The sequence below is a fragment of the Streptomyces ruber genome (assembly GCF_014648075.1).
In the GTDB taxonomy this organism is placed as follows: Bacteria; Actinomycetota; Actinomycetes; order Streptomycetales; family Streptomycetaceae; genus Streptomyces; species Streptomyces ruber.
The window spans coordinates 295,931-526,616 of the sequence record NZ_BMQK01000004.1 but is presented as its reverse complement, the minus strand read 5'-3'; the positions used below and the strand labels follow the sequence as shown (position 1 = coordinate 526,616).

Below are 230,686 nucleotides of genomic sequence, written 5' to 3'. Positions count from 1 at the left end.
GAACGCCACGGTGCACTTCGGCGAGGACTACAACAACGCCTTCTGGAACGGCGAACAGATGGTGTTCGGCGACGGTGACGGCGAGATCTTCCTCGACTTCACCATCCCGGTCGACGTCATCGGCCACGAACTGACGCACGGCGTCACCCAGTACACGGCCAACCTCACCTACTTCGGCCAGCCCGGCGCGCTCAACGAGTCGCTCTCGGACGTCTTCGGCTCGCTGATCAAGCAGTACACGCTCGGCCAGACCGCCCAGGAGGCCGACTGGCTGATCGGCGCGGGCCTGCTCGCCCCGCGCGTCACCGGCGTGGCCCTGCGCTCCATGAAGGCCCCGGGCACGGCGTACGACGACGACGTGCTCGGCAAGGACCCGCAACCGGCGACGATGGACGACTACGTGCGCACCGGCCGCGACAACGGCGGCGTGCACATCAACTCCGGTATCCCCAACCACGCCTTCCACCTGGTCGCGACCGCGCTCGGCGGGCACGCCTGGGAACGGGCCGGGCAGATCTGGTACGACGTGCTGACGGGCGGCGAGCTGAAGGCGCAGGCCCTGTTCGCCGACTTCGCCGCACTGACCGTCTCCGCCGCTCGCGCCCGCTACGGCGAGGGCGAGGAGCTCCAGGCCGTGCTGAAGGCATGGGAACAGGTGAAGGTGCGTGTCCAGGAGACGCCGGAAAAGACCCGGGCGTCGTAGCCGCGGCGGAGCCGGCGTACTAGACAGGGACCCATGCGGATTCAAGTGAGGCGCACGGGCGGGTTCGCGGGTATCGAGCGGTACGCCGAGGTGGACACCTCGGGCCGCGCCGACGCCCAGGAGTGGCAGGCCCTGGCCGAGAAGGCGCTCGCCGCCGGCCGGGGCACGCCGCCGATAGGGGTGCCGGACGGCTTCAGCTACCAGATCACCGTGGACGGGAGGACGGTGTACGCCGCGGACCCCCGGCTCACGGAGGAGCAGCGGACGCTGATCTCACGGGTGCTGAAGGCAGGGGCGTGACGGGGCCCCTGCACGGGACCCCGCTGCCGGGACCGGGACGGAGACCGGAGCCAGGGCCTCAGAACCCCAGCTTCCGCAACTGCTTCGGGTCCCGCTGCCAGTCCTTCGCCACCTTGACGTGCAGATCCAGGAAGACCGGCGTACCGAGCAGCGCCTCGATCTGTTTGCGGGACTTGATGCCGACGTCCTTCAGGCGCTTGCCCTTGGGGCCGATGATGATGCCCTTCTGGCTGGGGCGCTCGATGTAGACGTTGGCGTGGATGTCCAGGAGGGGCTTGTCCGCGGGACGGTCCTCGCGGGGCAGCATCTCCTCGACGACCACCGCGATGGAGTGCGGGAGCTCGTCGCGGACGCCCTCCAGCGCGGCCTCGCGGATCAGCTCCGCCACCATGACCTGCTCGGGCTCGTCGGTGAGGTCGCCCTCGGGGTAGAGCGGCGGGCTCTCGGGGAGCATCGGGATCAGCAGGTCGGCGAGGAGGTCCACCTGGCCGGCCCTTCGCCCACCACCGCCCTTGTTCGAGGGACTACGTCCCGCCCCTTCCGCGGCGGTCGCGGAGACCGGGACGATCTCCGCCCAGGTGATGCCCAGCTCCTTGCCGAGCTGGTCGATCGCGATCAGCTGCTCGGCCAGGGTCTTGGAATCGACGAGGTCCGTCTTGGTCACGATGGCGACCTTGGGGGTCTTCTTGATCCCCGCGAGCTCGCCCGCGATGAAGCGGTCGCCCGGCCCTATCTTCTGGTCCGCGGGCAGACAGAAGCCGATCACGTCGACCTCCGCCCAGGTGGTGCGCACCACGTCGTTCAGCCGCTCGCCGAGCAGCGTGCGCGGCTTGTGCAGCCCCGGCGTGTCCACCAGGATCAACTGCGCGTCGGGCCGGTGCACGATGCCGCGCACCGTGTGCCGTGTCGTCTGCGGCCGGTTGGAGGTGATGGCCACCTTCTGCCCGACCAGAGCGTTCGTGAGGGTGGACTTGCCCGCGTTGGGGCGGCCCACGAAGCAGGCGAAGCCGGCCCGGTGGGCGGCTTCGGAGGGCTCCGGGGGCCGCGACGGCTCGGACGGCCCGGATGACTGGGTACGCACGCTCATAGGGCCCATTCTCCCTGATCGCCGGAGCCCCGCCGCACGCACGGCCGCGGCCGCCGGACCGACCCGCCGGATCAGCCCTCCGTCAGCGTCGTCCGTACCTCGCCGTCGAGCCCGGCCACCAGGACCGGGGTCCCCGCGCCGCCGAGGTCCCGTACCGCCGCCACGTCCTCGGCCGGGACGGTCTCCGACTCCGTGACCACGGCCGCCGCCTCCAGTGACCTCGCCCCGGACGCCACGGCCATCGCGACGGCCGTGCGCAGCGCGCTCAGCTTCAGCGAGTCCAGGCCGACGGTCCCGGCCACGTACGTACGGCCGGTCTCGTCCCGTACGGCCGCGCCCTCGGGCACGCCGTTGCGGGCCCGGGCCGAACGGGCCAGGGTGACGATCTTGCGGTCCTCGGGGTCGAGCGCGCTGCTGTCGGTCATGCCCGAAGCATACGGAGCCCGCCGGAAAGGGCCGGAACCGGTGGGGTCAGGGCCGGTCCAGCCGGAGCCGCTGCGCGCGCGGCAGGCCCGCCACCACCAGGTCGTAGGAGTCCTCCACGAGCTCCCGGACCAGCCGGTCCGGGAGCCCCCCGTCGGCCGTGACCGTGTTCCAGTGGCGCTTGTTCATGTGCCAGCCGGGGACGATCAGGCCGGGGTGCTCCGCGCGGAGCCGGACGGCGTCGTCCGGGTCGCACTTGAGGTTGACCTTCAGGGGCCGCGCGTCCAGGTCCGTCAGGGCGAAGAGCTTGCCCAGCACCTTGAAGACCGAGATCTCCGGGTCGAACGGGAAGTCCTCCACGGCGGCGTCGAAGGACAGGCAGAGGGCGCGCAGCTCCTGGGGGGTCACTCGGGTTTCGGCTCCTCGTCCACCGGCGGGTCCGCGGGACCGATCGGCTCCACCAGCACCGTGACGACCTTGTTGCGGCGGCCGGCGGCGGCCTCCGCCGTGAGCCTCAGCTCCCGGCCGTCCGGCAGGGGCACGACCGAGGAGGCGCCGGCGATCGGCACCCGGCCGAGCGCCTTGGCGAGCAGCCCGCCGACCGTCTCGACGTCCTCGTCGTCGTACGCCTCCACGCCGTACAGCTCGCCGAGGTCGCCGATGTCGAGGCGGGCCGTGACCCGGTAGCGGTCCTCGCCCAGCTCCTCCACGGGCGGCAGCTCGCGGTCGTACTCGTCGGTGATCTCGCCGACGATCTCCTCGAGGATGTCCTCGATGGTGACGATGCCCGCGGTGCCGCCGTACTCGTCGATGACGACGGCGACGTGGTTGCGCTCCTGCTGCATCTCGCGCAGCAGGTCGCCCGCGTTCTTGGTGTCGGGGACGAAGGCGGCGGGCCGCATCGCCGTGGACACCAGCTCGGACTCGGCGTCCCGGCTGATGTGCGTCTTGCGGGCGAGGTCCTTGAGGTAGACGATGCCGACGATGTCGTCCTCGCTGTCCCCGGTGACGGGTATGCGGGAGAAACCGGAGCGCAGGGCGAGGCTGAGGGCCTGGCGGATCGTCTTGTAGCGCTCGATGACGACGAGGTCCGTACGCGGCACCATGACCTCGCGCACGAGGGTGTCGCCGAGTTCGAACACCGAGTGCACCATGCGGCGCTCCTCGGCCTCGATCAGCGACTCCTTCTCCGCGAAGTCGACCATCGCGCGCAGCTCCGCCTCGGAGGCGAACGGGCCGTGACGGAATCCCTTGCCCGGGGTGAGGGCGTTGCCGATGAGGATCAGCAGCGGCGGGATCGGGCCCATGATGCGGGCGAGCGGCACCAGCACGTACGCGGCCGCCGTCGCCGTGTTCAACGGGTGCTGGCGGCCGATGGTGCGCGGCGAGACGCCCACCGCGACATAGCTGACGAGGACCATGACGCCTATCGCGACCGCCAGGGCCTCCCAGGTCACCTCGAACGCCCGCAGGCAGCCGTACGTGACGAGGGCGGCGGCCGCCATCTCGCAGGCGACGCGGACGAGCAGCGCCACGTTCAGGTAGCGGGTCGGGTCCGCCGCGACCTGGGCGAGCTTGGCGCTGCCGCGCCGCCCGGACCGTACGGCCTCCTCGGCGCGGAAGCTGGAGACGCGCGCGAGGCCCGCCTCGGCGCTGGCGGCGAGCCAGGCGACGACGACCAGGGCGACGGCGCCGATCAGCAGGGAGGCGCTCATGACACGGTCGGGGCCGGGGACGGGCCGGTCAGGCCCTTCTCCGCGCGCCAGCCGTCCACGATGGCGGCCTGCAGACCGAACATCTCGGCCTTCTCGTCGGGCTCCTCGTGGTCGTACCCGAGGAGGTGCAGCACTCCGTGGACGGTGAGGAGCTGGAGCTCCGCGTCCATGGAGTGCCGCGTCGGCGCCTCGGCGCCCTGCTTGGCGGCGACCTCGGGGCAGAGCACGATGTCGCCGAGGAGGCCCTGCGGCGGCTCGTCGTCGTCCTTGGACGGCGGTCGGAGTTCGTCCATCGGGAAGGACATCACGTCCGTCGGGCCGGGCAGGTCCATCCACTGGATGTGGAGCTGCTCCATGGCGTCGGCGTCCACGACGATCACCGAGAGCTCGGAGAGCGGGTGGATGCGCATCCGCGTGAGCGCGTAGCGGGCGATGTCGAGGATCGCCTGCTCGTCGACCTCGGTGCCGGACTCGTTGTTGACGTCGATCGACATGGTGCTGCTCGGTCTACTTCCCCTTGTGTTGCCCGGACCGGCCCCGGCCCTTGTGCGCGCCGTTCTCGGTTCCGTGCTTGGTGTCGTACTTGTCGTAGGCGTCGACGATACGGCCCACCAGCTTGTGCCGGACGACGTCCTGGGACGACAGGCGCGAGAAGTGGACGTCCTCGACGCCCTCCAGGATCTCCTGGACCTGGCGCAGACCCGACTTGGTGCCGGACGGCAGGTCGACCTGCGTCACGTCACCCGTGATCACGATCTTCGAGTCGAAGCCGAGGCGGGTGAGGAACATCTTCATCTGCTCGGGGCTCGTGTTCTGGGCCTCGTCCAGGATGATGAAGGCGTCGTTGAGCGTGCGGCCGCGCATGTACGCGAGCGGCGCGACCTCGATGGTCCCCGCCGCCATCAGCCGCGGGATCGAGTCGGGGTCGAGCATGTCGTGCAGCGCGTCGTACAGCGGGCGCAGGTAGGGGTCGATCTTCTCGTAGAGGGTGCCGGGCAGGAAGCCCAGGCGCTCTCCGGCCTCCACCGCCGGGCGGGTCAGGATGATGCGGTTGACCTGCTTGGACTGGAGGGCCTGGACGGCCTTCGCCATGGCCAGGTAGGTCTTGCCGGTGCCGGCGGGGCCGATGCCGAAGACGATCGTGTGCTTGTCGATGGCGTCGACGTAGCGCTTCTGGTTGAGCGTCTTGGGGCGGATGGTGCGGCCACGCGAGGACAGGATGTTCTGCGTGAGCACCTCGGCCGGGGTCTCCTGGCCGTCGCTCTCCCCGTTCTCGCTCGCCCTGAGCATGGCGATCGAGCGTTCCACTGCGTCCTCCGTCATCGGCTGTCCGGTGCGGAGCACCAGCATCATCTCGTCGAACAGGCGCTGGACGAGGGCCACCTCGGAGGCGTCGCCCACGGCGCTGATCTCATTGCCCCGGACATGGATGTCGACCGCCGGGAAGGCCTTCTCGACCGCGCGCAGGAGGCGGTCTCCGGACCCCAGCACGGTCACCATGGGGTGCGCGGCCGGAACGGTGAACCGGGCCCTCGCCTGCTGCGCGGGGGTGTGAGCTGTGGGTGTCTGAGTCATGGGCCGGCTCTGTAGGCCTTGCTCGTCCTCCTCGATGCGTGTCGCCCGCCTCAGGGGCGGCCTGGCGCATTCCAGGGTACGCCGGGTGGCCGACATCGCCGTAGGACTTTTCGGCGCGGGACCCGGCACGGGCGCGGAGGTGGCGGCCGGACGGCGGCCGGGTGACACCCGGGAGCCGCGCGGGTGTCACGCGGACCGGCGGAAGCCGACCGTCGGAACGGCTCTGCGCAGTGGCCAGGGAGCGGTCCGCTGCTCCGGCAGCGCACGCAGCAGGTCGTCGAGGAACGCGTACCGGCGCAGCGCCGCCGGGTCCTGGGCGTCGAGCGACTGCACCCGGCGCCACCAGGCGGCGATCTCCGCCCAGCCCGGCGCCGAGAGGGACCCGCCGAACTCCTGGACCGAGAGCGCGGCGGTCAGACCGGCGAAGGCGAGCCGGTCCGCGAGCGGCCAGCCGGCCAGTGTGCCGGTGACGAAACCCGCCACGAAGACGTCGCCCGCGCCCGTGGGGTCCAGCGCCTCGACGGCGATGGCGGGCACCTCGGCGCTCTCGCCGGTGCGGGCGTCCACCGCGTACGCCCCCTCCGCGCCGAGGGTGACCACGGCGAGCGGCACGTGGTCGGTGAGGGCGTGGGCGGCGGCGCGGGGGCAGTCGGCGCGGGTGTAGCGCATGGCCTCCTCCGCGTTGGGGAGGAAGGCCTCGCAGTGCGCCAGGTCGGCGAGGCCCGCCAGGTCCCAGCGGCCGGTCTCGTCCCAGCCGACGTCCGCGAAGATCCGGGTGCCCTCGCTCGCCGCCTGGGCGATCCAGGGGGCACGGACGCCGGGCACCAGGGAGGCGACGGCGGCGCGGGCGCGCGGCGGACAGTCCGGGGCGGGCTCCTCCGGGGGCGGCTCGTGGCCGTGCGAGACCATCGTGCGCTCGCCCTCGTACGCCATGGAGACGGTGACCGGGGAGTGCCAGTGGGGGACGGTGCGGGAGGGGGAGAGGTCGATGCCCTCGTCGTGCTCCAGGGTGTCCCAGCAGTACTCCCCGTAGTGGTCGTCCCCGAAGGCCGCCGCGAGGGACGTGCGCAGGCCGAGCCGGGCCAGCGCGGTCGCCATGTTCGCGACGCCGCCGGGGCTGGAGCCCATGCCGCGCGCCCAGGACTCGGTGCCGCGGACCGGGGCGCAGTCGAGGCCGGTGAAGATGATGTCGAGGAACACGGTGCCGGTCAGGTAGACGTCCCACGGCGGATCGTCCGGTGTGCGCAGCCCGGCGAGCGGATCTCCCCGGCGGCACTGGTGACTCGGGTGGAAACCGGTCTCTAGCCGGCTGTCCGGTCGCTTCCCTTCGGACGCGGTCACGGTGTGCTCCCTGGCCTGACGTGGTGCGGATCAGGCCAGTGTGCACCAAGGGTCCGACAGGACGGTGCGGATCGAGCCGGGGTGGCTCCTCGGGTGGGTGTGCGGTGGGTGTGCGATGGGTGTCCGGTGGGTGCGGGCACCGCCGGACGACTCTCGAAGGGCGACGTTGCTACCCGATGGCGTCGACACCAAACAATATGTGCCCCAGATCACAGCTCGCGCGTTTCTTCGACCGACCGCGCGCTTGATACAAATTGGCCGCGCGCCCCTGTCCGTCGACAGCCGCGGCCCCTCTTCCCCCCGTGCTCACGTGGCACCTTCGCCTGCTCAGGAACGCCCGTGTCCCCCCGCTCCGCCCTGCCCTGGCCCCTCGTCGCCCTTTTCACGGCCGGGTATCTCGCCCCCTACCTGCTCCCCACCACCGTCGGCCGGCTCGACGCGTCCCTCCCGCTCAGCGCCACCCAGGCGGGAGCCGTCGGCAGCGCGCTGCTGATGGGGTCGGCGTCGGCGGGCTTCCTGCTCGCCTCGCGGGTCGACCGCTTCGGCCCCCGCACCGTCGCCCGCGTCGGTCTCACGCTCGCCGCCCTCGGCTACGGCGGGGCCGCCCTCACCGACAGCGTCCCCGCCGTCGTCGTGGGCGCGGTGCTCGGCGGGTTCGGCTCGGGCACCGCCACCGCCGTCGCCGCCACGGGCATCGCCGCCCAGCGGGACCCGCACCGGATCACCACCCTGGGTCTGCTCTGCGTCTCCGCCCTCGCGGGCGCCCTCTACCTGACGGTCCCCCACCTCGGTCCGGGCCACGGCCTGCCCCTGGCCGCGATCGCGCTCACCGCGCTCGCGGTGTGGCCGGCGACCGGGCGGCTCGCCGCGCCGGACCGGGTCCACCACGGCGACCACGCATCGCGCGGCCGGGCCCGGCTGCCCCGTCCGGGTGCCGGACTCGCCCTCGCCGCCGCCGTGTTCTGCTGGTCCCTCGCGCAGAACTCCCTCTGGGGGGTCAGCAGCCGCATCGGCCTGGAGCAGGCGGGTCTGTCCGAGGTCACGGTCGGTGTGGTCCTCGCCGCGGCACTGGGCGGCGGACTGCTCGGCGTCATCGGCGCGGGCGCGCTCGGCCCGCGCTTCGGCCGGGCCCTGCCCATCGGCGCCGGCACGGCGGTCATCGCCGGGTGCATCGCGGTGAGCGCCGCCGCGACCGACCTGGTGAGCTTCGCCGCCGGCGAGATCGCCTGGAACACGTTCTACCCGGTGGTGCTGTCGTACGTGCTCGCGCTGGGCGCCTCGCTCGACGCGCGCGGCCGCTGGGCGGTCCTGGTGGGCTCCGCCTCCTCGCTCGGCACGGCGTGCGGCCCGCTCACCGGCAGCCTGCTGTCCGCGCAGGCGGGCTACCCGGTGATGGGACTGGTCCTCGCGGCGGGCCTGCTGGTGGTCGCCGTACCGATGACGGCCGTCGCGCTGCGCACCACGCCCGCCAGGAGCACGGACCTCGGCACCGCCGTCCGCCCGGCGGCCCACCCGACGGCCGCCGCCGGGCACGACTACGAGCCCGCCGCCTGACCGGGGTGACGCGCTACCGCGTCACCGGAAGTCGTACGCCTCCACCTCGGCCAGGTACCTCGCCCGCCGCTCCTCGTCGTGCTCCAGGAAGGACGCGACGAAGGAGTTGCGGGCGAGTTCGCGCAACCGCTCCTCGCCGAGTCCGAGGGCCTCGCGGACCGCGTCGAAGTTGTCCCCCGCGTACCCGCCGAAGTACGCCGGGTCGTCGGAGTTGACCGTGCACAGCAGCCCGGCGTCCAGCATCGCGGGCAGCGGGTGCTCCGCCAGGGTGCCGACGGTCCGCAGCCGTACGTTGGACAGCGGGCACAGCGTCAGCGGCACCCGCTCCCGCACCAGCCGCTCCACCAGCGCGGGGTCCTCCATGCACCGCAGCCCGTGGTCGACGCGCTCCACGCCGAGCACGTCCAGGGCCTCCGTGATGTAGGCGGGCGGCCCCTCCTCACCGGCGTGGGCCACCCGCCGGAGACCGAGGGCGGCGGCCGCCTCGTACACCTCGCGGAACTTCGCCGGCGGGTGACCGACCTCGGCGGAGTCGAGTCCGACGCCCACGATCCGGTCGAGGTACGGCTCGGCGGCCCGGAGCGTCTCCAGCGCCGACTCCGCGGACTCGTCGCGCAGGAAGCACATGATCAGCTGGGTGGAGATCCCGTGCGTCTCCTCGCTGCGGCCGAGGGCCCGCCACAGCCCTTCCACCACGGTGCCCAGCGCCACCCCGCGCGCGGTGTGGGCCTGCGGGTCGAAGAAGATCTCGGCGTGCCGGACGCCCTGGGCGGCGGCGCGGGCGAGGTAGGCGTCGGCCAGGTCGGCGAAGTCCGCTTCCGTGCGCAGGACCGCCATGAGCTCGTAGTACAGGTTCAGGAAGGACTGCAGGTCCTCGAACCGGTACGCGTGGCGCAGGGCGTCCGTGTCGGCGTACGGCAGTTCGACGCCGTTGCGCGCGGCGAGCGCGAAGGCCAGCTCGGGCTCCAGGGTGCCTTCGATGTGGAGGTGCAGTTCGGCTTTCGGTACGGGCATCAGAGCATCGTACGGCGATCGACCCACCACATCGAAAACGGCCCGCTGCTCGAAGAGCAGGTCACCGCCGCTTCGGCACCGGCACCCGCAGCAGGTCGCGCGCCACGGTCAGCTCCCCCTCGTACCCCGCCGCCCGGGCCTGTCGCTCGAACTCCTCCGGCTCGGTGTAGCGCTGGCTGAAGTGCGTCAGCACCAGGTGCCGCACGCCCGCGTCGCGCGCCGCCCGCGCCGCCTGACCAGCCGTCAGATGGCCGTGCTCGACGGCCAGTTCCTCGTCCTCGTCGAGGAAGGTGGACTCGATGACGAGCATGTCGCAGCCCTCGGCGAGGGCGTGCACGCCCTCGCACAGCCGGGTGTCCATGACGAAGGCGAACCGCTGCCCGCGCCGCACCTCGCTCACCTCGGCGAGCGGGACACCGCCGAGGGCGCCCTCGCGCTGGATGCGCCCGATGTCCGGCCCCTTGATCCCGTGCGCCGCCAGCCGCTCCGGCAGCATGCGCCGCCCGTCCGGCTCGGTCAGCCGGTAGCCGTACGACTCGACCGGGTGGGACAGCTTGCGCGCCTCCAGCGTGTACGCCGAGGTCTTCGCGAGCACGCCGCCGCCCCCCGCGACCGGCGCCTCGGTCAGCTCCACGGTCTCGCGGTACGCGGTGGCGTACCGCAGCCGGTCGAAGAACCGCTGCCCGGAGCGCGGGTAGTGCGCGGTGACGTCGTGCGGGACGCGGTCGAGGTTGATCCGCTGGATCACTCCGGCGAGGCCCAGGGAGTGGTCCCCGTGGAAGTGCGTGACGCAGATCCGGTGCAGGTCGTGGGCGGCGACCCCGGCGCGCAGCATCTGCCGCTGCGTGCCCTCGCCGGGGTCGAACATGATGCCCTCGCCGTCCCAGCGCAGCACGTACCCGTTGTGGTTGCGGTGCCGGGTCGGGACCTGGCTGGCGGTGCCGAGGACCACCAGTTCACGTACGGACACGAGGACTTACCCGGGGGGCCACTGCAGGCCGCGCCCGCCGAGGACGTGCGCGTGGGTGTGGAAGACGGTCTGGCCGGCGTCGCTGCCCGTGTTGAACACGATGCGGTAGCTGTCCAGCTTCTCGTCCTCCGCGACGGCCCGGGTCTCGCGCAGCACGTCCGCCGCGAGCGCCGGGTCGGCGGCGGCGAGCGCGGCCGCGTCCTTGTGGTGCGCCTTGGGGATCACCAGGACGTGGGTGGGCGCCTGCGGATTGATGTCCCGGAACGCGAGGGTCGTGTCCGTCTCGCGGACGACCGTCGCCGGGACCTGTCCCGCCACGATCTTGCAGAACAGGCAGTCGTCCTGCGCGCCTGCCGACTCCTCCGCCATGCGGGTGCCTCCTCACGCTGGTTGATCGTTGACGAGGGCATCGTAACGGCCGTCGCCGTGCCGCCCGCACCTGCAGCTGCCCGCATCTAGAGCTCCGGTACCGCCGGCGGCGTCTTCGCCGGTGTGTGGGTCAGTGCCTCCAGCGCGATCCGGACCGCCTCGTCGAGCTGGACGTCACGTCCGGCGGCGTGGTCGTGCGGCGCCTGTACGACCACGACGTCCGGGTCGACACCGTGGTTCTCCACGTCCCACCCGTAACCCTCCAGCCAGAAGGCGTACTTCGGCTGGGTGACGAGCGTGCCGTCGACCAGCCGGTAGCGGCTGTCGATGCCGACCACCCCGCCCCAGGTGCGCGTGCCCACCACGGGACCGATGCCGAGCGCCTTGATCGCGGCGTTCACGATGTCCCCGTCGGAGCCGGAGAACTCGTTGGCGACGGCGACCATCGGCCCGCGCGGCGCGTCCTGCGGATAGCTGTACGGACGCATCCCGCGCGGCCGGTTCCAGCCGACGATGCGGCGCGCCAGCTTCTCCACGACGAGCTGGGAGGTGTGCCCGCCGCGGTTCTCGCGGACGTCCACGACCAGGCCCTCCCGGGCCACCTCGACGCGCAGGTCGCGGTGGATCTGGGCCCAGCCTGGCGCCTGCATGTCGGGGACGTGCAGATAGCCGAGCCGGCCGCCGGACTTCTCGTGCACGTAGGCGCGCCGGTCCGCGACCCAGGCGTGGTAGCGCAGCGGCTCCTCGTCGGCGACGGGGACGACGACCGTGTGCCGCGCGTCGCCGCCGCCCGCGGGCAGCACCGTCAGCTCGACCGGCTTGCCCGCCGTACCGACGAGCAGCGGGCCCGGCCCGGTCACCGGGTCGACCGGCCGGCCGCCGACGGCGACGATCGCGTCCCCGGCGCGCACGGCCACCCCGGGCGCGGCGAGCGGTGCCTGCGCCTCCGGGTCGGACGTCTCCGACGGCAGGATCCGGTCGATGCGCCAGCTGCCGTCCTCGTGCCGGGAGATGTCGGCGCCGAGCAGTCCCTGCCGCCGCTCGCCCCAGCCGCCCCCGCCGCGCGGGGTGACGTACGCGTGCGAGGTGCCGAGCTCGCCCTGCACCTCCCACAGCAGGTCGACCAGGTCGTCGTGGGTGGCGATCCGGTCGACCAGCGGCCGGTAGCGGTCCAGGACGCCCGCCCAGTCGGTGCCGCCGAGGTCGGGCCGCCAGAAGTTGTCCCGCATGACGCGGCCGGTCTCGTCGTACATCTGGCGCCACTCGGCGGCCGGGTCGACGGTCTGCCGGATCCGCGACAGGTCCACGGTGATGTTGGTGTCGCTGTCCTCGTCGCTCGCGGCCCGCCGGTCGCTGGGCACGACCTTGAGCCGGCCGTCGGTCCACAGCAGCACCCGCTTGCCGTCACCGCTGACCGCGAAGTGCTCCGCGTCGGCGGCGAGGTACTCCGTGCGCCGCTGGACGAGGTCGTACCGCTCGAGGACGGCCCCCGGCTCCGACGCGTCCGGGGTCGCCCGGGCGTGGCCGAGCACGCCGCGCACCGGGTGCCGCAGCCACAGCACCCCGTCCTTGGCCGCTCTGAGGGTCGTGTAGCGCGCGGCCTCGACGGGGAACGGCACGATCCGGTCGGCGAGCCCTTCGAGGTCGATACGGGTCGCGGGGGCGCCCTCGCTGTCGGGGGTCTCCTCCTTGTCGGGCGCGTCGAAGGGGCGCCCGTGGCGCTGCGGCCCGAAGGGGGACGGGGTGGTGGCGGCGAGTGTGATCAGGTGCGGCCGGGAACCGCCCACGAACGCCAGGTCGAAGACGTGCTCGTCGTAGACCGGGTCGAAGGACCGCGCCGACAGGAACACCAGATGCTTGCCGTCCAGCGTGAACGCGGGCGAGTAGTCCCGGAAACGCAGCGGGGTCGCCTCGGTCACCGACAGGTCGGCGGTGTTGGCGAGCTTGAGGTGGCGCAGCAGGCGGGGACCGGGGTGCGACCAGGCCAGCCAGGCGGAGTCGGGCGAGAAGACCAGCCCCGTCACCTCGCCGTCCTCGCTGCTGTCGACCTCCCGCACCTCCCCGCTCTCCCGCTCGACGAGCAGGACGCGTCCGTCGTGGGAGGCGACGGCGGCCCGGCTGCCGTCCGGGGCCATGGCGAGCCCCAGGACGCGGCCCAGGCGCCCCGCGGCGAGCCGGCGCGGGGTGGCGCCGGGTGCGACACCGGTCGCCGGGGCGAACTCCAGTGCGTCGTCGCCCTCCGCGTCCGTCACCCACACCGCCCACTCCTCGCCCTCCGCCCGGAAGGTACGGGGCAGCCGCGCGCGTACGCCGTGCTCGGCGGCGAGGGCGCGCGCGGGCCCCGAGCGGTGGGTGATCCAGTGGACGCCGCCGCGCACGGAGACGGCGCTGCCCCGCCCGGTGTGGTCGGGCGAGGCGGTCCCGAACCACCGGCCCGCGTTCACGGTGTACGGCTGCAGGTCGGTGCGCTGCCCGCCGAGCCGGACGTCCAGCCGCCGGGGCTCGGCGCCGTCCAGGTCGTCGAGGATCCACAGCTCACCGGCCGACGCGTACACGACGCGGGTGCCGTCGGTGGAGGCGTGGCGGGCGTAGAAGGAATCGACCGGTGTGTGCCGGCGCAGGTCCGACCCGTCCGCGAGTGAGGAGTACAGGGCGCCCACGCCCTCGTGGTCGGACAGGAAGGCGATGCGGTCGCCGACCCAGAACGGGTATTCGATGTTCCCGTCCAGCTCCGCGTGCAGCCGTACGAACTCCCCGGCGCCGGCCTCGCCCGCGGCGCCCTCGGTGCTCCGCTCGATCCACAGCTTGCCCGCCGTGCCGCCCCGGTAGCGCTTCCACCAGGCGGCCTCGCGGCCCATGGTCGCGGACAGCAGCACGGTGCGCGGTCCGTACGCGACGTCGCCGACGGGGCCGTACGGCAGGGTGCCGGCCGGCCCGCCGTCCAGCGGGACCGCACGTGCCCAGCTGCGGCGCAGGCTCGCCTGTCCCTGGGTGCTGATGGCGAGGACCTGCCCGTCGGGGGTCCAGCCCCGCACCTGGGTCCGCCAACTCCCCCAGTACGTCAGCCGCCTGGACGGCCCGCCGTCGAGGGGCGCGACGTGCACCTCGGGCGCGCCGTCGCGGGTGGACGTCCAGGCCACGGCGGTGCCGTCGGGCGAGATGCGCGGGTGGTCGACCGGAACCTGGTCGGCGCTGACCCGCCAGGCCCGGCCACCGCCGAGGGGCGCGACCCAGACGTCGTCCTCGGCGGTGAAGGCGACGAACTCGCCGCGCAGGTGCGGGAACCGGAAGTACGCCGGGGATGCCGATGAGACGGTGGCTGCGGTGGCTGCGGGTTCTGTCACCCGGTCACTCTAAGCAGCGTCAGGCGTCTGCGGGAGAGGGTGCCGCGCGATCAGTGCCCGCGGGGGCCGGGACGTCACTTGCCCTTGTGGTCGTCGGGGCAGTCGCAGTCGTCGCGGTGGTCGGCGTTGTCCTTCCAGTGGTCACCGTTGTCTTTGTGGTGGTCACCGTTGTCGTTCCAGTGGTCACCGTTGTCTTTGTGGTGGTCACCGTCGTTGTTCCAGTGGTCACCGTTGTCTTTGTGGTGGTCACCGTCGTTGTTCCAGTGGTCACCGTTGTCGTCATGGCGATCGCAGTCGTCGCCGTGATCGCCTTCGTTGTCGCCTTTGTTGTCGCCGTTGTTGTCGCCGTTGTTGTCGCCGTTGTTGTCGTCTTTGGCGGGCGGGGTGTCCTTGCCGTTTCCGTTGCCGTTTCCGTTGTTGTCGGAGTATTCGCAGTCGCCCAGCACGTCCGCGCTGAACACCCGCCTGTCGCCGACCTCGGCCGTCAGGTCACCGCGCACGCACCTGCGGTCGATCTCACGGTTCACCACGCCGTAGATGCGGATGCGCTCACCGTCGGTGGTCTCGCCCTTGCAGTCGACGTGCCGGACGCTGCCATGGTCCGACGACCGGTCGTCGTCCTGCCGCATCGCCCGCGCGCCGTACTGGTCGTTGTCGTCAGAGCCGTAGTTCCGGTCGCCGTCGCCGTTGCGGTCGCCGTTGCCGTCGTCGTTCTTCCTGTCGTACGCCGACGTGCAGGTGATCCACTGCACGTCGTAACCCTGCTCCTCCAGGGTCAGAGTCCCGGTGCGCTCGGTCGTGTAGGTCACGTTGGCGGTGTCCATCCCGTCGGGATCACACGCGGCGACACCGACGACGGCCCCCACCCCGAAAGCTATCCCCAGTAGCATTCGACGCCCGCCCAAGCGGTGCCATTCTTGCCTCAATGCCCCCATACCCATACATGGCAGCTTCCCACCGCACCGCTCCCGGCGATAGACGGCAAGCGGTCACGCATAGCCCTCCCGGGCACGCTCCCCCGTCCCCGACGTACCCTCCCGTCCCACGACGGGAGCGGAACACGGCCGGTCAGCCGCGCAGCAGCAACCACTTCGGTGCGCGACCGAATCTTTCGGGAGCACCGGCTCAGGACCAGCGGCCGGTACGGCCCAGCAGCAGCGCCGCCGCCGCGGTGCCGGCGGTCGAGGTGCGCAGGACGCTGTGCCCGAGCCGGTAGGCCCCCGCGCCCGCCTCCGTGAACAACGCCAGCTCCTCCGGCGAGACGCCCCCTTCGGGGCCGACGACCAGCACGATGTCGCCCGCGGCGGGCAGTTCGGCGGTGGCGAGCGGCGCGTCGCCGCTCTCGTGCAGGACGGCCGCGAAGTCCGCCTCCGCGAGCAGTGCCGCCACCTGCTTGGCCGTCGCCCCGTCCGCCACCTCCGGGAAGCGGACCCGGCGGGACTGCTTACCGGCCTCACGGGCCGTCGCGCGCCACTTGGCGAGCGCCTTCGCCCCGCGCTCGCCCTTCCACTGCGTGATGCAGCGCGCGGCGGCCCAGGGGACGATCGCGTCCACGCCGACCTCGGTCATCGTCTCGACGGCCAGCTCGCCCCGGTCGCCCTTGGGCAGCGCCTGGACGACCGTGATACGGGGCGTCGCCGGGGCCTCCTCCTGGAGGGCGCCCAGGTCCGTCACGATGAGGCGGTCCTTGCCCTCGGCCGCCTTCACCACGCCCTCGGTCCACCGCCCGCGCCCGTCCGTGAGGACCACTTCCTCGCCGGGGCGCAGCCGCTTCACGGACACCGCGTGCCGTCCCTCGGGGCCGTCGAGCACGAACTCGGGCCCCATGCCGTCCAGTCGGTCCACCACGAACACCGGCGCGGTCATCGGGCGTCTCCTCCCACTGTGTCGTCCGTACGTCCCGACAACGCCGTCGCCGCCGCGGCCAGTTCACTCATCAGTACCTCCACCAGCTCTCCCGCGGGCAGCTCCCGCGCCAGCCGGTGCCCCTGCCCCGCCCACAGCGACATGCCCTGCGCGTCACCCGCCCGGGCCGCCGCCGCGCGCAACCCGGAGGTCAGGTGGTGCACCTGGGGGTAGCCCGTCGGCGCGTACCGGCCGTGCTCGCGCACGAAGCGGTTGACCAGCCCGCGGGCCGGGCGCCCGGTGAAGGCGCGTGTCAGCTCCGTGCGGGCGAACAGGGGGTCGGTCAGCGCCTGTTTGTGCAGGGCGTGGGCGCCCGACTCGGGCGTGGCGAGGAACGCCGTGCCGAGCTGGGCGGCGCTCGCCCCGGCCGCGAGGACCGCGGCGATCTGGCCGCCCCGCATCAGGCCGCCGGCCGCGACGATCGGCAGCGCCACCGCCTCGCGGACCTGGGCGATCAGGGCGAGCAGTCCGATGCCCGCGCCGTCCCGTTCGGGGTCGTCGCGGTGGGTGCCCTGGTGACCGCCGGCCTCGACGCCCTGCACGATCACCGCGTGGGCGCCCGCCAGCTCCACGGCCCGCGCCTCGTCGGGCGTGGTGGCGGTGACGAGAGTGCGGGTGCCCTTGGCGGCGAGGGCACCGATCACGTCGGGGGCCGGGCAGCCGAAGTGGAAGGAGACGGCCGGGACCGGATCGTCGAGGAGGACGGCGAGCTTGGCCTCGTAGCCGTCGTCGCGGCCGCCGCAGCCCGGGTCGCCCAGCTCGGTCCCGTACCAGGACGCCTCGCCCGCGAGCTGCTCGGCGTACACCTCGACGGCGGCGGGGTCGGTGTGGTCCTCGGGCTGCGGCATGAAGACGTTCACCCCGAAGGGGCGGTCCGTGAGCCCGCGCAGCTGCTTGATCTCCTGGTACATGCCGTCGGCGGTCTTGAACCCGGCGGCGAGGAACCCGAGCCCGCCCGCCCCGGACACGGCGGCGGCGAGCCCCGGGACGGAGACGCCGCCCGCCATGGGAGCCTGCACGATCGGGTACCGGAGAAGATCGCTCAGTGCCAAGGCCATGCCCGCATCGTGCCATGCCACCGGGTCACGGCCGAATCGCGGTGGGGCCTCGGCCCGCGCCCCGCAGGGGGCGCGGAGAACTGGGCGCCCAGCCACGACGGACCCGCGGACGGAACGCGAACCCCGGCGAAACGCTCAGCGCCCGTTGAACGCGTCCTTCAACCGCGAGAACAGCCCCTGCTGCCCGGGCTGGAACTGCCCCGTGGGCCGCTCCTCGCCACGCAGCTTCGCCAGCTCGCGCAGCAGCCGCTCCTGCTCCGGGTCGAGCTTGGTCGGCGTCGTCACCTCGACGTGCACGATGAGGTCACCGCGGCCGCCGCCCCGCAGATGGGTCACGCCGCGCCCGTGCAGCGGGATCGACTGGCCGGACTGGGTGCCCGGGCGGATGTCGACCTCCTCCATGCCGTCGAGCGTCTCCAGCGGGACCTTCGTGCCGAGCGCCGCCGCGGTCATCGGGATGGTGACCGTGCAGTGCAGGTCGTCGCCGCGCCGCTGGAAGACCGGGTGCGGCAGCTCGTGGATCTCCACGTACAGGTCGCCGGCGGGGCCGCCGCCGGGGCCGACCTCGCCCTCGCCCGCGAGCTGGATGCGGGTGCCGTTGTCGACACCGGCCGGGATCTTCACCGTGAGGGTGCGGCGGGACCGTACGCGTCCGTCGCCCGCGCACTCGGGGCACGGGGTGGGGACGACGGTGCCGAAGCCCTGGCACTGCGGGCACGGGCGGGACGTCATGACCTGGCCCAGGAAGGACCGGGTGACCTGCGAGACCTCACCGCGGCCGCGGCACATGTCACAGGTCTGGGCGGACGTGCCCGGAGCCGCACCCTCGCCGTTGCAGGTGGCGCAGACGGTCGCGGTGTCGACCTGGATGTCCTTGGTCGTGCCGAAGGCCGCCTCGTCGAGCTCGACCTCCAGCCGGATCATCGCGTCCTGGCCGCGCCGGGTGCGCGAGCGCGGGCCGCGCTGGGACGCCGTGCCGAAGAAGGCGTCCATGATGTCCGAGAAGTTGCCGAAGCCGCCGGCGCCGAAGCCGCCCGCGCCACCGCCGCCGCCCGCCTGGGACAGCGGGTCGCCGCCGAGGTCGTAGACCTGCTTCTTCTGCGGATCCGAGAGCACCTCGTAGGCGGCGTTGATCTCCTTGAACCGCTCCTGGGTCTTCGGATCGGGGTTGACGTCCGGGTGCAGCTCGCGCGCGAGCCTCCGGAACGCCTTCTTGATCTCGTCCTGGGAAGCGTCGCGGCGCACGCCGAGCACGGCGTAGTAGTCCGTGGCCACTTACGACTCCGCCAGGATCTGTCCGACGTAACGTGCCACCGCTCGTACTGCTCCCATCGTTCCCGGATAGTCCATGCGGGTCGGTCCGACCACGCCGAGTTTTGCTACTGCCTCGCCGCCCGAACCGTAGCCCACCGAGACCACGGACGTGGAGTTGAGTCCCTCGTGGGCGTTCTCATGACCGATGCGCACGGTCATGCCCGAGTCCTTCGCCTCACCGAGCAGCTTCAGCAGGACCACCTGCTCCTCCAGCGCCTCCAGCACCGGCCGGATGGTGAGCGGGAAGTCGTGCGCGAAGCGGGTCAGATTGGCGGTGCCGCCGATCATCAGCCGTTCCTCGGTCTCCTCGACGAGTGTCTCCAGCAGGGTGGAGAGGACAGTCGAGACGGTACCGCGATCCTCGGCCTCGAACGCCTCCGGCAGATCCTGCACCAGAGGGGGCACGTCCGCGAAACGGCGGCCGGCGACCCGGCTGTTGAGCCGGGCGCGCAGATCCGCGAGTGACGTTTCTCCGAACGGCGCCGGGCAGTCGATCATCCGCTGCTCCACCCGGCCCGTGTCCGTGATCAGCACGAGCATCACGCGCGCGGGGGCCAGCGACAGCAGTTCGACGTGGCGCACCGTGGACCGCGTGAGCGACGGGTACTGCACGACGGCGACCTGCCGGGTGAGCTGCGCGAGCAGCCGTACGGTCCGGGCGACGACGTCGTCCAGGTCGACGGCGCCCTCCAGGAAGTTGTGGATGGCGCGGCGCTCGGGCGAGCTGAGCGGCTTGACGGCGGCGAGTTTGTCGACGAAGAGGCGGTAGCCCTTGTCGGTGGGGATGCGCCCGGCACTGGTGTGCGGCTGGGCGATGTAGCCCTCCTCCTCGAGGGCCGCCATGTCGTTGCGGACGGTGGCCGGGGAGACACCGAGCTTGTGCCGCTCGGTGAGCGCCTTGGAGCCCACCGGCTCCTCGGTGCCGACGTAGTCCTGGACGATGGCGCGCAGCACTTCGAGCCTGCGTTCGTTGAGCATCGCGCACACCTCCAGATCGTCCGTCCCGCGGCTCGTCCCCTTTGGCACTCCTCCCGGGTGAGTGCCAGCATTCCTATCAGTGTACGGCGGTCGGGTACGACCCCGGCAAGGGCGGCCGCGCGATGTCGTGCCGACGTGTACCGACGTGTCCTGCCATGTCGTACCAGCGGATTCCGCTGCCGCTAGCGTCGGCGCATGACAGTCGCCTGGGAAGACGTGGGATGGGAGGAGCTCGCCCCGCACGTGGGGCGGTGCCGGCTCCCGGTCTGGGACTGCACGGCCGGGCTGGCGGCCGGGGACGGCCGTGCCCTTCTGATCGACGCGGGGTCGAGTCCGCGGGAGGGCGCGCGGTTGCGCGAGGCGGCGCGGGAACTGCTGGGCGGTGACCGTCGTGTGACGTATCTCGCGCTGACCCATCCCCACTTCGACCATGTCTTCGGTGCGGCGGCCTTTCCCGATGCCGAGGTGCTCGGCGCCGCGGGCCTGGACACGGTCCTCGCCTGCGAGGCCGGGGAACTGCGCGCCGACGCCGTGCGCAACGGGCTGGACGCGCGCGTGGCGGCCGCGGCCGCGGACCGCCTCGTCCGTCCCGGCCGGCTGGTCTCCGGGGAGCTGGCGCTGGACCTGGGCGGCGGGGTGCGGGCACTGCTCGCCGACGTGGGGCCGGGCCACACGGCGCATGATCTGGCGGTGCTGGTCACCGGCCCGCCCGGCACCCCGGACACCGTGTTCTGCGGGGACCTGGTGGAGGAGTCCGGCGAACCGCAGGCGGGCCCCGACGCCGTCCCCGCGCGCTGGCCGGCCGCGCTGGACCGGCTGCTCGCGCTGGGCGGGGAGGACGCGCGCTACGTGCCGGGGCACGGGGCGGTGGTGGACGCGGCGTTCGTCCGGGCCCAGCGGGACGCGCTGGCGAGGCGCTTCGGCGTGTCTTAGCCGGTAGGGCACCACTGGGCGCGCATTTCTCCTATCGTCACTCGAATGCGCCAGTACTCCGCCGACCTGACCCCGCCGTGGAAGAAGTCCCGCCCCGTGCCCGAGGTGCCGGCGGAACCGGGACTCGTGGTCGAGGAGCCCGGGACCGGTTTCTGTGGTGCGGTGATCCGCTGCGAGGCGGGGACGGTCACGCTGGAGGACCGTTTCGGCAAGCACCGGGTGTTCCCGCTGGAACCGCGCGGGTTCCTGCTGGAAGGGCGGGTGGTGACCCTCGTGCGCCCCGCCGCCGCGCCGGTCCGCCCCTCGCGCACGGCGTCCGGCTCGGTCGCCGTCCCGGGCGCCCGCGCGCGCGTGGCCCGTGCCGGGCGCATCTACGTGGAGGGCCGCCACGACGCCGAGCTGGTCGAGAAGGTGTGGGGCGACGACCTGCGCGTCGAGGGCGTGGTGGTCGAGTACCTGGAGGGCGTCGACGATCTGCCGTCGGTCGTCGAGGAGTTCGCGCCCGGCCCGGACGCGCGCCTCGGCGTGCTGGTCGACCACCTGGTCCCCGGCAGCAAGGAGTGGCGCATCGCCGAGTCGGTCACCAGCGAGCACGCCCTCGTGGTGGGCCACCCGTACATCGACGTCTGGGAGGCGGTGAAGCCGTCGTCCCTGGGCATCGACGCCTGGCCGCGCGTACCGCGCGGGCAGGACTGGAAGACGGGCGTGTGCCGGGCGCTGGGCTGGCCGGAGAACACGGGGGCCGCCTGGCAGCACATCCTGTCGCGGGTGCGGTCGTACAAGGACCTGGAGCCGCAGCTCCTGGGCCGCGTCGAAGAACTGATCGATTTCGTCACGGCCCCGGAGTGACAGTCTCGGAGTGACGGCCCCGGCGTGACGGCCGGGTCCGTCGGACGGGTCAGTCCACCAGGTCCCTGACCACCGCGTCCGCCAGCAGCCGCCCCCGCAGGGTCAGCACGGCCCGTCCGTCCTCGTACGGCCCCGGCTCCAGCAGCCCGCTTCCGAGGGCCTTCCGGGACGCGGTCAGCCCCTCCTCGTGCAGCAGCGACAGCGGGCAGCCGTCCCGCAGCCGCAGCTCCAGCAGGATGCGCTCCACCCGGCGGTCCTCGTCGGTCAGCAGCTCGCGGCCCGCCCCCGGCGACCGTCCGGCCGCGAGCGCCGCCGCGTACGCGCCGGGGTGCTTCACGTTCCACCAGCGCACCCCGCCGACGTGGCTGTGCGCGCCGGGGCCCGCGCCCCACCAGTCGGCGCCGCGCCAGTACAGCTCGTTGTGGAGGCAGCGGCCCGCCTCGGTGGTGGCCCAGTTGGAGACCTCGTACCAGTGGAAGCCCGCCGCGGCCAGCCTCTCGTCGGCGATCAGGTAGCGGTCCGCGTGCACGTCGTCGTCGGTCATCGGGACCTCGCCGCGGCGGATGCGGCGGGCGAGCTGGGTGCCCTCCTCGACGATCAGCGCGTACGCCGACACGTGGTCGGGGCCCGCCCCGATCGCGGCGTCCAGCGAGGCCCGCCAGTCGTCGTCCGACTCGCCCGGGGTGCCGTAGATGAGGTCGAGGTTGACGTGCTCGAAGCCGGCCGCGCGCGCCTCCGCGACGCAGGCCTCTGGGCGGCCGGGGGTGTGGGTGCGGTCGAGGACCTGGAGGACGTGGGGGCGGGCGCTCTGCATGCCGAACGAGATCCGGTTGAAGCCGCCCTCGCGCAGGGCTGTGAGGTACGCCGGGTCCACCGACTCGGGGTTCGCCTCCGTGGTCACCTCGGCGTCGTCCGCGAGCCCGAACTCGTCCCGGACCGCCGCCAGCATCCGTACGAGATCGTCCGCGGCGAGCAGGGTGGGCGTGCCGCCGCCGACGAAGACCGTGCGCACGGGGCGCGGGTCGTCGCCGAGGACCTTGCGGGCCAGCCGGACCTCCTCGACCAGGGTCTCCGCGTAGTTGTCCCGGGAGGCGAGGACGCCGCCGGTGCCGCGCAGCTCGGTGGCCGTGTAGGTGTTGAAGTCGCAGTAGCCGCAGCGGGTCGCGCAGTACGGGACGTGCAGGTAGAACCCGAGGGGGCGGTCGGCGGCGCCCGCGAGGGCGTGCGCGGGCAGCGACCCGTCGTCGGGGACGGGTTCACCGTCGGGAAGTGCGGAAGGCATGCGTTCCATTGTCCCGTACCCGCGCCCGCGCGCGTGTCCTCGTCCGCGTCACTCGCGTCACTCCGCCTGGAGCACCAGCAGCGCCATGTCGTCGTCCGGCGGGCCCTCGCCGAACTCGTGCACCAGCCTCCTGATCCGCTCGGCGACGAGGTCCGCGCACAGCCCGGCGCAGCCGGACAGGGCCGCCGCGAGTCCGTCCCCGTCGTCGAACATGTCGGGACCCGAGCGCCGCTCGGTCACCCCGTCGGTCACGCCCAGCAGGATGTCGCCGGGGTGCAGCTCGAAGGTCTCCGAGGTGTAGGCGTTGTCCTCGATCACGCCGAGCAGGGTCTGCGGCTCCGCGGCGATGCGCACGCCGCCGTCGGGGTGGAGGAGCAGCGGCAGGGGATGGCCCGCGGAGGCGAGGGTGCAGCGGACGCCGCCGCCGAAGGGCACCAGCTCCCCGTACAGGAGGGAGAGAAAGCGGTTCTGCGGGCCCTCGTCGGTCTCCAGCCCGGTGCCGCCGGCCTTCACCAGGGCCCGCGCGGCCGCGTCCGCCGCCTCGGTCGCGTCGTCGAGGAGCAGCTGGTTGAGGCGGTCCAGGGTCTCCCCGACCTGGTAGCCCTCGCGTGCGAGCAGCCGCAGCCAGGGCCGGGCCAGCCCGATGACGACGGCGGCCTCGGGCCCCTTGCCCTGGACGTCGCCGAGGGCGAAGCACCAGCGTCCGTCGCCCGCCGGGAACAGGTCGTAGAAGTCGCCGCTGGGTCCGCCCTGGTCGCACGGTTCGTAGACGAGCGCGCTGCGCATCCCGGGGATCTCGGCGACCGCTCCGGGCAGCAGCCCGCGCTGGAGCACCCGGCTGATGGTGGCCTGGCGCGCGTACTGCCGGGCGGCTCCGATCGCGAGGGCCACCCGGCGGCTGAGGTCCTCGACCAGCCCCGTGACCTCGTCGGGGAACACGTCGATCCCGGCCCGTCCGATGACCAGCGTGCCCAGCGGCCGGCCGCCCGCGATCAGCCGGTAGGCGAACGCGGCCCCGGTGGCGTCCCGCTCGCTCAGGGCGTCGGCCGGCCAGGGCACGGGCACCGCGCGCGAGCGCACCGAGTCCGGCAGCCGGGGCGGGTCCTTCTCCAGGGCGCGGCGCAGCTCCTCGATGCGGTTCTCGCTGACGTGCCAGACCCGGGCGAGGCGGGGGCCGGTGACGCTGATCCCCTCGGTGCCGCGCCAGCCCATGCCCTCGTCCTCCAGCCACACCGCGCACCAGTCGGCGAGCCTCGGCACGAGCAGCTGCCCGGCGAGCGCGGCGACCAGGTCCTCGTCGAGCTGTCCGGCCAGCAGGTCGGAGGCCTCCGCCAGGAAGGACAGGGCGCCGTGGTTGAGCCACCCCTGGTCCCGCTCCACGTTCCGCCCCGGCCAGGGGGCGGGCTGCTCGGTGCCGCCCTCGCCGTGGTCGGGCCGGGCGTCGTCGTACGCCTCGGCGCCCTGCTCGGCGGTCGGGGTCCGGTCGACGGGCAGCCGCGCCCAGACGGTCTTCACGCCGGTGCGGTAGGTGATGCCCCAGGCGTCGGAGAGCGCGGCCACCAGCCGCAGGCCGCGCCCGTACTCCGCCCCGCCGTGGGGGCGGTCCAGACCGTACGGGCGGGCGACCGGGTACGGAGGGTGGGCGGCCTCGTCCCGCAGGGGGCGCGCGGGGTGGTGGTCGGACACCTCGATGACTATGCCGCCGGCGCCGCCGGTACCCGCGGGCGCCCCGGCGGAGTGTCCGGCGGGCTCCAGGCGGCACAGCAGCTCGACGTCCGTACCGGCGTGGACGACGGCGTTGGTGACGAGTTCGCTGGTCACGATGAGGGCGTCGTACAGAAGGCTCTCGCCGAGGGACTCGGCGCCGGGGAGGGCCAGCCGGGCCCATTCGGCCATGCCCGCACGGACGAAGCGGCGCGCGACACCGGCCGCCAGCGGACCGCCGGAGAGCAGCACATGTGCTTCCGCGCGCGTGTCCACATCCTGCTGCGCAGGCGTATCAGGAGCACGGGACGTGATGTCCCGTTGCGTCGGAATGGCCCCCACTGTACGGCTCCCTGAGCAGTTCGGACGAATAAGCCTCGGGTGGCACTGACAGAGTGACAGACTGGCCAGGCCCATATGCGCCGAGTAACCGAAGTGGGCCACCATGAGTGAGAACACTGCTATGCGCGTGCTCGAAGACGGTCAGAAAGACGAATGGATTCGGGCATCCGATCTGCGCCCTTTGCTCGCGGCCATGATCGCCGCTCGGGACGGCGACTACCGGAAGGCCCCCGACACGGGGCGGGGGCTGCCGGCCGAGCTGACGGCCGTCTTCAATCAGATCATGGACCGCAGCACCCACTTCACCGACGAAGTGCAGCGCGTCCGGCGGGAGTTGGTGCGGTACGGGCGGCTCGACGAGCGGCTGTCGGCGAGCCCGGGCCAGGGGGCCTGGGCGTCCCGGGTCGACGACGTCAACCACCTCCTGGACGCCCTGGTGGCCCCGGCGGCGAACGCCACGCGCGTGCTGGACGCGGTGGCCGGCGGTGACCTCACCCAGCGGGTCGACCTGCACGACGGCAACCGGCAGCTGCGGGGTGATCTGCGCCGGCTGGGCCGGGCGGTGAACAAGATGGTCGACCAACTGTCGCTGTTCACGGGCGAGGTGACCCGGGTGGCGCGGGAGGTGGGCACCGAGGGGCGGCTCGGCGGGCGCGCCAAGGCGCAGGGTCTGTCCGGGAGTTGGCGGGACGTGACCGAGGCGGTCAACACGATGGCCGCCCGGCTGACCGCACAGGTGCGGGACATCGCCCTGGTGACCACGGCGGTGGCGCGCGGCGACCTGACCCGTACGGTGACCGTCGAGGCCACCGGTGAGCTGCTGGAACTGAAGCTGACCGTGAACACGATGGTGGACCAGCTCTCCGCCTTCGCCGACGAGGTCACCCGCGTCGCCCGCGAGGTCGGCACCGAGGGCAACCTCGGCGGCCGGGCCATGGTCCGCGGCGTCTCCGGCGTCTGGAAGGACCTCACCGACAACGTCAACTTCATGGCGTCCAACCTGACCTCGCAGGTCCGCAACATCGCCCAGGTCACCACGGCCGTGGCCAACGGCGACCTCAGCCAGAAGATCACGGTGGACGCGCAGGGCGAGATCCTGGAGCTGAAGTCCACGATCAACACGATGGTGGACCAGCTCTCCGCCTTCGCCGACGAGGTCACCCGCGTCGCCCGCGAGGTCGGCACCGAGGGCAACCTCGGCGGCCGCGCCCAGGTGCGCGGCGTCTCCGGCGTCTGGAAGGACCTCACCGACAACGTCAACTTCATGGCCGACAACCTCACCTCACAGGTGCGCAACATCGCGCTCGTGTCGACGGCGGTCGCCCAGGGCGATCTCGGCAAGAAGATCACGGTCGAGGCGAAGGGCGAGATCCTGGAGCTGAAGTCGACCATCAACACGATGGTGGACCAGCTCTCCGCCTTCGCCGACGAGGTCACCCGCGTCGCCCGCGAGGTCGGCACCGAGGGCAACCTCGGCGGCCGCGCCGAGGTCCGCGGCGTCTCCGGCGTCTGGAAGGACCTCACCGACAACGTCAACTTCATGGCCGACAACCTCACCTCACAGGTGCGCAACATCGCCCTGGTGACCACGGCCGTCGCGAACGGTGACCTGTCCAAGAAGATCACGGTCGACGCGCGGGGCGAGATCCTCGAACTGAAGGACACCGTCAACACGATGGTGGAGCAGCTGCGCGCCTTCGCCGACGAGGTGACGAGGGTGGCGCGCGAGGTCGGCACCGACGGGCGTCTCGGCGGCCGCGCCCAGGTGCAGGGCGTGTCCGGGGTGTGGCGGGACCTGACCGACAACGTCGACTACATGGCCGACAACCTCACCTCACAGGTGCGCAACATCGCCCAGGTCGCCACCGCGGTGGCCCAGGGCGACCTCTCCAAGAAGATCGACGTGGACGCGCGCGGCGAGATCCTGGAGCTGAAGACGACCATCAACACGATGGTGGACACCCTGTCCTCGTTCTCCTCCGAGGTCACGCGCGTCGCCCGGGAGGTGGGCTCGGAGGGGCAGCTCGGCGGGCAGGCGCGGGTCGAGGGCGTGTACGGGACCTGGAAGCGCCTGACGACGAGCGTGAACGAGCTGGCGTCGAACCTGACCACCCAGGTCCGCGCCATCGCCGAGGTGGCCTCGGCCGTGGCCCAGGGCGACATGTCCCGGTCGATCACGGTGGACACCCGCGGCGAGGTCTCCGAACTGAAGGACAACATCAACCTGATGGTGTCCAACCTGCGCGAGACCACCCGGGCGAAGGACTGGCTGGAGTCCAACCTGGCCCGGCTCGCGTCCTTGATGCAGGGCCACCGGGACCTGATGGAGGTCGCCGACCTGCTGCTGCGGGAGCTGACACCGCTGGTGAACGCCCAGTACGGCGCCTTCTACCTGGCGGACCCGGAGACGGACCGCGCCGCGCTGCGCACCACCCCGCCGCACAAGGGGCTCGCCTTCATCGCCGGGTACGGCGCGGCGCAGGGCGCGACCGTGGAGACCGGCGGGCTGCCGGTGCACGGGCTGGTGGCGCAGGCCGCCCGGGAACGGAAGCGGATCCTGGTGGAGGAGGCCCCGCCCGACTACATCAAGATCAACAGTGGGCTCGGCGAGGCCGCTCCGACCACGATCGTCATCATCCCCATCCCCTTCGAGGACAAGCTCCTCGGCGTGATCGAACTCGCCTCGTTCTCACGCTTCTCGGATGTGCACCTGGCGTTCTTCGACCAGTTCGTGAACACGATCGGCGTCGCCATCAACACGATCATCGCCAACTCCCGTACGGAGTCGCTCCTCGGCGAGTCGCAGCGGCTGGCCATGCAGCTCCAGGAGCGGTCGGACGAGCTCCAGAAGCAGCAGGGCGAGCTCCAGCGCTCCAACGCCGAACTGGAGGAGAAGGCCGCCCTGCTGGCGACCTCCTCCCAGTACAAGTCCGAGTTCCTGGCGAACATGTCGCACGAGCTGCGCACCCCGCTGAACTCGCTGCTCATCCTCGCCCGGCTGCTCTCCGACAACCCCGACGGCAACCTCTCCGACCAGGAGGTGCAGTTCGCGTCCACGATCCACCGCTCGGGCTCGGACCTGCTCCAGCTGATCAACGACATCCTCGACCTGTCGAAGATCGAGGCGGGCCGGATGGACGTACGGCCGAAGCGGCTGCCGCTGATCAAGCTGCTCGACTACGTGCACGCCACCTTCCGTCCGCTCACCGCCGACCGCGGGCTCGCCTTCGAGGTGTCGGTCGGCGAGGACGTGCCGCGCGAGATGTACTCGGACGAGCAGCGCCTCCAGCAGATCCTGCGCAACCTCCTGTCCAACGCGATCAAGTTCACCGCGGCCGGCCGGGTCGAGCTGAGCGTCAGCCGTATCGAGGACCCGGACAACGAGTACACCCGCGACGACGCCGACGAGGTCATCGCCTTCGCGGTCTCCGACACCGGCATCGGCATCGCGCCCGAGAAGCTCCCCGTCATCTTCGAGGCGTTCCAGCAGGCCGACGGCACGACGAACCGCAAGTACGGCGGCACCGGGCTCGGGCTCTCCATCAGCCGGGAGATCGCCAACCTGCTGGGGGGCCGCATCGTCCCCGAGAGCGTGCCCGGCGTGGGCTCCACGTTCACTCTGTACGTCCCGGTCGTCAGCCCCGGGCACACGGTCGCCGGGGCGGCCTCCTTCGAGCGGGGCAACCCCCTGCCCGAGCAGCTCTCGGCCGAGCCGTACACCGGGCACGAGACGGACGAGAGCTGGCCGACGCCCACCAAGCTGGAGGCCTGGAAGACGGGCCGCGCGGGCCGGGTGCTGCCGGGCCGGCGGGTGCTCATCGTCGACGACGACATCCGCAACGTCTTCGCGCTCACCCATGTGCTGGGCCGCGTCGGCATGCCCGTCCTGTACGCGGAGAACGGCCGCGAGGGCATCGAGACCCTGGAGCGCACCCCGGACGTCGAGATCATCCTGATGGACATCATGATGCCGGAGATGGACGGCTACGAGACGATCGCCGTCATCCGCCGCACCCCGCGCTGGGCGGACCTGCCCATCGTCGCGCTGACCGCGAAGGCCATGCCGGGCGACCGCGAGAAGTCGATAGCGCGGGGCGCCAACGACTACGTACCGAAACCAGTGGACGTCGATCAGCTGCTCACGGTCGTCTGCGCGCTCCTGGACCCGGAGGGCGAGGACGGCGGCGAGCCGGACGACTGCGCCGGAGCGGTCCCCGGGACGGGCACGCCGGAGCAGACGGCGACTCCGCCGGCGACTGAGTGAGGCAGTCAGCATGAGCACTGAGACAACGGCCGGCGAGCGGGCCGGCATCCTCCTGGTGGACGACATGGAGGACAACCTGATCGCCCTGGAGGCCGTGCTGCGCTCCCTCAACGAGCCGCTGGTCCGGGCGCGTTCGGGCGAGGAGGCGATGAAGGCGCTGCTGCGCCGGCGCTTCGCCGTGGTCCTCCTGGACATCCGGATGCCGGGCATGGACGGCTTCGAGACAGCCGCCAACATCAAGCGGCTCGATCAGACCAAGGACATCCCGATCATCTTCCTGACGGGCACCGACGCCGACGAGGGCTACGCCTTCCGCGGCTACGCCACCGGGGCGGCCGACTACCTCACCAAGCCCTTCGACCCCTGGGTGCTGCGGGCCAAGGTCGCCGTCTTCCTCGACCTGCACCGCAAGAACCAGCAGCTGGAGAGGATGCTGGCGCAGGAGCAGACGCACCTCGCCCAGGTCGGCGACCGCCTGACCGCCCTGGACGACCGGCTGGCCGCCGACGGCCCGCTGGATCTGACGGGGCTGCGCGCACAGGTGCGTGACCTCCAGGCGCTGGTGAACACGTTCCGGCACGGCCGGAGGCCGTAGCCGTCGTACGCCGGCCGGGGGTGGCGTGTGCGGCGCCCCCGGCCGGCGTACGACGCTCTCCGGTCACGCTTCCCTGGTTCCCGCGTACATCTCGTCGATCAGGTGCTGGTACTCGCGCTCGACCACCGGACGCTTCAGCTTCAGGCTGGGCGTCAGCTCGCCGTGCTCGACGTCCAGGTCACGCGGCAGCACCCGGAACTTCTTGATCGTCTGCCAGCGCTGCAGCCCCTCGTTGAGCTGGTCCACATACCCCTGCACCAGCCGCTGGACCTCCGGGGAGGTCACCACGTCGGCGTACTCCTTGCCGCTCAGACCGTGCTGTTCCGCCCAGCCGAGGACGGCGGGCTCGTCCAGCGTGATCAGCGCGGTGCAGAAGTTCCGGTCGGCGCCGATGACCAGGATGTTGGAGACGTACGGGCAGACCGCTTTGAACTGTCCCTCCACCTCGGCCGGGGCGATGTACTTGCCGCCCGACGTTTTGATCAGGTCCTTCTTGCGGTCGGTGATGCGCAGGTAGCCGTCCACGGACAGTTCGCCGATGTCCCCGGTGTGGAACCAGCCGTCCGGCTCCAGCACCTCCGCGGTCTTCTCCGGCAGCCCGTGGTAGCCCTCCATGATGCCGGGGCCGCGCAGCAGGACCTCCCCGTCGTCCGCGATGCGCACCTCGGTGCCGGGCAGCGGCTTGCCGACCGTGCCGGTCCGGTACGCCTCGCCCGGGTTGACGAAGGAGGCGGCGCTGGACTCGGTCAGACCGTAGCCCTCCAGGATGTGGATGCCGGCGCCGGAGAAGAAGTAGCCGATGTCGGGCGCGAGGGCGGCCGACCCGGAGACACAGGCGCGCAGCCGCCCGCCGAACGCCTCGCGGATCTTGGCGTAGACGAGGACGTCGGCGGCCTTGTGCCGGGCGGCCAGCCCGAGCGGCACCGAGGAGCTCCCGGTGCGGCGGAAGTTGTCCTGCCGGACCCTGGCGTGCTCCCGGGCCACCTCGGCGGCCCACTGGAAGATTCTGTACTTGGCGGCGCCGCCCGCGCGTGCCTTGGCCGCGACCCCGTTGTAGACCTTCTCGAAGATGCGCGGCACGGCCGCCATGTACGTCGGCTGCACCACCGGCAGATTCTCGATGATCTTGTCGACGCGGCCGTCGACGGCGGTGATGTGGCCGATCTCGACGTGACCGGAGGTGAGCACCTTGCCGAAGACGTGCGCGAGCGGCAGCCACAGGTACTGCACGTCCTCCTCGCCGAGCAGACCGGTCGCGGCGATCGCCTTCGCCATGTACGACCAGTTGTCGTGCGGGAGACGGACACCCTTGGGACGGCCCGTGGTGCCCGAGGTGTAGATGAGGGTGGCCAGCTGGGTGGCGGTGATCGCGTCGACCCTCTTGCGGATGAGGTCGGGATTCTCCGTCAGGTACGCCGCGCCGCGCCGCTCCAGCTCGGCGAGCGAGAGGACTCCGTCGCCGGAGAGGTCGGCGCCGTCGGTGTCGATGACGATCACATGGCCGAGGTCGGGCAGCTCGGCCCGCTTCTCCTGGACCTTGGCGAGCTGGGCCGCGTCCTCCGCGATCAGGAACCGGCTCGCGGAGTCGGACAGGATGTACGCGCTTTCGTCGGCGTTCGTCTGCGGGTAGACGGTCGTGGTGGCCGCGCCCGCGCACATGATGCCGAAGTCGGCGAGGATCCACTCGATACGGGTGGCGGAGGCGAGGGCGACGCGCTCCTCGGGCCGGACACCCAGCTCGATCAGCCCGGCCGCGATGGCGTACACCCGGTCGGCGGCCTGCGCCCAGCTCAGCGACTTCCAGTCGTCCGGGCCCCGGCCGGACCGCGAGGGGACGGGGTAGCGGTAGGCCTCCGCGTCCGGTGTGGCCGCCACGCGCTCCAGGAAGAGGGCCGCCACGGACGGCGGACGGTTCTCGATCAGATTCTGTGTGTCGCTCACGACATCCTCCGGGCCCGCGACGGTGCGGCTGGCTCGATGCGGCTGATTCAGTGCGGCTGACTCATATGACTCATGGCGGCTGACTTCTGGCGGCTGACTTCTGGCGGCTGCTGTTTAACTCGCGAGTAACCGTCGAGTGGTGATCAGGGTAAGGCTCCGTTCGCCGGTGCGTAAGGGGCGGAAGGCCGTCACTTCGTACGGAGGCGTACCCGGTACGGCCGCGGGGACGACACCCCGCACGCGGACGACGCCCCCGCACGCGGACGGGCCCGCCGCGCCGAAGCGCGACGGGCCCGCACGTGTACGCGTCCCGGGAGGCCGGCTACTTCTTGCCCTTGCCCGAGCCCCCGCCCTCGTCACTGGAGAGGACGGCGATGAAGGCCTCCTGCGGAACCTCCACGGAGCCGACCATCTTCATCCGCTTCTTGCCCTCCTTCTGCTTCTCCAGCAGCTTCCGCTTACGGGAGATGTCACCGCCGTAGCACTTGGCGAGGACGTCCTTGCGGATGGCGCGGATGGTCTCGCGGGCGATGACGCGGGAGCCGATGGCGGCCTGGACCGGCACCTCGAACGCCTGCCGCGGGATCAGCTCCTTGAGCTTGGCGACGAGCCGGACGCCGTAGGCGTACGCCTGGTCCCGGTGGGTGATCGCGGAGAACGCGTCCACCTTGTCGCCGTGCAGCAGGATGTCGACCTTGACGAGGCTGGAGGTCTGCTCGCCGGTGGGTTCGTAGTCGAGCGAGGCGTAACCGCGGGTCTTGGACTTCAGCTGGTCGAAGAAGTCGAAGACGATCTCCGCGAGCGGCAGCGTGTAGCGGATCTCGACGCGGTCCTCGGAGAGGTAGTCCATGCCGAGCATGACGCCGCGCCGGGCCTGGCACAGCTCCATGATCGAGCCGATGAACTCGCTCGGCGCCAGGATCGTGGCGCGCACGACCGGCTCGTACACCTCCCCGATCTTGCCCTCGGGGAACTCGCTCGGATTGGTGACCGTGTGCTCGCTGCCGTCCTCCATGACCACGCGGTAGACCACGTTCGGGGCGGTCGCGATCAGGTCGAGGCCGAACTCGCGCTCCAGCCGCTCCCGGATCACGTCCAGGTGCAGCAGGCCGAGGAAGCCGACGCGGAAGCCGAAGCCGAGGGCCGCGGAGGTCTCCGGCTCGTAGACGAGGGCGGCGTCGTTGAGCTGGAGCTTGTCCAGGGCGTCGCGCAGCTCCGGGTAGTCGGAGCCGTCCAGCGGGTACAGCCCGGAGAACACCATGGGCTTGGGGTCCTTGTAGCCGCCGAGCGCCTCGGTGGCCCCCTTGCTCTGCTGGGTGATCGTGTCGCCGACCTTCGACTGGCGGACGTCCTTCACACCGGTGATGAGGTAGCCCACCTCACCGACGCCGAGGCCGTCCGCGCCGAGCATCTCGGGCGAGTTGGTCCCGATCTCCAGCAGCTCGTGCGTGGCGCCGGTGGACATCATCCGGATCCGCTCGCGCTTGTTGAGCTGCCCGTCGACGACACGGACGTACGTCACGACGCCCCGGTACGAGTCGTACACCGAGTCGAAGATCATGGCGCGCGCGGGGGCGTCGGCGACGCCCACCGGGGCGGGGACCTCGGCGACGACCTTGTCGAGCAGCGCCTCGACCCCGAGGCCCGTCTTGGCGGACACCCGCAGCACGTCGTCGGGGTCGCACCCGACCAGGTTGGCGAGCTCCTCGGCGAACTTCTCGGGCTGCGCGGCCGGCAGGTCGATCTTGTTGAGCACCGGGATGATCGTGAGGTCGTTCTCCATCGCCAGGTACAGGTTGGCGAGGGTCTGGGCCTCGATGCCCTGGGCGGCGTCGACGAGGAGGATGGTCCCCTCACAGGCGGCGAGCGACCGCGAGACCTCGTAGGTGAAGTCGACGTGTCCCGGGGTGTCGATCATGTTGAGGATGTGCGTCTTGCCCGGCTCGTCCGTGGGCGCCCAGGGCAGACGGACCGCCTGGGACTTGATCGTGATGCCGCGCTCGCGCTCGATGTCCATGCGGTCGAGGTACTGAGCACGCATCTGCCGCTGCTCGACCACACCGGTCAGCTGGAGCATCCGGTCGGCGAGCGTGGACTTGCCGTGGTCGATGTGCGCGATGATGCAGAAGTTGCGGATCAGAGCCGGGTCGGTACGGCTCGGCTCGGGCACATGGCTGGGGATCGCGGGCACGCAGGGTCCTGATTCTTGAGGCGTCCGCAGTGTCTGCGGTCTCGGGTCGGATCGTCACGTAGGCTCCATGGTCCCACGGACGCGGACCGGTGACCGGTTTGGGCCACTCAAGGGGCCGCTGGTAGTGTGGATGGCTGTGTCTCATGCCCTCTCAGCGCGAGGCACGTCTTCTGGAAAACCATCGGCACGGCTCCTGTCCGGTCCCGTGCCTGAACCTGAAAAGGCTCATTCGTGGCGAACATCAAGTCCCAGCTCAAGCGGATCAAGACCAACGAGAAGGCCCGGCAGCGCAACAAGGCCGTCAAGTCCTCTCTGAAGACCGCGATCCGCAAGACCCGTGAGGCCACGGCCGCGGGTGACGTGGAGAAGGCGAACCTGGCCCTGCGCGAGGCCTCGCGCAAGCTCGACAAGGCCGTCTCCAAGGGCGTCATCCACAAGAACCAGGCTGCCAACAAGAAGTCGGCCCTGGCTGCCCAGGTCTCTGCCCTCAAGGGCTGAGTCGGCCGAGTCCGCGGACTCGTCCTCACGACTCTCCTGACTTGACCGTCGGCCGGACCCAGAGCGGGCCCTCTCTCATCCGCTCCCGACCGGCACCCCGGACCCGTACGCGGCCTGCGTTCGCCACGCGGGTATGGGTCCACGAGCTTCACCCGGAGCCCCGGTCCCCGTTCTTCCCCGGAACGAGGGTCGGGGCTTCCGGCGTTCCGCGCTCGGGCTCTGGCGCGTGTTCCGGAGCTCGTCACGGCACTCCGAGGCGCACGGCGCGGTGCCGGGGCCTGCCCGGCTCCGGCCGTCACCGGCCGTCACCGGCCGCCGCAGGCTCAGCCCCGGCGCGACCGGGCCGCCCGCGCGATCGTCACGACCGCCTTCTCCAGCGCGTACTCGGGGTCGTCCCCGCCGCCCTTCACTCCCGCGTCGGCCTCGGCGACCGCGCGCAGGGCGACCGCCACCCCGTCCTGCGTCCACCCGCGCATCTGCTGCCGCACCCGGTCGATCTTCCACGGCGGCATCCCCAGTTCCCGCGCCAGATCGTTCGGCCGGCCGCCGCGCGCGGAGAGCAGCTTGCCGATGCCGCGCACGCCCTGGGCCAGCGCGCTGGTGATCAGTACGGGCGCGACCCCGGTCGACAGCGACCAGCGCAACGCCTCCAGCGCCTCCGCGGCCCGCCCCTCGACGGCCCGGTCGGCCACCTCGAAGCTCGACGCCTCGGCCCGCCCGGTGTAGTACCGCCCGACCACGGCCGCGTCGATCGTCCCCTCGACGTCCGCGCACAGCTGCGACACCGCGGACGCGAGCTCCCGCAGATCGCTGCCGATCGCGTCCACGAGCGCCTGGCAGGCCTCGGGCGCGGCGGACCGGCCCAGGGTGCGGAACTCCGCCCGGACGAATCCCAGCCGCTCGGCCGGCTTCGTCATCTTCGCGCACGCCACCTCACGGGCGCCCGCCTTGCGCGCCGCGTCCAGCAGCCCCTTCCCCTTGGCCCCGCCCGCGTGCGCCAGCACGAGAGTGATCTCCTCGGCGGGCGACCCGAGGTACGCCTTCACGTCCTTGACCGTGTCGGCCGACAGATCCTGCGCGTTGCGTACGACCACGACCTTGCGCTCCGCGAAGAGCGACGGACTCGTCAGCTCGGCCAGCGTGCCGGGCTGCAACTGGTCCGGGGTCAGATCCCGTACGTCCGTGTCGGCGTCGGCGGCCTTCGCGGCGGCCACCACCTCCTGCACGGCACGGTCGAGCAGGAGCTCCTCCTGGCCCACGGCAAGCGTGACAGGGGCGAGGGGGTCGTCGTTCGCAGTCTTCCTGGCCATCCCCCACAGCATCCCACGGGCCACTGACAACCCGGTCCGGGCGATGTCAGGGCTCCTCCCGCCATCCCTCCCACTCCCCCGCGAACTCGTCCAGCTCGGCCGGGTCGAGCCGCCCCCGCTCGTCGCGGAGGACCACGAGCCACTGCGCGTCCTCGGCGTCGTCCTCCCCGGCCAGCGCGTCCCGTACCAGCTGGGGCTCCTCGTCCACCCCGAAGCGGTCGGCCAGGGCCTCCACCACCTCCTCGGCGGCATCGCGGTCGGGCAGCACCAGGACATGTCTCACATCGCTCACCGTCACATTGTCCGACAGTCCCGGCGGGCCCCGCCCCGGCTCAGTCACCCGCCGCCACCCTCAGCTCTCCCGCCGTGCCGCTCACGGCGATCGCCCCGTCCTCGTCCGTGCGCAGCACCGTCGCACCGGTGGACCGCAGCGCCGCCAGGGTGCTCGGTGCCGGATGCCCGTAGGGGTTGCCGGCACCCACCGACACGAGCGCCAGCCGCGGGGCCACGACGCGTATGAGGTCCGGGTCCTGGTAGGCGGAACCGTGGTGGGCGACCTTGAGGACGTCCACCGGTCGCAGACCGGCGGCAACCGGTGATCTCAGCAGCGCCCGCTGCGCCGGGGGCTCCAGGTCGCCCAGTATCAGCAGGCTCACCGCGCCCGCCCCCGTGCCCGACCGCACGAGCATGGTCACGCTGGCGTCGTTCGGCCCCTCCGACCCGGGCCCGCCTCCCGGTGCGGGCGGTGGGGGCCCGAGGACCCGCCAGGCCAGGTCGCCCGTACGCCGTGCCTCTCCCGCCACCGCCCGCGACACCGGGACGCGCCGGGCCGCCGCCACTCTGCGGACGAACTCCGCCTGGTCCTCGGGCTCACCGAACGTGGTCGTCTCGATCGCGCCCACCGCACGTCCCCGCAGCACGCCCGGCAGCCCCGCCACGTGATCGGCGTGGAAGTGGGTCAGCACGACCAGGGGGACACGTGTGATGCCGAGGGCCCGCAGGCAGCGGTCGACGAGCACCGGATCGGGGCCGGCGTCCACGACCACCCCCGCCCCCTCACCCGCCGCGAGCACGGTCGCGTCGCCCTGCCCGACGTCGCACATCGTGAACCGCCAGCCCGGCGGCGGCCACATGGTGATCACCCGGGTCAACGGCGGCGGCTGCACGACGACCAGCAGGAACGCCACGAAGCACGCCGCGCACAGCCAGGGGCGGCGCGGCATCCGCCGTACGAGCACGACCGCGGTCACCGTCGCCAGGGCGAGGAGCAGCGCGCCCGGCCAGCTCCCCGGCCAGTCCACACCGGCACCGGGCAGCGCCGCCCCCGTCCGCGCGACGTCGGCGATCCAGCCCGCGGGCCGACCCGCGCACCAGGCAAGGGCCCTGGCCACCGGCATCGCCACCTGGGCGGTCGCCAGCGAGGCGAACCCCAGCACCGTGGCGGGCGCCACCGCGAACTCCGCCAGCAGGTTGCACGGCACGGCCACCAGGCTCACCCGGGCCGACAGGACCGCGACGACCGGCGCGCACACCGCCTGGGCGGCGCCGGCGGCGGCCAGCGCCTCGGCCAGGCGCGGCGGCACCCGGCGCCGGCGGAGCGCGGCGCTCCACCGCGGCGCGAGGGTGAGCAGGGCCCCGGTCGCGAGGACCGAGAGCAGGAAGCCGTAGCTGCGGGCCAGCCACGGGTCGTACAGCACCAGCAGCAGGACCGCGGTGGCCAGCGCTGGAATCAGGGACTTGCGGCGCCCGGTCGCGATGGCCAGCAGCGCGATCGACCCGCACGCCGCCGCCCGCACCACGCTCGGGTCGGGCCGGCACACGATCACGAAGCCGAGGGTCAGCACCCCTCCGGCGAGGGCGGTCGGCCGGAGGGGAATGCCGAGCCTGCGTGCGAGCCCCCGCCGCTCCGCCCGCTGCGCGAGCCCGGGCGGCCCGATGAACAGCGCGAGGAGGATGGTGAAGTTGGCCCCGCTGACAGCGAGCAGGTGCGTGAGGTCGGTCGCCTTGAACGCCTCGTCCAGCTCGGCCGGGACCCGTGAGGTGTCCCCCACGACGAATCCCGGCAGCAGGGCCCGCGCGTCCGCCTCCAGCCCGTCCGTCGCCTCCCGCAGCCCGCTCCGCAGCCGGCCGGCGAACCGCTGGGGTGCGGACGGGGCGCCCACCACCTCCGGTGCTCCCTCTTCTCCGTCGCGCACCCGCAGCGCCGCCGCGACACGGTCCCCACGGTCCAGGGCCGGTACGACGCGCGCGGTCACCCGCAGGCGCGTCGACGGCAGGAGGGACAGCCAGCGCCCGCGCCTCGACGCGGCCACGTCCACGATGACCAGGACCGGCGTACGCGTCGAGAGCACCGGGCCGCCCCGCCGCGTCACCCGCCGTACGTCCGCTTCGAGCAGGACGGCGGCCGGGGCCATGTGATCACCACTGAGCCGTGGCCGGGTGAGACGTGGATCGGCGGTCAGTTCGACGTCGGCCGTCACCTGTGCGTACTCCCGGGCCAGCGCGGGAACGGGTCCGCGCCGCACATCCGCGCCGTGCAGCCCGGCCGAGGCCGCCGCGGCGGCGGCGCAGAGCAGCACGGCGGCGACGGACGGCCTCGACCAGTGCCTGTGCCAGCGTCCTCGTTCTCTTTCGCCTCCTCGTTCTCTTTCGCGTCCTCGTTCTCTTTCGCGTCCTCGTTCTCTTTCGCGTCCTCGTTCTCTTTCGCGTCCTCGGCCTCGTTCGCGTCCTCGGCCTCGTTCGCGTCCCCGGCCTCGCCCGCTCCGGAGGAGGACGCACCCCACCACCAGGCAGACCGTCACCACCCCCACGATCCACCCGGCCGAGGCATCGAGCAGCGAAGCCGCCGTGCCCCAGGCGGCCGAGGCCGGTGGCACCAACCGCAGATCCGCCGGTCCCTCCTGCCGGGGGTGGGAGGCGCCGAGCCGGCTCCTCGCGGCGACGTGCACGGGGGCGCGGCGGACGGCGGGCGTGGCCGCGGCGACTCCCCTGCCGTTCGCCCCGGTCATGGCCGTACGAGAGGTCGCAGATCGGCGAAGCGGCGGTCACCGATGCCGTTGACCTCACGGAGCTCGTCGAGCGAGCGGAAACCGCCGTGCCGGGTGCGGTAGTCGATGATGTGCCGGGCCAGCACGGGGCCGACGCCCGGGAGAGTGTCGAGCTGCTCCGCGGAAGCCGTGTTGAGGGACAGCGGGGCCGCGGGGACGGCGCCGGCGGGCCCTCCCGTACCGGCTCCTCCGGCTCCTCCCGTACCGACCCCTCCCGTACCGGGCGCATCTGTGGCGGGGCCTGCCGCGGGTACGGGCGCGCCGACGACCACCTGCTCACCGTCCGCGAGCAGCCGCGCACGGTTGAGCCCCGTCACGTCCACGCCCGGACGCACCCCGCCGGCCGCCCGCAGCGCGTCGGCGACCCGGGACCCCGCGGGCAACCGCTGGATCCCGGGGCTCCGCACCTTGCCGCTGACGTCCACCACGATCTCGGGGCCGGCCACGGAGGCGGACGGTCCGGCTTCGGTACCGGGCACCGCCGGGCCCTGCGCGTCCGGCGCGTCCGGTGCCATCGGCAGGTCCCGCGCGCCGTGCGGGACCGACCGCACCACCTCGGGCGCGCTCACCGGTTGTGTCCCACCCGTCCAGAAGTGCTGTCCGGCGAGGATCACCGCCACGAGCAGCACCACACCGAGCGCTGCGACGCTCCTCCGCTCGAGACCGCACCTCGTCTGCAGCCACAACGGCATCCGCTCGCGCAGCGCGGGACCGATCCGCTCCCGTACACCCCGCAGGTCTGGAACGCCCGGCACGTCCGAGGAGTCCGGCCGCTCCGCCCGCGAACCGTCCTTCCCGCTCGACCCGGTCCGCTCAGTTCGCTCGGTTCGCTCAGTTCCCTCGACCCGCTCGACCCGCTCGACCCGCTCGTCCGGTTCGGCGGCGGCGAAGAGTGCTTCCGTGCGTCTGCGGAGCGCCTCCGCCGATGCCCGTCGGCGCGCTGCCCGCCCCCGGCGGTGGCGTACGCGGCGGCCCGGGACGGGGGCCCGGCCGGGGCCGCTCGTGACGGACGCTGTGCGTGGACGCGAATGCGATCGGAGTGCCATGTCCGGAGGATCGGGCACATCCGCACGCTCGCGATGATCTTGCGCATTTCCCGTGGACCATCACCGGGTTGTGGACAACTCCGTCACCCACTCGAGCACCGGACATCACCGAGGGCAACTCGGCCGGCAGTTCATCGCGGCGAGACGACAGCTCCCAGCAACCCCGGTCCCGTATGCGCCCCGATCACCGCGCCGACCTCGCTGACATGGAGGTCGGCCAGTCCGGGCACCCGCTCCCGCAGCCGGTCCGCGAGTGCCTGGGCCCGCTCGGGCGCGGCCAGGTGGTGGACGGCGATGTCCACGGTAGCGCCGCCGGCGCGTTCGGTGACGATCTCCTCCAGGCGGGCGATCGCCCTCGACGCCGTGCGCACCTTCTCCAGCAGCTCGATGCGGCCGTCGTCGAGCTGCAGCAGCGGTTTGACGGCGAGTGCGGAGCCGAGCAGGGCCTGAGCCGCGCCGATCCGGCCGCCCCGGCGGAGGTAGTCGAGGGTGTCGACGTAGAAGTGGGCGGAGGTGCCCGCGGCCCTCTTCTCCGCGGCGGTGACCGCCTCGTCGGCCGTACCCCCGTTCTCCGCGGTCTCCGCGGCGGCCAGTGCGCAGAAGCCGAGCGCCATGGCGACCATGCCGGTGTCGACCACGCGCACGGGCACGGGCGCTCCGCTCGCGGCGAGCACGGCGGCGTCGTACGTGCCCGAGAACTCGGCGGACAGGTGCAGGGAGACGATGCTCTCGGCGCCCGACTCGGCGACCTCGCGATAGGTCTCGGCGAACTGTTCGGGGCTGGGCCGGGAGGTGGTGACGGGCTGTCGCTTCTGGAGGGCCTGGGCCAGCGAACGGGCCGAGATCTCGGTGCCCTCTTCCAGTGCCCGGTCGCCGAGGACCACGGTCAGCGGCACCGCGGTGATGCCGTGACGCTCCATCTCCCGCTGCGGCAGATAGGCCGTTGAATCGGTGACGATCGCGACATGGCAGGACATGAGCTGGAGGTTACCCGCCGCGCCGCGCGGACGGCAGCCCGGGCCCTCCCACCTGCGGTCGGACGGTCGGAATCAAGTCGAGTCCCGGTACCGGAGCGGCGGGGCTCCGCCCGGAACTCCCTTCAGGTCAGGTCGCGTTCCCGGGCCGCGGCCTCTTCCGCACCGCCTCGTGCTCCCGCTCCGGGGTCTCCTGCCAGGGGTAGGAGACCTGGGGGCCGGGAGGTGTGATCGCGGGTCGCGCCGGTTCCTCGGACGTGTCCGCCCGGGGTGTCCCGGGCCAGGTCTGTCCGCCGGAGGCCGCGGCCTCCGGTGCGGGGGGCTCGGGCCAGGGCGGCGGTTCGGCCGGGGCGGCGTCCGCGGCTTCCGCCGGGGCGGCGTCCGCGGCTTCCGCCGGGGCGGCGGAAGAGGGCGTCCAATGCCGCAGCGCTCCCGCCTCGACGTCGATCTGCGCGCTGAGCGAGTCCAGGTCGTCGTCCGCGAAGCGGTGGGCCCGGTCGTGGGCCGCCCAGCGCAGGGCGTCCGCCGACTTCGTGATCCGCTCGGTGCGCTCGCGCAGGACGGGCAGCCGCTCCGTGAGCTTGGCCCGATCCGGCTCGGCCTCCATGCGCCGCAACTCGGCGTCCAGTTCGTGGCCGTGCGCGCTGAGCCGGGTGAAGAGGCCCAGCGTCTCCTTCAGGGACTCGTCCTCCGCCGCGCCCGCCTGCAGCGCGTCCTGAGTGGCCCGCATCGAGGTGCGCAGCCTCAGCCGGAGCTCGGCGATCTCACCCACGGGTCCCGGCTGGGCGAAGCTCTTGGCACGCAGCGTGGTGTCCTCGACCGTCCGGCGGGCCTGCGAGATGGTGCGGTCCACGCCTCGCTTGGCGGCTCCGACGACCTTCACCGTGGCGTACACGCCCAGCACCAGGAACAGCACGAAGACGAGAGCCACGATTGCGATGACGGTCCCCACGACGCTCCTCCTCCGACGACCCACGACGCCCGGCCCACGACGCCAGACGCACGGCGTCCGGCCCGGGGCGTCCGACGCACGGCGTCCGACGCACGGCACAGCCGACGGCCCCGTGACGCCGCTCCTCCACGGTAAACGCAACGGGCAGGTCCGGAGTTCCGTCGGAACCCCGAACCTGCCCGCACACACATCCCCCAGGGGACCCGGACGACTTACGCCGGCACGATGTTCACCAGCTTCGGCGCCCGCACGATCACCTTGCGGATCCCGGCGCCGCCCAGCGCGGCGACGACCTTCTCGTCGGCCAGCGCCACCTTCTCCAGCTCCTCGTCGGAGATGGCCGGGGACACCTCCAGGCGCGCCTTGACCTTGCCCTTCACCTGCACCACGCACGTCACGGTCTCGTCCACGACGTACGCGGGATCGGCGACGGGGAAGTCCTGGTGGACGACCGAGTCGGTGCGGCCCAGCTTGCGCCACAGCTCCTCGGCGACGTGCGGGGCCAGCGGCGCGACCATCAGCACCAGTGCCTCGGCGACGGACCGCGACACCGGCCCGCCCGTCTTGGTCAGGTGGTTGTTCAGCTCGGTGACCTTGGCGATGGCGGTGTTGAACCGCATGCCCTCCAGGTCCTGGCGCACGCCGTCGATCGCCTTGTGCAGGGCCCGCAGCGTGTCCTCGTCGGGCTCCGCGTCGACCACGGTGACCTCGCCGGTCGCCTCGTCGACGACGTTGCGCCACAGCCGCTGCAGCAGCCGGAACTGGCCCACCACCGCGCGCGTGTCCCACGGCCGCGACACGTCCAGGGGGCCCATCGCCATCTCGTACAGGCGCAGCGTGTCGGCCCCGTACTCGGCGGCGATCTCGTCCGGGGTGACGGCGTTCTTCAGGGACTTGCCCATCTTGCCCAGCAGCCGCGAGACCTTCTCGCCCTGGTACCAGTAGGCGCCGTCGCGCTCCTCCACCTCGGCGGCGGGGACGGCGATGCCCCGGCTGTCGCGGTAGACGTACGCCTGGATCATGCCCTGGTTGTACAGCTTGTGGAACGGCTCGGAGGACGAGATGTGCCCCAGGTCGTACAGCACCTTGGACCAGAAGCGCGCGTACAGCAGGTGCAGCACGGCGTGCTCGGCGCCGCCGACGTACAGGTCGACACCGCCGTGCGGCCGGCCCTCGCGCGGGCCCATCCAGTACTGCTCGATCTCCGGGTCGACCAGCTTCTCGCTGTTGTGCGGGTCCAGGTAGCGCAGCTCGTACCAGCAGGAACCGGCCCAGTTGGGCATGGTGTTGGTCTCGCGGCGGTACTTCCGCGGACCACGGCCGTCGCCCAGGTCCAGCGTGACGTTGACCCAGTCCTCGTTGCGGGACAGCGGCGTCTCGGGCTCGGTGTCGGCGTCGTCCGGGTCGAAGGTGCGCGGCGAGTAGTCCTCGACCTCGGGCAGTTCCAGCGGCAGCATCGACTCGGGCAGCGGGTGGGCGACGCCGTCCTCGTCGTAGACGATCGGGAAGGGCTCGCCCCAGTAGCGCTGGCGGCTGAACAGCCAGTCGCGCAGCCGGAAGTTGACGGTGCCCTCGCCGATGCCCTCGCGCTCCAGCCACTCGGTGATGCGCGCCTTGGCGTCGACGACGCCCAGCCCGTCCAGGGACACGTGCTCACCCGTGGAGTTGACGATCTTCGCGTCGTACGAGGCGAAGGCGTCGTCCCAGGTGGACGGGTCGGTGCCGCGGTCGTCGCTCGGCTCGACGACGCAGCGCATCGGCAGTTCGAAGGCGCGCGCGAAGGCGAAGTCGCGGGTGTCGTGCGCCGGGACGGCCATGATCGCGCCGGTGCCGTAGCCCATCAGCACGTAGTCGGCGATGAAGACCGGGATCTGCTCGCCGTTGACCGGGTTGGTCGCGTACGCGCCCGTGAAGACACCGGTCTTGTCCTTGGCTTCGGCCTGCCGCTCGACGTCGGACTTGGACGCGGCCTGCGCGCGGTACGCGGCGACGGCCTCGGCCGGGGTGGCGTGCCCGCCGGTCCACGCCTCGCGGGTGCCCTCCGGCCAGACGGCCGGGGTGAACTTCTCGACCAGCGGGTGCTCGGGGGCCAGCACCATGTAGGTGGCGCCGAACAGGGTGTCCTGGCGCGTGGTGAAGACCGTGATCACCTCGCCGTCGACGGGGAAGTCGACACGGGCGCCCTCGGAGCGGCCGATCCAGTTGCGCTGCTGCAGCTTGATGGCCTCGGGCCAGTCCAGCTCGTCCAGGTCCTCCAGCAGCCGGTCGGCGTAGGCGGTGATGCGCATGTTCCACTGGCGCAGCTTGGCCTTGAAGACCGGGAAGTTGCCGCGCTCGGAGCGCCCGTCGGCGGTGACCTCCTCGTTGGCCAGGACGGTGCCCAGGCCGGGGCACCAGTTCACGGGCGCGTCGGAGGCGTACGCCAGGCGGTACTCGCCCAGGACGTCGGCGCGCTCGGCGGCGGTCAGCGCGTCCCAGGAGCGGCCACCGGGCACCTCGCGCTCACCGCTCTCGAACTGGGCGACCAGCTCGGCGATCGGCCGGGCCCTGCGGGCCTCGTCGTCGTACCAGGAGTCGAAGATCTGCAGGAAGATCCACTGGGTCCACTTGTAGTACTCCGGGTCGATCGTGGCGAACGACCGGCGCCTGTCGTGCCCCAGGCCCAGCCGGCGCAGCTGGCTGCGCATGTTCTCCATGTTCGCCTCGGTGGACACGCGCGGGTGCGTGCCGGTCTGCACCGCGTACTGCTCGGCGGGCAGGCCGAAGGCGTCGAAGCCCAGGGTGTGCAGGACGTTGTGGCCGGTCATCCGCTGGAACCGGGCGAAGACGTCGGTGGCGATGTAGCCCAGGGGGTGGCCGACGTGCAGTCCCGCGCCGGAGGGATACGGGAACATGTCCATGATGAACTTCTTCGGCCGGGCGGCCAGCTCGGCGTCGCCCGCCAGGTCACCGGTGGGGTTCGGCGCCTCGTACGTGCCCTCCGCGTCCCAGAAGTCCTGCCAGCGTGCCTCGATCTCCGCGGCCATGGCGGCCGTGTAGCGGTGTGGCGCTGCCTCCGCCGGTGTGGCGGGGGTGACCGCGGAATTCGTCTCGCTCATGATCCTCAAGCTCCATCGATCGTCTCTGCCAGCGACTGTGCCGCTCGGGCCGTGACACCCGAGAAATGAAAAATCCCCTCGCACAGGAGGGGACGCCGCGCCGATGCCGGCCACTCGCTTCTCCCGTGGCCGGGACTGATCAGCGCGGCTCGCTAAGCAGAAGGCGTACGGCACGCATGGGATCAGGGTACCGCAGCGGCCACAAGGGCCGCGACGAGGTCCGGGGAACCCGCACTATTTCGCATAGCAGTCGCTAAGGGGCATCACAGGTGGCGCATCACCGGTTGATAACAACGCAATAACCAAAACCACCTACCGGTCGGTTAGGCACCACTTAGAGTGCGACGGCGGGACCGCTCACCCGAACTGTTCGGAGTTCCCCATGAACCCTCGTCGCAGCAGCAGCTCGCTTCCCCGGCCGGGCCGGTCGGCCTATGGGGCGGCGACGGCTGCCGCTCTGCTGTTGATTCCCGCGATCGTGCTCCTGGGAGGTGACGGCGTCCGGGACTTCCTGAACTTCGGCGCCGGCGTGCTCTCGCTGGTCGCCCTGTCCTGCTCGGTCATCTGGGGTCTGGTCGCGACCGACCGGGTGTTCCTCAACGCGCGCCAGCGCATCGTCGCGCAGGCCGTGCACCGCACGACCGCCGTCTCCTCGGTGGCCTTCCTGCTGCTGCACGTCACGGTCAAGCTGGCGACGGACCACACGACACTCCTCGCCGCGCTGATCCCCTTCAGCCTCGGGGTGACGGGCAGCGCCGGCCTCATCGGCTTCGGCTCGCTGGCCGCCCTGCTGATGATCACGACCGCCCTCACCGGCGCGCTCCGCAGCGCCTTCGCCACCCCGGCACCGGTCGCGGCGCGCTGGCGGGCGTTCCACATGCTGGCCTACCCGGCCTGGTGTTTCGCGCTGATCCACGGACTCTACGCGGGTCGAGAGGCGAAGCCGGTCTTCGTCACGCTGTACTGCCTCTGCCTGGCCGGCGTCGCGGGCGCCCTGGCCCTGCGCTCCGCACCCCGCCCGTTCAAGCGCAAGGTGGCCGACCGGGTCATGGGCGTGCTCGGCACCGAGTCGCGGCCCGGCCGCGAGGAGCTGGACGCGAGCCGTGCCCGGGTGGCCGGCGCCGCCGCGGACACCCCGCCGGGAGCGGTCCCCCGCGCGCGGGGCGGCGGCTCACCGCTGCCCGGCTACGGCGCGCGCGGCGGCTCCGCCCCGGACGACCCGCTGTTCCCGGGCGGCTCGGCGATCCCGCCGCAGCGCACCCCGTCCCCGGACCCGTACGAGTCCGCCGTCCGGGCCGACGCCCCCGGCACCCGCCCCGGCTTCGCCGCCGCCTACCGCACCGTGTCGGCCTTCCCGCGCGCGGGGGACCCGTCGGCGCCCTGGACGGACCGGCCGGCGCAGTCGCCGCCGGCCATGCCGCCCACGCAGGCCGTGCCGCGCCTCGACGACGGCTCCACGGGCGGCCGCTGGCCCGTCCCGTCCCCGCCGCCGGTCGGCGAGGCGCCCCCGTCGGCGTACGACCCGATGCAGGACACCTTCGCGGGCACCTCGTTCCAGGCGGTCCCCGAGTTCCAGGCGATTCCCGAAAATTCTTACGAGACAGCTGAGACGACAGCCCCTTACGGCACGTACAACACGAACGACACGTACGACAGCGGTCCCGCAACCGAAACGCTGCCCGGCGGCTATGGCGCACCGGGCTCCGGCGAACCTTGGAACATGCCTTCCGGAGGCCATAAGTGAACGAGGCCCTTCCCGACGTTCCCGAAGTCCGTGTGGTGGGGCTCCCCCAGCTCACCTCGGGCTTCGACCTCGTCGAGAGGCTCGACCTCCCCATGCACCTGAAAGTGCACGGTCCGCTCGAACCGGTGGGCGGCGAACAGCTCGCCCGGCTCGCCGAACGGATCAACCTGAAGGGACGGGGCGGCGCCGGCTTCCCGTTCCACAAGAAACTGCGGTCGGTCGCCGAGTCGGCGATCAAACGCGGCATCCGGCCCGTGGTCGTCGTCAACGGAAGCGAGGACGAGCCGGCCTGCCGCAAGGACACGGTGCTCATCAACCGTGCCCCGCACCTCATCCTGGACGGCGCCCTGCTGGTCGCGGAGGCCCTGGGCGCCCGCCAGCTCGTGGTCGGAGTGACCCGCGAGTCCACCCAGCGCTCGATGGAGGCCGCCCTCGCCGAGCGCGGCCTCGGCAACCGGCGGGGCGCGGCGATCCGCGCGCGCGTGCAGCGCAACCCGGTACGGATGGTCACCGGTGCGGCCGCCTCGCTGATCCGCTCCATCGACGGCGGCCCGGCGATCCCCCCGGGCCGCAAGGTCAGCGCCTCCCGGAACGGCGTGGGCGGCGCGCCCACCCTGCTGTCGAACGCCGAGACGTTCGCCCAGCTGGCCGTCGCCGCCCGCATCGGCGCCGAGCGTTACGGCAACACCGGCCTGTACGACGAGCCGGGCACCGTGATGCTCACGGTCTCCGGCGCGGTCTCCCGCCCCATGGTGATCGAGGCCCCCACCGGCGTACCCCTGCGCTACGTGCTCCAGCTGGCCGGTGCGCCGCCGGTGCCGCAGGGCGTGCTGACCGGCGGCTACCACGGCAAGTGGATCGACGCGGCGACCGTGGACGAGGCGGTCGTCTCGCGCAACTCGCTGGACGCGGTGGGCGGTTCGCTCGGCGCGGGCGCGATCCTGCCGATCAGTCAGGAGACCTGTCCGCTGGGTGAGTCGCTGCAGGTGGCGAAGTGGCTGGCGGAGGAGAGCGCGGGCCAGTGCGGCCCCTGCTACCTGGGCCTGCCGGCCGCCGCACGCGGCATGGAGGACATCCTGAACGGCGGCGGTCCGGCCGCCCTGGAGGCGCTCAAGCAGGTCGCCAAGAACGTGAAGCGGCGCGGGGCGTGCTCGCACCCGGACGGCTCGGCGATGTTCCTGGAGTCGACGATCAAGGCGTTCACGGACGACCTGGCCGCGCACGTCCTCGGCAACGGCTGCGGACGGCCCGTGGAGGGCGTCCTGCCCCTGTTCGAGGGCGGCAGGGCGCCGACGGGCATTCCCGGCGGCGGCGCCCAGGAGGAGACCGGTCCCAGCCGCCAGAAGATCTTCGTCGACTGGACCCTGTGCCGCGGGCACGGCCTGTGCGCGGACATCCTTCCGGAGGTCTTCGAACTGGGCGCGGACGGCTTCCCGACGGTCGCCCAGGCCTCGGTGCCGCGTTACGCGGAGGCGAAGGCACTGCGGGCGGTGCGCCGCTGCCCGGCGCTCGCTCTGCGCATCGAGGAGGACACCCGTTCCGCCGCCCCGGCCCGCAACACCCTGCCGGTGCTCTCCCAGGTCCGGGGCCGCCGGGCCCTCGGCAGCGGCCGCTGAACGGCACGGCCCGCACGTACGGCCCGCCCCAGCACGGCCCCGCAACAGCAGAGATCCCGTCCGATCGGTGCGATCGGACGGGATCCTCGTCTGTGGAGCTAAGGAGAATTGAACTCCTGACCTCCTGCATGCCATGCAGGCGCTCTACCAACTGAGCTATAGCCCCTTGCGGTGTGTCCTCCGGGTTTCCCCGGCGGCGACGCCAACATTACACGGTCACCGGGGTGCACCACCAAATCGTTTCCGCTCCGTCCGGTATGCCCGTTTCTCCGGCGCTCCGGCGACTACCGGTCAAGCCGTCACGAACGAATAGAACCGTTTGAGCGTGCAGTGCTCCTCGAGGAGCCGACCGTAGATCGGCTCGCCCTCCAGCTCGCGGTACGTCTCGATGGGGTCGCCTTTTATGATCAGCGCCCGTGCGCATTCCTCGCACCAGTACTGGTAGTCGTGGTGGACCGGCTCCATGTCGCGGACGATCGGCGTACCGCTCCCGCACCAGTCGCATTTCCTCCTGTGCGCACCCATCGATCAGCTCCAGCTGTGGCCGCAGGTCGTGCACACGTACGAGATCCCCCCGTTGTCTCCAAGGACTTGGGCGACATGGAGCGACCCGCAGGAAGGGCAGTTCAGGAGAGTGGCCGTCCTCGGTGCCACCACCCGTCCGAGAAGGTGCTCGGCCTCCTCGCGGATGCTCCCGGGCATCGCCTCTCCCTCCCGTCGGGCCGCGCCCCCTTCCGGCCGTTTGATTCTGCCACGGCCGGACCAATACGGTCAGCGACGCCTTCGTACCAGTCCGGACACGGCCCCGGCCCCGCCGTTCCTACCGGCGCGCACGCGCACGCGAGAAGGACGTCCGTACAGGTATACGAGCGTGGGTACCGGGTGACTCAACCCAGGACACACGAAAGATCCCGTTCCCCCAAGAGGAACGGGATCTTCTGTATCGATCTGTGATCTTGTAGAACTGTGATCTTGTGGATCTGTGACCCTGTGGAGCTAAGGAGAATTGAACTCCTGACCTCCTGCATGCCATGCAGGCGCTCTACCAACTGAGCTATAGCCCCTTGCGTTCTTCCCGCTCGGCGGGGCGAACAAGAAGAACTTTAGCCTGCGACCAGCCGGAAAGTGAAATCCGGTCCGGCGGGCGCCCGGAGCGGGGCGCCGGCGGGCGTCAGGTGTCGTCGCCGAGCACCGGTTCCGGCAGGGTGCCGGCGTTGTGCTCCAGCAGGCGCCAGCCGCGGGCGCCCTCGCCGAGGACGGACCAGCAGCAGTTGGAGAGGCCGCCGAGGCTCTCCCAGTGGTGGGGAGCGAGCCCCAGGAGGCGGCCGATGGTGGTGCGGATGGTGCCGCCGTGGCTGACCACCACGAGGGTGCCGCCCGGGGGCAGCTTGTCGGCGTGCCGCAGCACCACGGGGGCGGCGCGGTCGGCGACCTCGGTCTCCAGTTCGCCCCCGCCGCGGCGGACCGGCTCACCGCGCTTCCAGGCCGCGTACTCGTCGCCGTACCGCTCGATGATCTCCTCGTGCGTCAGCCCCTGCCAGACGCCCGCGTAGGTCTCGCGCAGGCCCTCGTCGTGCGTCACCGCAAGGCCGGTGAGAGCGGCCAGCTCGGCGGCCGTGTCGACGGCGCGCCGCAGGTCCGAGGCGACGATGGCGGCGGGGTTCAGCGAGGCGAGCAGCCGGGCGGCACGTCGGGCCTGGCCGACGCCGGTCTCGGTGAGGTCGATGTCCGTGGTGCCCTGGAAACGGCGCTCCAGGTTCCACGCGGTCTGGCCGTGCCGCCAGAGGATGACGCGCCGCCCCAGCCGCGAGGCGGGGTCGGCGGCGTCTATGCCCGGGACCGCGTTCACCGCGGCTCCCCGACCGGCCCGGCCGCGTCCCCGTCGGCCTCCTGCCGGGCGTGCTCCTCGCCCTTGCCACGGGTGGCCTTGGCGTCGGCGGGCAGCTCCAGCTCGGGGCAGTCCTTCCACAGCCGCTCCAGGGCGTAGAAGACCCGCTCCTCGCTGTGCTGGACGTGCACCACGATGTCGACGTAGTCGAGCAGGACCCAGCGGGCCTCGCGGTCGCCCTCGCGGCGTACGGGCTTGGCACCCAGCTCCTTGTTCAGCCGCTCCTCGATCTCGTCGACAATCGACTTGACCTGGCGGTCGTTGGGCGCGGACGCGAGCAGGAAGGCGTCCGTGATGGACAGGACGTCGCTGACGTCGTACGCGATGACGTCGTGGGCGAGCTTGTCGGCTGCCGCCTGGGCAGCGGTGTTGATGAGCTCGAGAGAGCGGTCAGTGGCGGTCACTACGTGGCTTTCGGTCGGCGGTCGGTTACGCCCTCACGGGCTACCTCAAGGGTCTCACGGACCGCCGCGACCACCCCAGGGATTACCCGGGGGTGGTCGCTCACGCGGCGGAGCGGCGGTTCCCCGCCCCCCGCCTCTCCTCAGCCGGTGGGGCCGGTCACCTCGTAGTCCCGGCCGAGGACGACCGAGACGTCGGCGTTGGACGTGGTGCTGCCCTGCACGACGCTGCCGGTCGGCAGGCCAAGGGTCTTCGCGACCTCGACCGCGTCGTCCTTGCTCGCGGCGTCGGCGTACGTGACCGTGGAGGTCCCGGCCGCGGAGGCGGTGCCGGCGTCGAGGAAGGTGTAGCCGCCGTTGAGCAGGACCACGCGGGCCTGTTCGGTGGCGTCCTTCTCGCCGGTGGCGTTCCGGATGCCGACCCGGACGGCGTCGCCCGCCTCGGGGCTCTTCGCGGTGCCGCCGAGCAGGTCCTTCACCACGCTGTCCGAGGTCTCGGCGTCGAGCGTGCCGTCCTCCTGGACGGGCAGCGCGGCGGTCTCGTAGTCGCCGCCCTTGGCCCGCTCGGCGAGCCCCGCGAGGAAGGTGCCGAGGTCGCCGTCGGTCAGCGGCGGGTCGAGGATCTGCCCCAGGGTCTGCATGGTGACCGTGGCGGCCTGCGCGTCCGAGGACAGCTTGCGCAGCACGCCCTGCATCACCTGCCCGAACCGCTTCAGCTGCGCGCTCTCGGACTCGCCGGGCGCCCGGTAGGTGGCGTACGCGACGGCCATCTTGCCGCTGAGGGTCTGCGCCCCGCCCTTGTTGACCAGTGGCGCCTCGCCCTCCTTGCCGTCCGGGTCGGGCACGTCGGTGTCCGTGTCGATCTCGATGTTGCCGACGAGCTCGACGAGGTTGTTCAGGTAAGGGGTGTCGAGGCGCCAGGTGCCCTCGATGTCGGTGCCGAGCACGGTGTGGAGGGAGTCGCGGGTGCCGGCGGCGCCGTCGTCCTCGACGGACTTGGCGAGGGTGGTGGTGCCGCCGTCGTCGCCCGTCAGGGCGAGGGAGTTGGGCAGCAGCACGGTGGCGCCGCGCTCGGTGGTGGTGTTGTTCACGAGCAGCGCCGTGGAGGTCTCGTCCCCGCCCGTGTTGTGCAGGTGGACGACGAGCACGTCGCGCTTCTGGGCGGCCGCGGACGTCGTGGTGCCCGCCTTGTCCCCCTCCGAGGTGCCGGGCAGCTTCCCCGCGAACCAGAGGTAGCCGACGCCGCCGGCCGCGACCAGGGCGAGGACCACCGCCAGGGCGACGAGCCGGCCGCGGGCCCGGCGCTTGGCCTCCTCGCGGCGCTCGGTGCGGTTCTCGGTGAACGCCAGCCAGTCGATCACGTCCTCGGAGTCGCCGTCGGGCTCCTCGACGAAGGCGAACTGCTCGGTGTGGTACTCCCTGTCGCCGCCGTCCTCCGGCCGCTCACCGGACGGACCCGGGCCGCCCGGCCCGCCGTCCTCCTGCCCGGTTCTCGGAGGCCGGGCCTGGTGCGGGATGTACGCGCTCTGCTCGGTGCCGTGGGGCTGGGCGTCGGGCTGGGCATGGGGCTGGTGGACTGCGGTGTACGTCTGCTGCCCGGCGCCGGCCGTCTGCTGCCCGTACGGGTCGTAGCCGTCGTACCCGTGTCCGGCCGCTCCCCCGCCCTGGCCGTTCCCGTACGGGTCGTGGAAGTCATGGAAGTCGTGGGAGGCCTGCGGGGCCGGGGGCTGCTGCTGGGCGGCGGTCCCGTACGGGTCGTAGCCGTAGCCGTATCCCTGGGACTGCTGCGGCTCCTGCGTCCCGTAGGAGCCGTACTCCTGCGGGGAGTGCTGGGCGGGCACCTGGCGGTACACAGGCTGCCCGAACTCGTCGTAGCCGACGAGCTCGTAACCGTCGCTCCCGTGGCCGGCGTCGTATCGGTCGTTCACCCGGTGCCCCTCTCGGCTCACTCGCCGCGGTACAGCTCACGCTTGTCGATGTAGCGCACCACACCGTCCGGCACCAGATACCAGACGGGATCGCCCTTGGCGACTCTCGCACGGCAGTCCGTGGACGAGATGGCCAGAGCCGGAACCTCGACGAGCGAGACGCCTCCGGCGGGCAGGCCCGGGTCGGCGAGGACGTGTCCGGGGCGGGTGACGCCGACGAAGTGCGCGAGCGAGAACAACTCGTCCGTGTCGCGCCAGGTGAGGATCTGGGACAGCGCGTCGGCGCCGGTGATGAAGAAGAGGTCCGTGTCGGGGTTGAGTGCGCGCAGATCACGCAGGGTGTCCGTGGTGTAGGTGGGACCGCCGCGGTCGATGTCGATGCGGCTGACGGAGAACTGCGGGTTCTCCGCGGTCGCGATGACCGTCATCAGATAGCGGTCCTCGGCCGGGGACACCGACCGGTGGGACTTCTGCCACGGCTCGCCCGTGGGTACGAACACGACCTCGTCGAGGTGGAACTGGGTGGCGGCCTCCTGGGCCGCGACGAGGTGGCCGTTGTGGATCGGATCGAACGTTCCGCCCATGACGCCGAGGCGGCGTCGGCGCGGTTCCAGGGGACCGGCGCCGGGACCGTCCCCGGGGTGACTGGCCCGGCCGCCCGCGGTGGTCTGCTCCGGGCCGGTAGGCATTTCCTGCTCTCCCATGCGTGCAGACCCTACCGGCCCGTTCGACGGGTTCCGGTCGAACGTCTATTTGCGGGGGGTTCAGCGGTCCCGGTTGAAGCGGGTGGTGATGAACAGCAGGAGCATCAGGACGGCGAAGGCACCGATGCCGGTCAGGTAGGGGTTGAGGCTGTGGTGGTTGCCTCCGTGCTCCTCGCCCTCGGCGGCGAGGGTGACCAACTGGGCAGCGGTGCTGTGCAGGTTCATCGTCGGCTGGACCTATCCGGGTGTGGGATCGGGACAAGGGCTCCGGCATATCGTAAGCGGGCCCCCGCGCGGCGCCCACGCCGACTCCGCCTTGTGGCGGACGGAACCTCAGTCCTCGTCCTCGCGGTCGTCCTGGCGGTAGCCCCGCAGCAGGAACCAGCCGCCCAGCACACAGCCCACGAGCATCACGAGCAGGACGACGCGGAACAGGCCGCCGCCGAAGACGGGGCCCTCCGCGACGACGGTCGCGGCCCGGGGGAACCAGGTGGCCGGGGTGTGCTCCATGGGATCGCTCCTTACGTGTGCTGCCCTGTCACCGTATCTCCGCCTAGGCTGGTCCTCGCTTCGGGGGCACACTGGGCAATCAGACACATGGGGGAACACATGTCCGACGGCAGCCACGAGCGAGACGGTCACGGGAACGTGCCCAGCAGGAGCCGCAGGCGCTTCGAGGGCCTGTCCTCACGGGCGTACGAGCACCCCGCGGACCGCTCCGCCCTGGTGGCCCTGCGCAGGCTGAGCGGCTTCGACACGGTCTTCAAGGCGCTCAGCGGCCTGCTTCCCGAGCGGAGTCTGCGCCTGCTGTTCCTGTCCGACTCCGTACGGGTCTCGGACGAGCAGTTCGCGCACCTCAACGACATGCTGCGGGACGCCTGTTACATCCTGGACCTGGAGAAGGTCCCGCCGATGTACGTCAACCAGGACCCGCAGCCGAACGCGATGTGCATCGGCCTGGACGAGCCGATCATCGTCGTCACCACGGGGCTCGTCGAGCTGCTCGACGAGGAGGAGATGCGGGCCGTCGTCGGCCACGAGGTGGGCCACGCCCTCTCCGGCCACGCCGTCTACCGCACGATCCTGCTGTTCCTGACGAGCCTGGCCGTCCGGGTGGCGTGGATCCCGCTGGGCAACCTCGCGATCATGGCGATCGTGACCGCGCTGCGCGAGTGGTTCCGCAAGTCGGAGCTGTCCGCCGACCGGGCGGGCCTGCTGGTCGGACAGGACCTGCGGGCCTCGATGCGCGGTCTGATGAAGCTCGCGGGCGGCAACCACCTGCACGCGATGAACGTGGACGCGTTCCTCGCGCAGGCCGAGGAGTACGAGGCCGGGGGCGACCTGCGCGACTCCGTGCTGAAGATCATGAACGTGCTGCCCCGCTCCCACCCCTTCGCCACCGTGCGCGCGGCCGAGCTGAAGAAGTGGGCCGACTCCCGCGACTTCCAGCGGATCATGGACGGTCACTACCCGCGGCGCGACGAGGACAAGGACACCTCGGTGACCGACTCCTTCCGCCAGTCGGCGGCCGCCTACGCCAGCGACGTCAAGAACTCCAAGGACCCGCTGATGAAGCTGGTCAGCGACATCGCGGGCGGGGCGGGTGACCTCGGCGGCCGGGTGCGGCGCGGCTTCGGCGGCTTCACCGGCGGCGGTGGCGGCGGGACGGCGAAGGACCGGCCGCGGGACGAGCGTCCCGGCGCGGAGTGACGCGTCACACCCTCGGCTGGGCGGCCTCCGCCAGCGAGCCGCACAGGGCCGTGGCGCCGCCCGTCGCGTACGGGTCCGTGCCGGCCGGGCCGCCCGCCCCCGCCGTCTGTCCCGCGAGCAGCGGGCGCAGGTGGTTCGCCGTGTCCTCGGCGCAGGCGAGCGGCCCGGCCTGGACGTGGGCGACGGCGATCTCGGCCTGGTGGCTGCGCAGGTCGTCGTGGTCGAAGCGGAAGTGCAGCTCGCGCCGGACGGTGAACAGCGAGGCCGCGACCCCCTCGTCCGCGCCGGCGGGCCGCAGCGCGTACACGTAGACGTGGTCGGCGACGACCTCGAGGGTGTCGGAGTCGAACTCGACCGCCCGCAGGGTGCCCTGCACACGGATCCTGGAGTCGGCGAGTTCGGCGCGGGAGGGGTCGAAGCGGACCGTCCAGCCGGTGGGCGCGTGCCGCCCGTCGGCCGCGGGGTGGTCGAAGCTCTGGTCGAACTGGTCCAGGAGCTGCGGGTCCAGCAGGATGCGCGGGGACCGCACGGTCGTGCCGTCCAGTACCCGGGGGTCGAGCGCGGAGGCGACGAGGTAGTCCTTGGCGGTGGTCAGGGCCGCGACGACCTGGCTGTCGGAGAAGTTCGCCGTGCGCCGGGTGGCGGGCATGGTGATGCCCTCGGCCCCGATCCGGAACCGGGCGGCGGGGCTGCTCTCGTACAGGCGCTCGGCATCCGTGGAGCCGGGCACGGCGCCCTGCGGGGCGAGCGGGATGACCGTCATCCTGAGCGGCTCGACGGGGCCGGCGGCCGGCGCCTCGTACGGATGGCGCAGGCCCATGTAGATCGCGGTGCCGAAGGCGAGGGCGATCAGCATGACGAGGACCAGCGCCTGGCGGGACAGCCCGCGGCGCAGCGGCGCACGGCGGCGTACGGCGGGCGCGTGGTCGGCCATGCGCTCCCGGGCGGAGAACTCCTGGAGCCGGGCAGCGCGAACGAAGGACTCGTCGAAGACGACCGACCTGTACTCGTCCTCTCCACCACCGGGAGCGCCCTCGGGTGTCCCCTCAGGTGGGTCTCCTGGTCCGCCCATACCTCCAGAGTAGGTCCCGCGGGGCTGCGGTAAACGCCCTGGTACGCGACAACTTCTGACACGCGCTCACCGGGTCCGCAAGCGCTTGCGGATGCCCTCAGGGCGTGCGTGGCACCGCCGACACCGGTGGCGGGGAGTAGTCGGCGGAGGCGGAGGGAGCCGTGTCGACACCGTGTTCGACACCCGTGGAGGCGGGGGGCGGGACCTGCTCCTCGTGGCTGCCCGAGGAGGCTCCCCGGTAGACCGCCGTGAACGCGAGCGCGACCATGCCGATGCCCATCACCAGGGCGAGCACCCAGGCCACGGGCCGGTGCCAGCGGGGCTGCCGGCCGTAACCCTCCGGCGCCCCGTAGCGGCCGCCCTCGAACACCCCGCTGTCGTCCGGGTCGTCACGGTCGCCACCGGGGCCGAGGTCGAGGTCGTCGGGGCCGAAGCCGTCGTCGTACCGCTCGTCGTCGCCGCGTGGATGTCTGGTGTGCGCCCGGCGCGCCTCGGCCTCCTGCGCCTCGGCGCGGGCCTGGGCCGCGGCGAGCAGACGTTCGACGGCGGACGGCTCGTGCACGACGGCCGCCCGTACGAAGTCCTCGTCGAAGACCACGGAGGCGAACTCGTCGTCCCTGCCCCCGCGGTCGCGGTCGTCGTCGGGCTCCCAGCCGTCAGAGAACGGCATGCCCCCCACGTCCTCCGGCACGGAACCAGAGTAGACCTGGGGGGTCAATTTGGGCAGACGGAAAGGAAATTCGCCGGCAGTGCGGCACGGGCGCCCGCGGCGCTCACCGGGCCGTCAACGGCGCACGTGACCGTCCCCGGTGACGATGTACTTGGTGCTCGTCAGCTCCGGCAGCCCCATCGGGCCGCGGGCGTGCAGCTTCTGCGTGGAGATGCCGATCTCGGCGCCGAAACCGAACTGGCCGCCGTCCGTGAAGCGGGTGGAGGCGTTCACCGCGACCGTCGTCGAGTCCACCAACTGGGTGAAACGGCGGGCGGCCGCCTGCGAGGTCGTCACGATCGCCTCGGTGTGCCCGGAGCTCCACAGCCGGATGTGCTCCACGGCCGCCTCGAGCGAGTCGACGACGGCCGCGGCGATGTCGTACGACAGGTACTCGGTCTCCCAGTCCTCGGTGGTCGCCTCGACGACCGTGGCCCGGCTCTCCTTGGCGTGCTCCAGCACCCGCTCGTCGCCGTGCACGGTCACCCCGGCCCCGGCCAGCGCGTCCAGGGCGCGCGGCAGGAACGCGGCGGCGATGTCCTGGTGGACCAGCAGCGTCTCGGCGGCGTTGCACACGCTCACCCGGTGGGCCTTGGAGTTGACCAGGATGTCGACCGCCGTGTCCAGGTCGGCCTGCGCGTCGACGTAGACGTGGCAGTTGCCGGTGCCGGTCTCGATGACCGGGACGGTGGACTCCTCGACGACCGTACGGATGAGGGAGGCACCGCCGCGCGGGATCAGCACGTCGACGAGGCCGCGGGCGCGCATCAGCTCCCGTACGGACTCCCGGTTCTCGCCCGGGACGAGCTGGACCGCGTCGGCGGGCAGCCCGGCGCCGCCGACCGCGTCGCGGATCACCCGGACCAGCGCGGTGTTGGAGGCGTACGCGGAGGACGAGCCGCGCAGCAGCACCGCGTTCCCGGACTTCAGGCAGAGGGCGGCGGCGTCCACGGTCACGTTCGGCCGGGCCTCGTAGATGATGCCGACGACGCCGAGCGGCACGCGGACCTGGCGCAGGTCGATGCCGTTGGGGAGGGTGGAGCCGCGGACGACCTCGCCGACCGGGTCCGGGAGCGCTACGACGTCCCGTACGTCGGAGGCGATGGCGCGCACCCGCTCCGGTGTCAGCGTGAGCCGGTCGACGATCGCCTCGTCGGTGCCGGCCTGGCGGGCCCGCTCGACGTCCTGGGCGTTGGCCTCGACGATCTCGCTCGTACGGACTTCCAGGGCGTCCGCGATCGCCAGCAGCGCGTCGTCCTTGACGGCGCGCGGCAGCGGCGCGATGTCGGCGGCGGCCGCCCTGGCCCGGTAGGCGGCCTGGATGACCGGGGACACGGAGTCGTACGGCGAGAGCGTGGTCATGGGGGAAGGGTAGTGCGCGGGGCGGGCCGGTCACTGGTCGTCCCACTGCGCGAGACACGACGGTCACGCTGTGCGAAGGCCCCAGGGAGCCGGGAACCGTCAGAAGGGGTGCACGCCCACCGGAGCCGCCGGGAGCGGTCCGCAGCCCTCCGCGACGCGCTGGTGGTAGGTCTCGCGGTCGATGACCTCCAGGCCGACGATCTCCCAGGGCGGGAGCCGGGCGCTCTGCCGGTGCTCGCCCCACAGGCGCAGCGCGACGGCGGCCGCGTCGTGCAGGTCGCGGGCCTCTTCCCAGTAGCGGATCTCGGCGTGGTCGTTGGCGTAGCGGCTGGTCAGCAGGAAGGGGTGGTCGTGGGCGAGCTGTTCGAGTCCGCGCCGCACCTCCTTCAGCGGGGCCTCGCCGCCCGAGACGCTGAGCGTCACGTGCCACAGCCGGGCGGCGTCGTCCGGTTCCCGCCGGCCGGTCCCGCCGGAGGTCCGTCCCTCGTGGACGGCGTCGGCCCGGACGCTGGTGAGGGCGCGCTCCTCGCCGGCCGTGCGGGAGCTGCCGCCGGCGCGGGACGCCGCCGCCCCATGGCGCACTCGTCTCACGACGTCCTCCTTCTCGCAATGGTCGTGCAATTTCGCTGACACAAAGTTGAGCAGGCGGACCGGCTTCGCGGGGCGGTTTTACGGAACGTCCACCGCCGGAAGCCGGGAAGACGCCGGGAATCGTAGTTTTGCGGGCTCGAACGGTCAGGGACGCAGCAGAACGAGGTCATCGCGGTGTACGACCTCTCGTTCGTAGGCGGAACCGAGCTCGCGCGCCAGTTCTCGCGTCGAGCGGCCGATCAGCCGGGGGATCTCCTTGGCGTCGTAGTTCACCAGCCCCCGGGCCACCGCGCGTCCCCCGCCGTCGCGCAGTTCCACGGGGTCGCCCGCGGAGAAGGCGCCCTCGACCGACGCGATGCCCGCCGGCAGCAGCGACTTGCGTCCCTCGACGACCGCGCGCACGGCCCCGTCGTCGAGGGTGATCGCGCCCTGCGGGGCGGAGGCGTGCTGGAGCCACAGCAGACGGTCCGCGGAGCGCTTGCCCGTGGGGTGGAAGTAGGTGCCGGTGTCACGCCCCGAGAGGGCGTCCGCCGCGTGGCTCGCGCTGGTCAGCACCACCGGGATGCCGGCGGCCGCCGCGATCCCGGCGGCCTCGACCTTGGTCACCATGCCGCCGGTGCCGACGCCGGCCCGGCCCGCGCTGCCGATCTCGACGTGGGCGAGGTCCCCGGGCCCCCGCACCTCGGCGATCCGCGACGTGCCCGGCCTGCTGGGGTCGCCGTCGTACACGCCGTCCACGTCGGACAGCAGGACCAGCAGATCGGCATGGACCAGATGGGCGACGAGCGCGGCGAGCCGGTCGTTGTCGCCGAAGCGGATCTCGTCGGTGGCGACGGTGTCGTTCTCGTTGACGATCGGCAGGGCGCCCATCGCGAGGAGCTTGTCGAGGGTGCGGGAGGCGTTGCGGTGGTGGGCGCGGCGGCTCATGTCGTCGGAGGTCAGCAGCACCTGGCCGACCCGGACGCCGTAGCGGGCGAGGGAGGCGGTGTAGCGGGCCACCAGCAGGCCCTGGCCGACGCTCGCGGCCGCCTGCTGCCGGGCGAGGTCCCGGGGGCGCCGGCGCAGGCCCAGCGGCGCGAGCCCGGCGGCGATGGCACCGGAGGAGACGAGCACGACCTCCTTGCCACCTGCTTCGCGCACCTTGACGAGGACGTCCACGAGGGCGTCCACCCGGTCCGCGTCGAGTCCTCCGGAAGCCGTGGTCAACGACGACGAGCCGACCTTCACCACGATCCTGCGGGCCGCCACGACCCCGCCCCGTCCCTGCGTGTCCGCTGCCCCTGACACCTCTAGCGCGTCCTCACTCGTCTCGGCCCGGCGGGCCGGACGAACCGGCGCTCCACCTTTGCGTTCGTTCCGTCAATCTACGTCAGCGCGGTGCGCCGTGCCGCGGTGTCCGGCCCCCGGACGGCCGGAACGGCCGGGGCCGGCGGCCCGCGCGGGGCGGCCGGGACGTGGCGGAAAGAAGCCGGAGCGGAACGGGCGGACCGGCCCCGCCACAGCACGCCCACAGATTTTTCCTCTACTGTCTGCCACGCGACCGCAGTCCCGGTGACGAAGATCACTCCGAAATTGTCATCGGGACGGGCAACCATCTACGGTCTGTGGTCATCCGCGGCGCAGAGGCGCGCCTGGAGCCCATGAGACGCGCCTGGAGCTGCGGTCGGCCGCCCCACACGGTCCCCCCAAGTCCGCTCTGCCGTCAGGAGCCCAGCTAGTGCCCTCTGCCGGATCCGTGTCCCGTCGCGCGGTGCAGCTGACCTCGCTGCTCGTGATGACCGTGGCCTACGCCGCCCAGCTGCTGGGCGCCCTGGTGCCGCACGTCCCCCTCTTCGTCGCCGGGTCCGCGGTGGGTCTCGCCCTCGATCTGCTCCTCCAGCACCGCCAGCCGGGGCTGCTGTCCCTGCTGGCCAAGGTGCGCTTCGACGTGACGGTGCGGCAGCTGCTGCGGGACATGCTGGTCCTGGTGGGGCTGCTGCGGATCGACGGCATCGACCCGCTGAGCGGGCACGCGCCCCTGCTGGTCGGCCTGTGCGCCCTGTACGCGCTGCACTTCGTCTGCCAGGCCGTGGCCGTGCTGGTGCGCCGCACCCGGACCCTGCCGATCGTCACCCGGAACATCGACGCCTCCGCGCTGCGCCTGAGCACCGCCCCGCCGCGGCTGCTGGCCCGCCGCCAGGGTCACCGGCTGCTGACCTTCTCGCTGCCCGCCACCGCCGGCCTGCTGGTCACCGCCGTCACGGACGACGTGCTCTGGGGCGCCCTCGGGATCGGCGCGGCGCTGGTGCCGGCGCTGGGCGGTACGGCGTACCTGGCGACCTGGCTGCTGCCCCGGAAGCGGGCGGTGGGCGAGCGCCAGGTGATCGAGTGGTTCGACCGGTGGCTGGCCGACTACCGGCCGACCGTCGCCATGTACTTCTCCGGCGGCACGACGTCGGCGTACCAGGCCAACATGTGGCTGTCCACGCTGTCCCAGCTGGACGGCAGGCCGCTGATCGTGCTGCGTGAGCGCTTCATGATGCAGAAGATCGACGCGACCGACGTGCCGATCGTCTGCTTCCCGAAGGTCACCACGATGTTCTCCCTGGAGAACTCGACGCTGAGGACGATGCTGCACCCGGCGAACGCCGCGAAGACCTCGCAGGTGCTGCGCATCCCCACGATCAAGCACGCGTTCATCAACCACGGCGAGAGCGACAAGCTGTCGTCCTGCAACCCGTACGCGAAGGCCTACGACGAGGTGTGGGTCGCGGGGCCGGCCGCCCGCGAGCGGTACGCGCTCGCCGACGTCGGCGTCGAGGACAAGGATGTCGTCGAGGTCGGCCGCCCGCAGCTCGCCCCGATCCGCCCCTACTCGGGCGCGCCGACGGGCCCGTACACGACCGTCCTGTACGCCCCCACCTGGGAGGGGTGGGACGGCAACCCGGGCAACACCTCGGTGGTCCTGGCGGGTGAGAACGTCGTGCGCGGGCTGCTCGCCGACGAGCGCGTGCGCCTGCTGTACAAGCCGCACCCGCTGACCGGCTCCGTCGACCCGCGCGCGGGTGCCGCCAACGAGCGGATCAAGGCGATGATCCGTGAGGCCAACGCCCGCCGCTCCGGTGGCCGGCCGGGTCCGGAGGCCGCCGCCGAGCTGGCCCGGCGCACGGCCGAGCTGGACGAGCTGACGTCGGCGTCCTTCCGCCCCGGCGCGGACGAGATGGAGCGGATGCTGCTCCAGGGCGCTCCGCGCGGCGACCGGGAGGCGGCCATCGCGGAGGCCACGGCCGCCTGGGACAAGGCGTACTGGGCTTCCTTCCCGGAGTGGGAGCACCAGATCATCACGGACGCCCGGCCCGCGATCTTCGCCTGTTTCAACCAGGCCGACCTGCTGATCAGCGATGTCTCGTCGGTGGTCTCCGACTGGCTGTCCAGCGAGAAGCCGTACGCCGTCGCCAACACCTCCGGTCTGAGCGAGGAGGAGTTCCGGGCGGGCTTCCCGACCGTGTCGGCGGGAGTGATCCTCAGCCCCTCGGCCGAGGAGGTGCCGGCTCTGCTGGACTCGGTCCGCCATGTGGAGCGGGACCGGCTCGCCGCGGCCCGCGCCGAGCTCAAGAAGCACCTGCTGGGTCCGTCCGACCCGCCGTCGCTGGTCCGCTTCGACCGGGCCGTCGCCGCGCTGGGCGCGAAGGCCGAGGAACGGCGTGTCCGCATGAACGCCCGCCTCCTCCCGGAGATGCCGGCGCAGCGGGAGGGCACGGCGCAGGCGCGGGCCCGGGACGCCGCCGAGGAGGCCGGGCAGGAGCCCGGGGAGGACCAGGAGCCGTCCGACCCGGTGCAGGCGCCGGACGGGCCGGACCCGGTGGTGAACGCCTGACCCGGTGTACGGGCTCAGGCGGTGCCGGCCTCCGGGTGGCGCAGGCACCAGCCGGCCCAGGCCGAGGCGACCATGTCGCGCACGTCGTACCGCGCGGTCCAGCCGAGTTCCTTGGCGATCAGCTCGGCCGAGGCGACCACCCGGGCCGGGTCGCCGGGCCTGCGGTCCACCGTGCGGGGCGCGAGACCGCTGTGGCCGGTGACGGAACGGATGACGTCGATCAGCTCGGCGACCGAGACGCCCTCGCCCCGGCCGATGTTCAGCACCAGCGCGGCCGAGGGGTCGGCGTCGAGCCGGCGGACCGCCGCGACGTGCGCGGAGGCGACGTCCCCGACGTGCACGTAGTCCCGGACGCAGGTGCCGTCGGGCGTCGGGTAGTCGGCGCCGAAGATCTGCGGCTGCTCGTGCGCCGTGAGCTTCTCGAACACCATGGGGATGACGTTGAACACGCCCGCGTCGCCCAGCTCCGGCGAGGCGGCCCCGGCCACGTTGAAGTAGCGCAGGCAGGCGGTGGCCATGCCGTGCGCCCGGCCGACCGCGCGGACCAGCCACTCGCCGGCGAGCTTGGTCTCGCCGTACGGGCTCATGGGGGCGCAGGGGGTCTCCTCGGTGACCAGCTCGGTGTCGGTCATGCCGTACACGGCGGCCGAGGAGGAGAACAGGAAGCGGCCGACACCGGCGTCGACGGCCGCCTCCAGCACCGTACGCAGGCCGTCGACGTTCTCGCGGTAGTAGCGCAGCGGCTGCTCGACCGACTCGCCGACCTGCTTCTTCGCCGCGACGTGCACGATGCCGGTCACGTCGTGCTCCCGCAGGGCGGCGTCCAGCACCGCGCGGTCGAGCACGCTCCCGTTCACCAGCGGGACGTCCGCGGGCACCCGGGATACGTCCCCGGTGGACAGGTCGTCCAGCACCACGACCGACTGGCCGGCGGCCCGCATCTCCCGTACGACGTGCGCGCCGATGTAGCCGGCGCCTCCCGTGACCATCCACGTCGTCATGCGTCACTGCTCCCCTGCGCGTTTGCGTCGACTGACCGGCGCCACCCTACGTCCACCGCGCCGCCCGCCCGGCCACGCCCGGCATTTTGGCACGTATCCGCGGTTCCTGGGCGCTTCGTGGGTGTTCGGGCGGTGAGGTTGACCGCGGCGCCCCGCGCCTGACAACCATAGGACGGATGAGATTGTCTTATCCGTTACCCAGAGTTTTCCCCACGGACATGTCCAGCGTGCCCCGGGCTTCGGGTCGCCGTCCGCGCAGGGAGTCTCCACGACGTGTCCCGCCCGTTCCCGCAAGCGATCCAGAGGTGGCCGTGTCCGTGCCCGCCAACAACGACACACCGGACATCAGCGTCGTCGTCATCGTCTACAACGACGCGGACCGGCTTCCCACGGCCGTGCGGTCCGTGCTCGGCCAGACGTTGCGCAACGTCGAGGTCGTCATCGCCGACGACTGCTCCACCGACGGCTCCTACGACGTGGCCCGCGCCCTCGCCGCCTCCTCGGACCGGGTCCGTACCGTCCGGCTGCCCGAGAACAGCGGCGGCTGCGGAGAGCCGCGCAACCAGGGCGTGGCCGTGGCCCGCGGCCGCTACGTGATGTTCCTGGACAGCGACGACACGCTGGAGCCCGACGCCTGCCGCAACATGCTGGACGCGGCCGAGCGCACCGGGGCCGACCTGGTCTCCGGGCTGTGCCTGCGGGTGCACACCGACAACCGCCACGGCAAGACGGCCCGCTGGTACCCCTGGCTCTACGAGCGGACCCGCACCCTGGACTCCATCACCGAACTGCCGGACCTGATGGTCTACGACACCCTGTCGACCAACAAGTGCTACCGGCGCGAGTTCCTGCTCGACGAAGGGCTCACCTTTCCCCGCGGCATCCACTACGAGGACCTGCTCTTCTCCGCCGAGGCGTATCTGGCGGCCGCCCGGATCACCCTGATCCCCCACACGGTCTACCACTGGAACGTCGTGGAGAAGGCCGAGGAGAAGTCGATCAGCAACCGGCGGCACGAGATACGCAACTTCGCGGACCGCGTGGAGATCCACCGCCGCATCGACGCCCTCCTCGCCCGGCTCGGCCACGACGACCTGAAGCTGCACAAGGACATCAAGTTCCTCAAGCACGACCTGGTGCTCTACCTGCGTCAACTGCCGTTCCTGGACCTGGAGTTCCGCACGCTCTTCGCGGAGCTGGCGCGGGGCTACATCCAGGACTTCCCGCAGGAGGCGTACGAGTCGCTGGCCCCGGTGCACCGGATCTGCGCCTATCTGCTGCTGCAGGAGGACTGGAAGAACCTCACGCCCGCGATCGACAGCCTGATCAACGGCAAGAAGGTGTCCACGCCGCTCGCCGTGCGCGACGGCCGCGTCCACTGGTGCGCCGAACACCTCGACGACCCGCTCGCCCGCGAGATCCTGGACGTCACCGACCTCGGCCACCACGACAGGCCGCTGGACCGGCTGTTCCTGCGCAACCGGCTGACCCGCTACACCGAGCGGCCGGCCGGGGCCGTCCTGGAGGGCAGCCTCGTCAACCCGCTCGGCGTCATCCCCCCGGACGCCGCCCTCGGGGCCGAGCTGGAGTTCCGGGCCCGCCGGCGCAGCCTGCAGACCTTCCGCTTCCCGGTGCAGGCGCTCCGCCACGACGGCACGCACCTCACGTGGCGGGCCGTGGTGCCGCTGGCCCGCAGGCTGCGTCCGCTGGGCATCGTGGACGAGGTGTGGGACGTCCGGATGCACGTGACCGCGGACGGCAGGCGCACCACCAGCCGTCTCACCGTCGCCGACACCGACCTCTCCGGCACCGGTTCGATCACCGTGCGGCCCCGGCTCGGCCGGGTCGTGGCCGACCGGATCAGACCGCACGTGTCGGCCAAGGGGCATCTGGCGTTCCGGCTCGACCAGCACGGCAGGATCGCAACACGGACCCGGGCCATGGTCGGCCGCAACCTGCAGAGCCCGCCGGCCAGGGCGGCCAAGACCGCCGTCCGCAAGGCCCGCAGGATCCGCAAGGACCTAAACTCCGGGCCCACGAAGATCCGGGGCTACCACCGCATGGTGCGGCTCCTCCCGGTCCGCAAGGGCACCGTGGTCTTCGAGAGCCACCTCGGCAGGCAGTACAGCGACAGTCCCCGGGCCATCCACGAGGAACTGCGCCGCCGCGGCACGCCGGTCACCGCGATCTGGTCCTACGCCGGGACCCGCCCCGAGGGCTTCCCCGACGACGTACGGCTGGTGCGCCGCTGGTCCTGGCCGTACCTCCGGGCGCTGGCGCAGGCCGAGTTCTGGATCGACAACCAGGGCTTCCCGCTGAAGCTGGCCAAGCGGCCCGGGACCACCTACATACAGACCTGGCACGGCTCGGCCCTCAAGCGCATGGGCTTCGACGAGCCGGGCCTGCGCATGCTGCCGGAGCACGAACAGCGCGCCTACCAGGCCGCCCTGGACCGGTTCGACCACTTCGTGGTCCGCGGCGAGCACGACGTGCGCACGCTGGCCCGGGCGTACCGCATCCCCGAGGAGAAGCTGCTGCGCACCGGCTACCCGCGCAACGACGCCCTGGTGCGGGCGCGCGACGCCAAGACCCCCGATCCGGCGGCCGAGGAGCTGGCCGGGCGGCTGGGCGTCCGCCGCGACCGGCCGGTGCTGCTGTACGCGCCGACCTTCCGCTCCCAGGAGGGCGGCGGCGTCGCGCAGTTCAGCTTCCCGTTCGACGTGGAGGCGTTCGCGGACCGCTTCGGCGACCGGTACACCCTGCTCGTCCGCACGCACTACCTCAACAGCGTCAGCCTGCCGCCCTCGGTGGCCGGCCGGGTCGTCAACGTCAGCGCGGAGCCGGACATCACCCCCGTACTGCTGCTCGCGGACGCACTGATCACCGACTACTCCTCGGTGATGTTCGACTACTCCCTCCTGCAACGCCCGATGATCTTCTTCGCCCACGACTGGGAGGAGTACGCGCAGGACACCCGCGGCACCTACTTCGACCTGCCGGGCCAGGCGCCCGGGCCCGTGGTCCACACCGCGGAGGAGCTGTTCGACACGCTCTCCGACCTCGGCGCCGTCGGCCGCGAACACGCCGTGCGCCTCAAGGAGTTCATGGACCGGTACGGAGAACACGACCACGGCGACGCGGCCGCGCGCATCGCGGACCGCTTCTTCGGCCCCGCCGGCCCCGCAGGAGCAGCCCGATGAGCACGACGAGCACGACCGGCACGACGGCACAGCGCGACATCTTCTTCGTGGCCAACGAGGTCGACGAACTCGGCGGGGTGGCCCGCTGGCAGACACAGATGGCGACGCTGCTCGCCGAGCGCGGCCACCGGGTGACCGTCGTCGGCATCGCGCCGGCCGGGGTGCCCATGGACCTGGGCGACGCCCCGCCGTTCCGGACGGTGACCCTGCACGCCGTCCGGCCGCCGGGACGGTGGCGGCCGAGGACCCTGCGCGACCGGGCCGACCTCGCGGCACGCCGCCGCGAGGCCGCGCGCGAGGCGTCGGTGCGGCAGGCGGTCGAGCGGCTGTCCGCGATGTTCCGGCAGGCCCGGCCCGGCGCCGTGATCGTGGTGACCCAGGTGTGGGCGATGGAGTGGGTCGCACGGGCCGACACCGCGGGCCACCCGGTCATCGGCATGAGCCACGAGAGCTTCGAGTCCTCCCGCAGGTCGTCCCGGTTCGGCCGCGTCCAGAAGTACTACAAGGACGTGGACCGCCTGCTGCTGCTCACCCAGGAGGACGCCGACCTGTGGGTCGGCAGGGGGCTCAACAACGTCGGCGTCATGCCCAACCCGCTGCCGTTCGTACCGGACACCGCGTCGCCGCTGACCGAGAAGGTGGTGTGCAGCATCGGCCGGCTCGAGTACGCGAAGGGCGTGGACATGCTGCTGGACGCGTGGGCCGAGGTCGCGCCCGGCCACCCCGGCTGGCGGCTGCGCCTCTACGGCACCGGTCCCGACGAGGCGGAACTGAGGCGACAGTGCACCCGGCTGGGCCTCATCAGCTCGGTGGAATGGGCGGGCCGGACCGACGACGTGCCCGGCGCCCTGCACGGCTCCTCGGTCTTCGTGCAGTCCTCGCGCGGCGAGGGTTTCCCGCTGGTCCTGCTGGAGGCGATGGCCACCGGAGTGCCGTGCGCTGCCTTCGACTGCGCCCCGGGCGTCCGCGAGATCGTCCAGGACGGCGTCGACGGACTGCTGGCCCGTCCCGGCGACATCACCGACCTGGCCGGGCAGCTCGGCCGGCTGATGTCGGACACGGAGCTGCGGGAGACCATGGGCCGTCGCGCCCGGGAGAACGTCCAGCGGTACTCGCCGAAGGCCGTCACCGACCGCTGGGAGGAGCTGTTCGCGTTCCTGGAGCGCTGAGCGGCCGCGCGGTAACGGGTGGGGGGCGCCGCACACGACTGTGTGCGGCGCCCCCCACCGTTCACGCGGACAGCGGCCCGGTCACGGTCACGGTCACGGTCACTCGAACGGGTCGAAGCCCCGGTACGCCTGCTCCGCCTCGTCGCGCTCCGCCTCGCGGTCCCTGCGGCGCTGGGCCGCGGGCCGCGGGGCCTCGAAGCGGTGGTCCTCGCCGCGCCGGCCGAGCATCTCCGCGCCGGCCATGACCGAGGGCTCCCAGTCGAAGACGACGGCGTTCTCCTCCGGACCGATGGCGACGCCGTCGCCGCCGCGGGCGCCCGCCTTCATCAGCTCCTCCTCGACACCGAGGCGGTTCAGCCGGTCGGCGAGGTAGCCCACGGCCTCGTCGTTGTTGAAGTCGGTCTGGCGCACCCAGCGCTCCGGCTTCTCGCCGCGCACGCGGAACAAGCCGTCGTCCTCGCGGACCACGGTGAATCCCGCGTCGTCGACCGCCTTCGGGCGGATGACGATCCGGGTCGCCTCCTCCTTCGGCCTGGCCGCGCGTGCCGTGGCCACCAGGTCGGCGAGCGCGAACGACAGCTCCTTCAGCCCGGTGTGCGCGACCGCCGACACCTCGAAGACCCGGTAGCCCCGCGCCTCCAGGTCCGGCCGCACCATCTCGGCGAGGTCCTTGCCGTCCGGCACGTCGATCTTGTTGAGGACGACGATGCGCGGGCGGTCGCCGAGCCCGCCGTAGCTCTTCAGCTCCTCCTCGATGACGTCGAGGTCGGAGACGGGGTCGCGGTCGGACTCCAGCGTCGCCGTGTCCAGTACGTGCACGAGCACGCTGCAGCGCTCCACGTGCCGCAGGAACTCCAGGCCGAGGCCCCGGCCCTGGCTGGCGCCCGGGATGAGGCCCGGCACGTCGGCGACCGTGAAGACGGTGGAGCCCGCGGTGACCACGCCCAGGTTCGGCACGAGCGTCGTGAACGGGTAGTCCGCGATCTTCGGCTTGGCGGCGGAGAGCACGGAGATCAGCGAGGACTTGCCGGCGCTGGGGTAGCCCACCAGCGCGACGTCGGCCACGGTCTTCAGCTCCAGGACGACGTCCTGGACGTCGCCCGGCACGCCGAGCAGGGCGAAGCCGGGGGCCTTGCGCCGGGCGGAGGCCAGCGCCGCGTTCCCGAGGCCGCCGCGGCCGCCCTCCGCGGCCACGTACGAGGTGCCGTGGCCGACGAGGTCCGCGAGGACGTTGCCCGCCTTGTCCAGCACGACGGTCCCGTCCGGCACGGGGAGGATCAGGTCCTGCCCGTCCTTGCCGGAGCGGTTGCCGCCCTCGCCGGGCTTGCCGTTGGTGGCCTTGCGGTGCGGGGAGTGGTGGTAGTCGAGCAGCGTGGTGACCGACTGGTCGACGACCAGGATCACGTCGCCGCCACGGCCGCCGTTGCCCCCGTCGGGGCCGCCCAGCGGCTTGAACTTCTCCCGGTGCACGGAGGCACAGCCGTGGCCTCCGTTACCCGCGGCGACATGGAGCTCGACGCGGTCCACGAAGGTGGTCATGTGAGGTGCCTCCAGCACGTTCGGTGAGTTACGGGGTTACGGGTCCAGCTCTTGGCTCACCCGTACTAACACGCGCGAGGCGGACCCACTTCCCGGCCCGGGAAGTGAGGTCCGCCTCGCGAGGTGATGCGTCCGGTCAGGCGACCGGGACGATGTTCACGACCTTGCGGCCACGGGCGGTGCCGAACTGCACCGAACCGGCCTGCAGCGCGAACAGCGTGTCGTCGCCGCCACGGCCGACGCCCGCGCCCGGGTGGAAGTGCGTGCCGCGCTGGCGGACCAGGATCTCACCGGCGCTGACGACCTGACCGCCGAAGCGCTTCACGCCGAGCCGCTGAGCGTTGGAGTCGCGACCGTTCCGGGTGGACGATGCGCCCTTCTTGTGTGCCATGTCTCCTCAGTCCCTTACTTCGCAGCCGCGGGGATCTCAGTGACCTTGATCGCCGTGTACTGCTGGCGGTGGCCCTGACGACGGCGGTAACCCGTCTTGTTCTTGTAGCGCAGAATGTCGATCTTCTGGCCCTTGTGGTGGTCCACGACCTCGGCCTGGACCTTGATCCCGGCCAGCACCCACGGGTCGCTGGTCACGGAGTCGCCGTCGACAACGAGCAGGGTCGAGAGCTCGACCGTGTCGCCAACCTTGGCGGTGGAAATCTTGTCAACCTCGACGATGTCGCCGACAGCAACCTTGTGCTGGCGACCACCGCTGCGCACGATGGCGTACACGCGGATCTCACTCTCTCGCTCGGGAACGGCACCCCCGCAGTCCAGCCGTCCGGCACGCGGTCGGCCTCTCCCACGGCGCCCGGCGCCCGGGAGGAAGAGGTTTACGGGGATGTGGCATGTCAGCGGACACGCCGAGGGTCAAGAGTACGGGGCCTGCGCCGAACGGGTCAAACCGAGCCGGCCGCGCCCGTCGGCGCTCACCTCCGCGCCCTCTCCCCGTCCGTGGGCAGTGGCCTCACTCCCCTGCACAGGGGCGTGCCGTCCGCCGTGCCGGGGTGGGCGGCCCGCACCACCCGGTCGAAATGAGCCCGGTACAGGCCGTGCACGGTGTCGTCGTCCACCTTGACGATCACCTCGTCGTTCTCGCGCAGCGCGGGACCGGTGTAGTTGCCGGAGCCGGTGAGAACGAGCCGGTCGCGCGCCCCGTCGTACACCCCGTCGACGAGGAGGTACTTCGAGTGGACGACGTACGGCGTGGTGAGCCGCCGTCCGGGGTGCAGCGGGTCCCGGTCGTCGTGGTGGCACCGCACGGTGGGCCCGCCGGGTGAGTGCAGCTTCTCCCACGTGCCCTTGGTGCCGTCGCTGCTCCCCGCACTGTCCGACTCGGCGTACACGACGCTCACGTGACAGCCGGCCCGCCGCAGCGAGACCAGCTTCGCGGCGACCGCCAGCCGGGTGATCTTGAAGATCGCGACCCGGACCCACGTCCTCCGGCGGACACCCGCCCCGTCCCGGTACACGCACGTGACGTCGTCGAGGACCGAGAACACGGTGTCGGTGTCGCGCCCCTCACCGGCCCGGGGGAAGAAGTACGCCCGGTACGGCCGCCCGCCGGCCGTCCGGTACCGCCACGCCTTCCAGTCCCCGGCGACCATCGTGTCGAAGTGGTGCGCGTAGGCGCCGTACATCGCCGGGTTGTCCGGCAGCACCAGGGCGTCGTTGAAGAACCGGGTGTGCGCGGAGGGCGTCGAGTTGGACGTGGTCTGCACGACGACGTTCCTGGCCCCCTTCACCGCCGAGAACAGCCAGAACTTGTTGTGCATGATTTGCCGTACCGGGGGTCACCGAGGCACGACCTGTCCGCGGGACAGGTGGCGACGTACGACCTCTTCCGGCGGTCCGTGCCGAGCGCCGCGGCCAGTCTCCGGTACGCCGTGTTCGCCGGCCGGTCGGTGACACTGGACCCGTCCAGGAGCACCCGCACGTGCACGCCCCGCGCCGCGGCGGCGGCGAGCGCGTCGGCGACCGTGGTCTCCCACAGGTGGTACACGGCCACCGTGACGGTCGAGCCGGGCAGCGCCGCGCCGGTCAGTTCCAGCAGTCGCGTACGGATGGCGTAGCGCTCGGCACGGGTGCCCAGCGGATCGTTGAAGAGGGGCCCCTCGGCCCGGCCGGGCGCCTCCACGGCCCGCGCGGTGCCCGCCGAGGCCGCGGTCTGCAGCCAGGCCGCCGACAGCACCGCCGTCAGCGCCACCGCCCGCCGTCCGGCCGTGAACGGCTTCGCGGCGCGCCGCCGCCCGCTGTCTCTCCGGTGCACGCACGCCATGCGGTCCACTCTCCGTCCCGGGCCGGGTGCAAGGGTCGCAAGCAGCGCACGGGACTCTACCCGCCCGCTCCCGGCGCGCACCGGGGCCGACACACCGGTGCCCCGGTCCGGTGGACGAACCACCGGACCGGGGCACCGGTCACCGGCTCCCGCGGAGCCGGCCGGGACCGGGAGGGTCAGCCCTCGTCGGACGACGCCGAGGCCGTGACCGTGGCGGACGTCTGCTCCGCCGCCGCGGTCTTCTTCGACACGGCCTTCTTCGACGTCGCCTTCTTGGCGGTCGTCTTCTTGGCCGTGGTCTTCTTCGCCGTCGTCTTCTTGGCCGCCGTCGTCTTCTTGGCGGCGGCCTTCTTCGTCGTCGCCTTCTTGGCCGTGGCCTTCTTGGCGGCGGTCTTCCGCGCGGTCTTCTTCACCGGCGCGGCCTCCTCCGCCGGAGCCTCCGCCGGTGCGTCCGCCGCCGCTCCCTCAGGAGCATCGGCGGGCGCGTCGGCAGGTGCGTCGGCCGGAGCCTCGGCGGAAGCGGACGGCACCACGACGACCGCCGTGTCCTCGGGCGCGGTCGGCGCGGCCGCCTTGCGGACCGCACGCCGGCGGGGCCGGGCGGGGGCCGCGCTCTCCGCGGGAGCGGACGCGGTCACCGCTTCCGGCGCCGCCTCCGGGACCGGCACCGTCTCCGGCACCGGCTCCGTCGCGGGCCGGGGCTCGGGAGCCGTCGCCGGCTCCGTGACCGTCACCACGGCGTCCTCCGCCGGGGGCGCACCCGCGGGGGCCGTCGCCTTGCGGGTCGCCCGCCGGCGCGTACGCCCCTTGGGCGCGGCCTCGGCCCGGTCCTCGGCGGCAGCGGTCTCCCCGGCCACCGTCCCGTCCGCCTTGTCCGCCTTGCTCGCAGGCTGGTCGCCCACCACGGACGGCGGCGTCTCCACCACGGGGTCCTCGATTGCGACGGGCTCCGCCTCGGCGGCCTCGCGCGACTTCGGCGCCCGGACCTCGGCGGTCCCGTCCTCCGGCTCGGTCCTGCCCTTGGCACGGTCGCCCTTGGGCGAGCCCGCGGGTGCCGACACCCGCCGGCCGGACCGGCGCCGGTTGCGTCCGCGCGCTGCCGCGGCCTCCGCCTCGGCGACGCTGCTGTACAGCTCCTCGTCGGGCGCGAAGGCGTCCGCCAGGGGCTGCGTGACGGGTGCCTCGGAAGCACCAGCCGGCTCGGCGGTCTCCTCGGCGACCGTCCCGGCCGCGCTCTCCTTGGCCTCCGCGGTGCCCGAGGGCTCCGTGGTCGCGGCGGTCACGGCCTCCGCGGCGGCCTCGTGCTCGTGCGCGTGCTCGTGCGTGTGCTCGGCACCTCCGCGTCCCCGCTTGCGGCGCTTGCCGCCACCGCCCGCGGCGGACGCCTGCTCCATGTGCACGATGACGCCGCGCCCGTTGCAGTGGACACAGGTCTCGGAGAAGGACTCCAACAGCCCCTGTCCGACGCGCTTGCGGGTCATCTGCACCAGGCCCAGCGAGGTGACCTCGGCGACCTGGTGCTTCGTACGGTCCCGGCCCAGGCACTCCAGCAGGCGCCGCAGCACCAGGTCCCGGTTGGACTCCAGCACCATGTCGATGAAGTCGATGACGATGATGCCGCCGAGGTCGCGCAGCCGGAGCTGGCGCACGATCTCCTCGGCCGCCTCCAGGTTGTTCCTGGTGACGGTCTCCTCGAGGTTGCCGCCCTGACCGGTGAACTTGCCGGTGTTGACGTCGACGACGACCATCGCCTCGGTCCGGTCGATCACCAGCGAGCCGCCGCTGGGCAGCCAGACCTTGCGGTCCAGCGCCTTGGCGAGCTGCTCGTCGATCCGGTACGTGGCGAAGACGTCGACCTCGCTCGTCCACTTGGACAGGCGGTCGGCCAGGTCGGGCGCCACGTGCGAGACGTAGCCGTGGATGGTCTGCCACGCCTCGTCACCGCTGACGACGACCTTGGAGAAGTCCTCGTTGAAGATGTCGCGGACGACCCGGACGGTCATGTCCGGCTCGCCGTACAGCAGGGTCGGGGCGTTGCCGCTCTTCGCCTTCTTCTGGATGTCCTCCCACTGCGCCTGCAGCCGTTCGACGTCGCGGCGCAGCTCGTCCTCGCTCGCGCCCTCGGCGGCGGTGCGCACGATGACGCCCGCGTCCTCGGGGACGATCTTCTTGAGGATGGTCTTCAGCCGGGCGCGCTCGGTGTCGGGCAGCTTGCGGCTGATGCCGGTCATCGAGCCCTCGGGGACGTACACGAGGTACCGGCCCGGGAGGGAGACCTGGCTGGTCAGACGCGCGCCCTTGTGCCCGATGGGGTCCTTCGTCACCTGGACGAGGACGGACTGGCCGGACTTCAGCGCGGACTCGATGCGCCGCGGGCCGTTGGCCATGCCGAGCGCCTCGAAGTTCACCTCACCGGCGTACAGCACGGCGTTGCGGCCCTTGCCGATGTCGATGAAGGCGGCCTCCATCGACGGCAGGACGTTCTGCACCTTGCCGAGGTAGACGTTGCCGACGTACGAGGTCGACTGCTCCTTGTTGACGTAGTGCTCGACGAGCACGTTGTCCTCGAGGACGCCGATCTGCGTGCGGTCGCCGTTCTGGCGGACGACCATGACGCGCTCGACGGCCTCGCGGCGGGCCAGGAACTCGGCCTCGGTGATGATCGGCACCCGGCGGCGGCCCTGCTCACGGCCCTCGCGGCGGCGCTGCTTCTTGGCCTCCAGACGCGTGGAGCCCTTGATGGACTGCACCTCGTCCGAACCGGTGCCGTGGTCGTCCTTCTTGCGCGGCTCGCGCACCTTGACGACCGTGCGCTCCGGGTCGCCGTCACCGGGCTCGGTGTCGACGGCCGAGTCACCGGCGCGGCGACGGCGGCGACGACGGCGACGGCTGCTGCTGGAGCCGCCGGCGTGGTCGTCGGCGTGCCGGTCGTCGCCCGTCTCCTCGGCGTCCGCCGCGTCCTCCGCGAACTGCTCGGCGGTGTCCTCGGCGTCCTGCGCGGCCTGCTCGGCCGCGCGCTCCCCGTCCTCGCGGGACTCGCCCTCCGCCTCGGCGGACTCGCCCCGGCGACGGCGACGGCCACCGCGGCGACGGCGACGGCGCGAACCGGTGTCCTCGCCGTCGTGGTCGTCGGCGTCGAAGTCCGCATCGGCGTCGGAGTCGGCGGCGCCGCCCTCGGCCGTGTCGTCCGTCCCGTCCGTCTCCCCGTCGTCCTCGGTCTCCTCCGCCACGTCGGCGGTCGCGGCCGGGGTCTCCTCCTCGGCGGCGCGCCGACGGCGACGGCGGCGGGAGCCGGTGCCGTCCTCCTCGGCGACCTGCGCGACGGGCTCCGTCCCGGGGGCCTCCTCGTCGGTCCGGGCGGCGGCTCCGGCGGCCTCGGCCGCCGCCGCGGCGGCGGCCCGCTCCGGGGTCTGGAACATCGGCTCGGCGAACACGGGCGGCTGGAACACGGCGACCGCGGGGCGCGCGGGCCGGGGTGCGCTCTCGCCGTTGTCACCGGCGCCGCGCCGGGGCGCGGGCTCGGAGAAACCGCCGGCGGCCTTGCGCACGGCACGGCGGCGGCCCCGGCGCGGAGCGGCGTCACCGGACTCGGCCGCGGGGGCGGGCTGCTCCTCCCGGGCCACCACGGCGGGGGCGGACCCGGTCCCGGTGGTGGTCTCGCCCGTGGTCTGTTCGGCGGCGGAAGCGGGCGCCTCCGTGCGCTCCTCGGCGGCACCGGCCGTCTCGGGCGTGCCGACGGGCGCGGACACCCGCCGCGTGGCGCGACGGCGCGCACGCCGGGGCGCGGCCGACTCGGCAGCCTCGGTCGTCTCGGCAGCTTCGGTCGTCTCGGCAGCTTCGGCCGTCTCGCCCGGCTCGTCGGCGGGAGCGGTCTGCTCCGTCGCCTCCACCGCCGGGGCGACCGCCTCGGCCGTCTCGGGCGCGTCTGCGGGCGCGGACACCCGGCGCGTGGCCCGACGACGCGTGCGAGCAGGCGGCGCGGCCTCCTCGGCGGCGACCGCAGTCACCTCGGCGTCGGCGGCGGACGCGGGCTCAGCGGCGGCCGGCTCGGCGGCAGCCGCCTCCGTCGCGGGCGCGGACACCCGGCGCGTGGCCCGACGACGCGTACGAGCAGGCGGCGCGGCCTCCTCGGCGGCGACCGCAGTCACCTCGGCGTCGGCGGCGGACGCGGCCGGAACCGTCTCCTCAACGGCCTCGGTCGCCTTGGGCGCACCGGTGGGCGCCGAGGCACGGCGCGTGGCCCGGCGCCGCGTACGAGCGGGCGCGGCCTCCTCGGCAGCACCGTCGGCCGTGGGCGCGGCGGTGACGGACGGCTCGGTGGCCGCCGAGGCACCGGCCGCGTCGGCGGACTCGTCGCCCGTCGCGGCCGCGGGCACCACGGTCTCCGCCGTCGCGGGCGCACCGGCGGGCGCCGACGCACGGCGCGTCGCCCGGCGCCGCGTACGCCCGGCGGCCGGGGCGGCTGCGCTCTCGGTGCTCTCGGCGGCGGGAACGCCGGCGGACGTCTCCGCGTCCACCGCGCTTCCCTCGTTCTCTTCCGTCTCCCCCGCCTCGACGTCCTGCGGCGCCTCGACGGTCGCCGACTCGTCGACGGACCGCGCAGGCGGTATGGCCGGCGTGACCGTCTCCGCCGGCGTCTCGGCGTTCACCGCGGGCGGGCCCGCGGGACGGGACGCGGCACGGCGGCGCCGGCGCGGCGGCAGGGTGTCGCTGGGGGTGCTGTGTTCGGAACCCTCGGTGGATTCGTTCTCTTCGAGCATGCGGGCGGTTCTCCCGTCAGGCTCCCGGGCGCCGCGCCTGGCCCGGCGATGCCGGTGACGTCCGCGGCTCGCGCGGTGCGCGGTGCCGCCGTCCGGGGCGCGGGCGCCGCACGGGAGCTCATCGTGTCCTGTCTCGCCGGTTCCGTACGCCATGTACGCACGGCCTGGCGAAAGTCTTCTGGTCGGTGCGCTGCCCGACCCAGGTGGCTCCCGAGTCCGAGGGCGGCGCTGTGACGTCCGTCCCTACGCGGAACCTTCCGGCGCCGGCGCCGTCGCGGCGGCAGCGGCCGTCTCGAGAAGCGGCGCTGCCTCGCGGTCGGGCGCGAGCGGGTCGGTCACCGTGCCGGTCCCTGCATCGATCGGCCCCTGCGCCAGCCTGGTCACCGCTGCGGGGACCGGCGGCGCCAGGTCGGCCACGGCACGGAGACCGGACAGGACGTCGTCGGGTCGTACGGCAGGCGTCACGTGCCGAACAACCAGGCGCAGTATCGCACAGGGCTGGTCGGTCGGCCTATCAGCCCGGAGACTGTGCGTCTCCGGGCTCAGCCCGAGGCTCACGACGGCGGAGCGGGCGTCGAAGGCCCGCATGCCCTTCTTGGTCTGGCGTTCGACCTCCACGGTCTCGGCCGCCTCGAAGGCCGCCACCGCGCGCCCGGCCTCCTCGGGATCCACGCCGTCGAGGCGCAGCTCCCAGACGGAGGCGGTGAGCCGGTCGGCGAGGCCCGGGGTGCGGGCCTCCACCGCGTCCACGATGTCGAGCCCGGCGGGCAGCGACTCGTCGAGCAGTTCGCGCAGCTTGTCGGGGTCGCGCGCCTCGGTGAGCGCGATCTCCAGGTACTCCGCCTCGCTGCCCGTGCCGGTGGGTGCGGCATTGGCGTACGACACCTTCGGGTGCGGCGTGAACCCCGCCGAGTACGCCATGGGCACCTCGGCGCGGCGCAACGCGCGCTCGAAGGCGCGCTGGAAGTCACGGTGGCTGGTGAACCGGAGGCGGCCGCGCTTGGTGTAACGCAGTCGGATGCGCTGCACCGCCGGTGCGGGCGGCGGGCCTTCGGGCTGTCGCTTGCCCAGTGTCGCTCAGTCCTTCGTGAGTGCGGTCGTACTGCTACCTAGAGTACGTGTCTCCGGGCCTCCGGGTTCCCCGTGGACCACTCGTCGATGCCTCTCGGGCCGCCGCGGGCCGCCGAGGAGCAGGCGCCGCACGTCGGCCCGGGCCCGCCGGAGGGAGTCGCGCACGGGGGCGAGCACCTGCCGCGCGGCGCGGCCCACGGCACGCGCGGCGGCGGCCGCGGGCCGCCACACCACGTCCCGCACCACGTGCCCGACCGGGGTCAGGACGGTCCGGTAGGTCCATCGCACCGGCTCGACGAGGATCCACCGGAAGAGGGTGCCGAGGAGCCGGCCGACGGCCCGCGACACGTACCCGGCGATCCGCCAGGCGTGCTTCAGCGCATCCCACACCTCACGGCCGATGACGGCGAGCACGCGGCCGACGGGCACGAGGACCCACCGCCAGAGGGCGAGCGCGGGCAGGACGAGCAGCACGCGCGCCGTCCAGTACAGGGCGACCCCGATCCCGTACCCGACGGGTGCCAGCACGTACCGGTACAGCCACCCGGCCGGCACCACGACGAGGACGCGCCCCAGCCACGCCAGGCCGCGCCCCACGGGCGTCAGCACGTACCGGTACACCCACCCGGCCGGCACCACGAGCAGGACGTGTCCGAGCCACCCGAGCGCCTTGCCGACGGGGACGACGACGTAGCGCCACAGGGCCACCCACGGCCACACGAACAGCGCCTTGCCCACCCACAGCAGCGCCCGCCCCAGCGGTCGCAGCACCCAGTCGCGCAGCACCCGCCCGATCGCGACCAGCGCGTCCCACACCAGCCGGACGGGTACGACGACCACGAGCGCCACGATCCGCACGGGCAGCCGTACCGCGGTGACCAGGCATCCCTCCGCGGGAGCTGCCTGGTTCCGGGCAGCCTTCTTCTCGAGTTCCATACCTGCCCGGACGCTCCGGGCTCCCCCCTGTTGTCGTGCTCCGGCCGTGTCAGCCGGTCGCCGCCGGCTTCTTCACCGTCAGCGGCAGCAGCTTCTTGCCCGTCGGGCCGATCTGGATGGACGTGTCCATGGCCGGGCACACACCGCAGTCGAAGCACGGCGTCCACCGGCAGTCCTCGACCTCGGTCTCGTCGAGGGCGTCCTGCCAGTCCTCCCAGAGCCAGTCCTTGTCCAGACCGGAGTCCAGGTGGTCCCAGGGCAGGACCTCCTCGTAGGACCGCTCGCGGGTGGTGTACCAGTCGACGTCCACGCCGAACGGGGCGAGGGCCTTGTCGGCGCAGTTCATCCAGCGGTCGTAGGAGAAGTGCTCGCGCCAGCCGTCGAAGCGGCCGCCGTCCTCGTACACCGCGCGGATCACGGCGCCGATGCGGCGGTCGCCGCGGGAGAGCAGGCCCTCGACGATGCCGGGCTTGCCGTCGTGGTAGCGGAAGCCGATGGAGCGGCCGTACTTCTTGTCGCCGCGGATCTTGTCGCGGAGCTTCTCCAGGCGGGCGTCGGTCTCCTCGGCGGAGAGCTGCGGGGCCCACTGGAAGGGGGTGTGCGGCTTGGGCACGAAGCCGCCGATCGACACCGTGCAGCGGATGTCGTTGGAGCCGGAGACCTCGCGGCCCTTGGCGATGACGCGGGTCGCCATGTCGGCGATCTGGAGGACGTCCTCGTCGGTCTCGGTGGGCAGGCCGCACATGAAGTACAGCTTCACCTGGCGCCAGCCGTTGCCGTAGGCGGTGGCGACCGTGCGGATCAGGTCCTCCTCCGAGACCATCTTGTTGATGACCTTGCGCATGCGCTCGGAGCCGCCCTCGGGGGCGAAGGTGAGGCCGGAGCGGCGGCCGTTGCGCGTGAGCTCGTTGGCCAGGTCGACGTTGAAGGCGTCGACGCGGGTGGACGGCAGCGAGAGGCCGATCTTGTCGTCCTCGTAGCGGTCCGCCAGGCCCTTGGCGATGTCGCCGATCTCGGAGTGGTCCGCCGAGGACAGCGAGAGGAGGCCGACCTCCTCGAAGCCGGTCGCCTTCAGGCCCTTCTCGACCATCTCGCCGATGCCCGTGATGGAGCGCTCGCGCACCGGGCGGGTGATCATGCCGGCCTGGCAGAAGCGGCAGCCGCGGGTGCAGCCGCGGAAGATCTCCACGGACATGCGCTCGTGGACCGTCTCGGCGAGCGGCACGAGGGGCTGCTTGGGGTAGGGCCACTCGTCGAGGTCCATGACCGTGTGCTTGGAGACGCGCCACGGGACGCCCGACCGGTTCGGCACGACGCGGGCGATGCGGCCGTCGGGGAGGTACTCGACGTCGTAGAACGCCGGGACGTACACCCCGCCCGTCTTCGCCAGGCGGAGGAGGACCTCCTCGCGGCCGCCCGGCCGGCCCTCCGCCTTCCACTCGCGGATGATCCGCGTCATGTCGAGCACGGCCTGCTCGCCGTCGCCGATGACCGCCGCGTCGATGAAGTCGGCGATCGGCTCGGGGTTGAAGGCGGCGTGGCCGCCGGCGAGGACGATCGGGTCGTCGACCGTGCGGTCCTTGGACTCCAGCGGGATGCCCGCGAGGTCCAGGGCGGCCAGCATGTTCGTGTAGCCGAGCTCCGTGGAGAAGCTGAGCCCGAACACGTCGAAGGCCTTCACCGGACGGTGGCTGTCCACGGTGAACTGCGGGACGCCGTGCTCCCGCATCAGCGCCTCCAGGTCCGGCCAGACGCTGTAGGTGCGCTCGGCGAGGACGCCCTCCTGCTCGTTGAGCACCTCGTAGAGGATCATGACGCCCTGGTTGGGCAGTCCGACCTCGTAGGCGTCGGGGTACATGAGCGCCCAGCGGACGTCGGTGGACTCCCACGGCTTGACCGTGGAGTTCAGCTCTCCGCCGACGTACTGGATCGGCTTCTGCACATGCGGGAGCAGAGCTTCGAGCTGCGGGAACACAGATTCTGCAGACTCTGCGGCCGCAGCGGCTTCGGCAGGCATCTCGCGGACCTTCGTGAGGGTACGGATTCGACAGGGGTGGCCATCAAGCCTAACGCGGAGCGCAGTACCGCTCGTACGCGTCCGGCAGCGCCGCCTCCGCCGCGGCGGCCCGCCGCTCCTCCCGGCCGTACAGCACGCCGTAGGTGAAGGCGCTCTCCCCGGCCGCGTGGGCCTGCGCCGCCACCTCGCGCAGGGCCTGCCGCGCCATGACGCTGTCCTGGTGTTCGCCGAGCAGCGTCTGCAGGGCCTTCATGCCGCGGACCCGTTCCGCGAAGGCGTCGTCCAGGCGCACGGCGGCCTCCGCCGCGTACCGGGCGCGCTTGGCCTTCTTGCGGGCCTCGTGCAGGGCGAGGTCGCGGTCGTCGCCGGGCGGTACGTCCAGGGCCTGCCGGACCAACCCGGACACGCGTTCGACCTCCCGGCGTACGGTCCGGCCGAGCACCTTCCCCGGGTCCTCGGCCGCGGCCCCGAGCAGCGGCGGGTCGGCGGCCAGCGCGTCCAGCGCGCCGAGCAGCGCCAGGTACCGCTCCCCGTCCAGTACGGAGATCACCCGGCGCCGGGAGCCGGAGCGGCGGGCGTGGGACCAGGTGCGCAGCCGGGTGCGCACCGGGCCGGCCAGGAGGGCGCGCGGCAGCTCGTCCAGGGCGGCCGTGAGGCGTTCGGCGAGCACCTCCTGGTCGCGCCCCGCGCCCAGCTCCTCGGCCAGCCACCTCAGTTCCGCGCCGACGGGGTCGGTGACGGCGCGGTCCAGGACCTTCGCGTACGAGCGGAAGGTGCTGCGCAGCCGGCGGGTGGCGACGCGCATGCTGTGCACGGAGTCCGGCAGGTCGCGGCGTACGGCGGGGTCGAGGGCGACGATCGCGTCGCGCTGGGCGCGCACGTAGGCGAGGACGGGGTCCGCGGCGGTGGCGGGCGGCGGGGGAGGTCCGGGCGGCCCGGGCACGTCGCGGACCGGTGCGGTCTCCCGCAGGGCCCGCACCAGTTTGGAGGGCGCCGCGGAGGGTTTGATGCCCGCTTTGCGCAGTTTCTTGTCCACCGTGTCAAGGAACGCCGGGTCGCCGCCGTCGGCCAGCTCGACCTCGATCTCGGACCACTGGGCGTCGCGTCCCCCACCGCCGAGCCGCTCGGCGCGCACGGAGTCGACGCTGATCTCGGCGAGGAGGACACCGTCCGCGTCGAGCAGGTCGCGGAGGTCGCGCGAGGAGCGGAGGCGGACGAGGGGCACCAGCTCCGCGTCACGGACCCGGGAGCGCACGAGGCGGGCGAGCGTACGGGGCAGGGTGCCGGAGAGCGGGGCGCGTATCTCGTCCCGTACCCCGGCGGAGACGGGGAACTTCAGGTGCCAGCCCGCGTCGTCGCCCCCGGTGCGGCGGCGCAGGGTGACCGAGGAGGCCGTGAGGCGTTCGTCGGGGGTGTCGTAGTAGACGGCGTCCAGCTCGGTGACGCCCTTGTCGACGACGGTGGCGATTCCGGCGACGCCCGTCAGGTCGGGCAGACCGCTCTCGTCGGACTCGTACTTGCGCTCGATCTCACGCTTGGTGTCCGCCATGTGCCGAATGTAGTGGCCTCGTCCGGCGGTTGGGCAGCCCGTGCCCGGACAGAGGCGGTGGCCGTACCCCCGGGGTACGGCCACCGCCCTCGCGCGGCGCCTACGCCGACAGGGGCCGCTGCACCCGGATCGACTGGAGCAGTCCGACGGCCACCCAGACAGCGAACATCGAGGACCCGCCGTACGACACGAACGGCAGCGGCAGACCGGCCACCGGCATGATGCCGAGCGTCATCCCGATGTTCTCGAAGGACTGGAAGGCGAACCAGGCGATGATGCCGGCGGCGACGATCGTGCCGTACAGCTCGGTCGTCTCGCGGGCGATGCGGCAGGCGCGCCACAGCACGATGCCGAGCAGCACGATGATCAGGGCGCCGCCGACGAAGCCCAGCTCCTCGCCCGCGACCGTGAAGACGAAGTCCGTCTGCTGCTCGGGCACGAACTGGCCGGTGGTCTGCGATCCCTCGCCGAGTCCGGTGCCGAAGAGGCCGCCGGAGCCGATGGCGATGCGCGCCTGGTTGGTGTTGTAGCCGACGCCCGCCGGGTCGAGCTCGGGGTTGGCGAAGGCGGCGAACCGGTTGATCTGGTACTCGTCGAGGATCTTCAGCTGCCAGACGGCGATCGCGCCGGCCACGCCCGTGCCGATCAGGCCGAAGATCCAGCGGTTGGACGCGCCGGAGGCGAGCAGCACGCCGAGCACGATGACGACCATCACCATGACCGAGCCGAGGTCGGGCATGAGCAGGGTGACCGCTATCGGCACGGCGGCCAGGCCGAGGGACTGCACGACGGTGCGGTGGTCGGGGAACTGCCGGTCGCCCGCGTCGACGCGCGCCGCGAGCAGCATCGCCATGCCCAGGATGATCGTGACCTTCACGAACTCCGAGGGCTGGAGCGAGAAGCCGCCGGGGAGCCGGATCCACGCGTGCGCGCCGTTGATCGTCGCGCCGAGCGGGGTGAGCACCAGCAGCACCAGCAGCACGGAGATGCCGTACAGGAACGGCACGGCGCCGCGCAGGGTGCGATGGCCGAGCCAGACCGTGCCGACCATCAGGGCCAGGCCGATGCCGGTGTTGAGGAGGTGCCGGACCAGGAAGTAGTACGGGTCGCCCTGGTTGAGCTCGGTGCGGTTGCGGGTCGCCGAGTAGACGAGGACCGTGCCGATCAGCGACAGGGCGAGGGCACACAGCAGTATGGGCCAGTCGAGCCGGCGCGCGAGCGAGTCGCGGGCGAACAGCCGGGCCCAGCCGGACCGCTCGGGCCCGTACCTGGAGACGGAGAAGCTGTTCGCACCGGTCATGCGGGGATCCTCCGCCTCCTGCTGTCCCCGTGGCGGGCCGATCGCCTGCGGGCGTCGCGGTTGCCGCCGGACGGGGTGTTCGCGGTGGCCGCCAGGGCGTCGGGGTACGCGGTGGTGGGCGCCGGGGCGTGGAACACCACCGGCTGCGCACTGGCCTCGGCGGCCTTCTTCCGGTCCTCCGGCGACGGGTACTCGTCGACCTTCGGCGCGTCGATCGACCCGTCGGACCCGATCTTCGGCAGGTCCTTCTGCGGCTCGGGCAGCAGGGCCTTCCTCTTGTCGATCTTCCCGTCCTCGGAGACGCCGTACAGCGCGTTGTAGACCTTGCGCACGGCCGGTGCCGAGGCGCCGGAGCCGGTACCGCCCTGGGAGATCGTCATGACGATGGAGTAGTCCTCGGTGTACGTGGCGAACCACGAGGTGGTCTGCTTGCCGTAGACCTCCGCCGTACCCGTCTTGGCGTGCAGCGCGATCTCGTCCTGCGGCCAGTCCTGGAACCGCCAGGCGGCCGAACCGCGGGTCACGACGCCCTCCAGGGCGCCGTCCACGGCCTGGAGCGTCTTCTGCGACATCGGCAGCTTGCCGTGCGCCTCGGGCTGGATCTCCCGGACGTTCTTGCCGTCCGCGCTGATCACGGCCTTGCCGACGGTGGGGTTGTAGAGCGTGCCGCCGTTGGCGAGCGCCGCGTAGATCGTCGCCATCTGTATCGGGGTGACGAGGGTGTCGCCCTGTCCGATGGAGTAGTTGACGGAGTCACCGGCGCGCAGCCGGTTGCCCTCGAGGCAGTTCTCGTAGGCGATCTTCTCGGCGTAGTCGCCGTCCTTCTTGCCGCTCTTGCACCAGGCGTCCTTGTTGGCCTGCCAGTAGTCGAGCTTCCACTGGCGGTCGGGGACGCGGCCGGTGACCTCGTTGGGCAGGTCGATGCCGGTCTCCTCGCCGAGGCCGAACTCGTGGGCGGTCTTGTAGAACCAGTCGTTGGCGTTCTTCTTCGGCTTGGTGCCGCCGTCCTTCTTCCACTCCTCGTGGGAGAGGCGGTAGAAGACGGTGTCGCAGGAGACCTCCAGGGCACGGCCGAGGCTGATCGGGCCGTACCCCTTGGACTCGAAGTTCTTGAAGACCTGGCTGCCGACCGAGTACGAGCTGGAGCACTCGTACGGGCCCTCGAAGGAGTAACCGGCCTGTATGGCGGCGGCCGTCGGGATGACCTTGAAGATGGAGCCGGGCGCCGACTGGCCCTGGATGGCCCGGTTCAGCAGCGGGTAGTTGGACTCCTTGCCGGTCAGCCTCGTGTAGTCCTTGGCGGAGATGCCGCCGACCCAGGCGTTCGGGTCGTACGAGGGGTTGGACGCCATGGCCACCACGCGGCCGGTCTTCGCCTCCATCACGACGAGCGCGCCGGAATCCGCCTTGTAGTTGGTGCCGGTGTTGCGGTCGTGCTCCTTGCGGGCCGCCTTCATCGCCTCGTTGAGCTCGTACTCGGCGATGCGCTGCACCCGGGCGTCGATGCTGGTGACGAGGTTGTCGCCGGGCCTGCCCGGGTCGTTCTCGGCCTCCCCCATGACACGGCCGAGGTTGTCGACCTCGTACCGGGTGACGCCGGCCTTGCCGCGCAGCTGCTTGTCGTACTGGCGCTCCAGGCCCGAGCGGCCGACCTGGTCGGAGCGCAGGTACGGCGAGTCGCTGTCCTGGGCCTGCTGGATCTCCTCGTCGGTGACGGGCGACAGGTAGCCGAGCACCTGGGCGGTGTTGGCGTCGCCGGGGGCCGGGTAACGGCGCACGGCCTGCGGTTCGGCGGTGATGCCGGGGAAGTCCTCGGCGCGCTCGCGGATCTGCAGGGCCTGCTTGGGGGTGGCCTCGTCGGTGATGGGGATCGGCTGGTACGGGGAGCCGTTCCAGCACGGCTGCGGGGTCTCGGCGTCGCACAGCCGGACCTTGTCCTGGACCTCCTTGGGGGTCATGCCCAGGACGCCGGCGAGCTTGGTGAGGACCGTCTCGCCGTCGTCCTTCATCTTCATCAGGTCGGTGCGGGAGGCGGAGACCACCAGGCGGGTCTCGTTGTCGGCGATGGGCACGCCGCGCGCGTCGAGGATCGAACCGCGTACGGCGGGCTGGACGACCTGCTGCACGTGGTTGCCCGAGGCCTCCTTGGCGTAGGTGTCGCCCTCGCGGATCTGGAGGTACCACAGCCGGCCGCCGAGCGTCGCCAGGAGGGAGACGACGAGGATCTGGATGACGACGAGCCGGACCTGGACCCGTGGGGTCCGCCCGGTCTCCGGGATGTTGGTCATGCTTCCCCCTCCCTGCGGTGCACTTGCCTGAGGTCCGCTCTGTCCGCCGTGGCCGTCCGCCGTGCCGTCACAGCCGCTTGACCCCCTTGATGCGTCCGGCGCGGGCCGTGCGCGCCCTGACCGTCCTCATCCGCCCGCCGCGCTGCCGGCCGATGCGCAGCCCGGTGCCGGAGGCCAGCCAGCCGGAGGAGACGTCGGCCGCCTTGGCGGAGTTCGCCTCGTCGAGCGGGTCGTTGTCGGCGCGCCGGGCCAGCGCCATGATCCCGGGGACCACGAACGGGGCGAGCAGCAGGTCGTACAGGGCGGCCGTGAACACCAGTCCGGGCAGGCCGACATGACGGGCGGCGGTGTCCCCGACGAGGGCGCCGACGCCCGCGTACAGCAGGGTCGTGCCGATCGCGGCGGCGGCCACGACGGCCAGCGAGGCGGTCGCGGACTTCAGCCGGCCGTTGTCCGGCTTCACCAGTCCGACGAGGTAGCCGACGACGCACAGCACGAGCGCGTAGCGGCCCGCCGCGTGGTCGGCGGGCGGGGCGAGGTCGGAGAGCAGGCCCGCGCCGAAGCCGACGAGGGCGCCGCCGACGTGCCCGTACACCAGGGCGAGGCCGAGGACGGTGAGGAGGACCAGGTCCGGGACGGCGCCGGGCAGCTGGAGGCGGGCGAGGACGCTCACCTGGAGCACCAGGGCGACGATCACCAGGGTGGTGGAGAGCAGGATCCGGTTGAGGCGCATGGGGTCGGTCTCCTACTGCTCTTGCGGAGTTCCGTCGGTGGGCGCCCCCGCGGACGGGGTGACCGTCACCGTCACGGTCGGCGTGGGCGTCGCCTTCGGCTGGGGCGGCAGGACCGTGTCGCGCGGGTCCTTGCGGGGCGCCTCGACGACGACGCCGACCAGGTCGAGCTTGGTGAGGCCGGCGAACGGCTCGACGTACACCGTGCGGGTCAGGTCGCCGCCGGAGGGGTCGACGCGGGAGACGGTCCCGACCGGCACACCGGGCACGAACGGCCGGTCGGCCTGGGAGCCGAAGGTGACCATCCGGTCGCCCTTCTTGACCTTGGCCTTGCCGTTGAGCAGCTCGACGCGCAGCGGCCGGTCGCCCTGGCCGGAGGCGAAGCCGAGCTCGTCCGTGGTCTCCATGCGCGTGCCGACCGTGAAGTCGGGGTCGTTGGCGAGGAGCACGGTGGAGGTGTCCGGTCCCACGGTGGTGACGCGGCCGACCAGCCCGTCCCCGTTCAGCACGGTCATGTCGCGCTCGACGCCGTCGTTCGACCCGATGTCGATGGTCACGGTCCAGGAGAAGCCCTGGGCCGCGCCTATGGCGATGACCTCCGCGCCCTTGATGCCGTACCGGCCGTTCGCGGCGGTCTTCAGCATCGAGTCGAGCTGCCGGACCCGGCTGCGGTTGCGGTCGTCGCTGCCCAGTTCCGCCTTCAGCGCCGCGTTCTCCTTCTCCAGCGCGGCGAGCCGGTCGTGGCGGGAACCGGAGTCACGGATCGCGCCGATCGCGTTGCCGATCGGGTCGACGGCGCTGGCGACCCCGTTCTCCACGGGTCCGAAGACCGCGGCAGCGGCCTGGCGGGCACCGTCGACCGGCGAGTCCTCCCCGCCGCGGATGTCCACCGTGATCAGTGCGAACGCGATGGCGACCAGCAGCACCAGGAGCAGCCGGCTCTCTCGTGTGTCCCTCACGTGCGACGGCCGTGCCTTCCTCGTCGAGTTCAGTCGTCGGGTTGGGTCGAGCTCGGAATGGGTCAGTGTCAATGGGGGGGCACACCCCGAGCGTGCAACTCGCGGTGGTGACGCGGGCGCTCTCACGGGTGTTGTGCGGAGCATATGCCTCGTAATCAACGATCCGCCGTACGAGAAGGGATCGTCTCGTACGGCGGAATCGAAGCGTTACGTCATCTGCGGGGCTGGGCGTCGAGCACCTGCTGCAACGCCTCGAACTCCTCGACGCACTTGCCGGAGCCGAGCGCCACGCTGTCCAGCGGGTCCTCGGCGATGTGGATCGGCATGCCGGTCTCCCGGCGCAGCCGCTCGTCCAGGCCGCGCAGCAGGGCGCCGCCGCCGGTGAGGACGATGCCGCGGTCCATGATGTCGCCGGACAGCTCGGGCGGGCACTTGTCGAGGGTCGTCTTGACCGCGTCGACGATGGCGTTGACCGGTTCCTCGATGGCCTTGCGGACCTCGGCCGCGGAGATCACCACGGTCTTGGGCAGTCCGGAGACCAGGTCCCGGCCACGGATTTCGGTGTGCTCGTCAGTGTCCAGGTCGTACGCCGAGCCGATAGTGATCTTGATCTGCTCGGCCGTCCGCTCACCGAGGAGGAGCGAGTACTCCTTCTTGATGTGCTGGATGATCGCGTTGTCCAGCTCGTCGCCCGCGACGCGGATCGACTGTGCCGTGACGATTCCGCCGAGCGAGATGACCGCGACCTCCGTGGTGCCGCCGCCGATGTCCACCACCATGTTGCCCGTGGCCTCGTGGACCGGCAGGCCGGAGCCGATGGCCGCGGCCATGGGCTCCTCGATGATGTGCACCTGGCGGGCGCCGGCCTGGGACGACGCCTCGATGACGGCGCGGCGCTCGACACCGGTGATGCCGGACGGCACGCAGACGACGACGCGCGGCCGGGCGAGGTACCTCCGCTTGTGAATCTTCAGGATGAAGTAGCGGAGCATCCGCTCGGTGATCTCGAAGTCGGCGATGACACCGTCCTTGAGGGGACGCACGGCGACGATGTTGCCGGGCGTCCGACCGATCATCTTCTTCGCTTCCGCGCCGACCGCGAGAATTCCACCGGTGTTCGTGTTGATCGCGACGACGGACGGCTCGTTGAGTACGATCCCGCGACCCCTGACGTACACCAGCGTGTTGGCGGTCCCGAGGTCGACAGCCATGTCACGGCCGATGAACGACATTGAGTTCCCCATCAGGATTCGTCTGGCCTTCCCAAAGTGGAGCACTGACGGCTTTTCGGGTCGGCGAAGTGGGTGCTGTGACGTGAAGGCTTACATCGTAGTCTCGCCCGCACGAACACTGCGCGAGGGTCTTCGCCATTGTCAGCAGATCACGTGTCGCCCCGCTTGTGGAGACGAGCGTTCGGGGGTTTGCGTTCCCCCGCACGCCACGCATATGCCGAACGGATGGGGGGATTCGGAGGGGATGTGCCTGATGAGGTGTGCGCCGGTCCCCTCGAAGGGGCGACAACACCCTGGAGGGACCTGCGCGCGGTGAGAGCTTTGCGGACAACTGCACGGAGGGTGCCGCCGGACGGTCCCGAGGACGCGGTGGGGCGCCGTGGGGCGGTGCGCGGCCCCCTCTGTACGGGGCCGGAGTCACCCTCGGCCCGACTCGCCCCTTGACGGACGTCCGACGACTCCCGCCTCCTTGGGAGACCGCTCGGCCTCCCGAGGAGGGGCGGCAGGCGGTCCGCCGAAGCCGGACCCACGCCGTTGACATACGAGCGGCCCGGCCCCCGAGGACCGGACCGGACCGAGCTGTGCCGCCCGGCGCCCGGCCGGGGCACGGCGCGACAGCGGACAGCCCGCCGGACCGGCTGCCACCGGCACCTCCGCCCCGGAGACCGAGACGGAGACAGGGCCGCCCCGCGGTCGGAGCGGGACAGGTCAGCCGCGGGGAGCGGAGGCCCGGCGGTGGCCGCTCCCCGCCGCCGCGGGCACTACGCCCGGCCGGGGAAGAAGATCTTGACCTCGCGTTCGGCGGACTCCTCCGAGTCGGACGCGTGAATGAGGTTCTCGCGGACGATGACCCCGTAGTCCCCGCGGATCGAACCGGGCGCCGCCGCGATCGGGTCGGTGGGACCGGCCAGCGCGCGCACGCCCTCGATGACCCGCTCGCCCTCCACGATCAGCGCTACCACGGGACCGGAGGACATGAACGCGACCAGCGGCTCGTAGAACGGCTTGCCCTTGTGCTCGCCGTAGTGCTGCTCAAGGGTCGCGGTGTCCAGGTCACGCAGTTCCAGCGCGGTGATCTGCCAGCCCGCCTTGCGCTCGATACGGCTGATGATCTCGCCGGTCAGGCCACGACGGACGGCGTCGGGCTTGAGGAGGACAAGGGTGCGCTGGCTCACGACGATGACTCCTTCATCTCACAATGTGCATGTGCGGAGCCATGAGGCTACAGGGCCGTGCCGATCACTTGTCACACAGCGTCAGCGTCAGCGTCAGGAGGCCTCGCCCGCCGCTCCCGGGGCCTGTGCCTCCGCCTGCGCGGCGAAGCGGGCCTTCGCCTCGTCGATCTTCCGCCCGTAGTGGATCGACGCCCACCACAGGGCGGCGAACACCGCGCCCATGAAGAACATGACGGGCACGAAGAAGCCGCTGGCGACGAGCGCGATCTGCAGCGCCCAGCCGAGCTGCACTCCGCCCGGCCGCGTGATCATCCCGCACAGCAGGACGGACAGGACCATCGCGACCCCGCAGACCGTCCACACCGTCGTCATGGACAGGTCCGGGTCCTTCATCGCGACCAGCCCGGCGAAGCCGATCACGAAGAACTCACCGATCAGCGTCGAAGCGCAGAGGACACGCATGCCGGACCTCAGCCCCTTCCCAGCAGCAGTCGGGCCTCGCCCACGGTGATCACGGAACCGGTGACGAGGACCCCGCCACCCGCGAACTCGCCCTCCTCCTCGGCCAGCGTGATCGCCTCCTCCAGAGCGTCGGGCAGCCGCGGCTCCACCTGGACCCGGTCCTCGCCGAACACCTCGACCGCGATCGCCGCCAGTTCGTCGGCGTCCATCGCGCGGTGGCTGGAGTTCTGGGTGACCACGACCTCGGCGAAGATCGGTTCGAACGCCTCCAGCATCCCCCGTACGTTCTTGTCACCGCTCGCGCCGACCACCCCGATCAGCCGGCTGAAGTCGAACGCCTCGCTGACCGCCTCCGCCGTGGCACGGGCCCCCGCGGGGTTGTGCGCCGCGTCCAGGACCACGGTCGGCGAACGCCGTACGACCTCCAGGCGGCCCGGCGAGGACACCGACGCGAACGCCTTGCGCACGGTGTCGATGTCGAGCGGCTGGGGCCGCTGGGAGCCGACGCCGAAGAACGCCTCCACGGCCGCCAGCGCCACCGCCGCGTTGTGCGCCTGGTAGGCGCCGTGCAGCGGCAGGAACACGTCCTCGTACTCACCGCCGAGGCCGCGCAGCGTCACCATCTGCCCGCCGACGGCGAGCTGCCGGGAGACGACCCCGAACTCCAGGCCCTCGCGGGCCACCGTCGCGTCCACCTCGACCGACTTCTTCAGCAGCACCTGCGCCGCGTCCACCGGCTGCTGCGCCAGGATCACGGTCGCGTCCTGCTTGACGATGCCCGCCTTCTCGCCGGCGATCTCGCCCGGGGTGTTGCCGAGGCGGTCGGTGTGGTCCAGGTCGATGGGCGTCACGACGGCCACGTCCGCGTCGATCACGTTCGTCGCGTCCCAGCTGCCGCCCATGCCGACCTCGACGACGGCCACGTCGACCGGCGCGTCCGCGAAGGCCGCGTACGCCATGCCGGTGAGGACCTCGAAGAAGGACAGCCGGTACTCCTGGGAGGTGTCCACCATCTCGACGTAGGGCTTGATGTCCCGGTACGTCTCGATGAACCGCTCGGCGTCGATCGGGGCGCCGTCCAGGCTGATCCGCTCGGTGATCGACTGGACGTGCGGCGAGGTGTACCGGCCGGTGCGCAGGTCGAACGCGCCGAGCAGCGCCTCGATCATGCGGGCGGTGGACGTCTTGCCGTTGGTGCCGGTGATGTGGATCGAGGGGTACGAGCGCTGCGGCTCCCCCAGCACGTCCATCAGCGCGGCGATGCGGCCGACCGACGGCTCCAGCTTGGTCTCGCCCCAGCGCGTGGCGAGGTCCGCCTCCACCTCGCGCAGGGCCGCGTCGACCTCGGGGTCGGCCGGGCGCGCGGGCACGTCGGCCTGCGGCGGCCCGCTCTGGGCGCGCAGGGTGCGGCTGCCCGCCTCGATGACCGCGAGGTCGGGGTCGCGGCTGGTCTCGGCCTCGATCAGCTCGTCGAAGTCGTCGAGCGGGTCGGGCCGCGCGCTGTTGTCGTCCGGGGGGAGCTCACTCACGGGGCCAGTCTACGGAGGGTCGCCGACAGAGGCGTGAGGCGGCTCGCGGCGTGGACGAGGGCCCCGGAACCGTTCGGTTCCGGGGCCCTCGTCCACGCCGACCGTCAACCCCCGCAGCGGCGGGGACCACCGGACCTCGTCCTTGTCAGCAGCGGCCAGGTCCGGGTCACCTCCGCGACGGCGGAGACAACTGGGGATCAGCCTGCCGGCAGCTTCGCCAGCTGGTTCTCGATCCGAGCGATGTCCTCGTCGGCCTTCGCCAGCCTGGTGCGGATCTTCTCCACGACGTGGTCGGGCGCCTTGGCCAGAAACGCCTCGTTACCCAGTTTGGCCTCGGCCTGCTGGCGCTCCTTCTGCGCGGCGGCCAGATCCTTGGCGAGCCGCTTGCGCTCGGCCGCGACGTCGATCGTGCCGGACAGGTCCAGTGCGACCTCGGCGCCCGCGACCGGCAGCGTGGCCGTCGCCGTGAAGCCCTCGCCCTCCGGCTGCAGGCGCAGCAGCTGGCGGATGGCGGCCTCGTGGGACGCGAGCGCCGTGCCGTCCAGGGTCAGGCGGGCCGGGACGCGCTGGCCGGGCTGGAGGCCCTGGTCGGCGCGGAAGCGGCGGACCTCGGTGATGACCTGCTGGAGGGTCTCGATCTCCCGCTCGGCGCCGGCGTCACGGAAGCCGCTGTCGGCCGGCCAGTCCGCGATGACGACCGACTCGCCGCCCGTGAGCGTGGTCCAGAGGGTCTCGGTCACGAAGGGGACGATCGGGTGGAGCAGGCGCAGCGTGACGTCCAGGACCTCGCCCAGGACCCGGCCGGACACCTTCGCGGCCTCGCCGCCGCCCGTGAACGTCGTCTTGGACAGCTCGACGTACCAGTCGAAGACCTCGTCCCAGGCGAAGTGGAACAGGGCGTCCGACAGCTTGGCGAACTCGTAGTCGTCGTAGAAGGCGTCGACTTCGGCGACCGTGGCGTTCAGCCGGGACAGGATCCAGCGGTCGGTCGCCGACATCTCCGACGGGTCCGGCAGCGGGCCCGCGACCGTCGCGCCGTTCATCAGCGCGAAGCGCGTGGCGTTCCAGATCTTGTTGGCGAAGTTGCGGGAGCCCTGGACCCAGTCCTCGCCGATCGGCACGTCGACACCCGGGTTGGCGCCGCGGGCGAGGGTGAAGCGCAGGGCGTCGCTGCCGTACTTGTCCATCCAGTCCAGCGGGTTGACCGCGTTGCCGAAGGACTTCGACATCTTCTTGCCGAACTGGTCGCGGACCATGCCGTGCAGGGCGATGGTGTGGAACGGCGGGGTGCCGTCCATCGCGTACAGGCCGAACATCATCATCCGGGCGACCCAGAAGAAGAGGATGTCGTAGCCGGTGACCAGGACGGAGTTCGGGTAGAACTTCGCGAGGCTCTCGGTCTGCTCGGGCCAGCCGAGCGTGGAGAACGGCCACAGGCCGGACGAGAACCAGGTGTCGAGGACGTCGGTGTCCTGGTGCCAGCCCTCGCCGGTGGGGGCCTCGTCGTCGGGTCCGACGCAGACGACCTCGCCGTTCGGCCCGTACCAGACGGGGATGCGGTGGCCCCACCACAGCTGGCGCGAGATGCACCAGTCGTGGAGGTTGTCGACCCAGTCGAAGTACCGCTTCTCCATCTCCTGCGGGTGGATCTTGACCCGGCCGTCGCGGACGGCGTCACCGGCGGCCTTCGCCAGCGGACCGACCTTGACCCACCACTGCAGGGACAGCCGCGGCTCGATGGTGGTGCTGCAGCGCGAGCAGTGGCCGACCGAGTGGACGTACGGGCGCTTCTCGGCGACGATCCGGCCCTCGGCGCGCAGCGCGGCGACGATGGCGGAGCGGGCCTCGAGGCGGTCCAGGCCCTGGAAGGGGCCGGGGACCGTGATGACCGCGTGCTCGTCCATCACGGCGATGTTGGGCAGGTCGTGGCGCTGGCCGATCTCGAAGTCGTTCGGGTCGTGCGCCGGGGTGACCTTGACGGCTCCCGTGCCGAACTCCGGGTCGACGTGGGCATCGGCGACGACCGGGATGGAGCGGTCGGTGAGCGGCAGGCGGATGAGCTTGCCGACGAGGTGCTTGTAGCGCTCGTCGTCGGGGTGCACGGCGACGGCCGTGTCGCCGAGCATGGTCTCGGCACGGGTGGTGGCGACAACGATGGTGTCGTCCCCCTCCCCGTACTTCATGGAGACCAGCTCGCCGTCGTCGTCCTGGTAATTGACCTCGATGTCGGAGATCGCGGTGAGGCAGCGCGGGCACCAGTTGATGATGCGCTCGGCGCGGTAGATCAGCTCGTCGTCGTAGAGCTTCTTGAAGATGGCCCGGACTGCCTGGGAGAGGCCCTCGTCCATGGTGAAGCGCTCACGCGACCAGGCGACGCCGTCGCCGAGGCGGCGCATCTGCCCGGAGATCTGCCCGCCGGACTCGCCCTTCCACCGCCAGACGCGCTCGACGAAGGCCTCCCGGCCGAGGTCGTGGCGGGACTTGCCCTCCTTGCCCAGCTCGCGCTCGACCACGTTCTGCGTGGCGATGCCGGCGTGGTCCATGCCGGGCTGCCACAGCGTCTCGTAGCCCTGCATGCGCTTGCGGCGGGTCAGGGCGTCGATGATGGTGTGCTCGAAGGCGTGCCCGAGGTGCAGACTGCCCGTGACGTTCGGCGGCGGGATGACGACGGTGTACGGCGGCTTGTCGCTCTTCGCGTCCGCCTCGAAGTAACCCCGCTCTACCCAGCGCTCGTACAGCTCCCCCTCTACGTCGGCCGGCGAGTACTGGGTCGGCAGTTCGGTGGTGGGCGCTGTGGGCTGCTGCTGAGGGTTCTCGGTCACGGGCCCAGTTTAGGGGTGTCACGGACCGGTCCCGAAACTCGTTTCTGTTGGTAACGGTGCGGCCCCCGGTGCGTACCGTGCACTGCCTCTGCGTCAGGATGTCAGCAACGCATAAGGCACCTGAGGGGGAACCCAGAGATGAGTCACAACCAGCCGGGCCCGTACGGCGGGCAGCCCCAGCAGCCCGGACCGTACGGCCAGCCGGGTCCCTACGGCCAGCCGCCGCAGGCGCCCCAGCCCGGCTACGGTTACCCGCCCCAGGCGCCGCAGCAGCCGCAGCCCGGCTACGGGTACCCCCAGCAGCCCCCGCAGGGCGTTCCCCCGCAGCAGCCCGGCCCCTACGGCCAGCCGCCGCAGCAGCCCGGCCCGTACGGCCAGCCCCCGTACGGTCAGCCGCCTTACGGCCAGCAGCCGTACGACGTCCCGCAGCCGCCGTCCGGTGGCGGCAAGAAGAAGACGGGCCTGATCATCGGCGCGGTGGCCGTCGTGGCCATGATCGCCGTGGGCGCGTATGTCGTCTTCGGCGCCGCCGGCGGCAGCGCCGACGGTGCGAACATTCCGGACGACGGGGCCCACAAGCTGACGACGCCGGAGACGGTGCTCGGTGGCGAGTACAAGATGGGCGCGGACTCGGGCTCCGCCGGCGGCTTCAGCGAGAGCGACATCAAGGACGCCGAGAAGTACGGGGTGACCGACCCCCAGGACGTGAGCGCCCAGTACGAGGCCGGGGACGAGAGCAACCCGCTCGCCGCGAAGATGCTCAATTTCATGGGCGTCTACGGCGAGATCGAGGACCCGGAGAAGGTCGTCGACGCGATGTTCTCCGAGCTGGAGAAGAACGCCGGGGAGGAGCCGGACGCCGGGGAACTGGTCGGCGCCCCCAAGGCCTTCACCCCGAGCGCGCTCGACGGTGCGGTGCTCAAGTGCCAGGAGATCAAGTCGAGCACCGGCCTGGGCGGCGGTGGCCAGTCCGGCCCCGCGGAGGTCAGCGTGCCGGTCTGCATCTGGGGCGACCACAGCACAATGGGGGTCGTCCTCACCGTCGACCTGGCGGACGCCATGTCGGGCAAGGCCCCGGACCTGAACGCCACGGCGGAGACAGCGGCCCAGCTCCGCAAGGAAGTGCGCGTCAAGGCCTGAGCGTCGCGCCGCACACGGCGGAGGGCCCCGGTCGGTCGACCGGGGCCCTCCGCCGTGAGTGCGTACGGGAGCTACGCCGTCTTCTGCTCCCCCGAACCCCGTCCGCGCGCGTCCCGCGGGATCAGGGTCGGGTTGACGTTCGACAGGACCACGTCCGCCGTGATGACCACGCGGGCGACGTCCTTGCGGGACGGGACCTCGTACATCACCGCCTGGAGGACCTCCTCCATGATGGCGCGCAGGCCGCGGGCGCCGGTCTGGCGGAGGATGGCCTGGTCGGCGATGGCCTCCAGGGCCTCGCGCTCGAAGTCCAGCTCCACGCCGTCGAGTTCGAACAGACGCTGGTACTGCTTCACCAGCGCGTTGCGCGGCTCGACCAGGATCTGCAGCAGGGCCTTGCGGTCGAGGTTGTGGACGCTCGTGATGACCGGCAGCCGGCCGATGAACTCGGGGATCATGCCGAACTTGACCAGGTCCTCGGGCATGACGTCCTCGAACTGGTCCTTGTTCTCCAGCTCGCGCTTGGAGCGGATCGTGGCGCCGAAACCGATGCCCTTGGCGCCGGCCCGGGACTCGATGATCTTCTCCAGACCCGCGAAGGCGCCGCCCACGATGAACAGCACGTTCGTCGTGTCGATCTGGATGAACTCCTGGTGCGGGTGCTTGCGGCCGCCCTGCGGCGGCACGGAGGCCGTGGTGCCCTCCAGGATCTTCAGCAGGGCCTGCTGCACGCCCTCGCCGCTCACATCACGCGTGATGGAGGGGTTCTCGCTCTTCCGGGCCACCTTGTCGATCTCGTCGATGTAGATGATCCCGGTCTCGGCCTTCTTGACGTCGTAGTCGGCCGCCTGGATGAGCTTGAGGAGGATGTTCTCGACGTCCTCGCCGACGTACCCCGCCTCCGTCAGCGCTGTCGCGTCGGCGATGGCGAAGGGCACGTTCAGCATGCGCGCGAGTGTTTGCGCGAGCAGCGTCTTGCCGGAGCCCGTGGGGCCCAGCAGGAGGATGTTCGACTTCGCCAACTCGATGGCGTCGTCGCGCCCTTGGGCGCCGCCGTTCTCACCGGCCTGGACCCGCTTGTAGTGGTTGTACACCGCGACCGACAGGGCCTTCTTCGCGGCCTCCTGGCCGACGACGTAGCCCTCGAGGAACTCGTAGATCTCGCGGGGCTTGGGCAGTTCCTCCCAGCGCACCTCGCTCGTCTCGGCGAGCTCCTCCTCGATGATCTCGTTGCAGAGATCGATGCACTCGTCGCAGATGTACACACCGGGGCCTGCGATGAGCTTCTTGACCTGCTTCTGGCTCTTGCCGCAGAACGAGCACTTGAGCAGATCGCCGCCGTCACCGATGCGTGCCACGGTGTGCTTCCCCTTCGCCTGGGAGACGCCTACGTCCAGCGGCTCCTGGTGCTGCCTTATGTCCGACGGTACCTTGCCGGGCCCCCCGTCCGGGCCCCCCTTGGCACGGTTCACTTTGACGTGCACCGTGTCAAACCGTGCCAAGGGGCGGCAGACGATACAACCTCCCCCGCGCTCCCGACCAGTCGTGAGCTGGGGAATCGTGCTCCGTCAGCGGACGGCTTCGTTGTTCATCTTCCGGGTGGAGATGATCTGGTCGATCAGGCCGTACGACAGCGCGTCCTCGGCCGTCAGGATCTTGTCGCGCTCGATGTCCTCGCGGATCCGCTCGATCGGCGTGGTGGAGTGCTTGGCCAGCATCTCCTCCAGCTGCGAGCGCATGCGGAGGATCTCGTTGGCGGCGATCTCCAGGTCGGAGACCTGGCCACGGCCGGTCTCACTGTACGGCTGGTGGATCAGCACGCGCGCGTTCGGCAGCGCCATGCGCTTGCCGGGCGTGCCGGCGGCCAGCAGGATCGCGGCGGCGGAGGCGGCCTGGCCCATGCAGACCGTCTGGATGTCCGGCTTCACGAACTGCATCGTGTCGTAGATGGCCGTGAGCGCGGTGAAGGAACCGCCGGGGCTGTTGATGTAGACCGAGATGTCACGGTCGGGGTCCATCGACTCCAGGCACAGCAGCTGTGCCATGACGTCGTTGGCGGAGGCGTCGTCGATCTGCACGCCGAGGAAGATCACGCGCTCCTCGAAGAGCTTCGCGTACGGGTCGTACTCGCGGACGCCCTGGGAGGTGCGCTCGACGAAGCGCGGGATGACGTAGCGGGACTCGGCCTGCGGGCCGGTGTACTCGGCGCGCGTACGGTCGTAGAGGCCGCTGCCGGGGAAGTCGTTCACTGTGGGTCTCCTGGGAGCCTTGAGAGGGGCTGAGGCGGTCGGCTGGAGCTTCAGGGGGCTTGCGGAGTCGGGGCCGGTCGCGGTGCACCGGCCGCGCGCCGTCCTGCATCGGCCGTACGCGGGTCCGGACCACCAGCGGTGCCGTGTCGGCCGTGGGAGCCGGTCCCGTGCCGTCGCAGAACGTCACGCGCCGGAGCACGCCGTGCTCCGACCCGCGCCGGTGTGCGCCGGTTACGCCGCCCCGGTGCCGCCGCCGCCCGGCATGCTGGCGGCAGAGGTGATCACGTCGTCGATGAGGCCGTACTCCTTGGCCTCGTAGGCGTCGAACCACCGGTCGCGGTCGGAGTCGCGGGTGATCTGCTCGACCGTCTGGCCGGTGTGGTGGGCCGTGAGCTCGGCCATGCGCTTCTTGGTGTGCAGCAGCCGCTCCGCGTGGATCTTGATGTCGGAGGCCGAGCCGGCGAGGCCGGCGGAGGGCTGGTGGATCAGGATCTCGGCGTTCGGCAGCGCGAAGCGCTTGCCCGGCGTACCCGCGCTCAGCAGGAACTGGCCCATCGACGCGGCGAGGCCCATGGCGATGGTCACCACGTCGTTCTTGATGAACTGCATGGTGTCGTAGATCGCCATACCGGCCGTGATCGAGCCGCCGGGGCTGTTGATGTAGAGGTTGATGTCCTTGTCCGGGTCGGCGGCAAGGAGCAGCAGCTGCGCGGTGATCTTGTTGGCGATGTCGTCGTCCACCGGCTGGCCGAGGAAGATGATCCGCTCGCCGAGCAGCCGGTTGTAGACCTGGTCGCCGAGGCCACCACCGATGGAGGGCTCGCCGGCGGCGGAGGGCATCAGATTCGTCACGTATCCACCTGCTCGTCTTACGACGGCGCCGGGCCGTCTCACGTGTTCTGCTGGGGCCTGGGACCCTGGGCGCACCCGCTGCCGGGCGGCTTCGGAGACTCCCCTGCCCTCGTATCCAAGGACCCTAACGCGCAGGCAGGCGGGTGCCATCCCGGTTTCCCGGACTGTTCGCTGTCAGCGCATGCCGCGCCGTCCGGAGGGGCCCGGTGACCGTGGCCGCCCGGGGTGGGCGGGGCGGTGGAGGCGGCGCGCGGACGGCGACTTGCGGTCACCCTCGCTCGCCCGGGCGATGCTCTCCGGGGGCTGCACGGGCGGGGGCCTCTGCCGCGCCGGCTTCTGCTCCGCCTGGAGCCCTGCTCCGTCACGTCGGGAGCTCTGCTCCGTCGGAGGCTTCTGCTCCGCCTGGAGCCCCGCTTCGTCACGTCGGGAGCTCTGCTCCGTCGGAGGCTTCTGCTCCGTCGGAGGCTTCTGCTCCGTTCGGGGGGCGGCGCTCGTCCGGAGGTTGGCGCTCCCCGGAGGTTCGGCGCTCCCCCGGAGGTTCGGCGCTCCCTCGGAGGTTTGTGGCGCTCCCCCCGGAGGTTAGGAGCTCCCCCCGGAGATTCGGTGCTCCCCCAAAATTCGGCGCTCCCTCAGAGGTTTGTGGCGCTCCCCCAGAGGTTCGGTGCTCCCCCATGGTTCGGCGCTCCCTCAGAGGTTTGTGGCGCTCCCCCCGGAGGTTCGGCGCTTTCCCAGAGGTTGGCGCTCTCCGGAGGCCCACGCTCCCCCGAAGGCCTCCGCCTCTCAGAGGCGGGCGCTTCTCCGGGCAGGGCCGGACGGCCCGGCACCATCGGCGGTCCGGGGACGCCTGCGGCCCCGGAGACCCCGACGGCCCCGGGTTCCGTTCCCGGGGCCGTCGTACTGCTTGGGGGTGACGCGAGGATCAGCCCTCGGTCTTCTCCGCGGCCTTGTCCTCGGCGGCCTTCTCCTCGGCCGGAGCCTCGGCCTCGGCGGCCTCCGTCGCCTCGGCGGTCTCGGCGCCGTCCTCGGCCTCGTCCTCGTCGCTCAGGTCGACGACCTCGCCGTTGGTGTCCTTGACCGTGACGGCCTCGACGACCACCGCGAGGGCCTTGCCCCGGGCGACCTCACCGACGAGCAGCGGCACCTGGCCGCCCTCGACGACGGCCTGGGCGAACTGGTCGGGGGACATGCCGGAGGAGGCGGCACGCCGCATGAGGTGCTCGGTGAGCTCCTCCTGGTTGACGTTCAGCTTCTCGCGCTTGACGAGCTCGTCGAGCACGAACTGGGTCTTGATGCCCTTGACCGCGGCCTCACGGGTCTCGGTCTCGAACTCCTCGGCGGTCTTGCCCTGGATCTCCAGGTACTTGTCGAGGGTCAGGCCCATCTGGCCGAGCTGGTGGTGCTCCAGGTTGTGCTTGCGGGTGTTGATCTCGTCCTCGAGCAGCTTCTCGGGGACGGGCACCTCGACGAGCTCCAGCAGCTTGTCCAGGACGCGCTCCTGGGCCTGCGTGGCCTGGTCGTACTGCTTGGTGTTCTCCAGGCGCTTACGGCTGTCCGCCTTCAGCTCCTCGAGGGTGTCGAACTCGGAGGCGAGCTGGGCGAAGTCGTCGTCCAGCTCCGGCAGCTCACGGGCGGCGACCTGGGTGACCTTGACGGTGACCTCGGCCTCCTTGCCCGCCGCCGAGCCGCCCTTGAGCTCGGAGGTGAAGGTGCCCTCGCCGCCGGCCTCCAGGCCCTTCACGGCGTCGTCGATGCCGTCCAGCAGCTCACCGGAGCCGATCGTGTAGGAGACGCCGTTCGCGATGCCGTCCTCCAGCACCTCGCCCTCGACCTTGGCCTCCAGGTCGATCGTGACGACGTCGCCCTCCTCGGCGGCGCGCTCGACCGGGCTGGTGGAGGCGAAGCGCTCGCGCAGCTGCTCCACCGCCTCCTCGACGTCCGCGTCGGTCACCTCGACGGCGTCGACCTCGACCTCGATGCCGGAGTAGTCCGGGATCTCGATGGACGGGCGGACGTCGACCTCGGCGGTGAAGGACAGCAGCTCGTTGTCCTTCAGCTCCTTGATGTCGACCTCGGGCTGGCCCAGGACGTCGATCTCGGCCTCGTTGACCGCCTCGGTGTAGAGCTTCGGAAGCGCGTCGTTGACCGCCTCCTCCAGGACCGCACCGCGGCCGAACCGCTGGTCGATGACGCGGGCCGGGATCTTGCCCTTGCGGAAGCCCTTCACCGTGACCTGCTGGTTGATCTTCTTGTACGCCGCGTCGAGGCTGTCCTTGAGCTCCTCGAAGGGCACCTCAACAGTGAGCCGAACCCGGGTCGGGTTCAGGGTCTCGACGGCGCTCTTCACGGTAGGTCTCCTTGTGGCTGACTTCTTGGGGTTCTGCTGCGCGCCGTTGCCGGTCGGGCGACCGGGCAGGGCCTCAGCGGATGTCGCGGGCCCCTGAGAGACCTGACAGTGCAGACACACGGGCGCGCAGCTTGCATAGTAACCGGAGGCACTACACGCCCCAAAAGGAGATCTTGAGGGTCCGGGGCCGTGGCGGAACCGCCTCGGTCCGTTCCGGCCGGTGGTCGGGGTGGCGGGATTTGAACCCACGGCCTTCCGCTCCCAAAGCGGACGCGCTGCCAAGCTGCGCCACACCCCGTCGGTGCGACACGTAGGGTACATGCCCGCAGGCAGTGGGGTCGCGGCATTTCGCGAGCGTCGCTCCGGCCTCGGCCCGAGGCGGGAACGGCTCGGCCCGACCGGGAACGGGGTGTGCGACGAGGGCGCACGACCCGCTACGATGCCTCCAGTGCCGCGTTCGCCGATCACCGGCGGGGCGCGGCGCCACGCGTGCGGGCGTAGCTCAATGGTAGAGCCCTAGTCTTCCAAACTAGCTACGCGGGTTCGATTCCCGTCGCCCGCTCCATACACATCAGGGCCAGGTCAGAGGATCGATCCTCTGCCTGGCCCTGATCGTTTCCCGGGGGCGTGTTCAGCCCTCCGCGTCCTCCGCGTGCCCCTCCGGGTGATCGCGTACCTTCCGGCCCCGGTCGACCAGGCCGCTCAGCGCGTCGGCGATCAGCCGGTCCCGGTCGGCACTGGCGTGCTGGTGGACCAGTGCCGCACGGGCGGCGCTGTGACCCACGCGCGCCATCACCTCCCGGGTGCCGGCTCCGGTGGACGCGGCAAGGGTGTTGCCCGTGTGGCGGAGATCATGGAAGTGCGGGCCCTTGATTCCGGCCACGTCGCAGACTTTGCGCCACAGTCGTTCGTACAGTGGCGCGCTCCACCTGGACGCCTGAACCGCGCCCGCTCCACGGCGTGTGGGTCGACGGCGGACGGGATGGGAGCTGGGGTGAGCGGCGGGTGAGGGCGGTGAGCAACGGACCGGCTCATGCCCTCTCGCCCGGAACTGCTCCGTCAGCCTCCTCGGACGCCTCATCCGGCGCGTCACCCTCGGTGCCGGGGAAGATCAGTCGTGCGCTGAGGCAGACCGTCACCAGAGCTCCCAGCATGAGGCCGGTACGAAGCCATCTCATATCGCCCTCCCAGTCCCGAGGGCTACCGAAGACCCTCCAGAGGACGACGGCGACACCGAGCAGGAACAGCGCAATGCCAACGAGGCGGCTTAACCGAGGATGCATGCGCTTCATGATGCACACCCACCGTGGCAGGTGTCATGACGACCACCAGGAAGGACACTGCCGGGCCGACAGGGCCGAGGAGAGCCACACGTGCCCCCTGCATGCCCGATCGCACAGCGACCGGCGGGAATCGAGGGCAACGTCGGCAAGCGCAGCAGGAACGTGCAGGCCGGCGTCCCGCCAGGTGAGACCGGATGCGGATACGCGATCTGCCGGACCGGCTACGCGGGTTCGATTCCCGCCACCCGCCCTGTACGGCTCGGGGCCGGGTGGAGAGTCTTTCCACCCGGCCCCCGGTCCTCCTCTGCAGCCGGTCCCTCCTCTGCAGCCGCTCTTCCATCGGCAGCGACGGCGTGGTCACGGGCAGGCCGCGGCCCGGCAGGGGCACACATGTCCGTACCGCGGGGCCGGCAGGGGCCGGGCCGGCGTCCGCGGCGCGTGCGCGACTGCCCCGGCAGGGCGGTCGCGGCCGTGACCGCGGCTAGAACTGGATCGAGTTGATGGTCTCGGCTATGGAGTTGAGGAACCGCTGTATGTCGTCGGCCATGCCGGTCGAGGCCAGGAAGAAGCCGAAGAGGATGGCGACGATCGCCGGTCCCGCCTTGAGCGACCCCTGCCGCAGGAAAATAATCAGGATGATCGCCAACAGCAGCACCACTGACAGCGAAATGGCCACAACTCATCACACCCTCGGTCGGTCCTCCCGGCCCGGGGGTGCCGACCCCGCGCACCCCCGCCAGAACCATCGTGCCACCAAGACGGCCCGCATATGCGGGCCGTGACGCAACGTCGGCCATCCCACACCCGGGACCCGCGCGTCCACATCTGGGACACCAGCCCCTCGCACAGCAATTCGACCGGCCGTCCGGAACGGAATTCGCCGTGATCACAGCCGGGCACGCACAAGGCGTTCGCAGGTAATTCGAATTACCGCCACAGACGCATCGGGAGCAGCTGAGAGTGACCTGAAACGGGTTGGCAAAAACCGACACAGCGGACATATCTCCAGCGCCACTTGCGACCGTTATGCCCTTTTGATTACAGGATGAACAGGGACAGAAGGGGTACATTTCCTCGGGCATACGAGTACGAACGGTGAAGCCCTGCGGGATGACCGCTTCCTCGAATACGGGTACTCGCGTCGCACTAATACCCCATTCACTGCGCATGTTTTACGGATTCCCGCGGACGACGCTAGGGTGCCTCAGATGTTCACCGCTGCCCCGCCCCCCGCACGCGCGGCGAGCGCGCGGACCGACCCGCCGAGCATCTGGCGGGAGGAAGGTCCGTGACGAATCCGCTGCGACCGCACGGCCGCTCCAGGGCGCCGCTCCCGCCGGCCGGACCGCCGGCGGACGGACTGCCCGCCCCCCGCTCGTCCGAGCCCCCGCGGCAGGCCGCCGGCGCCGCCGCGCCCGCGGCCGGAACGGGCGGACGGCGCGACGCGTTCTTCGACAACGCCAAGTACCTGGCCATCGTGCTCGTCGCGATGGGCCACGTCTGGCAGCCGCTCACCGGCGACAGCCGCGCCGCCGAGACGCTCTACATGGTCGTCTACACCTTCCACATGCCGGCGTTCGTCATCATCTCCGGCTACTTCTCGCGCGGTTTCGACATGCGCCCGGACCGGCTGCGGCGCCTGGTCACCGGTGTCGCCGTGCCGTACGTGGTGTTCGAGGTCGCGTACTCCCTCTTCAAGCGCTGGGGCGACGGCGACCCGGCGCATCCGATCAGCCTGCTCGACCCCTGGTACCTCACCTGGTTCCTGGTCGCGCTGTTCGCGTGGCGGCTGACCACCCCGCTGTGGAAGGTGGTGCGGTGGCCCCTCCCGCTCGCGCTGGGCATCGCCGTCCTCGCCTCCGTCTCCCCGGACATCGGCGACGACCTGGACCTCCAGCGCATACTGCAGTTCCTGCCGTTCTTCGTCATCGGCCTGCTCATGAAGCCCGAGCACTTCCGGCTGATGCGGCGCCGCGAGGTGCGCGTGCTGTCGGTGCCGGTCCTCGCGGCCGCCCTGGCGGTGGCGTACTGGGCGGGGCCGCGCATGAACTCGGCCTGGTTCTACCACCGCGACAGCGCGCAGGAACTGGGCGCCCCGTGGTGGGCCGGCATCGTCATGACGCTCGCGCTCTTCGGCTGCTCGATGGTGCTGACGGCCTGCTTCTTCGCCTGGGTGCCGGGCCGCAGGACGTGGTTCACGGCGCTGGGCGCGGGCACGCTGTACGGGTACCTGCTGCACGGCTTCCTGGTCCAGGGCTCCCGCTTCTGGGACTGGTACGACGTCTTCCCCTGGGTGCGTGAGCCGCTCGGCATGGTCCTCGTCACGCTGCTCGCGGCGGCCGTCGTCACCGCGCTGTGCACATCGCCGGTGCGACGGGCGTTCCGGTGCGTGATGGAGCCGGGGATGGAGTGGGCGTTCCGGCGGGGTGCCTCCGGCGGCTGACCGGTCGGCACGGGCGCGGGCCACGGCCGGGCGGCGGATCCTTCCTCCGCCCGGCTCTTTGCCGCACCCGCTTCACCTGCGGGTTCGCCGTGGCTGGTCGCGCGGTTCCCCGCGCTCCTACGGGATGCCTTCCTCCGCCGTCGCGCCGAGGCCGAGGAGACCGCGCATGTGCGCGTACTTCCGTTCCAGGCGGTCGCGGGTCGCCTCGTCGAGGAGTGCCAGCCGGGACGGGTCCGCGTTGTGCGCCAGGTCGGACTGCTTGACGAGGCGGGCGCCCGGAGTGGCGAGGATGCGCGCGGCGTACGCCTCCGGGGGCTCGCCCGCCCGCTTGGTCAGGGCCCGGACGATCCGCTTCGTACGCTCCGTGAGGGCGGCCTCGCGCAGCCACTCCTCCGACAGCGCGTCGTCCTCGACCGCGTCGTGCAGCCAGGCCGCCGCGATCTGCTCCTCGTCGCCGCCCCGGACGCGTACGCCCTCGGCGACGGCCCGGAGGTGCTCCGCGTAGGGGCGCCCCGCCTTGTCCTTCTGTGTCGCGTGGGCCGCGCGGGCGATGGTCTCGATCTCGGCGAGCGTCAAAGGGGTCACGGCTCCAGTGTCCACAAGCGCGCTGCCCGCGTCCGCAATACTTTGGTAAAGTAACTATTGACGCTTTCTTGACGCTTCCTTTGCACCATCCATACCCCGCGTCTCAGCGGCACCACTGACACCACTGACACCACGTACTTGCACATACATGTACCCCGTGCGCTCGTCGCACATGCCGAACTGGAGGTAGGGCCCATCGGACACGCAGACACCCTCATAGCCATGGGCGGGGCGTTCCTCGCCGCCGCCGTCCTCGCACGGCTCGGCAACCGCATCGGCCTGCCCACCATCCCCCTGTTCATCCTGGGCGGCATCCTGCTCGGCCCGCACACGCCCGGCGTCGTGCTCCTGTCCGACCCGCACGACCTGGAGATGCTCTCCGCGCTCGGTCTGGTGCTGCTGCTCTTCTACCTGGGTCTCGAGTTCCACCTCGACGACCTCAAGGCGGGCGGGCGCCGGATGGCGATGGCCGGAGGCACGTATCTCGCGCTGAACGTGGGCGCCGGTCTGGGCTTCGGCTTCGCACTCGGCTGGGGCACGTCCGAAGCCCTGGTGCTCGCCGGTGTGCTCGGCATCTCGTCGTCCGCGATCGTGACCAAGGTGCTCGTGGACACGGGCCGGCTGGGCAACCCCGAGACCCGGCCGATCCTCGGGATCATCGTGGTGGAGGACATCTTCCTCGCCCTGTACCTGGCGGCGCTGCAGCCCATCCTGTCCGGGGCCGACTCGCTGTCCGCCGCCGCGCTGGACGCGGGCAAGGCGTTCGGCTTCCTGCTGCTCCTGGCGCTGGCGGCGCGGTTCGGCACGCGGATCGTGAGCCGGCTGTTCGCCACCCGGGACGACGAGCTGCTCGTCATCTCCTTCCTCGGTGCCGCGGTGTTCGTCGCCGGGGTGTCGGAGTGGTTCGGGGTGGCGGACGCGATCGGCGCGTTCATGGTGGGCCTGATGCTGGGCAGCACGGCCTCCGGCGAGCGCATACGCAAGCTGGTGCACCCGCTGCGGGACGCCTTCGGAGCGATCTTCTTCTTCGCCTTCGGACTGTCCATCGACCCCGGTGACCTGCCGCTGGTGGTCTGGCCGGTGCTGGCCGCCGTCGCGCTGACCCTGACGATGAACGTGCTGGCCGGGATCGCCGCGGCCCGCATGTACTCCTTCGGTCCGCAGCCGGCCGCGAACATCTCGACGACCCTGCTGGCGCGCGGCGAGTTCGCGCTGATCCTGGCCACGATGGCCGCGGGGGCGGCGCTGGACGAGCGGCTCTCGCCCTTCATCGCCGGGTACGTCCTGCTGCTGGCCGTGCTCGGCCCGCTGGTCGCGGTCCGCTCTCCCTGGCTGGCCCGCGTCCTGCCGGACTTCCGGGAGAAGAAGACGAGGACCCGCGATCCGGAACTGGTGGGGTGACGCCCGCCACCGGGAGGCCCGGCCGCGACCCGGGCCGTCGGGACCCCACCGGAGGAGCCGTCTTACCGCCCGTACCGCCCGACGCCGTACGGGCGGGGTGCCCGCCGCGCCCCGCCCGTACGGCGTCGTCGTCTCTCCCGGCGCCCTGGCGTGCCCGCCGGTCTCACCGTGCCGTGGGACCCTCGCGGCAGATCAGGAGCAGTGCCCGGTCGTCGTTGACGTCCTTGGCGACCGCCTCGATGAGGTGCCAGGCCGCGCCCCGGAAGCCGCCGGCGACATAGCGGTCGGCCTCGCCCGTCAGCCGGTCGATGCCCTCCACGATGTCCCGGTCGGACGTCTCCACCAGGCCGTCCGTGAACAGCATCAGCACGTCACCGGGGCGCAGCGAGCCCTTGACCGGGTCGAACTGGGCCCCGTCGTACACGCCGAGCAGCGGGCCCTCGGCCGTCTTCTCCTCCCAGCGCCCGTTGCCGGCGCTGAGCTGGAGGCCCGGCGGGTGGCCCGCGGAGAAGAGTTCGTAGTCGCCGGAGTCCAGGTCGAGCACGAGGTGGATCGAGGTCGCGAAGCCCTCGTCCCAGTCCTGGCGCAGCAGGTAGCCGTTGGCGGCGGGCAGGAAGTCGTGGGGCGGCAGCGATCCCAGCAGTCCGCCGAACGCCCCGGACAGCAGCAGGGCCCGCGATCCCGCGTCCATGCCCTTGCCGGAGACGTCGGTCAGGACGACCTCCAGGGTGCGGCCCCCGTTGGTGCGGGCCGCGACCACGAAGTCGCCCGAGAAGGACTGGCCGCCGGCCGGCCGCAGCGCCATCTCGCGGTGCCAGCCCGTCGGCAGCTGCGGCAGCTTGCTCTGTACCCGGATCCGTTCCCGGAGGTCGAACAGCATGGTGCCGCCCCGTCGCCAGGGCACGCCCACCCGGCTGCGGAACTGGGCGATCAGCAGGCCGAAGAAGCCGCAGGCCGCGACGACGAGGACGGTGCCGGGCGTCACCCGGGAGGGGCCCTCCGTGTAGGGACCGAGCTGCACGGACTCGACTATGAGCGCGGTCGCGGCGGCCGCGTAGAGCGCGAGCAGGCTGGCGGGGCGCAGCAGCAGGCCGCCCGCGACGATCGGCAGCACGAGCGCGGCCGGGGACACCCACACCGAGTTGATCATCGTGCAGGAGGCGATGACGGGGATCGTCAGCATCAGACCGGCCAGCGCGATCCAGTCCGAGCCGTCGCCGCGGAAGTAGTCCACGGCGGATTTGCGCAGGGCGGTGCGGGCCCGGTGGACCTTCTTCTTCAACCGGGCCGTGAGCGTGTCGGCCGCCGCGCGCCGCTCTCGTCCTTCTGCCATTGATTGGGGACCTTATCCAGCGGACCTGGTCCTGTGCACGGGAGGTCCCACTTGTCCTCCTTCCGAGGGCCCGCTCACGACGAATCTCACACGGATCCGGGCGCCGGCGGCGGGCGGACGGCCGCGGCCCCGGGGCGAAAATGGCTCGCCCGCCCCGGGACCGCCCTGGTAGGCATGGCCTCATGAAGACTGACGTGCGCGTGCTGCGGAAGCCCGACTGGGAAACTTGGTACGGCACGCTCAACCGGGCCTTCGGCGGCGCGCTGGAGTCCTCCAAGGAGCGCGAGCTGTGGGAGGCGCTCACGGAGCACGACCGGTCGATCGGCGTCTGGGACGGCGACACCTGCGTGGGGACGGCTGGCGCGTTCACCTTCAGGGTCACCGTGCCCGGCGGTGCCTCGGTGCCCGCCGCGGGCGTCACCATGGTGAGCGTCGCCGCCACGCACCGGCGGCGCGGGCTGCTGCGGACCATGATGCGGCGGCAGCTGGACGACGTCCGCTCCTGGGGTGAGCCGCTCGCCGTACTGACCGCCTCCGAGCCGGAGATATACGGCCGGTTCGGCTACGGCACCGCCACCCACCAGCTCAACGCCGAGGTGGACACCACCCGGGTACGGCTGTCCGTGCCGCCCGGCACCGACGACGTACGGCTTCGTTACGCGGCGCCCGCCGACGCGCTCGACGTGTGCGAGGCCCTGTACGCGCGCCGGGTGCCCGAGCGGCCGGGGATGCTGGCGCGGCGGCCCGGCTGGGAGCGGCTCGGGGTGCTGGACCCGGGGAACGACCGGGACGGGCAGTCGCCCCTGCAGTGCGTGCTGGCCGAGCGGGGCGCGGACGTCGTGGGGTACGTCCGCTTCCGGATCAAGCCGGAGTGGGACAGGTCGGGCCCGAGGGGCGCCGTGCACGTCAGTGCCCTGGAGGCGCTGGACCCCGCCGCGCACGCGGCGCTGTGGCGGTTCCTCTTCGGCATCGACCTGACGTCGACGGTGGTCGCGCCCGCGCGGCCCGTCGACGAACCGTGGCTGCACCTGGTCTCCGACATCCGCCGGTGCTCCGTACAGATCAAGGACGCGCTGTACGTCCGGCTGGTGGACGTGGGCGCGGCGCTGGAGGCGCGGACGTACCAGACGCCGCTCGACGTGGTGTTCGAGGTCGACGACGCGTTCTGCACCTGGAACGCCGGACGTTGGCGGCTCACGGGTGACGCGAAGGGCGCGAGCTGCAAGCGCACCGACGAGGCCGCCGACCTCTCCCTGTCGGTACGGGAGCTGGGGGCGGCCTACCTGGGCGGGGTGAGCCTGACGTCGCTGGCGGCGGCCGGGCGGGTGCGGGAGCTGCGGCAGGGGGCGCTGGCGGAGGCGTCGGTCGCCTTCGGGTCCGCCGTGGCGCCCTGGCTGCCGCACGGGTTCTAGGCCGCCGCCCGCTAGGCCTGCTGGCAGGCCGGACACCAGAAGAGGTTGCGGGCGGCGAGACCGGCGGTGCGGATCTCGCCGCCACAGATGTGGCAGGGGAGGTTCGCCCTGCGGTACACGTACACCTCGCCGCCGTGGTCGTCGACGCGCGGCGGGCGCCCCATGGCCTCGGGGGTGTGTTCGGGACGGACGGTGTCGATGCGGTTGTTGCGCACGCCCTCGCGCATGAGTTCCACGAGGTCGGTCCAGAGGGCGTCCCATTCCCGGGGGCCGATGTCCCTGCCCGCGCGGTACGGGTCGATGCCGTGCCGGAAGAGGACCTCGGCACGGTAGACGTTGCCGACGCCCGCGACGACCTTCTGGTCCATCAGCAGGGCGGCGATCGTCGTACGGCTGCGCGCGATGCGCCGGTACGCCACCTCCGGGTCGGCGTCCGGGCGCAGGGGGTCCGGGCCGAGGCGGGCGTGTACGGCGTTCTTCTCGTCCTCGGTGATCAGCGCGCAGGTGGTGGGGCCGCGGAGGTCCACGTACGACGTGTCGTTCGCGAGCCGGAGGCGGACCGTGTCGGTGGGCGCCGGGGCGGGTGCCGGGCCGAAGCCGACCTTGCCGAAGAGGCCGAGGTGGATGTGGACCCAGTTCCCGGCGTCCGCGGGGCCGAAGCGCAGGAAGAGGTGCTTGCCGTGGGCCTCCGCCGCGGTGAGCGCCGTGCCGTCGAGCAGGGCCGCCGCGTCCGTGAACTTGCCCTGCGGGCTGGTGACGCGGGCGGTCCGGCCGCCGAACGCCGCGTGGTAGTCCTGGGCCAGGCGGTGGATGGTGTGCCCTTCGGGCACGGGGGCCTCCGGTGGATGCGCGGTGCTGGGTGCTGGTGTTGGTGCTGCGGCCAGTGCTGGTGGGAGTGCTGGCGTTAGTGGGAGTGCTGGTGCTGATGCTGGTGGGAGTGCCGGTGCTGGTGCGGCGCTGGTCCGCGGTGCAGGCACATGCCCGTGGGTCCACGGTTGTGGGCCAACGGTTGTGGGCCGACGGTCGTGGGCCAACGTTCGTGGGCCCACGGTTGTGGACCGACGGTTGTGGGCCCACGGTTGCGGACCGACGGTTGCGGACCGACGGTTGTGGGCCAACGGTTGTGGGCCAACGTTCATGGGCCCACGGTTGTGGGCCAACGGCGTAGGTCCACAGCTATAGCTCACACATGCGGGCCAACGACCGTAGGCCCACGCGTGTGGGCCTACGGGGCGTGCCGCGGTGAGGGGCTCCTCACGCCTCCGGCGGCTGCGGGTGGTGGGCCGGGACCGGGGGCAGCTCGCCCGTCGTCTCGTAGCGCGCGAGCATCTCGATGCGGCGGATGTGGCGCTCGTCGTTCGAGAACGGCGTGCTCAGGAAGGTCTCGACGAACTTCGTCGCCTCGTCCTGGGAGTGCATGCGAGCACCGACCGCGATGACGTTCGCGTTGTTGTGCTCACGGCCCAGCGACGCGGTCTCCGCGCTCCAGGCGAGGGTCGCGCGGACACCCGCGACCTTGTTGGCGGCGATCTGCTCCCCGTTGCCCGAGCCGCCGATCACGACGCCGAGCGAGTCGGGGTCGGCGGCCGTGCGCTCGGCGGCGCGGAGGCAGAACGGCGGGTAGTCGTCCTGGGCGTCGTAGATGTGGGGTCCACAGTCGACGGGCTCGTGGCCGGCCGCCCGCAGCCACTCGACCAGGTGATTCTTCAGTTCGTAGCCGGCGTGATCCGAGCCGAGGTAGACGCGCATGGTCCGAGTGTGACACGCCCGTCCGGGCGGGGCCTGCCGGGGTGGCGAACCCCCGCAATACCCAGGTAACGCTGAAGAACCTCATGGAAACCTCAAGTAACGATCTTGATTCAAAGGTTCAGGAAATCGTTCGCCTCCGATTTACTGGATCGGCTTGTTAATGACCGTTCACCAGTCGCGGCACCGCGCGTGCCCGCGCGTCCCGCACAGCTGCACGAAGGAACCCCATGACCTCGCAGCCGACCATGACGGAGGCCCCGGGCGAGCCCGGCGGCCTTCAGACCGGCCTCAAGCCCCGCCATCTCTCCATGATCGCCATCGGTGGCGTCATCGGTGCCGGACTGTTCGTCGGTTCCAGCTCCGGTATCGCCACCGCCGGGCCGGGCATCCTGCTCTCGTATCTCCTCGTCGGCACGCTCGTGGTGCTGGTGATGCGGATGCTCGGGGAGATGTCGGCCGCGAACCCGACGTCCGGTTCGTTCTCCGCGCACGCGGACCGGGCGCTCGGGCGGTGGGCGGGGTTCTCGATCGGCTGGCTGTACTGGTTCTTCTGGGTCGTGGTGCTGGCGGTGGAGGCCACCGCGGGCGCCGTGATCCTGGAGGGGTGGATCCCGGCCGTGCCCCAGTGGGGCTGGGCACTGATCGTGATGATCGTGCTGACCGCGACCAACCTGGTCTCCGTGGGCAGTTACGGCGAGTTCGAGTTCTGGTTCGCGGGGATCAAGGTCGTGGCGATCGCCGTGTTCATCGTCGTCGGCCTGCTCGCCGTCTTCGGCCTGCTGCCGGGTGTCGACGCCGAGCAGGCGGGCCTCGCCAACCTCACCGACCACGGCGGCTTCCTGCCGCACGGGCCCGGCGCCATCCTCGTCGGTGTGCTGCTCGTCGTCTTCTCCTTCATGGGCAGCGAGATCCCGACGCTGGCGGCCGGTGAGACCGGTGACCCGCAGCGGGCGGTCACCAAGGCCACCAACAGCATCATCTGGCGCATCGCCGTCTTCTACCTCGGCTCCATCTTCGTCGTGGTGACGCTGCTGCCGTGGGACGCGAAGTCGATCGAGGAGGACGGCAGTTACGTCGCCGCGCTGGACTCGCTGGGCATTCCACACGCGGGCCAGATCATGAACTTCATCGTGCTGACGTCCGTGCTGTCCTGCCTGAACTCCGGCCTCTACACGGCCTCCCGGATGGCGTTCTCGCTCGGCCGGCGCGGTGACGCGCCGGGGGTCTTCGCCCGGACGAACGAGCACGGGGTGCCGGTCGCGGCGATCCTCTCGTCAGTGGTCTTCGGGTTCGTGGCGGTCTTCTTCAACTACGCCTTCCCGGACTCGGTCTTCCTCTTCCTGGTCAACTCCTCGGGCGCGGTGGCGCTGTTCGTGTGGCTGGTGATCTGCTTCTCGCAGCTGCGGCTGCGCAAGGTGATCGAACGGGAGTCGCCGGAGAGGCTCGTCGTACGGATGTGGCTGTACCCGTACCTGACCTGGGCGACGATCGCCTTCATCGTGTTCGTGCTGGTCTACATGCTGACCGACACCGAGCACGGCAACCGCGAGATCCTGCTGCTGTCACTGCTGGTGGCCGCGGGTGTGGTCGGTGTCTCACTGGTGAAACAGAGGCTCGACCGGAACAAGCAGCGGCTCACAGGGGTGTGAAGGTGTCCCGGACACGTTCGTAGACGGGGAGGGCGCGGGCCTCGGCGTCGGGGTGGTACCAGGTGTCGATCTCGTACGAGATGCCGCCGCTGCGGAAGCCGAGCGTACGGACGTGCCAGGGCCGCTCGTCGGCCGTGACGGTGTACTCCCACACCACCGCGGGCGCGTTCCGGAACGTGGTCTCCGCCAGCCGGATCCTCCGGTAGTCCCGGCCTTTTCCGGTGGACCGCCTCTCCGTGTCCTGCCACTGCCTCAGCAGGTCGCCGCGGGCCGGGGCGGCATTGGCGATGATCTCCTGTGCGCGGTCGGGCGAGCTGTAGGAGATCTTGGCGTCACTGCGCACGACGCGCTGCCAGTCCTCGGGCGGAACCCACGCGTACAGTCCGGCCTCGCGCCGGGCGCCCGCCGGGAGCGCCGGGAGGGTGGGCGGACGCGAAGTGCCCTCGACGGTGGGGGGCGGTGAGGTGGGGGTGCCGGTACGGGCGGACGGGGCCGCCGCCGACGGCGCCCGGGAGGCACCGTCACCGCTCCCGGGCGAGCCGCCGCCCAGCGCCGGGACGAGGAGTGCTCCGGCTCCGGCCAGCGCCGCTCCCACGACGGCCACGGCGATGCGCCGCCTGGTGCGCCTGGGGTCGGGGGACGGGGTCGGCCGGGTTGGCCGGCCCGGTGTGCCCGGCGGGGTCGGCAGGTCCTTCTGCGTGGGGGTGCGGACGGGTGGCGGTGGCCCTGTGGGGGCGTGTACCGGACCCGACGGCTGCTTGTCCGGCGCCCGGGCCGGGGGCGCGCCCTGGGAGGGGAGCTCGGGGGTGCTTTCCGGGGGCGCCTCGGAGGAGGCGTTCGCCGTGTGGGAGGTGCGGGAGGCGTGAAAGGCGGGTGCGGCCTTCGCGGCCGGCGGCTCCGGCGCGGGTGGGGGCTCGAATGCCGGCTCGGGTGGTGACGGGGGGTCGGGCGCGGGCTCGCACGGCATGGGCGGCAAGGGCGGCAAGGGCGGCAAGGGCGGCAAGAGGTCGGACGCGGGCTCGGGTATGTGCTCACGCGCTGGTTCGGGCGCGGGTGTGCGTTCGGGCGCGGGACTCGCTCCAGGCTCGGGTTCGGGCCCCGATTCACGCGCGGGCGCAGGCTCGGGCACGGGCGACGACCCGGGTGCGGGCGCGGAACGGGGGTCGGGCGCCGCCCCGGGCACGGGTACGGCACCAGGCCCAGGTGCGGGCCCGGGCGTGGGCTCAGCCCCGGGCACGGATTTGGGCCTGGACCAGGGCTCGGGCACGGACCCAGGCCCGGGCGCAGACCCAGGCGCGGACGCAGACCCACGCGCGGGTACGGCCCCAGGCGCGGGCACGGACCCGGGCCCGGGCACGGACCCACGCGCGGGTGCAGACCCACGCGCGGGCGCAGACCCAGACCCGGGCTCAGACCCAGACCCGGGCTCAGACCCACGCGCGGGCGCGGAACGAGGGTCGGGCGCTGCCCGAGACCCGGACGCGGCACCAGCCCCGGGCACGGACCCAGGGTCGGACGCCGCCCCAGACCCGGGCACGGCACCAGGCCCAGGTGCGGCACCAGGCCCGGACGCGGCACCAGCCCCGGGCACGGACCCAGGGTCGGACGCCGCCCCAGACCCGGGCACGGCACCAGGCCCAGGTGCGGCACCAGGCCCGGACGCGGCACCAGCCCCGGGCACGGACCCAGGGTCGGACGCCGCCCCAGACCCGGGCACGGCACCAGACCCGGCTACGGCCCCAGGTCCGGACGTGACCTCAGCCCCGGGCACGGCGCCGGCCTCGGGCCCGAACCCGGCCCCGCCCCGGGGCACGGACCCGCCCCCGGGCGCGCCCTCGGGCTCCGGCTCGATCAAGACCGTGGCGACCCCCGCCGTCGTCAGGGGTTCGAGGACGGTGGCCACCGCCTCCAGGCCGGGGCGGGAATCCGGTTCCTTCTGCAGCAGGGCGGTCAGGACGCCTCGTAGCTCGCCTGCCGCGGCGGGGATGTCCGGTTCCTCGTACAGCACCGCGTGCAGGGTGGCGAGGGTCGTCGCGCGGGCGAACGGGGAGCGGCCGCCGAGGGCCGCGCACAGGGTGGCGCCCAGGGACCACAGGTCCGAGGGCGGACCCTGGGGGCGGCCGGAGATGCGCTCGGGCGCCATGTAGTCGGGCGAGCCGACCAGCATCCCGGCCATCGTGAGCGCCTCCGCGTCCTGGATCGCGGCGATGCCGAAGTCGGTGAGCACCACGCGGTGGCCGTGGCCGTGCTCGACGAGGACGTTGGCCGGCTTGATGTCACGGTGCAGCACTCCCCCCGCGTGCACCTGCCCCAGTGCCGCCGCGAGCTGGAGACCGATCCGTGCCGCCTCGCGCACGTCCAGCGGGCCGTCCTCGCGCAGGATGCCCTCCAGGGAGCGCCCGCCGACGAGTTCCATGACGATCCACAGCCGCTCGCCCTCGTCCACCACGTCGTACACCCGCACCACGCCCGGGTGGTCGATGCGCGCCGTGGCACGGGCCTCCCGCAGGGTCCGCTGCCGGCGGGTGCGGCTGTCCTCCGGGTCGAGGCCGTCGATACGCATCTCCTTGACGGCCACCTGACGGTCGAGCATTTCGTCGGTGGCCCGCCACACCCGCCCCATTCCCCCTTGCCCGATACTCTGGACCAGCCGGTAACGGCGGTTCACCAATACTCCCGGAACACCGCCCCGCTTTATTTCCGGCACCTCCATGCCCCCTTCAACACCTATCACAGAAGAACCGCGAAGTAGCGTGTCGGTCACAACTTCGTGCCACACCAGCATAGTGCGGAGAAATCTTGTGGTACCTCTTCAAGGACCATGAATAAGGACTGTGAAATCGGCGCAGTCAAGGGGGACGCAAGGGGGATGGGCATGATTTCTCTCCGCACGACGGCCACCACGGGATCGCTGCTGGCTGCATCTTGTTCGGCGGCCATGGTCTTCGCCTGCACCGCGGTCGCGGATGACGGAGGAGGCATGAGCGACAAGGGAGGAAAGGCCGTCGACGAGGCACCCGCGGGTGTCGAACTGACGACCATGCTGCCGGAGAAGATCTCCGTCGACAACAGCTCCCGGAAAACCGGGATCACCGCCGCCGTGAAGAATGCAGGCAGCAAGGACAGCGGAAAAATCCGGCTGCTCGTGGTCGGATTCGACGGCCTTACGGTCAAGAATGTGAAGGGCTGCGCAAAAATTCCGGCGAGCGGCCTTCCCGAAGGCGCGAACAGCGGCTTCAGCTGCGCCGTCGACGATCTCGCGGCCGGCGCGTCGAAGTCGTACGCCGTCGACGCGACCTACGACCTGACGAAGCAGGGGAAGATCTGCCTGCCCGTCCAGACCGCCGACGGTTCGAAGACGTACTGGCAGCAGGGTCCGGTCCCGTTCGGCGCGAGCAACCCGTCGCCGAACGCCCCGGCCACCCCGCTGCTGCTCGGCACCGACAACAGCCCGGTCACCCCGGGCGGCGACGAGGCGACCCCGGGCGGCGGCACGCCGTCCCCCGGCACCCCGTCCCCCGGCACCCCGTCCCCTGGCGCGCCGTCTCCCGGCGCGCCGGCCGGTCCGTCGTCCCCCGGCAAGGACGAGCTGCCCCGGACCGGTCCCGCCGACCAGCTGGTGCCGTTCGGTGCGGCCGGGATGGCACTGGCCTCCGCGGGCGCGGCCGGCCTCTGGTGGTCCCGCCGCCGGCCGGCACGGCGGACCTGAGGACTCGCCGCCGCCACCGGAGTGCGACGGCGGCGGGAACATGCCGAGAAATGCCGGAAGGGCCCGCGGCGTGACGCCGCGGGCCCTTCCGGCAGACCGGAACGGTCGGAGTGCTCAGCCGCGCGCGGCGAACTTCCAGGCCGTCGGCAGCACGCCCATCGCCAGCGCCGCCTTCAGCGCGTCGCCGATCAGGAACGGGGTCAGGCCGGCCGCGACGGCGGCGGTCAGCGACATGTCGGTGGCGAGGGCCAGGTACGGCACGCCTATCGCGTAGATGATCGCCTCGCCGACGAGCATCGTGCCCGCGGTGCGCAGCGTCGAACGGTCACCGCCGCGCCGGGCGAGCGCGCCCACCACGGTGGCGGCCAGCATCATGCCGAGGATGTAACCGAAGGCCGGGGCGCCCATGCCCGAGCCGCCCTCGGCGAACCACGGCATACCGGCCATGCCGACCAGCGCATACAGGGCGAGAGACAGGAAGCCGCGACGGGCGCCGAGGGCGGTGCCCACCAGCAGCGCCGCGAAGGTCTGGCCCGTCACCGGCACCGGGGAGCCCGGGACCGGCACCGCGATCTGGGCGGCGACACCGGTGAGCACGGCACCGCCGGCCACGAGCGCGACGTCGCGGAGCAGGGCGGCGGTGCGGCCCTGCGCGGCCAAGGCCGAGAGCCTGGGGGACGGCAGCAGGTCGGCGAGAACCTCGCCCGGGCGGGCGGATGTGGCAGCGGTGCTCATGTTGGGGCTCACCTCGGCAAGGGAGACGGTCGGGAGACACCGTGACGCTATCCCAGGGCGGTGACGCCGACCACCATCACCGCTTGACAAAGGGTGGACGCACGGCTTGGTGGGCTCCGCACAAAGAGCACCGCTTACACCCGGCCCGGCGTGATGCCGGTCACTGAGGCAGGGACTCCGCGCCCGCGTGGGTGCGACGGACGGCGCCTGTAGGGTCCCGCCAAAGATCACCGTTCAGCACCGTCCGGCGGTTCTCATGACGTGAACGGACGTGAACATTCCGTAACGTGGACGTCCAGATGCTGGTCAGCTGTACCTTCCGGCCGTGCAGGCCCACCAGACTGGCCGCGTTTTTGCCCTAGTACAAGAAACCGCACACGTAACGGACGTCCCTCTATGCCCTCCCGCTCCTCTCGCACCACCCCCGAGGCCGCGCCGGAGCCCCCGGCCGCGGACGCCTCTCTTCCCCACGGCCTGAAGCAGCGGCATCTGTCGATGATCGCCCTGGGCGGGGTGATCGGCGCGGGCCTGTTCGTCGGCTCCGGGGCGGGCATCGCCGCCGCCGGCCCGTCGATCGTCGTCGCGTACGCGCTGTCCGGCCTGCTCGTCATGCTGGTGATGCGGATGCTCGGCGAGATGTCGGCCGCGTATCCGTCGTCCGGCTCCTTCTCGTCCCACGCGGAGCGGGCCATCGGCCCCTGGGCGGGCTTCACCGCGGGCTGGGCCTTCTGGGTGCTGATGTGCACCGCGGTCGGCCTGGAGGCCATCGGCGCCGCCAAGATCGTGACCGGCTGGCTGCCGGGGACGCCCGAGTGGGTGTGGGTGGCGCTGTTCATGGTGGTGTTCCTGGGCACGAACCTGGCCGCGGTGAAGAACTTCGGCGAGTTCGAGTTCTGGTTCGCGGCGCTGAAGGTCGGCGCCATCGTCCTGTTCCTGGCGCTGGGCGTGCTGGCGGTCGCCGGCGTGCTGCCCGGCACGGACTCGCCCGGCTTGAGCAACCTCACCGGCGAGGGCGGCTTCCTGCCGAACGGCAGCGAGGGCCTGGTCATAGGGCTGCTCGCGTCGCTGTTCGCGTACGGCGGACTGGAGACCGTGACGATCGCGGCGGCCGAGTCCGAGAACCCGGTCCGGGGCGTCGCAAGCGCGGTCCGTACGGCGATGTGGCGCATCGCGTTCTTCTACGTCGGCTCGATGGCGGTCGTCGTCACGCTCGTCCCGTGGGACTCGCCGGCGGTCGTCGAGCAGGGTCCCTACGTCGCCGCGCTCGAACAGCTCGGCATCCCCGGCGCCGGACAGCTGATGAACGTGGTCGTGCTGGTCGCGCTGCTGTCGGCGATGAACGCCAACATCTACGGCTCGTCCCGCATGGTCCACTCGCTGGTGCGGCGCGGACAGGGCCCGAAGGCGCTGGCCAGGCTCTCGGGCGGGGTGCCGCGCGCGGCTGTGGTCGCCTCCAGCGCGTTCGGCTTCGTGTGCGTCCTGCTGAGCTACTGGCGGCCGGACGACGTCTTCCCCTGGCTGCTGAACATGGTCGGCGCGGTGATCCTCGTCGTGTGGTTCATGATCGCGATCTCCCAGCTCCTGCTGCGGCGCCGGCTGGAGCGGGAGGCGCCCGAGAAGCTGGTCGTGCGGATGTGGGCGTTCCCGGTGCTCACCTATGTGGCGATGGCGGGCATGGTCGCGGTGCTCGTGCTGATGGCGCGGGAGCCGGACACGCGGGTGCAGCTGTACGCGTCGGGCGGGATGACGCTGGTCCTGGCGGCCATCGGGTACACGCGGCAGAGGGCGCGCGCGAAGAGCTGACGCACGCCCCTCCCTCCCCGGAACGCACAGTTCGACGTCAGCGACTCCGAAGGGCCCTCGCACGGTCGCGTGCGAGGGCCCTTTCGCGTGCGCGGGGGTCGTTCGTACGCGCCGGGTCCCGCCCCGCCCACCCTGTTGCTGCTAGCGTGCAGTTGCAAGTAGATTGCAATAAGAGGTCGGAGAGGACCTGCCATGCCCATCTACACACTCCCTGAACTGCCGTACGACTACTCCGCGCTCGCGCCCGTGATCAGCCCGGAGATCATCGAGCTGCACCACGACAAGCACCACGCGGCGTACGTGAAGGGCGCGAACGACACGCTGGAGCAGATCGCGGAGGCGCGGGACAAGGATGCGTGGGGTTCGATCAACGGCCTGGAGAAGAGCCTGGCCTTTCACCTCTCCGGCCACATCCTGCACTCCATCTACTGGCACAACATGACCGGCGACGGCGGCGGTGAGCCGCTGGCGGTCGACGGTGTGGGCGAGCTCGCCGACGCGATCGCCGAGTCATTCGGTTCCTTCGCCGGGTTCAAGGCCCAGTTGTCGAAGGCGGCGGCCACCACGCAGGGCTCCGGCTGGGGCGTGCTGGCGTACGAGCCGCTCAGCGGGCGCCTCGTCGTCGAGCAGGTCTACGACCACCAGGGCAACGTCGGCCAGGGCTCGGTCCCGATCCTCGTCTTCGACGCCTGGGAGCACGCCTTCTACCTGCAGTACAGGAACCAGAAGGTCGACTTCATCGAGGCCATGTGGCAGGTCGTCAACTGGCAGGACGTGGCCCGGCGGTACGAGGCCGCCAAGTCCCGCGCGGACGTGCTGCTGCTGGCTCCCTGAGGGGCCGCGAGTCGTCCTGCTCGTGATCGTCTTCTCACCGCTCACCGGGCAGGCGGAAAGGGGGGAGCCCCGCGAGGTCGTGACTCGCGGGGCTCCCTCGTGCGCGGTACTTCCGGTAGCCGCAGCTCCGCTGCATGGTGACGTCATGCCGATACTGCCGTGCCACACCTGCGACTCCCGGGAACCGCATCGTGAGCTGACCCGGGACGAGAAGGAGTGGCTCAAGGACCGCCTCGTGAAGAGGAACGTCGACGACTACCGCATGTGCGAGGCACCAGGGTGCCGGCACGTCCGCACGGGACTGCGCCAGTGCGCGGGCTACGGTGACCGGCACATCCGGATACCGGAACCGGACTGACCTGCGCCCGGCCGCTCACAGATTGCTGAAGTCCGGCCCCTTCGTGCGCGTGCGCTTGATCTCGTAGAAGCCCGGGATCGAGGCGACCATCAGGGTGCCGTCCCACAGCCTGGCCGCCTCCTCGCCCTTGGGCGCCGGGGTGACGACCGGGCCGAAGAAGGCGATCTGCTCGCCGTCGGCGCCGGGGACCGCGATGACCGGCGTGCCCACCTCCTGGCCGACCTTGTCGATGCCCTCCTTGTGGGAGGCGCGCAGCTCCTGCTCGTACGGGGTGGCGTCCCAGTGGTCCATCAGGGACTCGGGCAGGCCGACGTCCGCGAGCGCCCGGGCGACGACCTCCTTCTCGATGCCCTCGCCCTGGTTGTGGACGCGGGTGCCGAGCGCCGTGTAGAGGTCGCCGAGCACCTCGGCGCCGTGCTCCTGCTGGGCGGCGATGACGACCCGCACCGGGCCCCACGCCTTCTTCTCCAGCATCTCCCGGTACTCCTCGGGGAGCTCGTCGAGCTTGTCCTCGTTGAGGACGGCCAGGCTCATCAGGTGCCAGCGGACCTCGATGTCGCGGACCTTCTCGACCTCCAGGACCCAGCGCGAGGTCATCCAGGCCCACGGGCACAGCGGGTCGAACCAGAAGTCCACGGGGGTCTTGCCGGAGGAACCCGAGGACGTGGGGGAGGTCGTCGCGGCGGACTGCTCGGACATGGCGCTCCTAGGAAGACGGTCTTTTCTCCGGGCAACACCGTCACACGCCCGCGCCATTCCCGTGCCGTTCCCGCGCCGCGCGCCCCCGCCCGCTGTCCGGTGTCAGGAGCGCATGGGAGGATCGGCCCTGTCCACATGTCGTGCACCAACCGAGGGAGTGGCGCCGTGCCCGGTGAGAATCTGTCCCGCGACGAGGCCCGGGAGCGGGCCGCGCTGCTGTCCGTCGACGGGTACGAGGTGTCGCTCGACCTGCGGTCCGCCGTCGGTGACGCCGGACCGGGGCCGCGCACCTTCCGTTCGGTGACCACCATCCGCTTCCGGTGCTCGGACCCGGGCGCCACCAGCTTCGCCGACCTGATCGCGCCGAGCGTCACCGCGGTGTCCCTGAACGGCAAGGACCTCGACCCGAGCGAGGTCTTCGACGGCACGCGGATCGTGCTGGAGGACCTCGCCCCCGACAACGAGCTGGTGGTCGACGCCCAGTGCGCGTACTCCCGCACGGGCGAGGGCATGCACCGCTTCGTCGACCCGGAGGACGGCGAGGTCTACCTCTACACCCAGTACGAGCCGGCCGACTCGCGCCGGGTCTTCGCCAACTTCGAGCAGCCGGACCTGAAGGCTCCGTTCCGCTTCGAGGTCCGGGCGCCCGAGGGCTGGACGGTGTGGAGCAACGGCGTCGGTGAGCGGCACGACGGGGTGTGGCGGTTCGCGGAGACGAAGCCGATCTCCACGTACATCACGGCGGTCGTGGCGGGCCCGTACCACTACGTGACGGACACCTACGAGCGGACGTTCGAGGACGGGACGCGGCTGGAGATCCCGCTGGGCGCGATGTGCCGCAAGGGCCTCGCCCCGCACTTCGACGCCGACGACGTCTTCCTCGTCACCAAGCAGGGCCTGGACTTCTTCCACGACCACTTCGACTACCCGTACCCGTTCGGGAAGTACGACCAGGCGTTCGTGCCCGAGTACAACCTCGGCGCCATGGAGAACCCCGGGATGGTCACCTTCCGCGAGGAGTTCATCTTCCGCGGAAAGGTCACGCAGGCGTCGTACGAGCGCCGGGCGAACGTGATCCTGCACGAGATGGCGCACATGTGGTTCGGCGACCTGGTGACCATGGTGTGGTGGGACGACCTGTGGCTCAAGGAGTCCTTCGCGGACTTCATGGGCTCCTTCTCGATGGTCGGGGCGACCCGGTTCACCGACGGCTGGATCACCTTCGCCAACAACCGCAAGGCCTGGGCGTACCGCGCCGACCAGCTGCCCTCCACGCACCCGGTCACGGCCGACATCCCCGACCTGGAGGCCGCGAAGCTCAACTTCGACGGCATCACCTACGCCAAGGGCGCCTCCGTGCTCAAGCAGCTCGTGGCGTACGTCGGCCAGGACGCCTTCCTGGACGGCGCGCGGCGCTACTTCAAGCGCCACGCGTACGGCAACACGCGCCTCGGTGACCTGCTGTCGGTGCTGGAGGAGACCTCCGGGCGCGACATGACTGCCTGGTCGCGGTCATGGTTGCAGACCGCCGGCGTCAACTCCCTCACCCCGCAGGTGCTCCTCGACGCCGAGGGCCGGATCGACGAGCTGGCGGTCGTCCAGGAGGCGCCCGAGTCGCACCCGGAGCTGCGGCCGCACCGGGTGGCCGTGGGCCTGTACCGGCGTGACGGGAAGGGGTCCCTGGAGCGGTACGCGCGCGCGGAGGCCGACGTGCACGGGGCGCGTACGGTCGTGACGGAGCTGGCGGGGGCCGAGGCGCCCGAGCTGGTGCTGGTCAACGACGACGACCTCACGTACTGCAAGATCCGCTTCGACGAGGCGTCGCTGGCGACGCTGCGCGAGCACCTCGGGAACGTCACCGACCCGCTCGCCCGGGCGCTGTGCTGGTCGGCGCTGTGGAACCTGACCAGGGACGCGCTGCTGCCCGCGCGGGACTTCGTCGACCTGGTGCTGCGGTTCGCGGGGCGCGAGTCGGACATCGGGGTGCTGCAGATGCTGCACGCCTGGGCGCGGTCGGCGCTGACGCACTACGCGGCGCCCGGCTGGCGCGCGGAGGGCGGCCGGCTGCTCGCCGAGGGCGCGCTGCGCGAGCTGCGCGCGGCGGCGCCCGGCAGCCAGCACCAGCTCACCTGGGCACGCTTCTTCGCCTCGGTCGCGGCGGGCCCGGAGGACTTCCGGCTGCTGCGGGAGCTGATGGAGGGCACCGAGAAGATCGACGGCCTGGAGGTGGACCAGGAGCTGCGGTGGGCGTTCCTGGAGCCGCTGGCCGCGCACGGGGAGGCCGACGAGAGGGTCCTCGCCGCCGAGCTGGCCCGCGACGACACCGCGTCCGGCAAGCGGCACCAGGTGCGCTGTCTGGCCGCCCGGCCCTCGGCCGAGGTCAAGGCGCAGGCGTGGGCGCAGGTCGTGGAGTCGGACACGCTGTCCAACGCCCTCGTCGAGGCGACGATCGCGGGCTTCGAGCAGCCGTCCCAGCGGGAGCTGATCGCACCGTACGCGGAGAAGTACTTCGCGGCGATCGAGCGGGTGTGGCGGGAGCGGTCCATCCAGATCGGCATGGACGTGGTGCGGGGGCTGTTCCCGTCCCTCGCGGACTCCACGGACACCCTCGCCGCCACGGACGCCTGGCTGTCGGCGCACGAGGACGCCCCGCCGGCCCTGCGCAGGCTGGTGCTGGAGGCGCGGGACGACCTGGCGCGGACGCTGCGCGGGCAGGCCTGCGACGCGGCGGCGGCACGGTAGCCGTACGGCCGCGCGCGTGAGGCCGCGGCGGGGCACGCGAGGTTGACGCGCCGCCCCGCCGCGGCCGTTACGAAACACGGGCGCGGAGAGCCGTGACGTGCCCCGCTCCCCGCCCGGACCAGCGGCTCCCGGCACCCGGGCGCCCGGGTGCGGAGCCGCGCTTGTCCGGATCCTTCGACGAGCGTGTAACAGCGGTCGGAGAAGCCGGCGGGCTCGGGAAACTCCAGGTCATGAACCACGACGCCCCGCTGTCCCGCCGTCCCCGGACCCGCCTCACCGGCATCAGGCGCCAGGTGCTGACCACCGCCCAGCTGCGCACCCACGGCGTCACACCCGCCGAGACGAACGAACAGTGCCGCCCCGGCGGTCCCTGGCAGCAGATCCTGCCGGGGGTGTACCTGCTCCACCCGGGCCCGCCCACCCCGGAGGAGCGTCTGCACGCGGTCCTGCTGTACGCGGCCCGCTCACGGGAGTCCGGCGGGGTACCGGTCCAGCCCGGCGCCGGCGACCCGCGCGCCGGCGCCACCGCGGCCGCCGGAGCCACCGCAGCCGCCGACGCCGCCGATGCCGCCGAGTACACGGACGCGATGGTGACGGGCCTGGCCGCTCTCGCCCTGCACGGGTTCACCTGCGCTCCCCCGCTGCTGTCGCTGGAGCGGATCGACGTCCTGGTGCCCCGGCTGCGCCGGCTGCGCTCGACGGGCTGCGCGCACGTCCTGCGGGTTCCCGTGCTGCCCGCCCCGGTGCAGATCGCCGTTCCCCGGGTGTCCGGCCCGGCGCGGGCAGGGGGCGCCCACGTCCCGGTCGCCCCGGTGCCGCGCGCCCTCGCCGACGCCGTGGCGGAGCTGGACGACGGGGCCTCCGTACGCCGTCTGCTGACGGAGGCGGTCCGCGCGGGCCACTGCGAGGCGGCGGCGGTGGTACGGGAACTGACCCGGGCCAGGCTGCTGCACCGCCCCCACGTGGTGGACGCCGTCGACTCGCTGCTGGCCGAGGGCAGGGCCATCGCGGAGGACCGCCTCTACCGGATGGTCGAGGAGCACGGCCTGCCGGACCCGGTGTGGAACGTCGAGCTCGCGCTGCCGGGCGGCCCGCACCTGGGCGGCGTGGACGCGTACTGGCCGGAGCACGCGGTGGCCGTCGAGCTCGACACCCGGGCGCCCCGCCAGGACGACGACACCGACGCCGTGTGGTCGGAGTACGCCCGCAGGCGCGATCACCTGGAACGCCTCGGCATCACGGTCGTCCACATCACCCCCAGGAAGCTCCGCGACTGCCCGGACCAGCAGGCGGTGGTGGTCCGCACGGCCCTCATGGCCTCGACCGACCGGGAGCCGGCCCCGTACGTGGTGGTGGCCCCCCGGTAGCCGCGCCCGGTCAGGCCCGGCCCGCCACGTGGCCGGCGGCCGGGCGCTCCCGCCACAGCGTCAGGGCCGCGTCCACCAGGCTCACGCGCTCCAGGTCCGGCACCGTGTCGAGCGGGTGCCAGGCGGCCCTGTCGGTGGAGCCGTTCGTCTCGTGGCGCAGCTCGCCGCCGGTGACGCGGGCCTCGTAGACGATCCGCAGGCCGTGGAAGTCGGCGACGGTGCTGAAGCGGCGGGGGTAGTGCCGCGTCATGGAGTCGATGCCGAGGAGGGCTGTCGGCTCGACCGCGTACCCGGTCTCCTCGGCGACCTCGCGGACGACCGTGTCGTAGGGATCCTCCCCGTGGTCCATGCCGCCGCCCGGCAGCGTCCACCGTCTGCTGCCGTCCCGGCCGACCAGGCGGGCCAGCAGCAGCCTTCCGTCGCGTACGCATATCGCGTACGCCGCCACCCTCAACTCCTCACGCATGCGCGCAGACCTTACACAGAAGGTCCTTCGCAGGTGTGGACGATCGGCGGACATGTCCGTCCATCAGCCGCTATCAACTCCCTGAGAGGAAGCGGAATCACGTCACCACTTTGTTAACGTCACGATCACCCCTCCCCAAACTGCTGTTCTATGGGTAAGGCTGAGCGGTCGTCCGGTGCCACATTCCGGACGAGAGCGATCCGTATCGCCGCTCGGATCGCCGCCGATCGTTCCTTTACGCACAAGGGATGCCGATGACCCAGACCCCTCAGCGCACCCCCGCACCGGGTGCCAGACGCGTGGCCCGGATAGCCGTGGCCGCGGGACTGGTGGCCGCGCTGTCCGCCGCCGGGCCGATACCCCTGGCCTTCGCCGCGGACGCCCCCGCCACCACCACACCCGCCGAGGGTGAGCCGAAGTCCGCGCACGACAAGCTCGGTTCGGCCGACGCCGACCTGCTCGCCGAGGCCAAGGCGGACGGCGAGAAGAACATCACCATGATGATCGCCACCGAGCCGGGCGAGACGGACCAGGTGGCCGGGCAGCTGGACGCGGTGGACGGCGGCGCCGTGGGCCGCACCTACGACGAGCTCGGCTACGTCCGGGCCACCGTCCCCACGAAGAAGGCCGACGCCGCCATCGAGGCGGCCACCAAGCTGTCCTCCGTGCACGGCATCGACCTGCGGCACGAGATCCAGCTCGACGACCCGACGCCGGCCGGGGACACCGCCGAGGGCGCCGAGGTGTCGAAGGGCTCGAAGTCCAAGGCGTACCCCGCGCCCGGCCGGAAGACCCCCGCCGAGAACCCGTACAACCCCTCGTTCGAGACGGGCGCCGTCGACTTCGTGAAGCAGAACCCGAAGGCGGACGGCCGCGGCGTCACCATCGGCGTCCTGGACACCGGTGTCGACCTCGGTCACCCGGCGCTGCAGAAGACCACCACCGGCGAGCGCAAGATCGTCGACTGGGTGACGGCCACCGACCCGATCGTGGACGGCGACGGCACCTGGCGCATGATGAACACGGCGGTCTCCGGCCCGGTGTTCACCTGGGGCGGCGCCACCTGGAAGGCCCCCGCGGGCGACTACCGCATCCAGCGCTTCAGCGAGAACGTCACGGCCGGCGGCGACGCCAACGGCGACGTCGACCGCGACGGCGACACGACCGACAGCTGGGGCGTCCTGTACGACGCCGCGGCCGGCACGGTCCGCGTCGACCTGAACAACAACAACGACTTCACCGACGACACCCCGATGAAGCCGTACAAGGACGGCTACCAGATCGGGTACTTCGGCACGGACGACCCGTCCACCGAGATCGCCGAACGCCAGCCGTTCGTCGTGGAGATCCGCAAGGACGTGCCGACCGACCCGTACGGCGGCGCCTGGGTCGGCAAGACCGCCGACTTCGTCAACATCGGCATCATCGAGTCCGAGCACGGCACGCACGTCGCGGGCATCACCGCCGCCAACTCCCTGTTCGGCGGGAAGATGAACGGCGCGGCGCCCGGTGCGCAGGTCGTCTCCTCGCGCGCCTGCATCTTCGGCGCCGGGTGCACCAACGTGGCGCTCACCGAGGGCATGATCGACCTCGTCGTGAACCGCGGCGTGGACATCGTCAACATGTCCATCGGCGGCCTGCCCGCGCTCAACGACGGCAACAACGCGCGCGCCGAGCTCTACACCCGGCTCATCGACACCTACGGCGTCCAGCTGGTGATCTCCGCGGGCAACTCCGGCCCCGGCGCCAACACCATCGGCGACCCGTCCCTCGCGGACAAGGTGATCTCGGTCGGCGCGTCCGTCTCCCGGGAGACCTGGGCCGCCAACTACGGCTCCGAGGTGAAGAAGAAGTACAACATGTTCCCGTTCTCCTCACGCGGCCCGCGCGAGGACGGCGGCTTCACCCCGACCCTGACCGCGCCCGGCGCCGCGATCAACACGATCCAGACCTGGATGCCCGGCGCGCCCGTCGCCGAGGCCGGCTACACGCTGCCCCCCGGCTACGGCATGCTCCAGGGCACCTCGATGGCCTCGCCGCAGGCCGCGGGCGCGATGGCGCTGCTGCTGTCGGCCGCGAAGCAGAAGGACATCGACCTCACCCCGGCGAAGCTGCGCACCGCGGTCACCTCGACCGCCGACCACATCAGCGGCGTCCAGGCGTACGAGGAGGGCGTCGGCGTCCTCAACGTCGTCGACGCGTGGAAGTCGATCCGCAAGGGCGCGACCGCGCACGAGTACACGGTGAAGGCCCCGGTCGACACCGCGATCGACTACGCCCTCAAGACCCCGGGCTTCGGCACGGGCCTGTACGACCGCGAGGGCGGCCTGGAGGCCGGGCAGCAGAAGACGTACGACGTCACCGTCACCCGGACCACCGGCTCCGAGCGGCCGGTCCGCCACGAGCTGCACCTGGAGAACAACAGCGGCAAGACGTTCCGCATCGTCGGTGACGACGTGGTCTCGCTGCCGCTGAACAAGCCGGTCACCGTGAAGATCGCCGCCAAGCCGCGCTCCGCCGGGCTGCACAGCGCGATCCTGGAGGTCGACGACCCGCGCACCGAGGGCATCGACAAGCAGGTCATGAACACGGTGGTCGTCTCCGAGCCGCTGCAGCACACGTTCTCGGCCAAGGGCAAGGTCGAGCGCAACGATCCGACCTCGTACTTCGTGACCGTCCCCGAGGGCGCGAAGACGCTGGAGGTCGCGATCGGCGGACTGAGGACGGGCAGCCAGACCCGGTTCATCGCCATCCACCCGTACGGCGTCCCGGCCGACCCGACCTCGACGGTCAACTGCTACGACAACTACCTCGACGGCAACGGCTGCCGCCCCGACGTGCGGGCGTACGAGAACCCGCAGCCGGGCGTCTGGGAGATCGAGGTCGAGGCACGCCGCACGTCGCCGCTGCTCGACAACCCGTACCGGCTGGACGTCTCCGTCCTCGGCGCGACCTTCGACCCGGAGCTCGTGACGATCCCCGAGGCCACGGCCGGTGAGCCGACCGCCGTCTCCTGGAAGGTCACCAACGACCTCGCCCCGGTCGACGGCAGGCTCGTGGGCGGCGGGCTCGGCTCGTCGAGGACGGACCGGCCGGTCATCGAGGACGGTGCCCGGCAGACCTTCACGGTGGAGGTGCCCGAGGGCGCCGAGTCGCTCGACGTGGCCATCGGCAACGTCTCGGACACGGCCGCCGACCTCGACCTGGCCGTGCTGAACGCCGCGGGCACGCAGGTCGGCAGCTCCGCCGACGGCGACTCGGAGGAGTCGGTGTCGGTCAGCAGGCCGGCCGCGGGCACGTACACCGTCGTCGTGGACGCCTACTCGGTCCCGGGCGGGTCGACGGAGTACGACTACCGCGACGTGTACTTCTCGTCCACGCTCGGCGAGATCCGGGTGGACGGCACGTCGGTGCGGCTCGGCACGGGTGAGTCGGCGACGTTCTCCGGCTCGGTCGTCCCGGCCGCCCAGGCGCCGGAGGGCCGGGAGTTCTTCGGCCGCGTCCAGCTGGTGAACGCGCGCGGCACGGCCGCGGGCACCGGCAGCGTGGTGATCGAGAAGGTCACCTCGTAACGGGTCGGCCTTCACCCTGGGGCGGGCGTCCGGTCACGGGCGCCCGCCCTTTCCCGTGCGCCTCCTCCCCCGCCGCGTCCGAGTCGTACGTCACACCGCGGGTGCCCCGGGCCCGGGCGGGGCAGGCGGGCCGGGACCGCACGGCTTCCCGTTCGGGGCCCGCGCCGGGCGTGAATCCTGCGGGGCGGGGCGCGCGGGCGCGTCGAGCCTCCGCCCGGCGCGCCTCCCGCCGCCGCATCCGGCCCCCGGACCGCCGGGCAAAGGATTGGACACGTGGACCCGGGCGGGACGCATGATGGAAGGGCCACATCCCTGCCTCACGCAGGTATGCGCAGGTAGAAGAGCCGCTGAAAGAGCCGTACGCACCCAGAAGGAGTCGCCGTGAGGGTCGGAATCGTCGGAGCCACCGGTCAGGTCGGCACGGTCATGCGCAGGATCCTCGCGGAGCGGGAGTTCCCGGTCACCGAGCTGCGCCTGTTCGCCTCGGCCCGCTCGGCCGGGTCGGTGCTCGACGGCGTGACGGTGGAGGACGCGGCGACGGCCGACTACACGGGCCTCGACATCGTGCTGTTCTCCGCGGGCGGCTCGACCTCGAAGGCGCTGGCCGAGAAGGTGGCCGCCCAGGGTGCCGTCGTGATCGACAACTCCTCGGCCTGGCGCCGCGACCCCGAGGTGCCCCTCGTCGTCGCCGAGGTGAACCCGCACGCGGTCGCCGTGCGTCCCAAGGGCATCATCGCCAACCCGAACTGCACGACGATGGCCGCCATGCCGGTGCTGCGCCCGCTGCACGCCGAGGCCGGTCTCGAGGCGCTGGTCGTCGCCACGTACCAGGCGGTCTCCGGCTCCGGGCTCGCGGGCGTCGCGGAGCTGCACGGGCAGGCCCAGAAGGTGATCGCGGACGCCGACAAGCTGACCCACGACGGCGCGGCGGTCGACTTCCCCGAGCCGCAGGTGTACAAGCGCCCGATCGCGTTCAACGTGGTCCCGCTGGCCGGCTCGATCGTCGACGACGGCCTGAACGAGACCGACGAGGAGCAGAAGCTCCGCCACGAGTCCCGCAAGATCCTGGAGATCGAGGACCTGAAGGTCTCCGGCACCTGCGTGCGCGTCCCGGTCTTCTCCGGCCACTCCCTCCAGGTGAACGCCCGCTTCGCCCGCCCGATCAGTGTCGAGCGCGCCACGGAGCTGCTCGGCGGCGCCCCCGGTGTGGCCCTCTCCGACATCCCGACCCCGCTGCAGGCGGCGGGCCAGGACCCGTCGTACGTCGGCCGCATCCGCGCCGACGAGACGGTGGAGAACGGTCTCGCCCTCTTCATCTCCAACGACAACCTCCGCAAGGGCGCGGCCCTGAACGCGGTGCAGATCGCGGAGCTGGTGGCGGCGGAGCTGAAGGGCTGACGCCGGCCGGTCACGCGCGTGAGGGCGCCCGCCGATCCGGGCGGGCGCCCTCACCACTGGCCGTGGAAGGATGGCGCAACGCACACATACCGAGGAGATGACCGCGTGCCTGGCACAAACCTGACCCGTGAAGAGGCGCAGCAGCGGGCGAAGCTGCTCACCGTTGACTCGTACGAGATCGATCTCGACCTCTCCGGCGCGCAGGAGGGGGGCACCTTCCGGTCCGTGACCACGGTGCGCTTCGATGCCGCGGAGACCGGCGCGCAGTCCTTCATCGACCTGGTGGCCCCGACCGTCCACGAGGTGACCCTCAACGGCGACGCCCTCGACCCCGCGGAGGTCTTCGCGGACTCCCGCATCGCCCTGCCGGGGCTGCTGGAGGGGCGGAACATCCTCCGTGTCGTCGCCGACTGCGCGTACACGAACACCGGCGAGGGCCTGCACCGGTTCGTGGACCCGGTGGACGACCAGGCGTACCTGTACACCCAGTTCGAGGTGCCGGACGCCCGGCGGGTGTTCGCGAGCTTCGAGCAGCCGGACCTGAAGGCCACGTTCCAGTTCACCGTGAAGGCGCCGGAGGGCTGGACCGTGGTGTCCAACTCGCCGACCCCGGAGCCCAAGGACAACGTCTGGCACTTCGAGCCCACGCCGCGGATCTCCACGTACATCACCGCGCTGATCGCGGGCCCGTACCACTCGGTGCACAGCGTGTACGAGAGGGACGGGCAGAGCGTGCCGCTGGGCATCTACTGCCGTCCCTCGCTCGCCGAGTTCCTCGACGCGGACGCGATCTTCGAGGTGACCCGGCAGGGCTTCGACTGGTTCCAGGAGAAGTTCGACTACGCCTATCCGTTCGCCAAGTACGACCAGCTCTTCGTGCCGGAGTTCAACGCGGGCGCGATGGAGAACGCGGGCGCGGTCACCTTCCGCGACCAGTACGTGTTCCGGTCGAAGGTCACGGACGCCGCGTACGAGGCGCGCGCCGCGACGATCCTGCACGAGCTGGCCCACATGTGGTTCGGCGACCTGGTCACCATGGAGTGGTGGAACGACCTGTGGCTGAACGAGTCGTTCGCCACCTTCGCCGAGGTCGCCTGCCAGGCGTACGCGCCGGACTCGCGCTGGCCGCACTCCTGGACCACCTTCGCCAACCAGATGAAGACCTGGGCCTACCGGCAGGACCAGCTCCCGTCGACGCACCCGATCATGGCGGAGATCAACGACCTGGACGACGTCCTCGTCAACTTCGACGGCATCACCTACGCCAAGGGCGCGTCCGTGCTGAAGCAGCTCGTCGCGTACGTCGGCATGGACGAGTTCTTCCGGGGCGTGCAGGCCTACTTCAAGCGGCACGCGTACGGCAACACGCGCCTGTCCGACCTGCTGGGCGCCCTGGAGGAGACCTCCGGGCGCGACCTGAGGACCTGGTCGAAGAAGTGGCTGGAGACGGCCGGCATCAACGTCCTCCGCCCGGAGATCGAGACGGACGCGAACGGGGTCATCACCTCCTTCGGCATCCGCCAGGAGGCCCCCGCCCTGCCCGCCGGCGCCAAGGGCGAGCCCACCCTGCGCCCGCACCGCGTCGCGGTCGGCTTCTACGACCTCGACGACGCGAGCGGCAAGCTGGTGCGCGGCGAGCGCGTGGAGCTGGACGTGGACGGCGAGCTGACCGCCGTGCCGGAGCTGGTGGGCAAGCGCCGCCCGGCCGTGGTCCTGCTCAACGACGACGACCTGTCGTACGCCAAGGTCCGCCTCGACGAGCAGTCCCTCGCCTTCGTCACCGAGCACCTCGGCGACTTCGAGTGGTCCCTCCCGCGCGCGCTGTGCTGGGCGTCCGCCTGGGACATGACCCGTGACGGCGAGCTCGCCACCCGCGACTACCTGTCCCTGGTGCTCTCCGGCATCGGCAAGGAGTCCGACATCGGCGTCGTGCAGTCGCTGCACCGGCAGGTCAAGCTGGCGGTCGACCTGTACGCCGACCCGGCGGCCCGCGAGACGCTGCTCACCCGCTGGACCGACGCCACGCTGGCCCACCTGCGGTCGGCCGAGCCCGCCTCGGACCACCAGCTGGCCTGGGCGCGCGCCTTCGCCGCGACCGCGCGCACCCCGGAGCAGCTCGACCTGCTGCAGGCCCTGCTGGACGGTTCGCAGACGGTGGAGGGCCTGGCCGTCGACACCGAGCTGCGCTGGGCGTTCGTGCAGCGGCTCGCCGCCGTGGGCCGCTACGACGAGGCGGAGATCGCGGCCGAGTACGAGCGCGACCGGACGGCGGCGGGCGAGCGCCACGCGGCCGCGGCCCGCGCCGCGCGCCCGACCGAGGAGGCCAAGGCGGAGGCCTGGGCGTCGATGGTCACGTCGGACAAGCTCCCGAACGCCGTGCAGGAGGCGGTCATCGCGGGCTTCGTCCAGACCGACCAGCGGGAGCTGCTCGCCCCGTACACGGAGAAGTACTTCGAGGCGGTCAAGGGCGTCTGGGACTCCCGTTCCCACGAGATGGCCCAGCAGATCGCCGTCGGTCTGTACCCGTCGGTGCAGGTCTCCCAGGAGACCCTGGACCGTACGGACGCCTGGCTGGACTCCGTCGACCCGAGCCCGGCGCTGCGTCGGCTCGTCTCCGAGTCCCGCGCGGGCGTGGAGCGCGCCCTGAAGGCGCAGGGGGCGGACGCCGCGGCGAAGTAAGCCGCTCGCGACGTGCTGAGGGGCGCCCGGTGGCTCACCGGGCGCCCCTTGCCGTGTCCGTACGCGTCCCTTCGCCGTCGTCCGCGCCCAGCAGCAGGCGGGCGAGGCGCAGCATGGCGTGGACGTGCAGGGTCGTCTGCCGGCGCACGGGCAGCCAGCGGGCACCGAAGACGGTCTCCAGCTCCCGGGACCACCGCCGCACCATGTCGTCGAGCGCGCCCGCGGCCACCGGGTCGGCGGGCGGGTCGCCGAGTGTCTGCCGCAGCATCGCCGCCGCGCGCAGCGGGAGACGCCGGGCCGCGATGTCGAGGGAGACGGAGTTGCCCACGGTGGTGGCGAGTCCTACCCCGCCGAGGCCCTCGGCGAGATAGGTCGTCCAGGTGCGCACGATGGCGGTACCGACGCCGAGCAGTTCGCGGGCGGCCTCGTCGTACGGCAGCAGGTCGGCGGGCGGAGGGTCGCCCGGGCCGGGGCCGAGGACCGCCTCCACCTGCGCGGCGCGCTCCAGCAGGATCCGGCTCACCCGGGCGATGTGCTCCTCGGACGCGGCCGTGGGCCGGGGGTCGGCCACGGCGTCCACCGCCCACATCGGGGCCTCGATCACGGCCGAGACGGTGCCGTACCGCATGGGGTACGTCCAGGTCACCTCGGAGCGGAAGCCGGACGCGTCGCGCTCGCCCGCGGGTCCGGTGCCGGGCAGCACCAGCACGCCGGGGCCCTCGACGAACCAGTCCATGCCGTCGAAGGGCCGGTCCTCCACCGGGATCCGCAGGTTCCCGGCCAGTTCACGGAAGGCGCGGGCGGCGCCGGGCACCGCGCGGGTCAGCTGCAGGAAGGTTCCGCCAACCTCGATGCCGTGCAGCGAGAACTGGACGGCCGGCCGCAGTTCGTCGAGCAGGTCCACGAGCGCGTCGGACTCGGGCAGGGGCGCCCCCGCCCGGCCCCCGACGGGCCGGGACTCGGGCTGGCAGGTGAACTGCTGCCGGTAGAAGTGCCGGTAGTAGTGCTCGACGCCCCATTCCCCGTACGGCCAGCCGTGGCGCTCGCTCAGGGCCAGGCCGTCGGGGTCCAGGCAGAGCAGGACGTGCCAGGCGCAGTCGAGGGCGTCGAGCACGGCGGGGTCCAGGGCCAGCCGCTCGGCCAGGTGCAGCGCGGAGGCACCGCCGACGGGTTCGTTGGCGTGGGCGCCGGCGACCGTGAGCACGTCGCGCCGCCCGCGCCCGGCGGACAGCAGCCACAGCGGGCGGCCCGCGCGCGAGGTGCCGACGGCACGCAGCCGCAACAGACCGGGGTACGTGACGGCCAGGCGTCCGGCGTGCCGGGCGAGTTCGCCGGTGGTGGGGTAGCGCCCCGCGGTGACGGACCGGGCGACGGGGGACCCGGGCGCGGACTCGGGGGTGAAGAGTTCCCGCAGGCCTGTCGCGGGCGCGGAACCGGCGGTAGCAGCCACGCCAACTCCTTTGCCGGGAACGGACGGTGGTGTTCCGGGGCGGTCACGAGCGGGTTCTGCCCAAGGCTCGGCTGGCCGGTCGGGAGTGTCAAGCCCACCTTCGCGCACATCCTGGCGGCCGTCCGGAGGTCGCCCGGAGGCCCCTGGAGGCCACCCGCAGGCCACGGGGCATGACGGCCGTACGGGGCCGCGTAGGATACTCGCCCCATGAATCGCTGCGCCGACTCCGCCGACCCCCTTCACCCGGCCGGGGAACCCGCCAGGGACCCCGTCGACGCGATCATCGGCCAGTGGGCGGTGGCGCGGCCCGACCTGGACACCACCGCGATGGAGGTGTTCGGGCGGATCCACCGGCTCTCCCGCGCCCTGGGCGACCGCATGGACAGGGCGTACGCGCGGTACGGCGTCTCGCGCGGCGAGTTCGACGTGCTGGCCACCCTGCGCCGCGCGGAACCCCCGCACACGCTGTCCCCCCGGCAGCTCTCGGCGACGCTGCTGCTCACCACGGGCGGCATGACCGGCCGCCTGGACAAGCTGGAGCGCGCGGGGCTGCTGCGCCGCTCGCCCGACCCGCACGACCGGCGGGGACTGCGGGTGACCCTCACGGACGAGGGGCTGCGGCTGGTCGACGAGGCGGTCGTCGCCGGGCTGGCCGTGCAGAACGAGGCGCTGTCCCGTCTGGACGAGAAGCAGGCCGGGGAACTGGCCGATCTGCTGCGGGTGCTGGTGCGATCGAACGGGGCCTGACGCTCCGCGGGGTGCGCCTTGGGTGGTGCGGTGCGTTGTGGGGTGCGCCATGTAGTGCGTTGTGCGGTGCGGGTGCGCCGTGGCTGGTCGCGCCCGCGCGGCGGAGCCGTGTCAACACAGCCCCGCGTCCCTTCACGCTGCGCCCCGGCGGCCTCCCGCGGCCCTCAGGGCCGCCTCCACCGTCTCCGCGTCCGCCTTGTCGTCGTCCGTCGCCCAGGCCACGTATCCGTCCGGACGCACCAGCACGGTCGTGCGCCGGGCGCTCGCCCAGCGCTCCACGGTGAGGCGGTCCCCGAGGTGCTCGAGTCGCCCGGGGGACAGGGCCGCGGACGGTTCGCGCGGGACGATCAGTACGAACCGGCCGCCGCGCAGGGCCTCGTAGAGGCGACCGCCCTTCAGGGCGACGTCCGGGACGCGGGCGCCGGCCAGCCGGTGGGAGCCGCGGGGGGCGGCGTACCTGTACCCGACGGCGGTGATCCGGCCGAGCACGCGGGCGCGGACGGGGCCGATGCGGGTGAGGAGCGGGGGCAGCGCGGCCCGCAGCGTCAGCGTCCAGGGGCGCCTGGCCATCGCCAGCCGCAGGAGCCCGCCGCTGATGCGGAGCACGGACCGGCCGACGGGATGGCGTTCGGCGTGGTAGGTGTCCAGCAGGTCCGGGTCCGCGTGGCCGCCGACGACCGCCGCGAGCTTCCAGCTCAGGTTGGCCGCGTCCTGGAGCCCGGTGTTCAGCCCCAGGCCGCCGGCCGGGCTGTGGACGTGAGCGGCGTCCCCGGCGAGGAGGACGCGGCCGGCCCGGTACTCGGGGACCTGGCGCTCGTCGCTGTGGAAACGGGACATCCAGCGGGCGTCGTGCATGCCGTAGTCGTGGCCGGCGGCGAGCCGGACGACGGCCCTGACCTCGTCGAGCGCGAGCGGCTCGCTGTCGGGGACGTCGCGCCCGCGGTCCCAGCCGATGACCCGGTGGTACCCGTCGCCGAAGGGGATGAGCAGCGCGAAGGCGTCACCGGTGGCGTGCGCGCTCAGCGTGTCCGCGGGTGCCTCGTCGAGCAGCACGTCGGCGAGGACCACGGACCGGATGACCGACCGTCCCGGGAAGGGCAGGCCGACCGCCTCCCGTACGGCGCTGCGGTGCCCGTCGGCCCCGACGACGTACGCGGCGGTCAGCTCCTCCCGTTCGCCGCCCGGCCCCGTGACCCGCACGGTGACCGCGTCGGCGTCCTGGACCAGGCCGGTGACCTCGGTCTCGTACCGGAACCGCACCCCGGCCCCGGCCGCCCGCCGCTCGAGCACCGCCTCCACCTCGTACTGCGGGATCACGAGCACGTGCCGGAAGCGGGACGGCACGGCGTCGAACCGGAGGGTGAACCCGCCGAAGAGCCGGGCCCGGCCCACCGGGCGGCCGATCGCCTCCAGCTCGTCGGCGAGCCCGCGGGCGTCGAGCTGCTCCAGGGTGCGGGCGTGCACGGCGAACGCGCGGGAGAGGTTGCTGACCGTGTGCGGGCGCTTCTCGACGAGGGTGACGTCGACGCCCGCGGCGGCCAGGTCACCGGCCAGCAGCAGGCCGGTGGGGCCCGCGCCGACGACGATGACGTTGCGCGGTTCGGCGGCGGGATGAGGGAGGGAGTGGGGGAGGGAGTAGGGAACGGAGTGGGTGGTGCCGGTCATGGCGGCCTCCTGGGTGCCCTGGTGCCCCGAATGTGACGGGCGCCGGCCGGCGCGTACCGACCGACGACTGCTGGCCGACGACTGTTGGCCGAGGACTGCTGCCCAACGACTGTTGGCCGACGACTGCTGGCCGAGGACTGCCGGCCGACGACTGCTGGCCGACGACTGTTGGTCAACACCTGTTGGCTTATGCCTGTCGGCCGGCCCACGCAGGTCGGGCTACGACTGCAGGTCAACACTTGTTGGCCAACGCCCGTTCACCAACGTACGGCGGCCACGCTGGACCGTCAACACGTGTTGGCCTACGTTTGTTGGCATGGTCGACATGTCTTCCCCCACCCCGCCCGTCGCTCCCGCCCCCCGCCGCTCCGACGCCACACGGAACGCGATCCTCACCGCGGCGCGGGAGCGGTTCGCCGCCGACGGGTACGAACGGGCCACCATCCGCGCGATCGCGAGGGACGCCGGCATCGACCCGTCGATGGTCATGCGGTACTACGGCTCGAAGGAGGGGCTGTTCGCCGCGGTGCTCGACGTCGACCTGCGGCTGCCCGGGATGCAGGGGGTGGACCCGCGGGAGGTGGGCGAGGTCCTCGTGAGCCACTTCCTCGACCTGTGGGAGGAGAACAGGGAGGTCCTCACCGCGATGGTGCGCGTGGGGACGACGAACCAGACCGGCGCCGAGGGCGTGCGGCGCATCTTCCGCGACCAGATCGTGCCGCTGGCCCGCCAGGTGTGCCCCGATCCGGAGCAGGCCGCGACGCGGGCGGCGCTCACGGCGTCACAGATCATGGGCATGGCGCTCACCCGCTACGTATTGCGTCTGCCGCCCACCGTCGCGCTGAGCCGCGAGGAGATCGTGAAGTGGCTGGGCCCGACGGTGCAGCGCTATCTCACGGCGCCGTACCCGACGCCGTACCCGGGATGACAACGCGTCCAGGGCATCCACCGCACACGCGGTGCGGTGGATGCCCTGGACGGAGACGAGGGACGGACGAGCGGGAGATCCCGCCGCCGGCGTCAGGCCTTGGCCGGGGCCTTGCCCTTGGCCTTCGGCTGCCGGTCGGTCGACCGGTCGAGGACCATGACCAGGCCCGCGATCACCGCGAACAGGACGACCGGCGCCACGACGAACAGACCCACGGTCTCGATCACGCTCAGGCCGGTCCCCGGGTCGTCACCGTCGTCGCGCGTCAGCGCGAGCGCGGGGGACGACATCAGCAGCATCATCAGCGTCGTACCGGCGGCCAGGGCGCCGGCGCGCAGGGCGTTCTTCTTGTCCACGGTGCCAACGTAGCGAACGCCGGTGCGCACCGCGCGCCCGGGGTGCCGTACGGGCTCAGTCTCCCCCCGCGACGTCCCCCTTCGCCCCGCGTCCCCGCAACACGTCCACCAGCGCGTGCAGCCGGGGCGACGCCGCCAGGTCCTCCAGACAGACCGGGCGCCCGGCGGCGTCGGCGATGGGCAGACGCCAGTTCGGATACTGGTCCCAGGTGCCCGGCAGGTTCTGCGGGCGCCGGTCGCCGACCGCGTCGGGCAGCCAGAGGCCGACCAGACGGGCCGGGGTGCGCAGCAGGAACCGGTGGACCGCCTGGATCTCGGCCTCCTCCGACGCGGCGGAGTGACCGCCGCTCGCGCCCTCGAGCAGCCCGAGCCGGCACAGCGAGGCCAGCCACTCCCCCGTGTCGGCGGCGGCAGCGGCGCGCTCCTCCTCCACCGGACGGGTGAGCAGGCCGAGGCGGGCCCGGAGCTCGACGTGGTCGCCGGTGAGCCGGGAGGCCGTGGACGGCAGGTCGTGGGTGGTGGCCGTGGCCAGGCAGGCCGCCCGCCAGCGCTCCGGCGGCAGCGGCAGGCCGTCGCCCTCCCAGTCCCGTTCGAACCACAGCACCGACGTGCCCATGACGCCCCGTGCGTCGAGCGCCTCGCGCACCCCGGGCTCGACCGTCCCCAGGTCCTCGCCGATCACCAGCGCCCCGGCCCGGGACGCCTCCAGCACGAGTATCGCCAGCATGGCCTCGGCGTCGTAGCGGACGTACGTGCCCTCCGTCGGCGCCTGGCCCTGGGGCACCCACCAGAGCCGGAACAGCCCCATCACATGGTCGATGCGCAGGGCGCCCGCGTGCCGGAACAGGGCCCGCAGCAGACGGCGGTACGGAACGTAGCCGGAGGCGTCCAGACGGTCCGGGCGCCACGGGGGCAGGCCCCAGTCCTGGCCGCGGGCGTTGAAGGCGTCCGGGGGCGCGCCGACCGACATGCCCGCGGCGAAGTACTCCTGCTGCGCCCAGGCGTCGGCCCCGTCCGGGTGCACGCCGACGGCCAGGTCGTGCACGAGCCCGACCGGCATCCCGGCGTCGCGCGCGGCACGCTGCGCGGCGGCGAGCTGTTCCTCGGTGAGCCAGGCCAGCCGGGAGTGGAAGTCGACGCGGTCCATCAGCCCGGCCCGCGCGCGGGCGGTCCCGGGCGAGCGGGGATCACGCAGCTCCGCGGGCCAGCGCCGCCAGTCGGACCCGTGCACCTCGGCCAGCGCGCACCAGGTGGCGTGGTCCTCCAGGGCCTCGCCCTCCTCGGCGAGGAAGTCGGCGTACGCGGCCCGCCGGCCGGGCCCGAGCGGTACGGCGCACACAAGCTCCAGCGCCTCGCGCTTCAGCTGCCACACGGCGTCCCGGTCGATCAGCCCCGCCTGCGACTCCTCCGTCGCCCCGCCCCTGTCCCCCTCCCCCTCGCCGAGCACCGAGTCACGCAGCCGCGCGGCCCGTTCCAGCAGCGCGCGCAGCCGCTCGCGGCCCTCGGCGTACGCGAACTCGGGGACGTCCTCGACCCGCAGGTGCACCGGGTCCGGGTAACGGCGCGAGGAGGGCCGGTACGGGGACGGGTCGGTCGGGGTCCCGGGCACGGCCGCGTGCAACGGGTTGACCTGTACGAAGCCGGCGCCGAGCGCCCGCCCGGCCCACGCGGTCAGCTCCGCGAGGTCACCGAGGTCGCCCATGCCCCAACTGCGCCGCGAGAGCAGTGAGTAGAGCTGGACGAGGACGCCGTACGCGCGGCCGGGCGGCGCGGGCAGTCTCGGCGGGGCGACGACGAGGTGGACGTCGGCGGTGCGGCCGTCGGGGGCGGTGGCACGCAGCGCGTGCACACCGGGTGGGAGGTTCTCGGCGGTGGAGCGGGATTCGCCCTGCTCGGTCTCGATGCGCAGCCGGGTGCCGTCCGGGAGGCCGGCCAGGGCCGCGGGCCCCTGCCCGCCCCAGCACACCACGGTGGGCGGCAACAGCCGCTCGCTCAGTTCCCGTTCGCGCGCGGCCAGGGAGTCCCGTACGGCCTGCGGGGTGCTCGCGTCGACGTCGAGGGCCGCGAGGGCCGCGACGACCGCGGTGTCGGAGGCGGCGACGACCCGGCCCGGTGACGGGCTGTAGGAGGTGTCGACACCGTGCAGACGGGCCAGCCGGGACAGCGGGGTCTCGTCCTCCGTGCCCTCCATCTACACCCCCGGGGGGTCGAAGCCCCAGGCGGCACCCGCGGGTGTCGGTTCGCTGGTCAGGGGCGTGGTGTCGGCGAGCGGCGGCTCACTGGTGAGGGGTTCGGCGTCGGGCAGCGGAGGCTCGCTGGTCAGCGGTGCCTCGACGCACGGGCCCTCCGCGCTGAAGACGCACACGTGGTGCTCGGGGTCGGCGGACGGTTCCGCCCCGGGTTTGGAACGAGCCGGAACCGGAAGGCGTGCGGCCACGAGGGCCTCCTTGTCGTCGTACGGCTGTACCGGGTCATCGCAGCCCTACCCCGTGGGCGCCGCCGCAGACGTGACCGGCCGGACAACGTGACGTTGGCCACAAACTCTCCGTCGCGCCGCCGTCACAGGGCGTGCAAGCCGGGCAATTCTGGCACATCGCCTGCGCCTGCCGATGCGCCCACCGTCCACTCCTCGGACTATTCACTCAGTACATGTACCGAGTACATAATGAGCGCTATCGGCGCTGCCGCTGCTCCCCTCGACGCTGCTCGCGGGTGCCGGGGGCATGGCGATCGGCACGTGGTACTCCGCGCTCGCGGCCGAAGTGGGCTCCGCGCCGTACTCCGCGCTGCTGGTCCCGCCGGCGGTCTACGCGGCCTGCCTGCTGGCCGCCGCCACCTCGCTCCCCCTCCTGCGCCGCACCGTGCGGCCGGCGGAGCTGCGGTACACGTGAGCGGGGGGCGCCGCACGAATCCGGCGCCCCGCCTCCGTCGTACCGTTCCGTGCTGTCCCCTGCCGCTACTTCGTCGTCGGCACGATCGGCGAGGCCGCCACCGACTGCGGGGAGGTGGCGGAGGCGTACGCGGACGGGGCCGCCACCCCCGCCGCCGGGTCGGCCGGCGCGTCCCCGTCCGCCTGGAGCGGGATGCCGCCCACGATCTGGATGTCGGCCGCGTCGAAGGCGACCTTGATGCGCCAGCGCAGCTCGCGCTCCACGGACAGCGCCTTGCCCGGCATGGTCTTGGCGGAGACGCGGACCACCATCTGGTCCAGCAGGACGCTGTCCAGGCCCAGCACCTCGACCGGCCCCCACAGGCGCTCGTTCCAGGGCTCGTCCCGGCTCATCTCCGCGCCGACCTCCACCAGGACCCGGCGCACCTTCTCCAGGTCCTCGTCGGGGCGCACGGTGACGTCGACGCCCGCGGTGGCCCAGCCCTGGGAGAGGTTGCCGATGCGTTTGACCTCGCCGTTGCGGACGTACCAGATCTCGCCGTTGTCGCCGCGCAGCTTGGTCACGCGCAGGCCGACCTCGATCACCTCGCCCGAGGCGACGCCCGCGTCGATCGAGTCCCCGACCCCGTACTGGTCCTCCAGGATCATGAAGACCCCGGAGAGGAAGTCGGTGACCAGGTTGCGGGCGCCGAAGCCGATCGCCACGCCCGCGACACCGGCCGACGCCAGCAGCGGGGCCAGGTTGATCTCGAAGGTGCCGAGGACCATCAGCGCGGCCGTCCCCAGGATGAGGAAGGACGCGACCGAGCGCAGCACCGAGCCGATGGCCTGGGAGCGCTGGCGGCGGCGCTCGGCGTTGACCAGCAGACCGCCGAGGGCCGTGCCGTCGACCGCCTGGGCCGTACGGTTCATGCGGTCTATGAGCTTGGTGATGGCCCGGCGTACCACGACTCTCAGCGCCACCGCGATCACCACGATCAGCAGGACCCGGAGCCCGATCGCGAGCCAGGTGGACCAGTTCTGCTCGACCCAGCTCGCGGCGTTCGACGCGTGCTCCTGGGCGTCCTGGAGCGAGGGCACGTCGGGCGTCGGCGCCTGCGAGGGCGTCGGCGACGGCTCGGAGCCGGCGGCCGGTGGGACGGCGTACAAGGACACGGCTGGTACCTCCAGTGCAACGGTCCGCTCCGGCCCGGCGACCAAGGTCACGAAAAGGTAACCGGACGGGCGGATGCACCACACTATCGGGGCATCGTGTGCAGATCGTCCCAATGTTCGAGGAAGGAACTGTGCCCACCCCTGGTGAACAGGAGGGATGAACCACGCGTGATCCTGGGGATGAATGAGGTGTGGTCGAAAACACTCTCAGCCCGTTACCGGGACATGGTGGCGCTTTCACCAGGCATGAGGGGAGACTGACTACGGATCGTCCCGGCGCGAGCCACGCGCCGCCGGCGTACAAGGAGGCATCCGTGCCGCATGTCCTGGTCCTCAACGCGTCGTACGAGCCACTCGGCGTCGTACCGCTCCGCCGCGCGCTCGTCCTCGTCCTCGAGAACAAGGCCGTCTGCCTCGAGGAATCCGGCGCCCATCTGCACAGCGCGACCGTCACGCTCCCCGCACCCAGCGTGGTCCGGCTGAAAAGGTTCGTGCGGGTCCCCTACCGGGGGCCCGTTCCGCTGACCCGCCGTGCGCTCTTCGCGCGCGACGGCGGCCGGTGCATGTACTGCGGTGGCGTCGCAACCAGCGTCGACCACGTCATCCCGCGCAGCCGCGGGGGCAAGCACGTCTGGGACAACGTGGTGGCGTCCTGCCGCCGCTGCAACCACGTGAAGGCCGACCGCCACCTCGTCGAGATCGGCTGGCGGCTGCGCCACAAACCCGCCCCGCCCACCGGCCTGGCCTGGCGCATCATCGGCACGGGCCATAGGGACCCGCGCTGGCTGCCATACCTGCAGCCGTACGGCGCGGACGACGCTCTGGCCCGGATCGACGGCATCTCCGCCTGACGGTCCGGGCCTTCGCATGTCCCGACTTCCGGCGCCCGGCGCCCGTACGTCGCACGGTCCGGGCCTTCGCGGGCGGCGGGGGTCCGGGGTCGTGCACCGGGGTGCACGCCGGGCGCCCCGGCCCGCGACGGCACTCTCGTGGAGCCGTGGGTTTTCCCGAGTTCTCCTAGGCCCCTGAGGCCCTTGAGCCCCCTTGAGGCCCCTGAGCCCCTGAGCCCCTGAGCCCCTGAGGATTCATGTGGTCTCGTGCGGCCCCTGACAGCCGCCCCGCCGCAAGTACCCCTGCAGACAGGCCCGCTGGATCTGTGCCTCCACCACGGGGCTGACCGAGGTCAGCACCAGCTCGACGCCCCGGCCCGCCAGCATCCGGCTCATGCCCAGCAGCACGTACAGGCCCGATTCGTCCGTACACCGGGCGATGCTGGAGAGGTCCACCAGCAGTCTGCGCCGGGGCGCCCCGACCGCGCCCGTCATCAGCCAGCGCGTCTCTTCCCGCAGTTCGTCGATGATTCCCACGCCCAGCGTGCCGGTCACGCACACCAGCACGCTGGCTTCCTCCGGGTCAGCGTCCGGGGAAGCCTGGTGAAGTCGTCGTACAGAGTGGCCCATCCGCGAGGTTCGCATCCTTCGTGTGACTAGTTGCTCGCCTGCGCGACATGCGCGGCACAGTCCGCGCTGCGAAGGGCCGCCACGACCGTGGGGTAGCAGGGCAGGAAACGGCCGGTCGCCGTTTTGGCGATCAGGCGTTCCAGGTCATGGTCGGGCCCGACGACGAGGAGCTTCACGCCCGCCGCGCGGGTCTTCAGGGCCAGGGTCAGCAGCGCGAAGAAACTGCGCCCCCACACCGGGCTCGCTTCAGTGAGATCGGCAAGCAGTACAGAGCGACTGGTTCCGTGCAGCACCTGTTCGCTGACTCGCGGGATCTCGTCGGCTTCGATATCGCCGACGAACCGGACGAGCACACACGCGGCGCCTACTGGGAACTCGATTCCAGCGCCCACGGTGACCTCCCGCGTTCACCGTGAAAGCTTCCACCGCTACTGGCCGAACGGTGCTGGGCACGTTGTTGATTCCCCCGTCGACACGATGGAAGCACACCGCCACGCTGCGTGTCCACGAGTGGAGAACGTGCCCTCTGCACAGGGCGGGCGTTCGCACCGGGCGCTGAACCCCGCCGCCCCCTCCGGCGTCCGGATCAAGGCGGCCGGCCGTTGCACCATCGCACCGGCGGTCTCGAAATGGCATGAGACGCGATCACTAACCGGGCGGAAAAAGACTGGCCTTCGCCATTTCCGTACGAATTCGAAGCTTGCCTGTATCAACAAGCAACCCGCGAGACGGTTACCGCGAGATAAGGCAATGCTTTCGCGCTCAGGAGGGTGGTGGGTGCGCGGCGCGCGAGCCGCCGGCCGTGGTCCCTTCCCGAGGTCTTCCGAGCGGCTCCCGCCCCACCGGCGTCAGCGTTGGTCCGGCGTGGAGCGAAGCCCCCTGCCCGATCCTGGTCGTGGACAGGAACGGCGGCATCGTCGAGGTCAACGAGGCCGCCCGGACACTGCTGTCCGGGACGGCGGGCGGCGACCGGCCGTCCTGGCACCTGCCGGACTGGCTGGCGGACGCGCACCGGTGCGTGACCGGCGGCCCCTCCACGACGTGCGCGCCCACCCGGTCCGGCCGCATCGGCGAGCGGATGTTCGAGGCATTTCCCACGCCGCACCCGGACGGGGACGTGGTGTGGTGGCTGATCGACGACACCGACCGCCGGCTGGCCGAGGAGACCCTGCGCAGGGCGCAGGAGCGCGCGGCCGTCCTCGCCGGGGTGTCCGGCACGCTGCTGTCGTCGCTGAGCGTGCAGACCTGCGTCGAGGCGGCCGCGCGTCTGGCGGTGCACCACCTCGCGGACGCCGCCGTCCTGATCTCCCCCGCCTCCCCCGCCGGGAGCGACCGCTTCCCGGTCACCTTCGCGCGGGCCGGCGGCCCCGTCACCGGGACCACCCGCACCGTCGACCCGGCGACCGTACCCGGTCTGGCCGAGGCGCTGCAGGGTCTCCCGTCCGTGCCGGCGTGCTGGATCGACCCCGGTGAGGTTCCCGCCTGGGTGATCCCCCAGGGGTTCGAGGGCCCGGTCGGCTCCGTCGTGGTGACGCCGCTGCCCGGCCACGGCGTCCCCGACGGCGCGCTGATCCTGCTGCGCTCCGTCGGCCGGCGGGCCTTCGCCGAGGACGAGGAGGCTTTCGCCGGCCTGTTCGCCGCGCGCGTGGGAGCCGCCCTGTCCTCGGTCCGCGTGTACGGCGAACAGTCCCGTGTCACCGCGTTGCTGATGCGGGAACTGCTTCCCCCGGCGCTGGGCACGGTGCACGGCGTCGAGTACGCCGGACGTTTCCGTCCCTTCCAGGACAGCGAGCGGATCGGCGGTGACTTCTACGACGTCCACCCCGGCGCCGACCCCGCCGAGGAGACACTCGTCGTCCTCGGTGACGTGGCGGGCAAGGGCCTGGACGCCGCCGTGCTGACCGGCAGGGTCCGCAACAGCCTGCACGCCCTGCGGCCGCTCGCCCACGACCACGGTCACGTCCTCGGGCTGCTGAACACCGCGCTCCTCACCTCCCCGCACGAGCGGTTCGTGACGCTGGCCCTGGCCTCGGTGCTCCGGCGGCGCGCGGGCCGGGTGCGGTTACGGCTCACCAGCGCGGGCCATCCCCCGCCGCTCGTCCTCCGCGCGGACGGCCGGGTGGAGGAGAGCGGGACGTACGGCGACCTGCTGGGCGCGATGCCGTCCGTGTCGTTCCGGACCGAGGAGCTCGTCCTCGCCCCGGGGGAGACCTGCCTGCTGTACACGGACGGCATCACCGAGGCCCGCGGCGGACCGGTCGGCGGTGAGCTGTACGGCGTCGAGCGGCTCGCGCGGGACCTCACGGGGCGCGCCGGCATGCCCGCGGAGGCGGTGGTGGAGCGCGTCCACATGCTCGCCGCGCAGTGGCTCGGCCGGGGCCGCCACGACGACATGGCGGTGGTCGCCATCGGCGCGCCGAGGACCGGTCCGCTGGCGGTGGTCGACGGAGACGGCCACGCGGACCGCCGGGGAGGCGCCGACCCGCACGTCGGCGAAGACGTCCGCTCCCCGAACACCCACTGGCGGCAGAAGAGAACCAGGAGAACCTGATGACCGACACCGGCAAGACCGCCGCCGATCTGCGCGACCGGCTGTGGAGCGCCGTTCTCGGCGGTGACGCGTACACCGCCACGGACACCCTGTACCAGGGACTCGACATCGGCCTCGACACGGAGACGCTGCTGCTGGACGTGATCGGCGCGGTGCAGGAGAAGGTGGGTACGGAATGGGCGGCCGACCGGATCACCGTCGCCCAGGAGCACGCGGCCACGGCCGTCAACGAGCGGGTCGTCACGGCGCTGGTCCCCTCCTCGCCCGTCCCGGCCGACACGGGCTGGGGCCCGAGCCGGGGCCGGGTGACCGTGGCGTGTGTGGAGGGCGAGTGGCACGCCTTCCCGGCCCGCCTGGTCGCGGAGGTCCTCGCCCTGCGCGGCTGGCAGGTGGACTACCTCGGCGCCCAGACGCCCGGACCGCACCTGATCACCCATCTGCGCCGTACCGGGGCGGACGCGGTGCTGCTCTCGTCCTCGCTCCCGACCAGGCTGCCCACCGCCCACGCCATGATCGCCGCCTGCCAGGCCGCGGGCGTGCCCGTGATGGTGGGCGGGAGGGCCTTCGGCCCGGACGGCCGCTACGCCCGTGCCTGCGGTGCCGACCGGTGGGCCGCGAACGCGCGGGAGGCCGCGACCGCGCTGGAGGGCGGACTGACGGCCGCGACCCCGTCCCCGGGTTCGACGACCGCCCGCCAGCCGGTGGACGACCTGCCGCACCTGGCCGACCAGGAGTACACGATGGTCGTGAAGTCGCGTACCCGGCTGGTGGAGGAGACGCTGGCGGGCCTGCGGGAGGAGGTACCCGCGCTGCGGCTCTACACCGACGTCCAGCACGAGCGGACCGCCGAGGACCACGCCCACATAGTGGACTTCCTCGCCGCGGCCCTGTACGTCGACGACACCGCCCTGTTCACCGGCTTCATCGGCTGGACCGCCGACGTCCTGGAGGCCCGGTCGGTCTCGCCGCGCTGCCTGGTCCCCGGGCTGCACCTGCTCGCCCGACGGCTCCACGACTTCCCGCGCGCCACGGCCCTGCTCCACGCGGGGGCCGCCACCGTGGCCGCCCGGCCGGGCACCGGTCCGGGGAACACCGCATGACGGCACCTGACCCGGAGTTCAGCCTCATCGTGACCGCCGTGGCGGACGTGCTGAGGGTGGAGATCGCCGGTGACCTCGACCAGACGGCGAGCGAGGAACTCGTCCGCGCCGTGGCCGGACATCTCACCCCGGGCACCGCCTTCCGCCACCTGCGGCTGGACTTCCGTCAGCTGACCTGGATCGACTCGATGGGCCTGGCGGCGCTGCTGCGGACCCGCCGCCTCACGAGCACCGCCGGCGTGCGCCTCCGCCTGGACAACCGGCCGGGCTTCCTGGACCGCCTGCTCGCGCTCACCGGTACGTCGGCCCATCTGACCGCCTCCGGGAGTACGGGCGAGGAGGTCACCGGCACGGGAACGGGCTGACCGCTTGGCGAAGCGCAACTCTCCGCCTGCGGACGGCGCTTGAGTACGCGCTTCCGTAAGGTGGGGAACATGTCGCCGGCTCGGATGAAGGACTGAACCGCACATGAAACTCACGGTGGTCGGCGGAGGTTCGACCTACACCCCCGAACTCATCGACGGATTCGCCCGGCTCAGGGACACCCTGCCCGTCGAGGAGCTCGTACTCGTCGACCCGGACGCCGAGCGGCTGGAGCTGGTCGGCGGCCTGGCGCGGAGGATCTTCGCGCGGCAGGGGCACGGCGGGCGGATCGTCACCACCGGTGAGCTGGACCGCGGGGTGGACGGCGCGGACGCCGTGCTGCTCCAGCTCCGGGTCGGTGGGCAGGCGGCCCGGGAGCAGGACGAGACCTGGCCGCTGGAGTGCGGCTGCGTCGGGCAGGAGACCACCGGTGCGGGCGGGCTGGCCAAGGCGCTGCGCACCGTGCCGGTGGTGCTGGACATCGCCGAGCGGGTGCGGCGTGTCAGCCCGGATGCCTGGATCATCGACTTCACCAATCCGGTCGGCATCGTGACCCGTGCGCTGCTCCGGGCCGGGCACCGCACGGTCGGGCTGTGCAACGTGGCGATCGGGCTGCAGCGGAAGTTCGCGGGGCTGCTGGGTGCGGCCCCCGCCGAGGTGCACCTCGACCACGTCGGGCTCAACCACCTCACCTGGGAGACCGGGGTACGGCTCGGCGGGCCGGAGGGCGAGAACGTACTGCCCCGGCTGCTCCGGGAGCACGGCGACACGATCGCGGCCGATCTGCGGCTGCCGCGTCCCCTGCTCGACCGGCTCGGGGTGGTGCCCTCCTACTACCTGCGGTACTACTACGCCCACGACGAGGTGGTGCGCGAGCTGCGCACCAAGCCGTCGCGGGCCGCCGAAGTGGCCGCGATGGAGCGCGAGTTGCTGCGGATGTACGCCGACCCCGCGCTCGACGAGAAGCCCGCACTGCTCGCCAGGCGCGGCGGGGCCTACTACTCCGAGGCCGCCGTGGACCTGGCGGCGGCGCTGCTCGGCGGGGCCGGCAGCCCGTACCAGGTGGTGAACACGTACAACGCGGGCACGCTGCCCTTCCTGCCGGACGACGCGGTGATCGAGGTGCCGGCGGCGGTCGGCACCCACGGGCCGTCCCCGCTGCCGGTGGCTCCCGTGGACCCGCTGTTCGCGGGACTGACGGCGAACGTGACGGCGTACGAGGACCTGGCGCTGGAAGCCGCGCTGCACGGGGGCCGCGAGCGGGTCTTCCGTGCGCTGCTCGCCCATCCCCTGATCGGCCAGTACGCCTACGCCGACACCCTCACCGACCGGCTGCTCGCCCACAACCGGGAGCACCTCGCGTGGGCGTGACCGCGTCCGGGGGCCGCCACGACGCCCTCCTGCTCGCCATCGACGCCGGGAACAGCAAGACCGACGTGGCCGTGGTCACGGACGCCGGCGAGGTCGTCGGCACCGCGCGCGGGGGCGGGTTCCGGCCTCCGGCGGTGGGGGTCGAGACGGCCGTGGACGCCGTCGCCGACGCCGTGCGGCGGGCTTTCGAACAGGCGGGAGGCGTGCGCTCGGTCGCCCATGTGTCGGCGTGTCTCGCGAACGCGGACTTCCCCGTGGAGGAGGAGCGGCTGGCCGCCGCGCTGCACGCGCGCGCGTGGGGCGCGGACGTCGAGGTGCGCAACGACACCTTCGCGATCCTGCGGGCCGGCATCGACGAACCGCGCGGTGTCGCCGTCGTCTGCGGCGCCGGTATCAACTGCGTGGGCATGCGGCCCGACGGCCGCACCGCGCGCTTCCCCGCCGTCGGCCGCATCTCCGGTGACCGGGGCGGCGGTTGGGACCTGGCGGAGGAGGCCCTGTGGTGGGCGGCGCGGGCCGAGGACGGCCGCGGGGAGCCCACCGCCCTGGCCCGTGCGCTGCCCGCCCACTTCGGACTCGGATCCATGTACGCGCTGATCGAGGCGTTCCACCTGGGGCACCTCGCGTCCGGCCGGCGGCACGAGCTGACGCGGGTGCTCTTCGCCACGGCGGCGGACGGCGATCCGGTGGCCCGCGGGATCGTGGACCGGCTCGCGGAGGAGGTCGTCACCCTGGCCACCGTCGCCCTGACCCGGCTGGGTCTCCTCGCCGAGGAGACGCCCGTGCTGCTGGGCGGCGGTGTCCTCGCCGCCCGCCCCCCGCAGCTCGACGGGCGCGTGCGCGAGCTCCTGGCCGCCCGGGCGCCCAAGGCCGTACCCCGGGTGGTCACCGCCGCCCCCGTCCTGGGGGCCGCCCTCCTCGGCCTGGACCGTGTGGGCGCCCCGGCCGACGTCCACGCGCGCGTGCGGACGTACTACGAAGGCGCCTAGCGCGCCCTCCCGGGTGGAGACCGCCGGGGAACCGAACCGGGGCCCCTCGCGTATTCACGGGCAGGGGGTGGTGCGGGAGGACTTGTGCGGTTGGGAGCCCCGACGGCCGGGCAGCGATCAGATCGCCTGCCGTGCGACGGTCCGAACACGGTCCGGCAAGGCTGGTGCGGATGTCGGTCCCGGCGACGATACTTGCGGCCGTGCACCTCGCTCGCTCGCCGGACACCGTGCGGCACACGCACCCCGTACGGCATCGCGCCGGGCGGCGCCGGACACCGGGCCGGGTGAGCAAGTGATGACCTGAGGGGGAGGTCGAGTGACGTACACGCCGAAGGGCGGCGCGGCATCGCCGCCGCGGACGGGACGCGTGGTCCCCGCCGTCCCGTCACAGGCGGCACGACCGTCACCGACGACGCCTCCGCCACCCGCCTCACCCCCGGCACCCGTGTCGACCGCGCCGCTCCCGTCGCCCGGCGGCCCTGTCGAACCGCCGCGCCGCACCGCGTTCATGGAGGGCGTGGACCGGCTGCGCGCGGCCGCGACGACCGAGCCGGGGCGGTTACGGGTCATCGGCGCCGCCCTCGCCCTCCTGGCCGTCCTGTTCGGCTCCGTGTCCGCGGTGCAGATGGACGACCGTGCCGACGCGGCCGACCACGTGCTCCACCGCAGTCAGCCCCTGAGCGTCGCCGCGGCCCGCGTCTACGGCTCCCTCGCCGACGCCAACACGGCCGCGTCCAGCGGTTTCCTCGCCGGCGGCCAGGGGAGCCCGGAGTCCCGCACCCGCTACCGGGACAGCATCGAGGCCGCCGCCGACGCCCTGGCCGAGGCCGCCACCGCCGCCGAGCCGGGGTCTTCCTCCGCGAAGGCGGTCACCGAGCTCAGCAAGCTGCTGCCGGAGTACAACGGCCTCATCGAGCAGGCCCGCGCCAACAACCGCCAGGGCTACCCGCTGGGCGGGGCCTACCTGCGGTACGCGAACGACACGATGCAGGAGAGGATGCTCCCGACGGCGGAGCGCCTCTACCAGAACGAGAACCGGCGGCTGCGCGGCGACTACGATGCCGCGACCCCCTACCCGTGGGTGGCGACGGGTCTCGGTGTCCTCGCCCTGGGCGCCCTCGGCTGGGCCCAGCGCCGCCACTACCTGCGGACGAACCGGGTGCTCAACCGCGGTCTGGTGGCCGCCACCGCCGCCTGCGGTCTGGCGCTGGTCTGGCTGGTCGCCGGCCACTCCGTCGCCCGCTCGGGTCTGGGCGACTCCTACGAGCACGGCGTGCACTCGCTGCACGTGCTCAACGACGCCCGGATCGCCTCCCTGAAGGCCCGCGGCAACGAGACGCTCACCCTGGTCAGCCGCGGCGCGGAGCTGACGAAGAGCGGCGAGGACGTGTTCGACAGGGCGTACCGGAGCGACATGGACGACCTCTCCGGACTCCTGGACGAGGCCGCGCGCATCGCCGACGACCGCGCGGGCGAGCAGCCCGTGCAGGCCGCCAGGGGCACCATGGAGACCTGGCGCGAGCGGCACCGGGCGGCGCGCGAGGCCGACGCCGCCGGCGACTACCAGGCAGCCCTGGACGGCATCGTCGGCGACGAGGACAAGCCGTCGACGGGTGAGTGCTTCGACGGCATCGACGGCAGCCTGAACAAGGCGCTCGCACACGAACAGGAGGAGTTCGAGGAGGCCGCCCACGCCGGCCGGCAGGCCATGCGCGGGCTGCCCGGGGGCACCGCCGCCCTCGCCGTGCTGGGCGCGTCGGGCGCCGTGCTCGGCATCGGCCGCAGGCTTTCGGAGTACCGGTGACAAAGGCGGTCACAACGGGGAAAGGGGGAGCGGTGATGAGTGCGATACGACGTCTGGGGTTCCGTACGAAGGGCTGGGGCGGCGTGGGCGCGATGGTGGTCGCCTGCGCCCTCACCGCGGCCCTCGCGCTGCTCCCGCTGCGTGGCGCGGGCGGGAGCGGCGGTACCGGAACGGGCGGGGCGGGCACCACGCGGGTGACGTACACGAAGGCCGAGACCTGCGAGCACCCCGAGAAGCGGAGCCCGGCGCCGTCCGCCGACGAGAGCGGTCCGGCGGTCCAGGAGATCAAGAGGCGCGGGTACCTGATCGTCGGCGTCGACCAGAACAGCTTCGGCTGGGGCTACCGCGACCCGAACAGCGAGAAGGGCGGCGCCGGACTGGAGGGCTTCGACATCGATCTCGCCCAGGAGATCGCCGACGAGATCCTCGGCAAGCGCGAGGACAACATCCGGTTCCTGGCCGTCACCACGGACCAGCGCTTCCCGGCGGTCCGCGACGGAACCGTGGACATGGTGGTCCGCACGGTGACGATCACCTGCACGAGCATGCAGGAGGACGTCGCCTTCTCCGCGCCCTACTTCCGGACCGGCCTGCAGGTGCTGGCACCCCGGGACTCACCCATCGAGGGATACGACGAGACGCTGGCGAACGGGCGCGTCTGTGCCGCCGAAGGCTCCGTGGCGCTGAACAGGCTGAGGGGGGACAAGAGGAACGGCAAGGCCGTGTCCGTTCCCAACCAGCTCGACTGCCTGGTGCGGCTCCAGCTCGGACAGGCCGACGCCGTCGTCACCGACGGCGCCCTCGCCGCCGGCCTGGCCGCGCAGGACCCCACGGTCGCGCTCAAGGGCGACCCCTTCACGGACGACTACTACGGGGTGGCGATGCGGCAGGGCGCCGACGACCTGGTACGCCGGGTCAACCAGGTCCTGGCGGACTACCGCGACGACGGCTGGCGGGCGTCCTACAAGAGGTGGCTGGCCAAGCCGCTCGGCGGCGACGCGTCGAAGTCGCTGCCGCCAGAGCCCGAGTACCGCTGAGCGGACCCCGGGCACGCACCCGCACCGACCACGACGAACGAGGACCCGAGCCGGACAACCGACCGGATACGACCGGAAGTCGCCCGAGCGCAGCGCGCGGGAGACGTACGAGAGCGAGAGGTGATCGATGAGCGTCGCGGGATCCACCGGGCCGGTGATGGACCGGGACGAGGTGGACCGTGCGCTGGCGCGGCTGGGCGCGGAGCACGAGGCCGTCGAGACCTCGCTGCTGGCCCTGCAGGACCACGCGGGCCGCCGGCTCCTGGAGGGCGCCGAGCTCACGGGCGTCACCAAGGAGCGCTGGACCGCCGCCGAGGCGTCGATCGGCCTGCTCTGGACCTGCTTCGACGCGTACACCGACGCCTTGCGCTCCGCCCGCGACATACGCGCCCGCCGCCGCTGGTCGAGCCGTGAGGACCTGGCCGAACTGACGGAACTGCTGCGCGGCGAGAGCGTCACGATCGCGGGCGGCGCCGTCGCGGCGGGCACCGGGAGGCTCAGCGAGCGGTTCACCCTGGCCGCCCTCGTGGACCGGATGAACGAGCTGTACGCGTCCTCGCTGGACCTCGTCGTGGCCGCGGACGCGGTCTGGTCGGCGCTGCCCGCCCGCATCGACCTGCTCTCCGCGGAGTTGCAGCGCACCCGCAGGCTGGCGCACTCCGTGGGCGTGCGCCCCGGCGAGCACCCGGCGGGCGACGACCTGGAGCGGATCACCCGCACCCTGGGTGCGCTGCGCGAGCGGGTGGTGTCGGACCCGCTGGCGTACTGGGTCCCCGCGCGCGGGAGCTCGGCGCCCGGCGGCGGCCGGCCGGACACCGCGACGTACGACCGGGAGGCGCGCGCCCTGGAGGACGTGCGGCGGGAGATCGACGCGGTGCTGACGGTGCGCCAGGACGCCGAGGCGCGCCTGGTCAACCTGCGGGACCTGCTGAGCCGTGCGGACCGGACGCTCGCCGAGGCCCGCAGCGCCCGCGGCGAGGTGCTCGCGAAGATCGCCGCGACGGAGGTGCCGGTGGTCAGCGGCCCGCCGACGGCGCTCCAGGAGCAGCTCGCGACGGCGGCCGAGTACCGCAGACACGCGCAGTGGCACCGGCTGTCCCCGCTCCTGGAGGCCCTGGAGCAGCAGGCCGAGGACGAACTGCTGCGCGCCCGCGAGTCGTTGACGGCGGTGACCGCGCCCCTCGCGGTCCGCGCCGAACTGCGCGGACGGCTCGACGCGTACCGGGCCAAGGTCGCCCGGCACGGCCTGGCGGAGGACCCGGAACTGATCGAGCTGTACGAGAAGGCGCGCCGCATGCTGTGGAGCGCGCCCTGCGATCTGCGCGTGGCCGAGCAGGCCGTGCTGCGCTACCAGCGGGCCTCCGCGGAACTGATCGGCGGACCCGGGACGTGAGTGACAGGGGTGATGCGGCGTGAGTGAGCGGCAGGCATGCGGGCGCTCCGGCTGCGACGGGCGCTACGAGGACGTGGGCGGTGGCGAGCTGTACTGCGACACCTGCGGGCTGGCGCCGGAGTCGCCCGACCGCGGGGACGGCTCGCTCGTCTCCCTGGCCACGGGGGTCACCGGGGGCTCCCGTTCGGCTTCCTCGTCCTCCTCGTCCCGGTCGTCGTCCCGACCGTCGTCGCGGTCGTCGTCGCGGTCGTCGTCCCGTTCGTCGTCGCGGTCGTCGTCCCGGTCGTCGAACTCACGGCGGTCGGTGTCCGGGCGGCTGTCCCGCTCGCTGTCGGGCGGCTCCTCGGGCCGCTCGCTCTCGGTCCGCAGTTCCGGCTCGGCCACCGGTTCGTCCGGGCGGGCCCGGCTCGGCATGGGGCTCGTGCAGGTCCCGCAGGTCCCCCGGCCCGACCCGCGCGCGATGGTCCTGGAGAACCCCGAGGTGCCCGAGCACAAGCGGTTCTGCTCGCGCTCGGACTGCGGGGCGCCGGTGGGGCGGGCGCGCGGCGACCGGCCGGGGCGCACGGAGGGCTTCTGCACCAAGTGCGGCCACCCGTACTCGTTCGTGCCGAAGCTGCGGGCCGGGGACGTCGTGCGCGGTCAGTACGAGATCGTGGGCTGTCTGGCGCACGGCGGACTCGGCTGGATCTACCTCGCCGTCGACCACGCGGTGTCCGACCGCTGGGTGGTGCTGAAGGGCCTGCTGGACACCGGTGACCGGGACGCCATGGCCGCCGCGATCTCCGAGCGCCGCTTCCTCGCCGAGATCGAGCACTCCAACATCGTCCGTATCTACAACTTCGTGGAGCACCGCGACCCGCGCACGGAAACGCTCGACGGGTACATCGTCATGGAGTACGTCGGCGGGAAGTCGCTCAAGGAGATCGCCAACTCCCGCCGCACCCCGGCGGGCAGACGCGATCCGCTGCCGGTGGAACAGGCGTGCGCGTACGGCATCGAGGCGCTGGACGCGCTCGGCCACCTGCACAGCCGCAACCTGCTGTACTGCGACTTCAAGGTCGACAACGCCATACAGACCGAGGACCAGCTCAAACTGATCGACATGGGCGCGGTGCGCCGGATGGACGACGACGAGTCGGCGATCTACGGCACGGTGGGCTACCAGGCGCCCGAGGTCGCCGAGGCCGGCCCGTCGGTGGCGAGCGACCTGTACACGGTCGCGCGCACCCTGGCGGTCCTCGCCTTCGACTTCCAGGGCTACACGAACGTCTACGTGGACTCCCTGCCCGACCCCGGCACCGTCGAGGTGTTCCGCCGGTACGAGTCGTTCTACCGCTTACTGGTCCGCGCCACCGACCCCGACCCGGCCCGCCGGTTCGCCTCCGCGCAGGAGATGGCGGAGCAGCTCACGGGCGTACTGCGGGAGGTCGTCTCGCTGCGGACGGGCCGGCCGCGGCCGGCGCTGTCCACCCTGTTCGGGCCCGAACCGAGAGTCCCCGACACGGAGTTGTTCGCGGAGCTGGACGGGGACGTGTCCCGGCTCGGGGCCCGCCCCGTGCCCGCCCGCCCGGTGCCGATACGCCGCAACGGCTCCGCCACCCGTCCGCCGGTGCCGGCCTCGTCGCCGGCGGGGTCGGCGGCGGGGTCGGCGGCGGGGTCGGCGGCGGGGTCGGCGGCGGCCGGTCCGCCCGGGGCCGGTCCGCCCGCGGCCGGTCCGCCCGCGGCCGTCCCGGTCAAGCCGCTGGACACGGCCGCCGCGGCGCTCGCGCTGCCGGTTCCGCACGTCGACCCGGACGACCCGAACGCCGGGTTCCTCACCGGCCTCCTCGCCTCCGTGCCCGCCGAGCTGATCACCGCGCTGCGCGCCGCGCCCACCGGCTCGCCGGAGCTGCGGCTGCGGGAGGTGCGGGCGCTCCTGGAGATGGGCGAGTACACCGGTGCCGCCGACACGCTGGACGCCCTGGAGCGGGACCGCCCCGACGACTGGCGGGTCGTCTGGTACCGGGGCGTGGCGGCGCTCGCGACCGGTGACCACGAGGACGCGGCGCTGGCGTTCGACGCGGTCTACGACGCGTTCCCCGGCGAGCCCGCCCCGAAGCTGGCCCTCGGCCTGTGCGCGGAGCTGCTCGGGCAGCTGGACAACGCCACCGAGTACCACCACCTGGTGTGGACGACCGACCCCAGTTACGTGAGCGCCGCGTTCGGCCTGGCCCGGGTGCGGCTGGCGGCCGGGGACCGCGCCGGCGCCGTCCGGACGCTGGAGTCCGTACCGGAGTCGTCGATCCACTACACGGCGGCCCGCGTCGCCGCCGTCCGGGCGCGGCTGCGGCAGCGGGACCCCGCCGAGGGCGCCGCGAACGGAACGCCGTTCCTCGACGACCTGGTGGCCGCCGCGGAACAGGTCGAGGAGCTGGGCGGATACGGTCTGGGCCCGGTGCGCCGTGAGCAGTTGGCCACAGAGGTCCTTGGCTCCGCCCTGGACTGGGTACTCTCCGGTAGCCAGGGTTCAGCGCCTCCGGCGGGCGACGGACGTGCGCTGCTCGGCAGCCAACTGGACGAGCGAGGCCTCCGCTTCGGCCTGGAACGCTCGTACCGCGCGCTGGCCCGGCTGGCACAGCGCGGTGAGGAAAGGATCGACCTGGTGGAACGTGCCAACCGTTACCGCCCCCGGACGTGGGTGTAATTGATGTCGCAGATGCCCCAGCTGGCCGCCTGCCCGAGCTGTGAGTGGCCCCTCGAATCGGGTGACCGCTTCTGCGGTGCGTGCGGATACGACCTGTCGGTGGTCCCCGCACCGCCGCGGGACACCCCGACGCTCGCCATGAACGGGACGGCATCGCCCCCGCCGCCCGGCGGAACACCGGCAGCCCATGCGCCGGACGGCCTCCCGGGCACCGCCCCGGGCGACTCCTCCCGGACTTCGGGCGTCCGGTTCGACCGGCCGGCCGAGCCCGACGAGTACCCGCTGGCCCCGCCCGTCCCGTCGTCGCCACCCGTCCCGCCGGCCCCGCCGCAGCCCGTCGATCCGCGCACCGCCGGTCACGTCGCCACTCCCCCGGCGGGGGCGCCGACGGGCAGTCCGCCGGGCACTTTGCCGGGCACTTCGCCGGGCACTTCGCCGGGCGGTAGGAAGACCTGTGTCGCCTGTCGCGCGGGCCGGGTGGACCGGGACGGCTACTGCGAGAACTGCGGGCACGCCCAGCCCCGCGAGCGCGATCACATGGAGCTCGAACTGCACGCGGTGGCCGCGGTCAGCGACCGCGGGCTGCGCCACCACCGCAACGAGGACGCGTTCACGATCTCCGCCACCGCGCTGCCCGACGGATCGCCCGCGGTGATCGCGATCGTGTGCGACGGCGTGTCGTCCGCGACCCGCCCCGACGACGCGTCGCTCGCCGCATCCCGCGCGGCCGGCGAGGCGCTGCTGGAGGCACTGCCGCGCGGCGCGCACCCGCAGCAGGCCATGCAGGACGCGATCGTCACCGCGTCCGAGGCGGTCAACCGCCTGGCCGACGAGCCGCGGACGGCCCGTGAGCAGGCCCCGCACCAGAACGCGCCCGCCTGCACCCTGGTGGGCGCCGTCGTGACTCCCACCCTGCTGGTGGTGGGCTGGATCGGGGACAGCCGCGTCTACTGGATCCCCGAGGACCGCACCGCGCCCTCCGCCCGGCTGACCGAGGACGACTCGTGGGCCGCGCAGATGGTGGCCACGGGACTGATGAGCGAGGCCGAGGCGTACGCCGACGAGCGGGCCCACGCCATCACGGGCTGGCTCGGCGCGGACGCGTACGAACTGGAGCCGCACACCGCTTCCTTCAAGCCGGACCGTCCGGGTGTAGTGGTGGTGTGCACCGACGGGCTGTGGAACTACGCGGAGGCGCCCCGCGAGATGGCCGAGGCCGTGCCCCTCGACGCGGCATCACGGCCCTTGCACGCCGCCCAGGTGCTGGTGGGCCACGCCCTCGACGGCGGGGGCCACGACAACGTAACAGTGGCCGTCCTGCCGTTCCCGGCGGCGCCGCAGGGGGCAGGATCGGCCTGAGGGTGCCCACGTGGGCGCCGGCCCGGCCGGACGGGACCGCGGCCGTACCGGCGTCCGCCGACGGTGCGCTTCGGCGTTCGCCGCGGCGTGGGGTCCGTCGTCACGCTGGGTCCGTTTTCACGTGGGGCCCGTCGTCACGTGGGGTCCGTCGTCACGCGGGGTCCGTCGTCACGCGGGGTCCGTCGTCACGCGGGGATCCCGCGACGGACGGCTGTCGCGACGGACGGTCCTCGCGACGGACGGTCCTCGCGACGGACGGGAACGGCCGGGGGCGAAGGCCGGTCGAACAGTCGACGGACAGGCCGGCGCAGGGCGTCGGCCGACGGACCGGAGGGGACCGGTCCGGCTCACGCAGGCACAGTCATCGCCCCACGTCGCCGCGGGGGGCTTCGAGGGGGAGCAGAGAAGGCATGGCCAATTTCTCCAAGTCGAACGTGCCGCAGTTCTCGATGGACGTCTACCAGAACGAGTACCTGCCGGAGGGGGGCCGCGAGGTCAACGCGATCGTGACGGTCAGCGCGACCGGCGGCGGCACCGTCGGCAACGCGGTCACCGCTCCGCACCTGTACTCGCCGGGGCAGGGGCCGTCCGCGGCCGTCGCGATCATGGTCGACTGCTCGGGCTCGATGGACTACCCGCCGACGAAGATGCGCAACGCGCGCGACGCCACGGCCGCCGCGATCGACACCCTGCGCGACGGCGTGTACTTCTCGGTGATCGGCGGCACGCACGTGGCCAAGGAGGTCTATCCGGGCGGTGGCCGGCTCGCCGTCGCCGACGCCATGACCCGCGGCCAGGCCAAACAGGCGCTGCGCAGGCTGAGCGCCGGCGGCGGCACCGCGATCGGCACCTGGCTGCGGCTCGCCGACCGTCTGCTCGCCTCCGCGGACGTCGCGATCCGGCACGGCATCCTGCTCACCGACGGGCGCAACGAGCACGAGTCGCCCGAGGCCCTGAAGACCACGCTGGACGCCTGCGCCGGACGCTTCACCTGTGACGCGCGGGGCGTGGGCACCGACTGGGAGGTCAGCGAGGTCACCGGTATCGCGTCCGCGCTGCTCGGCACCGCCGACATCGTCGCCGATCCGGCCGGTCTGGCCGCCGACTTCACACAGATGATGGAGGCGGCGATGGGCAAGGAGGTGGCGGACGTCTCACTCCGGCTGTGGACACCGGTCGGAACGACGATCAGGTTCGTCAAGCAGGTGGCGCCCACGGTGGCGGACCTGACCGGCCGCCGGACCGAGGCGGGCCCCCGCACCGGTGACTACCCGACGGGATCGTGGGGCGACGAGTCGCGGGACTACCACGTGTGTGTGGAGGTCCCGCCCGGCGGCCTCGGCCAGGAGATGCTGGCCGTACGCGTCTCACTGGTGATCCCCGAAACCGACGGAACCGTACGGAACCTGGGCGCGCAGGGCCTGGTACGGGCGATGTGGACCGACGACATGACGGCCTCCACCTCGATCAACCCGCAGGTCGCGCACTACACGGGTCAGGCCGAACTGGCACAGGCCATCCAACAGGGGCTGGACGCCCGCAAAGCGGGAGACATCGACGGGGCAACCGCCAAGCTCGGACGGGCCGTTCAGCTCGCGAACGTCTCCGGCAACTCCGATACTGCGAAACTGCTCGCGAAGGTGGTGGACGTCGTCGACGCCGTGGCGGGTACTGTGCGACTGAAAGCGAAGGTCGCGGAGGCCGACGAGATGACTCTCGAGACACGGTCGACGAAGACAGTTCGTGTAAAGAAATAAGAAGCATCGAACAACGCAGCGAACAACAGCGAGACCGGACCCCGTCGGGGACCGGACAGCCGGCCACACTGGCCCACGGTGGCCGATCAACCCGGCCCGGACGGCCGGAAGGAAAGGGGGACGCGCCGACATGCCGACCTGCCCGAACGGACACCAGTCGGGTTCCGACGACTGGTGCGAGGTCTGCGGTCACCGCATGCCCGGTGCCGTGCCCCCGCCCCCGCCGCCTCCCCCCGCTCCCGGTTACGGCTACCCGCAGCCGCCCACCGCGGGCGGACGCCCGCCGCACCTGGCCAGCGCACCCGACTACGAACCGGAACTGTGCCCGCAGTGCCGCACGCCCCGTGAGGGCAGCGCGCCCTTCTGCGAGGAGTGCCGGTGGAACTACCTGACGAACACCGCCACCACGTACACCCCGGCCGCGCCCCGGCCCTCATCCTCCGGACCGGGAGGTCCGGGGCGGCCCGGAGGCCCGGCGGGCCACGGCCCCGGCCCCGGCTCCGCCGGCGCCCCGGACTCTCGCGGGCAAGGTGGTCAGGCGGGCTCCGGAGGCTATGGGGGCGCTGGAAACGCCGGAGGATTCGGTGCACCCGGATCAGGCGGGTCCGGGGGACCCGGAGGATCCGGTGGACCCGGAGGACCGGGGGGACCCGGAGGGTCTGGGGGGTCTGGGGGATCGAATCCGGCGCTCAGGTTCCAGCAGCCGCCGGGTCCTCCGTCCTTCGGCGATGACGCGTACGAGTACCAGGGTTCCCGGCCCTCGCAGGTGAACAGGCCGGCGGAGCCGATCCCGCCCGGTCCGCCCTTCGGCGACCCGTCCGGCGGGCCGGGTGGCCCGTCGGCGGGCTACGGCGACCCGTCGCGCACGCCCGGCGGCCCGGGCGGCCCCGGCCGACCGAGCGGCTTCCCCGGCCCGGGCGGCCCCGGCGGATCCGACGGCCCGGATGGCCCCAGCGGTTTCCCCGGCCCCGGCGGTCAAGGCGGTCCGAGCGGACCCGGTGGCCAGGGTGGACCTGGCGGACCGGGTGGCTTCCCCGGCCAGGGCGGCCCCGGCGGCCCCGGCGGGTTCGACCGCCCCGGCGGCCCCGGCGGCTTCCCCGGCCAGGGCGGATCCGGTGACTCCGAAGGCCCCGGCGGACCGAGCGGCTACCCCGGCCCGGGCGGACCCGGTGGGTTCGACCGTCCCGGCGGGCCGGGCGGCTACCCCGGTCGCGGCGGACCCGGCGGGCCGGGCGGCTCCGACGAGCCCGGCGGTCCCGGCGGCTACCCCGGACGGGGCGGATCCGGCAGCCCGAGCGGTCCAGGTGGCCAGGGTGGTACCGGCGGGCCCGGTGGCCCTGGTGGTCCCGGTGGATTCGACCGGCCCGGCGGTCCTGATGGTTTCGACCGGCCCGGCGGTCCCGATGACTTCGATCGGCCCGGCGGTCCGGGTGGCACCGGGGGGCCCGGGCTGCCGCAGGCGTTCCAGCAGCAGTCGGGGCCGTCCGCTCCGCCCGCGTTCCCGCAGGAGACGGGGCGCCAGGGCGGACCGGGCGGACCCGGCGGGGCTCCGCAGCGCGGTGGGCCGCCCTTCGGGGGCGGGAACGACGACTGGGTGATCACGCCGCCGCCGGGCGGCCCCGGTGGTCCGGCAGGTCCGGGGCAGGGCCAGGGCCAGGGCCGGGGCGGTTACGGGTATCCGCAGCCCGGTGCCACGCAGGCGCCGCCCGGTCCCGCGTACGCGCAGCAGCAGCCCGCGACCTGGACCGCGACGATCGGTCCGGACCGCGACTACTTCATGTCGATGATGCAGCGCTCGGGCCCCGAGGCCGCAGGGCTCAACCTGCCCGCGTACTCCCCGGAGCAGCAGCGCCGCCTCACCGGCAACCAGATCACCATCGGGCGTCGCCGGCACTCCACCGGTGACACCCCCGACATCGATCTGGCGGTCCCGCCGGAGGACCCGGGCGTCTCGCACCAGCACGCGGTGCTGGTGCAGCAGCCGGACGGCAGCTGGGCGGTCGTGGACCAGAACTCCACGAACGGCACCACGGTCAACGGTTCCGAGGAGCCCATCCAGCCCTTCGTGCCGGTTCCCCTGCAGGACGGGGACCGGGTCCACGTGGGCGCGTGGACGACGATCACGATCCGGCGCGGCTGAGGGACGGCGCGGGACGTACGCGTCTCACCGGAGGGGCCAGGCGTACGGCCCCTCCGGGTCGTCGAGCCACGCCCACGCGTGCTCACCGCTCACGGTGATCCCGTACCGCTCGCGCGCCGGCCGGCCCTCGTGGTCCCACAGGGCGAGGGCCTCGTGCGGGTCGAGGCTGCCCGCGACCAGCGTGAGCAGGAACCGGAACAGGTCGTTGCCGCCGGCCCGGTGCGGCAGCCCGCCCGGCTGCGGGCGGTCCGGCCCGGGTCCCTCGCCGGCGCCGCGCAACGGCACGAAGTACGCCGGCGTGTGCAGGAACCGCCCCTCGGCGTGCTCGGAGTCCCGTACCCGCAGCGCGACCAGGCCCGTACTCAGGGGTGTCAGGATGCGGGCGCCCGGGACGCACTGCGCGAGCCAGGGGCGCGGGATCGAGGACAGCGCGCAGGTCGCGATGATCCGGTCGTACGGTGCGCGCTCGGGCACCCCGCGCGCTCCGTCTCCGGTGACGACGGCCGGGTGGTAACCGGCGGCGTCCAGGTGCCGGCGCGCCCCCTCGGTGAGGTCGGGGTCCAGGTCGACCGTGGTGACCAGGTCGTCACCGAGACGACGGGCGAGCAGAGCGGCGTTGTAGCCGGTGCCCGCGCCGATCTCCAGGACCCGGTCGCCGTCCGCCACCTCCAGTTCCACCAGCATCTTCGCCATCAGCGAGGGCTGGCTGCTGGAGGAGATCAGTTCACCGTCGCGGACCCGGGTGGCGAGCGGGGCGTCCGCGTACGCCCCGCGCAGCCAGCGCTCGCGCCGCCGCGGGTCGCGTTCCTCGCCCCACAGCCGCTCGTAGCCGCCGCGGACGCCGATGAAGTAGCACGGTACGAAGAGGTGGCGCGGGACCGCCGCGAACGCCTCCCGCCAGACCGGGTCGTCGTCCCAGGCCCCGCTCGCCTCGATCTCGCGCACCAGGGCCGCGCGGGCCTCCGTCGCGAGGTCCTCCAGGCCGTGGTCGAGCGCGTGCGTGCCCATACGTCCACTGTGCTGCGCGATCCGTCCCCGGGCGAGTGCCACGGCCCGCCGGTCCGGAAGCGCTTCGTCCCCGCGGGCCGTGAGCGTTCCGGACGTCACAGGCCCGGGGGCCCGAGGCTCCGGTCCTCCGCCTCCCGGTCTGAGACGATGGAGGCGTGAGAGAGATACGGCGCGGCGAGCTTTCGGAGCAGACCTTCTACGAGCAGGTCGGCGGCGAGGAGACCTTCCGGCGTCTGGTACGCCGTTTCTACGAGGGTGTCGCCGAGGACCCGCTGCTGCGGCCCATGTACCCCGAGGAGGACCTCGGGCCGGCCGAGGAGCGCATGCGGCTCTTCCTCATCCAGTACTGGGGCGGCCCCACCACGTACAGCGAGCGGCGCGGCCACCCCCGGCTGCGGATGCGGCACGCCCCGTTCACCGTCGACCGGGCCGCGCACGACGCCTGGCTGAAGCACATGCGGGCGGCCGTCGACGAGCTCGGCCTCTCCGAGGAGCACGAGCGGACGCTGTGGAACTACCTGACGTACGCGGCCGCCTCCATGGTGAACGCCCCGGGCTGACGCCGTTCACCTCCTGATCACAATCGGATCAAGAACCGTGCACAGGCGCTGACAGCGGCTCCCCGCCTTCTGCGAGGATCTTCCGGAGACCCGGAAGGCGGCTGACGGGGGGGCCGGGTGACAGGGTTAGTGATCCTGCGTGCGCGGGCGCATCGTCTGCTGCTCGCCGCCGCGCTGTTCACCGTTCTGCTGACCACGGCAGTCCTGGCGGCCCTGACCGCGTACGCGGGCGCGATCGGTGACGCGGCCCTGCGCCGGACGCTCTCCTCTTCCGAGAACGCCGCCGGCACCGCGCTGATCGTCAGGGCGGACACCCCCGCCCCGGACGGGCGGGCCGCCGCCGAGAGCGCCGTACGGGAAGGCGCCCGGCGGACCTTCGACGGGCTGCCGGTGACGTTGCGCACGCTGGTGCGCTCCGGCTCGTACGCCCTGCCGCACTCCCTCCAGCCGGGCTCCGCCCCCTCCGACCGCCCCGACGACCGCCCCGACGACCGTCCCGACCTGACGCACCTCGCGGCGCTGGACCACTCGCAGATCCGGATCACCGAAGGGCGGCTGCCGCGCGCGCCCGGGAGCGGGGCCGAGATCGAGGTGGCCCTGCCGCGGTCCGCCGCCGCGCCGCTCGGGCTGCGGCCCGGCGCCCGGCTCACCCTCACCGACCGCCTCGGCGGACCGGCGGTGCAGGTGCGGGTCACCGGCCTCTACCGTCCCGCGGAGGCCACCGCGGCGTACTGGGAACTGGACGACCTGGGCGGCCGCGGGGTGCACACGGTCTCCTTCACCACGTACGGCCCGCTGCTCGCCGACCCCTCCGCGCTCACCGGCGGCCGGGTCGCCGCCGGGCAGTCCGCCTGGCTCGCGACCGCCGACTTCTCCACCGTGACCACGGACCGGATCGGCGCCCTGCGGCAGGCGGCGCGCGACGGTGCGGCCGCGCTGGAGGAGTCCGGCACGCCGGAGGGGACGGCCACCGCGACGACCGCCCTGCCCGAGGTGCTGGACCGGGTCGAACGCGCGCTGCTCGTGTCCCGCTCGACCCTGCTGGTCGCGGCGCTGCTGCTGGCCCTGCTCGCCGGGTACGCGCTGCTGCTGGTGGCCCGGCTGCTGAGCACGGAACGCGCGGAGGAGACACGGCTGCTGAGGGCACGGGGCGGGTCGCCGGGGCGGATCGCGGGACTCGCCGCGCTGGAGGCGCTGCTGCTCGCGGTGCCGGCGGCCGTCTGCGCCCCGCTGCTGGCCGGACCGCTCGCGGGGCTGCTCGCCGGGCAGGGGGCACCGGCCCGGATCGGGATGCGCCTCGACACCTCGGGCACCGGCCCGCAGGTGTGGCTGGTCGCGACCGGTGTGGCCCTGGGGTGCGCGCTGGCGGTGACCGTGCCGGCGCCCGCCTCGGGCCGCTTCCCGGTGCGCCGGGCGCGCGCCCTGCCCGGCGCGCTGCGCGCCGGGGCGGACATCGGGCTGCTGGTGGTCGCCGCCGTCGCGTACTGGCAGTTGAGCCGCCGGACCGGCGGAACCGTGACCGGCGGCTCCACGGAAACCCTGGGCGTCGACCCGCTCCTGGTGACGGCCCCCGCCCTCGCCCTGCTCGCCGGCACCGTCGTCACCCTGCGGCTGCTGCCGCCCGTGGCCCGGCTCGCCGAACGCCGCGCCGCTCGTGGCCGCGGCCTGCCGGCCGCCCTGGCGAGCTGGCAGTTCAGCCGCCGCCCGGCCCACGCCGCCGGCCCCGTCCTGCTCCTGGTCCTCGCGGTGGCCCTGGGCATGCTGGCGATCGGCGAGGGCGCCTCCTGGAACCGTTCGCAGGACGACCAGGCCGACTTCCGGGCCGGTACGGACATCCGCTTCCTCGGTACCGGCCAGGGTGGAACGGGCGGTGCGGGACTCCACGAGGACGTCGACGGCGTACGGGAGATCGCGCCCGCCGTCCGTACGGACCTGCCGCTGTCCGGCAACCGGACGGCGACCGTGCTGGCGCTGGACACGGAGCACGCGGCCGACGGGCTGCGCATGCGCCCCGACCTGGCCGCCGCGGGAGCCGGTCGCCCGCTGTCGGAGGGGCTCGCGCCGGAGGACGCGACGGCCGGGATGCCGCTGCCGGAACGGACCGCGCGGCTCCGGGCGACGCTGCGTCTGGGCACCGACCGCGCCGGCGGCACCGCGGCGGACGTCTCGGTCACCGTGGAGGACCGCCACGGTGTGCCGTACCGGCTCCCGGTCGGTGAACTCGCCGCCGACGGACGGCCCCACGACCTGACCCTGGATCTCGCGGCCACCGCCGGGGGCCCGGCGGGCCTCGCGGCCGGGCCGCTGGTGCTGACGGCCCTGCAACTGGACGTGGCGCAGCCGGCCGAGCGGTCCGAACGGCACCGTCTGACGGTCGAGGAGCTGACCGCCGTCGCCGCCGACGGGCGACAGCGGCCGTTGCCGGTCCCCGACACCTGGACGGCCGTCTCGCGCACCGACGGTTCCCCGGCGCCCCAGGACGCCGCCGCCCGTCCGGAGCCCGCGCGCGTGGAGACGGCACCGCCCGGTCCCTTCGTGGTCGTCTACGGCACCGGTCACCTCCCCCGCGGAACGGCCGGGACGGACGGTGCGACCGGTGCCACCGGGTCCGTGACGGTCCGGCTCCAGGTGACGCGGCCCGCGGCGGCCGAGGTGACGGGCGTCGCCACCGACCGGTTCATGGCGTCGGCCGGGATCACACGCACCGGGCAGCGGGTGGACGTGCCGTTCGGGAACTCCACCGTGCCGGTCCGGGTCGTGCGGACGGTACGGGCGCTGCCGACCACCGGGACGGGCGGCGCGGGTGACGGCGGCGCCCTGCTGGTGGATCTGCGGTCCGTGAACCGGGTGCTGCAGGACCGCGCCGGGGAGAGCGCCGGGCCCACCGAGTGGTGGCTGCGGACGGAACCGGGCGCGGCGGCACGGGTCGCAGCGGAGTTGCGCGCGCGGCCGGACGTCGATCCGTCGCAGGTCGTCGTACGGGACGAGATCGCGGACCGGCTGCGGGACGACCCGTTCGGGGCGGGCTCCGAGGCCGCGTTCGCCGCGGCGGCCGTGGTCGCCGCCGTACTGGCGGCGGTGGGGTTCGCGGTGAGCACGGCGGGCTCCCTGCGGGAGCGCGGGGCCGAGTTTGCGGTGCTGCGGGCACTCGGCACGTCCCGCCGCCGGCTCGCCCGGTCGATCGCCGCGGAGCTCGGGCTGCTGACCGCGCTGGCACTGGCGGTGGGCGTCACCCTCGGCACCGTCCTGACCCGGGCGGTGATCCCGCTGATCGTCCTCACCCCGCAGGCGGCCCGCCCGCTGCCGGAGGTTCTGGTGGAGCTGCCCGTGTCCCGTGTGGTCCTGCTGCTGGCGGCCGTGGCGGTGGTACCGCTCGTGGCCACGGGTGTCCTGGCGGTACGACGGCCGGACGCGGCGGTCTCCGGTCCGCGGCGGCAGGGAGGTGCGTGACATGGGCGCGTGGGTGCGCATCCGGTTGCGGGCCGCGCCCGGGGCGGCGTGTGCGCTGGCCCTGCTGGTGGCGTTCACGGCGTGTCTGGCGGCCGCGTTCCCGCGCGTGGTCGACCGGTACGAGGACACGGGGCTGCGCCGGGCCGTCGCGGACGCGCCGCCCCACCGCACGACCGTGCAGTTCGTCGATCCCTCCGCCGCGGGCGAGTCCCCTCCGGACGAACAGGAGTCGTCCCTGCGCCCCGACACCCTCCACGAGCGGTACACCGGCATCCTGGCCGCCGTCGAGCGCCCCCTCGCCGTCGACCGTGCCCGGTCGGCCCACGGCGTCAGCACCACCGAAGCCCTCGCCGTCCCCGACCCCTGGCTGCCCCGGCCGGCCGGGCTGCCCGCCCGGATGACGCTCGCCACACGGAGCGACCTCGCCGGCCACTCCCGGCTGCGTGAGGGACGCCTGCCGCGCACGGACGGGACCGTCACCGCGGCCACCGCCGCGGTGGAGGCCGCGGTGACCGCCGAGACGGCGAAGACGCTGCGCATCGAGGTCGGTTCGGTGATCCACGTCCCGCGTCCCGGGGACCCCCTCCCCGTACGTGTCACCGGCATCGTCACCCCGCTCGACCCCCGGGGCGCGTACTGGTCGGCGCAGCCCCTGCTGCGCGCGCCGTCCCTGGCGCGGCTGCCCGACGCGGGCCCCGACAGCATCTACTGGCACGGTGCCCTGCTCCTCGCCCCGGAAGCGGCCCCGGTCCTGCTCGGTACGGAGGGTGCCCCCTGGTCCTATTGGGATCTCGCCCCGGACACCCGGGCCTTGACCGCACGCGACCTGCCCGCGCTGTCCTCCTCCCTCGCCTCGCTGGTGTCGGGTCCCGGTCTGCGGGCGGTGCGTGAGTCCATCGGTGACTCGGCGTACGCGAGCACCGACCTCGACGAGGTGCTCGGGTCCCATCAGCTGCTGCGCTCCGGCGTCGCGCCGCTCGTCTCCGTGGCCGCGTCCGGCGCGGGGACCGTGGCGGCCGTGGTGCTGCTCATGGCGGGCGGCCTCGCCGCGGACCGCCGCCGCGCGGAACTCGCCCTCCTGCGCGCCCGCGGCTGCTCCCTGCCCGGTCTCACGGGGCGCCTGCTGGCCGAGACGGCGGTGGTCGCGGTCCCCGCGGGCGCGGCCGGTCTGGTGGCCGCCCTGCTCGCGGTCCCGTCGGGGCGCCGCGCGTACGCCGTGGCCGCCGCGGCCGGGGTCACCCTCGTCGCCTGTCTCTCCCTGCCCCTGCGCGCGGCGGCCCGGCACGCCGTCGTACGGTTCCACGGCGGCCGCGAGGACGTGACCTCCGTACGGCCGTCGCGGCGCCGTACGGTCGCCGAACTCACCGTGCTGGCGCTGGCGCTGGGCGCGGTCGTGACGCTGCGGATGCGGGGGACGGACTCCGCCGACCAGCTGGTCTCGGCGGCCCCTGTCCTGGTGGGCGTCATCGCCGCGCTGGTGCTGGCGCGGCTGTATCCGTTGCCTTTGCGCCTGCTGGCCCGGCCCGTCGGCCGGCTGCGGGGAGCGGTGGCGCATCTGTCGCTGGCCCGCGCGGGCCGTACGTCCGCCCCCGCCGTGCTCCCGCTGCTCGCCCTGCTGACCGCGCTGACGACCGTCGCGTTCGGCACCTCGGTGCTCACGGGGGTCACCGGCCTCCGCGACCGCGCGGCCGTCTCGGCGACCGGGGCGGACGCCCGGCTCGAGTCGTCCAAGCCCCTGCCCGGCGGCCTGGCGGAGCAGGTGCGGCGCGTCTCCGGCGTACGGGAGGTCACCGCGGTGAGCCGGGACGAGGCGATCCCCGACAACGGGGGCGCGAGGGTCCCGATGGCGGGCGTCGACCCCGAGGCATACGCGGAGCTCGCGCGGCGGACCGGGCTCGGCGCCTTCCCCGCACCCGATCTCACGTTCCCCGGGCCGGCGGGGGCCGCCCTTCCGGCGCTGGCGTCCCCGTCCGTCGCCGAACGCCTCGGGTCCCGCCCCTTCACCGTGAGTCTCTGGGGCGAACCCACACCGGTGCGGATCGTCCTGGTCCGCGAGACGACGCCGGCCGTGCTCGGCACCGAGTTCCTGGTGGTCGACCGCGCCGGGCTCACTCCCCGGCAGGCACGCCCGACGGCGCTGCTGGTGACCGGTGACCGGCTGGACGGAGCGGCGCTGCGCGCGCCCGCGGGGCCGGACGTGAGCGTCCGCCTGCTGTCGGAGACCCGGGCCCGGTACGTCGACTCGCCCCTGCAGTCCGGTGCCGAACGCGTCTACACGGCGTCGGTCGCGGCCGGCGCCGGTTACACCGCGCTGGCCCTCGTCCTCACCCTGGCCCGCGCGGCACCCGAACGCCGCGCCCTGCTCGCCCGGTTGCGCACCATGGGCCTGACCCGTGCGCAGGGCCGCCGGCTGCTGGTCCTCGAGTCCCTGCCGCAGGCCGTGCTGGCCGCCCTGGGCGGCATCCTCGCGGGCTGGGCCGCCGTCCGTCTCCTCGCGCCCGGCATCGACCTGACGGCCGTCGCCCTCGGTGACACGGTGTCCCCGCCACCCGCCGGCCCCCACCTCGGCACGGACGCCTGGTCCCTGCTCCTTCCCGCGCTCTGTGTCGTCGCCCTGACCACGGGCGTCGCGGCGGCACAGGCCTGGTGGACGGGCAGACGGGGAGCGGTGCGGGAGCTGAGGGTCGGTGACGCACGATGACTTCGAGCCCCCTCGCGCCGACCACCACGGGAGCCGCCCCATGACCAGCACGGGCCCCACCTTCGCCGACCTCGCCCACCGCGCGGCGGCCCACCGCGACCGCCCCGCCTACGGCCACGACGCCCTGATCACCTGCGACCGGCTGGTCCGGGTCTTCGCGACGGACGGGGTGGAGGTGCAGGCGCTCCAGGGACTCGACCTCACCGTGCGGGAGGGCGAGTTGATGGCGCTCGTCGGTGCCTCGGGCAGCGGCAAGTCCACCCTGATGAACATCCTCGCCGGTCTCGACACCCCGACGGCGGGAGCGGCCCGCGTCGCCGGCCGCGACCTGCTGACGATGACGGGCCGGGACCGCCTCCGCTACCGGCGTGAGGTCGTCGGCTTCGTCTGGCAGCAGACCGCCCGCAACCTGCTCCCCTACCTCACCGCCGCCCAGAACGTGGCGCTCCCCCTGCGGCTGAGCGGCTCCCGCACCCGACGCCGGGCCCGCGCCGCACGCGTCGCGGAGCTGCTGGAGCTGCTGGAGGTCGCCGACTGCCACGACCGCCGCCCGCACGAGATGTCGGGCGGCCAGCAGCAGCGCGTCGCCATCGCGGTCGCCCTGGCGAACTCCCCGGACGTGCTGCTCGCCGACGAACCCACCGGTGAGCTGGACTCCCACACCGCCGGGCAGATCTTCGCCGCGTTCCGCACCGCCAACGAGCACCTGGGCACGACCATCGTGATCGTCACCCATGACCAGGCGGTCGCGAGCGAGGTCCGCCGCACGGTCGCCATCCGCGACGGCCGCACCTCCACGGAGGTCCTCCGCCGCACCGAGGTGGACGCGGCCACCGGCGAGGAGGCGCTCGTCGCCCGCGAGTACGCCATGCTCGACCGCGCGGGCCGCCTCCAGCTCCCCGCCGAGTACACCGAGACCCTCGGCATGCGCGACCGCGTGGCGCTGGAACTGGAGCGGGATCACATCGGCGTCTGGCCCGACGACGACAACGGCAGCGGCGACGACGGCAGCGGCAGGACCGGCTGATCCGAAGCGCGGGCGCGACCGTCAGCGGCGCACGCTGACGTCCAGGGCACCCAGTCCCGCGCGGCGCACGGCGATCGACCCGTACGGCGTGCGCAGCCTCAGCCAGGCTCCCGACGAGAGGAGTCCCAGCTCCCCAGGGCCGCCGGGCGCGCCCGTGCCGCGGGGCCGCAGGAAGCCCAGTGCCTGCGCCGCGTGCGCGGCCCGCACCGGGAGACCGGTGGCGCCGATCGTCCGGGACCATATCTCCCGGCCGATCCGGTCGAGTTCGGCCCGGGTGCGGCGCTCGGGCGCCAACTCCCCCGTGCGCGACCGGAACTCCGCCACCACGGCGGCGACCAGGGTGCGCACGGCGTCGGGCTCCGGCAGTCCGGGCTCCGGCCGCCAGCCGCCGCGCGGGGGCAGCACCCCGGCCCACGGCGGCCCGGTGACCGCGGCCGGCACGGCCGCGGTGGCCGCCGTCTCGTCGACGGAGTCCAGCAGTTCACCGGCCGACACGGTCACGTCGAGGGTCTCGTCGAGCCCGTGCCCGTACGGCTTCGCCAGCCGTGCCGTCCGGATCGCGAGGACCTCGAACGACGGCGGCCGTCCGAACACGGCCAGCGTCGTGCCGGCCGCCTGGAGGCGCACCGCGGCCGCGCGGTCGTAGTGGAGCAGCCGCCCGAGGAAGGCGGCCAGGTCGGCCGCCTCCCCCTCGTCGGCGAGGTGGAGCACCGTCATGCCGCGACGGCCTCGTCCCCGTCACGGTCGGCGCCTGCGGCGTCCCGGGCTCCGGCGGTGCCGTCGTCCGTGTACTCCCGCAGGAACTCCTTCTCCTCGGCGGTGATCCGGCGCGGCCGCCCGGCCTCGAAGTCGAACGGCACTATCACCGTCGAGGCCCGGACGTAGACCTGGTCCGGGTCCTTGACCTCGTAGGCGAGCGTGAAGGACGCGGCCCTGATCTCCGTGACCCACAGCTCGATGTCCACCGGCGCGTGCCGGTGGACGAGCTGGCGCTTGTAGTCGATCTCATGGCGCGCCACCACGGACCCCTGCTGGAAGTCCTTGTCCGGGCGGAACAGGAAGTCGATACGGGCTTCCTCCAGGTAGCGGAGGAAGACCACGTTGTTGACGTGGCCGTACGCGTCCATGTCCGCCCAGCGCAGCGGGCAGCGGTAGAGGTGCCGCAAGATCAGCCCCGGGTCAGCTTCTTGTAGGTGGCGCGGTGCGGGCGGGCCGCGTCCGGGCCCAGCCGTTCGACCTTGTTCTTCTCGTACGACTCGAAGTTGCCCTCGAACCAGAACCACTTGGAGTCGCCCTCGTAGGCGAGGATGTGGGTCGCCACGCGGTCCAGGAACCAGCGGTCGTGGGAGACGACCACGGCGCAGCCCGGGAACTCGAGGAGCGCGTTCTCCAGGGAGGACAGGGTCTCCACGTCGAGGTCGTTGGTCGGCTCGTCGAGGAGCAGCAGGTTGCCGCCCTGCTTCAGGGTCAGCGCCAGGTTCAGGCGGTTGCGCTCACCGCCGGAGAGCACCCCGGCCGGCTTCTGCTGGTCCGGGCCCTTGAAGCCGAACGCGGAGACGTACGCGCGCGAGGGCATCTCGACCTGGCCGACGTTGATGTAGTCCAGCTCGTCGGAGACGACGGCCCACAGCGTCTTCTTGGGGTCGATGTTCTCGCGGGACTGGTCGACGTAGGAGATCTTGACGGTGTCGCCGACCTTGATGCTGCCGGAGTCCGGCTCCTCCAGTCCCTGGATCATCTTGAACAGGGTGGTCTTGCCGGCGCCGTTCGGGCCGATGACGCCCACGATGCCGTTGCGCGGCAGCGTGAAGGACAGGTCGTCGATCAGGACCTTCTCACCGAAGGCCTTGTGCAGGTTGCTGACCTCGACGACCACGTTGCCCAGGCGCGGGCCCGGCGGGATCTGGATCTCCTCGAAGTCCAGCTTCCGCATCTTCTCGGCCTCGGCGGCCATCTCCTCGTAGCGCGCCAGACGCGCCTTGGACTTGGCCTGCCGCCCCTTGGCGTTGGAGCGGACCCACTCCAGCTCCTCCTTGAGGCGCTTGGCGCGCTTGGCGTCCTTCTGTCCCTCGACCTTCAGACGAGTCTGCTTGGTCTCCAGGTACTTGGAGTAGTTGCCCTCGTAGCCGTGCAGACGGCCGCGGTCCACCTCGCAGATCCAGCCGGCGACGTTGTCCAGGAAGTACCGGTCGTGGGTGACCGCGACGATCGTGCCCTCGTACTTGGCGAGGTGCTGCTCCAGCCAGTTCACGGACTCGGCGTCCAGGTGGTTGGTGGGCTCGTCGAGCAGCAGCAGGTCGGGGGCCTCGAGGAGCAGCTTGCAGAGCGCGACGCGGCGCTTCTCACCACCGGAGAGGTTCACGACGGGCCAGTCGCCGGGCGGGCAGCCCAGGGCGTCCATGGCCTGCTCCAGCTGGGAGTCCAGGTCCCACGCGTTGGCGTGGTCGAGGTCCTCCTGGAGCCTGCCCATCTCCTCCATCAGCTCGTCGGTGTACTCGGTCGCCATCTGCTCGGCGATCTCGTTGAACCGGTCGAGCTTGCCCTTGATCTCGGCGACACCCTCCTGGACGTTCTCCAGGACGGTCTTCTCCTCGTTCAGCGGGGGCTCCTGGAGCAGGATGCCGACGCTGGCGCCGGGCGCGAGGAACGCGTCGCCGTTCGACGGCTGCTCGAGACCGGCCATGATCTTGAGGATGGTGGACTTACCGGCGCCGTTCGGGCCGACCACACCGATCTTCGCGCCGGGGAGGAAGTTCAGCGAGACGTCGTCAAGGATCACCTTGTCGCCGTGCGCCTTGCGCGCCTTGCGCATGGTGTAGATGTACTCAGCCAAGAGAAACCGTCCGGCAGCTTGATATACGGCAGTGGGCAGTACCACCCATCTTGCCGCACGGCCACCCCTCGACGGAAACCGGAGTCACGGGGTCCCCCGACGGCCACGGCCCGCGAAGGGCGCGGCCCCGGTCGCCCGAAGGCGTACCGGGGCCGCGTCGCCCGCCTGGGTCACCGCGCGGTCACTCGCTGTCGGTCACTCGCTGTCGAGTTGTCAAGGAGCGGACCGGAGGACCGGTGTCATTCCTCGCCCGGCGCCTTCCCCCTGCCGGCGATGATCAGTGCGGCTCCGCCGATGACGACGAGCGCGATGGCCGCGCCCCCGATCAGGACGGTCGCCCCGGAGCTGCCGGTCTCGGCGAGGTCGACCCCCGTGGCGGCGGGGGCGCCCGCCGCCACCGGGGTGGGCTCGCCGAGCGTCTGTATCCCGGTCCCTCCCTCGCTCGTCCCGGTGCCCGTCCCGGTGCTGGTCGCGGTCGCGCAGTCGAGCACGCCCTTGAAACGCTGCTCGAAGCCGTTCGGTCCCGTGATGGTGAAGTCGTACGCCTGGTCCTCCCCCACCGGGACCGTCACCGTCTCGGTCACGCCCGCGGCGACGGTGTACTCGGTGCCCATGAGCTCGAAGGAGAAAGGCTCGTCGCCCTGGTTGGCGGCCGTGATGTCCACGCCGCCCGCGGCGCAGTTCTTCTCCGCGGACAGGGCGGGTATCGCTCCCGTCGTCGCCCAGTTGGCCACGGCCGTCGCGGAGACCGTGGACTCGCTGGAACCGGCGAGTATCTGTGTCTGGCTGCGGGTCTCCGAGGCGAAGGCACGGCCGACGGGGACGGTGGTGGAGGCCTGCACCGTCAGCGCGGCCGAGCCGTCCGCGGCGTCCTCCGGCACGTCGAAGTACAGCTTGCTGCCGTCGCTCGCGGTGGTCACGGCCGCGCCGTCCTCGTCCACGACCCGTACGCCGTCGGCCGCCGCGTCCGCGGGCGGCGTCACCGTCACGGAGTCCGCGTTGGTGTGGACCGTGACCGGGCCGAGGCGCTCGCCGGCACGGCCGGAGACGGCGGGCGGGTCGAGGGTGAGGGACGCCTCCGGTTCCGCCAGGTCGCGTGCGTTCTCCTCCAGGTAGTCCGCGAGCTTCTCGGCCCGGGGGTTCACGGCGGTCACGTCGGCGCCGTCCGAGTAGCGCCAGATGGCCACCTGGGTGCCGGCCGCCGCGTCCTGCTCGGTCAGGCCGGCCGCCCCGGCCTTGTCGGCGAGCGCCGCGAGGTCGTTGACCTTCGGGTAGGAGTTCTGCAGGATCCAGCGGATCCTGCCCGCGTCCTCGTTGCCGTGCAGCGAGGTGCCGCTCCAGGGGGTCTCCTGGTACCTGGCGTCCCGCTGGGTCGGGGTGTACAGATCGACGCAGTACGTGTGCAGCGTGCCGCCGCCCTCGACGGACATCTCGAACAGCCCGGCGGAGACACGCTGTTCCTCGCCGTTCTCCCGGACCACGGCGGCCCCGTACGTCTTCAGGCCGCCCGACGTGGCGGTGGCGCCGCCGGGGCTCTGCGGGACCTCCTCCGCGGCGGCCGGGCCCGCGGCGGCGACCGTACCGGCGAGGACGATCCCGGACGCCAGCGTCACGGCGGCCAGACGGGCGGCGCCTCGTCTGTGTGAGGCCGACGCGGAGAACGAAGAAAACACAGGACTTCCCTTCGAGCTGGACCCTTTGCTGCGGCAGCGCTGTTCCCTCACCGGCATCAACAGCCCCATGAGCTTCGCCCGGCATCCTATGGACGGCGGCGTACCGCTCTTCCCGGTCCCCGGGTCGGACGACCGATCCGAATCGCAATCGTTATCGGATGCACAGACGGTTCACACAGGCGCTGAGCTGCACTTATCGAGAACTACATGGGGACCGTTCACTACGCCTGCCCCGATAAGCCGCACTCCGGTCAGCCCGGTCGAACCGGATGTGCCGTCACGTCACTCCGGCGTCCGCCAGCTGCTTCCGCGGTGTTCCGGCACTCTCGTCCGCGGGCGCCGTCCCCCAGTCGGGCTCCGTCCTGGTGTCCGTGGTGCCCTTGGTGTCCGTGCCGTCCCTGGCGTCCCTGGCGTCCCTGGTGGTGCGGCGGAACGCCGACGTGCCGCGCGTGAGGTCGTGACCGACCGCCGTCGCGTCGATGTCGGCCCAGGTGCGGCTCTCGCCCTCCTCCGTGCGCTCGGTGCGCACCCGCAACCGCCCCTGGACGACCACCGGGTCGCCCACGGACAGCGACGAGGTGACGTTCGCCGCGAGCGTGCGCCTCGACCACACTGTGAAGAAGTTGGTGTGCCCGTCCGTCCACTCGCTCTTCTCGCGGTCCCAGTACCGCGCCGTCACCGCCAGCCTGAACCTGGCCGAGGCGCCGAGGGCCGTCTCCCTCGACACCGGCCTGGTGGCCACGTTCCCCACCACGCACAACGTCGTCTCGTTCATCTCGATCCCCTCCTCCGCCCGGCGCCGGGGCCGGGCGGACACGCGTACGGGCCGGTCCCGTACGGCCGCGTCCGGTGCGGACACCGCGTCCGCCGTGTCCGTCGCGGTCGCCGCCGGATCAGACTGCCTCCGCCGGGCCGGGCCCGCCGCGCCCTGTGCACAGCCCGTGGCCTGTGGACAACTCCGCCACCCGGACGGGTCAAGCGGAAGAGGTGACCGGGATAGGTGAGTCGGAAGAGGTGAGCCAGAAGTGCTGAACCGGAAGTGCTGAGTCGGAAGTGCTGAGCCGGAAGTGCTGAGCCGGAAGTGCTGAGGAGGGAGGATCACCGCACCACGGTCGGCGCCCCCACCACCCGTCCGTACTGCTCCCGCACCTCCTGGTAGCGCAGCAGCTCCGCCGTCACCGGCTCCAGTACGCGTGTCCGTCCGCACCCGGCGGCCGCCTCCCGCAGCCGGCGCTCCGCCTCCAGCCCGTACCGCCGGGCCGGACCGCGGGCCGCCAGCCTGCTGCCCCACTCGACGACCGGGCCGCCTACGATGCCCGTCGCCATCAGCAGCGCCGGCACCCCGAGGTTCGGCGGCAGCACCCCGACGATCTGCCCCACCAGCCAGATCCCCCCGAGGACCTGCAGCACCGTCATGGCCGCCTGGACGAGGACCGCCAGCGGCCACCAGCCGGGCCGCGGCGGCCGCGCCTGTGGCCGGCCGGCCCGCGCCGCCAGCTCGTCCAGCGCCTCGGGAAGCCCCTGGGAGCCGCGCAGGGCCGCTTCGCGCACGGCCACGGCCCAGGGCTCCGGCAACCCCGTGGCGGCCCTTTCGGACAGCACCCGCACGGCCTGCTCGACGCGCTGCCGGGCGGTGGCCTCCTCGTCCTCGGGCGCGGGGACGGGCAGCCGCCCGGTGGGCGGGTCCCGGCGGTCCTGCAGCCACCGCCACAGCCGCAGCCAGGGCGTGCCGCACGCGCGGCCCGCATGGCGCAGCCAGGCCCGTTCCGCCGCCTCGCCCGCCGCCGTGGCACCGACGGCGTCCGCCAGCCGGGCGGTGAAGTCGTCGCGCGCCTCCTCGCCGAGCCCGGCGGGCCCTCCGGCCGCGTACGCGGGCCGCAGCCGCCGGGCGGCGGCCTCCAGGTCGGCGGAGAGCCGGCGGGCCGGGGCGCCCCGCTCCGCCACGAACCGGCCGAGCGCCTCGCGCAGCTCCCCGACCCCGTCCCCGGTGAGCGCGGACACCGCGTGCACGGCGGCGCCCGGTTCGCCGTACTCCCCCAGGGCGACCCCGTCCTCGTCGAGCAGCCTGCGCAGGTCGTCGAGGACCTGGTGGGCGGCCTCCCCGGGCAGCCGGTCGACCTGGTTGAGCACCACGAACATCACCTCCGCGTGGCCCGCCAGGGGCCGCAGATAACGCTCGTGGAGGACGGCGTCGGCGTACTTCTCCGGGTCGACGACCCAGATGACCGCGTCCACGAGCGCCAGGATGCGGTCCACCTGCTCGCGGTGCTGCACCGCCGCGGAGTCGTGGTCGGGCAGGTCCACCAGGACGAGTCCGCGCAGCGGCGAGTCCCCGTCCACGCCCTCGACCGGGCGCCGGCGCAGCCGCCCCGGGACGCCCAGCCGGTCGATGAGGGGCGCCGCCCCGTCGCTCCAGCTGCACACGATGGGCGCGGCGGTCGTGGGCCGGCGGACGCCGGTGTCGGACAGGGCCGCGCCCGTGAGCGCGTTGAAGAGCGTGGACTTGCCGCTGCCGGTCGCGCCCGCGAGGGCGACGACGGTGTGCTGCCCGGACAGTCTGCGCCGCGCGGCCGCCTCCTCCAGGACACGGCCCGCCTCCGCGAGCGTCCTGTTGTCGAGCCGCGCCCGGGAAACCCCCACGAGCTCCCGCAGCGCGTCCAGCCGCGACCGCAACGGCCCGTCGTGGGCGAGGGACGTCGTGGTGCGCGCGCCCATCGGTCCGATCTCCGCCCCGGCGGCCTGGTCGTCGGCGGCACGCCGGGCGATCAGCCCGTCGTCCCAGTCATGGCTCCCCTCCTGCTTCGTCTCCTCCGCCTTCCCCTTTCCCGTCTCCTCCCCCCTCCCCGCTCCCGTCTCCGCTCCCGTCTCCTCCCTCGCCCTCTCCGTACGGCCGTCGCGGGTGTCGTGATCGTCGTGCTGCACGCGCGCGTGGGCGTCCTCCTCTCCCCCGTCGTGGTCCGTGCGGTCGGTGACTGCGGTCACGGCGGTCATCTCTCCTTCAGCAGTACGGACAGGGCGGCGATCAGTTCGGCCTGGGGCTCGGGGGTCACGTCGAGGGCGTCCAGCGGGGCGAGACGGCGCTCGCGCTCGGCGCGCAGCACCCTGCCGACGTACTCGGTGAGCAGCCGCCCGGCCCGGTCGCGCAGCCGGAGGGCCCCGTGCGCTCCGATCAGTCCGGCGAGCCGCTCCCCCGCGGACCGCACCCGGCGCCCGCCCAGGAGCGCCGTCGCGACCAGCGCGGCCAGGACCTCGGGATCCGGCGCGGCGCCGCCGTCGAGGTCGCGCACCTCCTCCTCGGCGTACTCCTCCAGGACGCGCCGCCAGCGTCGTACGGCCATCCCGATGCGGTGCTCGGCGCTCTCCAGCACCGGGTCGCGGCGCGTCAGCTCCGGGGCGTCCGCGGCCGGTTCGCGCCGCCACGCCTCGGCGGCGGACTGGTCGGCGGCGATCGCGGCGCACAGCAGCAGCGCGGACAGGCTCTCCACGAGCGCGTCGAGCAGTTCTGCCGCGGTGCAGTCCAGCGGGTAGCTGCGCCACCGTTTCAGCGCGTCCCCCGCCAGCACGGCCCCGTTCTGCAGCCGCCTCTTCACGCGCGCGTGCTCCCTGTCGTACGCCGTGTCGACGGCCGTGGTGAGCCGCAGCGCGGCGGCGTACTGGGCGGCGGCCGCGCCGGCCAGTTCGGGCATCCGGGCCCTGAGCGAGTCGAGCACGCCGTGCGCGGTGCGCGCCATCGCCCGGTGCCGGGCCCCCGGGTCGGTCACCTGGTGCGCCAGCCAGGTGCGCAGCGGCGCGACGGCCGTGGCGGGCAGCAGCCCGCCGCCCCAGGCGGACTCGGGCAGTTCGGGCACGGTGAACCGCGGCACCTCGCCGAGGCCCGCCTTGGCGAGCAGCGCCCCGTACTGCCGCGAGACCTCGGACGCCACCTGGTGGGGCACCCGGTCGAGCACGGTGATCAGGGTCACCCTGTGCTGCTTGGCGGTACGCAGCAGATGCCACGGCACGGCGTCGGCGTACCGGGCGGCCGTGGTGACCATCACCCAGATGTCGGCCGCGGAGATCAGTTCGGCGGCCAGGACGCGGTTGTCGGCGAACAGCGAGTCGACGTCGGGGGCGTCCAGGAGGGCGAGCCCCTGGGGCAGGCTCTCCGCGGTCTCGATCCGCAGGACACGACGGCCGTCGCCCCCGAGCGGGTACTGCTCGTCGCAGCGCTCCCGCCGGGGCACCCACGCGCGCGTGAGATGGGGCAGCACCCGCATCCCGCTGAACCAGTGGTGGTCCCCCGGATGGCACACGAGTACGGGGGTTCGCGTGGTCGGCCGCAGCACCCCCGCCTCGCTCACCCGCCGGCCCACGAGTGAATTGACGAGGGTCGACTTCCCGGCGCCGGTCGATCCGCCCACCACGGCGAGCAGCGGCGCTTCAGGCTCTCTCAACCGGGGCACGAGGTAGTCGTCGAGCTGTGCGAGCAGTTCGTCGCGGTTGGCACGCGCGCGTGGGGCCCCCGCGAGCGGCAGCGGATAGCGCACGGCGGCGACACGGTCGCGCAGGGCGGAGAGTGCGTCGAGCAGCTGAGGCCGTACGTCCAAGGTGACCACACGCGAAGAATGCCCAATTTTGGCGGGATTCTGAAGCATATGTACACGTCAGCGCGCCGACAGAACACAAGGGACGGAAGGGACTACTGGGACGCAGGCATAACGAGTGCACAACACCCGTGGCCCGGGGCGCCAAAAGCGATGCACGATTCGTACCTGCCTGCGATTATCAGGACCGCTTCACCGAACCTCCACATTGAGCCACGGAGGGGAAGCAACAGGGTCGAGGACCGGGGAGCCCTATCCTTGTCCCCGGCAACGTCACGGATCAGCCCACACCCGGGCACCACGACACAGGCCACCACACCTGGCCCCCGTAGCTCAGTGGATAGAGCAGGCGCCTTCTAAGCGCTTGGCCGCAGGTTCGAGTCCTGCCGGGGGCGCCGCCGCCCGTTCGGCGTCCAGCCCTCCTCCGCGGAGGGCTTTTTCGCTGGCCGGACAGGGTGAGGGGACCTGCGGCCGGGCCGCGCGCAAGCTTGGCCGAAGGTCATCGGGCCGGGGGGACACCCCTGCACGGAAGAGGGCGCTCCGGGCAGATCAGGACAACTTCGGACGGGGCGCCGGACGCGGTGGCGGTCGCGCCGTCCCGTCGGCCGCGCCGCGGACCTCGGCCGGACGGCTTCCCCGCACCTTACGGGCCCGACGGGCCTTTCGGGCTCCGCGCCCTGCCGGGACAACCCAGGGAAACCCGGAGAACGCGGTTCAATTGGGGTGATCACGACCAAACGCCGTGACCCAAGATCCGCAGGCGCGTTGAAGGGCTGTGCGGCCGCGTACGGGCGGCCCGCTCACCGAACGAAGGAGAACGCGATGTCTCGCATGGCGAAGGTTGCCGCCGTCGCACTGGGCACGTCCGCCGTGATGCTCAGCGGCGCCGGCCTCGCGACGGCCGACTCGGGCAGCTCGGGCTCGGCCGCCCAGTCGCCCGGCATTGTGTCGGGCGACGTCCTGCAGATCCCCCTGGACGTGCCGCTCAACATCTGCGGCAACTCGATCGACGTCATCGGCCTGCTGAACCCCGTGTTCGGCAACGTCTGCGCCGATGTGGACGACCACCACGGCCACCACAACTCCGGTGGCTACGGCCGCTGACGTGCGCAGCCGCCGACGGCAGGGTCGGCGCGGAAGAGCCCCGGTGACGTTCCGTCACCGGGGCTCCGGCCTGCGACAGGGGTCGCGTCCGCGGCCGGGCCGCGTCCCGCGGCGCGCGTCGCCGCCACGGGTCACACGTACCGGTAGACGTCCTCGACGTCCTCCATCCGGCCGGGTGTCTCCTCCCACGGCGGCATGGGCTCGTGCCGCGCGACGACCAGGCCCTCCTGGGAGCCGGCCGGACCGGGCGGCCGGGCCGGCAGGTAGCGCGCCCCGGGGTGACGCCGCCGCCAGAGCGTCCACTGGAGGTCCACGAAGGCGTGGTGCAGCCAGAAGACGGGATCGTTGACGGAGGCGCCGCCGACCATGTGGCCGCCGACCCAGCGGTGCACCCGGTTGTGGGCGCGCCAGGACGCACTGCCCCGCCCGGACCCCCAGCCCTCCAGCTTGTTGCGGAAGCCCTCGCGGGACGTGGAGTCCCAGGGGGCGGAGTCGTAGACGGGGTCGGCCAGGGCCGCGTCGAGCTCGCCGCGCGTGGGCAGGTCCACCGGCTGCTGCGGGTGCCCGAAGTCCCGGGTGAGGTACTCGACGTCGGTGACCCCCACCCTGATCGTCCAGTCCCCGGTCGCATAGGCGAAGGGACCGGTCGTCACCTGGCGGTCCGAGCGGCGCCCGTTGCCCCCCAGCAGGTCCGCGGTCCAGGGCACCGACGTCGTCGTACGGTCCCGGGTCCAGTCCCAGTAGGGAACCGTCACCGAGTCGTCAACGCGGCGCAGCGCCGCTTCGAACTCCAGCAGGTACCGGCGGTGCCACGGCAGGAAGGAGGGCGCCATGTGGGCGGTGCGCAGACCGGTCTCGCCGTCGGCGACGTAGTGGTCGACGTGCGTGCGCACGAACTCGTCGTACTCGCCGCGCCGTTTGAGCGCGAGCACCGCGCCGACGAACCGGCGCCGCTCCGCGCGGGTCAGCACGCTGACGTCCTTACGCGTGTACGCCATGACCGTCTCCCCCGTGCTGTCCGGGTCCCCGCCGGCGCCCCGGCCCGGGACCGCGCGCCGGGGCGCCGGCGGCACGCGGCCGCTGCGTCGCCCCCATCTCGTCGACGGCGGCGCGCGTCGCCTCCAGGGCGGTGGGCCAGGACCGGTAGTGGTCCACCATGCTCAGGTACGTGCCGTCCGCGCGCCGCATCAGGTGCAGCGGCCGTCCGTCCACGGTGACCTGCCACCGGGCCGGGGCGGTGACGGTCGTGGCGGCGGGCACACCGCGGATGCGCCGTCCGCCGTACGTCTCGTCGAACCCGCCGTCGTCGTCGGCGGGTGCCGCGTTCCGGGGCCGGGACGCGGTGACGGCCGGAGCGAACACCAGGGCGGCCGCCGCCGCGAGCAGTGCCCGCGCGACGTCCCGGCGCCGCACTCCGCTGACGGACAACACACTCTCCCGGCTCGTGGCTCGTGGCTCGTTGCGGCTCCGCCCCCGTCCGCGGCCGCGCTCAGTCGCGTGGGCCGCGCGCCGGCAGGATGACGTGGGCGGCACCGGCCAGCGTCTCCGGGGCGCCCGCGAACGCGGCCAGCGCCTCGGGCTCGACGGACCTGCCGGGTGCCGCCTCCGGCCAGGGGCGGGTGACGACGAGGAGATGGGCGTACCCGCGCTCGGCGACGGCCGCGAGCCACTCCGGCGGAGCGGGGCACCGGGCGCTGAAGCACGGCATGGTGACGACCGCCCGACCGGCCTCGACGAGGAGGGTCACCGGCGGCTCCGGCCGGCCGGCGGTGCCGGTGGGCCGTGCGTCGGTCGAGCCGGTGGCGAGGCCGGTGTCGCGCAGCAGCCGGCCGACCGCCGCCGAGGACGTCTCCGGGCCGTTCTCGCCGTCTCCCAGGGGATAGGCGAGGAGGTGGGGCATGTCGCCGTCGGGTGTCCCGCCGGTCCAGGCCATGACGACGAGCGTGCCGAGATCTCCGGGACGGAAAGTGCGTGTATCAGTGGCAGTTGTGGCAGTCGAGGTCACCGCGTATCCCTGGAAAATTCTTAGGACTGAAGTGGGAGGCCACCGAGGAGCTGCAGCGGACTGGCGGCCGAATTGAGGGCCGCGGTGGCGCTTTTCACGCTGTGCAGCAGCGAGTCCTCGTTCTCGGTGTCGAGTGCGTTCGACTGCTGCTTCAGCGGGGAGATGTCGATGGGTTCCGCCACGAGCTTGTTCCAGGCGCCGGTGAGGCTCATGGGCGCCGCCTCCGCCGGGTCGAAGGCGAAGGCCGGGGTGGCGGCGCCGACCATGGCCACGGACCCCGCGACGACAGCGGCGGCCTTCAGTACTTTCATCGTGTTCCTCTCTTCGGCGACTCGCACCGCCGGGGAATGTTCCACTGCGCCCTGCACAACGAGTTCCGGTCGCCCCGGAAACCCGCGTCCCGGAAATTCCTCCGTTTCGCGTGACGGAACGGCGCGTCGCGCGCTCGTACAAATAGTTCCGCACGACCGCACGACAAAAGGAAAACAGGCGAAGAAGGGATGACGGGGGGCGGGACGCGAGTCGGCCGTCCTCCCCCCACGGGGAAGGACGGCCGGCGTCGGGCGGTGTGCCGTGATCTCAGTCGCTCAGGCAGTGGTTGCCGAACGCGGGGTTCAGCAGACCGATGACGTTGATGGAGTTCCCGCAAAGGTTGACCGGGAGATGGACCGGGACCTGGATGGCGTTGCCCGACACCACACCCGGCGAGTGGGAGGCGGCCCCCTGCGCGCCACTGTCGGCGACGGCGGCGCCGGCGGTGCCCGCCACGGCGGCGGCGGCAACGGAGGTCAGGGCCAGGCCCTTCGCGATACGCGACATGGAGAAGTGCTCCTTGGTGTTGACGCAGAACATCCGGGCAGTGCGCCCGACGCTGGCATCAACGCCCGGACGCGCGCGGGGTTGCGCGGCCGAAGGAGTGATATACGCAAACGCTCATCTTAGGCATGCCGACACAATTTTCGGGTTTCACCGATAAGTACGCATAGCGGGATAGAGTTGCGCTCCCTGCAGACCGCGAAAGGGCACCGCCGGTCATGCGCCATTCCCCGAGTCGTCCGCCGCACCGTGCGGTGGTGGGCCGCCGCCGTGCGGTGCGGCACAGCTCGTCCGTCGTGGACGACGCCCAGCAGTAACGCGCGCCCCCGGCGCCGTCCGCGAACAAGGAACCCGCATGCCACTGTCTCCCTCGCCTCCGTCGCCTCCCCCGTTCCCGTCCACGCCGCGCATCCTGCACATCACCCAGCCGGCCGACGGTGGGGTGGCCCGGGTGGTGGCGGACCTGGTACGGGCGCAGCTCACCGAGGGTTTCCAGGTCACGGTCGCCTGCCCCGACGGCGATCTCGCCCATGCGCTGGGGGCGCTCGGCGCGGGCGTACGGCGCTGGCGGGCGACCCGTTCACCCGGGCTCGCGCTGCCCGCCGAGGCGCACCGGATCGCGCGGATCGTCGCCGCGGCGCGGCCCGACCTGGTGCACGCGCACAGCGCCAAGGCGGGACTGGCCGGGAGGATGGCCGTCCGCGGGCGGATCCCGACCGTGTACCAGCCGCACGCCTGGTCGTTCGAGGCGGTCGGCGGCGTCACCGCGGCGCTCGCCCTGACGTGGGAGCGGTGGGCGGCGCGGTGGGCCGACCGGGTCGTGTGCGTGAGCGAGGCCGAACGGCTGACCGGGGCGCGCGCCGGGGTACGGGCGCGGTGGCAGGTGATCGCGAACGGGATCGACACGGAGCGCTTCCGCCTCGCGGGCCCGGCGGCGGGGACCGTACGGGCGGCACGGGCCGGGCTTCCGCTGCTCGCCGGGGTGCCCGCGCGGGCGCCGCTCGTGGTGTGTGTCGGGCGGCTGTGCCGGCAGAAGGGGCAGGACGTCCTGCTGACGGCCTGGGGCTCGGTGGTGCGGCGGGTGCCGGGGGCGCGGCTCGTACTGGTCGGCGACGGGCCGGACGCCGCGCGGCTGCGGGAGCTCGCCGGGGCGGGGGAGGGCGTGCTGTTCGCGGGGGCGGTCGACGACGTCGTGCCCTGGTACCGGGCGGCCGACCTGGTCGTCCTGCCGTCCCGGTGGGAGGGCATGGCGCTGGCGCCGCTCGAGGCCATGGCGTGCGGCCGGCCCGTCGTGCTCACGGACGTGGACGGCGCCCGGGAGAGCCTGCCGCCGGGACGGGTGCCGGTGCCCGTCGGGGATCCGACCGCGCTGGCCCGTGCCGTCACCCGGCTGCTGCTCGACCCGCCGTTGCGCGCGTCGCTCGGCCGCCAGAGCCGCCGGCACGTCCTGACCGCGCACGACGTACGGCGCACGGCGGAGGCGGTCACGGAGGTGTACCGGGAGGTGCTGGGCGCCGGCGCCCCGGAGGGACGGCGCGCGCCGGCGGGCGCCGCGCGGGCGGGGGCGCGTCACGGGCCGCCCGCCGTGCCCGGCGGTACGGCCCGTGACGTCCCGCCGTGCCGCGGACCGGCCGGGCGGCGTCTCCCCTCCTCCACGACCTCCGGGGCCTCCGTGACCTCCGCGACCCCCGTCTCCTCCGCCTCCCCCGTCTCCTCCGGGGACTCCGCGTGCGGTAAGGCCGGCCACCCGTGACCGCGGAACGTACCGTCCCCTCCCCCGCCGGGGCCGCCGGAACTGCCGGGGCCGCCGGGACCGCCGGGACCGCCGAAATCACTGGCCCCGGAAACGAGTGCGGAGGTACCACGTCCGTCTCCGTGGTTCCCCCGCGCGGCTCCGTCCGCGGTGCCGCCGGTGTTCCGGCCGACCGGTGGCCCTCCGTACGGGCGCGGTCCTCGACGTGGCCGCTGCTCGCCGCGGACGTGGCCGCCGCACTGCTCGCCGCCCCGGCGGTGACCGGCAGCCGGACGCCCGGACGTCCGCTGCTGGTCGCCGGGCTGCTGCTCACCGTCGTCTGCCTGAACGCGCGGGCCCGGCTGTACCGGCCGCCCGCCGTGCCCACGGCACTGGACGAACTGCCCGCCGTGTGCGGCCGGATCGTGGTGGCCTGGTGCGCGCTGGCCGCTGTCGTGGCCGCGTACGCCCCGGACCACGCGCTGCCCGTACGGGCCCTGCTCCTCGGCTGCGCGGTGCAGACGGCGCTGAGCTGCGCGGGCCGCGCCGCCGTGCACGGACGGCGGCGCCGGGACCTCGTCCGCAGCCCCGGCGCGGCCCTGGTGGTCGGTCCGGCGGCGGCCGCGCAACGCGTGGCCGCCGCGTTCCTGCGCCATCCGGGGTGCGGGCTGCGGCCCGTGGGGGTCGTCGCCGGCCGGCCCGCCGGGGACGGCGGCGGTCTGCCGGTGCTGACCACCGGCGAGGAGGTGCGGCGCGCCCTCGTCCAGAACGGCGTACGGACCGTTCTGGTCCTGGGCGTCTCGAGCGTTTCGGACCCCCGTCCCGAGCACGAGCCGCTGCTGCTGCGGGGGCTGGCCGACTCGGGGTGCGCGCTGTGGCACGTGGACGCGGACACGGACGCGTCGGCCCCGGCGCGGGCGCGGGCGTACGGCCGTGACGGCGAGCGGCTCGCCGGGTTCGCGTGCCGCCGCCTGGACGTGACGCCCTGCCGCGGCACCTGGGGCAAGCGGCTGCTGGACGTGTCCGTGGCGGGGGCGCTGCTCCTCCTCGCCGGACCGCTGCTGCTGGTCACCGCGGTGGCGCTGCGGTGGAGCGACGGGCCGGGCGTGGTGTTCCGGCAAGAGCGCACCGGCAGGGACGGGCTGCCGTTCACCCTGCTGAAGTTCCGTACCCACCGTCCGGCCGACGCCCATGAGGCGGCGACCCGGTGGAGCGTGGCCGACGAGCCGGAGATGAGCCCGTTCTGCCGTTTCCTGCGCCGGACCTCGCTGGACGAGCTCCCCCAGTTGTGGAACGTCCTGCGCGGCGACATGAGCCTGGTCGGGCCGCGACCGGAACGGCCGTACTTCGTGCACAGGTTCAGCCACGCGCACCCCGGCTACGCGGCCCGGCACCGCGTGCGGACCGGCATCACCGGGCTCGCCCAGATCCACGGGCTCCGCGGCGACACCTCGATCGAGGACCGCGTCCGCTTCGACAACGCCTACATCGACGACTGGTCGCTCTGGCAGGACGTCCGCATCCTGCTGCGCACGGCCGCCACGCTCGTCCGGCCGACGGGGAGCTGACCCGTGCCCCCGCCCCCGCCACCCGTCCCGCCACCCGTCCCGCCCCCCGTCCTGCCGGTGGTGGCCGTCGTCGCGGCGGTCGCGCTGCCCGCCGTCCCGGGCCTCCCCGGCGGGGGCGGCGTCGGCGGCGGGGCGACCGCGGCCGACGCCGTCTCCGGGCTGCTGGTGGTGTGGTGCGCGGTCCGGCTCGTACGCGCCCGGCGGCGCCCCCTGTCCCGTACGGCCGCCGTGGTGCTGGGGCTGCCCGTGGTGGGGCTCGCGCTCGCCGCGGCGGGAGCGGTGTCGCCGGGGGCCGGGCTCACCGGGTTCGCGCGGTACCTCCAGGTGTTCGTGCTGGTGCCGGCGGCCGTGCTGCTGAGCGTGCCGGGCCGGGCCGGCTTCCGGGCGGTGGCGTGGTCGTTCGTGGGGCTGGCGCTGTTCCAGGGAGCCGTCGGGGCGCACCAGTACGCCACCGGGACCGGAGCCTCGTACCAGGGGGAGGACGTCCGGGCGGTGGGGACCTTCGGGCCGTCGGACGTCATGGGGATGGCGACGGCCGTGTCGTTCGGGCTGGTGTGCGCGGTGGGGCTGGCCCTCGGGCCGGGCCGGGCCGGCCGGCGGGCCGCGGCGGCGGGGTGCGCGGCGGTGCTGGTGGTGCCGCTCGCGCTGTCGTTCAGCCGGGGGGCGTGGCTCGCCACGGCGGTGGCGTGCGGTCTGCAACTGGCGCTGGCGGGCCCCCGGCGGGCCGTCGCCGTGTGCGCCGCGCTGACCGCCGCGGGGGTGGTCCTCGCGGGTGGTCCCGGGGCCGGTCCGGCGTCGCTGCGGGAGCGCGTCACGAGCATCACGCAGGTCGTCGACGCGCCCGACCGGTCGGTCACCGACCGGTACACGATGTGGGCGGCGGCCGTGGGCATGTGGCGCGAACGGCCGCTGACGGGCGTGGGGCTGAGGGGCTTCCCCGAGTACCGCGACACACACGCCTCCCTCGCCCTGTCGTCCGGCAGCGACATCGCGGGCGCCGGGACCGCCTACCGGAGACAGCCGCTGCTGTCGCCGCACAACATGTACGCGCTGGTGCTGAGCGAGCAGGGGCTCGTCGGCCTGCTGTCACTGGCGGGTGGCTGGACGGCCCTGCTGGTGTGCGCGGTGCGGAGTCCGGCGCACGCGCCGCGGAAGCGCTGCCGGCACAACCGGCGTACGGACTGCGCGCTCGTCGCCTGCGGGCTCCTGGTCTGGATCCTGGCCGACTTCGTGTACGCCGACATCGGCGGCCCCACGACCGTGCTGACCGCCGTGGCCCTCGGGCTCGCGGCCTGGTGGGCACTGGCACCGACGGACCCGCGAGCGGATCTGCGGGCTGATGTGCGGGCGGACCCGCAGGCGGATCCGCGAGCTGACCTGCAGGCTGATCTGCGGGCTGATGTGCGGGCGGACCCGCAGGCGGATCTGCGAGCTGATCCGCAGGCTGATCTGCAGGCGGACCCGCAGGCGGATCTGCGAGCTGATCCGCAGGCTGATCTGCAGGCGGATCTACGGGCGGATCTGCGGGCCGGCCCCCGGACGGTGCCGCGATGACCATGGCACCACCCCCGCTGAACGGCCCGGAGGGTCTGGCGTCCGCGCCCGCCGCGGCCCCCACCGGCGTCGCCGCGCCGACCAGCCGGTTCCTCGCCCGGGCCACGCTCGTCACGGCCGCGCTCACCGCCGCCGGGTCGCTCCTGGGCCTCGGCCGCGACCAGGCGCTGTCGTACCTGTTCGGCGCCGGCACCGAGACGGACGCCTTCCTGGTCGCCTGGACCGTCCCGGAGTTCGCGGCGACGCTGCTCATCGAGGACGGGCTGGCCTACGTGCTCGTTCCCCTGTTCAGCGTGGCCGTGGCCCGCCGCGCGCAGGGGGCGCCCGGCGATCCGGTGCGCTCCCTGGTCGCCACCACGTTGCCCCGACTGGCACCGGCCTTCCTGGCGGCGTCCGCGCTGCTGGTGGCCGGGGCGCCCGGGCTCGTGGCCGCGCTCGCTCCCGGGCTGCCGGACCCCGGTACGGCCGTGGACTGCACCCGGCTGACGGCCGGCTGCGTGTTCACCTTCGGGCTCGCCGGGTACTGCAGCGCGGCCCTGCGCGCCCACCGCCGGTTCACGGCGCCCGCGGCGATCTACGTGGCGTACAACGCCGGGATCATCACCGCCATGTTCCTGCTCGGCCGGCACTGGGGGGTGCGGTCGGCGGCGGCCGGGGTCGCGGTGGGCGGGGCGCTGATGGTGGCCGCCCAGCTCCCGGCGCTGCTCCGGCAGTTGCGCCGCGGCCGGGTGACCGCGGTGCCGCCGGTCCCGGCGGCACCCGAGCCTCCGCTGGACCTGGTCCTCGTCGCCACCGTCCTGCTGTTCGCGCTCTGCCGTCAGTCGCAGGTCGTCGTCGAGCGGTTCCTCGGCTCGACACTGTCCTCCGGGGCCATCTCGCACCTCAACTACGCGCAGAAGGTGGCCCAGATCCCGATGACGTTCTCGCTGATGCTGTGCACCGTCACCTTCCCCGTGGTGGCGCAGGCGCTCGCCGAGGGCGACACCGGGCGGGCGCGCGACCGGGTGGAGAAGGACCTCGCGCTGGTCTCCTGCCTGGTGCTGTACGGCACGGCGGTGATCGTCGCGTGCGCCCCGCAGATCATCGAACTGCTCCTCCAGCGCGGCGCGTTCACCGCCCGGGACACCGCGGCCACCGCCGCGGTGATGCGCGTGTACGCCCTCGGGCTGCTCGGGCACGCGCTGGTGGGCGCCGTCGTCCGGTCGTACTTCTGCACCCGGCGCCCCACCTGGTACCCGCTCGCCGCGATGGCCGCCGGGCTCGTCGCCACCGCCTGGATCGGCGCGCTCGCCGTCGGGCCCTGGGGAGTGCTCGGGATCGCCGCCGCGAACGCCGCCGGCATCACCGTCACCGCGCTGCTCCTGCTGTGCGGCACCGGCGGACGCGCGGTGCCGATCCGCACTCGGCAGGTGGTGGCCGGCCTGGGCGGGCCCGTACGGGCGGCGCTGGTCGCGGGCGGTGCGGGGCTGTTCTGCGCGGACCGCGTGTCCGGGGCGGCCGGCTCGCCCGTGCCCGGGCTCGCCGTGGGCTGCGCCGTGGTGACCGCCGTCTTCGTCCCGCCGGCCCGGGCCCTGGGGTTCCCGGGCGTCCGGCCCGCCGTCCGTTCCGTCACCGGAGGACTCCCCCGCAGGCCCCCACGAAAGCTCGCCCGCAGTCTCACACGAAGACTTACACGAAGGCTCACGCATGCCCGTAACCATGCCCGCGACCGCTGACCCGACCCACCCGACCACCGGCCTGGTCCGTCCCCCCACCGGCGTCGGACCTGCCGCGCCCGCCTCCCTGTGGGTGGCGATGTACCACTCCGTCGGCGACTGCTCCGACGACCCGTACCGCATCACGGTCTCCCCGCACCGCCTGGAGCGGCAGTTGCGCTGGCTGCGCCGCCGGGGCCTGCGCGGAGTGGGCGTGGCCGAGCTGCTGGCCGCCCGCGCCCGCGGTGAGGGGGACGGCCTCGTGGGGCTCACCTTCGACGACGGGTACGCCGACTTCACCGAGCACGCGCTGCCGCTCCTGCGCCGGTACGGCTGCGGGGCCACCCTGTTCGTCCTGCCCGGCCGGCTGGACGGCGTCAACGCGTGGGACCCGGCCGGCGCGCGCAAGCCACTGCTCGGCAAGCACGGCATCCGGGCGGCCGCCGCCACCGAGGGCATCGAGATCGGCTCGCACGGGCTCACCCACGTGGACCTGACGAAGGCGGACGACAGGCTGCTGCGCTCCGAGGTGGCCGGCAGCAGGGCCGTCCTCACGGAGCTGGTCGGCGCCCCCGTCCGGGGTTTCTGCTATCCGTACGGCGCCGTCGACGCGCGGTCCGCGGACACCGTACGGGACGCCGGGTACACGTACGCCTGCGCCGTCGACCCCGGCCCGCTCGGCGGTCCGTACGCGCTGCCCCGCGTCCACATCGGCGAGCGGGACACCTCGTGGCGGCTGCACCTCAAGCACCGGCTCCACCGGCTGCGGCGCCACCCGGTCGAGGGGGTGTGAGATGACGGCTCCGCTGGACGCCCGGAAGACGACAGGACCGAAGACCGGGACGGAGACAGGACCGGGAACCGGGACGAAGGCAGGACCGGGAACCGGGACGGAGACAGGACCAGGAACCGGGACGGAGACAGGACCGGGAACCGGAACGGAGACAGGACCAGGAACCGGAACGGAGACAGGACCAGGAACCGGGACGGAGGCAGGGACCGGGACCGGAACGCGCACGGGGAACCCGGTGCGGGTTCCGGCGAGGGCCCCGGCGAAGGCCCTGCACATCATCACCGGCCTCGGCGTCGGCGGCGCGGAGCAGCAGCTCCGGCTGCTGCTGCGGCACCTGCCCGTCGAGTGCGACGTGGTCACGCTCACCGCGCCGGGCCCGGTCGCCGAGGGCCTGTCCGCCGACGGGGTCCGCGTCGTCCACCTCGGCATGGGCGGCAACCGCGACCTGACGGCCCTGCCCCGGCTGGTGCGGCTGATCCGCGAGGGCGGCTACGACCTCGTCCACACCCACCTGTACCGGGCCTGCGTGTACGGCCGGATCGCCGCGCGCCTTGCCGGGGTGCGCGCCGTCGTCGCCACCGAGCACTCCCTCGGCGACTCCCAGCTGGAGGGCCGCCGGCTCACCCCCGCCGTCCGGGCGCTCTACCTCGCCAGCGAACGGCTGGGCAGCGCCACGGTCGCCGTCTCCGCCACGGTCGCCGAACGGCTCCGCCACTGGGGCGTCCCCGGACCGCGCATCGAGGTCGTCCCGAACGGCATCGACCTGGCCCGCTACCGCTTCGACCCGGACCTGCGCGCCCGTACACGCCGCCGGCTCGGGCTGCCCGAGGGAGCGTACGTCGTCGGGGGCGTCGGACGGCTCACCGCGGGCAAGCGCTTCGACGTCCTCGTCCGCGCGCTGGCGCAGCTGCCCGGCGACTTCTGGCTGGTGCTGGTCGGCGGCGGCGCGGAGGAGAACGTGCTGCGCCGCACGGCCCAGCGGGCGCAGGTGGCGGACCGGGTGCTGTTCACCGGGGAGCGGCCCGCGGCCGGCTGTCCGGGCGCCGATCTGCCGTCGCTGCTGCACGCGATGGACGTCCTCGCCTCGCCCAGCGCCGAGGAGGCGTTCGGGCTGGCCGCCGTGGAGGGGCTGGCGGCGGGCCTGCCCGTGCTCTACGTGTCCTGCCCCGCGATCGACGACCTGCCGCCGGGGACCGCCGCCGGCGCCCGGCGGGTGCGGGGCAGCGCCGACTCCTTCGTCAGCGCCCTGCCGGCGGTCCGCGCCGAGGGGGCCGGGTCCCGCGCCATGTCCGCGGCCGCCCACCACTACTGCATCACCCGCAGTGCCGCCCAGCTCATGGACGTGTACACGGCCGCCGTCACCGGTGCGCCGGCCGGCCGTCCCTTCCCGGGAGTGAGTTCCACATGACCGACATCGCCGAGAAAGCGGAGCAGACGGAGGGGGCCGAGGCAGTCGAGGTGACCGAGGCGGCCGAGACACCCGAGGCTTCCGAGGCTTTCGGAAGGACCGGTGCGGGCGCGCCCGCCGCTCGCGGACCGCACCGCGACCGGTGGCCCCGGGCGTCCCGGGCGTCCCAGGCGTCCCAGGCGCCCTGGACGCGGCTCGTCGCCGGCCTCCTGCTCGGCGGCCTGGCCGGAGGCGTGTACGGCCTGGTCAAACCGTCCACGTACACGGCCACCAGTTATGTCGTCGCCGTGGCCGACCAGGGGACGGACGCGCAGTCCGCACTGGGTTTCGCACAGGCGTACGGACGGACCGCGACCCAGCTTGCGGTGCTCGGGGACGCGCAGGTGTGGGCCGGGGTGCCCGTGCGGACGCTGCGGGACAGCGTGCGCACGGCGACCTCGCCGGACGCCCCCATGGTCGCCGTCTCGGCCACCTCCACGCGTCCCGACCTCGCCGCCGACATGGCCAACGCCGTCTCCCGCGCCCTGACCCGCCACGCCGAGCACACCGGGCGGGCCACCCGTGTCGGCCTCGAACAGTTCGCCCGGGCCACCGAGCCCACCGAGGCGTCCTCCGCCTCCACGGCCGTGACGGGTCTCGTCGGCACCGGTGCGGGCGGCCTGCTCGGCGGACTGTTCCTGCTGGTCCGCCCCGGCCGTACCGCGTACGGACCGCTGTGACCGGCACGCCTCGACGGACCCTGGAGCGCGGCGCCCCGCGCAGCGAGATCTGCGCGGACGAGGCGGAGTTCGCGCGCCTCGCCGCGCCCTGGGGCCGGCTGTACCGGCGGTGCGGGGCGGCCACCCCGTTCCAGTGCCACGCCTGGCTGCACTCGTGGTGGCTGTCGTACGGCCGGCCCGGCGCGCTGCGGCTCGTGCTGGTCCGCGAGGGGGGCGAACTGCGCGCGGCCGCCCCGCTGATGCTCGTACGCGGTCCGCTGCCCACGCTCGTCCCGCTGGGCGGCGCCGTCTCCGACTACGCGGACGTGCTGATCGACGACGAGCACGCGGACCGCGCGGCGGCGGCGCTCACCGAGGGCCTGGCCGCCGCGGCCCGCACCGCGCTGATCGACCTCCGCGAGACACGGCCGGGCGCGGCGGCCGAACGGGTCTACGAGCGGTGGCGGGGCCCCCGCCGGAAGGTCGCCGACTCCGTCTGCCTGGAGCTGCCCGCGGGGACGCTGGAGGAGCTGCTCGCCCGGCTGCCGCCGGGGCGGGCCCAGCGGGTCCGCTCCCGGATCCGCAAGCTGGACGCCCTCGGGGTCGAACACCGTGCCGTACGGCGGCCCGAGGAGGTCGAGGCGGCGCTGCGGACCATGCTGGACCTGCACCGGCTCCAGTGGCAGGGCCGCGGGGTGACCGCCGAGCACCTCAGGCCGCGCTTCCGGGAACACCTGGTCCGCTCCGTGGTGCCCATGACGCGCACCGGGGACGCCCTGGTCACCGAGTTCCTGCTGGACGGCGAGGTGACGGCCGTGGACGTCACCCTGCTGTCGCGACGGGTGGCGGGCGGCTATCTGTTCGGCGCGCATCCGCGGCTGCGGGAGCGGAAGGCGGACATCGCCACCATGCTGCTGCACGCCTCGGCCGGTCAGCTGGGCGGCGGCGGGCAGGAGGTGCTGAGCCTGCTGCGCGGGACCGAGGCGTACAAGTCCCGCTGGCGCCCGGACACCGTGGTCAACCAGCGGCTGCTGCTCGCCCGGCGCCGCACCGCACCACTGCTGTCGGCGGTGCTGTGCGGCGCGGCCGTACGCGACCGGGGCAAGGAGCTGCTGCGTCAGCGGCTGAACGGCCAGTAGTCGTGGCGGACGCAGATGTCCCCGCCGAGCCAGTACTCGACCCAGCCGCCCAGACCCAACGGCGAGCACTTCGGCGACCGTGCGGGTTCGGCGGGGGTGGGGGCGGGCGTGGCGGAGGTGGGGGGCTTGGGGGGCGTGGGCGGCTTGGGGGGTTTGGGCGGCTTGGGGGGTGTTGGGGGCGTGGGCGGTGTGAACAGCGGAGGTGGGGGTGTGGGTGGTGTGGGGGCGGCAGGCGGCATGGGTGCCGCGGGCGGCTTCGGTGCCGCAGGCGGCTTCAGTGCCGCGGGTGGTGTGGGTGCCGCGGGTGGTGCGGGTGCCACGGGCGGCTTCGGCGCGGCAGGTGCGGGGATCGACGGGGTGGGCTTGGCGACCTCGGGCTCCAAGGAGCCGGGCTCCGGAACGTCGGGCTCCAGGACGTCGGACTCCGGAACGTCGAGCTCCGGAGCATCGGACTCCGAAACGTCGGGCTCCGGCGTGCCGGGGGCCGAGGGGGCGCTCGGTGCCAGGGGGGTGCTCGGAGGCGGTGTGAGGCTCGGAACCGGGGCGGCGCTCGAAGCCGGGACGGGGGTCTCCGGTGTGTCGGTGCGGCCCGTGAGCCGGGACCAGTACACCTCGGAGGCCTTCGGGTTCGCCGAGCACTGCCACACCCCGTGCGGGCAGTAGTCCGTGACGGTGTTGTACAGCGGCTTGTGCTCGTCCATCCAGGCGAGCATGCCCTTCATGTACTCCGCGTTGTCCCCGTTGCGGAACAGCCCCCACTCCGCGTACGACACGGGCTTGCCGTGCGCCTTCGCGAAGTCCACGTGCGCCTGGAGCCCGTACGGCTCCTCGACCTGCTCCTCGAAGGACAGCCCGTGCGGCTGGTCGTAGGCGTCCATGCCGATGATGTCGACCGTGTCGTCCCCCGGGTAGCACTCGGTCCACGGAACGGCGTCCCGGCCGCGGTTCGGGGTCCAGTCGAACCGGAGCTCCTGCCCCGGCACCGACCGCATGACGCCGACGATCCGGTTCCAGTACGCCTTCCAGTTCTCCGGGTCGGGCCCGCAGCGGTGGGTGTACGTGGTGCCGTTCATCTCCCAGCCGAGCACGACGACGGTGTCGGGCGCCCCCAGGTCGACCAGCCGCTCGGCCAGCTTGCGGAAGTGGCCGTCGAACTCGCCGTCCGCGCCGCGCGCCAGCAGCTCGCGCACCTCGGCGTCGGACGCGCCCGACTCGTTGCGCTCCAGCATCGGCACGTTGAGGACGAACGTCCGGTCGTCCCGTTCCCGGCGCCACTCCGCCCACTTCTCCAGGAACTCCGGCCGGCCCTCGATGTTGCTCCACCGGTCGCCCGGCAGATACGTGTGCGCGACGCTCAGCTCGGCCCCGTCCAGCCACTCGCCCAGCTCGGCGATCCGGGACACGCCCTCGGGGCCGTAGTCGAGGTAGGCGCCGAACGCGGAGGGGAGCGGGTCGGGGAGCGGCGGCCGGGCGCCGGAGCCCGCGGGCGGGGTCGGGCCGGTGGGCGCGGGCGGAGCCACCGGGGCGGCCGGCGACTCCTCGGCGCCCACGGCGTAGGCGTATCCGGGTCCCGACGCCAGGGCGAGCGACGTGACGACACAGGCCGCGACGCTCACACCTCTCGGCCGCGCCCTCCTGGACCACTGCTGTTGTGGGGGCTGTGGGGCCATGGTGCTCCTCCCTGACGTCGCGGCTCCGCGCGGTCCGCTGCCGGCCGATCACTTACTGACACATAGTCATATGAACGGTGACATCGCCAACCGGACTGCGGCCTTCGGGTGATCCGGTCGCCCGCACGAGTGATCGTGGGGGAGGGGGAGGGGGGCGGGGGCGGGGAGGGAGGAGGAGGCCGGGTGCCGGTCGCGGACGCGTCCGGCACCCGAAGGGTCACCTGCCGGGGACGGCCCGGCCCCGTCGGTACAGCAGGGCTCCGCCCGCGAGCAGCGCGGCGCCGACCGCCGAGGCCGCGATCAGGCCCTCGCTGTCCTCGCCCGTCTCCGCCAGGGTCGGGGCCGGTCGGGCGGCGGACGGCGTCCGGTGCGCGGTGCCCGGACGTCCGGCGGGCACCGACTCGGCCGGGGCGTGCGACGGATCGCGGGATCCGTCGGCGGACAGGTCGTACGACAGGTCGTACGACGGGTCGTGGGAGGCGTCGAAGTCGTCGCGGCCGTCCTCCTCGGTTCCGTCCGGTGTCCCGTCCGGTGTCTCGTCGGGCACCTCGTGCGACGGGTCGGCGTCGGCCGACGGATCGTGAGCCGGGGCAGGCCGCGGGGCGTCACCACCGCCGCCCGGCTTCTCGTCGCAGTCCTCGTCGGTGCCCGGCGCGTCCCCGTGGCCCTGCGCCGGCGCCTCGTGCCTCGTGGGCGGCTCCTGCTCGCGCCCGCCGGAGGGAGCGCCGTGCTCCCGCGGTGGCGCCTCGTCGTGCTTCCGCGGTGGCGCCTCGTCGTGCTTCCGCGGTGGCGCCTCGTCGTGCTTCTTCGGCGGCGCCTCGCCGTGCTCCCGCGGCGGCGCCTCGCCGTGCTCCCGCGGCGGCGCCTCGCCGTGCTGCTTCGGCGGGACGTCCTGCTCCTTCCGCCCCTGCTCCGTCCGCCCTTGCTCGTCCCGTCCCTGGCTCTGGGACGAAGCTTGCTGCTCCCGCTCCTCGGGAGGCGGCGCCTCGTGCTCCTCCCGCGGCTCCTCGCGCTCCTTCGCAGGCGTCCCGTGTGCCTGCGGGGGTGTCTCCGGACGTGCCGCCGGACGATGTGCCTCCGGACGACCGGCCTCCGGGGGCCCCTCGTCCCGTCCTCCCGACGCTTCCCCGCGTCCTTCCGCCGGCGTCCCGTGCTCCGCCTCCCCGTTGGCGCAGCCGTTGCCGAACACCGGGTTGAGCAGGGCGATGACGTCGATGGTGTTGCCGCAGACGTTCAGCGGGAGATGCACCGGCAGCTGCGCGCTGTTGCCGGAGAGCACGCCGGGCGAATGCTCGGCAGCCCCCGTCGCGCCCGAGTCCGCGGCAGCCGGACTGCCGTACAGGGACAGGATGCTCGTCGCGGCCGCCGCCGCGACCATTCCCTTGTTCAGGGTCTGTCGCACTCTTCTCGTCTTCCTGGTCGAAGAAGTGGGAAAAGGCCGGCCTCGGAGTCCGTGGTGACGGTCCGAGGCCGGCCATGACACAGCCGGTCGGCTGCTGCGTTACGTCAGTCGGCGACGCACTTGTTGCCGAACACCGGGTTCAGCAGTCCGACGACGTCGATGCTGTTGCCGCACAGGTTCACGGGAACGTGCACGGGAACCTCGATGACATTCCCGGAGATGACACCGGGAGACCCGACAGCGGCACTCTGGACGCCCGCATCGGCGACGGCCGGACCGGCCACGCCCATGGCCATGATCGCGCCGGCGGCGACAGTCGCGCTCTTCTTGAGCATCTCGTCTTTTCCCTTCTTAGCGGTCATGCCTCGATGACGGCCGAAACCGAGCGAGCCCAGCTGGATGACTCGCACCATGACCTGCAGCCTGTAAACGAGGAATAGACAAATCAAGAAACTACGGAACATGTGGCACGAGGGAATTCACTCGAATACTCCGCACCGCACCCGATCGGCGCGTTACGGAACGCCGGTCCGGTGCGCGGCCGCGCCACGGTCCGGCGGCATCCGACCACCCGGCCGGGTGCCGCCAGGGAAGAAGCCCGGGCGGCCGCACGACAACGACGGACCGCCCGGACCGCTCCGGCACAACTCTCAGTCGTCCTCGTGGCTCGACGACAGGATGTCCAGGTCCGCCAGGACCTCCGACAGTGCAGCGTCGCGGTGTGCCGACGTGGTGTTCTCGGCGCACTGCATGTCGTCGTCGGTGGCGATGATCGGGATGTCCTGGACGATGGCGCCGATGTCCTGCAGGCCCACGCACGGCTTGTTCAGCGTTCCCTGGATCAGCGACATCGGCGGGCTCATATCACCCTTGGCCCCCATGTTGCCGAACGACGTCGCGGCGCCGGCGCCGCTGGCCGTTGCCGGGCCGGAGTCGTCGCTGATGGCAAGCGCCTGGGGAGCCGCCGCCACCGACATACCGATGACAGAAGCGGCGGCCGCTGCGGCGACCATTGCCTTCTTGAGCACTTCGCGTTCCTTTCCTCGTAGCGACGCATGTCCTACGGCCTCATCAACCCGGCGCTTCATGATTGGTTGCGGGGGTTCACCCAATCGGCCCGCACCGCACCGGGAACACGTGGAAACGATCGCTCCCGACCGGCACGGGGGAATTCCCCCATCGGCCAACCGGGTGAACGCAAGAAACCAGGTTGCCCCCGTGCAGTTGATCAGAGCGCTCCGTTGACGGGGTTTCTCAGAGAGGACTGGTTCAATGATCAAAAAGGTTATGGCCACGGCGGCCCTGGCCGCCTCCGTCGTAGGGGCCTCTGCCGCCGCGGCTCCGCAGGCGATGGCGGTCGACTACGACATGGGACCGGCCACCGCGAGCGGCAACGCAGCGATGCAGAGTTTCGGCAACATGAGCACGTACGGCAACATGAGCCCGCAGATCGCGCTTATCCAGGGCTCGTTCAACAAGCCGTGCATCGCTATTTCGGACGTGGGTGTGCTCCAGGACATCCCGATCCTCTCCTCCGACGACGACATGCAGTGCACGGAGAACTCCACCATTGCCAAGCGTGACGGCGCGCTGTCGAATGCCTTGAGCGACCTGGGCATCCTCGCGTACGAGGCCGAGAACAATCACTGAGACCGAGCACTGATCCGACGCACGACGGAGCGGGCCGCCGAGGCGTTCGGCGGCCCGCTCCGTCGTGCCTCGCGCCGCTCCGTGCCCCTCGTGCCGCTGCGGAGCCCGGCCGTCACCCGTCCGGCCCAACGGCGAGCGGCCGACCCGCCGGAGAACGCCTGTGCGTAAGAGAATGACGGGAGAGAAGAGGAGAGAAGAAAGGGGGCGGCTCCACGGCACACGGCGGATGGAATGAGAGGTGCGCCATGCCGTCACACAGCGACAGCGCAGCAGTCACATGCCCTTTCGACTTCGGTCAGGGCCTCGACTTCGATCCCTCGCTCACGGACCTCATGGCCCACGGCTCCCTCCCCCGCGTCCGGCTGCCGTACGGCGATGCCGCGGCCTGGCTGGTCACCGGGTTCGAGGAGGTGCGGCAGGTGACCACCGACCACCGGTTCAGCCGGGCCGCGGTGGTGGGGTCCGACTATCCCCGGATGACACCGGAGCCGATCGTCTCCCCGGAGTCGATCAACGTCATCGACCCGCCGGACAGCAGCCGTCTGAGACACCTGGCCGCGCGGGCCTTCACACCCCATCACGTGGAGCGGATGCGGCAGGACATCGTCGCGCTCGCGGACGCCCTCCTCGACGGCATGGCCGGGCAGGGACCGCCGGCCGACCTGGTGCGGCACCTGTCCGACCCGCTGCCCCAGCACACCATCTTCGACGTGCTCGGGATCAGCCGCGACGACCGTCCCGTGCTGCAGGGGTACGCCCACGACCTGCTCGCCACCGGACCGGACAGCGGCCGGACCGCCGCCGCCGCCAAGGCCGAACTGCGGCGGTACTTCGAGGAGCTGGTCCGCCGGCGGCGCCGCTCCCCCGGCACGGACGTGATCAGTGTGCTGGCCACCGCCCCGGAGGGGGCGGACGCGCTCGACGACGCGGAGCTGGCGGTCATGGCGCTGACGCTGATGCTCAGCGGGCAGGACACGGCCACCGTCGAGATCAGCGACATCGTGTACGTCCTCCTCACCCGGCCCGAGGTGATGCGGCACGTCCGGGAGCGGCCCGGGACGCTGCCGGACGTCATCGACGAGCTGCTGCGCGTCATCCCCTTCCGCAAGGGGGTCGGCATCCCCCGGGTGGCGCTGGAGGACGTCGAGCTGGGCGGCGCGCTGATCCGCGCGGGCGACTTCGTGCACGTGTCGTACCTGACCGCCAACCGGGACCCGGAGCACTTCCCGGAGCCGGACGTCATCGCCCCGGACCGGCCCTCCGCCCCGCACATGACCTTCGGCTGGGGCGGGCACCGCTGCATCGGCGCACCGCTGGCCGTGGCGGAGCTGGAGGTGGCCGTCGGGAGGCTGCTGGAGCGGTTCCCCGGCCTGCGCCTCGCGGTGCCGCCGGAGGAGGTGCGCTGGGACACGGAGACGATCCGGCGCTTCCCGCTGGAGCTGCCCGTGGCCTGGTGACCCAGGGGCGGGACCCGGAAGCGGTGCCGCCGGGCCGTCCGCCGCGCCTAGCTGACGATGTCCTTCCGGGCGAACCCGCGGAACGCCAGGGCGAACAGCACGAGCGCGTACGTGACGGATATGGCCGTGCCCGGGATCATCCTGCCCCACTCGAGCTGCGGCTGGACGGCGTCGGTCCAGGCGTACAGCCAGTGCGCGGGCACGAAGTCGCGCCAGTCGCCGAGGGCGGTCACCTCGTCGAGCACCTGGCCGACGATGGTCAGGCCCACCGCGCCGCCGACCGCGCCCAGCGGCGCGTCCGTCCTGGTGGACAGCCAGAACGCGAGCCCGGCGGTGACCAGCTGGGAGACGAAGACGTACACCACCACGACGGCCAGGCGCTGGGCCGCCGTGCCGGTGGACAGCGCCCCGCCGACCGGGAGCTGCAGGGGACCCCAGCCGTAGGCCACGGTGCCGACGACCAGTGCGACGACCGGCAGCAGCACGAACGCGGCCAGGCTGAGACCGAGCGCGACGACGAGCTTGGACCACAGCAGGCGGGCGCGGGGCACGGGTGCCGCGAGCAGGTAGCGCAGCGACGACCAGTTCGCCTCGGAGGCGATCGTGTCCCCGAAGAACAGGGCCACGGGGATGACGAGGAGGAAGCCCGCGGCGGCGAACAGGTTCACCGCCGCGAAGTTGGCTCCCGACACCGTGGCGGTGTCCATCAGGCTCACCCGGTTGCTGTTCCCGCCCGGGGTGCCGCCGACCTGGAAGGCGACGAGGAGGACGACCGGCAGGGCGGCCAGCATCCCGAACATCACGAGCGTGCGCCGCCGTTTCAGCTGCCGTACGAGTTCGACGCGCAGCGGCAGGGTGCGGCCCGGCCGGTAGCCGGAGGCCACCTCGCGCGACTCGGCGAGCGTGCTCATCCGGAACCTCCGATCAGCGTGAGGAAGGCGTCCTCCAGGCGGCGGTGCGGGCCGAGGGACGCGACGGGGACTTCCAGCCGTACGAGCTCGACGAGGAGCCGGGCGGCGGCGGCCGAGTGCAGCACTTCGGCGTCGGTGGCGACGGCCTCGCCGTCCGTGGGGCCGGCCTCGCCGGGTGCCAGCCGTACCAGCAGACCGCCCTGGGCGCGTTCCGCCGAGACGACGCCCGGCAGGGTGGCCACCTTTTCCACCACCGGGTCGGCGACCTCGGAGGCCAGGCCGACGAGCAGGGTGTCGCCCGCGCCGATGATCTCGCGCACGGCCCCGGCCTGGACCAGGCGGCCGCGCTCCATGACCACCAGGTGCGTGCAGGACTGCTCGACCTCGGACAGGAGGTGGCTGGAGACGATGACCGTGCGCCCGCCGGCCGCGTAACGGATCATCACCTCGCGCATCTCGCGGATCTGGGGCGGGTCGAGTCCGTTGGTCGGTTCGTCGAGGATCAGCAGGTCCGGCAGGCCGAGCATGGCCTGGGCGATGGCGAGGCGCTGGCGCATGCCCTGGGAGTAGGTGCGCACCGCGCGGGCCAGCGCGTCGCCGAGGCCCGCGATCTCCAGGGCCTCGTCCAGGTGGGCGTCCTCGGCCGGCCGGCCCGTGGCCCGCCAGTACAGCTCCAGGTTCTCGCGGCCCGACAGGTGGGGCAGGAAGCCCGCGCCCTCCACGAAGGCGCCCACCCGGGACAGCACGGGGGCGCCCGGCCGGATCGCGTGGCCGAAGACGCGGATCTCGCCGCCGTCCGGCCTGATCAGGCCCATCAGCATGCGCAGGGTGGTCGTCTTGCCCGCGCCGTTCGGGCCGAGCAGGCCCAGCACCTGGCCGCGCTCCACGCGGAAGGACAGGTCCTTGACCGCGTACCTGTCGCTGGACTTCGCGTACCGCTTGCTCAGGCCGGTGATCGTCAGCGGGACGTCGGCCAGCTCCGGGTCGGGGGCGGGCGTCGCGGTCCGGCGGCGGCCCGTCAGCAGCAGGGCGAGGGCCACCAGGGCACCGGCCGGCGGCAGCCACCAGACCCACGAGGGCAGCAGCGCGTCCGCCGAGTCGTCGGACAGGGGCGCGGGCACCCGCAGGTCGCCCTTCAGGGAGACCGTGTACGTCGCCGCTGCGGCCGGTGAGGCGTAGCCGAGGTCGGTGGAGGCGAGGACCAGGCGCAGCCGGTGGCCGTCGTCCAGCTCGTGGTCGATGGCCGGGAGGGTGATCGTCACGTCCTTGCCGGCCCTGGCGCCCTCCACCTTGACGGGCTCGACCAGCTGTGCGGGGAGCACCGGCCGGGTGCCGTCGGGGCCGACGTCGTACAGCTTGGCGAAGAGCACGGCGTCGTCGCCGGTGGACTTCACGTGGACGGTCGCCGTGGGCGAGCCGGTGATCTGCAGGTCCTCGGCGAAGGGCGCCGACTCGAAGGCGGCGAACTGGCCGGGGAAGTCGAGGGAGAGGCTGAAGCCCAGCGCGGAGAGCTGGGAGAGGCCGCCGACGCCGCCGAGGCCCGGCAGGGCCGAGATGGCGGGCGGGCTGGCCCCGGCGGGGTTGTCGAAGGTCTGCTCGCGGCCTGCCAGGGCGACGTCGCGCATGCCGCCGCCCAGGCCGGGATACTCGTCCGCGCTCGCACCGGCCAGCGGCACGGTGCCGTCGCTGTCGGCGCGGCCCGCCTCCCGCGAGACCCGGAAGGCGGGGCCGGTGTCGGCGCCCGCGTCGTCCTTGAGGTAGCGGTCGAACCACGCCGTGACCCGGGACCGGACCCGGTCGGTCTCCATGTCGCCGCCGTCGTGGCCGCCCGCGACCCAGTCGACGGCCACGGGGGCGCCGTTCGCGCGGATCGCCTTCGCCGCGGCGTCGGCCTGGCCGAGCGGGAAGAGGGAGTCGGTCTGGCCCTGCAGCAGCAGCGTGGGCACCTTGATGCGATCGCCGACGGCGGAGGGGCTGCGCTCCTTCAGCAGTTCCACCGCCTCCGCGTCCGGGGTGCCGGACTCGGCGACCCGGTCGTACATCTCGCAGATGCGCGCCTCGAAGTCGTCGCAGCCGCCCCCGCTGCTGATGAAGTAGCCGGCCCACAGCTTCTTGAACACACCGTCCGGGAACAGGGCGTCCGCCAGGTCCCAGTACGTGATGGCGGGCGCGATCGCGTCCACCCGCCGGTCGTGTCCGGCGGCCAGCAGGGAGACCGCACCGCCGTACGAGGCGCCGGCGACGCCCACGCGCGGGTCGCCGTCCCCGTCGAGCTGCACCTCGGGGAGCGTCGCCAGCCGGTCGATGAGCCGGGAGACGTCGGCGACCTCGCCCTTGGGGTCGTTGAGCCCGATCTTCCCGGTCGAGTCGCCGAAGCCGCGCGCCGACCAGGTCAGGACCGCGTAACCGGCGCGGGCGAGGCCCTCGGCCTGCTCGCGCACGTCGTCCTTGCTGCCGCCGAAGCCGTGGGCGAGCAGGACGGCCGGGCGGCGGCCGCCGGGACCGGCGGTGAAGTACGACGTGTCGATCTTCACCTCGCCGTCCGTGCCGTCCGTGCGCTCGACGGACATCACCTCGTCGACGCGGCGCACCGTGGGCGCGTCGTCCGAGGCGGTGGCCGTCCACACGCCGGCGCCGGCGAGCACGGCGACGGCGGCGGCCAGCGCGGCGGCCGTCCTGCCCCGCAGCCGCTTCGTCCGGTGGGCAGGGGCGGCTTCCGCCGCGGTCCCGCGTGAACCGGGCAGTCGAAGATCCATGCGTCAACGGTACGGGCACCCACCGACAGCCCGTCAGCCGCCCGTCCGAACCCCCGCTCCGCCTACGGGCGTACACGCCCCGGTCGCGTACTGCGGACGCGGTACGTCCGCCGGGCGGGTGAGCGGGCGGGCGGGTGTGGAGCTCCGGCGCGGGACCGCGGCGGGCGGGGAGTCGTCGCCCGTTCTCCGCTCCTGCCAGGGCGGCGCGGCCCACCGCGCCGGAGACAGCGCGACGTACGGCTGTGCATCAAGGTTTAGCGGCATCCACGGACCCTGTCAATATTTTGTCCGGACATTCGGACCAGGTCTTGACACCCTTCCTCGGCCCCCCGCACGCTGACCGCCATGACGTCGTTGTCACCTCAAGGCTCGCTCTCCCGTATCCGGATCGGTTCGGCCCCCGACTCCTGGGGCGTGTGGTTCCCCGACGATCCCCGGCAGGTTCCCTGGCAGCGCTTCCTGGACGAGGTCGCCGAGTCCGGTTACGAGTGGATCGAGCTCGGCCCGTACGGCTATCTGCCCTCCGACCCGGCCGTGCTGGCCGAGGAGACCGGACGGCGCGGCCTGAAGGTGTCGGCGGGCACCGTCTTCACCGGCCTGCACCACGGTCCGGACGTCTGGGACAGGACCTGGGCGCACGTCTCGGACATCGCCGCGCTCACCCGGGCGATGGGCGCGTCCCACCTCGTCGTCATCCCCTCCTTCTGGCGCGACGACAAGACGGGCGAGGTCCTGGAGCCGGACACGCTGACGGCCGCGCAGTGGCGCCACCTCACCCGGCTGACCGAGCGCCTCGGCCGGGAGGTGCGCGAGCGGTACGGGCTGGAGATCGTCGTCCATCCGCACGCGGACACCCACATCGACAGCGAGGAGAACGTCGCCCGCTTCCTGGACGGCACCGACGCGGACCTCGTCTCCCTGTGCCTGGACACCGGCCACTACGCGTACTGCGGCGGCGACAGCGTCAAGCTGATCGAGACGTACGGGGAACGCATCGGGTACCTGCACCTGAAGCAGGTGGACCCGGAGATCCTCGCCGAGGTGCGGGCGAACGGGATGCCGTTCGGGCCGGCGGTGGCCAAGGGCGTGATGTGCGAACCCCCGGGCGGTGTCCCGGCGCTGGAGCCGGTACTGGCGGCCGCGCAGAAGCTGGACGTCGACCTGTTCGCGATCGTCGAGCAGGACATGTACCCGTGCGAGCCGGACAAGCCGCTGCCGATCGCGCAGCGCACCCGGGCGTTCCTCAGGTCGTGCGGGGCGTGACGTTTCCGCGCGTCAACCGCTCTCCCGCGCGCGTCACCCTCGGCCCCTCTCGCCGATTCGCCACTTCTGTCACAAAGTCAACTCCCTTGTCACGCATGTCACGTTACGGCAGCTCTTGGGTCACATCCGTCCCACAGCGACCCGTCCATGGTCACCGCGTGCCGTTGCGGGGAACAGCCTTGGTGATCGCCGACGCAGCGCCCCGGCTCCACCGACGGCCGGCCCCGGCCGCGACCGCGGCGCGCGCGAGGAGGTGCCCCTCATGACCAACGGCCTCTGGTCCTACAAGGAGATCGCCGCCCACATCCGCGTGCAGCCCGACACCGTGCGCTCCTACCGCAAGCACGGGCTCCTGCCGCCACCCGATCTCGTGGAGGGGGGAAGACCCTTCTGGTACGCGGACACCGTCCGTGCCTGGGTCGCCTCCCGCCCCGGGAACCGCGGGCGCAGAACCGATTGATCGGATCGTCGTTCCGCCCCGGTCGCGCCCCTGCGGCCGGGGCGGCACGCATGACGGTCCCGGCCGGTGCCCGCGGTCAGCTCCACGGCTCGACGACCGTGACGCCCGCCCCGGGCGCCGTACCCATCGCCTCCAGCGCGGCCGGCACCGCGTCCAGGCCGATGACGGACGTGACCAGCAGGTCGGGGCGCAGCACACCGGACCGCACCAGCTCCAGCATGGGCGGGTAGGCGTGGGCCGCCATGCCGTGGCTGCCCAGGAGTTCGAGTTCCAGGGCTGTGGCACGGGCCATGGGGACGGGAGTCGTGCCCGTCTCCGAGGGGAGCAGGCCGACCTGGACGTGGCGGCCCCGGCGGCGCAGGCCGTTCACCGAGGCCGCGCAGGTGGCGGGTGAGCCGAGCGCGTCCAGCGAGAGGTGGGCGCCGCCGCCGGTGAGGTCGCGCACGGCGGCGGCCGTGTCCGGCACCCGCGTGGCGTCCAGGCACTCCGCCGCCCCGAACGTCCGCGCCAGCTCCAGGGCGCGGGGCGAGACGTCGACCGCGACGACGCGCGCGCCGGAGGCCGCCGCGATCATCACCGCGGACAGCCCGACCCCGCCGCAGCCGTGCACGGCCACCCACTGGCCGGCCGCCACCCGGCCCTGGGTGACCACCGCGCGGAACGCCGTGGCGAACCGGCAGCCCAGTGAGGCCGCCGTGCCGGACGCGATCTCCTCCGGCACGGCCACCAGGTTCACGTCGGCGTGCTCCAGGGCGACGTACTCGGCGAAGGACCCCCAGTGCGTGAACCCGGGCTGCGTCTGCCGTTCGCACACCTGCTGGTCCCCCGCCGCACAGGCGGCACAGGTGCCGCAGGCGCAGACGAAGGGCACCGTGACCCGGTCGCCGGGCCGCCACCGCCGGACCCGGTCCCCCACCGCCGCCACCACCCCGGCCAGCTCGTGCCCGGGCACGTGCGGCAGCGTGACGTCCGGGTCGTGGCCCTGCCAGGCGTGCCAGTCGCTGCGGCACAGCCCCGTGGCCTCGACGCGCACCACGACGCCGCGCTCGTCCGGCGCCGGATCGGCGACCTCCCGCACCTGGGCCGGCTCACCGAACCGGTCGAACACCACCGCACGCATACGCCTCGCCCTCACCCTCTCCCGCCACGCGGGAAACACCGCGGAGAACACCGCGGGGAACACCGCGGGGAACACCGCGGACATCACCGTGTCGAACATCCTCCTTGGCCCATACCCCCTAGGGGTATAGTGTGGAGCAGAGGGAAGTGGAAGGAGGGGAACACGGAGGCCCCAGGGCACCGCCCCCCTCCCGCTCACCCGCACCCACACGCACGCGCCGACGAGGAGAACGCCATGACCGGCCAGACCGACACCACCCCGGGTTCCGTCACGACCGTCTACAAGGTGAGCGGGATGAGCTGCGGGCACTGCGAGGGGGCGGTGTCCGGGGAGATCTCCGCGATCCCCGGCGTCAGCTCGGTGAAGGCCGTCGCCGCCACCGGCGAGGTGACCGTCGTGTCCGCCGCGGCCCTCGACGAGGAGGCCGTGCGCGCCGCCGTCGACGAGGCCGGCTTCGAGCTCGTCGGCAAGGCCTGATCCCCGGGCTCCCACCCGCCACCCACGCACCGGGCCGTACCGGCCGGCCCCTCGCCGGTTCCGTACGGCCCGCCCCGTATCCTCCGCATCCGAGGAGCTCCGACATGACCAGTACCCTCACGGAGGCGCCCGCGGACGGGCCCCGCCACCAGGTCGAGCTGACGATCGGCGGGATGACCTGCGCCTCCTGCGCGGCCCGCGTCGAGAAGAAGCTCAACCGCATGGACGGCGTGACCGCCACCGTCAACTACGCGACGGAGAAGGCCAAGGTCGCCTACCCCGAAGGCGTCCAGGTCGCCGATCTGATCGCCACCGTGGTGAGGACGGGCTACACCGCCGAGGAACCCCCGCCGCCCGCTCCCCCGAAGGACGCTCCCGCCACCTCCGCCGCTCCGGACGCCCGCACCGCGGCCGGGGACCATGAGCTCGCCTCGCTGCGGCAGCGGCTCACCGTCTCCGCGCTCCTGGCCGTCCCGGTCGTCCTGCTCTCGATGATCCCGGCCCTCCAGTTCGACAACTGGCAGTGGCTGTCGCTGACGCTGGCCGCGCCCGTCGTGGTCTGGGGCGGGTTCCCCTTCCACCGGGCCGCCGCCACCAACGCCCGGCACGGCGCCGCGACCATGGACACCCTGGTGTCGGTGGGCACGCTCGCCGCCTTCGGCTGGTCCCTGTGGGCCCTGTTCCTCGGGCACGCGGGCATGCCGGGCATGCGGCACGGCTTCGAGCTCACCGTCTCCCGCACGGACGGCTCGTCGGCGATATACCTGGAGGTGGCCGCCGGGGTCGTCACCTTCCTCCTCCTCGGCCGCTACCTGGAGGCCCGCTCCAAGCGGAGCGCGGGCACGGCCCTGCGGGCCCTCCTGGAACTGGGCGCCAAGGACGTGGCGGTGCTGCGGGACGCAGGGACGGGCGTCCGCGAGGTCCGCGTCCCCGTGGCGGACCTGGCCGTCGGCGACCGGTTCGTCGTACGGCCCGGCGAGAAGATCGCCACCGACGGCGTCGTCGTCGAGGGCTCCTCGGCCGTGGACGCGTCCCTGCTGACCGGCGAGTCCGTGCCCGTCGACGTCACGGCCGGGGACACCGTCACGGGCGCCACCGTCAACGCGGGCGGCCGGCTGGTCGTGGAGGCGACCCGGGTCGGCGCGGACACCCAGCTCGCCCGCATGGCGCGGCTGGTGGAGGACGCGCAGAACGGCAAGGCGGAGGTGCAGCGGCTGGCCGACCGCGTCTCGGCCGTCTTCGTGCCGGTGGTCATGCTAGTCGCCGCCGGCACGTTCGGCGGGTGGCTCGGTGTCACCGGGGACCTCGCCGCCGCCTTCACCGCGGCCGTCGCGGTCCTGATCATCGCCTGCCCGTGCGCGCTGGGGCTCGCCACCCCGACCGCGCTGATGGTCGGCACCGGCCGCGGCGCCCAGCTCGGCATCCTCATCAAGGGCCCCGAGGTCCTGGAGTCCACCCGCCGCGTCGACACGGTCGTCCTGGACAAGACCGGCACGGTCACCACCGGCCTCATGACACTCCAGGGTGTGTACGTCGAGGAAGGTTCCGGGAAGGCCGCCGAGAAGGACGTGCTGCGGCTCGCGGGCGCCCTGGAGCACGCCTCCGAGCACCCGATCGCCCGGGCCGTCGCGACGGGCGCGGAGGAACGCGTGGGTGCCCTGCCGCCGGTCGAGGACTTCGTGAACGACCCCGGCCGCGGCGTGCGCGGCCGCGTGGCGGGCCGCGAGGTCGCCGTGGGCCGCCCGGACTCCGCCCCGCTCCCCGAGGCGCTGGCAAGGGCCGTGGAGGCCGCCGGGGCCGCGGGCGAGACGGCCGTCGTCGTCACCGTGGACGGGGCGGCGGCCGGTGTCCTCACGGTCGCCGACGCGGTCAAGGAGACCAGCGCGGAGGCGGTACGGCGACTGCGTGCCCTCGGGCTCACCCCGGTGCTGCTGACCGGGGACGACGAGCAGGTGGCCCGCTCGGTGGCCGCCGCCGTGGGGATCGACGAGGTGATCGCCGAGGTGCTGCCGCAGGACAAGGTGGACGTGGTGCGCCGGCTGCAGGGCGAGGGCCGGAGCGTGGCCATGGTCGGGGACGGGGTCAACGACGCCGCCGCGCTGGCCGCCGCCGACCTGGGGCTCGCCATGGGCACGGGCACGGACGCGGCGATCGAGGCGAGCGACCTGACGCTGGTGCGCGGCGACCTCCGGGTGGCCGCCGACGCGATCCGGCTGGCCCGCAGGACGCTCTCCACCATCAAGGGGAACCTGGTCTGGGCCTTCGGTTACAACGTGGCGGCACTGCCCCTCGCCGCCGCCGGACTGCTGAATCCGATGATCGCCGGTGCCGCCATGGCCTTTTCGTCCGTATTCGTGGTGACCAACAGCCTGCGTCTCAGGGCATTTTCATGACACGGGGACGAAAGTCCCTCTGGAGTCCAACCGCAGCCTCACATAAGCTCTTCACAAGGCTCGCGCATCATCCTTACGCTGGGTCCTCGATCAACACTTGGGGACTTCCGCGTATCTTCAGGGCATACGCACGAGACGCACGTCACAGTGTTGCGGACGTAACCATCGAAGGAGTTCGTGAGTCTAAGTTGGCGATGTCAGGAAGCGTCTTGGGGGGCGCCGACTGACATCTGGGGATGTCTTGGGGGACGTTCCCGGAGATTGCGTTGCCGGGGCACGTGCACCGGGGAGCTTTGAGCGGCCCTCCCGTACGTACGTACCCCGGCAGACCGCAAGGAGTGGGACACGGGGTTCCGCTCCCTGTGTTCGACGCTCAGCGATTCAGGCGCTGGCCCACCAGACGCCCGGCCGGATCCCGTGGGGGGAATCCGCACCGGGACATGGGAAGGCGCCCTGCTCGCCGGCCCGTGGGGGGACCGGTGGCGCAGGGCGCCTTCTGTATTTTTTGTGGCTTGCTCGCCTCCGGGGCGCCGAAGCCTGTGTCGGGAAGGCGAACGTGCTCAACCCTTCGGGCCTGCGCGCGATCGCCTTCCCGACACAGGCGCGCCCCTTCGGCTCGCAAGCCCTCGGGTTGCCGGGAGAGGGAACCCGGGCGTGAAGTGGCCGGCCTGCCGACGGACCACTGGCCGGCCACCTTGTCGCCGTGGCCGGCCAGTGACCGTGGAAGCGCGGAGCGCCTAGCGCTCCTCGACCGGGACGAAGTCCCGCTCGACGACGCCCGTGTAGATCTGGCGCGGACGTCCGATGCGGGAGCCCGGCTCCTTGATCATCTCGTGCCACTGGGCGATCCAGCCCGGCAGCCGGCCGAGGGCGAACAGGACCGTGAACATCTCGGTCGGGAAGCCCATGGCCCGGTAGATCAGACCGGTGTAGAAGTCGACGTTCGGGTAGAGCTTGCGCTCGACGAAGTAGTCGTCGGAGAGCGCGTGCTCCTCCAGCGCCAGGGCGATGTCGAGGAGCTCGTCCGACTTGCCGAGCGCGGAGAGCACGTCGTGCGCGGCGGCCTTGATGATCTTGGCGCGCGGGTCGAAGTTCTTGTAGACCCGGTGGCCGAAGCCCATCAGGCGGACGCCGTCCTCCTTGTTCTTCACCTTGCGGATGAAGGTGTCGACGTCGTTGCCGGAGTCACGGATGCCCTCCAGCATCTCCAGCACCGACTGGTTGGCGCCGCCGTGCAGCGGGCCCCAGAGGGCGGAGATGCCGGCCGAGATCGACGCGAACATGTTCGCCTGGGACGAGCCGACCAGACGGACGGTGGAGGTCGAGCAGTTCTGCTCGTGGTCCGCGTGCAGGATGAGCAGCTTGTCCAGGGCGGAGACGACCACCGGGTCGAGCTCGTACTCCTGCGCCGGCACCGAGAACGTCATGCGCAGGAAGTTCTCGACGTAGCCGAGGTCGTTGCGCGGGTAGACGAAGGGGTGGCCGACCGACTTCTTGTACGCGTACGCCGCGATCGTCGGGAGCTTGGCGAGCAGCCGGATCGTCGACAGGTGACGCTGCGTCTCGTCGAACGGGTTGTGGCTGTCCTGGTAGAACGTCGACAGGGCGCTCACCACGGACGACAGCATCGCCATCGGGTGGGCGTCGCGCGGGAAGCCCTTGAAGAAGTCCTTGACGTCCTCGTGCAGCAGGGTGTGCTGAGTGATGTCGTTCTTGAAGGCCGTCTGCTGGTCGACGGTCGGCAGCTCACCGTTGATCAGCAGGTAGGCGACCTCCAGGAAGGTGGACCGCTCGGCCAGCTGCTCGATCGGGTAGCCGCGGTAGCGGAGGATGCCCTGCTCGCCGTCGAGGTAGGTGATGGCGGATTTATAGGCGGCGGTGTTGCCGTAACCGCTGTCCAGAGTCACCAGACCGGTCTGGGCGCGGAGCTTCCCGATGTCGAAGCCCTTGTCACCGACAGTGCTGTCGACCACCGGGTAGGTGTACTCAGCGTCGCCGAACCGCAGTACTACAGAGTTGTCGCTCACGTCTTCCCTCACCGACATAGTTCCTCATCTTCGAGGTGCCCTGACTGTCTCTACCATCCCCCATTTGGCTCAGGAGAGTGCACTCGGGGTCGACCATTGGGCTCATTGGCGGCACTCAGTGCCGCCAGCCTGCCCATCCTGCCCGCTCCGTTCCAGCCATGGAAGTGCTGTGTGACGTTTCCGACTGGATTGATCGATCAATTTTTCCGAGGGCCGTCCGGACCTTCTTCGTGCCCCTTCCGGACCGCTCTCCCGGGCCGCTCGCACCTCTCCCGGAGCAGGTACCCGGCCTGTCGCGGAGCACGTCCTCAGCCGTCGAGCGAGCGGGGCGCGAGGCGGAAATCGAGCGCTGTGCAGCGCCGCCCGGCCGACATGGTGCGGACCGCCTGGCCGATCGCCCTGCGGGAGCCGACGAGGACGACGAGCTTCTTGGCGCGGGTCACCGCCGTGTAGAGCAGGTTGCGCTGGAGCATCATCCAGGCACCCGTGGTGACCGGGACGACCACCGCCGGGTACTCGCTGCCCTGGGAGCGGTGGATGGTCACCGCGTACGCGTGCGCCAGCTCGTCCAGCTCGTCGAAGTCGTACGGCACCTCCTCGTCCTCGTCGGTCAGGACGGTCAGGCGCTGGTCGACCGGGTCCAGGGCGGTGACCACGCCGACGGTGCCGTTGAAGACGCCGTTCTCGCCCTTCTCGTAGTTGTTGCGGATCTGGGTGACCTTGTCGCCGACGCGGAAGACCCGGCCGCCGAACCGCTTCTCGGGGAGGTCCGGGCGGGCCGGGGTGATGGCCTGCTGGAGCAGGCCGTTGAGGGTGCCCGCGCCCGCGGGGCCCCGGTGCATCGGGGCCAGGACCTGGACGTCGCGGCGCGGGTCGAGGCCGAACTTCGCCGGGATGCGGCGGGCCGCCACGTCGACGGTGAGCCGGCCGGCCTCCTCCGTCTCGTCCTCCACGAAGAGGAAGAAGTCCTTCATGCCGTCGGTGACCGGGTGCTGCCCGGAGTTGATCCGGTGGGCGTTGGTGACCACTCCCGACTGCTGGGCCTGGCGGAAGACGCGGGTGAGGCGGACCGCCGGGACCGGGCTGCCGTCGGCCAGCAGGTCGCGCAGCACCTCGCCGGCGCCGACGCTCGGGAGCTGGTCGACGTCGCCGACGAAGAGCAGGTGGGCGCCCGGGGGCACCGCCTTGACCAGCTTGTTGGCGAGGAGCAGGTCGAGCATGGACGCCTCGTCGACGACCACCAGGTCCGCGTCCAGGGGACGGTCCCGGTCGTAGGCCGCGTCTCCGCCCGGCTTCAGCTCCAGGAGGCGGTGGACCGTGGAGGCCTCGGCGCCCGTGAGCTCGGCGAGGCGCTTGGCGGCGCGGCCCGTGGGCGCGGCCAGCACCACCTTGGCCTTCTTCGCGCGGGCGAGTTCGACGATCGAGCGGACCGTGAAGGACTTGCCGCAGCCGGGGCCGCCGGTCAGCACGGCGACCTTCTCGGTGAGCGCGAGCCGGACCGCCGCCTCCTGCTCGGGCGCCAGCTCCACGCCCGTACGCCCCTTCAGCCAGCCGAGCGCCTTGTCCCAGGCGACGTCACGGAAGCCGGGCATGCGGTTCTCGTCGGTGCGCAGCAGGCGCAGGAGCTGGGCGGAGAGGGAGAGTTCGGCGCGATGGAAGGGGACCAGGTAGACGGCCGTCACCGGGTCGCCGCCGTCGGGGCCGGGGACCTTCTCGCGGACGACGCCCGGCTCCTCGCCCTCCTCCGGGGGCGCGGCGAGTTCCGCGAGGCACTCGATGACCAGGCCCGTGTCCACCTGGAGCAGCTTCACGGCGTCGGCGATGAGCCGCTCCTCCGGGAGGTAGCAGTGGCCCTGGTCCGCGGACTGCGACAGGGCGTACTGCAGGCCGGCCTTGACGCGCTCCGGGCTGTCGTGCGGGATGCCGACGGACTGGGCGATCCTGTCGGCGGTGAGGAAGCCGATGCCCCAGACGTCGGCCGCCAGGCGGTACGGCTGGTTCTTGACCACGGAGATCGAGGCGTCGCCGTACTTCTTGTAGATGCGGACCGCGATGGAGGTGGAGACCTCGACGGTCTGGAGGAAGAGCATGACCTCCTTGATCGCCTTCTGTTCCTCCCAGGCGTCGGCGATCTTCTTGGTGCGCTTGGGGCCGAGGCCGGGGACCTCGATCAGGCGCTTCGGCTCCTCCTCGATGATCTGCAGCGTGTCCAGGCCGAAGTGCCGGGTGATGCGGTCGGCGAAGACCGGGCCGATGCCCTTGACCAGGCCGGAGCCCAGGTAGCGGCGGATGCCCTGGACGGTGGCGGGCAGGACGGTGGTGTAGTTCTCCACCATGAACTGCTTGCCGTACTGCGGGTGGGAGCCCCAGCGGCCCTCCATGCGCAGGGACTCGCCGACCTGGGCGCCGAGCAGCGCGCCGACGACCGTGAGCAGGTCACCGGCGCCGCGGCCGGTGTCGACGCGGGCGACCGTGTAGCCGTTCTCCTCGTTGGCGTACGTGATCCGTTCCAGCACTCCCTCGAGTACGGCCAGGTGTCGCGCCCCGTTCCCCGCCTGCTGATTGGACATGATCCGACGCTACCGCCGAGGTGTGACATCGCGGAGCGGCATCCCCCCACCGCTCGTTCGAGCTCACTTCATCACAATCAGGTTTCGGCGCTCCCGGCACTCTTGCCCCGCGGTCGTGTAATCGATTCCAATCGTCCGTGTAATCGATTCCACGGGTTCACGAGGAGGTGATCCCGATGGCGGGCATCAAGGATGTCGCCGCCGAGGCGGGGGTCTCCGTCGCCACGGTGTCCCGGGTGCTGAACGGCCACCCGTCGGTCAGCCCGGAGGCACGCGCGCGGGTACTGGCCGCCGTCGACACCCTGGGCTACCGCCCCAACGCCGTCGCCCGCTCCCTGCGCACCGACCAGACCCGCGCCCTCGGCCTGGTCATCAGCGACGTGCTCAACCCGTACTTCACCGAACTGGCCCGCGCCGTGGAGGAAGAGGCCCGCGCGCTCGGCTACAGCGTCGTCTTCGGCAACGCCGACGAGCGGCCCGACCTCCAGGACCACCACGTACGGACCCTGCTGGACCGCCGCATCGACGGCCTCCTGGTCTCCCCCACCGACGGCGGCTCCCCGCTGATGCTGGACGCCGCGCGCGCGGGAACACCGATGGTCTTCGTGGACCGGTGGATCCCGGGCGTGGACGTGCCGGTGGTCCGGTCGGACGGGCGGGCGGCCGTACGGGACCTGGTGGCACACCTGCACGGGCTCGGGCACCGGCGGCTCGCGATCATCGCGGGTCCGGCGGCGACCACGACCGGCCGGGAGCGCGTGGAGGCGTTCCGGGAGGCGCTCGCCGCGTACGGTCTCGACCTGCCCGACGCCCGCATCGGCCAGGGCGACTTCCAGGCCGGGAGCGGGCGCCGGGTCACCGAACGGTTCCTGGAGTCGCCCGAGCCGCCCGACGCCGTCTTCGCCGCCGACAACCTGATGGCGCTCGGCGCGCTGGACGCCATCCGCGCGCGCGGGATGCGGGTTCCCGACGACATCGCGCTCGCGGCCTTCGACGACATCCCGTGGTTCGTGCACACCGACCCGCCGATCACCGCGGTCGCCCAGCCGACGGGCGAGCTGGGCCGGGCCGCCGTACGCGCCCTGGTCGACCGCATCGAGGGACGTCACCCGGAGTCCGTCACCCTGCCCGCCCGGCTCGTCGTACGCCGCTCGTGCGGCGAGCCGGCCCCCGCATAGCCCCTCCTCCCCCATCACCGCACAACCCCCGCACAGCCCCGTACGAAGGAGTACGACGTGTCCGACCCCGACGAGGTCCCGCGCGACGACGGACCGCCGCGCGCCGACGCCCCGCGCGCCGGCGCCCCGCACAGTGAGCTGCTGCGCATCGAAGGCATCCGCAAGGCCTTCCCCGGTGTGGTCGCGCTCGACGGTGTCGACTTCGAGCTGCGCCGCGGCGAGGTGCACGTCCTGCTGGGCGAGAACGGCGCGGGCAAGAGCACGCTGATCAAGATGCTGTCCGGTGCCCACCGCCCCGACGCCGGGCGGATCCTCGTCGACGGCGAGGAGGTGCGCATCCAGAACGCGCAGGACTCCGAGCGCCTCGGGATCGCCACGATCTACCAGGAGTTCAACCTGGTCCCCGATCTCACGGTCGCCGAGAACATCTTCCTGGGCCGACAGCCGCGCCGGTTCGGGATGATCGACCGCAAGCGGATGGAGGCCGAGGCGGCCACGCTGCTGGAGCGCGTCGGCGTGCGGGTGTCCCCCCGCGCGCGGGTGCGCGAACTCGGCATCGCCCGGCTCCAGATGGTGGAGATCGCCAAGGCGCTGAGCCTGGACGCGCGCGTGCTGATCATGGACGAGCCGACCGCCGTACTGACCTCGGAGGAGGTCGAGAAGCTCTTCACGATCGTGCGCCGGCTGCGCGAGGACGGCGTCGGCATCGTCTTCATCACGCACCACCTGGAGGAGATCGCCGCCCTGGGCGACCGCGTCACGGTCATCCGGGACGGCAGGAGCGTCGGCCGGGTGCCCGCCGCCACGCCCGAGGACGAGCTCGTCCGTCTCATGGTGGGCCGCTCCATCGAGCAGCAGTACCCCCGTGAACGTGCGGCGGCGGGCGAGGTGTTGCTCAAGGTCGAGGGCCTCACCCGCGACGGCGTCTTCCACGACGTGAGCTTCGAGGTGCGGGCCGGAGAGGTCGTCGGCATCGCGGGCCTCGTGGGGGCCGGCCGTACGGAGGTCGTCCGCGCGGTCTTCGGCGCCGACCCCTACGACAAGGGGACGGTCGAGGTCGCGGGCAGCGCACTGCGCCGCCACGACGTGAACGCGGCCATGGAGGCCGGCATCGGGCTCGTGCCCGAGGACCGCAAGGGCCAGGGCCTCGTCCTGGACGCCTCCGTCGCCGAGAACCTGGGCCTGGTCACCCTGCGCGGGGCGACCCGGGGCGGGTTCGTCGACCTCAAGGGGCAGCGGGAGGCCGCGGCCCGGGTCGCCGGGCAGCTCGGCGTCCGCATGGCCGGGCTCCACCAGCACGTGCGCACCCTGTCCGGCGGCAACCAGCAGAAGGTCGTCATCGGCAAGTGGCTGCTCGCCGACACCAGGATCCTCGTCCTCGACGAGCCGACGCGCGGCATCGACGTCGGCGCCAAGGTCGAGATCTACCAGCTGATCAACGAGCTGACGGCCGCCGGGGCCGCCGTCCTGATGATCTCCAGCGATCTGCCCGAGGTGCTCGGCATGAGCGACCGGGTGCTGGTCATGGCCCAGGGGCGGATCGCGGGCGAGCTGCCCGCCGCCGAGGCCACCCAGGATGCCGTGATGGCGCTCGCCGTCAGCACGCCCACCACCACTACCACTCCTACTACTGACTCCGTGACCGAAGTGGAGGCCCCCCGTGGCCGCTGACACGCTCAAGAGCACGACGGGCGCGACCGGCGCCTCGGGGCTTCGCCGCCTGCTGCTCGACAACGGCGCGCTGACCGCGCTCATCGTCCTCGTCATCGCGATGTCGGCGCTGTCCGGCGACTTCCTGACGGCGGACAACCTGCTGAACATCGGCGTCCAGGCGGCCGTGACCGCCATCCTCGCCTTCGGCGTCACCTTCGTGATCGTCTCCGCTGGCATCGACCTGTCGGTCGGTTCGGTCGCCGCGCTGTCGGCCACCGTCCTCGCCTGGAGCGCCACGTCGGAGGGCGTCCCCGTCTGGCTGGCCGTGATCCTGGCGGTGGCGACCGGCATCGCCTGCGGCCTGGTCAACGGCGTGCTGATCTCGTACGGGAAGCTCCCGCCGTTCATCGCCACGCTCGCCATGCTGTCGGTGGGCCGCGGTCTGTCGCTGGTGATCTCGCAGGGCAGCCCGATCGCGTTCCCCGACTCGGTCTCGCACCTCGGTGACACGCTCGGCGGCTGGCTGCCGGTGCCCGTCCTGGTGATGATCGTCATGGGTGTGATCACGGCCGTGGTCCTGGGCCGTACGTACATCGGCCGCGCCATGTACGCGATCGGTGGCAACGAGGAGGCGGCCCGGCTGTCCGGCCTCCGGGTCAAGCGGCAGAAGCTCGTCATCTACGCGCTGTCCGGGCTGTTCGCCGCCGCCGCGGGCATCGTCCTCGCCTCCCGCCTCTCGTCCGCGCAGCCGCAGGCCGCGCAGGGCTACGAACTGGACGCGATCGCCGCGGTCGTCATCGGCGGCGCCTCGCTCGCGGGCGGCACCGGCAAGGCGTCCGGGACGCTGATCGGCGCGCTGATCCTGGCGGTGCTGCGCAACGGGCTCAACCTCCTGTCCGTGTCCGCGTTCTGGCAGCAGGTCGTCATCGGTGTCGTGATCGCGCTGGCGGTGCTGCTGGACACGGTGCGGCGCAAGGCGGGGGCGACGCCGGCGGCGGCCGGGGCCGGTACGCCCGGCGGCAGGCGGAAGCAGGCGGTCACGTACGTACTCGCGGCGGTGGTCGCCGCGGCGATCGTGGGCGCCATGTCCTTCCTGCACAGCGGCTCCTCCACCGGTAAGTCCGAGCGGATCGGCCTGTCCCTGTCCACCCTCAACAACCCCTTCTTCGTGCAGATCAGGGAGGGCGCGCAGGAGGAGGCCGACAAGCTCGGCGCCGACCTGACGGTCACCGACGCGCAGAACGACGCCTCCCAGCAGGCCAACCAGCTCCAGAACTTCACCAGCTCGGGCGTCGGCGCGATCGTCGTCAACCCGGTGGACTCCGACGCGGCCGGGCCGGCGGTGCGCGGCGCGAACAAGGCGGAGATCCCCGTCGTGGGCGTCGACCGCGGCGTCAACAAGGCGGACACGGCCGCGCTCGTCGCCTCCGACAACGTGGAGGGCGGCCGGCTCGGCGCCGAGGCGCTGGCGGAGAAGCTGGGCGGCAAGGGCACCATCGTCATCCTCCAGGGCCAGGCGGGCACCTCCGCCAGCCGTGAGCGCGGCGCGGGCTTCGCCGAGGGCCTGAAGGCCTACCCGGGCATCAAGGTGGTCGCCAAGCAGCCCGCGGACTTCGACCGCACCAAGGGCCTCGACGTGATGACGAACCTGCTCCAGGCCCACCCCGACATCGACGGTGTCTTCGCCGAGAACGACGAGATGGCCCTCGGCGCGGTCAAGGCGCTGGGCGCGAAGGCCGGGAAGTCCGTCGCCGTCATCGGCTTCGACGGCACGCCCGACGGACTGAAGGCGGTCGCGGACGGCACGCTGTACGCGTCGGTCGCCCAGCAGCCGTCCGAGCTCGGCCGGATCGCCGTCCGCAACGCGCTGAAGGCCGCCGACGGCGAGGAGCTCGACGAGACGGTGATGGTTCCGGTGAAGGTGGTCACGGCGGAGAACGTGGCCGGTTTCACCGGCTGACGTCCGCCGTCCGGGACGTACGCGCCACCTCACCTCACAAGGGAGACAGTTCATGTACGACTACGACCTGCTGGTCGTGGGGTCGGCCAACGCCGACCTGGTGATCGGGGTCGAACGGCGGCCCGCGGCCGGGGAGACCGTGCTCGGCTCCGACCTGGCCGTCCACCCGGGCGGCAAGGGCGCCAACCAGGCGGTGGCCGCCGCCCGGCTCGGGGCCCGTACGGCCCTGCTGGCCCGGGTGGGCGACGACGCGCACGGGCGGCTGCTCCTGGACTCGCAGCGGGACGCGGGCGTCGACACCTCCGGTGTGCTGGTCGGCGGGGCGCCCACCGGGGTCGCGCTGATCACGGTCGACCCGTCCGGGGACAACAGCATCGTGGTGTCGCCGGGCGCCAACTTCCGCCTCACCCCGGAGGACGTCCGGGCGGCGGCCGGTCTGCTGCGCTCCTCCCGGGTGGTCTCCACCCAGCTGGAGATCCCGCTGGAGTCGGTCGCGGAGGTGGCGAGGGCCGTACGGGACCTGCCGGACGGCACGACGCGTCTGGTGCTCAACCCCTCGCCGCCCCGGCCCCTGCCGGAGGAGGTCCTCGCGGCCTGCGACCCGCTGATCGTCAACGAGCACGAGGCGCGGGTCATCGTCGGGGGTGATCTTCAGGGCGCCCCGGAGGACTGGGCGCGGGCACTGCTGGGGCTCGGCCCGCGGTCCGTGGTCGTCACGCTGGGCGCGGAGGGCGCGCTGGTGGCGTCGGCCGCGGGCACCGTACGGGTGCCCGCGGTGAAGGTGGACGCCGTGGACACGACCGGGGCCGGGGACGCGTTCACCGCCGCGCTGGCGTGGAGGCTCGGGCAGGGCGAGCCGCTCGCCGAGGCCGCCGCGTACGCCGCCCGGGTCGGGGCCGCCGCCGTCACCCGGGCCGGGGCCCAGGAGTCGTTCCCCACCGCCGAGGAGGTCGCGGCGCTGTGAGGAGGTCCGGAATCCTGAACCGCCATCTGTCGGGCGCCCTCGCCGAACTCGGCCACGGGCACGAGGTGCTGGTCTGCGACGCGGGCATGCCGATACCGGCGGGCCCGCGCGTGGTCGACCTCGCCTTCCGTGCCGGGGTGCCGTCCTTCGCCGAGGTGCTGGACGGTCTGCTCGACGAGCTCGTGGTCGAGGGCGCGGCCGCCGCACGCGAGGTCCAGGACGCGAATCCGGAGGCGGCGGCCCTGCTGGAGACCCGCCTGCCCGCCCTGGAACTGGTCCCGCACGAGCGCCTGAAGGAACGGTCGGCGGACGCGCGGCTGGTCGTACGCACCGGGGAGGCGCGGCCGTACGCGAACGTGCTGCTGCGGTGCGGGGTCTTCTTCTGAGCGCCGCCCGGACCCGTAACGCTTCGAGGGGCCCGGTCGCGACCGGGCCCCTCGGCATCTCCCCCGACGGAACCGCCGAATCCCCCCGGATTCCACTCCGGCGGTCCCGATGCCAAGTACGACCCATGGGGTGCCGCGGGGGTTGCACGGCCGCCGAGGATTTTCCGGGACCGGTACCGGGGTCCGGTCCGTTGGCCGGATGCGCCCCACCGGCAAAGCGGTGCGCGGGTGCTACGCCGAGCAGGTCGAGTACGTCCGCGCCGTGTCCGGTGCCTCCCAGGAGCGGAAACCGTCTTCGGTGCCTCCCAGGAGCGGAAGAGGAGAAGCGGAAACGGGGAGACCCGGAACGGCCGGCCTTCTGCTGCACGGCCTCTCAGGCGACTCGGGTGTCGTAGGCCTCGCGGTGGGCGAGCACGTCGTCCATGTGCACCTCGGCCCAGGTCTTGAGGCCGCGCATCGTCTCGTACAGCGACAGGCCGAGATCGGTCAACTCGTAGGAGACCGTGACAGGCACGGTCGGTACCACGGTGCGGGACACCAGGCCGTCGCGCTCCAGGGAGCGCAGCGTCTGGGTGAGCATCTTCTGGCTGACGCCGGCCAGCAGGCGGCCCAGCTCCGAGTAGCGCATCGCCCGGGGCCCGCCGGAGCAGTCGGTACCCGGCCGGTGCGCGCTGTCGCTGCCGAGCGCGGCCAGGATCAGCGTCACCCACTTGTCGGAGAGCCGGTCCAGCAGCTTGCGGCTGGGGCAGGCCGCCACGAAGGCGTCGTACTCCACCTTGGCCTGCGCCCTCCGCTGCGCCGCCGTCATCGTCGCCATCTGCCGCTCCTCTCGCCCGCGAGTGCTTCGCACCCCACATCACCCACTTCCTTCCGGGAAGCTGCACAACCATCATGGCGCAAGGCGCTATCGAGTACGGCCCTATGGCGCCGGCGGCGGGCTTCCCCCTCTCCCGAAGGGAGAAGCCCTCGCGCGCCGTCGTCAGCGGCCGATCCTGTCCAACTCGGCGAGATCCTCCTCGGAGAGCGAGAGGCCCGCGCCGGCGATGTTCTCGCGCAGGTGCGCCACCGACGAGGTGCCCGGGATCAGCAGGATGTTCGGCGACCGCTGCAACAGCCAGGCCAGGGCGACCGACATCGGCGTCGCGTCCAGCCGGGCGGCCACGGCCGTGAGCGCCGAGGACTGTAGCGGGCTGAAGCCGCCCAGCGGGAAGAAGGGCACGTAGGCGATGCCCTGCTCGGCGAGTTCGTCGATCAGCTCGTCGTCCTGGCGGTGGGCGAGGTTGTACATGTTCTGCACGCACACGATCGGCGCGATCGCGCGTGCCTCGGCGACCTGCTCCGCGGTCGCGTTGCTCACGCCGAGGTGCCGGATCAGGCCCTGCTGCCGGAGTTCGACGAGCGTCTCGAACGCCTCGGTGACCGGGCCGGGCCGGGGACCCTGGGCATCGCCGAGCCGAAGGTTGACCACGTCCAGCCGTTCGAGGCCGAGGCGGTCCAGGTTGTGGTGGACGGCCCGGCGCAGATCCTCGGGCTCGCGGGCCGGGGGCCAGCCGCCCTGCTCGTCCCGGAACGCGCCGACCTTGGTCACGATGCGCAGCGCGTCGGGGTAGGGGTGCAGCGCTTCGCGGATCAGCTGGTTGGTGATGTGCGGCCCGTAGGCGTCGGCGGTGTCGATGTGGGTGATGCCGAGGGCGACAGCCTCGCGCAGGACGGCGAGTGCGCCGTCGTGATCGGCGGGCGGGCCCATGACCCCCGGGCCGGCGAGCTGCATGGCGCCGTAGCCGAACCGGGTGACGGTCAGATCGCCCAGGGACCAGGTGCCGCCGGGAAGCGTGGCGGGAATCGTGCTCATTGCTCGGCCTTTCGTAAGAAATCGGTACGGAGTCAGAAGGGGGTGTCTGACAGCGCCTCGCACCATCCTGGGAATGCAGCTCCCCCTCGGGAAGAGGGCACTTCAAGGTGCGTAAGGCACCCGTAGGTGGGCGGAGCGCCGGACGGCGACGAGGACGGCGGCCCAGCTTGTTCCTCGACCTGGCAGGTCACGTTCGGTGCTCAGCGGTTCAGGTCCATGACCCCGGCCCCGAGCCGTTCATACAGCTCCGGTGTCACCGTGGCGATCAGCGCGGGTCATGACGTCGGACATGCGAGACCCCGCACCGCCACGCATACGTGACGTATGCGTGGCGGTGCGGGGTCTCCTCGACTACAGCGCGTGCTCCACGAACCGCGCCGCGGTCTCCGCCAGCAGTTCGCGTCCGTCGCGGGCCCACAGCTCGTCGTTGAAGAGCTCGACCTCGATGGAGCCGGTGTAGCCCGCCGCCTCCACGTACCCCTTCCACTCGCGCATGTCGACCGAGCCGTCGCCGATCTGGCCGCGCCCGTTCAGCACGCCCGCCGGCAGCGGGGTGATCCAGTCGGCGAGCTGGAAGGTGTGGATGCGGCCCGAGGCTCCCGCGCGGGCGATCTGCGCGGGCGCGTCCTCGTCCCACCAGATGTGGTAAGTGTCCACCGTCACGCCCACCTGCTCCGCCGGGAAGCGTTCCGCGATGTCCAGCGCCTGCTTCAGCGTCGACACCACGCAGCGGTCCGAGGCGAACATCGGGTGGAGCGGTTCGATGGCCAGGCGGACGCCGTTCGACGCCGCGTACGGGCCCAGTTCCGTCAGCGCGTCCGCGATGCGCTCGCGTGCGCCGCGCAGGTCCTTGCTGCCCGCCGGGAGGCCGCCCGAGACGAGGACGAGGGTGTCCGTGCCCAGCGTGGCCGCCTCGTCGACCGCGCGGCGGTTGTCGTCCAGGGCGCGGGAGCGCTCCTGCGGGTCGATGGCCGTGAGGAAGCCGCCCCGGCAGAGTGTGGTGACCGCCAGGCCCGCGTCGCGGACCAGTTTTGCCGCCGCGTCCAGGCCGTACGACCGGACCGGCTCGCGCCACAGGCCGACCGCCGGGATGCCCAGCCGGCCGCATTCGTCCACCAGTTCCGGCAGCGACAGTTGCTTCACCGTCTGCTGGTTGACGGAGAACCGGGTCAGGTCCGGGCCGCTCATCGTTCCTGCTCCACTCCGTACACGCGCAGCAGGTCCTTTATCCGCGCCTCCGCCAGCGCCGGGTCCGGGAACAGTCCGAGCCCGTCGGCCAGTTCGTACGCCCGCGCCAGGTGCGGCAGCGAGCGCGCCGACTGCAGGCCGCCCACCATCGTGAAGTGGGACTGATGGCCCGCCAGCCAGGCCAGGAACACCACGCCCGTCTTGTAGAAGCGGGTGGGCGCCTGGAAGAGGTGGCGGGACAGGTCCACCGTCGGGTCGAGGAGCTTGCGGAAGCCGGTCACGTTCCCCGTGTCCAGGACCCGTACCGCCTCCGCCGCCAGCGGGCCCAGCGGGTCGAAGATGCCGAGCAGGGCGTGGCTGAAGCCCTTCTCGTCGCCCGCGATCAGCTCGGGGTAGTTGAAGTCGTCGCCCGTGTAGCAGCGCACGCCCCGGGGGAGCCTGCGGCGGAGGTCGATCTCGCGCCGGGCGTCCAGCAGGGAGACCTTGATGCCGTCCACCTTGTCCGAGTGCGCGGCGAGCACCTCCAGGAAGGTGTCCGTCGCCGCGTCCAGGTCGGACGAGCCCCAGTAGCCCTCCAGCGCCGGGTCGAACATCGGGCCGAGCCAGTGCAGCACCACCGGTTCCGCCGCCTGGCGCAGCAGGTGGCCGTAGACCTCCAGGTAGTCCTCGGGACCCGAGGCCGCCGCGGCCAGCGCGCGCGAGGCCATCAGGATCGCCTGCGCGCCCGACTCCTCGACGACGGCGAGCTGTTCCTCGTAGGCGGCGCGGATCTCCGCCACCGTGCCCGAGGCGAGCTGGTCGGTGCCCACGCCGCAGGCGATCCGGCCGCCCACCGCCTTCGCCTCGGCGGCGCTGCGGCGGATCAGCTCCGCCGCGCCCGCCCAGTCCAGGCCCATGCCGCGCTGGGCGGTGTCCATGGCCTCGGCGACGCCGAGCCCGTGCGACCACAGGTGGCGGCGGAAGGCGAGGGTGGCGTCCCAGTCGACGGCGGCGGGCGAGTCGGGCGACACGTCCGCGTACGGGTCGGCGACGACGTGGGCCGCGGAGAAGACCGTACGGGAGGTGAAGGGCGCGCCGGTGGTCACGGCGAGGGGTTCGGCGCGGGGGGTGTAGGTGCGGAGCCCGCCGTCCGCGCCCGGGAGTCGGATCGTCACAGCGTGATCTCCGGTACGTCGATGCGGCGGCCCTCGGCCGAGGACTTCAGGCCCAGTTCGGCGAGCTGGACGCCGCGGGCGCCGGCCAGCAGGTCCCAGTGGTAGGGCGCGTCCGCGTAGACGTGCCTGAGGAACAGCTCCCACTGGGCCTTGAAGCCGTTGTCGAACTCGTCGTTGTCGGGGACCTCCTGCCACTGGTCGCGGAAGGAGTAGGTGGCCGGGATGTCCGGGTTCCAGACCGGCTTGGGGGTGGCCGAGCGGTGCTGGACGCGGCAGTTGCGCAGGCCGGCGACCGCCGAGCCCTCGGTGCCGTCGACCTGGAACTCGACCAGTTCGTCGCGGTTGACGCGGACGGCCCAGGAGGAGTTGATCTGGGCGATGGCGCCGCCGTCGAGCTCGAAGATGCCGTACGCGGCGTCGTCGGCCGTGGCGTCGTACGGCTTGTCCTGCTCGTCCCAGCGCTGCGGGATGTGGGTGGCGGTGAGGGCCTGGACGGACTTCACGCGGCCGAAGAGCTCGTGGAGGACGTACTCCCAGTGCGGGAACATGTCGACGACGATGCCGCCGCCGTCCTCCGCGCGGTAGTTCCAGGAGGGGCGCTGGGCGGGCTGCCAGTCGCCCTCGAACACCCAGTAGCCGAACTCGCCGCGCACGGAGAGGATGCGGCCGAAGAAACCGCCGTCGATCAGCCGCTTGAGCTTCAGCAGGCCCGGCAGGAACAGCTTGTCCTGGACCACGCCGTGCTTGATCCCGGCGGCCTTCGCGAGGCGGGCCAGTTCCAGGGCGCCGTCCAGGCCGGTCGCGGTGGGCTTCTCGGTGTAGATGTGCTTGCCCGCGGCGATCGCCTTCTTGAGCGCCTCCTCGCGGGCGGAGGTGACCTGGGCGTCGAAGTAGATGTCGATGGTGCCGTCGGCGAGGACGGCGTCCACGTCCGTCGACCAGTGCTCCAGGCCGTGCTGTTCGGCGAGCGCCGTGAGGGCGTGTCCGCGGCGGCCGACGAGGACCGGTTCGGGCCACAGCACGGTGCCGTCGCCCAGGTCGAGGCCGCCCTGTTCGCGGAGGGCCAGGATGGACCGGACGAGGTGCTGGCGATAGCCCATGCGTCCGGTCACGCCGTTCATGGCGATGCGCACCGTCTTGCGTGTCACGTCGTTCCCTTCGTCCATGCGCCGCCCGCGGGCGGCGCGTCAGTACGGCGCTGTCGTCCGTGCGTCCCGTGTCCGCGGCGGGCCGGCGCTCCTTCGCGTCCGGCGCCGCGCACACCTCACCCGCCCGGCTGAGCGGGCCCGGCCGATCGTGACAGCAAGCGCTTTCTACGCCATGAGACGCTAGCCTCTGTGCGTCGGATCGGACAAGACCGCGCACGGCGGGAGATGCGCGGGTTCGGGTACGACTTGGCTGCGGGCGGCGTGCGGGTCGATCGTGGACGACGGCGTACGGGTCGGCTGCGGGCGGCGTGCGGGTCGGCTGCGGGCGGCGTGCGGGTCGGTCGTGGGCGACGGCGTACGGGTCGATCGTGGACGACGGCGTACGGGTCGGCTGCGGGCGGCGTACGGGTCGATCGTGGACGACGGCGTACGGGTCGGCTGCGGGCGGCGTACGGGTCGATCGTGAGCGGTGCTCGCGCGGCGCACGCCCGTGACGGCAACCGGCGTCGCCGTACGGGCGTCTGTACGGCTGGCCGTGCGGTCGTACCGGTGCCCGGGTCCGTACGGGCGCCTGTACGACCGCACGGGCCGTACGAACCGTACGGACGTACGGACGTACGGACACGACCGTCCGAGCGGCCCGCACGGCCCGAGGACGAGCAGACGCGGCGAGACACGACCGGAGGACGAGGAACGATGACTGTGACCCTGGCGGACGTGGCGGCCCGCGCGCAGGTGTCCCCCGCGACCGTCTCCCGGGTGCTCAACGGGAACTACCCGGTGGCCGCGTCCACCCGGGAGCGGGTGCTGCGGGCCGTGGACGAGCTGGACTACGTCCTCAACGGCCCCGCGAGCGCGCTGGCCGCCGCCACCTCCGACCTGGTCGGCATCCTGGTGAACGACATCGCCGACCCCTTCTTCGGGATCATGGCGAGCGCGATCCAGTCCGAGATCGGCGGGCCGGGCGGGCGCGCGGGCGGGGAGCGGCTGGCCGTCGTCTGCAACACGGGCGGCTCCCCGGAGCGCGAGCTGACCTACCTCACCCTCCTCCAGCGCCAGCGCGCCGCCGCCGTCGTCCTCACCGGCGGCGCGATCGAGGACGCGGCACACGTCACCGCGGTCGGCAGCAAGCTGCGCAAGCTGGTGGACGCCGGCACCCGGGTGGTGCTGTGCGGGCGCCCGCCGGCCCCCGAGGCGATCGCCCTCACCTTCGACAACCGCGGCGGCGGCCGGCGGCTCACCGAGCACCTCATCGGCCTCGGCCACCGGCGTCTCGGCTACATCGCGGGACCCGAGGAACGCACGACCACCCGCCACCGCCTGGAGGGCCACCGCGACGCGCTCGCCGCCCACGGCATCGAGGACGACCCGCGGCGCACGGTGCACGGCCGCTACGACCGCGCCGCCGGCTACGAGGCCACCCTCGAACTGCTGCGCCGCGACCCGTCGATCACGGCCGTGGTGGCGGCCAACGACACGGTCGCCCTGGGCGCGTGCGCCGCGCTGCGGGACTCCGGGCTGCGCATCCCGGACGACGTCTCGGTGGCGGGCTTCGACGACCTGCCCTTCAGCATCGACGCGGTGCCCGCGCTGACCACGGTCCGGCTCCCCCTGGCGGAGGCGGGCGCCCGCGCGGGCCGTATCGCCATGGGCCGCGAGGAGCCTCCGGCGGGGGGCATCGCGACGGTGGGCGGGGAGCTGATGGTGCGGGGGTCGACCGGGGCGCCCCGGGAGTGACCGGAGAGGCCGGCGGGCAGCGGCCGCCGGCCGGGACGACGGCCGTGAGGACGCGATCGTGTGCGTGACGGCGGGGCCGGGGGGACGTACGCTCGCGGAGGCCCCCCCGACCGAGCCGGCGATCCCCCTCGGCGACGGACGAGGCCGGCCCGCGCGCCGAACTGTCGCCGGACTCGGGGTGCCGGAGCCCGCACAGCGGGCAGGAGTGACGGGTACCGTCCGCCGCGTGCCGTGCGCAAGCCACGCCGCAAACCTCCAGCGAGGTGGGATTTCGTGAAACTGGCCTTCTCCACTCTCGGCGTTCCCGGGCTGCCCCTGTCCGAGGTCGTCCGGCTGGCCGCCGACCACGGTTACCACGGCGTCGAACTCCGCACCCACCCCGAGGAACCCGTGCACACCGGGCTCGGCGCGGAGGAACGGACCGCCGTCGCGGCCGGGTTCAAGGCGGCGGGCGTCGAGATCCTCGGCCTCGCGGGGTACGTGCGCGTGGCGGCTCCGGGCGACGACGAACCCGTCCTCGCCGAACTGCGCGACCTCCTCGACCTGGCACGCGACCTGGGCGCCCCGTACGTACGCGTCTTCCCCGGCGGCGGGGAACAGTCCGCCGACGAGGCGGACGCGACGGCGGCCCGGCGGCTCGGTACGGCCGCGGAGTACGCCACCGACGCAGGCGTGCGCATCCTGCTGGAGACCCACGACTCGCACCGCACGGGCGCCGACGCCATGCGCGTCCTCGGACTGGTCGGGCACCGTCAGGTCGGCGCGCTCTGGGACGTCATGCACACCTGGCTGGGCGGCGAGCAGCCCGCGTCGAGTTACGCGGCGCTCTTCCCGTACCTGGGCTATGTGCAGGTCAAGGACATCGCCTCGGCCGAGGACACCACCCCCCTGCCGCTCGGCGCGGGCGTGCTGCCGCTCACCGAGTGCGTCGACCTGCTCTCCCGGGAGGGCTGGGACGGCTGGCTGTGCTGGGAGTACGAGAAGCGGTGGTACGAGGGGGCCGAGCCGCTGCCCGGGCTGCTGACGGCGGGGCGGGAGCACCTGGCGCGCCTGCTGAACGAGGCGGCGTAGGGAGGCGCGTACGGGTCGGCGTGTGAGCGGCGGCGTGCCGGGCCGCCGTTCCGGCACGTGCCCGACGCGCGGCTGCGCCGCGTGGTCCGTTCCGTCCGCACCGGGGGGTGCGGAAGCCGGGCCGGCCCGTGCTCGGCGCCGCCTCGACCGGGTGCGGCGTCCGGACGGTGCGCTTCATCGGCATGATCGGCTTCCGGGTCCGGGAGACCCGGATGCGCCACGCCGTGGGGCTCGCGGTGCTGAGCCTGGTGGTGGCGGTCGTCGTGGTGGCCGTCGGCGTCTTGCCGTGGGCCGCCACGGGGCCTCCCGCCGCACGCTGGCCGCCGCGGGCGTCCTCACCGGCCTCGGTGCCGCCTCCGCCACCATGCGTTCCCCCCCCCCCCCCCCCCCCCCCCCCCCCCCCCCCCCCCCCCCACACACGAACCACCGCACGGGGGCGTCCCGGCGCCCGGCGATCGCGGAGACGGTGCGGACGCTCCAGGACCACTGGCCGCGGGTGTCGGCGTACGCGCCGGTGCTCCGGAGTGACCCGGCATCCCGCTGATTCACCCCTGTACCGACTCTGTACCGACTTCCGGAAGTCCGGGAATTCCGGCGGAATTCCCGTAAGAAGCGGGGAACCCCGAGTCGCCCTCCCCCGTCATAACGGCATGCTGCCGGATGAGTCTCCGCAGTGCGGTGTCGGCTTCGCTGCTGGCTGCGATCGCTGACCACCCTCTCCGCCGTCTGCGGCCGGCAGCACGCCGTCACCGGCGCGCCCCCCTCCGACAGCGCCGGTGACGGCCCCTCACGCCTGTTCCCGCGCCGCCCCCGCCGCGGAATTGCGCGGTCCCTTGACTGGCAGAAACCTTCCCGTTATTCGTGAGGCCTCGGAAGTTTCCTTCATCAGGCCTTCGCGAGGGAAGGAGTACCCATGCGCGACTCCACCGGCACGGGTGGCACCGCCAGGCCGTCCAGACGCACCGTCCTCGCCACGACCGCGGGCGTCACCGCCGCCACCGCCACCACCGTCCTCACCACTCCCACGGCCCCCGCCCGTGCCGCCGCTCCGCCCGCTCCGTCCCCCTCGTCCGCCAGGTCCCGTCCCGACGACGGGAAGCTCCGCGCGCTCGTCTCCCGTATGACGCTGGAGGAGAAGGTCGGCCAGCTCTTCGTGATGCGCGTGTACGGTCACTCGGCGACCGCACCGGACCCGGCCGACGCCGAGGCCAACCTCGCGGAGACGGGCGTGCGGTCGGCCGCCGAACTGCTCGCCCGGTACCGCGTCGGCGGCATCGTCTACTTCAACTGGGCGCGCAACATACGCGACCCGCACCAGGTCGCGGACCTCTCGAACGGCATCCAGCGGGCCTCGCTCGCCCTGCCGCGCGGTCTGCCCGTGCTCGTCTCCGTCGACCAGGAGCACGGCGCGGTGGCGCGGATAGGGGCTCCCGCCACCCTGTTCCCCGGCGCGATGGCGCTCGGGGCCGGCGGCTCCCGGAGCGACGCCCGCGAGGCCGCCCGGATCGCGGGCGCCGAGCTGCGCGCGATGGGCGTCCACCAGAACTACGCCCCGGTCGCCGACGTCAACGTGGACCCGGCCAACCCGGTGATCGGCGTCCGCTCCTTCGGCGCCGACCCGCGG

Annotated in this window: 180 protein-coding genes, 5 tRNA genes and 2 pseudogenes (2 of these 187 cut by a window edge); 73 read left to right on the top strand and 114 right to left on the bottom strand. The window is 72.7% G+C overall.

All coding sequences use genetic code 11. The annotated features are described in order from the left end of the window. Together IEZ04_RS13650 and IEZ04_RS13645 are read left to right on the top strand one after the other, a co-directional pair. Nucleotides 1-703 carry the 3' portion of a M4 family metallopeptidase gene (locus IEZ04_RS13650; protein WP_189217052.1) on the top strand. Its footprint begins 395 nt before the window's first position, so 703 of the gene's 1,098 nt are visible here — the last part of the coding sequence; its start codon lies beyond the left edge, outside the window; it ends in the stop codon at nucleotides 701-703. Nucleotides 704-736: 33 nt separating this feature from the next. Beyond that, nucleotides 737-1,003: a protealysin inhibitor emfourin gene (locus IEZ04_RS13645; protein WP_189217051.1), complete on the top strand. Its 267-nt coding sequence runs from the start codon at nucleotides 737-739 to the stop codon at nucleotides 1,001-1,003. A 58-nt stretch (nucleotides 1,004-1,061) separates the two neighbouring features. Here the strand turns inward: IEZ04_RS13645 and IEZ04_RS13640 are convergent, their stop codons facing one another. The 7 genes from IEZ04_RS13640 to IEZ04_RS13610 form a co-directional block, all read right to left on the bottom strand. Then, nucleotides 1,062-2,090, bottom strand: coding sequence for a GTPase Era (locus IEZ04_RS13640; RefSeq protein ID WP_189217050.1), 1,029 nt, complete (start codon nucleotides 2,088-2,090; stop codon nucleotides 1,062-1,064). A 71-nt stretch (nucleotides 2,091-2,161) separates the two neighbouring features. Continuing rightward, nucleotides 2,162-2,515, bottom strand: coding sequence for a cytidine deaminase-like protein (locus IEZ04_RS13635; protein WP_189217049.1), 354 nt, complete (start codon nucleotides 2,513-2,515; stop codon nucleotides 2,162-2,164). 46 nt (nucleotides 2,516-2,561) lie between these two features. Further along, on the bottom strand, nucleotides 2,562-2,921 hold the full coding sequence (locus IEZ04_RS13630) for an MmcQ/YjbR family DNA-binding protein (RefSeq protein WP_189217048.1): 360 nt from the start codon (nucleotides 2,919-2,921) through the stop codon (nucleotides 2,562-2,564). Continuing rightward, the gene (locus IEZ04_RS13625; protein ID WP_189217047.1) at nucleotides 2,918-4,228 is read right to left on the bottom strand and encodes a hemolysin family protein; all 1,311 of its coding nucleotides are present in this window, start codon (nucleotides 4,226-4,228) and stop codon (nucleotides 2,918-2,920) included. The genes IEZ04_RS13630 and IEZ04_RS13625 overlap by 4 nt, the downstream gene beginning before the upstream one ends. Continuing rightward, the gene (gene ybeY, locus IEZ04_RS13620; RefSeq protein ID WP_189217046.1) at nucleotides 4,225-4,722 is read right to left on the bottom strand and encodes an rRNA maturation RNase YbeY; all 498 of its coding nucleotides are present in this window, start codon (nucleotides 4,720-4,722) and stop codon (nucleotides 4,225-4,227) included. Before ybeY ends, IEZ04_RS13625 begins: the two co-directional genes overlap by 4 nt. Nucleotides 4,723-4,735: 13 nt before the next feature. Then, nucleotides 4,736-5,803 carry a PhoH family protein gene (locus tag IEZ04_RS13615; protein ID WP_189217045.1) on the bottom strand — a complete coding sequence of 356 codons (1,068 nt, stop codon included), beginning with the start codon at nucleotides 5,801-5,803 and terminating at the stop codon, nucleotides 4,736-4,738. 186 nt (nucleotides 5,804-5,989) lie between these two features. Then, entirely contained in the window at nucleotides 5,990-7,144 is a 1,155-nt protein-coding gene (locus tag IEZ04_RS13610; protein WP_189217044.1) for a carbohydrate kinase family protein, read from the bottom strand. Between the two features lie 339 nt (nucleotides 7,145-7,483). Here IEZ04_RS13610 and IEZ04_RS13605 point away from each other — a divergent pair, with 339 nt between their 5' ends. Next, on the top strand, nucleotides 7,484-8,698 hold the full coding sequence (locus tag IEZ04_RS13605; protein ID WP_229821022.1) for an MFS transporter: 1,215 nt from the start codon (nucleotides 7,484-7,486) through the stop codon (nucleotides 8,696-8,698). Between the two features lie 21 nt (nucleotides 8,699-8,719). Here IEZ04_RS13605 and IEZ04_RS13600 read toward each other — a convergent pair whose 3' ends face one another. From IEZ04_RS13600 to hrcA, 9 genes are all read right to left on the bottom strand, one after another. Continuing rightward, entirely contained in the window at nucleotides 8,720-9,712 is a 993-nt protein-coding gene (locus tag IEZ04_RS13600; protein WP_189217043.1) for an adenosine deaminase, read from the bottom strand. Nucleotides 9,713-9,773: 61 nt separating this feature from the next. Continuing rightward, on the bottom strand, nucleotides 9,774-10,682 hold the full coding sequence (locus IEZ04_RS13595; protein WP_189217042.1) for a ribonuclease Z: 909 nt from the start codon (nucleotides 10,680-10,682) through the stop codon (nucleotides 9,774-9,776). A gap of 6 nt (nucleotides 10,683-10,688) precedes the next feature. Beyond that, nucleotides 10,689-11,051, bottom strand: coding sequence for a histidine triad nucleotide-binding protein (locus tag IEZ04_RS13590; protein ID WP_189217041.1), 363 nt, complete (start codon nucleotides 11,049-11,051; stop codon nucleotides 10,689-10,691). An 86-nt stretch (nucleotides 11,052-11,137) separates the two neighbouring features. After that, nucleotides 11,138-14,395 (bottom strand): S41 family peptidase, encoded by a 3,258-nt coding sequence (locus IEZ04_RS13585; protein ID WP_189217040.1) that lies wholly within the window; start codon nucleotides 14,393-14,395, stop codon nucleotides 11,138-11,140. Between the two features lie 74 nt (nucleotides 14,396-14,469). Further along, nucleotides 14,470-15,219 carry a hypothetical protein gene (locus IEZ04_RS13580; RefSeq protein WP_189217039.1) on the bottom strand — a complete coding sequence of 250 codons (750 nt, stop codon included), beginning with the start codon at nucleotides 15,217-15,219 and terminating at the stop codon, nucleotides 14,470-14,472. Between the two features lie 301 nt (nucleotides 15,220-15,520). Continuing rightward, the gene (locus IEZ04_RS13575) at nucleotides 15,521-16,261 is read right to left on the bottom strand and encodes a 16S rRNA (uracil(1498)-N(3))-methyltransferase (RefSeq protein WP_189217038.1); all 741 of its coding nucleotides are present in this window, start codon (nucleotides 16,259-16,261) and stop codon (nucleotides 15,521-15,523) included. After that, nucleotides 16,258-17,358, bottom strand: coding sequence for a nitronate monooxygenase (locus IEZ04_RS13570; RefSeq protein ID WP_189217037.1), 1,101 nt, complete (start codon nucleotides 17,356-17,358; stop codon nucleotides 16,258-16,260). The genes IEZ04_RS13575 and IEZ04_RS13570 overlap by 4 nt, the downstream gene beginning before the upstream one ends. A gap of 135 nt (nucleotides 17,359-17,493) precedes the next feature. Then, nucleotides 17,494-18,633, bottom strand: a complete 1,140-nt coding sequence (gene dnaJ, locus IEZ04_RS13565) for a molecular chaperone DnaJ (protein WP_189217036.1) — start codon at nucleotides 18,631-18,633, stop codon at nucleotides 17,494-17,496. Continuing rightward, nucleotides 18,634-19,650: a heat-inducible transcriptional repressor HrcA gene (gene hrcA / locus IEZ04_RS13560; RefSeq protein WP_189217035.1), complete on the bottom strand. Its 1,017-nt coding sequence runs from the start codon at nucleotides 19,648-19,650 to the stop codon at nucleotides 18,634-18,636. 195 nt (nucleotides 19,651-19,845) lie between these two features. On the opposite strand from hrcA, the gene IEZ04_RS13555 reads away from it, so the two are divergent. After that, nucleotides 19,846-20,583 carry an MBL fold metallo-hydrolase gene (locus IEZ04_RS13555; protein ID WP_189217034.1) on the top strand — a complete coding sequence of 246 codons (738 nt, stop codon included), beginning with the start codon at nucleotides 19,846-19,848 and terminating at the stop codon, nucleotides 20,581-20,583. 45 nt (nucleotides 20,584-20,628) lie between these two features. Next, the gene (locus IEZ04_RS13550) at nucleotides 20,629-21,432 is read left to right on the top strand and encodes a DUF3097 domain-containing protein (RefSeq protein ID WP_189217033.1); all 804 of its coding nucleotides are present in this window, start codon (nucleotides 20,629-20,631) and stop codon (nucleotides 21,430-21,432) included. Nucleotides 21,433-21,481: 49 nt separating this feature from the next. Here the strand turns inward: IEZ04_RS13550 and hemW are convergent, their stop codons facing one another. Both hemW and IEZ04_RS13540 read right to left on the bottom strand, forming a co-directional pair. Then, entirely contained in the window at nucleotides 21,482-22,714 is a 1,233-nt protein-coding gene (hemW, locus tag IEZ04_RS13545) for a radical SAM family heme chaperone HemW (RefSeq protein ID WP_189217032.1), read from the bottom strand. Nucleotides 22,715-22,771: 57 nt separating this feature from the next. Next, the gene (locus tag IEZ04_RS13540; RefSeq protein WP_189217031.1) at nucleotides 22,772-24,760 is read right to left on the bottom strand and encodes a SpoIIE family protein phosphatase; all 1,989 of its coding nucleotides are present in this window, start codon (nucleotides 24,758-24,760) and stop codon (nucleotides 22,772-22,774) included. A 193-nt stretch (nucleotides 24,761-24,953) separates the two neighbouring features. On the opposite strand from IEZ04_RS13540, the gene IEZ04_RS13535 reads away from it, so the two are divergent. Both IEZ04_RS13535 and IEZ04_RS13530 read left to right on the top strand, forming a co-directional pair. Next, nucleotides 24,954-29,024, top strand: a complete 4,071-nt coding sequence (locus IEZ04_RS13535; protein ID WP_373296297.1) for a HAMP domain-containing hybrid sensor histidine kinase/response regulator — start codon at nucleotides 24,954-24,956, stop codon at nucleotides 29,022-29,024. A 10-nt stretch (nucleotides 29,025-29,034) separates the two neighbouring features. Further along, the gene (locus IEZ04_RS13530) at nucleotides 29,035-29,619 is read left to right on the top strand and encodes a response regulator (protein WP_189217030.1); all 585 of its coding nucleotides are present in this window, start codon (nucleotides 29,035-29,037) and stop codon (nucleotides 29,617-29,619) included. 63 nt (nucleotides 29,620-29,682) lie between these two features. On the opposite strand, the gene IEZ04_RS13525 is transcribed toward IEZ04_RS13530, so the two are convergent. Together IEZ04_RS13525 and lepA are read right to left on the bottom strand one after the other, a co-directional pair. Next, entirely contained in the window at nucleotides 29,683-31,560 is a 1,878-nt protein-coding gene (locus IEZ04_RS13525) for an AMP-dependent synthetase/ligase (protein WP_189217029.1), read from the bottom strand. A 322-nt stretch (nucleotides 31,561-31,882) separates the two neighbouring features. Next, nucleotides 31,883-33,751 (bottom strand): translation elongation factor 4, encoded by a 1,869-nt coding sequence (lepA, locus tag IEZ04_RS13520; RefSeq protein WP_189217028.1) that lies wholly within the window; start codon nucleotides 33,749-33,751, stop codon nucleotides 31,883-31,885. Between the two features lie 231 nt (nucleotides 33,752-33,982). Between lepA and rpsT the strand changes: the two genes are divergently transcribed. Continuing rightward, nucleotides 33,983-34,249, top strand: coding sequence for a 30S ribosomal protein S20 (rpsT, locus tag IEZ04_RS13515; RefSeq protein ID WP_189217027.1), 267 nt, complete (start codon nucleotides 33,983-33,985; stop codon nucleotides 34,247-34,249). Nucleotides 34,250-34,572: 323 nt separating this feature from the next. Here rpsT and holA read toward each other — a convergent pair whose 3' ends face one another. From holA to leuS, 7 genes are all read right to left on the bottom strand, one after another. Beyond that, nucleotides 34,573-35,559, bottom strand: a complete 987-nt coding sequence (gene holA, locus IEZ04_RS13510; protein WP_189217026.1) for a DNA polymerase III subunit delta — start codon at nucleotides 35,557-35,559, stop codon at nucleotides 34,573-34,575. A gap of 46 nt (nucleotides 35,560-35,605) precedes the next feature. Further along, entirely contained in the window at nucleotides 35,606-35,851 is a 246-nt protein-coding gene (locus tag IEZ04_RS13505; RefSeq protein WP_189217025.1) for a hypothetical protein, read from the bottom strand. Nucleotides 35,852-35,891: 40 nt separating this feature from the next. Next, nucleotides 35,892-38,507 (bottom strand): ComEC/Rec2 family competence protein, encoded by a 2,616-nt coding sequence (locus IEZ04_RS13500; RefSeq protein WP_229821032.1) that lies wholly within the window; start codon nucleotides 38,505-38,507, stop codon nucleotides 35,892-35,894. 56 nt (nucleotides 38,508-38,563) lie between these two features. Next, nucleotides 38,564-39,652 (bottom strand): ComEA family DNA-binding protein, encoded by a 1,089-nt coding sequence (locus IEZ04_RS13495; protein ID WP_189217024.1) that lies wholly within the window; start codon nucleotides 39,650-39,652, stop codon nucleotides 38,564-38,566. A 131-nt stretch (nucleotides 39,653-39,783) separates the two neighbouring features. Further along, nucleotides 39,784-40,629: a DegV family protein gene (locus IEZ04_RS13490; RefSeq protein WP_189217023.1), complete on the bottom strand. Its 846-nt coding sequence runs from the start codon at nucleotides 40,627-40,629 to the stop codon at nucleotides 39,784-39,786. A gap of 127 nt (nucleotides 40,630-40,756) precedes the next feature. After that, the gene (locus IEZ04_RS13485; protein WP_229821020.1) at nucleotides 40,757-41,578 is read right to left on the bottom strand and encodes a hypothetical protein; all 822 of its coding nucleotides are present in this window, start codon (nucleotides 41,576-41,578) and stop codon (nucleotides 40,757-40,759) included. A 212-nt stretch (nucleotides 41,579-41,790) separates the two neighbouring features. Beyond that, complete coding sequence (gene leuS / locus IEZ04_RS13480) at nucleotides 41,791-44,676, bottom strand: leucine--tRNA ligase (RefSeq protein WP_189217022.1); 2,886 nt, start codon at nucleotides 44,674-44,676, stop codon at nucleotides 41,791-41,793. Nucleotides 44,677-45,058: 382 nt separating this feature from the next. Here leuS and IEZ04_RS13475 point away from each other — a divergent pair, with 382 nt between their 5' ends. Further along, nucleotides 45,059-46,420: a ferric reductase-like transmembrane domain-containing protein gene (locus tag IEZ04_RS13475; protein WP_189217021.1), complete on the top strand. Its 1,362-nt coding sequence runs from the start codon at nucleotides 45,059-45,061 to the stop codon at nucleotides 46,418-46,420. Next, a complete protein-coding gene (locus tag IEZ04_RS13470; RefSeq protein ID WP_189217020.1) occupies nucleotides 46,417-48,036 on the top strand; it encodes an NADH-quinone oxidoreductase subunit NuoF family protein in 1,620 nt (539 codons plus the stop codon). Before IEZ04_RS13475 ends, IEZ04_RS13470 begins: the two co-directional genes overlap by 4 nt. A gap of 93 nt (nucleotides 48,037-48,129) precedes the next feature. Here the strand turns inward: IEZ04_RS13470 and IEZ04_RS13465 are convergent. The 9 genes from IEZ04_RS13465 to IEZ04_RS13425 form a co-directional block, all read right to left on the bottom strand. Further along, nucleotides 48,130-48,202 (bottom strand) — tRNA-Ala (locus IEZ04_RS13465). Nucleotides 48,203-48,327: 125 nt separating this feature from the next. Then, on the bottom strand, nucleotides 48,328-48,561 hold the full coding sequence (locus IEZ04_RS13460; protein WP_189217019.1) for a hypothetical protein: 234 nt from the start codon (nucleotides 48,559-48,561) through the stop codon (nucleotides 48,328-48,330). A 466-nt stretch (nucleotides 48,562-49,027) separates the two neighbouring features. Continuing rightward, nucleotides 49,028-49,100 (bottom strand) — tRNA-Ala (locus IEZ04_RS13455). A 107-nt stretch (nucleotides 49,101-49,207) separates the two neighbouring features. Then, nucleotides 49,208-49,885 carry a histidine phosphatase family protein gene (locus tag IEZ04_RS13450; protein ID WP_229821019.1) on the bottom strand — a complete coding sequence of 226 codons (678 nt, stop codon included), beginning with the start codon at nucleotides 49,883-49,885 and terminating at the stop codon, nucleotides 49,208-49,210. Then, on the bottom strand, nucleotides 49,882-50,328 hold the full coding sequence (rsfS, locus tag IEZ04_RS13445) for a ribosome silencing factor (RefSeq protein ID WP_189217018.1): 447 nt from the start codon (nucleotides 50,326-50,328) through the stop codon (nucleotides 49,882-49,884). Before rsfS ends, IEZ04_RS13450 begins: the two co-directional genes overlap by 4 nt. Nucleotides 50,329-50,468: 140 nt before the next feature. Continuing rightward, nucleotides 50,469-52,253, bottom strand: coding sequence for an LCP family protein (locus IEZ04_RS13440; RefSeq protein ID WP_189217017.1), 1,785 nt, complete (start codon nucleotides 52,251-52,253; stop codon nucleotides 50,469-50,471). A 17-nt stretch (nucleotides 52,254-52,270) separates the two neighbouring features. Continuing rightward, entirely contained in the window at nucleotides 52,271-52,957 is a 687-nt protein-coding gene (gene nadD, locus IEZ04_RS13435) for a nicotinate-nucleotide adenylyltransferase (protein WP_189217016.1), read from the bottom strand. Between the two features lie 60 nt (nucleotides 52,958-53,017). Next, a complete protein-coding gene (locus tag IEZ04_RS13430; RefSeq protein ID WP_189217015.1) occupies nucleotides 53,018-53,182 on the bottom strand; it encodes a hypothetical protein in 165 nt (54 codons plus the stop codon). 108 nt (nucleotides 53,183-53,290) lie between these two features. Beyond that, nucleotides 53,291-53,467: a hypothetical protein gene (locus tag IEZ04_RS13425; RefSeq protein ID WP_189217014.1), complete on the bottom strand. Its 177-nt coding sequence runs from the start codon at nucleotides 53,465-53,467 to the stop codon at nucleotides 53,291-53,293. 99 nt (nucleotides 53,468-53,566) lie between these two features. On the opposite strand from IEZ04_RS13425, the gene IEZ04_RS13420 reads away from it, so the two are divergent. Next, the gene (locus tag IEZ04_RS13420; RefSeq protein ID WP_189217159.1) at nucleotides 53,567-54,667 is read left to right on the top strand and encodes a M48 family metallopeptidase; all 1,101 of its coding nucleotides are present in this window, start codon (nucleotides 53,567-53,569) and stop codon (nucleotides 54,665-54,667) included. A 4-nt stretch (nucleotides 54,668-54,671) separates the two neighbouring features. On the opposite strand, the gene IEZ04_RS13415 is transcribed toward IEZ04_RS13420, so the two are convergent. The 5 genes from IEZ04_RS13415 to proB all read right to left on the bottom strand — a co-directional run bounded on the left by IEZ04_RS13415 (nucleotide 54,672) and on the right by proB (nucleotide 59,688). Beyond that, the gene (locus IEZ04_RS13415) at nucleotides 54,672-55,739 is read right to left on the bottom strand and encodes an SCO2583 family membrane protein (RefSeq protein WP_189217013.1); all 1,068 of its coding nucleotides are present in this window, start codon (nucleotides 55,737-55,739) and stop codon (nucleotides 54,672-54,674) included. A gap of 97 nt (nucleotides 55,740-55,836) precedes the next feature. Next, nucleotides 55,837-56,430, bottom strand: coding sequence for an SCO2584 family spore wall biosynthesis protein (locus tag IEZ04_RS13410; RefSeq protein ID WP_444545451.1), 594 nt, complete (start codon nucleotides 56,428-56,430; stop codon nucleotides 55,837-55,839). A gap of 93 nt (nucleotides 56,431-56,523) precedes the next feature. Then, on the bottom strand, nucleotides 56,524-57,810 hold the full coding sequence (locus IEZ04_RS13405) for a glutamate-5-semialdehyde dehydrogenase (protein WP_189217011.1): 1,287 nt from the start codon (nucleotides 57,808-57,810) through the stop codon (nucleotides 56,524-56,526). Between the two features lie 99 nt (nucleotides 57,811-57,909). Next, a complete protein-coding gene (locus tag IEZ04_RS13400) occupies nucleotides 57,910-58,392 on the bottom strand; it encodes a DUF8830 family protein (RefSeq protein WP_189217158.1) in 483 nt (160 codons plus the stop codon). 153 nt (nucleotides 58,393-58,545) lie between these two features. Further along, on the bottom strand, nucleotides 58,546-59,688 hold the full coding sequence (gene proB, locus IEZ04_RS13395) for a glutamate 5-kinase (protein ID WP_189217010.1): 1,143 nt from the start codon (nucleotides 59,686-59,688) through the stop codon (nucleotides 58,546-58,548). Between the two features lie 430 nt (nucleotides 59,689-60,118). Here proB and IEZ04_RS13390 point away from each other — a divergent pair, with 430 nt between their 5' ends. After that, nucleotides 60,119-62,257 (top strand): hypothetical protein, encoded by a 2,139-nt coding sequence (locus IEZ04_RS13390; RefSeq protein ID WP_189217009.1) that lies wholly within the window; start codon nucleotides 60,119-60,121, stop codon nucleotides 62,255-62,257. A gap of 14 nt (nucleotides 62,258-62,271) precedes the next feature. Here IEZ04_RS13390 and galE read toward each other — a convergent pair whose 3' ends face one another. Then, the gene (gene galE, locus IEZ04_RS13385) at nucleotides 62,272-63,258 is read right to left on the bottom strand and encodes a UDP-glucose 4-epimerase GalE (RefSeq protein ID WP_189217008.1); all 987 of its coding nucleotides are present in this window, start codon (nucleotides 63,256-63,258) and stop codon (nucleotides 62,272-62,274) included. A 317-nt stretch (nucleotides 63,259-63,575) separates the two neighbouring features. Between galE and IEZ04_RS13380 the strand changes: the two genes are divergently transcribed. Together IEZ04_RS13380 and IEZ04_RS13375 are read left to right on the top strand one after the other, a co-directional pair. Next, nucleotides 63,576-66,458: a bifunctional glycosyltransferase/CDP-glycerol:glycerophosphate glycerophosphotransferase gene (locus IEZ04_RS13380; RefSeq protein ID WP_229821017.1), complete on the top strand. Its 2,883-nt coding sequence runs from the start codon at nucleotides 63,576-63,578 to the stop codon at nucleotides 66,456-66,458. Next, nucleotides 66,455-67,627: a glycosyltransferase family 4 protein gene (locus tag IEZ04_RS13375; RefSeq protein WP_189217006.1), complete on the top strand. Its 1,173-nt coding sequence runs from the start codon at nucleotides 66,455-66,457 to the stop codon at nucleotides 67,625-67,627. Before IEZ04_RS13380 ends, IEZ04_RS13375 begins: the two co-directional genes overlap by 4 nt. A 99-nt stretch (nucleotides 67,628-67,726) precedes the next feature. Here the strand turns inward: IEZ04_RS13375 and obgE are convergent, their stop codons facing one another. The 19 genes from obgE to IEZ04_RS13285 all read right to left on the bottom strand — a co-directional run bounded on the left by obgE (nucleotide 67,727) and on the right by IEZ04_RS13285 (nucleotide 94,269). After that, on the bottom strand, nucleotides 67,727-69,166 hold the full coding sequence (gene obgE, locus IEZ04_RS13370) for a GTPase ObgE (RefSeq protein ID WP_189217005.1): 1,440 nt from the start codon (nucleotides 69,164-69,166) through the stop codon (nucleotides 67,727-67,729). 136 nt (nucleotides 69,167-69,302) lie between these two features. Continuing rightward, on the bottom strand, nucleotides 69,303-69,557 hold the full coding sequence (gene rpmA / locus IEZ04_RS13365) for a 50S ribosomal protein L27 (RefSeq protein ID WP_030569980.1): 255 nt from the start codon (nucleotides 69,555-69,557) through the stop codon (nucleotides 69,303-69,305). 14 nt (nucleotides 69,558-69,571) lie between these two features. After that, entirely contained in the window at nucleotides 69,572-69,892 is a 321-nt protein-coding gene (rplU, locus tag IEZ04_RS13360) for a 50S ribosomal protein L21 (RefSeq protein WP_006132815.1), read from the bottom strand. A 197-nt stretch (nucleotides 69,893-70,089) separates the two neighbouring features. After that, nucleotides 70,090-70,935, bottom strand: coding sequence for a phospholipase D-like domain-containing protein (locus tag IEZ04_RS34795; RefSeq protein WP_229821016.1), 846 nt, complete (start codon nucleotides 70,933-70,935; stop codon nucleotides 70,090-70,092). After that, nucleotides 70,902-71,438: a phospholipase D-like domain-containing protein gene (locus IEZ04_RS34790; RefSeq protein WP_229821015.1), complete on the bottom strand. Its 537-nt coding sequence runs from the start codon at nucleotides 71,436-71,438 to the stop codon at nucleotides 70,902-70,904. Before IEZ04_RS34790 ends, IEZ04_RS34795 begins: the two co-directional genes overlap by 34 nt. 176 nt (nucleotides 71,439-71,614) lie before the next feature. Beyond that, a complete protein-coding gene (locus tag IEZ04_RS13350) occupies nucleotides 71,615-76,198 on the bottom strand; it encodes an Rne/Rng family ribonuclease (protein WP_189217004.1) in 4,584 nt (1,527 codons plus the stop codon). Nucleotides 76,199-76,441: 243 nt separating this feature from the next. Beyond that, nucleotides 76,442-77,227, bottom strand: a complete 786-nt coding sequence (locus tag IEZ04_RS13345; protein ID WP_189217003.1) for a TIGR03936 family radical SAM-associated protein — start codon at nucleotides 77,225-77,227, stop codon at nucleotides 76,442-76,444. Between the two features lie 48 nt (nucleotides 77,228-77,275). Then, the gene (locus IEZ04_RS13340; RefSeq protein ID WP_189217002.1) at nucleotides 77,276-78,205 is read right to left on the bottom strand and encodes a hypothetical protein; all 930 of its coding nucleotides are present in this window, start codon (nucleotides 78,203-78,205) and stop codon (nucleotides 77,276-77,278) included. A gap of 49 nt (nucleotides 78,206-78,254) precedes the next feature. Then, nucleotides 78,255-80,222: a TIGR03960 family B12-binding radical SAM protein gene (locus tag IEZ04_RS13335; protein ID WP_189217001.1), complete on the bottom strand. Its 1,968-nt coding sequence runs from the start codon at nucleotides 80,220-80,222 to the stop codon at nucleotides 78,255-78,257. A 49-nt stretch (nucleotides 80,223-80,271) separates the two neighbouring features. After that, nucleotides 80,272-81,771: a CYTH and CHAD domain-containing protein gene (locus IEZ04_RS13330; protein WP_189217000.1), complete on the bottom strand. Its 1,500-nt coding sequence runs from the start codon at nucleotides 81,769-81,771 to the stop codon at nucleotides 80,272-80,274. 100 nt (nucleotides 81,772-81,871) lie between these two features. Then, nucleotides 81,872-83,071 carry a rod shape-determining protein RodA gene (rodA, locus tag IEZ04_RS13325; protein ID WP_189216999.1) on the bottom strand — a complete coding sequence of 400 codons (1,200 nt, stop codon included), beginning with the start codon at nucleotides 83,069-83,071 and terminating at the stop codon, nucleotides 81,872-81,874. Next, nucleotides 83,068-85,359, bottom strand: coding sequence for a penicillin-binding protein 2 (gene mrdA / locus IEZ04_RS13320; RefSeq protein WP_189216998.1), 2,292 nt, complete (start codon nucleotides 85,357-85,359; stop codon nucleotides 83,068-83,070). The genes rodA and mrdA overlap by 4 nt, the downstream gene beginning before the upstream one ends. Before the next feature lie 67 nt (nucleotides 85,360-85,426). Beyond that, nucleotides 85,427-86,092 carry a rod shape-determining protein MreD gene (gene mreD / locus IEZ04_RS13315; RefSeq protein WP_189216997.1) on the bottom strand — a complete coding sequence of 222 codons (666 nt, stop codon included), beginning with the start codon at nucleotides 86,090-86,092 and terminating at the stop codon, nucleotides 85,427-85,429. A 12-nt stretch (nucleotides 86,093-86,104) separates the two neighbouring features. Beyond that, nucleotides 86,105-87,049 carry a rod shape-determining protein MreC gene (gene mreC, locus IEZ04_RS13310; protein WP_189216996.1) on the bottom strand — a complete coding sequence of 315 codons (945 nt, stop codon included), beginning with the start codon at nucleotides 87,047-87,049 and terminating at the stop codon, nucleotides 86,105-86,107. A gap of 212 nt (nucleotides 87,050-87,261) precedes the next feature. Beyond that, on the bottom strand, nucleotides 87,262-88,281 hold the full coding sequence (locus IEZ04_RS13305) for a rod shape-determining protein (RefSeq protein ID WP_006133575.1): 1,020 nt from the start codon (nucleotides 88,279-88,281) through the stop codon (nucleotides 87,262-87,264). 761 nt (nucleotides 88,282-89,042) lie between these two features. Beyond that, a complete protein-coding gene (ndk, locus tag IEZ04_RS13300; RefSeq protein ID WP_189216995.1) occupies nucleotides 89,043-89,456 on the bottom strand; it encodes a nucleoside-diphosphate kinase in 414 nt (137 codons plus the stop codon). A 93-nt stretch (nucleotides 89,457-89,549) separates the two neighbouring features. Next, entirely contained in the window at nucleotides 89,550-89,918 is a 369-nt protein-coding gene (locus IEZ04_RS13295) for a DUF4233 domain-containing protein (RefSeq protein WP_189216994.1), read from the bottom strand. 8 nt (nucleotides 89,919-89,926) lie between these two features. Continuing rightward, nucleotides 89,927-91,447, bottom strand: a complete 1,521-nt coding sequence (folC, locus tag IEZ04_RS13290; protein WP_189216993.1) for a bifunctional tetrahydrofolate synthase/dihydrofolate synthase — start codon at nucleotides 91,445-91,447, stop codon at nucleotides 89,927-89,929. Nucleotides 91,448-91,644: 197 nt separating this feature from the next. After that, entirely contained in the window at nucleotides 91,645-94,269 is a 2,625-nt protein-coding gene (locus tag IEZ04_RS13285) for a valine--tRNA ligase (RefSeq protein WP_189216992.1), read from the bottom strand. Between the two features lie 138 nt (nucleotides 94,270-94,407). On the opposite strand from IEZ04_RS13285, the gene IEZ04_RS13280 reads away from it, so the two are divergent. Beyond that, complete coding sequence (locus IEZ04_RS13280) at nucleotides 94,408-95,409, top strand: hypothetical protein (RefSeq protein WP_189216991.1); 1,002 nt, start codon at nucleotides 94,408-94,410, stop codon at nucleotides 95,407-95,409. A gap of 71 nt (nucleotides 95,410-95,480) precedes the next feature. On the opposite strand, the gene clpX is transcribed toward IEZ04_RS13280, so the two are convergent. From clpX to IEZ04_RS13255, 5 genes are all read right to left on the bottom strand, one after another. Next, nucleotides 95,481-96,767, bottom strand: coding sequence for an ATP-dependent Clp protease ATP-binding subunit ClpX (clpX, locus tag IEZ04_RS13275; protein ID WP_030569920.1), 1,287 nt, complete (start codon nucleotides 96,765-96,767; stop codon nucleotides 95,481-95,483). A gap of 210 nt (nucleotides 96,768-96,977) precedes the next feature. Further along, the gene (locus tag IEZ04_RS13270; protein ID WP_189216990.1) at nucleotides 96,978-97,658 is read right to left on the bottom strand and encodes an ATP-dependent Clp protease proteolytic subunit; all 681 of its coding nucleotides are present in this window, start codon (nucleotides 97,656-97,658) and stop codon (nucleotides 96,978-96,980) included. A gap of 231 nt (nucleotides 97,659-97,889) precedes the next feature. After that, the gene (locus IEZ04_RS13265; protein ID WP_037767891.1) at nucleotides 97,890-98,510 is read right to left on the bottom strand and encodes an ATP-dependent Clp protease proteolytic subunit; all 621 of its coding nucleotides are present in this window, start codon (nucleotides 98,508-98,510) and stop codon (nucleotides 97,890-97,892) included. Between the two features lie 919 nt (nucleotides 98,511-99,429). After that, entirely contained in the window at nucleotides 99,430-100,854 is a 1,425-nt protein-coding gene (gene tig / locus IEZ04_RS13260) for a trigger factor (RefSeq protein WP_189216989.1), read from the bottom strand. A 221-nt stretch (nucleotides 100,855-101,075) separates the two neighbouring features. Then, nucleotides 101,076-101,152 (bottom strand) — tRNA-Pro (locus IEZ04_RS13255). A 193-nt stretch (nucleotides 101,153-101,345) separates the two neighbouring features. Here IEZ04_RS13255 and IEZ04_RS13250 point away from each other — a divergent pair. Then, nucleotides 101,346-101,419 (top strand) — tRNA-Gly (locus IEZ04_RS13250). Between the two features lie 66 nt (nucleotides 101,420-101,485). Here IEZ04_RS13250 and IEZ04_RS13245 read toward each other — a convergent pair. The 3 genes from IEZ04_RS13245 to IEZ04_RS13235 all read right to left on the bottom strand — a co-directional run bounded on the left by IEZ04_RS13245 (nucleotide 101,486) and on the right by IEZ04_RS13235 (nucleotide 102,813). Continuing rightward, the gene (locus IEZ04_RS13245) at nucleotides 101,486-101,737 is read right to left on the bottom strand and encodes a site-specific integrase (RefSeq protein WP_308429800.1); all 252 of its coding nucleotides are present in this window, start codon (nucleotides 101,735-101,737) and stop codon (nucleotides 101,486-101,488) included. A 148-nt stretch (nucleotides 101,738-101,885) separates the two neighbouring features. Then, nucleotides 101,886-102,146 carry a hypothetical protein gene (locus IEZ04_RS13240; RefSeq protein ID WP_189216988.1) on the bottom strand — a complete coding sequence of 87 codons (261 nt, stop codon included), beginning with the start codon at nucleotides 102,144-102,146 and terminating at the stop codon, nucleotides 101,886-101,888. A 472-nt stretch (nucleotides 102,147-102,618) separates the two neighbouring features. Then, entirely contained in the window at nucleotides 102,619-102,813 is a 195-nt protein-coding gene (locus tag IEZ04_RS13235; RefSeq protein WP_189216987.1) for a hypothetical protein, read from the bottom strand. A 612-nt stretch (nucleotides 102,814-103,425) separates the two neighbouring features. Here IEZ04_RS13235 and IEZ04_RS13230 point away from each other — a divergent pair. Then, entirely contained in the window at nucleotides 103,426-104,580 is a 1,155-nt protein-coding gene (locus IEZ04_RS13230; protein ID WP_189216986.1) for an acyltransferase family protein, read from the top strand. 117 nt (nucleotides 104,581-104,697) lie between these two features. Here the strand turns inward: IEZ04_RS13230 and IEZ04_RS13225 are convergent, their stop codons facing one another. Continuing rightward, nucleotides 104,698-105,165, bottom strand: coding sequence for an HD domain-containing protein (locus IEZ04_RS13225; RefSeq protein ID WP_189216985.1), 468 nt, complete (start codon nucleotides 105,163-105,165; stop codon nucleotides 104,698-104,700). Nucleotides 105,166-105,387: 222 nt separating this feature from the next. Here IEZ04_RS13225 and IEZ04_RS13220 point away from each other — a divergent pair, with 222 nt between their 5' ends. Then, nucleotides 105,388-106,566: a cation:proton antiporter gene (locus tag IEZ04_RS13220; RefSeq protein WP_189216984.1), complete on the top strand. Its 1,179-nt coding sequence runs from the start codon at nucleotides 105,388-105,390 to the stop codon at nucleotides 106,564-106,566. A 163-nt stretch (nucleotides 106,567-106,729) separates the two neighbouring features. Here the strand turns inward: IEZ04_RS13220 and IEZ04_RS13215 are convergent, their stop codons facing one another. Next, complete coding sequence (locus IEZ04_RS13215) at nucleotides 106,730-107,899, bottom strand: PP2C family protein-serine/threonine phosphatase (protein WP_189216983.1); 1,170 nt, start codon at nucleotides 107,897-107,899, stop codon at nucleotides 106,730-106,732. A gap of 182 nt (nucleotides 107,900-108,081) precedes the next feature. On the opposite strand from IEZ04_RS13215, the gene IEZ04_RS13210 reads away from it, so the two are divergent. Beyond that, a complete protein-coding gene (locus IEZ04_RS13210) occupies nucleotides 108,082-109,311 on the top strand; it encodes a GNAT family N-acetyltransferase (RefSeq protein WP_189216982.1) in 1,230 nt (409 codons plus the stop codon). Between the two features lie 11 nt (nucleotides 109,312-109,322). Here IEZ04_RS13210 and IEZ04_RS13205 read toward each other — a convergent pair whose 3' ends face one another. Continuing rightward, nucleotides 109,323-110,141: an Fpg/Nei family DNA glycosylase gene (locus IEZ04_RS13205; protein WP_189216981.1), complete on the bottom strand. Its 819-nt coding sequence runs from the start codon at nucleotides 110,139-110,141 to the stop codon at nucleotides 109,323-109,325. 424 nt (nucleotides 110,142-110,565) lie between these two features. Beyond that, on the bottom strand, nucleotides 110,566-111,060 hold the full coding sequence (locus tag IEZ04_RS13200; protein ID WP_189216980.1) for a ribose-5-phosphate isomerase: 495 nt from the start codon (nucleotides 111,058-111,060) through the stop codon (nucleotides 110,566-110,568). A gap of 227 nt (nucleotides 111,061-111,287) precedes the next feature. Between IEZ04_RS13200 and IEZ04_RS13195 the strand changes: the two genes are divergently transcribed. Further along, nucleotides 111,288-112,709 (top strand): amino acid permease, encoded by a 1,422-nt coding sequence (locus IEZ04_RS13195; protein WP_189216979.1) that lies wholly within the window; start codon nucleotides 111,288-111,290, stop codon nucleotides 112,707-112,709. On the opposite strand, the gene IEZ04_RS13190 is transcribed toward IEZ04_RS13195, so the two are convergent. Continuing rightward, nucleotides 112,696-113,313 (bottom strand): serine/threonine kinase C-terminal domain-containing protein, encoded by a 618-nt coding sequence (locus IEZ04_RS13190; RefSeq protein WP_189217164.1) that lies wholly within the window; start codon nucleotides 113,311-113,313, stop codon nucleotides 112,696-112,698. The two genes, IEZ04_RS13195 and IEZ04_RS13190, sit on opposite strands and share 14 nt — an antisense overlap. A gap of 1,350 nt (nucleotides 113,314-114,663) precedes the next feature. Next, nucleotides 114,664-115,332: pseudogene (locus IEZ04_RS13185) on the bottom strand (serine/threonine-protein kinase); the annotation flags it as partial. Nucleotides 115,333-115,584: 252 nt separating this feature from the next. Here IEZ04_RS13185 and IEZ04_RS13180 point away from each other — a divergent pair. Further along, nucleotides 115,585-116,418: an LPXTG cell wall anchor domain-containing protein gene (locus IEZ04_RS13180; RefSeq protein WP_189216978.1), complete on the top strand. Its 834-nt coding sequence runs from the start codon at nucleotides 115,585-115,587 to the stop codon at nucleotides 116,416-116,418. Nucleotides 116,419-116,532: 114 nt separating this feature from the next. On the opposite strand, the gene IEZ04_RS13175 is transcribed toward IEZ04_RS13180, so the two are convergent. Next, on the bottom strand, nucleotides 116,533-117,153 hold the full coding sequence (locus tag IEZ04_RS13175) for a biotin transporter BioY (protein ID WP_189216977.1): 621 nt from the start codon (nucleotides 117,151-117,153) through the stop codon (nucleotides 116,533-116,535). 396 nt (nucleotides 117,154-117,549) lie between these two features. Between IEZ04_RS13175 and IEZ04_RS13170 the strand changes: the two genes are divergently transcribed. The 3 genes from IEZ04_RS13170 to IEZ04_RS13160 all read left to right on the top strand — a co-directional run bounded on the left by IEZ04_RS13170 (nucleotide 117,550) and on the right by IEZ04_RS13160 (nucleotide 120,148). Next, nucleotides 117,550-118,956: an amino acid permease gene (locus IEZ04_RS13170; protein ID WP_189216976.1), complete on the top strand. Its 1,407-nt coding sequence runs from the start codon at nucleotides 117,550-117,552 to the stop codon at nucleotides 118,954-118,956. Nucleotides 118,957-119,148: 192 nt separating this feature from the next. Further along, entirely contained in the window at nucleotides 119,149-119,790 is a 642-nt protein-coding gene (locus tag IEZ04_RS13165) for a superoxide dismutase (protein ID WP_189216975.1), read from the top strand. Nucleotides 119,791-119,935: 145 nt separating this feature from the next. Further along, nucleotides 119,936-120,148, top strand: a complete 213-nt coding sequence (locus IEZ04_RS13160) for a hypothetical protein (RefSeq protein ID WP_189216974.1) — start codon at nucleotides 119,936-119,938, stop codon at nucleotides 120,146-120,148. A gap of 15 nt (nucleotides 120,149-120,163) precedes the next feature. Here the strand turns inward: IEZ04_RS13160 and IEZ04_RS13155 are convergent, their stop codons facing one another. After that, nucleotides 120,164-120,847, bottom strand: a complete 684-nt coding sequence (locus IEZ04_RS13155; protein ID WP_189216973.1) for a mycothiol-dependent nitroreductase Rv2466c family protein — start codon at nucleotides 120,845-120,847, stop codon at nucleotides 120,164-120,166. A gap of 165 nt (nucleotides 120,848-121,012) precedes the next feature. Here IEZ04_RS13155 and pepN (IEZ04_RS13150) point away from each other — a divergent pair, with 165 nt between their 5' ends. Next, entirely contained in the window at nucleotides 121,013-123,589 is a 2,577-nt protein-coding gene (gene pepN / locus IEZ04_RS13150; protein WP_189216972.1) for an aminopeptidase N, read from the top strand. A gap of 230 nt (nucleotides 123,590-123,819) precedes the next feature. Then, complete coding sequence (locus tag IEZ04_RS13145) at nucleotides 123,820-124,956, top strand: putative endonuclease domain-containing protein (protein WP_189216971.1); 1,137 nt, start codon at nucleotides 123,820-123,822, stop codon at nucleotides 124,954-124,956. A 10-nt stretch (nucleotides 124,957-124,966) separates the two neighbouring features. On the opposite strand, the gene IEZ04_RS13140 is transcribed toward IEZ04_RS13145, so the two are convergent. Next, nucleotides 124,967-125,422 carry an NUDIX hydrolase gene (locus tag IEZ04_RS13140; RefSeq protein ID WP_189216970.1) on the bottom strand — a complete coding sequence of 152 codons (456 nt, stop codon included), beginning with the start codon at nucleotides 125,420-125,422 and terminating at the stop codon, nucleotides 124,967-124,969. 254 nt (nucleotides 125,423-125,676) lie between these two features. Between IEZ04_RS13140 and IEZ04_RS13135 the strand changes: the two genes are divergently transcribed. The 3 genes from IEZ04_RS13135 to pepN (IEZ04_RS13125) all read left to right on the top strand — a co-directional run bounded on the left by IEZ04_RS13135 (nucleotide 125,677) and on the right by pepN (IEZ04_RS13125) (nucleotide 133,071). Next, complete coding sequence (locus tag IEZ04_RS13135) at nucleotides 125,677-128,994, top strand: S8 family serine peptidase (protein WP_189216969.1); 3,318 nt, start codon at nucleotides 125,677-125,679, stop codon at nucleotides 128,992-128,994. A 381-nt stretch (nucleotides 128,995-129,375) separates the two neighbouring features. Further along, nucleotides 129,376-130,392: an aspartate-semialdehyde dehydrogenase gene (locus IEZ04_RS13130; RefSeq protein ID WP_189216968.1), complete on the top strand. Its 1,017-nt coding sequence runs from the start codon at nucleotides 129,376-129,378 to the stop codon at nucleotides 130,390-130,392. A gap of 105 nt (nucleotides 130,393-130,497) precedes the next feature. Then, nucleotides 130,498-133,071, top strand: coding sequence for an aminopeptidase N (gene pepN / locus IEZ04_RS13125; RefSeq protein WP_189216967.1), 2,574 nt, complete (start codon nucleotides 130,498-130,500; stop codon nucleotides 133,069-133,071). Between the two features lie 34 nt (nucleotides 133,072-133,105). Here the strand turns inward: pepN (IEZ04_RS13125) and IEZ04_RS13120 are convergent, their stop codons facing one another. Next, nucleotides 133,106-134,521, bottom strand: coding sequence for a M14 family zinc carboxypeptidase (locus IEZ04_RS13120; protein ID WP_229821014.1), 1,416 nt, complete (start codon nucleotides 134,519-134,521; stop codon nucleotides 133,106-133,108). A 207-nt stretch (nucleotides 134,522-134,728) separates the two neighbouring features. Here IEZ04_RS13120 and IEZ04_RS13115 point away from each other — a divergent pair, with 207 nt between their 5' ends. After that, nucleotides 134,729-135,268, top strand: coding sequence for a MarR family winged helix-turn-helix transcriptional regulator (locus IEZ04_RS13115; protein WP_189216966.1), 540 nt, complete (start codon nucleotides 134,729-134,731; stop codon nucleotides 135,266-135,268). Between the two features lie 132 nt (nucleotides 135,269-135,400). Here IEZ04_RS13115 and IEZ04_RS13110 read toward each other — a convergent pair whose 3' ends face one another. Beyond that, nucleotides 135,401-136,933: an FAD-dependent monooxygenase gene (locus tag IEZ04_RS13110; protein ID WP_189216965.1), complete on the bottom strand. Its 1,533-nt coding sequence runs from the start codon at nucleotides 136,931-136,933 to the stop codon at nucleotides 135,401-135,403. Nucleotides 136,934-137,258: 325 nt separating this feature from the next. Here IEZ04_RS13110 and IEZ04_RS13105 point away from each other — a divergent pair, with 325 nt between their 5' ends. Continuing rightward, a complete protein-coding gene (locus IEZ04_RS13105; protein WP_373296308.1) occupies nucleotides 137,259-137,861 on the top strand; it encodes a TetR/AcrR family transcriptional regulator in 603 nt (200 codons plus the stop codon). Nucleotides 137,862-137,953: 92 nt separating this feature from the next. Here the strand turns inward: IEZ04_RS13105 and IEZ04_RS13100 are convergent, their stop codons facing one another. Genes IEZ04_RS13100 through IEZ04_RS13090 form a run of 3 tightly spaced genes read right to left on the bottom strand, consistent with a single transcriptional unit; the run spans nucleotide 137,954 to nucleotide 140,654 of the window. Next, nucleotides 137,954-138,217 carry a hypothetical protein gene (locus IEZ04_RS13100; protein ID WP_189216963.1) on the bottom strand — a complete coding sequence of 88 codons (264 nt, stop codon included), beginning with the start codon at nucleotides 138,215-138,217 and terminating at the stop codon, nucleotides 137,954-137,956. Between the two features lie 55 nt (nucleotides 138,218-138,272). Next, nucleotides 138,273-140,408, bottom strand: coding sequence for a 4-alpha-glucanotransferase (gene malQ, locus IEZ04_RS13095; RefSeq protein ID WP_189216962.1), 2,136 nt, complete (start codon nucleotides 140,406-140,408; stop codon nucleotides 138,273-138,275). After that, on the bottom strand, nucleotides 140,409-140,654 hold the full coding sequence (locus tag IEZ04_RS13090; RefSeq protein WP_189216961.1) for a hypothetical protein: 246 nt from the start codon (nucleotides 140,652-140,654) through the stop codon (nucleotides 140,409-140,411). Nucleotides 140,655-140,940: 286 nt separating this feature from the next. Between IEZ04_RS13090 and IEZ04_RS13085 the strand changes: the two genes are divergently transcribed. Then, entirely contained in the window at nucleotides 140,941-141,108 is a 168-nt protein-coding gene (locus IEZ04_RS13085; protein ID WP_268245665.1) for a hypothetical protein, read from the top strand. A 65-nt stretch (nucleotides 141,109-141,173) separates the two neighbouring features. Here IEZ04_RS13085 and IEZ04_RS13080 read toward each other — a convergent pair whose 3' ends face one another. Next, entirely contained in the window at nucleotides 141,174-142,262 is a 1,089-nt protein-coding gene (locus IEZ04_RS13080; RefSeq protein WP_189216960.1) for a mechanosensitive ion channel family protein, read from the bottom strand. A gap of 314 nt (nucleotides 142,263-142,576) precedes the next feature. On the opposite strand from IEZ04_RS13080, the gene IEZ04_RS13075 reads away from it, so the two are divergent. Beyond that, on the top strand, nucleotides 142,577-143,113 hold the full coding sequence (locus IEZ04_RS13075) for an HNH endonuclease (RefSeq protein ID WP_189216959.1): 537 nt from the start codon (nucleotides 142,577-142,579) through the stop codon (nucleotides 143,111-143,113). A 234-nt stretch (nucleotides 143,114-143,347) separates the two neighbouring features. On the opposite strand, the gene IEZ04_RS13070 is transcribed toward IEZ04_RS13075, so the two are convergent. Then, on the bottom strand, nucleotides 143,348-143,659 hold the full coding sequence (locus IEZ04_RS13070; protein ID WP_189216958.1) for an STAS domain-containing protein: 312 nt from the start codon (nucleotides 143,657-143,659) through the stop codon (nucleotides 143,348-143,350). 89 nt (nucleotides 143,660-143,748) lie between these two features. Continuing rightward, nucleotides 143,749-144,114, bottom strand: a complete 366-nt coding sequence (locus IEZ04_RS13065) for an STAS domain-containing protein (RefSeq protein ID WP_189216957.1) — start codon at nucleotides 144,112-144,114, stop codon at nucleotides 143,749-143,751. Nucleotides 144,115-144,608: 494 nt separating this feature from the next. On the opposite strand from IEZ04_RS13065, the gene IEZ04_RS13060 reads away from it, so the two are divergent. The 8 genes from IEZ04_RS13060 to IEZ04_RS13025 all read left to right on the top strand — a co-directional run bounded on the left by IEZ04_RS13060 (nucleotide 144,609) and on the right by IEZ04_RS13025 (nucleotide 154,330). Next, nucleotides 144,609-146,273 carry a GAF domain-containing SpoIIE family protein phosphatase gene (locus IEZ04_RS13060; protein ID WP_189217156.1) on the top strand — a complete coding sequence of 555 codons (1,665 nt, stop codon included), beginning with the start codon at nucleotides 144,609-144,611 and terminating at the stop codon, nucleotides 146,271-146,273. Next, nucleotides 146,273-147,373 carry a cobalamin B12-binding domain-containing protein gene (locus IEZ04_RS13055; protein ID WP_189216956.1) on the top strand — a complete coding sequence of 367 codons (1,101 nt, stop codon included), beginning with the start codon at nucleotides 146,273-146,275 and terminating at the stop codon, nucleotides 147,371-147,373. The genes IEZ04_RS13060 and IEZ04_RS13055 overlap by 1 nt, the downstream gene beginning before the upstream one ends. Beyond that, nucleotides 147,370-147,738, top strand: coding sequence for an STAS domain-containing protein (locus tag IEZ04_RS13050; protein ID WP_189216955.1), 369 nt, complete (start codon nucleotides 147,370-147,372; stop codon nucleotides 147,736-147,738). Before IEZ04_RS13055 ends, IEZ04_RS13050 begins: the two co-directional genes overlap by 4 nt. 103 nt (nucleotides 147,739-147,841) lie before the next feature. Further along, a complete protein-coding gene (locus IEZ04_RS13045; RefSeq protein WP_189216954.1) occupies nucleotides 147,842-149,107 on the top strand; it encodes a 6-phospho-beta-glucosidase in 1,266 nt (421 codons plus the stop codon). Beyond that, nucleotides 149,098-150,096, top strand: coding sequence for an N-acetylglucosamine kinase (locus IEZ04_RS13040; RefSeq protein WP_373296296.1), 999 nt, complete (start codon nucleotides 149,098-149,100; stop codon nucleotides 150,094-150,096). The genes IEZ04_RS13045 and IEZ04_RS13040 overlap by 10 nt, the downstream gene beginning before the upstream one ends. 316 nt (nucleotides 150,097-150,412) lie before the next feature. Beyond that, a complete protein-coding gene (locus IEZ04_RS13035) occupies nucleotides 150,413-151,900 on the top strand; it encodes a GlnX family signal transduction membrane protein (protein ID WP_189216953.1) in 1,488 nt (495 codons plus the stop codon). Between the two features lie 35 nt (nucleotides 151,901-151,935). After that, the gene (locus tag IEZ04_RS13030) at nucleotides 151,936-152,937 is read left to right on the top strand and encodes a glutamate ABC transporter substrate-binding protein (RefSeq protein ID WP_189216952.1); all 1,002 of its coding nucleotides are present in this window, start codon (nucleotides 151,936-151,938) and stop codon (nucleotides 152,935-152,937) included. Nucleotides 152,938-153,064: 127 nt separating this feature from the next. Next, entirely contained in the window at nucleotides 153,065-154,330 is a 1,266-nt protein-coding gene (locus tag IEZ04_RS13025) for a hypothetical protein (protein WP_189216951.1), read from the top strand. Between the two features lie 63 nt (nucleotides 154,331-154,393). Here IEZ04_RS13025 and IEZ04_RS36240 read toward each other — a convergent pair whose 3' ends face one another. Continuing rightward, nucleotides 154,394-154,744: a hypothetical protein gene (locus tag IEZ04_RS36240; protein ID WP_428838045.1), complete on the bottom strand. Its 351-nt coding sequence runs from the start codon at nucleotides 154,742-154,744 to the stop codon at nucleotides 154,394-154,396. Here IEZ04_RS36240 and IEZ04_RS13020 point away from each other — a divergent pair. From IEZ04_RS13020 to IEZ04_RS13005, 4 genes are all read left to right on the top strand, one after another. Continuing rightward, nucleotides 154,743-157,013 (top strand): serine/threonine-protein kinase, encoded by a 2,271-nt coding sequence (locus tag IEZ04_RS13020; protein ID WP_428838044.1) that lies wholly within the window; start codon nucleotides 154,743-154,745, stop codon nucleotides 157,011-157,013. The two genes, IEZ04_RS36240 and IEZ04_RS13020, sit on opposite strands and share 2 nt — an antisense overlap. A 3-nt stretch (nucleotides 157,014-157,016) precedes the next feature. Then, the gene (locus tag IEZ04_RS13015; RefSeq protein ID WP_189216949.1) at nucleotides 157,017-158,372 is read left to right on the top strand and encodes a PP2C family protein-serine/threonine phosphatase; all 1,356 of its coding nucleotides are present in this window, start codon (nucleotides 157,017-157,019) and stop codon (nucleotides 158,370-158,372) included. 410 nt (nucleotides 158,373-158,782) lie between these two features. Continuing rightward, nucleotides 158,783-160,129, top strand: coding sequence for a VWA domain-containing protein (locus IEZ04_RS13010; protein WP_189216948.1), 1,347 nt, complete (start codon nucleotides 158,783-158,785; stop codon nucleotides 160,127-160,129). A gap of 130 nt (nucleotides 160,130-160,259) precedes the next feature. Further along, nucleotides 160,260-162,269: an FHA domain-containing protein gene (locus IEZ04_RS13005; RefSeq protein ID WP_189216947.1), complete on the top strand. Its 2,010-nt coding sequence runs from the start codon at nucleotides 160,260-160,262 to the stop codon at nucleotides 162,267-162,269. A 24-nt stretch (nucleotides 162,270-162,293) separates the two neighbouring features. Here IEZ04_RS13005 and IEZ04_RS13000 read toward each other — a convergent pair whose 3' ends face one another. After that, nucleotides 162,294-163,277, bottom strand: a complete 984-nt coding sequence (locus IEZ04_RS13000; protein ID WP_189216946.1) for a methyltransferase domain-containing protein — start codon at nucleotides 163,275-163,277, stop codon at nucleotides 162,294-162,296. A gap of 155 nt (nucleotides 163,278-163,432) precedes the next feature. Here IEZ04_RS13000 and IEZ04_RS12995 point away from each other — a divergent pair, with 155 nt between their 5' ends. From IEZ04_RS12995 to IEZ04_RS12980, 4 genes are all read left to right on the top strand, one after another. Next, the gene (locus tag IEZ04_RS12995) at nucleotides 163,433-163,837 is read left to right on the top strand and encodes a globin (RefSeq protein WP_189216945.1); all 405 of its coding nucleotides are present in this window, start codon (nucleotides 163,433-163,435) and stop codon (nucleotides 163,835-163,837) included. Between the two features lie 129 nt (nucleotides 163,838-163,966). Further along, nucleotides 163,967-167,287, top strand: a complete 3,321-nt coding sequence (locus IEZ04_RS12990; protein ID WP_189217154.1) for an FtsX-like permease family protein — start codon at nucleotides 163,967-163,969, stop codon at nucleotides 167,285-167,287. A gap of 1 nt (nucleotide 167,288) precedes the next feature. Next, on the top strand, nucleotides 167,289-169,988 hold the full coding sequence (locus IEZ04_RS12985; RefSeq protein WP_189216944.1) for an FtsX-like permease family protein: 2,700 nt from the start codon (nucleotides 167,289-167,291) through the stop codon (nucleotides 169,986-169,988). Nucleotides 169,989-170,028: 40 nt separating this feature from the next. Continuing rightward, entirely contained in the window at nucleotides 170,029-171,015 is a 987-nt protein-coding gene (locus IEZ04_RS12980; protein ID WP_189216943.1) for an ABC transporter ATP-binding protein, read from the top strand. A 21-nt stretch (nucleotides 171,016-171,036) separates the two neighbouring features. Here IEZ04_RS12980 and IEZ04_RS12975 read toward each other — a convergent pair whose 3' ends face one another. From IEZ04_RS12975 to IEZ04_RS12945, 7 genes are all read right to left on the bottom strand, one after another. Continuing rightward, nucleotides 171,037-171,732 (bottom strand): DUF8010 domain-containing protein, encoded by a 696-nt coding sequence (locus IEZ04_RS12975; protein ID WP_189216942.1) that lies wholly within the window; start codon nucleotides 171,730-171,732, stop codon nucleotides 171,037-171,039. Beyond that, nucleotides 171,729-172,181, bottom strand: a complete 453-nt coding sequence (locus tag IEZ04_RS12970; RefSeq protein ID WP_189216941.1) for an acyl-CoA thioesterase — start codon at nucleotides 172,179-172,181, stop codon at nucleotides 171,729-171,731. The genes IEZ04_RS12975 and IEZ04_RS12970 overlap by 4 nt, the downstream gene beginning before the upstream one ends. Before the next feature lie 2 nt (nucleotides 172,182-172,183). After that, on the bottom strand, nucleotides 172,184-173,848 hold the full coding sequence (gene ettA / locus IEZ04_RS12965; protein WP_189216940.1) for an energy-dependent translational throttle protein EttA: 1,665 nt from the start codon (nucleotides 173,846-173,848) through the stop codon (nucleotides 172,184-172,186). 239 nt (nucleotides 173,849-174,087) lie between these two features. Next, nucleotides 174,088-175,470: a Cys-Gln thioester bond-forming surface protein gene (locus tag IEZ04_RS12960; RefSeq protein WP_373296307.1), complete on the bottom strand. Its 1,383-nt coding sequence runs from the start codon at nucleotides 175,468-175,470 to the stop codon at nucleotides 174,088-174,090. 328 nt (nucleotides 175,471-175,798) lie between these two features. Continuing rightward, a complete protein-coding gene (locus IEZ04_RS12955) occupies nucleotides 175,799-176,296 on the bottom strand; it encodes a single-stranded DNA-binding protein (RefSeq protein WP_189217152.1) in 498 nt (165 codons plus the stop codon). 323 nt (nucleotides 176,297-176,619) lie between these two features. After that, nucleotides 176,620-178,512: a GTPase gene (locus IEZ04_RS12950; protein WP_189216939.1), complete on the bottom strand. Its 1,893-nt coding sequence runs from the start codon at nucleotides 178,510-178,512 to the stop codon at nucleotides 176,620-176,622. Then, nucleotides 178,509-180,116, bottom strand: a complete 1,608-nt coding sequence (locus IEZ04_RS12945; RefSeq protein ID WP_189216938.1) for a dynamin family protein — start codon at nucleotides 180,114-180,116, stop codon at nucleotides 178,509-178,511. Before IEZ04_RS12945 ends, IEZ04_RS12950 begins: the two co-directional genes overlap by 4 nt. Before the next feature lie 310 nt (nucleotides 180,117-180,426). Here IEZ04_RS12945 and IEZ04_RS12940 point away from each other — a divergent pair. After that, a tRNA-Arg gene (locus IEZ04_RS12940) sits at nucleotides 180,427-180,499 on the top strand. Nucleotides 180,500-180,926: 427 nt separating this feature from the next. Continuing rightward, nucleotides 180,927-181,208 carry a chaplin gene (locus IEZ04_RS12935; RefSeq protein WP_189216937.1) on the top strand — a complete coding sequence of 94 codons (282 nt, stop codon included), beginning with the start codon at nucleotides 180,927-180,929 and terminating at the stop codon, nucleotides 181,206-181,208. Between the two features lie 131 nt (nucleotides 181,209-181,339). Here the strand turns inward: IEZ04_RS12935 and IEZ04_RS12930 are convergent, their stop codons facing one another. The 5 genes from IEZ04_RS12930 to IEZ04_RS12910 form a co-directional block, all read right to left on the bottom strand. Continuing rightward, the gene (locus IEZ04_RS12930) at nucleotides 181,340-182,206 is read right to left on the bottom strand and encodes a tyrosinase family protein (protein ID WP_189216936.1); all 867 of its coding nucleotides are present in this window, start codon (nucleotides 182,204-182,206) and stop codon (nucleotides 181,340-181,342) included. After that, nucleotides 182,190-182,636, bottom strand: a complete 447-nt coding sequence (locus tag IEZ04_RS12925) for a tyrosinase family oxidase copper chaperone (RefSeq protein WP_229821012.1) — start codon at nucleotides 182,634-182,636, stop codon at nucleotides 182,190-182,192. Before IEZ04_RS12925 ends, IEZ04_RS12930 begins: the two co-directional genes overlap by 17 nt. 61 nt (nucleotides 182,637-182,697) lie before the next feature. Further along, nucleotides 182,698-183,141 (bottom strand): DUF5949 family protein, encoded by a 444-nt coding sequence (locus IEZ04_RS12920; RefSeq protein WP_229821011.1) that lies wholly within the window; start codon nucleotides 183,139-183,141, stop codon nucleotides 182,698-182,700. Between the two features lie 92 nt (nucleotides 183,142-183,233). Further along, nucleotides 183,234-183,524, bottom strand: a complete 291-nt coding sequence (locus IEZ04_RS12915; RefSeq protein ID WP_189216933.1) for a hypothetical protein — start codon at nucleotides 183,522-183,524, stop codon at nucleotides 183,234-183,236. Nucleotides 183,525-183,792: 268 nt separating this feature from the next. Then, complete coding sequence (locus IEZ04_RS12910) at nucleotides 183,793-184,032, bottom strand: chaplin (RefSeq protein WP_189216932.1); 240 nt, start codon at nucleotides 184,030-184,032, stop codon at nucleotides 183,793-183,795. 352 nt (nucleotides 184,033-184,384) lie between these two features. Here IEZ04_RS12910 and IEZ04_RS12905 point away from each other — a divergent pair, with 352 nt between their 5' ends. The 8 genes from IEZ04_RS12905 to IEZ04_RS12870 all read left to right on the top strand — a co-directional run bounded on the left by IEZ04_RS12905 (nucleotide 184,385) and on the right by IEZ04_RS12870 (nucleotide 194,615). Next, nucleotides 184,385-185,782 (top strand): glycosyltransferase, encoded by a 1,398-nt coding sequence (locus tag IEZ04_RS12905; RefSeq protein WP_189216931.1) that lies wholly within the window; start codon nucleotides 184,385-184,387, stop codon nucleotides 185,780-185,782. Then, the gene (locus IEZ04_RS12900; RefSeq protein WP_373296295.1) at nucleotides 185,779-187,329 is read left to right on the top strand and encodes an exopolysaccharide biosynthesis polyprenyl glycosylphosphotransferase; all 1,551 of its coding nucleotides are present in this window, start codon (nucleotides 185,779-185,781) and stop codon (nucleotides 187,327-187,329) included. The genes IEZ04_RS12905 and IEZ04_RS12900 overlap by 4 nt, the downstream gene beginning before the upstream one ends. 3 nt (nucleotides 187,330-187,332) lie before the next feature. Then, complete coding sequence (locus IEZ04_RS12895) at nucleotides 187,333-188,883, top strand: O-antigen ligase family protein (RefSeq protein ID WP_229821010.1); 1,551 nt, start codon at nucleotides 187,333-187,335, stop codon at nucleotides 188,881-188,883. Further along, on the top strand, nucleotides 188,880-190,598 hold the full coding sequence (gene murJ, locus IEZ04_RS12890) for a murein biosynthesis integral membrane protein MurJ (RefSeq protein ID WP_189216930.1): 1,719 nt from the start codon (nucleotides 188,880-188,882) through the stop codon (nucleotides 190,596-190,598). The genes IEZ04_RS12895 and murJ overlap by 4 nt, the downstream gene beginning before the upstream one ends. A gap of 79 nt (nucleotides 190,599-190,677) precedes the next feature. Further along, nucleotides 190,678-191,370, top strand: a complete 693-nt coding sequence (locus IEZ04_RS12885; RefSeq protein WP_189217150.1) for a polysaccharide deacetylase family protein — start codon at nucleotides 190,678-190,680, stop codon at nucleotides 191,368-191,370. Between the two features lie 235 nt (nucleotides 191,371-191,605). Further along, complete coding sequence (locus IEZ04_RS12880) at nucleotides 191,606-192,778, top strand: glycosyltransferase (RefSeq protein WP_189216929.1); 1,173 nt, start codon at nucleotides 191,606-191,608, stop codon at nucleotides 192,776-192,778. Further along, nucleotides 192,775-193,497, top strand: a complete 723-nt coding sequence (locus tag IEZ04_RS12875) for a YveK family protein (protein ID WP_308429799.1) — start codon at nucleotides 192,775-192,777, stop codon at nucleotides 193,495-193,497. Before IEZ04_RS12880 ends, IEZ04_RS12875 begins: the two co-directional genes overlap by 4 nt. Further along, nucleotides 193,494-194,615 carry a GNAT family N-acetyltransferase gene (locus IEZ04_RS12870; RefSeq protein WP_189216928.1) on the top strand — a complete coding sequence of 374 codons (1,122 nt, stop codon included), beginning with the start codon at nucleotides 193,494-193,496 and terminating at the stop codon, nucleotides 194,613-194,615. Before IEZ04_RS12875 ends, IEZ04_RS12870 begins: the two co-directional genes overlap by 4 nt. Here the strand turns inward: IEZ04_RS12870 and IEZ04_RS12865 are convergent. The 4 genes and pseudogenes from IEZ04_RS12865 to IEZ04_RS12850 form a co-directional block, all read right to left on the bottom strand. After that, nucleotides 194,594-196,285 (bottom strand): glycoside hydrolase family 26 protein, encoded by a 1,692-nt coding sequence (locus IEZ04_RS12865; protein ID WP_189216927.1) that lies wholly within the window; start codon nucleotides 196,283-196,285, stop codon nucleotides 194,594-194,596. The genes IEZ04_RS12870 and IEZ04_RS12865 overlap by 22 nt on opposite strands. A gap of 1,165 nt (nucleotides 196,286-197,450) precedes the next feature. Next, nucleotides 197,451-197,663 (bottom strand): annotated as a pseudogene (locus tag IEZ04_RS36235) (chaplin); the annotation flags it as partial. Between the two features lie 128 nt (nucleotides 197,664-197,791). Then, entirely contained in the window at nucleotides 197,792-198,049 is a 258-nt protein-coding gene (locus IEZ04_RS12855) for a chaplin (RefSeq protein ID WP_189217148.1), read from the bottom strand. Nucleotides 198,050-198,337: 288 nt separating this feature from the next. Next, complete coding sequence (locus IEZ04_RS12850; RefSeq protein ID WP_189216926.1) at nucleotides 198,338-198,715, bottom strand: rodlin; 378 nt, start codon at nucleotides 198,713-198,715, stop codon at nucleotides 198,338-198,340. A 244-nt stretch (nucleotides 198,716-198,959) separates the two neighbouring features. Between IEZ04_RS12850 and IEZ04_RS12845 the strand changes: the two genes are divergently transcribed. Continuing rightward, nucleotides 198,960-199,337: a rodlin gene (locus IEZ04_RS12845; protein WP_189216925.1), complete on the top strand. Its 378-nt coding sequence runs from the start codon at nucleotides 198,960-198,962 to the stop codon at nucleotides 199,335-199,337. 245 nt (nucleotides 199,338-199,582) lie between these two features. Next, a complete protein-coding gene (locus tag IEZ04_RS12840; RefSeq protein WP_189216924.1) occupies nucleotides 199,583-200,794 on the top strand; it encodes a cytochrome P450 in 1,212 nt (403 codons plus the stop codon). Nucleotides 200,795-200,841: 47 nt separating this feature from the next. Here the strand turns inward: IEZ04_RS12840 and IEZ04_RS12835 are convergent, their stop codons facing one another. Together IEZ04_RS12835 and IEZ04_RS12830 are read right to left on the bottom strand one after the other, a co-directional pair. Beyond that, complete coding sequence (locus IEZ04_RS12835) at nucleotides 200,842-201,705, bottom strand: ABC transporter permease (protein ID WP_189216923.1); 864 nt, start codon at nucleotides 201,703-201,705, stop codon at nucleotides 200,842-200,844. Further along, nucleotides 201,702-204,461 (bottom strand): alpha/beta fold hydrolase, encoded by a 2,760-nt coding sequence (locus tag IEZ04_RS12830; RefSeq protein ID WP_189216922.1) that lies wholly within the window; start codon nucleotides 204,459-204,461, stop codon nucleotides 201,702-201,704. The genes IEZ04_RS12835 and IEZ04_RS12830 overlap by 4 nt, the downstream gene beginning before the upstream one ends. Nucleotides 204,462-204,806: 345 nt before the next feature. On the opposite strand from IEZ04_RS12830, the gene IEZ04_RS12825 reads away from it, so the two are divergent. Both IEZ04_RS12825 and IEZ04_RS12820 read left to right on the top strand, forming a co-directional pair. Continuing rightward, entirely contained in the window at nucleotides 204,807-205,724 is a 918-nt protein-coding gene (locus tag IEZ04_RS12825) for a sugar phosphate isomerase/epimerase family protein (protein ID WP_189216921.1), read from the top strand. 262 nt (nucleotides 205,725-205,986) lie between these two features. Further along, nucleotides 205,987-206,184, top strand: a complete 198-nt coding sequence (locus tag IEZ04_RS12820) for a helix-turn-helix transcriptional regulator (protein ID WP_189216920.1) — start codon at nucleotides 205,987-205,989, stop codon at nucleotides 206,182-206,184. A 76-nt stretch (nucleotides 206,185-206,260) separates the two neighbouring features. On the opposite strand, the gene IEZ04_RS12815 is transcribed toward IEZ04_RS12820, so the two are convergent. Continuing rightward, on the bottom strand, nucleotides 206,261-207,304 hold the full coding sequence (locus tag IEZ04_RS12815) for a zinc-dependent alcohol dehydrogenase family protein (RefSeq protein WP_189217147.1): 1,044 nt from the start codon (nucleotides 207,302-207,304) through the stop codon (nucleotides 206,261-206,263). A 234-nt stretch (nucleotides 207,305-207,538) separates the two neighbouring features. Here IEZ04_RS12815 and IEZ04_RS12810 point away from each other — a divergent pair, with 234 nt between their 5' ends. Further along, on the top strand, nucleotides 207,539-207,781 hold the full coding sequence (locus IEZ04_RS12810; protein ID WP_189216919.1) for a heavy-metal-associated domain-containing protein: 243 nt from the start codon (nucleotides 207,539-207,541) through the stop codon (nucleotides 207,779-207,781). 104 nt (nucleotides 207,782-207,885) lie between these two features. Further along, nucleotides 207,886-210,174 (top strand): heavy metal translocating P-type ATPase, encoded by a 2,289-nt coding sequence (locus IEZ04_RS12805; protein WP_189216918.1) that lies wholly within the window; start codon nucleotides 207,886-207,888, stop codon nucleotides 210,172-210,174. A 737-nt stretch (nucleotides 210,175-210,911) separates the two neighbouring features. Here the strand turns inward: IEZ04_RS12805 and IEZ04_RS12800 are convergent. Continuing rightward, nucleotides 210,912-212,201 (bottom strand): citrate synthase, encoded by a 1,290-nt coding sequence (locus tag IEZ04_RS12800; protein ID WP_189217146.1) that lies wholly within the window; start codon nucleotides 212,199-212,201, stop codon nucleotides 210,912-210,914. Nucleotides 212,202-212,509: 308 nt separating this feature from the next. Continuing rightward, entirely contained in the window at nucleotides 212,510-214,771 is a 2,262-nt protein-coding gene (gene recD2 / locus IEZ04_RS12795; RefSeq protein ID WP_189216917.1) for an SF1B family DNA helicase RecD2, read from the bottom strand. Nucleotides 214,772-214,947: 176 nt separating this feature from the next. Here recD2 and IEZ04_RS12790 point away from each other — a divergent pair, with 176 nt between their 5' ends. From IEZ04_RS12790 to rbsD, 5 genes are all read left to right on the top strand, one after another. Next, the gene (locus tag IEZ04_RS12790; protein WP_189216916.1) at nucleotides 214,948-215,949 is read left to right on the top strand and encodes a LacI family DNA-binding transcriptional regulator; all 1,002 of its coding nucleotides are present in this window, start codon (nucleotides 214,948-214,950) and stop codon (nucleotides 215,947-215,949) included. Between the two features lie 138 nt (nucleotides 215,950-216,087). Continuing rightward, complete coding sequence (locus IEZ04_RS12785) at nucleotides 216,088-217,620, top strand: sugar ABC transporter ATP-binding protein (RefSeq protein ID WP_189217145.1); 1,533 nt, start codon at nucleotides 216,088-216,090, stop codon at nucleotides 217,618-217,620. Further along, entirely contained in the window at nucleotides 217,610-219,562 is a 1,953-nt protein-coding gene (locus IEZ04_RS12780) for an ABC transporter permease/substrate-binding protein (protein WP_189216915.1), read from the top strand. Before IEZ04_RS12785 ends, IEZ04_RS12780 begins: the two co-directional genes overlap by 11 nt. A gap of 52 nt (nucleotides 219,563-219,614) precedes the next feature. Then, on the top strand, nucleotides 219,615-220,526 hold the full coding sequence (locus IEZ04_RS12775) for a ribokinase (protein WP_189216914.1): 912 nt from the start codon (nucleotides 219,615-219,617) through the stop codon (nucleotides 220,524-220,526). Then, nucleotides 220,523-220,912 (top strand): D-ribose pyranase, encoded by a 390-nt coding sequence (gene rbsD / locus IEZ04_RS12770; RefSeq protein WP_189216913.1) that lies wholly within the window; start codon nucleotides 220,523-220,525, stop codon nucleotides 220,910-220,912. The genes IEZ04_RS12775 and rbsD overlap by 4 nt, the downstream gene beginning before the upstream one ends. Before the next feature lie 373 nt (nucleotides 220,913-221,285). Here the strand turns inward: rbsD and IEZ04_RS12765 are convergent, their stop codons facing one another. The 5 genes from IEZ04_RS12765 to IEZ04_RS12745 form a co-directional block, all read right to left on the bottom strand. Next, nucleotides 221,286-221,729: a winged helix-turn-helix transcriptional regulator gene (locus IEZ04_RS12765; protein ID WP_189216912.1), complete on the bottom strand. Its 444-nt coding sequence runs from the start codon at nucleotides 221,727-221,729 to the stop codon at nucleotides 221,286-221,288. 162 nt (nucleotides 221,730-221,891) lie between these two features. Continuing rightward, nucleotides 221,892-222,764: an aldo/keto reductase family oxidoreductase gene (locus IEZ04_RS12760; RefSeq protein ID WP_189216911.1), complete on the bottom strand. Its 873-nt coding sequence runs from the start codon at nucleotides 222,762-222,764 to the stop codon at nucleotides 221,892-221,894. Nucleotides 222,765-223,115: 351 nt separating this feature from the next. After that, the gene (locus tag IEZ04_RS12755; protein WP_189216910.1) at nucleotides 223,116-223,952 is read right to left on the bottom strand and encodes a sugar phosphate isomerase/epimerase family protein; all 837 of its coding nucleotides are present in this window, start codon (nucleotides 223,950-223,952) and stop codon (nucleotides 223,116-223,118) included. Then, nucleotides 223,949-225,106 carry a dihydrodipicolinate synthase family protein gene (locus tag IEZ04_RS12750; RefSeq protein WP_189216909.1) on the bottom strand — a complete coding sequence of 386 codons (1,158 nt, stop codon included), beginning with the start codon at nucleotides 225,104-225,106 and terminating at the stop codon, nucleotides 223,949-223,951. The genes IEZ04_RS12755 and IEZ04_RS12750 overlap by 4 nt, the downstream gene beginning before the upstream one ends. Next, a complete protein-coding gene (locus tag IEZ04_RS12745; RefSeq protein ID WP_189216908.1) occupies nucleotides 225,103-226,254 on the bottom strand; it encodes a Gfo/Idh/MocA family protein in 1,152 nt (383 codons plus the stop codon). Before IEZ04_RS12745 ends, IEZ04_RS12750 begins: the two co-directional genes overlap by 4 nt. A gap of 696 nt (nucleotides 226,255-226,950) precedes the next feature. Here IEZ04_RS12745 and IEZ04_RS12740 point away from each other — a divergent pair. From IEZ04_RS12740 to IEZ04_RS12725, 3 genes are all read left to right on the top strand, one after another. Next, the gene (locus tag IEZ04_RS12740) at nucleotides 226,951-227,991 is read left to right on the top strand and encodes a LacI family DNA-binding transcriptional regulator (protein ID WP_189216907.1); all 1,041 of its coding nucleotides are present in this window, start codon (nucleotides 226,951-226,953) and stop codon (nucleotides 227,989-227,991) included. Nucleotides 227,992-228,264: 273 nt separating this feature from the next. Then, a complete protein-coding gene (locus IEZ04_RS12735; protein ID WP_189216906.1) occupies nucleotides 228,265-229,062 on the top strand; it encodes a sugar phosphate isomerase/epimerase family protein in 798 nt (265 codons plus the stop codon). A gap of 913 nt (nucleotides 229,063-229,975) precedes the next feature. After that, nucleotides 229,976-230,686, top strand: partial view of a glycoside hydrolase family 3 protein gene (locus tag IEZ04_RS12725; protein ID WP_189216905.1) — the 5' end (the start) only. The gene runs 1,170 nt beyond the window's last position; the window shows 711 of its 1,881 coding nt (coding positions 1-711); the start codon lies at nucleotides 229,976-229,978; the stop codon falls past the right edge of the window.

Coding starts and splice junctions, on each gene's coding strand:
- IEZ04_RS12790 (WP_189216916.1), top strand. CDS start 214,948: ATGGCGGGCATCAAGGATGTCGCCGCCGAGGCGGGGGTCTCCGTCGCC.
- IEZ04_RS12915 (WP_189216933.1), bottom strand. CDS start 183,524: ATGAAAGTACTGAAGGCCGCCGCTGTCGTCGCGGGGTCCGTGGCCATG.
- IEZ04_RS13645 (WP_189217051.1), top strand. CDS start 737: ATGCGGATTCAAGTGAGGCGCACGGGCGGGTTCGCGGGTATCGAGCGG.
- galE (WP_189217008.1), bottom strand. CDS start 63,258: ATGACGACGTGGATGGTCACGGGAGGCGCCGGCTACATCGGCGCGCAC.
- IEZ04_RS12840 (WP_189216924.1), top strand. CDS start 199,583: ATGCCGTCACACAGCGACAGCGCAGCAGTCACATGCCCTTTCGACTTC.
- IEZ04_RS13415 (WP_189217013.1), bottom strand. CDS start 55,739: ATGGGCGGACCAGGAGACCCACCTGAGGGGACACCCGAGGGCGCTCCC.
- IEZ04_RS13180 (WP_189216978.1), top strand. CDS start 115,585: ATGATTTCTCTCCGCACGACGGCCACCACGGGATCGCTGCTGGCTGCA.
- IEZ04_RS13280 (WP_189216991.1), top strand. CDS start 94,408: ATGAGTCACAACCAGCCGGGCCCGTACGGCGGGCAGCCCCAGCAGCCC.
- IEZ04_RS13615 (WP_189217045.1), bottom strand. CDS start 5,803: ATGACTCAGACACCCACAGCTCACACCCCCGCGCAGCAGGCGAGGGCC.
- IEZ04_RS12930 (WP_189216936.1), bottom strand. CDS start 182,206: ATGGCGTACACGCGTAAGGACGTCAGCGTGCTGACCCGCGCGGAGCGG.
- obgE (WP_189217005.1), bottom strand. CDS start 69,166: ATGACCACCTTCGTGGACCGCGTCGAGCTCCATGTCGCCGCGGGTAAC.
- IEZ04_RS12855 (WP_189217148.1), bottom strand. CDS start 198,049: ATGACCGCTAAGAAGGGAAAAGACGAGATGCTCAAGAAGAGCGCGACT.
- IEZ04_RS12810 (WP_189216919.1), top strand. CDS start 207,539: ATGACCGGCCAGACCGACACCACCCCGGGTTCCGTCACGACCGTCTAC.
- IEZ04_RS12765 (WP_189216912.1), bottom strand. CDS start 221,729: ATGGCGACGATGACGGCGGCGCAGCGGAGGGCGCAGGCCAAGGTGGAG.
- IEZ04_RS13085 (WP_268245665.1), top strand. CDS start 140,941: ATGGCGATCGGCACGTGGTACTCCGCGCTCGCGGCCGAAGTGGGCTCC.
- nadD (WP_189217016.1), bottom strand. CDS start 52,957: ATGGGAGAGCAGGAAATGCCTACCGGCCCGGAGCAGACCACCGCGGGC.
- IEZ04_RS13555 (WP_189217034.1), top strand. CDS start 19,846: ATGACAGTCGCCTGGGAAGACGTGGGATGGGAGGAGCTCGCCCCGCAC.
- IEZ04_RS13335 (WP_189217001.1), bottom strand. CDS start 80,222: ATGCCTGCCGAAGCCGCTGCGGCCGCAGAGTCTGCAGAATCTGTGTTC.
- IEZ04_RS13475 (WP_189217021.1), top strand. CDS start 45,059: ATGAACCCTCGTCGCAGCAGCAGCTCGCTTCCCCGGCCGGGCCGGTCG.
- IEZ04_RS13010 (WP_189216948.1), top strand. CDS start 158,783: ATGGCCAATTTCTCCAAGTCGAACGTGCCGCAGTTCTCGATGGACGTC.
- IEZ04_RS13420 (WP_189217159.1), top strand. CDS start 53,567: ATGTCCGACGGCAGCCACGAGCGAGACGGTCACGGGAACGTGCCCAGC.
- IEZ04_RS13330 (WP_189217000.1), bottom strand. CDS start 81,771: ATGGCGGACACCAAGCGTGAGATCGAGCGCAAGTACGAGTCCGACGAG.
- rpmA (WP_030569980.1), bottom strand. CDS start 69,557: ATGGCACACAAGAAGGGCGCATCGTCCACCCGGAACGGTCGCGACTCC.
- IEZ04_RS13015 (WP_189216949.1), top strand. CDS start 157,017: ATGTCGCAGATGCCCCAGCTGGCCGCCTGCCCGAGCTGTGAGTGGCCC.
- IEZ04_RS12875 (WP_308429799.1), top strand. CDS start 192,775: ATGACCGACATCGCCGAGAAAGCGGAGCAGACGGAGGGGGCCGAGGCA.
- IEZ04_RS13115 (WP_189216966.1), top strand. CDS start 134,729: ATGAATCGCTGCGCCGACTCCGCCGACCCCCTTCACCCGGCCGGGGAA.
- IEZ04_RS13570 (WP_189217037.1), bottom strand. CDS start 17,358: ATGGCCTTGGCACTGAGCGATCTTCTCCGGTACCCGATCGTGCAGGCT.
- IEZ04_RS13140 (WP_189216970.1), bottom strand. CDS start 125,422: ATGCGTGAGGAGTTGAGGGTGGCGGCGTACGCGATATGCGTACGCGAC.
- IEZ04_RS13135 (WP_189216969.1), top strand. CDS start 125,677: ATGACCCAGACCCCTCAGCGCACCCCCGCACCGGGTGCCAGACGCGTG.
- IEZ04_RS13170 (WP_189216976.1), top strand. CDS start 117,550: ATGCCCTCCCGCTCCTCTCGCACCACCCCCGAGGCCGCGCCGGAGCCC.
- IEZ04_RS13535 (WP_373296297.1), top strand. CDS start 24,954: ATGATCGCCGCTCGGGACGGCGACTACCGGAAGGCCCCCGACACGGGG.
- IEZ04_RS13200 (WP_189216980.1), bottom strand. CDS start 111,060: ATGCGCGTCTACCTCGGCTCGGATCACGCCGGCTACGAACTGAAGAAT.
- IEZ04_RS13530 (WP_189217030.1), top strand. CDS start 29,035: ATGAGCACTGAGACAACGGCCGGCGAGCGGGCCGGCATCCTCCTGGTG.
- IEZ04_RS12815 (WP_189217147.1), bottom strand. CDS start 207,304: ATGCGTGCGGTGGTGTTCGACCGGTTCGGTGAGCCGGCCCAGGTGCGG.
- IEZ04_RS12920 (WP_229821011.1), bottom strand. CDS start 183,141: ATGGCCTGGACCGGCGGGACACCCGACGGCGACATGCCCCACCTCCTC.
- IEZ04_RS13175 (WP_189216977.1), bottom strand. CDS start 117,153: ATGAGCACCGCTGCCACATCCGCCCGCCCGGGCGAGGTTCTCGCCGAC.
- IEZ04_RS13425 (WP_189217014.1), bottom strand. CDS start 53,467: ATGGAGCACACCCCGGCCACCTGGTTCCCCCGGGCCGCGACCGTCGTC.
- IEZ04_RS13155 (WP_189216973.1), bottom strand. CDS start 120,847: ATGTCCGAGCAGTCCGCCGCGACGACCTCCCCCACGTCCTCGGGTTCC.
- IEZ04_RS12885 (WP_189217150.1), top strand. CDS start 190,678: ATGTACCACTCCGTCGGCGACTGCTCCGACGACCCGTACCGCATCACG.
- IEZ04_RS13305 (WP_006133575.1), bottom strand. CDS start 88,281: ATGTCGTTCATCGGCCGTGACATGGCTGTCGACCTCGGGACCGCCAAC.
- IEZ04_RS13490 (WP_189217023.1), bottom strand. CDS start 40,629: ATGTCCTGCCATGTCGCGATCGTCACCGATTCAACGGCCTATCTGCCG.
- IEZ04_RS13020 (WP_428838044.1), top strand. CDS start 154,743: ATGGGGCTCGTGCAGGTCCCGCAGGTCCCCCGGCCCGACCCGCGCGCG.
- IEZ04_RS13145 (WP_189216971.1), top strand. CDS start 123,820: ATGAACCACGACGCCCCGCTGTCCCGCCGTCCCCGGACCCGCCTCACC.
- IEZ04_RS13495 (WP_189217024.1), bottom strand. CDS start 39,652: ATGGCACTCCGATCGCATTCGCGTCCACGCACAGCGTCCGTCACGAGC.
- IEZ04_RS13430 (WP_189217015.1), bottom strand. CDS start 53,182: ATGAACCTGCACAGCACCGCTGCCCAGTTGGTCACCCTCGCCGCCGAG.
- IEZ04_RS12865 (WP_189216927.1), bottom strand. CDS start 196,285: ATGGCCCCACAGCCCCCACAACAGCAGTGGTCCAGGAGGGCGCGGCCG.
- IEZ04_RS13000 (WP_189216946.1), bottom strand. CDS start 163,277: ATGGGCACGCACGCGCTCGACCACGGCCTGGAGGACCTCGCGACGGAG.
- IEZ04_RS13110 (WP_189216965.1), bottom strand. CDS start 136,933: ATGACCGGCACCACCCACTCCGTTCCCTACTCCCTCCCCCACTCCCTC.
- IEZ04_RS13340 (WP_189217002.1), bottom strand. CDS start 78,205: ATGGAACTCGAGAAGAAGGCTGCCCGGAACCAGGCAGCTCCCGCGGAG.
- IEZ04_RS12825 (WP_189216921.1), top strand. CDS start 204,807: ATGACGTCGTTGTCACCTCAAGGCTCGCTCTCCCGTATCCGGATCGGT.
- IEZ04_RS13045 (WP_189216954.1), top strand. CDS start 147,842: ATGAAACTCACGGTGGTCGGCGGAGGTTCGACCTACACCCCCGAACTC.
- IEZ04_RS12805 (WP_189216918.1), top strand. CDS start 207,886: ATGACCAGTACCCTCACGGAGGCGCCCGCGGACGGGCCCCGCCACCAG.
- IEZ04_RS12955 (WP_189217152.1), bottom strand. CDS start 176,296: ATGAACGAGACGACGTTGTGCGTGGTGGGGAACGTGGCCACCAGGCCG.
- IEZ04_RS12830 (WP_189216922.1), bottom strand. CDS start 204,461: ATGGATCTTCGACTGCCCGGTTCACGCGGGACCGCGGCGGAAGCCGCC.
- IEZ04_RS12985 (WP_189216944.1), top strand. CDS start 167,289: ATGGGCGCGTGGGTGCGCATCCGGTTGCGGGCCGCGCCCGGGGCGGCG.
- IEZ04_RS13210 (WP_189216982.1), top strand. CDS start 108,082: ATGAAGACTGACGTGCGCGTGCTGCGGAAGCCCGACTGGGAAACTTGG.
- IEZ04_RS13600 (WP_189217043.1), bottom strand. CDS start 9,712: ATGCCCGTACCGAAAGCCGAACTGCACCTCCACATCGAAGGCACCCTG.
- IEZ04_RS13460 (WP_189217019.1), bottom strand. CDS start 48,561: ATGGGTGCGCACAGGAGGAAATGCGACTGGTGCGGGAGCGGTACGCCG.
- IEZ04_RS13165 (WP_189216975.1), top strand. CDS start 119,149: ATGCCCATCTACACACTCCCTGAACTGCCGTACGACTACTCCGCGCTC.
- IEZ04_RS12775 (WP_189216914.1), top strand. CDS start 219,615: ATGTACGACTACGACCTGCTGGTCGTGGGGTCGGCCAACGCCGACCTG.
- IEZ04_RS13005 (WP_189216947.1), top strand. CDS start 160,260: ATGCCGACCTGCCCGAACGGACACCAGTCGGGTTCCGACGACTGGTGC.
- IEZ04_RS13160 (WP_189216974.1), top strand. CDS start 119,936: ATGCCGATACTGCCGTGCCACACCTGCGACTCCCGGGAACCGCATCGT.
- IEZ04_RS13220 (WP_189216984.1), top strand. CDS start 105,388: ATGGGCGGGGCGTTCCTCGCCGCCGCCGTCCTCGCACGGCTCGGCAAC.
- recD2 (WP_189216917.1), bottom strand. CDS start 214,771: ATGTCCAATCAGCAGGCGGGGAACGGGGCGCGACACCTGGCCGTACTC.
- IEZ04_RS13215 (WP_189216983.1), bottom strand. CDS start 107,899: ATGGCAGAAGGACGAGAGCGGCGCGCGGCGGCCGACACGCTCACGGCC.
- IEZ04_RS13625 (WP_189217047.1), bottom strand. CDS start 4,228: ATGAGCGCCTCCCTGCTGATCGGCGCCGTCGCCCTGGTCGTCGTCGCC.
- holA (WP_189217026.1), bottom strand. CDS start 35,559: ATGGCCAGGAAGACTGCGAACGACGACCCCCTCGCCCCTGTCACGCTT.
- rodA (WP_189216999.1), bottom strand. CDS start 83,071: ATGACCGGTGCGAACAGCTTCTCCGTCTCCAGGTACGGGCCCGAGCGG.
- mreD (WP_189216997.1), bottom strand. CDS start 86,092: ATGCGCCTCAACCGGATCCTGCTCTCCACCACCCTGGTGATCGTCGCC.
- IEZ04_RS13055 (WP_189216956.1), top strand. CDS start 146,273: ATGACCGACACCGGCAAGACCGCCGCCGATCTGCGCGACCGGCTGTGG.
- IEZ04_RS13030 (WP_189216952.1), top strand. CDS start 151,936: ATGAGTGCGATACGACGTCTGGGGTTCCGTACGAAGGGCTGGGGCGGC.
- IEZ04_RS12905 (WP_189216931.1), top strand. CDS start 184,385: ATGCCACTGTCTCCCTCGCCTCCGTCGCCTCCCCCGTTCCCGTCCACG.
- leuS (WP_189217022.1), bottom strand. CDS start 44,676: ATGAGCGAGACGAATTCCGCGGTCACCCCCGCCACACCGGCGGAGGCA.
- IEZ04_RS12740 (WP_189216907.1), top strand. CDS start 226,951: ATGACTGTGACCCTGGCGGACGTGGCGGCCCGCGCGCAGGTGTCCCCC.
- IEZ04_RS13025 (WP_189216951.1), top strand. CDS start 153,065: ATGAGCGTCGCGGGATCCACCGGGCCGGTGATGGACCGGGACGAGGTG.
- IEZ04_RS12755 (WP_189216910.1), bottom strand. CDS start 223,952: ATGAGCGGCCCGGACCTGACCCGGTTCTCCGTCAACCAGCAGACGGTG.
- IEZ04_RS12835 (WP_189216923.1), bottom strand. CDS start 201,705: ATGAGCACGCTCGCCGAGTCGCGCGAGGTGGCCTCCGGCTACCGGCCG.
- IEZ04_RS13350 (WP_189217004.1), bottom strand. CDS start 76,198: ATGCTCGAAGAGAACGAATCCACCGAGGGTTCCGAACACAGCACCCCC.
- IEZ04_RS12820 (WP_189216920.1), top strand. CDS start 205,987: ATGACCAACGGCCTCTGGTCCTACAAGGAGATCGCCGCCCACATCCGC.
- IEZ04_RS12760 (WP_189216911.1), bottom strand. CDS start 222,764: ATGAGCACGATTCCCGCCACGCTTCCCGGCGGCACCTGGTCCCTGGGC.
- murJ (WP_189216930.1), top strand. CDS start 188,880: ATGACCATGGCACCACCCCCGCTGAACGGCCCGGAGGGTCTGGCGTCC.
- ybeY (WP_189217046.1), bottom strand. CDS start 4,722: ATGTCGATCGACGTCAACAACGAGTCCGGCACCGAGGTCGACGAGCAG.
- IEZ04_RS13105 (WP_373296308.1), top strand. CDS start 137,259: ATGTCTTCCCCCACCCCGCCCGTCGCTCCCGCCCCCCGCCGCTCCGAC.
- IEZ04_RS12980 (WP_189216943.1), top strand. CDS start 170,029: ATGACCAGCACGGGCCCCACCTTCGCCGACCTCGCCCACCGCGCGGCG.
- IEZ04_RS13635 (WP_189217049.1), bottom strand. CDS start 2,515: ATGACCGACAGCAGCGCGCTCGACCCCGAGGACCGCAAGATCGTCACC.
- mrdA (WP_189216998.1), bottom strand. CDS start 85,359: ATGACCAACATCCCGGAGACCGGGCGGACCCCACGGGTCCAGGTCCGG.
- IEZ04_RS13405 (WP_189217011.1), bottom strand. CDS start 57,810: ATGACCACGCTCTCGCCGTACGACTCCGTGTCCCCGGTCATCCAGGCC.
- IEZ04_RS13295 (WP_189216994.1), bottom strand. CDS start 89,918: ATGCGTGTCCTCTGCGCTTCGACGCTGATCGGTGAGTTCTTCGTGATC.
- IEZ04_RS12935 (WP_189216937.1), top strand. CDS start 180,927: ATGTCTCGCATGGCGAAGGTTGCCGCCGTCGCACTGGGCACGTCCGCC.
- hrcA (WP_189217035.1), bottom strand. CDS start 19,650: ATGCTCAACGAACGCAGGCTCGAAGTGCTGCGCGCCATCGTCCAGGAC.
- IEZ04_RS13195 (WP_189216979.1), top strand. CDS start 111,288: ATGACCTCGCAGCCGACCATGACGGAGGCCCCGGGCGAGCCCGGCGGC.
- IEZ04_RS12845 (WP_189216925.1), top strand. CDS start 198,960: ATGATCAAAAAGGTTATGGCCACGGCGGCCCTGGCCGCCTCCGTCGTA.
- IEZ04_RS12975 (WP_189216942.1), bottom strand. CDS start 171,732: ATGACGGTGCTCCACCTCGCCGACGAGGGGGAGGCGGCCGACCTGGCC.
- IEZ04_RS13375 (WP_189217006.1), top strand. CDS start 66,455: ATGAGCACGACGAGCACGACCGGCACGACGGCACAGCGCGACATCTTC.
- IEZ04_RS13640 (WP_189217050.1), bottom strand. CDS start 2,090: ATGAGCGTGCGTACCCAGTCATCCGGGCCGTCCGAGCCGTCGCGGCCC.
- IEZ04_RS13575 (WP_189217038.1), bottom strand. CDS start 16,261: ATGACCGCGCCGGTGTTCGTGGTGGACCGACTGGACGGCATGGGGCCC.
- hemW (WP_189217032.1), bottom strand. CDS start 22,714: ATGCCTTCCGCACTTCCCGACGGTGAACCCGTCCCCGACGACGGGTCG.
- IEZ04_RS12910 (WP_189216932.1), bottom strand. CDS start 184,032: ATGTCGCGTATCGCGAAGGGCCTGGCCCTGACCTCCGTTGCCGCCGCC.
- IEZ04_RS13050 (WP_189216955.1), top strand. CDS start 147,370: ATGACGGCACCTGACCCGGAGTTCAGCCTCATCGTGACCGCCGTGGCG.
- IEZ04_RS13550 (WP_189217033.1), top strand. CDS start 20,629: ATGCGCCAGTACTCCGCCGACCTGACCCCGCCGTGGAAGAAGTCCCGC.
- IEZ04_RS36240 (WP_428838045.1), bottom strand. CDS start 154,744: ATGCCGAGCCGGGCCCGCCCGGACGAACCGGTGGCCGAGCCGGAACTG.
- IEZ04_RS13240 (WP_189216988.1), bottom strand. CDS start 102,146: ATGAAGCGCATGCATCCTCGGTTAAGCCGCCTCGTTGGCATTGCGCTG.
- IEZ04_RS34795 (WP_229821016.1), bottom strand. CDS start 70,935: ATGCACAACAAGTTCTGGCTGTTCTCGGCGGTGAAGGGGGCCAGGAAC.
- IEZ04_RS13580 (WP_189217039.1), bottom strand. CDS start 15,219: ATGGACACCGCCAACGTGACCTACACGACCGAGCGCACCGGGACTCTG.
- IEZ04_RS13590 (WP_189217041.1), bottom strand. CDS start 11,051: ATGGCGGAGGAGTCGGCAGGCGCGCAGGACGACTGCCTGTTCTGCAAG.
- IEZ04_RS12950 (WP_189216939.1), bottom strand. CDS start 178,512: ATGACCGCCGTGACCGCAGTCACCGACCGCACGGACCACGACGGGGGA.
- IEZ04_RS34790 (WP_229821015.1), bottom strand. CDS start 71,438: ATGGCGTGCGTGCACCGGAGAGACAGCGGGCGGCGGCGCGCCGCGAAG.
- malQ (WP_189216962.1), bottom strand. CDS start 140,408: ATGGAGGGCACGGAGGACGAGACCCCGCTGTCCCGGCTGGCCCGTCTG.